The 230,686-nt window shown below is 40.0% G+C and carries 223 protein-coding genes (2 of these 223 only partly in view); 99 read left to right on the plus strand and 124 right to left on the minus strand.

Features of this window, described 5'->3' with window-relative positions; translation table 11 throughout:
* Positions 1 to 296: the 5' end (the start) of a PGF-pre-PGF domain-containing protein gene (locus METTI_RS00500; RefSeq protein WP_023843841.1), read on the minus strand. 2,707 nt of this gene lie to the left of the window's left edge; only the first 296 of its 3,003 coding nucleotides appear in the window; its start codon is at positions 294 to 296; its stop codon lies beyond the left edge, outside the window.
* A gap of 352 nt (positions 297 to 648) precedes the next feature.
* Here METTI_RS00500 and METTI_RS00505 point away from each other — a divergent pair, with 352 nt between their 5' ends.
* The 3 genes from METTI_RS00505 (at position 649) to METTI_RS00510 (ending at position 3,533) form a co-directional block, all read left to right on the plus strand.
* Positions 649 to 1,152 (plus strand): AraC family transcriptional regulator, encoded by a 504-nt coding sequence (locus tag METTI_RS00505; RefSeq protein ID WP_245596048.1) that lies wholly within the window; start codon positions 649 to 651, stop codon positions 1,150 to 1,152.
* A gap of 669 nt (positions 1,153 to 1,821) precedes the next feature.
* A complete protein-coding gene (locus METTI_RS16140; protein ID WP_023843842.1) occupies positions 1,822 to 1,947 on the plus strand; it encodes a symporter small accessory protein in 126 nt (41 codons plus the stop codon).
* Complete coding sequence (locus METTI_RS00510) at positions 1,947 to 3,533, plus strand: sodium:solute symporter family protein (protein WP_023843843.1); 1,587 nt, start codon at positions 1,947 to 1,949, stop codon at positions 3,531 to 3,533. Before METTI_RS16140 ends, METTI_RS00510 begins: the two co-directional genes overlap by 1 nt.
* An 83-nt stretch (positions 3,534 to 3,616) precedes the next feature.
* Here the strand turns inward: METTI_RS00510 and METTI_RS14865 are convergent, their stop codons facing one another.
* Together METTI_RS14865 and METTI_RS00520 are read right to left on the minus strand one after the other, a co-directional pair.
* Positions 3,617 to 4,894, minus strand: coding sequence for an ATP-binding protein (locus METTI_RS14865; protein ID WP_023843844.1), 1,278 nt, complete (start codon positions 4,892 to 4,894; stop codon positions 3,617 to 3,619).
* A gap of 414 nt (positions 4,895 to 5,308) precedes the next feature.
* On the minus strand, positions 5,309 to 6,004 hold the full coding sequence (locus METTI_RS00520; protein WP_023843845.1) for a metal-dependent hydrolase: 696 nt from the start codon (positions 6,002 to 6,004) through the stop codon (positions 5,309 to 5,311).
* 140 nt (positions 6,005 to 6,144) lie between these two features.
* Between METTI_RS00520 and METTI_RS00525 the strand changes: the two genes are divergently transcribed.
* Both METTI_RS00525 and METTI_RS00530 read left to right on the plus strand, forming a co-directional pair.
* A complete protein-coding gene (locus METTI_RS00525) occupies positions 6,145 to 7,329 on the plus strand; it encodes a DUF2117 family protein (protein ID WP_023843846.1) in 1,185 nt (394 codons plus the stop codon).
* A 99-nt stretch (positions 7,330 to 7,428) separates the two neighbouring features.
* Complete coding sequence (locus METTI_RS00530) at positions 7,429 to 7,809, plus strand: transcriptional regulator (RefSeq protein ID WP_023843847.1); 381 nt, start codon at positions 7,429 to 7,431, stop codon at positions 7,807 to 7,809.
* A gap of 24 nt (positions 7,810 to 7,833) precedes the next feature.
* Here METTI_RS00530 and METTI_RS00535 read toward each other — a convergent pair whose 3' ends face one another.
* Together METTI_RS00535 and METTI_RS16145 are read right to left on the minus strand one after the other, a co-directional pair.
* The gene (locus METTI_RS00535) at positions 7,834 to 8,046 is read right to left on the minus strand and encodes a hypothetical protein (protein ID WP_023843848.1); all 213 of its coding nucleotides are present in this window, start codon (positions 8,044 to 8,046) and stop codon (positions 7,834 to 7,836) included.
* On the minus strand, positions 8,043 to 8,168 hold the full coding sequence (locus METTI_RS16145) for a hypothetical protein (RefSeq protein WP_023843849.1): 126 nt from the start codon (positions 8,166 to 8,168) through the stop codon (positions 8,043 to 8,045). Before METTI_RS16145 ends, METTI_RS00535 begins: the two co-directional genes overlap by 4 nt.
* Before the next feature lie 183 nt (positions 8,169 to 8,351).
* Here METTI_RS16145 and METTI_RS00540 point away from each other — a divergent pair, with 183 nt between their 5' ends.
* Complete coding sequence (locus tag METTI_RS00540) at positions 8,352 to 9,050, plus strand: hypothetical protein (protein WP_023843850.1); 699 nt, start codon at positions 8,352 to 8,354, stop codon at positions 9,048 to 9,050.
* A 26-nt stretch (positions 9,051 to 9,076) separates the two neighbouring features.
* On the opposite strand, the gene METTI_RS00545 is transcribed toward METTI_RS00540, so the two are convergent.
* Positions 9,077 to 9,802 carry a MinD/ParA family ATP-binding protein gene (locus tag METTI_RS00545; protein WP_023843851.1) on the minus strand — a complete coding sequence of 242 codons (726 nt, stop codon included), beginning with the start codon at positions 9,800 to 9,802 and terminating at the stop codon, positions 9,077 to 9,079.
* Between the two features lie 5 nt (positions 9,803 to 9,807).
* Positions 9,808 to 10,215, minus strand: a complete 408-nt coding sequence (locus tag METTI_RS00550) for a helix-turn-helix domain-containing protein (protein WP_023843852.1) — start codon at positions 10,213 to 10,215, stop codon at positions 9,808 to 9,810.
* A gap of 171 nt (positions 10,216 to 10,386) precedes the next feature.
* On the opposite strand from METTI_RS00550, the gene METTI_RS00555 reads away from it, so the two are divergent.
* Positions 10,387 to 11,064, plus strand: coding sequence for an RAD55 family ATPase (locus METTI_RS00555; protein ID WP_023843853.1), 678 nt, complete (start codon positions 10,387 to 10,389; stop codon positions 11,062 to 11,064).
* Positions 11,065 to 11,618: 554 nt separating this feature from the next.
* Here METTI_RS00555 and METTI_RS00560 read toward each other — a convergent pair.
* The 15 genes from METTI_RS00560 to METTI_RS00630 form a co-directional block, all read right to left on the minus strand.
* Positions 11,619 to 12,200 (minus strand): hypothetical protein, encoded by a 582-nt coding sequence (locus METTI_RS00560; protein ID WP_023843854.1) that lies wholly within the window; start codon positions 12,198 to 12,200, stop codon positions 11,619 to 11,621.
* A gap of 21 nt (positions 12,201 to 12,221) precedes the next feature.
* Entirely contained in the window at positions 12,222 to 12,986 is a 765-nt protein-coding gene (locus METTI_RS00565) for a GNAT family N-acetyltransferase (RefSeq protein WP_023843855.1), read from the minus strand.
* 16 nt (positions 12,987 to 13,002) lie between these two features.
* The gene (locus METTI_RS00570) at positions 13,003 to 15,654 is read right to left on the minus strand and encodes a leucine-rich repeat domain-containing protein (RefSeq protein ID WP_023843856.1); all 2,652 of its coding nucleotides are present in this window, start codon (positions 15,652 to 15,654) and stop codon (positions 13,003 to 13,005) included.
* Positions 15,655 to 15,667: 13 nt separating this feature from the next.
* A complete protein-coding gene (locus METTI_RS00575) occupies positions 15,668 to 16,438 on the minus strand; it encodes a roadblock/LC7 domain-containing protein (RefSeq protein ID WP_023843857.1) in 771 nt (256 codons plus the stop codon).
* Between the two features lie 19 nt (positions 16,439 to 16,457).
* The gene (locus METTI_RS00580; RefSeq protein ID WP_023843858.1) at positions 16,458 to 17,528 is read right to left on the minus strand and encodes an RAD55 family ATPase; all 1,071 of its coding nucleotides are present in this window, start codon (positions 17,526 to 17,528) and stop codon (positions 16,458 to 16,460) included.
* On the minus strand, positions 17,525 to 17,935 hold the full coding sequence (locus METTI_RS00585; protein WP_211232181.1) for a hypothetical protein: 411 nt from the start codon (positions 17,933 to 17,935) through the stop codon (positions 17,525 to 17,527). Before METTI_RS00585 ends, METTI_RS00580 begins: the two co-directional genes overlap by 4 nt.
* Before the next feature lie 5 nt (positions 17,936 to 17,940).
* Positions 17,941 to 18,858, minus strand: coding sequence for a hypothetical protein (locus METTI_RS00590; protein ID WP_023843860.1), 918 nt, complete (start codon positions 18,856 to 18,858; stop codon positions 17,941 to 17,943).
* 34 nt (positions 18,859 to 18,892) lie between these two features.
* Positions 18,893 to 19,480, minus strand: a complete 588-nt coding sequence (locus METTI_RS00595; RefSeq protein ID WP_023843861.1) for a hypothetical protein — start codon at positions 19,478 to 19,480, stop codon at positions 18,893 to 18,895.
* Between the two features lie 193 nt (positions 19,481 to 19,673).
* The gene (locus METTI_RS00600) at positions 19,674 to 20,534 is read right to left on the minus strand and encodes a hypothetical protein (protein ID WP_023843862.1); all 861 of its coding nucleotides are present in this window, start codon (positions 20,532 to 20,534) and stop codon (positions 19,674 to 19,676) included.
* 15 nt (positions 20,535 to 20,549) lie between these two features.
* Positions 20,550 to 21,617, minus strand: coding sequence for a histone deacetylase family protein (locus METTI_RS00605; RefSeq protein ID WP_023843863.1), 1,068 nt, complete (start codon positions 21,615 to 21,617; stop codon positions 20,550 to 20,552).
* Positions 21,617 to 23,644: a histone deacetylase gene (locus METTI_RS14870; RefSeq protein WP_023843864.1), complete on the minus strand. Its 2,028-nt coding sequence runs from the start codon at positions 23,642 to 23,644 to the stop codon at positions 21,617 to 21,619. Before METTI_RS14870 ends, METTI_RS00605 begins: the two co-directional genes overlap by 1 nt.
* 33 nt (positions 23,645 to 23,677) lie before the next feature.
* Positions 23,678 to 24,613: a hypothetical protein gene (locus tag METTI_RS00615; RefSeq protein WP_023843865.1), complete on the minus strand. Its 936-nt coding sequence runs from the start codon at positions 24,611 to 24,613 to the stop codon at positions 23,678 to 23,680.
* A 119-nt stretch (positions 24,614 to 24,732) separates the two neighbouring features.
* The gene (locus METTI_RS00620) at positions 24,733 to 25,401 is read right to left on the minus strand and encodes a hypothetical protein (RefSeq protein ID WP_023843866.1); all 669 of its coding nucleotides are present in this window, start codon (positions 25,399 to 25,401) and stop codon (positions 24,733 to 24,735) included.
* Between the two features lie 39 nt (positions 25,402 to 25,440).
* Positions 25,441 to 26,217: an archaellin/type IV pilin N-terminal domain-containing protein gene (locus METTI_RS00625; protein WP_023843867.1), complete on the minus strand. Its 777-nt coding sequence runs from the start codon at positions 26,215 to 26,217 to the stop codon at positions 25,441 to 25,443.
* A 53-nt stretch (positions 26,218 to 26,270) separates the two neighbouring features.
* A complete protein-coding gene (locus tag METTI_RS00630) occupies positions 26,271 to 27,080 on the minus strand; it encodes an archaellin/type IV pilin N-terminal domain-containing protein (RefSeq protein ID WP_023843868.1) in 810 nt (269 codons plus the stop codon).
* A gap of 157 nt (positions 27,081 to 27,237) precedes the next feature.
* Between METTI_RS00630 and METTI_RS00635 the strand changes: the two genes are divergently transcribed.
* The gene (locus tag METTI_RS00635) at positions 27,238 to 28,029 is read left to right on the plus strand and encodes a hypothetical protein (RefSeq protein ID WP_023843869.1); all 792 of its coding nucleotides are present in this window, start codon (positions 27,238 to 27,240) and stop codon (positions 28,027 to 28,029) included.
* Complete coding sequence (locus METTI_RS00640) at positions 28,022 to 28,384, plus strand: hypothetical protein (protein ID WP_023843870.1); 363 nt, start codon at positions 28,022 to 28,024, stop codon at positions 28,382 to 28,384. Before METTI_RS00635 ends, METTI_RS00640 begins: the two co-directional genes overlap by 8 nt.
* Positions 28,385 to 28,821: 437 nt before the next feature.
* Here METTI_RS00640 and METTI_RS00645 read toward each other — a convergent pair whose 3' ends face one another.
* The gene (locus METTI_RS00645; protein WP_023843871.1) at positions 28,822 to 29,601 is read right to left on the minus strand and encodes an archaellin/type IV pilin N-terminal domain-containing protein; all 780 of its coding nucleotides are present in this window, start codon (positions 29,599 to 29,601) and stop codon (positions 28,822 to 28,824) included.
* A gap of 45 nt (positions 29,602 to 29,646) precedes the next feature.
* On the minus strand, positions 29,647 to 30,456 hold the full coding sequence (locus tag METTI_RS00650; RefSeq protein WP_023843872.1) for an archaellin/type IV pilin N-terminal domain-containing protein: 810 nt from the start codon (positions 30,454 to 30,456) through the stop codon (positions 29,647 to 29,649).
* A 160-nt stretch (positions 30,457 to 30,616) separates the two neighbouring features.
* On the opposite strand from METTI_RS00650, the gene METTI_RS00655 reads away from it, so the two are divergent.
* The 4 genes from METTI_RS00655 to trpA all read left to right on the plus strand — a co-directional run bounded on the left by METTI_RS00655 (position 30,617) and on the right by trpA (position 34,398).
* Positions 30,617 to 31,420: a hypothetical protein gene (locus tag METTI_RS00655; protein ID WP_023843873.1), complete on the plus strand. Its 804-nt coding sequence runs from the start codon at positions 30,617 to 30,619 to the stop codon at positions 31,418 to 31,420.
* 160 nt (positions 31,421 to 31,580) lie between these two features.
* A complete protein-coding gene (locus tag METTI_RS00660) occupies positions 31,581 to 32,396 on the plus strand; it encodes an indole-3-glycerol phosphate synthase TrpC (RefSeq protein WP_023843874.1) in 816 nt (271 codons plus the stop codon).
* Between the two features lie 20 nt (positions 32,397 to 32,416).
* Positions 32,417 to 33,628, plus strand: a complete 1,212-nt coding sequence (gene trpB, locus METTI_RS00665; RefSeq protein ID WP_023843875.1) for a tryptophan synthase subunit beta — start codon at positions 32,417 to 32,419, stop codon at positions 33,626 to 33,628.
* Positions 33,625 to 34,398 (plus strand): tryptophan synthase subunit alpha, encoded by a 774-nt coding sequence (trpA, locus tag METTI_RS00670; protein WP_023843876.1) that lies wholly within the window; start codon positions 33,625 to 33,627, stop codon positions 34,396 to 34,398. The genes trpB and trpA overlap by 4 nt, the downstream gene beginning before the upstream one ends.
* 85 nt (positions 34,399 to 34,483) lie before the next feature.
* Here the strand turns inward: trpA and ftsY are convergent, their stop codons facing one another.
* The 15 genes from ftsY to METTI_RS00745 all read right to left on the minus strand — a co-directional run bounded on the left by ftsY (position 34,484) and on the right by METTI_RS00745 (position 44,355).
* A complete protein-coding gene (gene ftsY / locus METTI_RS00675; RefSeq protein ID WP_023843877.1) occupies positions 34,484 to 35,617 on the minus strand; it encodes a signal recognition particle-docking protein FtsY in 1,134 nt (377 codons plus the stop codon).
* A 50-nt stretch (positions 35,618 to 35,667) separates the two neighbouring features.
* Complete coding sequence (pfdA, locus tag METTI_RS00680) at positions 35,668 to 36,105, minus strand: prefoldin subunit alpha (protein ID WP_023843878.1); 438 nt, start codon at positions 36,103 to 36,105, stop codon at positions 35,668 to 35,670.
* A 3-nt stretch (positions 36,106 to 36,108) separates the two neighbouring features.
* Positions 36,109 to 36,285: a 50S ribosomal protein L18Ae gene (gene rpl18a / locus METTI_RS00685; protein ID WP_023843879.1), complete on the minus strand. Its 177-nt coding sequence runs from the start codon at positions 36,283 to 36,285 to the stop codon at positions 36,109 to 36,111.
* A gap of 18 nt (positions 36,286 to 36,303) precedes the next feature.
* Entirely contained in the window at positions 36,304 to 36,960 is a 657-nt protein-coding gene (locus METTI_RS00690) for a translation initiation factor IF-6 (protein ID WP_023843880.1), read from the minus strand.
* Between the two features lie 34 nt (positions 36,961 to 36,994).
* Positions 36,995 to 37,261, minus strand: coding sequence for a 50S ribosomal protein L31e (locus METTI_RS00695; protein WP_023843881.1), 267 nt, complete (start codon positions 37,259 to 37,261; stop codon positions 36,995 to 36,997).
* A 13-nt stretch (positions 37,262 to 37,274) separates the two neighbouring features.
* Entirely contained in the window at positions 37,275 to 37,430 is a 156-nt protein-coding gene (locus METTI_RS00700; RefSeq protein WP_023843882.1) for a 50S ribosomal protein L39e, read from the minus strand.
* Between the two features lie 103 nt (positions 37,431 to 37,533).
* Positions 37,534 to 38,142: a DUF7411 family protein gene (locus METTI_RS00705; RefSeq protein ID WP_023843883.1), complete on the minus strand. Its 609-nt coding sequence runs from the start codon at positions 38,140 to 38,142 to the stop codon at positions 37,534 to 37,536.
* 9 nt (positions 38,143 to 38,151) lie between these two features.
* Positions 38,152 to 38,514, minus strand: a complete 363-nt coding sequence (locus METTI_RS00710) for a DNA-binding protein (RefSeq protein ID WP_023843884.1) — start codon at positions 38,512 to 38,514, stop codon at positions 38,152 to 38,154.
* Between the two features lie 67 nt (positions 38,515 to 38,581).
* Positions 38,582 to 39,031 carry a 30S ribosomal protein S19e gene (locus METTI_RS00715; protein WP_023843885.1) on the minus strand — a complete coding sequence of 150 codons (450 nt, stop codon included), beginning with the start codon at positions 39,029 to 39,031 and terminating at the stop codon, positions 38,582 to 38,584.
* 144 nt (positions 39,032 to 39,175) lie between these two features.
* Positions 39,176 to 40,447, minus strand: coding sequence for an adenylosuccinate synthase (locus METTI_RS00720; RefSeq protein WP_023843886.1), 1,272 nt, complete (start codon positions 40,445 to 40,447; stop codon positions 39,176 to 39,178).
* Between the two features lie 45 nt (positions 40,448 to 40,492).
* Positions 40,493 to 40,852, minus strand: a complete 360-nt coding sequence (locus METTI_RS00725; protein WP_023843887.1) for a hypothetical protein — start codon at positions 40,850 to 40,852, stop codon at positions 40,493 to 40,495.
* Positions 40,853 to 41,073: 221 nt separating this feature from the next.
* Positions 41,074 to 41,322, minus strand: coding sequence for a hypothetical protein (locus METTI_RS16250; protein WP_048134984.1), 249 nt, complete (start codon positions 41,320 to 41,322; stop codon positions 41,074 to 41,076).
* Positions 41,323 to 41,436: 114 nt separating this feature from the next.
* Positions 41,437 to 42,396, minus strand: a complete 960-nt coding sequence (locus METTI_RS00735; protein WP_156916224.1) for a hypothetical protein — start codon at positions 42,394 to 42,396, stop codon at positions 41,437 to 41,439.
* Positions 42,397 to 42,628: 232 nt separating this feature from the next.
* On the minus strand, positions 42,629 to 43,471 hold the full coding sequence (locus tag METTI_RS00740) for a CPBP family intramembrane glutamic endopeptidase (RefSeq protein ID WP_023843890.1): 843 nt from the start codon (positions 43,469 to 43,471) through the stop codon (positions 42,629 to 42,631).
* Positions 43,471 to 44,355: a DUF1616 domain-containing protein gene (locus tag METTI_RS00745; RefSeq protein WP_023843891.1), complete on the minus strand. Its 885-nt coding sequence runs from the start codon at positions 44,353 to 44,355 to the stop codon at positions 43,471 to 43,473. The genes METTI_RS00740 and METTI_RS00745 overlap by 1 nt, the downstream gene beginning before the upstream one ends.
* 282 nt (positions 44,356 to 44,637) lie before the next feature.
* On the opposite strand from METTI_RS00745, the gene METTI_RS00750 reads away from it, so the two are divergent.
* The 3 genes from METTI_RS00750 to METTI_RS00760 all read left to right on the plus strand — a co-directional run bounded on the left by METTI_RS00750 (position 44,638) and on the right by METTI_RS00760 (position 47,288).
* Entirely contained in the window at positions 44,638 to 45,786 is a 1,149-nt protein-coding gene (locus METTI_RS00750) for an FIST signal transduction protein (RefSeq protein ID WP_023843892.1), read from the plus strand.
* Positions 45,752 to 47,038, plus strand: coding sequence for a sensor histidine kinase (locus tag METTI_RS14875; protein ID WP_023843893.1), 1,287 nt, complete (start codon positions 45,752 to 45,754; stop codon positions 47,036 to 47,038). Before METTI_RS00750 ends, METTI_RS14875 begins: the two co-directional genes overlap by 35 nt.
* A gap of 76 nt (positions 47,039 to 47,114) precedes the next feature.
* Positions 47,115 to 47,288 (plus strand): indolepyruvate ferredoxin oxidoreductase subunit alpha, encoded by a 174-nt coding sequence (locus tag METTI_RS00760; protein ID WP_023843894.1) that lies wholly within the window; start codon positions 47,115 to 47,117, stop codon positions 47,286 to 47,288.
* Between the two features lie 59 nt (positions 47,289 to 47,347).
* On the opposite strand, the gene METTI_RS00765 is transcribed toward METTI_RS00760, so the two are convergent.
* Positions 47,348 to 48,568, minus strand: a complete 1,221-nt coding sequence (locus METTI_RS00765; RefSeq protein WP_023843895.1) for an aminotransferase-like domain-containing protein — start codon at positions 48,566 to 48,568, stop codon at positions 47,348 to 47,350.
* A gap of 306 nt (positions 48,569 to 48,874) precedes the next feature.
* Between METTI_RS00765 and METTI_RS00770 the strand changes: the two genes are divergently transcribed.
* Together METTI_RS00770 and METTI_RS16265 are read left to right on the plus strand one after the other, a co-directional pair.
* The gene (locus tag METTI_RS00770) at positions 48,875 to 49,054 is read left to right on the plus strand and encodes a hypothetical protein (protein ID WP_023843896.1); all 180 of its coding nucleotides are present in this window, start codon (positions 48,875 to 48,877) and stop codon (positions 49,052 to 49,054) included.
* Positions 49,051 to 49,341, plus strand: coding sequence for a type II toxin-antitoxin system RelE family toxin (locus METTI_RS16265; protein ID WP_023843897.1), 291 nt, complete (start codon positions 49,051 to 49,053; stop codon positions 49,339 to 49,341). The genes METTI_RS00770 and METTI_RS16265 overlap by 4 nt, the downstream gene beginning before the upstream one ends.
* Positions 49,342 to 49,881: 540 nt before the next feature.
* Here METTI_RS16265 and METTI_RS00780 read toward each other — a convergent pair.
* Positions 49,882 to 52,170, minus strand: coding sequence for a hypothetical protein (locus METTI_RS00780; RefSeq protein ID WP_023843898.1), 2,289 nt, complete (start codon positions 52,168 to 52,170; stop codon positions 49,882 to 49,884).
* 326 nt (positions 52,171 to 52,496) lie between these two features.
* Between METTI_RS00780 and METTI_RS00785 the strand changes: the two genes are divergently transcribed.
* On the plus strand, positions 52,497 to 53,078 hold the full coding sequence (locus tag METTI_RS00785) for a diacylglycerol/polyprenol kinase family protein (RefSeq protein WP_023843899.1): 582 nt from the start codon (positions 52,497 to 52,499) through the stop codon (positions 53,076 to 53,078).
* A 15-nt stretch (positions 53,079 to 53,093) separates the two neighbouring features.
* On the opposite strand, the gene METTI_RS00790 is transcribed toward METTI_RS00785, so the two are convergent.
* Positions 53,094 to 54,095 (minus strand): sensor histidine kinase, encoded by a 1,002-nt coding sequence (locus METTI_RS00790; protein WP_023843900.1) that lies wholly within the window; start codon positions 54,093 to 54,095, stop codon positions 53,094 to 53,096.
* A gap of 194 nt (positions 54,096 to 54,289) precedes the next feature.
* On the opposite strand from METTI_RS00790, the gene METTI_RS00795 reads away from it, so the two are divergent.
* The gene (locus METTI_RS00795) at positions 54,290 to 54,553 is read left to right on the plus strand and encodes a hypothetical protein (protein ID WP_023843901.1); all 264 of its coding nucleotides are present in this window, start codon (positions 54,290 to 54,292) and stop codon (positions 54,551 to 54,553) included.
* A 212-nt stretch (positions 54,554 to 54,765) separates the two neighbouring features.
* Entirely contained in the window at positions 54,766 to 54,945 is a 180-nt protein-coding gene (locus METTI_RS00800; RefSeq protein WP_023843902.1) for a hypothetical protein, read from the plus strand.
* Positions 54,946 to 55,082: 137 nt separating this feature from the next.
* Here METTI_RS00800 and METTI_RS14880 read toward each other — a convergent pair whose 3' ends face one another.
* Complete coding sequence (locus METTI_RS14880) at positions 55,083 to 57,134, minus strand: ATP-binding protein (protein ID WP_052324289.1); 2,052 nt, start codon at positions 57,132 to 57,134, stop codon at positions 55,083 to 55,085.
* A gap of 236 nt (positions 57,135 to 57,370) precedes the next feature.
* Between METTI_RS14880 and METTI_RS00810 the strand changes: the two genes are divergently transcribed.
* The 5 genes from METTI_RS00810 to METTI_RS00830 all read left to right on the plus strand — a co-directional run bounded on the left by METTI_RS00810 (position 57,371) and on the right by METTI_RS00830 (position 64,017).
* Complete coding sequence (locus tag METTI_RS00810; protein WP_023843904.1) at positions 57,371 to 57,793, plus strand: hypothetical protein; 423 nt, start codon at positions 57,371 to 57,373, stop codon at positions 57,791 to 57,793.
* Between the two features lie 68 nt (positions 57,794 to 57,861).
* Complete coding sequence (locus METTI_RS00815) at positions 57,862 to 58,170, plus strand: B12-binding domain-containing protein (RefSeq protein ID WP_023843905.1); 309 nt, start codon at positions 57,862 to 57,864, stop codon at positions 58,168 to 58,170.
* 272 nt (positions 58,171 to 58,442) lie between these two features.
* Entirely contained in the window at positions 58,443 to 59,666 is a 1,224-nt protein-coding gene (locus tag METTI_RS15985; RefSeq protein ID WP_023843906.1) for a choice-of-anchor L domain-containing protein, read from the plus strand.
* A 311-nt stretch (positions 59,667 to 59,977) separates the two neighbouring features.
* A complete protein-coding gene (gene acnA / locus METTI_RS00825; RefSeq protein WP_023843907.1) occupies positions 59,978 to 62,758 on the plus strand; it encodes an aconitate hydratase AcnA in 2,781 nt (926 codons plus the stop codon).
* A 161-nt stretch (positions 62,759 to 62,919) separates the two neighbouring features.
* Complete coding sequence (locus METTI_RS00830) at positions 62,920 to 64,017, plus strand: citrate/2-methylcitrate synthase (RefSeq protein ID WP_023843908.1); 1,098 nt, start codon at positions 62,920 to 62,922, stop codon at positions 64,015 to 64,017.
* On the opposite strand, the gene METTI_RS00835 is transcribed toward METTI_RS00830, so the two are convergent.
* The gene (locus METTI_RS00835; protein ID WP_023843909.1) at positions 63,992 to 64,462 is read right to left on the minus strand and encodes an SRPBCC domain-containing protein; all 471 of its coding nucleotides are present in this window, start codon (positions 64,460 to 64,462) and stop codon (positions 63,992 to 63,994) included. The two genes, METTI_RS00830 and METTI_RS00835, sit on opposite strands and share 26 nt — an antisense overlap.
* Positions 64,463 to 64,803: 341 nt before the next feature.
* On the opposite strand from METTI_RS00835, the gene METTI_RS00840 reads away from it, so the two are divergent.
* Positions 64,804 to 65,010 carry a hypothetical protein gene (locus tag METTI_RS00840; protein ID WP_023843910.1) on the plus strand — a complete coding sequence of 69 codons (207 nt, stop codon included), beginning with the start codon at positions 64,804 to 64,806 and terminating at the stop codon, positions 65,008 to 65,010.
* 41 nt (positions 65,011 to 65,051) lie between these two features.
* On the opposite strand, the gene METTI_RS00845 is transcribed toward METTI_RS00840, so the two are convergent.
* The 9 genes from METTI_RS00845 to METTI_RS00885 all read right to left on the minus strand — a co-directional run bounded on the left by METTI_RS00845 (position 65,052) and on the right by METTI_RS00885 (position 73,055).
* Entirely contained in the window at positions 65,052 to 65,456 is a 405-nt protein-coding gene (locus METTI_RS00845; protein ID WP_023843911.1) for a molybdopterin dinucleotide binding domain-containing protein, read from the minus strand.
* A complete protein-coding gene (locus tag METTI_RS00850) occupies positions 65,456 to 66,706 on the minus strand; it encodes a formylmethanofuran dehydrogenase subunit B (RefSeq protein WP_023843912.1) in 1,251 nt (416 codons plus the stop codon). The genes METTI_RS00845 and METTI_RS00850 overlap by 1 nt, the downstream gene beginning before the upstream one ends.
* Positions 66,707 to 66,742: 36 nt before the next feature.
* Positions 66,743 to 67,204, minus strand: a complete 462-nt coding sequence (locus METTI_RS00855; RefSeq protein WP_023843913.1) for a (Fe-S)-binding protein — start codon at positions 67,202 to 67,204, stop codon at positions 66,743 to 66,745.
* A gap of 89 nt (positions 67,205 to 67,293) precedes the next feature.
* The gene (locus METTI_RS00860) at positions 67,294 to 67,572 is read right to left on the minus strand and encodes a ferredoxin-thioredoxin reductase catalytic domain-containing protein (protein WP_023843914.1); all 279 of its coding nucleotides are present in this window, start codon (positions 67,570 to 67,572) and stop codon (positions 67,294 to 67,296) included.
* 312 nt (positions 67,573 to 67,884) lie between these two features.
* A complete protein-coding gene (locus tag METTI_RS00865; protein WP_023843915.1) occupies positions 67,885 to 68,223 on the minus strand; it encodes a cupin domain-containing protein in 339 nt (112 codons plus the stop codon).
* A 78-nt stretch (positions 68,224 to 68,301) separates the two neighbouring features.
* Positions 68,302 to 69,987 carry a hydroxylamine reductase gene (hcp, locus tag METTI_RS00870; protein WP_023843916.1) on the minus strand — a complete coding sequence of 562 codons (1,686 nt, stop codon included), beginning with the start codon at positions 69,985 to 69,987 and terminating at the stop codon, positions 68,302 to 68,304.
* Positions 69,988 to 70,316: 329 nt separating this feature from the next.
* Positions 70,317 to 71,726 (minus strand): Ig-like domain-containing protein, encoded by a 1,410-nt coding sequence (locus METTI_RS00875; RefSeq protein ID WP_023843917.1) that lies wholly within the window; start codon positions 71,724 to 71,726, stop codon positions 70,317 to 70,319.
* A 185-nt stretch (positions 71,727 to 71,911) separates the two neighbouring features.
* On the minus strand, positions 71,912 to 72,460 hold the full coding sequence (locus METTI_RS00880) for a winged helix-turn-helix transcriptional regulator (RefSeq protein WP_169729085.1): 549 nt from the start codon (positions 72,458 to 72,460) through the stop codon (positions 71,912 to 71,914).
* A 178-nt stretch (positions 72,461 to 72,638) separates the two neighbouring features.
* Positions 72,639 to 73,055 (minus strand): hypothetical protein, encoded by a 417-nt coding sequence (locus tag METTI_RS00885; RefSeq protein WP_023843919.1) that lies wholly within the window; start codon positions 73,053 to 73,055, stop codon positions 72,639 to 72,641.
* Between the two features lie 676 nt (positions 73,056 to 73,731).
* On the opposite strand from METTI_RS00885, the gene hdrA2 reads away from it, so the two are divergent.
* Together hdrA2 and METTI_RS00895 are read left to right on the plus strand one after the other, a co-directional pair.
* Positions 73,732 to 76,086 carry a CoB-CoM heterodisulfide reductase HdrA2 gene (hdrA2, locus tag METTI_RS00890; RefSeq protein WP_023843920.1) on the plus strand — a complete coding sequence of 785 codons (2,355 nt, stop codon included), beginning with the start codon at positions 73,732 to 73,734 and terminating at the stop codon, positions 76,084 to 76,086.
* Positions 76,083 to 77,387: a 4Fe-4S binding protein gene (locus METTI_RS00895; RefSeq protein WP_023843921.1), complete on the plus strand. Its 1,305-nt coding sequence runs from the start codon at positions 76,083 to 76,085 to the stop codon at positions 77,385 to 77,387. The genes hdrA2 and METTI_RS00895 overlap by 4 nt, the downstream gene beginning before the upstream one ends.
* A 367-nt stretch (positions 77,388 to 77,754) precedes the next feature.
* Here the strand turns inward: METTI_RS00895 and METTI_RS00900 are convergent, their stop codons facing one another.
* From METTI_RS00900 to METTI_RS00930, 7 genes are all read right to left on the minus strand, one after another.
* Positions 77,755 to 77,943: a hypothetical protein gene (locus METTI_RS00900; RefSeq protein ID WP_023843922.1), complete on the minus strand. Its 189-nt coding sequence runs from the start codon at positions 77,941 to 77,943 to the stop codon at positions 77,755 to 77,757.
* Positions 77,943 to 79,400, minus strand: a complete 1,458-nt coding sequence (locus METTI_RS00905) for an NADH:ubiquinone oxidoreductase chain G-like protein (RefSeq protein ID WP_023843923.1) — start codon at positions 79,398 to 79,400, stop codon at positions 77,943 to 77,945. The genes METTI_RS00900 and METTI_RS00905 overlap by 1 nt, the downstream gene beginning before the upstream one ends.
* Positions 79,397 to 80,548: a Coenzyme F420 hydrogenase/dehydrogenase, beta subunit C-terminal domain gene (locus tag METTI_RS00910; protein WP_023843924.1), complete on the minus strand. Its 1,152-nt coding sequence runs from the start codon at positions 80,546 to 80,548 to the stop codon at positions 79,397 to 79,399. Before METTI_RS00910 ends, METTI_RS00905 begins: the two co-directional genes overlap by 4 nt.
* Position 80,549: 1 nt before the next feature.
* Positions 80,550 to 80,987 carry a hydrogenase iron-sulfur subunit gene (locus METTI_RS00915; protein ID WP_394296222.1) on the minus strand — a complete coding sequence of 146 codons (438 nt, stop codon included), beginning with the start codon at positions 80,985 to 80,987 and terminating at the stop codon, positions 80,550 to 80,552.
* Positions 80,984 to 82,933: a CoB--CoM heterodisulfide reductase iron-sulfur subunit A family protein gene (locus METTI_RS00920; RefSeq protein WP_048135629.1), complete on the minus strand. Its 1,950-nt coding sequence runs from the start codon at positions 82,931 to 82,933 to the stop codon at positions 80,984 to 80,986. The genes METTI_RS00915 and METTI_RS00920 overlap by 4 nt, the downstream gene beginning before the upstream one ends.
* A gap of 205 nt (positions 82,934 to 83,138) precedes the next feature.
* A complete protein-coding gene (gene hdrB, locus METTI_RS00925; protein WP_023843927.1) occupies positions 83,139 to 84,041 on the minus strand; it encodes a CoB--CoM heterodisulfide reductase subunit B in 903 nt (300 codons plus the stop codon).
* Positions 84,038 to 84,580, minus strand: coding sequence for a 4Fe-4S dicluster domain-containing protein (locus METTI_RS00930; RefSeq protein WP_023843928.1), 543 nt, complete (start codon positions 84,578 to 84,580; stop codon positions 84,038 to 84,040). Before METTI_RS00930 ends, hdrB begins: the two co-directional genes overlap by 4 nt.
* Positions 84,581 to 84,895: 315 nt before the next feature.
* On the opposite strand from METTI_RS00930, the gene gatE reads away from it, so the two are divergent.
* From gatE to METTI_RS00970, 9 genes are all read left to right on the plus strand, one after another.
* A complete protein-coding gene (gene gatE / locus METTI_RS00935; protein WP_023843929.1) occupies positions 84,896 to 86,797 on the plus strand; it encodes a Glu-tRNA(Gln) amidotransferase subunit GatE in 1,902 nt (633 codons plus the stop codon).
* A 7-nt stretch (positions 86,798 to 86,804) separates the two neighbouring features.
* Positions 86,805 to 87,917, plus strand: a complete 1,113-nt coding sequence (locus METTI_RS00940; protein ID WP_169729086.1) for a TolB-like translocation protein — start codon at positions 86,805 to 86,807, stop codon at positions 87,915 to 87,917.
* A 93-nt stretch (positions 87,918 to 88,010) separates the two neighbouring features.
* Positions 88,011 to 89,108 carry a glutamine-hydrolyzing carbamoyl-phosphate synthase small subunit gene (gene carA / locus METTI_RS00945; RefSeq protein ID WP_023843931.1) on the plus strand — a complete coding sequence of 366 codons (1,098 nt, stop codon included), beginning with the start codon at positions 88,011 to 88,013 and terminating at the stop codon, positions 89,106 to 89,108.
* Positions 89,108 to 92,332, plus strand: a complete 3,225-nt coding sequence (gene carB / locus METTI_RS00950) for a carbamoyl-phosphate synthase large subunit (RefSeq protein WP_023843932.1) — start codon at positions 89,108 to 89,110, stop codon at positions 92,330 to 92,332. The genes carA and carB overlap by 1 nt, the downstream gene beginning before the upstream one ends.
* 55 nt (positions 92,333 to 92,387) lie before the next feature.
* Entirely contained in the window at positions 92,388 to 93,569 is a 1,182-nt protein-coding gene (locus METTI_RS00955; RefSeq protein WP_048135630.1) for an argininosuccinate synthase, read from the plus strand.
* Positions 93,570 to 93,846: 277 nt separating this feature from the next.
* Positions 93,847 to 94,002, plus strand: a complete 156-nt coding sequence (locus METTI_RS15915; RefSeq protein WP_023843934.1) for a hypothetical protein — start codon at positions 93,847 to 93,849, stop codon at positions 94,000 to 94,002.
* Positions 94,002 to 94,292 carry a hypothetical protein gene (locus METTI_RS00960; protein WP_023843935.1) on the plus strand — a complete coding sequence of 97 codons (291 nt, stop codon included), beginning with the start codon at positions 94,002 to 94,004 and terminating at the stop codon, positions 94,290 to 94,292. Before METTI_RS15915 ends, METTI_RS00960 begins: the two co-directional genes overlap by 1 nt.
* A gap of 44 nt (positions 94,293 to 94,336) precedes the next feature.
* Positions 94,337 to 94,564: a type II toxin-antitoxin system RelE/ParE family toxin gene (locus tag METTI_RS00965; RefSeq protein ID WP_048134990.1), complete on the plus strand. Its 228-nt coding sequence runs from the start codon at positions 94,337 to 94,339 to the stop codon at positions 94,562 to 94,564.
* A 128-nt stretch (positions 94,565 to 94,692) separates the two neighbouring features.
* Positions 94,693 to 94,983 (plus strand): nucleotidyltransferase family protein, encoded by a 291-nt coding sequence (locus METTI_RS00970; RefSeq protein WP_023843936.1) that lies wholly within the window; start codon positions 94,693 to 94,695, stop codon positions 94,981 to 94,983.
* Positions 94,984 to 95,199: 216 nt separating this feature from the next.
* On the opposite strand, the gene METTI_RS00975 is transcribed toward METTI_RS00970, so the two are convergent.
* Positions 95,200 to 95,442, minus strand: a complete 243-nt coding sequence (locus METTI_RS00975) for a type II toxin-antitoxin system HicA family toxin (RefSeq protein WP_023843937.1) — start codon at positions 95,440 to 95,442, stop codon at positions 95,200 to 95,202.
* Complete coding sequence (locus METTI_RS00980) at positions 95,439 to 95,657, minus strand: type II toxin-antitoxin system HicB family antitoxin (protein ID WP_023843938.1); 219 nt, start codon at positions 95,655 to 95,657, stop codon at positions 95,439 to 95,441. The genes METTI_RS00975 and METTI_RS00980 overlap by 4 nt, the downstream gene beginning before the upstream one ends.
* A 768-nt stretch (positions 95,658 to 96,425) precedes the next feature.
* Here METTI_RS00980 and METTI_RS00985 point away from each other — a divergent pair.
* The 4 genes from METTI_RS00985 (at position 96,426) to METTI_RS01000 (ending at position 101,211) form a co-directional block, all read left to right on the plus strand.
* Positions 96,426 to 97,502 (plus strand): DegT/DnrJ/EryC1/StrS family aminotransferase, encoded by a 1,077-nt coding sequence (locus METTI_RS00985; RefSeq protein ID WP_023843939.1) that lies wholly within the window; start codon positions 96,426 to 96,428, stop codon positions 97,500 to 97,502.
* Between the two features lie 3 nt (positions 97,503 to 97,505).
* Positions 97,506 to 98,435 carry a UDP-N-acetylglucosamine 3-dehydrogenase gene (locus METTI_RS00990; protein WP_023843940.1) on the plus strand — a complete coding sequence of 310 codons (930 nt, stop codon included), beginning with the start codon at positions 97,506 to 97,508 and terminating at the stop codon, positions 98,433 to 98,435.
* 27 nt (positions 98,436 to 98,462) lie between these two features.
* Positions 98,463 to 99,878 (plus strand): nucleotide sugar dehydrogenase, encoded by a 1,416-nt coding sequence (locus METTI_RS00995; RefSeq protein WP_023843941.1) that lies wholly within the window; start codon positions 98,463 to 98,465, stop codon positions 99,876 to 99,878.
* A gap of 88 nt (positions 99,879 to 99,966) precedes the next feature.
* The gene (locus METTI_RS01000; protein WP_048135632.1) at positions 99,967 to 101,211 is read left to right on the plus strand and encodes a flippase; all 1,245 of its coding nucleotides are present in this window, start codon (positions 99,967 to 99,969) and stop codon (positions 101,209 to 101,211) included.
* A gap of 101 nt (positions 101,212 to 101,312) precedes the next feature.
* Here the strand turns inward: METTI_RS01000 and METTI_RS01005 are convergent, their stop codons facing one another.
* The 8 genes from METTI_RS01005 to METTI_RS15635 form a co-directional block, all read right to left on the minus strand.
* Complete coding sequence (locus METTI_RS01005) at positions 101,313 to 102,812, minus strand: hypothetical protein (protein ID WP_156916225.1); 1,500 nt, start codon at positions 102,810 to 102,812, stop codon at positions 101,313 to 101,315.
* A 302-nt stretch (positions 102,813 to 103,114) separates the two neighbouring features.
* Entirely contained in the window at positions 103,115 to 104,272 is a 1,158-nt protein-coding gene (locus METTI_RS01010; RefSeq protein ID WP_023843944.1) for a glycosyltransferase, read from the minus strand.
* Positions 104,265 to 105,503, minus strand: a complete 1,239-nt coding sequence (locus tag METTI_RS01015; protein ID WP_023843945.1) for a glycosyltransferase family 4 protein — start codon at positions 105,501 to 105,503, stop codon at positions 104,265 to 104,267. Before METTI_RS01015 ends, METTI_RS01010 begins: the two co-directional genes overlap by 8 nt.
* 83 nt (positions 105,504 to 105,586) lie before the next feature.
* On the minus strand, positions 105,587 to 106,756 hold the full coding sequence (locus METTI_RS01020; RefSeq protein ID WP_023843946.1) for a carboxylate--amine ligase: 1,170 nt from the start codon (positions 106,754 to 106,756) through the stop codon (positions 105,587 to 105,589).
* A 1-nt stretch (position 106,757) separates the two neighbouring features.
* Positions 106,758 to 107,240, minus strand: coding sequence for an acyltransferase (locus METTI_RS16150; protein ID WP_023843947.1), 483 nt, complete (start codon positions 107,238 to 107,240; stop codon positions 106,758 to 106,760).
* A 20-nt stretch (positions 107,241 to 107,260) separates the two neighbouring features.
* Entirely contained in the window at positions 107,261 to 108,166 is a 906-nt protein-coding gene (locus METTI_RS01030) for a polysaccharide deacetylase family protein (protein ID WP_245596053.1), read from the minus strand.
* A gap of 27 nt (positions 108,167 to 108,193) precedes the next feature.
* The gene (locus METTI_RS01035) at positions 108,194 to 109,747 is read right to left on the minus strand and encodes a glycosyltransferase family 2 protein (protein WP_023843949.1); all 1,554 of its coding nucleotides are present in this window, start codon (positions 109,745 to 109,747) and stop codon (positions 108,194 to 108,196) included.
* Between the two features lie 317 nt (positions 109,748 to 110,064).
* Positions 110,065 to 110,247, minus strand: coding sequence for a hypothetical protein (locus METTI_RS15635; RefSeq protein WP_156916226.1), 183 nt, complete (start codon positions 110,245 to 110,247; stop codon positions 110,065 to 110,067).
* A gap of 331 nt (positions 110,248 to 110,578) precedes the next feature.
* On the opposite strand from METTI_RS15635, the gene METTI_RS01040 reads away from it, so the two are divergent.
* Both METTI_RS01040 and METTI_RS01045 read left to right on the plus strand, forming a co-directional pair.
* Complete coding sequence (locus METTI_RS01040) at positions 110,579 to 110,803, plus strand: type II toxin-antitoxin system HicB family antitoxin (RefSeq protein WP_023843950.1); 225 nt, start codon at positions 110,579 to 110,581, stop codon at positions 110,801 to 110,803.
* Complete coding sequence (locus METTI_RS01045) at positions 110,800 to 111,033, plus strand: type II toxin-antitoxin system HicA family toxin (protein WP_023843951.1); 234 nt, start codon at positions 110,800 to 110,802, stop codon at positions 111,031 to 111,033. Before METTI_RS01040 ends, METTI_RS01045 begins: the two co-directional genes overlap by 4 nt.
* A gap of 128 nt (positions 111,034 to 111,161) precedes the next feature.
* Here the strand turns inward: METTI_RS01045 and METTI_RS01050 are convergent, their stop codons facing one another.
* Both METTI_RS01050 and METTI_RS01055 read right to left on the minus strand, forming a co-directional pair.
* The gene (locus tag METTI_RS01050; RefSeq protein WP_023843952.1) at positions 111,162 to 111,515 is read right to left on the minus strand and encodes an acylphosphatase; all 354 of its coding nucleotides are present in this window, start codon (positions 111,513 to 111,515) and stop codon (positions 111,162 to 111,164) included.
* Between the two features lie 163 nt (positions 111,516 to 111,678).
* Positions 111,679 to 112,263, minus strand: a complete 585-nt coding sequence (locus tag METTI_RS01055) for a metal-dependent hydrolase (protein WP_023843953.1) — start codon at positions 112,261 to 112,263, stop codon at positions 111,679 to 111,681.
* A 120-nt stretch (positions 112,264 to 112,383) separates the two neighbouring features.
* On the opposite strand from METTI_RS01055, the gene METTI_RS01060 reads away from it, so the two are divergent.
* From METTI_RS01060 to METTI_RS01085, 6 genes are all read left to right on the plus strand, one after another.
* The gene (locus METTI_RS01060; protein WP_023843954.1) at positions 112,384 to 112,932 is read left to right on the plus strand and encodes a metal-dependent hydrolase; all 549 of its coding nucleotides are present in this window, start codon (positions 112,384 to 112,386) and stop codon (positions 112,930 to 112,932) included.
* A 264-nt stretch (positions 112,933 to 113,196) separates the two neighbouring features.
* Positions 113,197 to 117,396, plus strand: coding sequence for a PAS domain S-box protein (locus METTI_RS14895; RefSeq protein ID WP_023843955.1), 4,200 nt, complete (start codon positions 113,197 to 113,199; stop codon positions 117,394 to 117,396).
* 169 nt (positions 117,397 to 117,565) lie between these two features.
* Entirely contained in the window at positions 117,566 to 118,231 is a 666-nt protein-coding gene (locus METTI_RS01070; protein ID WP_023843956.1) for an acyltransferase, read from the plus strand.
* Between the two features lie 84 nt (positions 118,232 to 118,315).
* Positions 118,316 to 119,407 carry a DegT/DnrJ/EryC1/StrS family aminotransferase gene (locus tag METTI_RS01075; RefSeq protein ID WP_023843957.1) on the plus strand — a complete coding sequence of 364 codons (1,092 nt, stop codon included), beginning with the start codon at positions 118,316 to 118,318 and terminating at the stop codon, positions 119,405 to 119,407.
* The gene (locus METTI_RS01080) at positions 119,401 to 120,339 is read left to right on the plus strand and encodes a UDP-N-acetylglucosamine 3-dehydrogenase (protein WP_023843958.1); all 939 of its coding nucleotides are present in this window, start codon (positions 119,401 to 119,403) and stop codon (positions 120,337 to 120,339) included. The genes METTI_RS01075 and METTI_RS01080 overlap by 7 nt, the downstream gene beginning before the upstream one ends.
* Before the next feature lie 5 nt (positions 120,340 to 120,344).
* Positions 120,345 to 121,778, plus strand: a complete 1,434-nt coding sequence (locus tag METTI_RS01085) for a nucleotide sugar dehydrogenase (RefSeq protein WP_023843959.1) — start codon at positions 120,345 to 120,347, stop codon at positions 121,776 to 121,778.
* 16 nt (positions 121,779 to 121,794) lie between these two features.
* On the opposite strand, the gene METTI_RS14900 is transcribed toward METTI_RS01085, so the two are convergent.
* From METTI_RS14900 to METTI_RS15920, 3 genes are all read right to left on the minus strand, one after another.
* Positions 121,795 to 122,349 (minus strand): VanZ family protein, encoded by a 555-nt coding sequence (locus METTI_RS14900; RefSeq protein ID WP_169729087.1) that lies wholly within the window; start codon positions 122,347 to 122,349, stop codon positions 121,795 to 121,797.
* 104 nt (positions 122,350 to 122,453) lie between these two features.
* Entirely contained in the window at positions 122,454 to 123,356 is a 903-nt protein-coding gene (locus METTI_RS01095) for an NAD-dependent epimerase/dehydratase family protein (RefSeq protein ID WP_023843961.1), read from the minus strand.
* Between the two features lie 150 nt (positions 123,357 to 123,506).
* A complete protein-coding gene (locus tag METTI_RS15920) occupies positions 123,507 to 123,665 on the minus strand; it encodes a hypothetical protein (protein ID WP_023843962.1) in 159 nt (52 codons plus the stop codon).
* Positions 123,666 to 124,069: 404 nt separating this feature from the next.
* Here METTI_RS15920 and METTI_RS01100 point away from each other — a divergent pair, with 404 nt between their 5' ends.
* Positions 124,070 to 125,050 (plus strand): MraY family glycosyltransferase, encoded by a 981-nt coding sequence (locus tag METTI_RS01100; RefSeq protein ID WP_023843963.1) that lies wholly within the window; start codon positions 124,070 to 124,072, stop codon positions 125,048 to 125,050.
* A 206-nt stretch (positions 125,051 to 125,256) separates the two neighbouring features.
* Here the strand turns inward: METTI_RS01100 and METTI_RS01105 are convergent, their stop codons facing one another.
* Together METTI_RS01105 and METTI_RS01110 are read right to left on the minus strand one after the other, a co-directional pair.
* Positions 125,257 to 126,465: an ISL3 family transposase gene (locus METTI_RS01105; protein ID WP_023843742.1), complete on the minus strand. Its 1,209-nt coding sequence runs from the start codon at positions 126,463 to 126,465 to the stop codon at positions 125,257 to 125,259.
* Between the two features lie 65 nt (positions 126,466 to 126,530).
* The gene (locus tag METTI_RS01110; RefSeq protein WP_023843964.1) at positions 126,531 to 127,841 is read right to left on the minus strand and encodes an S-layer protein domain-containing protein; all 1,311 of its coding nucleotides are present in this window, start codon (positions 127,839 to 127,841) and stop codon (positions 126,531 to 126,533) included.
* A 341-nt stretch (positions 127,842 to 128,182) separates the two neighbouring features.
* On the opposite strand from METTI_RS01110, the gene METTI_RS01115 reads away from it, so the two are divergent.
* From METTI_RS01115 to METTI_RS01130, 4 genes are read left to right on the plus strand one after another with little or no spacing between them, the layout of a single operon-like run.
* The gene (locus METTI_RS01115) at positions 128,183 to 129,352 is read left to right on the plus strand and encodes an iron ABC transporter substrate-binding protein (RefSeq protein ID WP_023843965.1); all 1,170 of its coding nucleotides are present in this window, start codon (positions 128,183 to 128,185) and stop codon (positions 129,350 to 129,352) included.
* A gap of 22 nt (positions 129,353 to 129,374) precedes the next feature.
* On the plus strand, positions 129,375 to 130,445 hold the full coding sequence (locus METTI_RS01120; protein WP_023843966.1) for a FecCD family ABC transporter permease: 1,071 nt from the start codon (positions 129,375 to 129,377) through the stop codon (positions 130,443 to 130,445).
* Complete coding sequence (locus tag METTI_RS01125; RefSeq protein ID WP_023843967.1) at positions 130,442 to 131,194, plus strand: ABC transporter ATP-binding protein; 753 nt, start codon at positions 130,442 to 130,444, stop codon at positions 131,192 to 131,194. The genes METTI_RS01120 and METTI_RS01125 overlap by 4 nt, the downstream gene beginning before the upstream one ends.
* A 22-nt stretch (positions 131,195 to 131,216) precedes the next feature.
* A complete protein-coding gene (locus METTI_RS01130; protein ID WP_023843968.1) occupies positions 131,217 to 132,068 on the plus strand; it encodes a class I SAM-dependent methyltransferase in 852 nt (283 codons plus the stop codon).
* 120 nt (positions 132,069 to 132,188) lie between these two features.
* On the opposite strand, the gene tsaA is transcribed toward METTI_RS01130, so the two are convergent.
* The 4 genes from tsaA to METTI_RS01150 are packed head-to-tail and all read right to left on the minus strand — an operon-like array spanning position 132,189 to position 135,130.
* Positions 132,189 to 132,575 carry a tRNA (N6-threonylcarbamoyladenosine(37)-N6)-methyltransferase TrmO gene (tsaA, locus tag METTI_RS01135; RefSeq protein ID WP_023843970.1) on the minus strand — a complete coding sequence of 129 codons (387 nt, stop codon included), beginning with the start codon at positions 132,573 to 132,575 and terminating at the stop codon, positions 132,189 to 132,191.
* A 33-nt stretch (positions 132,576 to 132,608) separates the two neighbouring features.
* Positions 132,609 to 133,376, minus strand: a complete 768-nt coding sequence (locus METTI_RS01140) for an ABC transporter ATP-binding protein (RefSeq protein WP_023843971.1) — start codon at positions 133,374 to 133,376, stop codon at positions 132,609 to 132,611.
* Positions 133,373 to 134,434, minus strand: a complete 1,062-nt coding sequence (locus tag METTI_RS01145) for a FecCD family ABC transporter permease (RefSeq protein WP_023843972.1) — start codon at positions 134,432 to 134,434, stop codon at positions 133,373 to 133,375. The genes METTI_RS01140 and METTI_RS01145 overlap by 4 nt, the downstream gene beginning before the upstream one ends.
* A 9-nt stretch (positions 134,435 to 134,443) precedes the next feature.
* Positions 134,444 to 135,130, minus strand: coding sequence for an ABC transporter substrate-binding protein (locus METTI_RS01150; RefSeq protein ID WP_281170050.1), 687 nt, complete (start codon positions 135,128 to 135,130; stop codon positions 134,444 to 134,446).
* Here METTI_RS01150 and METTI_RS01155 point away from each other — a divergent pair.
* Positions 135,059 to 135,472 carry an ABC transporter permease gene (locus tag METTI_RS01155; protein ID WP_281170028.1) on the plus strand — a complete coding sequence of 138 codons (414 nt, stop codon included), beginning with the start codon at positions 135,059 to 135,061 and terminating at the stop codon, positions 135,470 to 135,472. The genes METTI_RS01150 and METTI_RS01155 overlap by 72 nt on opposite strands.
* Before the next feature lie 49 nt (positions 135,473 to 135,521).
* Here METTI_RS01155 and METTI_RS01160 read toward each other — a convergent pair whose 3' ends face one another.
* On the minus strand, positions 135,522 to 136,586 hold the full coding sequence (locus METTI_RS01160; protein WP_023843973.1) for a FecCD family ABC transporter permease: 1,065 nt from the start codon (positions 136,584 to 136,586) through the stop codon (positions 135,522 to 135,524).
* Positions 136,587 to 136,608: 22 nt separating this feature from the next.
* Positions 136,609 to 137,784 (minus strand): ABC transporter substrate-binding protein, encoded by a 1,176-nt coding sequence (locus tag METTI_RS01165; RefSeq protein WP_023843974.1) that lies wholly within the window; start codon positions 137,782 to 137,784, stop codon positions 136,609 to 136,611.
* A 252-nt stretch (positions 137,785 to 138,036) separates the two neighbouring features.
* Here METTI_RS01165 and METTI_RS01170 point away from each other — a divergent pair, with 252 nt between their 5' ends.
* Both METTI_RS01170 and METTI_RS01175 read left to right on the plus strand, forming a co-directional pair.
* Positions 138,037 to 138,690, plus strand: a complete 654-nt coding sequence (locus tag METTI_RS01170; RefSeq protein WP_048135649.1) for an HAD family hydrolase — start codon at positions 138,037 to 138,039, stop codon at positions 138,688 to 138,690.
* A 62-nt stretch (positions 138,691 to 138,752) separates the two neighbouring features.
* Positions 138,753 to 139,646: a HEAT repeat domain-containing protein gene (locus METTI_RS01175; RefSeq protein ID WP_023843976.1), complete on the plus strand. Its 894-nt coding sequence runs from the start codon at positions 138,753 to 138,755 to the stop codon at positions 139,644 to 139,646.
* 38 nt (positions 139,647 to 139,684) lie between these two features.
* Here the strand turns inward: METTI_RS01175 and METTI_RS01180 are convergent, their stop codons facing one another.
* The 7 genes from METTI_RS01180 to METTI_RS01210 all read right to left on the minus strand — a co-directional run bounded on the left by METTI_RS01180 (position 139,685) and on the right by METTI_RS01210 (position 146,959).
* The gene (locus tag METTI_RS01180; RefSeq protein WP_023843977.1) at positions 139,685 to 141,595 is read right to left on the minus strand and encodes a beta-CASP ribonuclease aCPSF1; all 1,911 of its coding nucleotides are present in this window, start codon (positions 141,593 to 141,595) and stop codon (positions 139,685 to 139,687) included.
* A gap of 100 nt (positions 141,596 to 141,695) precedes the next feature.
* Positions 141,696 to 142,325: an archaeal proteasome endopeptidase complex subunit beta gene (gene psmB, locus METTI_RS01185; protein ID WP_023843978.1), complete on the minus strand. Its 630-nt coding sequence runs from the start codon at positions 142,323 to 142,325 to the stop codon at positions 141,696 to 141,698.
* 94 nt (positions 142,326 to 142,419) lie between these two features.
* Complete coding sequence (locus tag METTI_RS01190) at positions 142,420 to 142,938, minus strand: TIGR00295 family protein (RefSeq protein WP_023843979.1); 519 nt, start codon at positions 142,936 to 142,938, stop codon at positions 142,420 to 142,422.
* A complete protein-coding gene (locus METTI_RS01195; protein WP_023843980.1) occupies positions 142,935 to 143,432 on the minus strand; it encodes a transcription initiation factor IIE, subunit alpha in 498 nt (165 codons plus the stop codon). The genes METTI_RS01190 and METTI_RS01195 overlap by 4 nt, the downstream gene beginning before the upstream one ends.
* Before the next feature lie 108 nt (positions 143,433 to 143,540).
* Positions 143,541 to 144,731: an ATP-grasp domain-containing protein gene (locus tag METTI_RS01200; protein WP_048134995.1), complete on the minus strand. Its 1,191-nt coding sequence runs from the start codon at positions 144,729 to 144,731 to the stop codon at positions 143,541 to 143,543.
* Between the two features lie 19 nt (positions 144,732 to 144,750).
* The gene (locus tag METTI_RS01205) at positions 144,751 to 145,797 is read right to left on the minus strand and encodes a 60S ribosomal export protein NMD3 (RefSeq protein WP_048134997.1); all 1,047 of its coding nucleotides are present in this window, start codon (positions 145,795 to 145,797) and stop codon (positions 144,751 to 144,753) included.
* 100 nt (positions 145,798 to 145,897) lie between these two features.
* On the minus strand, positions 145,898 to 146,959 hold the full coding sequence (locus METTI_RS01210) for a DUF362 domain-containing protein (RefSeq protein WP_023843983.1): 1,062 nt from the start codon (positions 146,957 to 146,959) through the stop codon (positions 145,898 to 145,900).
* Positions 146,960 to 147,295: 336 nt separating this feature from the next.
* Between METTI_RS01210 and METTI_RS01215 the strand changes: the two genes are divergently transcribed.
* The 3 genes from METTI_RS01215 to METTI_RS01220 are packed head-to-tail and all read left to right on the plus strand — an operon-like array spanning position 147,296 to position 147,841.
* Positions 147,296 to 147,457, plus strand: a complete 162-nt coding sequence (locus tag METTI_RS01215; RefSeq protein ID WP_023843984.1) for a hypothetical protein — start codon at positions 147,296 to 147,298, stop codon at positions 147,455 to 147,457.
* A gap of 46 nt (positions 147,458 to 147,503) precedes the next feature.
* Positions 147,504 to 147,671: a hypothetical protein gene (locus METTI_RS15640; RefSeq protein ID WP_023843985.1), complete on the plus strand. Its 168-nt coding sequence runs from the start codon at positions 147,504 to 147,506 to the stop codon at positions 147,669 to 147,671.
* The gene (locus METTI_RS01220) at positions 147,668 to 147,841 is read left to right on the plus strand and encodes a hypothetical protein (RefSeq protein WP_156916227.1); all 174 of its coding nucleotides are present in this window, start codon (positions 147,668 to 147,670) and stop codon (positions 147,839 to 147,841) included. The genes METTI_RS15640 and METTI_RS01220 overlap by 4 nt, the downstream gene beginning before the upstream one ends.
* A 28-nt stretch (positions 147,842 to 147,869) precedes the next feature.
* Here the strand turns inward: METTI_RS01220 and METTI_RS01225 are convergent, their stop codons facing one another.
* The 7 genes from METTI_RS01225 to cdhA all read right to left on the minus strand — a co-directional run bounded on the left by METTI_RS01225 (position 147,870) and on the right by cdhA (position 156,276).
* The gene (locus tag METTI_RS01225) at positions 147,870 to 148,217 is read right to left on the minus strand and encodes a hypothetical protein (RefSeq protein WP_023843987.1); all 348 of its coding nucleotides are present in this window, start codon (positions 148,215 to 148,217) and stop codon (positions 147,870 to 147,872) included.
* A 160-nt stretch (positions 148,218 to 148,377) separates the two neighbouring features.
* Positions 148,378 to 149,787, minus strand: coding sequence for an acetyl-CoA decarbonylase/synthase complex subunit gamma (acsC, locus tag METTI_RS01230; RefSeq protein ID WP_023843988.1), 1,410 nt, complete (start codon positions 149,785 to 149,787; stop codon positions 148,378 to 148,380).
* Between the two features lie 3 nt (positions 149,788 to 149,790).
* Positions 149,791 to 151,116, minus strand: a complete 1,326-nt coding sequence (cdhD, locus tag METTI_RS01235; RefSeq protein ID WP_023843989.1) for a CO dehydrogenase/acetyl-CoA synthase subunit delta — start codon at positions 151,114 to 151,116, stop codon at positions 149,791 to 149,793.
* 26 nt (positions 151,117 to 151,142) lie between these two features.
* Positions 151,143 to 151,895, minus strand: coding sequence for an ATP-binding protein (locus tag METTI_RS01240; RefSeq protein WP_023843990.1), 753 nt, complete (start codon positions 151,893 to 151,895; stop codon positions 151,143 to 151,145).
* 12 nt (positions 151,896 to 151,907) lie between these two features.
* Positions 151,908 to 153,317 (minus strand): CO dehydrogenase/CO-methylating acetyl-CoA synthase complex subunit beta, encoded by a 1,410-nt coding sequence (gene cdhC, locus METTI_RS01245; protein ID WP_023843991.1) that lies wholly within the window; start codon positions 153,315 to 153,317, stop codon positions 151,908 to 151,910.
* Positions 153,318 to 153,351: 34 nt separating this feature from the next.
* Complete coding sequence (cdhB, locus tag METTI_RS01250; protein ID WP_023843992.1) at positions 153,352 to 153,864, minus strand: CO dehydrogenase/acetyl-CoA synthase complex subunit epsilon; 513 nt, start codon at positions 153,862 to 153,864, stop codon at positions 153,352 to 153,354.
* Entirely contained in the window at positions 153,865 to 156,276 is a 2,412-nt protein-coding gene (gene cdhA, locus METTI_RS01255) for a CO dehydrogenase/acetyl-CoA synthase complex subunit alpha (RefSeq protein WP_023843993.1), read from the minus strand.
* 380 nt (positions 156,277 to 156,656) lie between these two features.
* On the opposite strand from cdhA, the gene METTI_RS01260 reads away from it, so the two are divergent.
* From METTI_RS01260 to METTI_RS01270, 3 genes are all read left to right on the plus strand, one after another.
* Positions 156,657 to 157,532 carry a rhomboid family intramembrane serine protease gene (locus METTI_RS01260; protein WP_023843994.1) on the plus strand — a complete coding sequence of 292 codons (876 nt, stop codon included), beginning with the start codon at positions 156,657 to 156,659 and terminating at the stop codon, positions 157,530 to 157,532.
* 5 nt (positions 157,533 to 157,537) lie between these two features.
* Positions 157,538 to 157,951 carry a hypothetical protein gene (locus METTI_RS01265; RefSeq protein WP_023843995.1) on the plus strand — a complete coding sequence of 138 codons (414 nt, stop codon included), beginning with the start codon at positions 157,538 to 157,540 and terminating at the stop codon, positions 157,949 to 157,951.
* A gap of 230 nt (positions 157,952 to 158,181) precedes the next feature.
* The gene (locus METTI_RS01270) at positions 158,182 to 158,784 is read left to right on the plus strand and encodes a TIGR00288 family NYN domain-containing protein (protein ID WP_023843996.1); all 603 of its coding nucleotides are present in this window, start codon (positions 158,182 to 158,184) and stop codon (positions 158,782 to 158,784) included.
* 6 nt (positions 158,785 to 158,790) lie between these two features.
* On the opposite strand, the gene METTI_RS01275 is transcribed toward METTI_RS01270, so the two are convergent.
* The 6 genes from METTI_RS01275 to METTI_RS01300 all read right to left on the minus strand — a co-directional run bounded on the left by METTI_RS01275 (position 158,791) and on the right by METTI_RS01300 (position 164,031).
* A complete protein-coding gene (locus METTI_RS01275; RefSeq protein WP_023843997.1) occupies positions 158,791 to 159,963 on the minus strand; it encodes a homocitrate synthase family protein in 1,173 nt (390 codons plus the stop codon).
* A 194-nt stretch (positions 159,964 to 160,157) separates the two neighbouring features.
* Positions 160,158 to 160,991, minus strand: coding sequence for an NAD(+)/NADH kinase (locus METTI_RS01280; protein ID WP_023843998.1), 834 nt, complete (start codon positions 160,989 to 160,991; stop codon positions 160,158 to 160,160).
* Positions 160,978 to 161,805: a bifunctional fructose-bisphosphatase/inositol-phosphate phosphatase gene (locus METTI_RS01285; protein WP_023843999.1), complete on the minus strand. Its 828-nt coding sequence runs from the start codon at positions 161,803 to 161,805 to the stop codon at positions 160,978 to 160,980. Before METTI_RS01285 ends, METTI_RS01280 begins: the two co-directional genes overlap by 14 nt.
* A gap of 25 nt (positions 161,806 to 161,830) precedes the next feature.
* Positions 161,831 to 162,838, minus strand: a complete 1,008-nt coding sequence (locus tag METTI_RS01290) for a type II glyceraldehyde-3-phosphate dehydrogenase (protein ID WP_023844000.1) — start codon at positions 162,836 to 162,838, stop codon at positions 161,831 to 161,833.
* A 110-nt stretch (positions 162,839 to 162,948) separates the two neighbouring features.
* Positions 162,949 to 163,134: a CooT family nickel-binding protein gene (locus METTI_RS01295; RefSeq protein ID WP_023844002.1), complete on the minus strand. Its 186-nt coding sequence runs from the start codon at positions 163,132 to 163,134 to the stop codon at positions 162,949 to 162,951.
* A gap of 21 nt (positions 163,135 to 163,155) precedes the next feature.
* Positions 163,156 to 164,031: a damage-control phosphatase ARMT1 family protein gene (locus METTI_RS01300; RefSeq protein WP_023844003.1), complete on the minus strand. Its 876-nt coding sequence runs from the start codon at positions 164,029 to 164,031 to the stop codon at positions 163,156 to 163,158.
* 139 nt (positions 164,032 to 164,170) lie between these two features.
* Between METTI_RS01300 and METTI_RS01305 the strand changes: the two genes are divergently transcribed.
* From METTI_RS01305 to METTI_RS01360, 12 genes are all read left to right on the plus strand, one after another.
* Positions 164,171 to 164,728, plus strand: coding sequence for a VIT1/CCC1 transporter family protein (locus METTI_RS01305; RefSeq protein ID WP_023844004.1), 558 nt, complete (start codon positions 164,171 to 164,173; stop codon positions 164,726 to 164,728).
* Positions 164,729 to 164,925: 197 nt separating this feature from the next.
* A complete protein-coding gene (locus METTI_RS01310) occupies positions 164,926 to 165,558 on the plus strand; it encodes a hypothetical protein (RefSeq protein WP_156916228.1) in 633 nt (210 codons plus the stop codon).
* Between the two features lie 91 nt (positions 165,559 to 165,649).
* Entirely contained in the window at positions 165,650 to 166,603 is a 954-nt protein-coding gene (locus METTI_RS01315) for a calcium/sodium antiporter (RefSeq protein ID WP_023844006.1), read from the plus strand.
* Between the two features lie 81 nt (positions 166,604 to 166,684).
* The gene (locus METTI_RS01320) at positions 166,685 to 167,146 is read left to right on the plus strand and encodes a hypothetical protein (RefSeq protein WP_023844007.1); all 462 of its coding nucleotides are present in this window, start codon (positions 166,685 to 166,687) and stop codon (positions 167,144 to 167,146) included.
* A 115-nt stretch (positions 167,147 to 167,261) separates the two neighbouring features.
* Positions 167,262 to 167,819 carry a CBS domain-containing protein gene (locus tag METTI_RS01325; RefSeq protein WP_023844008.1) on the plus strand — a complete coding sequence of 186 codons (558 nt, stop codon included), beginning with the start codon at positions 167,262 to 167,264 and terminating at the stop codon, positions 167,817 to 167,819.
* A 30-nt stretch (positions 167,820 to 167,849) separates the two neighbouring features.
* Complete coding sequence (locus tag METTI_RS01330) at positions 167,850 to 168,566, plus strand: M50 family metallopeptidase (RefSeq protein ID WP_023844009.1); 717 nt, start codon at positions 167,850 to 167,852, stop codon at positions 168,564 to 168,566.
* A 172-nt stretch (positions 168,567 to 168,738) separates the two neighbouring features.
* A complete protein-coding gene (locus tag METTI_RS01335) occupies positions 168,739 to 170,208 on the plus strand; it encodes a hypothetical protein (protein WP_023844010.1) in 1,470 nt (489 codons plus the stop codon).
* Between the two features lie 325 nt (positions 170,209 to 170,533).
* Entirely contained in the window at positions 170,534 to 171,682 is a 1,149-nt protein-coding gene (locus METTI_RS01340; protein ID WP_023844011.1) for a pyridoxal-phosphate-dependent aminotransferase family protein, read from the plus strand.
* A 44-nt stretch (positions 171,683 to 171,726) separates the two neighbouring features.
* A complete protein-coding gene (gene ribC, locus METTI_RS01345; RefSeq protein ID WP_023844012.1) occupies positions 171,727 to 172,191 on the plus strand; it encodes a riboflavin synthase in 465 nt (154 codons plus the stop codon).
* Between the two features lie 60 nt (positions 172,192 to 172,251).
* On the plus strand, positions 172,252 to 172,656 hold the full coding sequence (gene ribH, locus METTI_RS01350; protein WP_023844013.1) for a 6,7-dimethyl-8-ribityllumazine synthase: 405 nt from the start codon (positions 172,252 to 172,254) through the stop codon (positions 172,654 to 172,656).
* Between the two features lie 75 nt (positions 172,657 to 172,731).
* Positions 172,732 to 173,874, plus strand: a complete 1,143-nt coding sequence (locus tag METTI_RS01355; protein ID WP_023844014.1) for a pyridoxal phosphate-dependent aminotransferase — start codon at positions 172,732 to 172,734, stop codon at positions 173,872 to 173,874.
* Positions 173,875 to 173,956: 82 nt separating this feature from the next.
* The gene (locus METTI_RS01360) at positions 173,957 to 175,165 is read left to right on the plus strand and encodes an ISL3 family transposase (protein ID WP_023844015.1); all 1,209 of its coding nucleotides are present in this window, start codon (positions 173,957 to 173,959) and stop codon (positions 175,163 to 175,165) included.
* A gap of 54 nt (positions 175,166 to 175,219) precedes the next feature.
* On the opposite strand, the gene METTI_RS01365 is transcribed toward METTI_RS01360, so the two are convergent.
* On the minus strand, positions 175,220 to 175,678 hold the full coding sequence (locus tag METTI_RS01365) for an adenylyltransferase/cytidyltransferase family protein (protein WP_023844016.1): 459 nt from the start codon (positions 175,676 to 175,678) through the stop codon (positions 175,220 to 175,222).
* A 226-nt stretch (positions 175,679 to 175,904) separates the two neighbouring features.
* On the opposite strand from METTI_RS01365, the gene METTI_RS14905 reads away from it, so the two are divergent.
* Positions 175,905 to 178,844: a PAS domain S-box protein gene (locus tag METTI_RS14905; RefSeq protein WP_023844017.1), complete on the plus strand. Its 2,940-nt coding sequence runs from the start codon at positions 175,905 to 175,907 to the stop codon at positions 178,842 to 178,844.
* A 48-nt stretch (positions 178,845 to 178,892) separates the two neighbouring features.
* Here the strand turns inward: METTI_RS14905 and METTI_RS01375 are convergent, their stop codons facing one another.
* The 4 genes from METTI_RS01375 to METTI_RS01390 all read right to left on the minus strand — a co-directional run bounded on the left by METTI_RS01375 (position 178,893) and on the right by METTI_RS01390 (position 181,594).
* Positions 178,893 to 179,129, minus strand: coding sequence for a cytochrome b5 domain-containing protein (locus tag METTI_RS01375; RefSeq protein ID WP_023844018.1), 237 nt, complete (start codon positions 179,127 to 179,129; stop codon positions 178,893 to 178,895).
* 87 nt (positions 179,130 to 179,216) lie between these two features.
* Positions 179,217 to 179,726, minus strand: coding sequence for a peptide-methionine (S)-S-oxide reductase MsrA (msrA, locus tag METTI_RS01380; RefSeq protein ID WP_048135007.1), 510 nt, complete (start codon positions 179,724 to 179,726; stop codon positions 179,217 to 179,219).
* A 48-nt stretch (positions 179,727 to 179,774) separates the two neighbouring features.
* Positions 179,775 to 180,578, minus strand: a complete 804-nt coding sequence (locus METTI_RS01385) for a DUF1638 domain-containing protein (protein WP_023844020.1) — start codon at positions 180,576 to 180,578, stop codon at positions 179,775 to 179,777.
* Positions 180,579 to 180,664: 86 nt separating this feature from the next.
* Positions 180,665 to 181,594 carry a phosphate/phosphite/phosphonate ABC transporter substrate-binding protein gene (locus METTI_RS01390; protein WP_023844021.1) on the minus strand — a complete coding sequence of 310 codons (930 nt, stop codon included), beginning with the start codon at positions 181,592 to 181,594 and terminating at the stop codon, positions 180,665 to 180,667.
* A 420-nt stretch (positions 181,595 to 182,014) separates the two neighbouring features.
* Between METTI_RS01390 and METTI_RS01395 the strand changes: the two genes are divergently transcribed.
* Positions 182,015 to 182,518, plus strand: a complete 504-nt coding sequence (locus METTI_RS01395; protein WP_023844022.1) for a GNAT family N-acetyltransferase — start codon at positions 182,015 to 182,017, stop codon at positions 182,516 to 182,518.
* A gap of 133 nt (positions 182,519 to 182,651) precedes the next feature.
* On the opposite strand, the gene METTI_RS01400 is transcribed toward METTI_RS01395, so the two are convergent.
* Positions 182,652 to 182,969: a hypothetical protein gene (locus tag METTI_RS01400; RefSeq protein WP_023844023.1), complete on the minus strand. Its 318-nt coding sequence runs from the start codon at positions 182,967 to 182,969 to the stop codon at positions 182,652 to 182,654.
* Positions 182,970 to 183,141: 172 nt separating this feature from the next.
* Here METTI_RS01400 and METTI_RS01405 point away from each other — a divergent pair, with 172 nt between their 5' ends.
* The gene (locus tag METTI_RS01405; RefSeq protein ID WP_023844024.1) at positions 183,142 to 183,375 is read left to right on the plus strand and encodes a GNAT family N-acetyltransferase; all 234 of its coding nucleotides are present in this window, start codon (positions 183,142 to 183,144) and stop codon (positions 183,373 to 183,375) included.
* 73 nt (positions 183,376 to 183,448) lie between these two features.
* On the opposite strand, the gene METTI_RS01410 is transcribed toward METTI_RS01405, so the two are convergent.
* The gene (locus METTI_RS01410) at positions 183,449 to 183,991 is read right to left on the minus strand and encodes a pyruvoyl-dependent arginine decarboxylase (RefSeq protein ID WP_048135660.1); all 543 of its coding nucleotides are present in this window, start codon (positions 183,989 to 183,991) and stop codon (positions 183,449 to 183,451) included.
* A gap of 248 nt (positions 183,992 to 184,239) precedes the next feature.
* Here METTI_RS01410 and METTI_RS01415 point away from each other — a divergent pair, with 248 nt between their 5' ends.
* Complete coding sequence (locus METTI_RS01415; protein WP_023844026.1) at positions 184,240 to 187,044, plus strand: DEAD/DEAH box helicase; 2,805 nt, start codon at positions 184,240 to 184,242, stop codon at positions 187,042 to 187,044.
* A gap of 7 nt (positions 187,045 to 187,051) precedes the next feature.
* Here the strand turns inward: METTI_RS01415 and METTI_RS01420 are convergent, their stop codons facing one another.
* Together METTI_RS01420 and METTI_RS01425 are read right to left on the minus strand one after the other, a co-directional pair.
* A complete protein-coding gene (locus METTI_RS01420; RefSeq protein ID WP_023844027.1) occupies positions 187,052 to 187,489 on the minus strand; it encodes a hypothetical protein in 438 nt (145 codons plus the stop codon).
* A gap of 142 nt (positions 187,490 to 187,631) precedes the next feature.
* Positions 187,632 to 188,057, minus strand: coding sequence for an FKBP-type peptidyl-prolyl cis-trans isomerase (locus tag METTI_RS01425; protein WP_023844028.1), 426 nt, complete (start codon positions 188,055 to 188,057; stop codon positions 187,632 to 187,634).
* Between the two features lie 188 nt (positions 188,058 to 188,245).
* On the opposite strand from METTI_RS01425, the gene METTI_RS01430 reads away from it, so the two are divergent.
* Positions 188,246 to 188,932: a 4Fe-4S binding protein gene (locus METTI_RS01430; RefSeq protein WP_023844029.1), complete on the plus strand. Its 687-nt coding sequence runs from the start codon at positions 188,246 to 188,248 to the stop codon at positions 188,930 to 188,932.
* 84 nt (positions 188,933 to 189,016) lie between these two features.
* Here METTI_RS01430 and METTI_RS14910 read toward each other — a convergent pair whose 3' ends face one another.
* On the minus strand, positions 189,017 to 191,557 hold the full coding sequence (locus METTI_RS14910; protein ID WP_169729088.1) for a methyl-accepting chemotaxis protein: 2,541 nt from the start codon (positions 191,555 to 191,557) through the stop codon (positions 189,017 to 189,019).
* A gap of 262 nt (positions 191,558 to 191,819) precedes the next feature.
* On the opposite strand from METTI_RS14910, the gene METTI_RS01445 reads away from it, so the two are divergent.
* A complete protein-coding gene (locus METTI_RS01445) occupies positions 191,820 to 194,648 on the plus strand; it encodes a M1 family metallopeptidase (protein WP_023844031.1) in 2,829 nt (942 codons plus the stop codon).
* A 15-nt stretch (positions 194,649 to 194,663) separates the two neighbouring features.
* On the opposite strand, the gene METTI_RS01450 is transcribed toward METTI_RS01445, so the two are convergent.
* The 3 genes from METTI_RS01450 to METTI_RS01460 form a co-directional block, all read right to left on the minus strand.
* Complete coding sequence (locus tag METTI_RS01450; RefSeq protein ID WP_023844032.1) at positions 194,664 to 195,497, minus strand: class I SAM-dependent methyltransferase; 834 nt, start codon at positions 195,495 to 195,497, stop codon at positions 194,664 to 194,666.
* Positions 195,498 to 195,533: 36 nt separating this feature from the next.
* Positions 195,534 to 196,244, minus strand: a complete 711-nt coding sequence (locus METTI_RS01455) for a hypothetical protein (protein WP_023844033.1) — start codon at positions 196,242 to 196,244, stop codon at positions 195,534 to 195,536.
* Between the two features lie 96 nt (positions 196,245 to 196,340).
* The gene (locus METTI_RS01460) at positions 196,341 to 198,290 is read right to left on the minus strand and encodes a sirohydrochlorin chelatase (RefSeq protein ID WP_048135009.1); all 1,950 of its coding nucleotides are present in this window, start codon (positions 198,288 to 198,290) and stop codon (positions 196,341 to 196,343) included.
* Between the two features lie 698 nt (positions 198,291 to 198,988).
* On the opposite strand from METTI_RS01460, the gene METTI_RS01465 reads away from it, so the two are divergent.
* The 7 genes from METTI_RS01465 (at position 198,989) to METTI_RS01495 (ending at position 212,864) form a co-directional block, all read left to right on the plus strand.
* On the plus strand, positions 198,989 to 199,558 hold the full coding sequence (locus tag METTI_RS01465) for a hypothetical protein (protein WP_023844035.1): 570 nt from the start codon (positions 198,989 to 198,991) through the stop codon (positions 199,556 to 199,558).
* A 349-nt stretch (positions 199,559 to 199,907) separates the two neighbouring features.
* Positions 199,908 to 203,171, plus strand: a complete 3,264-nt coding sequence (locus METTI_RS01470) for a PKD domain-containing protein (protein ID WP_023844036.1) — start codon at positions 199,908 to 199,910, stop codon at positions 203,169 to 203,171.
* Positions 203,172 to 203,317: 146 nt separating this feature from the next.
* Entirely contained in the window at positions 203,318 to 204,535 is a 1,218-nt protein-coding gene (locus tag METTI_RS01475) for a PGF-pre-PGF domain-containing protein (protein WP_023844037.1), read from the plus strand.
* A gap of 357 nt (positions 204,536 to 204,892) precedes the next feature.
* On the plus strand, positions 204,893 to 210,268 hold the full coding sequence (locus METTI_RS01480) for a cobaltochelatase subunit CobN (protein WP_169729089.1): 5,376 nt from the start codon (positions 204,893 to 204,895) through the stop codon (positions 210,266 to 210,268).
* 936 nt (positions 210,269 to 211,204) lie between these two features.
* Positions 211,205 to 211,882: a DUF2162 domain-containing protein gene (locus tag METTI_RS01485; RefSeq protein WP_023844039.1), complete on the plus strand. Its 678-nt coding sequence runs from the start codon at positions 211,205 to 211,207 to the stop codon at positions 211,880 to 211,882.
* On the plus strand, positions 211,882 to 212,505 hold the full coding sequence (locus METTI_RS01490; RefSeq protein ID WP_023844040.1) for a MotA/TolQ/ExbB proton channel family protein: 624 nt from the start codon (positions 211,882 to 211,884) through the stop codon (positions 212,503 to 212,505). Before METTI_RS01485 ends, METTI_RS01490 begins: the two co-directional genes overlap by 1 nt.
* Positions 212,502 to 212,864: a DUF2149 domain-containing protein gene (locus METTI_RS01495; protein ID WP_023844041.1), complete on the plus strand. Its 363-nt coding sequence runs from the start codon at positions 212,502 to 212,504 to the stop codon at positions 212,862 to 212,864. The genes METTI_RS01490 and METTI_RS01495 overlap by 4 nt, the downstream gene beginning before the upstream one ends.
* Here the strand turns inward: METTI_RS01495 and METTI_RS01500 are convergent, their stop codons facing one another.
* Genes METTI_RS01500 through METTI_RS01510 form a run of 3 tightly spaced genes read right to left on the minus strand, consistent with a single transcriptional unit; the run spans position 212,865 to position 216,879 of the window.
* Complete coding sequence (locus METTI_RS01500; RefSeq protein WP_023844042.1) at positions 212,865 to 213,353, minus strand: metal-dependent transcriptional regulator; 489 nt, start codon at positions 213,351 to 213,353, stop codon at positions 212,865 to 212,867.
* Positions 213,304 to 215,115, minus strand: coding sequence for an ABC transporter ATP-binding protein (locus tag METTI_RS01505; RefSeq protein ID WP_023844043.1), 1,812 nt, complete (start codon positions 215,113 to 215,115; stop codon positions 213,304 to 213,306). Before METTI_RS01505 ends, METTI_RS01500 begins: the two co-directional genes overlap by 50 nt.
* Positions 215,116 to 216,879 carry an ABC transporter ATP-binding protein gene (locus METTI_RS01510; protein WP_023844044.1) on the minus strand — a complete coding sequence of 588 codons (1,764 nt, stop codon included), beginning with the start codon at positions 216,877 to 216,879 and terminating at the stop codon, positions 215,116 to 215,118.
* Between the two features lie 408 nt (positions 216,880 to 217,287).
* On the opposite strand from METTI_RS01510, the gene METTI_RS01515 reads away from it, so the two are divergent.
* The 10 genes from METTI_RS01515 to METTI_RS01560 all read left to right on the plus strand — a co-directional run bounded on the left by METTI_RS01515 (position 217,288) and on the right by METTI_RS01560 (position 226,868).
* Complete coding sequence (locus tag METTI_RS01515) at positions 217,288 to 217,728, plus strand: flavodoxin (protein ID WP_023844045.1); 441 nt, start codon at positions 217,288 to 217,290, stop codon at positions 217,726 to 217,728.
* 401 nt (positions 217,729 to 218,129) lie between these two features.
* Positions 218,130 to 218,972 carry a class I SAM-dependent methyltransferase gene (locus tag METTI_RS01520; protein WP_023844046.1) on the plus strand — a complete coding sequence of 281 codons (843 nt, stop codon included), beginning with the start codon at positions 218,130 to 218,132 and terminating at the stop codon, positions 218,970 to 218,972.
* 11 nt (positions 218,973 to 218,983) lie between these two features.
* Positions 218,984 to 219,748 carry an ATP-binding protein gene (locus METTI_RS01525; protein ID WP_023844047.1) on the plus strand — a complete coding sequence of 255 codons (765 nt, stop codon included), beginning with the start codon at positions 218,984 to 218,986 and terminating at the stop codon, positions 219,746 to 219,748.
* A 68-nt stretch (positions 219,749 to 219,816) separates the two neighbouring features.
* Positions 219,817 to 220,407, plus strand: a complete 591-nt coding sequence (locus METTI_RS01530; protein WP_023844048.1) for a hypothetical protein — start codon at positions 219,817 to 219,819, stop codon at positions 220,405 to 220,407.
* Positions 220,404 to 221,675, plus strand: coding sequence for an ABC transporter substrate-binding protein (locus METTI_RS01535; protein WP_023844049.1), 1,272 nt, complete (start codon positions 220,404 to 220,406; stop codon positions 221,673 to 221,675). Before METTI_RS01530 ends, METTI_RS01535 begins: the two co-directional genes overlap by 4 nt.
* An 86-nt stretch (positions 221,676 to 221,761) precedes the next feature.
* A complete protein-coding gene (locus METTI_RS01540) occupies positions 221,762 to 222,883 on the plus strand; it encodes a FecCD family ABC transporter permease (RefSeq protein ID WP_023844050.1) in 1,122 nt (373 codons plus the stop codon).
* A 1-nt stretch (position 222,884) separates the two neighbouring features.
* Entirely contained in the window at positions 222,885 to 223,706 is an 822-nt protein-coding gene (locus METTI_RS01545) for an ABC transporter ATP-binding protein (RefSeq protein ID WP_023844051.1), read from the plus strand.
* A gap of 10 nt (positions 223,707 to 223,716) precedes the next feature.
* On the plus strand, positions 223,717 to 224,799 hold the full coding sequence (locus METTI_RS01550; RefSeq protein WP_023844052.1) for a FecCD family ABC transporter permease: 1,083 nt from the start codon (positions 223,717 to 223,719) through the stop codon (positions 224,797 to 224,799).
* A gap of 4 nt (positions 224,800 to 224,803) precedes the next feature.
* On the plus strand, positions 224,804 to 225,583 hold the full coding sequence (locus METTI_RS01555) for an ABC transporter ATP-binding protein (RefSeq protein ID WP_023844053.1): 780 nt from the start codon (positions 224,804 to 224,806) through the stop codon (positions 225,581 to 225,583).
* Between the two features lie 37 nt (positions 225,584 to 225,620).
* Positions 225,621 to 226,868: an ABC transporter substrate-binding protein gene (locus METTI_RS01560; protein ID WP_023844054.1), complete on the plus strand. Its 1,248-nt coding sequence runs from the start codon at positions 225,621 to 225,623 to the stop codon at positions 226,866 to 226,868.
* A gap of 51 nt (positions 226,869 to 226,919) precedes the next feature.
* Here the strand turns inward: METTI_RS01560 and METTI_RS01565 are convergent, their stop codons facing one another.
* The 5 genes in view from METTI_RS01565 to METTI_RS01585 are tightly spaced (at most 29 nt apart) and all read right to left on the minus strand, a layout consistent with a single transcriptional unit that may run on beyond the window.
* Positions 226,920 to 227,720: an ABC transporter ATP-binding protein gene (locus METTI_RS01565; RefSeq protein WP_023844055.1), complete on the minus strand. Its 801-nt coding sequence runs from the start codon at positions 227,718 to 227,720 to the stop codon at positions 226,920 to 226,922.
* 5 nt (positions 227,721 to 227,725) lie between these two features.
* Positions 227,726 to 228,694, minus strand: a complete 969-nt coding sequence (locus METTI_RS01570) for an ABC transporter ATP-binding protein (RefSeq protein WP_023844056.1) — start codon at positions 228,692 to 228,694, stop codon at positions 227,726 to 227,728.
* The gene (locus METTI_RS01575) at positions 228,691 to 229,515 is read right to left on the minus strand and encodes an ABC transporter permease (protein WP_023844057.1); all 825 of its coding nucleotides are present in this window, start codon (positions 229,513 to 229,515) and stop codon (positions 228,691 to 228,693) included. The genes METTI_RS01570 and METTI_RS01575 overlap by 4 nt, the downstream gene beginning before the upstream one ends.
* A gap of 2 nt (positions 229,516 to 229,517) precedes the next feature.
* Positions 229,518 to 230,513, minus strand: a complete 996-nt coding sequence (locus METTI_RS01580) for an ABC transporter permease (RefSeq protein ID WP_023844058.1) — start codon at positions 230,511 to 230,513, stop codon at positions 229,518 to 229,520.
* Positions 230,514 to 230,542: 29 nt separating this feature from the next.
* Positions 230,543 to 230,686: the 3' portion of an ABC transporter substrate-binding protein gene (locus METTI_RS01585; protein ID WP_023844059.1), read on the minus strand. It continues 1,596 nt past the right edge of the window; only the last 144 of its 1,740 coding nucleotides appear in the window; its start codon lies off the right edge, out of view; the stop codon is at positions 230,543 to 230,545.

Below are 230,686 nucleotides of genomic sequence, written 5' to 3' on the forward strand. Positions count from 1 at the left end.
AGATTCTTTATTGCAAACCCACTTCCATTGAAGTCACCTGTAAACGGAGTAGCGTAGTCAATGCCAATAGGAGTATGATTACCTACTAGAGTGATATCATTTGTTAGTGTGAAGTTCATTCCCCAATCATCAGAACTTACTGACAGGTTGTCAATGTCACTGTCAGATGAAAGTTGATATGGGTTGTCTACTGTACCGCTACCGCCTGAGTAGGTGGCAGCCGAAGCTATTCCTGTGCATAAAAATATTATGCAGATAAATGATGTTATGATAATACTGTTCTTATCTAATGTCATTATGAGTCACACCCTACATGACCCTTCCAACCCTTCAATAAAAATAATAAATATAATTATTGATGAATTAATATAAGATGTTATAAATAGCTATTGGGACTGTTGTGCTAGTGTTTAGCATGGAAAGTAGGACTTTGTATTGCTTAAAATAATGTATGAAACAATTTATAAAAATAAAATGAAGAGGGCTTATTGCTCTCCTTGCTACTTTATTCTCTTCTAATCAGGAACGCAAGTGAAACAAATACGATTCCTGCAAGGGCATTGAATTAAGGATCACCATTACTTTCACCCTGCAAACCATGAACATTTATACTACGCTTTACAGAAAGAAATCTGACAATATGGATTGGTGATAAGTTTGGAAATCTTAAAGGAACCAGCTATAACAGATTTAGAAGAACGTACAGTTGCTTATGTATCGTTTATGGGGAACTACCTTGGAAATGCCGAAGTGTTTGCAGGCTTATTTGCTAAACTCTTCAAATGGGCTGCTCCTAAACAGGAACAACTTGTGGGACCAGATACCGTAATGCTTTCTGCTTACTATGATGACCCTGAAGTAACTCCACCTGATGAGCTTAAACTGGAAGTCTGCATAAGTATTCCTGAAGAGACAGAAGTTGAGAGAGAAATCAAGAAGAAAAAGCTTCCTGGTGGGAAATATGTTGTTTTAGGCGTGGAACTTACAGGATCAGAAGAATATGGACCAGCATGGGAAGAAGTTGTTAAATGGCTTATGCGCAATGAGCTTGAAATTGACATGTCAAGAGCAAGCTATGAAGTTTACCTGAACTCACCGGAAGAGCATCCGCAAGGTCATCATATTGTGGATATCTGCATGCCGGTCAAGTGAAAAAGCTAATCGAGTCAAGCAATGATCATTTTTACCTGAAGAAAACATAGAATAGTGAAGGTTTTACAGCCCTTCATATTTTTCATTTTCATAAATTAGAAGAAAGATCCGGCATAATTAATCAGGACTAGGCGACTCATTTCAGAAATTAAATGAACATCATATTCCAGAATTGAGTACATATAGTATATATTCATGTACATTATTTGGTATAAAATTGCAGACTTTTTTTATATTGGTTCATATATCGTATAAATTGCAATCAACTACACGGATGAAAGAAAGTAGTTGAATAAATCATCACTAAAAGACACTTTCTCGTTGAGAAATAATGATATGAAGTATACATTTCCCACAGAGAAACAGTGGCCTGATCATGTTAATATAGATGCTGGCACCAGATTCCCTCTCTAAAAACCATCATACAACCCTCTCAAACAAATTATGGTTTGCTTTCAACACGCCAGCATTTATATCTTTTATATGGACTTTGCAATAGAAGTAAGCATATAAATTTACAATGAGTTAAAATATCCTTCCATTCAAACTTTTTTATTCAGCCACAGGCATGCAATTTGATTTACTAACCTTTAAATATAGTGTCATGTTAACAAATGACATGTTAACAACTATCATTATTATTACTACAAAATATATGGAAGGAGAAAAATGCTTGGAATAGATGACCCACAGATATGGCTGGCTTACATACTCTGCTTTATAAGCGCCATCGGCTGCATTATCTATGGAGCCCTTAAATGGAACGATGATTCCGATGACGGAGAGGTGAACTAATGGTACTCAGTACACCGGTTCTCGGAGTAATTATACTAATATACCTCATGGTGATATTTTACCTGGGGTGGCTTGGATACAAGAAGACAAAACAGACTGAAGATTACATGGTAGCCGGAAGGCAGATTCATCCTTATATTCTTGCACTGTCATATGGTGCTACATTTATTAGTACTTCAGCCATCATCGGTTTTGGTGGAGCCGCCGGTGCCCTTGGAATGGGACTTTTATGGCTTGCATTTATGAACATTTTTGTAGGTATCTTTATAGCATTCGTATTATTTGGTTCCAGAACCCGCCGTATGGGACTTAACCTTGGTGCAGTAACATTCCCGGAACTTCTCGGAAGGCGTTTCCAGTCAAGGTTCATCCAGGGATTCTCAGGAGCACTAATAGGTATATTCATGCCGCTTTACGCAGGTATTGTGCTTATCGGAGGAGCAAGATTCCTCGAATCAACCCTCAATATAAATTATGACATTGCAGTCCTTATTCTCACAGTTATCGTAGCAGCTTACGTTATCACCGGCGGACTTATTGCTGTCATGTATACCGATGCCCTTCAGGGAACTCTCATGTTCATTGGAATGGCATTCCTGTTGGTATTCACTTATATTAAAATGGGAGGAGTCACTGCTGCCCACTCTGCACTTACAGCTATGAACGACCTTGTCCCTGAAAGTCTTGCAGCCGGAGGGCATCTCGGATGGACTTCCATGCCGGCATTTGGCTCGCCAATATGGTGGACACTTGTCTCAACACTGGTACTTGGTGTGGGAATTGGTGTGGTAGCACAGCCTCAGCTTGCAGTAAGATTCATGACTGTAAAGAACGACACAGCACTAAACAGGGCTGTACTTGTAGGAGGACCTTTCATCCTCATGATGACCGGAGTAGCTTTCACAGTCGGTGCACTCTCAAACGCATACTTCTATGAGACACTTGGACAGATATCAGTCGTAGTTGCAGGTGGAAATACAGACCTTATCATGCCGGAATTCATCAACAGTGCAATGCCAGGTACTTTTGTGGTTTTGTTCATGCTGACACTTCTGGCCGCAGCGATGTCAACTCTCAGTTCACAGTTCCACACAATGGGAACCTCAATAGGACATGACCTTTACCGTGAATTCATTAAAAAGGGAGAGCTTGGACAGACCATCAACATAACAAGAGCAGCAATTGCATTCACCATCCTTGCAAGTGTCGTACTGGCATACATACTTCCAATTAGTATCATCGCCCGTGCAACTGCAATCTTCTTCGGACTCTGTGCAGCAGCATTCCTGCCAATGTACACAGGCGCTTTGTTCTGGAAACGTATGACAAAAGAAGGGGCAATCGCAAGTCTTCTTGTAGGAACCTTCAGTAGTCTTTTCTGGCTGGCTTTTGTGCACAAATCAGAAGCTGCCCCACTTGGAATCAGTAAAGCCCTTTTTGGTGTTGACACCATACTCACAGGAACCTGGACAGTCGTAGACCCGATACTTGTAGCTACCCCAATTGCATTTATAGTAGCTATTGTTGTCAGTCTTATGACAAAACCAACACCACAGGAACACCTTGATGTCTGCTACAAGAAATAGAAATTAAAGAGTTAACTTAAAATTCGGGCATTAATTGCCCACACCTATTTTTTGTCTGTCATTTTTTAGTCAACTAAACTGATTCATTCAGCCTGATAAAAGACATTGTCTTCCGAAACAATCAAAGGCAGATCAATGTGGAAAGTTGAGCCTTCATTAATTCTGCTCTCAACACGGATATTGCCTTTATGACAATTGATTATCCTCTGGCAGATATTAAGTCCAAGTCCCATACCTGAATACTTTCTTGTCAGGGAACTGTCATTCTGGTAGAATTCCTCAAATATCCGGGGAATATTCTCTTCAGCAATACCGACTCCATTATCCCTGATGCTCAAATACAGGCGGTCTTCTTCCTGTTTTGCAGATATGGATATTGTACTGCCTTGTGGAGAGAATTTTATTGCATTATCCAGAAGATAACTCAATGCATGGAATAGTTTTTTGCTGTCACCATGAATTACAGGCATCTCATCAGGAAATTCCGTATGCAATTGCAGGTTCTTTTCTTTTAGTGCACGTGCAGAATGCACCAGAGTAGTTTCTACAAGATCAGAAAGGTTCAACGGAAGGAAATCATATATGTGCATATCTGAGTGGTCATTTCCCATATATTGCAGAGAATCGACTATCCTTTCAAGTTTGTTAATATTAAGAAGGGATTTATCAAGGGCTTCGGCCTGTTCATTGCAAACCGGTCCCAGGATACCATCATAGAGAAGTTCATTATAGCCTTTAATAATTGACAGGGGTGTTCTCATTTCATGACTGAAAATTGATATAAGTTCTTTTTTCATCTTATCTAAAGAACTTAGTTTATCGCTGTTTGAAGAAAGCTCTTTTTCATATTCGATAAAACGTGCCTCATAATTTTTGAGTTTCAAATTGAGCTTTCCGGCATTTACAAGTAAATCCAGGAATTTGTATGAACGTGATATAAACATCTCCAGGTCTAAATTGGAAAGAACCGGCACATCACAGACAACTCCCTTACAACCTATTTCATGCTCCTGAAGGAAAGGACCAATATAAATCGAGGCAATGTGCCTGTTCTCAAAAACAAATGGAAACATGGCATGCATCAGATCATGGTCACATCGGCATAAATTATAGGTTTTTCTGTTATTTTTAGCATCTGATAAAGCATCTGAGTTCTCTTTTGTATAATGCAGAGCGCCGGACATTGAACATTGAATTGTGTTTTCCCTGTTGCAAGGTACAAATTGACTTCCAGGCAAGAACAGAACAGTGTTGTTAAGTGTATCAAGTACGGTGTAGGATATACTATAATCCTTACAGAACCCATCCATAAGTTCACGTAGTTCTGCTACATTTACAAGGTCCGTAAATCCATAATCCATAGTTACCACTACTCGATAGCTCTCACTGTTACATAAAAAGCAACATTGTTGCATTTTGTTGTCTTAATTACTCGATTCCATATATAATAATAGGAAACATAGTTACATTTCTAAAAAATATATTAATAATGATTGATAAAGACTAATTGAGTCGAATAATAAACGCAAACCCTTAAATAATAGATAATAGTACAGTTTATTCCGAGTACCCATAAATCATGCGGCACATAAATTAAAGAACAAAATATCAACAGAACCTAATTATAGTGGCAAAAGCCGTATGACGAGAACTAGAGGGGATATATGTTATAAATAAATGTAACTCGACTTTTGCCTAATCATCCTTCGACATAATGAAATATAAAGCTATCCGTAGTATATAAATGAATAATTAATTATTTTATAGCGGATACATTATAAAATAATTGGAGAGTCAATTTCCATAATTAATACATCCGCATTGGACACTGTTTTTACAAGACTTGCAAAATACTGTGAATCCTGTAAAATAGCTTCATAGGTATTGTAATGCATTGGTACAACTATTTCCGGACGCAACATCTCCACTGCCAGTGCGGCATCTTCAGGCCCCATGGTATAACGCCCACCTATAGGAAGAAGTGCAATTTCCGGATTGTACAATCTGGATATAAGTGCCATATCGCCAAATAGTCCGGTGTCTCCTGCATGATAGATTGACCTTTCACCTGCTTTTATAACAAAACCTGCGGCTTTGCCACCATCTATCTCCCTTCCGGCTTCATCAATAGAAGAAGAATGCATGGCATTGGTCATTGTAAAACTTATATTCCCAATGACAATTGTCCCACCAATATTCATACCTTCGGTTTTTATATCCTTAGACTTCAGGTACTGGGACAACTCATGTATGCAAACAACTGTGCATCCTGTTCTTTTAGCAATTTGCACAGTATCTCCAAGATGATCCCAGTGTCCGTGAGTAACTGCAATAATATCCGGACAGAGGTCATTCACATTGACCTTTGCCGAAGGATTTCCTGTTATAAATGGATCGATAAGGATCATGATGTCATCCACATCTATCCTGAAACATGAATGTCCAATCCAGGTAAGTACAACATTGTTCATGTAGCAAAAACAGTACAGCGGAATAAGAGTTTATCGACAGGAACAACAATGAATTCAATATTAGATATAGTCTCAGATACTACAATGTGAGCAATAATAGACGTAATAATTAATTTAAGTTGGGAGACTGAATACCTATCATGGAAATAGGCATTGTCGTGCACGGACCCGATGTAGTAGATTCCGGAATGGCTGCAAAACTTATTAGCAGGATAAAGAAGCTTGGAGACATTTCTGTTGTTATGGCAGGAACCATCGGGAAAACTGCAGTTCTTGATGCACACCTTGAGAACATAATAGATATAAGTAAAAGTCTCAAACCCAGCAGGTGCATAGAAGAATTCTTCCTGACAAAGGATCTGGTCATACTACTAAACCATGGCAAGACAACTGAGAATGGTCTTCTTTTTGCAAATATTGTCATTTCAAGAATTAAAGACAGAAATGTAAAGCCACTCATCCAGATTGAACGTCCTGGTTTGGCAGATGGCAAAGTGGTTCCCTGGAACTTTAAATCCACGGATGAAGCTGAAAGGTTTTCTAAAATGTTTGGCATGGAACTTGAAGACGTCCCTAAACTTGTCACACCAATCAGTATAGAAGACCACGGACATCGAATCATAAGAAACGTGTACGGCGTCCACGTAGGTGAAAAGATCATGGTCAACGGAATAATCGTAGGATTTGCAGAGTCCGAATATATCCGTATCATCAGTGAGAATGGCTTTATCCGCGAAATTGAAGGTGCCAGAATAAAGGAACATGGCCTTGAAAAACTTCATGGTTACAATAACAGAATTCCAATAGACTTACGTACATGCTGGGTCAAGAGCGGACCTCTAAGAAGTGGTAAGTTCTCTGTTCGCAGGAGAGAAAAAACTCCGGAAAAATCACACGAAGCTTCCGAAAAAATTGTACATTTCCTACCCAGCACCAATAAAAGAAACCAGCGCTTAAGAAAGATAAAAGCCGTTATCATCGACCATGAGGCAGAAAGGACATTTGAACTAATAGGTGATGCAGATATTGCAGTAACTATAGGTGATGATACAACAGACATTGCTGCTGACATTCTCTACAGACTAAGGATTCCGATTATAGGAATTACAGATGGGGATATTGACGGATTCTCACACATGAAGCATATATATCCCGGTTCCGTAGTGATACGCCTTGAACCAGGAAACGATGACATTATAGGGAAAAAGATTCGAGAGACTATTTTCAATGGGAAGCCTGTTGCTGAATTCGACTCGATAATATTATTAAAGAACAATATATTCACATTGTCGAATAAATTAATCATATTTAGAAAAGATTATTAATTATTATCTGCTTTAATTTTGCGCATATATAACTTTAAATATAATAATGTCATATTAGGTGGTAGAGCTCATTAGAGCATAACGTAATAAGGGGTTATTATGAAAGATTTTGAAGTAAAGATACTTGATGACACAGACTACAAGTTCATTGAAGCACTGAAAAGCCTGGGAATGTCCAGGAATGTAGCAACCACACTTACCTACCTTTCAAATGTGGAAGAAGCATCTTCTCAGGAGATTGAGATGAGCACCGGTCTGAGACAGCCAGAAGTAAGCGTTGCCATGAGGCATATGCGTGAAAGAAATTGGATTGATATCCACAACAAGAAAGCAGTTGGAAAAGGCAGACCTACTAAGATCTACAGACTTTCCGCTCCAGTTGAAGATATCATCAAACACTATGAACAGAAGATCATAGAAGACACAAAGACAACGATGGACGCCATCACCAAGCTTAAAGATATTACAAAAAGAATGTAAGTTTTTGAGTGTGTCCGGTCAGGATCATCCCTGTGAAGCAATACACATAATGGTCAGATTACCGGGCACAGCAATTCCATCTATTGGAACAGCTTTTTTATCTTTTAAAAGAAGGACAGTTTCCTGGTTTATACCAAGAATGTCCAGAACGTTTTCATAAGTAGTATCAACCGGAACAGTCAGTTTTTTATTTGAAAGGTCCGAATTGATCAGTTCAATATCAAGTGTTATTGTCACTCTACGATCTCACCATCCGGGGATTTCAAATCTTCGAGGTTTTCCTGTATAAGCTTTGCATCTAGTTCTTCGTACTTCTTTTCACCTTTACGCTCATAGTCTCTTTTATGGAACTTTGACATACGAAAACACCTCGAATAAAATCTGCTGCAATAGGTATTAACCCTTTCGGAAAAAAGGAATACTTTATGCAAAAATATCAGATGAACTTTTGTTAAAAATCAAAAACCATCGAGAGTTCAGTATCAATTAGAAAGGTATAAATGCTCGCCGGTACAGTATAATTATACATCACATATAATAAAATGGCAGTGGTAGCGATAGAGATGGGTATTAGTACGCATGAGAGAACACTTGTAGATTTTCTTGCTGTGCTCAGGGGAAAAAGTTCAGTTTTTTGTTATAAGGATAATTTGCAGGCACCAGAACTTGTGACAATTATCACACAGGAAATAGAAAATGAGGAAAAAATTCCCGTAATCAGAATCTGCTGGAATGAAAATGAATTGGATAATAAGGATTTTTCAGACAATGCTACTTCATTCTATATTTTCAAAAATTTTACTACGGCACTTATCAAAATTGAAAAGATGCTTACCCAGGGAAAACACCTGATACTCGTATCAGACATAAGCAACCTTGAAAAAGAGCAGAATTCACGTCCATATATTCGTTTCCTGTCAATTCTTTTGCGTAAAAGTGAAGAATATGATAGCACCATGATAGCCATGGTTGGTGAAAAATGCAGCAATCCACTGGTTAAGGCTGAACTGATACCTCATTTTAAAAAAGTATTCCTGCTAACAGAAAGCAAGACAATTAAAAGCATAGATGGATCCCCTGAAATGAGATATTCCATAGAAAATGGCAAACTCTATCTTGAAACACAGCTTCAGGACGATATGAACAAAATAAAAGAGATTTTCAGTCTTACACCCGAAGAAAAGAAAGAACTTGACAGGATAGTCGGAGAAAGTCTTGAGGAATACAGGACATCCCTATAACATATCCTATCCAGATTTTTAATTATTTAGTCAACAAGCTTTTCTGCTATCTTTTTTAACTCAGTGCAATATTCACATTCAGGATCATCCTGCATTGCTATTTTTCTGGACCATGATTTAGCAACATAGTCATCATAAGCAATAAGTCCTAAAAGCTCTGTTCCAAGCTTATTACTGAAGTCAGAAACAATAGACATTATATCATCTCTTTTTTCAGCTGGTATTCTGTTAAACAGAAGAGCTGCATGTGTTTCCAGTTTTGCAGACATACTGGAAAGTACGTATGTTCCCCGGATATCCTGAATATCAATTGTTGACACAATTACAGCCTTGTCAACTATATTCATGGTTAAAAGACTTGACTTATTGATACCGGGACTACAATCGAAAAGAAAATGATCGATATCCAGTTTTTCTCCAAGTTTCTTTACCAGGGCAAGTAATTTATCCCTGGCTTCACCCGGCGTGTTAAACATTGCAGATATGTCTTCTTCACATGCTTTGGAAGGAACTACGTAAACATCAGTTTCCCCGTATTTATAAACGATATCATCTGCACTGCAAACACCCTGCAGATAATCTATGAGTGTCATATCATACCTTATATCAAACAAAGAATGCAGACCCGGACCATTTACGTCAGTATCGATTATGCAAACTTTGCTGCCCTTTTGAGAGAGCATGACCCCCAGATTTCCCACAAATGTCGTTTTACCCGTACCACCCTTATAAGAATGAAAACTCAAAAGCATTTTACTCACCCAAGTAACTGGTCAAGTTTGTTCTCAACCTCTTCAACCGCAGACCAATGTTCATTGTTCTTACTTTCAACTTTCTTACTCAAAGAATAATAGATCTTTTTACCTTTTCTTTCCCTTTCAAGCCATCCGGCCCTATAAAGCTCATTAAGGTATTTGTTTTCTATTGAGCGATGTCTTCCAGTAATTTCGCTCACTTCATCTGCTGTGCATGAAGTTAATTTTGAAACTGCAAACAATGATTTACGGATAGAATCAGGAACTGTTAGGAAAACAGCCATTTTATCATTGATTGCCGGGGAATTACGGGCTTCAAGATCTGCAATGCGTAATTCCAGTAATTTCAAACGCTCGTTTATATCATTAAGATATTCCAAAATCCCGTTGTTGTTTTGAAGGTCAGCCATGATAATCAACATGAAGAAGAATTATTTGATTGTAATATCCAATTTAATAGGGCTGATAATATATAAGCTTGCTTAAATACATTTGATATTAAATGAGAAACTGACGTTAATCTTTTTAATATTACGACAACCTTATAAAATAGCAGTACATATATAAAAAAAGTGGATGAAATGAGAAGCCCATCATATATCGCAAAGCTGGATGATCTTCTTTACGGGGGACTGATTAAGCCATCATCCATTTTAATTGCAGGTTCTTGCGGGACTGGGAAGACAAATCTGTGTATGCAATCACTTTTCAATGCTGCCAGAAAAGGTGAAAAGTGTGCATATGTCTCACTATTATCGGAGTCAAATGAAAAGATAGTCAGAGCCATGTCTTCGTTCTCATTCTATGATGAAAAACTTGTAGGCGACAAACTAAAAATCTTCTCAATTAGTTCAGATGTTGTAGCTAAAGGTGATTTTGCAATCTTTGAATATATCAATGAAAATATTCTGAAAGATAAGCCATCCAGAGTTGTAATTGATACAATGAATGTACTTGAAGATATTGAAAGCACCTTTGATGAACGTCCATTCCATAAATCTGAGCTCCGCGCCTTTATACAGAACCTTTTTCAGGAGTTTGACGACAATAATATTCTCCTGATAGCCACAGGTGAAATACCTGCTGCAAACATCAACTCAAGTCAATGGTCATATATTTTTGATACTGTAATCACACTTGGTACAACAGATGACGGTAAAAGCAATTATCGTTTCCTTGAAATAATCAAGGAAAGAGGAAGTGATTTTACCTCTGGAAAGCACAAGTTCAGTATCACAAAGGATGGAATCACTTTTTAAGAGAATATCCATATTACATGAAAGTGACATATTTCTAAGTTTCATGAGCTAACCAGAATATGTCCGGTATCATATCCCGGTCACCTCTTCTTTTGTAGAAGTTGCTTTGCAGGAAAAATGCTTGTTATATTACAATTACAGGAGGTAGTAGATTTTTCTAACACAAAGCAACCATTATTATAGCATTATTACTATCATTGTAGCATTATTATAATTATGCCTGAAAGAGAGGTGTAAACCACGATTTTGTTGGTTGGTATAATCCATGGCAAACCTCTTTCAGGCTAAATTGAAGCATATTAATCATATATGTACCACAGGTTCCATTATATGATTAATACTCACTAAACCCACTCCCCAGTGTGTTTATTCCCTAGCCCCAATTACTTAATATGTTTTGCAAGTTATATCAATTAACTGCATTTTTATTCATTATAGCTTTTGAATAAATAACAGCGTTATTTATTTTAACGCCGTTAAAATAGATAAAAAATAAGAAGAGAAACACCAGTAGGCATTTAATAAAAGTTTTGAAATAGTTACGGAAAATGAACTCAAAGATGAAGAGTCATGTCATCCAGTTCACGCTTACAATGATTCTTGATAATATTGTTAAGTCGCATGCGTACTGTTTTCAGACCTTCCTCATCGGTGAAATGAGAAAGCACATCTGCAAGCTGGTCTACCATTAATTGATAATCCCTCTCAGTGCCCATATCCCTTAGTTTTTGCATTGCAGACTCTGCAATTTCAGGAGTCCATTCCTCATTAGTATAATAGGTCTTGTCTTCAACCTCAAGCTTTTTCCTTGCTACGTCATTATTGACCCTGGCAAAAATAAGCTCCACGGTATGAGGATCACCAACAAATTCATTCATAAACTGCATGATGTCCATGACAACTTCAAAATAAGGTATTTCCGGATTCTCAGAATCCTTGAAAATCTGAGACAGCTCCAGTCTTATGTTTCTCTCGGCTGGTTTTAGAAGATAACTGGTTATATCATCAATAATATCTGCACAATTACCGCCATCCATATTTGAGGATAATTCATACGTATTAGCCGGTAATACGTTAAATTTCCCGTAATACTTTAATAAATTCTTACGCAAACGCTGGACATCTAAATTTGCCAAAATATCACCTGAAATTTTAAGTTATTTTAAATCAAATCCCCTGATAAAAGAATTCATTTCGCCTTTCAGTTTACTATCCAGAAGTTCTCTGGAACTTTCAAATAATGTCAAAAAATCACTTATATCATCAGAAGTAATGTTTTTTCCCATGTTTCGTCTGAACTTGAGAGCTTCATAGCTGCCAATCAGCTCAGGCATTACCATTCTTGGATAATCTCCTGCCATTGTTTTCAGCATGTTTCTTGCACGCGGATACGGAAGCATCAGGTATCCTTTATACCTTGATGAAAGGCCGCTGCTTTTAGGATTAAGTGTCGTAAATCCCAGTTTATTTTTGAAGAAGCGTGCAGCACCAGGATTATCTGGCATTGTTATTACATTTGTCTTTAAATGATTTACAGAAGTTGCAAAAAGAAGGCGCCCTATACCAACATGCCTGTGTGCAGGATGGATCTCAACACTTCTTAACAGATGAATGGAATGATGCACTACATTGGTCTTTCCACGATAGGTTTTTTCTGTTTCCTCAGATAATTGTTCAAACCTTGCAAAACCAAGCAGCTTATTGCTGCCTTCTACTGCTACAAATAATGAATGACCTGAACTCAGGGAGCTTTTTAGCAGAAAATCATATGGCATCCCAAACTTGTTATGGAAATAATTAAAACCTATATTGTCAGAATTTCCAATATCTATGTCAAGCTGATCCACCGACGAGCCTGCTTCAAGTATACCATAGCTGACATTTCCTGCTACGTGCAGTATGTTCATACCTTCAATTGACATTTTTAATCATCTGATCTCAAACATTTACAGTTCCCGCAACCGAATAGAAAGTGTATCTACCTTTTTTGACAGTATCCACCATCTGTTCCTGCTCCAGATAACCCATTACAAGAGAGAGTTTTTCAAAGTCTATAGGATAACCACTTGACTTTATCTGTTTCTCAAGCTGCTTGAGAGTTGCTGAACCTGCAATCGAAAGCTGACCGATTATAACTTCCTCTATAGGCATGTCTTTTAATCGTATGGGCTGTGGCTGCTCAGGAGCTTCCTCTGTAACGATGTCAGCTTCTGACAATGTCAGTCCCTTTGAATTTTCCAAAATCTCATCAGGACTAAGATCAAGAGACTCGAGATCAAGAGGAACTTCTTCAGGGAAAACTTCAGGAGATTCAAAATCAACTGGGACTTCAGCAGGACTCAGGTCCAATGAATCAAGATCAAGAGGAACTTCCTCAGGAACAACTTCAGAAGATTCAAAATCAACTGGGACTTCAGCAGGACTCAGGTCCAATGAATCAAGATCAAGAGGAACTTCCTCAGGAACAACTTCAGAAGATTCAAAATCAACTGGGACTTCGTCAGGACTCAGGTCCAATGACTCAAGGTCAAGAGGAACTTCTTCAGCAACAACTTCAGGAGAATCAAAATCAACTGGGACTTCGTCAGGACTCAGGTCCAATGACTCAAGGTCAAGAGGAACTTCTTCAGCAACATCCTCAGAAGACTCAAAATCAACTGGAGCTGCATCAGGACTCAGGTCCAATGACTCAAGGTCAAGAGGAACTTCTTCAGCAACATCCTCAGAAGACTCAAAATCAACTGAAATGTCATCGGGACTCAGGTCCAATGACTCGAGATCAAGAGGAACTTCATCGGGAACAACTTCTAAGGATCCAAAATCAACAGGCATGCTTTCTGCTTCAGGAACCAGATTATCCTGATCCGGAGCGAAGTCCTCAAGATTCAACGGTTCAGGAGTGAGTTCAGCTGTTTCAGCCTGAGCCGGTGACTGTTCTTCAAAGATCTGATCAGGTTCAGGAGTGACTTCTGATGGCTCCGGTAAGAACTCTTCCTGCTCTAATTGATCTGCCTGTGAATTAATATCAGTAGAATCTTCAGGGAAAACGTCTTCAATGGCATTATCCTGCATAGAAACTTCAGTCTGAGGTACAATTTGCTCATCAGGATAATCATGAATAAATGATTCCTCATAGCCAGGAATATGGATATGGAGCTGTTCCTGCAGGGAATTAAACATTCCACCTACAACTACCTTAAAAGACTCTATTTCGCCTGCAATTGCCATTATTTGTTCTTTGCTTGCATTTGGAGCATCACTTTCCTGCGTAGGAATTGGTGAGTCTGCAAGCTCTTCACTACTCTTTTCTGCAGCGGCAGCAACAGACTCAGTAAAGTCCAGTTCTTTTAGTGTACGATTCAGTTTGGTTATTGCTTTGGTATGCAGATTCACAGCCTTTGCAATGCTTTTTATCTGCTCCATGATCTCTTCAAGCTGTTGTGTATTGGAAGCAGCTTCTTCAAGCTGGTTATTCTGAAGCTCTGCCATAAAGCTAACATTTTCTGTAAGATTGTCCAGCTCACCTTTGTGTTCGGTTAAATCTGAAACTATCCTGTCAAGATGTTTTTCGTGAGCAACGACCTTTTCAATTGTATATTCCCGACTTCCGGTCTCAACAAAAGAACGGAAATCCTGGGAATTATAATTAGGAACATACTGGGACAGCATTTTAAACAGTTCAACATAAGTGCCATGTATCTGCTTTACAGAAACGATCTTGGAAGAAATGGCATCTGAAAGTCCCCTGACAATAAAAGCCTCATTCTCGAACCTGAAAAAGTCAACACCTGCACTGAACTCACGTACGCTGTCCCTTGCAGTCTCTACCATATCAAAAGATTCACGTTCACCATAAATGGCTATCATGGCATTTAAAATATCATTCAGGGTCTTAGCATAAGTGATTTCCAGAACATCAGAAGGCACTTTTGTAGGGTCCAGTGATTCGGCATTTACAGAATCCTCTGCCTGGACAACACGCCTGAGTCTCTTGGAAAAAAGATCGAAATCCTGCCTCAGTCGTTTATAATCAGATTCATGTGCTTTAGAATACAGATCACTTTCTAAAGTGGATAGCTTATCACCACTTGATTCAAGTTCATCAGTCATTTTTTTCTGCATATCGTTGAACTTTTCTTCAAACATGAATAAACGAGTTTCAAGCTCATTGTAACGACTTTCCGCATCTTCAAGCCTTGTAACAAGTTCAGAATTTGCAAGTTCCAGATCGGACTTAATATCTGAAGCTACATGAATACCTTTATCCCTCTTTTTTCGAAGGACTGAATTATCATCCACAATTATAAGGGACTTGGCACCTGCCGGAACAGGTCTTTCTGAATGCGCAGAGCTGTCATCCATTATGTTTTCACTGTTGCCTATTTCTGCATCTGCCTTACCGGTCTGCTTCAAATTATCATCTGTAATATCTTCAACGTAAGTTTTTGGGTCTTCCATTGACCCTGTAGAATCAGAAGCCTTTTCGTCTTCGCTAATCTCCATGTCATAATCCCGTGAGCTGCTTTGTGAAACTTCTGTATCCATAATTTCAGTATCACATTTTTCCATTGTGCATATTTCGTCATCCATAGCATCTCACCTGTCACACGAAGGACTCAAGTTTGTGTTTAATATCCGGTATCCATTCGGCTTCACACACATCCGCTACATAATCCCCATGTAGCGGACGAATCTGGTCCCTGATAATCATTTCAACAAGAAGCGGCCACAGGTCTTCAGTCATCCATTTAGGTGAAGAGGCAATTTCGTTAAAAGCCATTGCAAGTACCTGCTCAACTTCTCCCCTGCCCATGACACCTGTGATCTTCTCTTTGATGTCAGCAAGTATTTCCATATTCTTCTTGTATTCGGAAGACTGGGTATACATCTCATCAAACACGATTTTTGCCAAGATACGCAATTCACTTGCCACTTCTTCAGGATAAGTTGCAAGCTGCTCTTTTGTCATTGGACGCTGTTCGAAAACATGACGTATAACAGCTTTGGCAATTTCAATTTTATCCATATTTTCAGCAAGATCGGCTTTTCCCGTAAACAGGGATATTAAAAGAGCTCCGCGTCCCACTGATGAGAAAATAACTGTGCCAAACTCGTATTCAATTACTGACTGTTTCAGCCCCATTTCAAGCTGCTGGCTAACATGCAGCAGGTTGTTGCTGATAAGATTGGTCAGCTCAAATATTTTAGGGCCAATACTCTCCGGTATGTAGGATGCATAGATCTTTCCGTCAGCACCGGCAAAGAGCAGTACATCTACATCACTGGATTGGTGTGTCCTTTTAAGCTGTGCGACCAGAGCAAACTTCAAAAGGGAAACATCCTCAAGGTCATCTTTTGTTTTTCTAACCGACACGTCAACCCACCTCAATTACTCATTGGATCATTTCTTCCAGTTCGCTAAGATTGTCTATATCAATAAGCGGTTCATCTTCCTGTGAAGGCTCTTCTTCAGGTACTATATCTTCATCCTGCTGCATGGAACCCGTAAGTTCAGAAACTTCCAGTGCTGCAGCTTTTGTGGAGGATTCTTCCCTGCGCTTCTCAAGTTCTTCCCTGGTAATGGCATCATTAAGACCCTGAGACTCGAAGAATATCTGTAGTGTTTCCTTCGGGGAGAATGGATATGACCAGTTTTCCTTGACATATACAAGCCTTTCAAGCATTCTCTCACTGGCACCCAGATCAGCGGCAGTGCGTATGGCTTTGTCAAAGACATCGTCATACTTGCGTACATCTTCTGCAGATACCAGAGGCGTAGTTCTTACAACCACACCAACACCACGGACAAAAATGTAAGGATAAACTTCCTCACCATGCCTGGTTGCACGCATTTTCACAATTTCAAGAGCCCTGTTAAAAGCTCCGCCAATTGGCCTGTATGTCAGGTGAACTGCACCATCGGACATGTAGATAGGAATCAATACATCCTCACCGATAGTCTCACCGGGAGATGCGTGTTCTTCTGTTGTAATAAGAACCGGACCAAGCTGCTTTAGTGTGTAGAACAGTTTTGTGATAATCTCACGCTGTTCCTGTTTGTCCTGTATCGCCCATATAAGCGGGGTCAACGGATCAATAATCACACGCGTCTTTACTGCATAGTTCTTATTTGCCTCCACTAGGGCTGGAAGCTGCTCATCAACAAGTTTGACAAAATCCTTACCTTTTGAGTGGAAGAAGAATAATTCTTTTTCATAATACTGATCAAGGTTAAATCCAAGCATTTTTGCTTCTCTCATTATTTGCTCAGGTGGTTCTTCCATACTAATGTAGAGACCATTCTCTCCATGCTCAAGCCCGTAATTCAGGTATTGCATCGCAAAGGTTGATTTTCCGGTACCACTGGAACCTACAACCAGGAGGGTTGAATTATCACGTACACCTCCTTCAATTACTCTGTCAAGACCTGCAATTCCGGTTGGTATCCGTGTTTCGCTGCTCATTTAAATTCCTCCGGAAGTATTACCTCATCGAGGCTGCTTAATTCACTAATTTCTGTAATCTCAAGATTTTCTGCAAACTCATCCAGTCCTTCGATAACGGGTTGAGGATCTGGAAGCTCTGACCCATTTTCAATTGAAAGAATGAGAGATTCATTACTGTCAAAAGGAAAACTCTTCTCAATATAGACCGATTCTATTGAGTGACCCATGACCAGCATATAGTCACTAAGTTCTACCCATCCGGTTTCATTTTTTTTAACAACATTTTTAAGAATCACATTGTTATTTTTCCGGTCTATTTTTTCACATTCACCTCTGTAATGTGAACTGTTTGTAATCACCCTCACATTCTCACCTACAAATTCATCCAGATGAGAATATGGCGAAACTGATCTGTATCCTGCCATAAAAATCACTGCTGCTCCTTCTTCATTTTAGAAAGAAGCTCGGCAAAGCTGTCTGTCTTTTTAGCTTCTTCCTGTAATTTTGCGGTTTCTTCAGATACAGGTGGTTTGGGTGCAGCCGGTGAGGAATTATCAGGCACCTGTATCTTTTTGGCCATTTCACCAAAAGCGCCACCAAAGGTGCTGTGAGAATCAGCTATGGAAGAAAGTTCTTCCTGAAGTTTCCATGGAGGGTCAAATACCTTCTCCTGTACCGGCATGTTATTGGCAAACTGCATGTAAGCGTTACCAATTTCTGACAGACGACCGCTGTCCAGTAATTTATAAATTGTAAGTGTTCGTACCCTTTCCCTGAGTTCAGTGTCATCAACAGGCGGTCTGATACCGGATAAGATCTTCTTATCGTACTCATCAAGCATGACCTGATATGCAGATATAGGCTGGAGGTCAACTTTGAATTTGCAAACCGGATCACCGTTCTTTATGCACTCGGTTTCCTCAACGGAGCATTCAAGTTCAAGGTCTTCCCTGAAGAACCTGTGAAGGGCATCGGTTGTGGCTACACATACTTTCTGGTTTTGAAGTGCAGGATAGAAATTACATACGGGATTGTTCGGAACTGCAAATATGTAATGCATCGGTGCATACGAAATAAGCTGCATGTTTCCAAGTCCGATATCCTTGAAGAACTTCATGTGGAACTTATAAAGTGAAGTTCCCCTTATCAGCTCTATTGTGCTTGCTTTAAGGAACTTTCTTGTTTCATTCCACGGGACTTTGGCTTTTGGGAACTTGTCACTAATATTCTGCTGGAGTTTCAGCAATGCTCCGAAAGCCCCCATGGACTGCCCGAAACTTCCATCCATTGCCGGAGGCGGACCGCCGGCTGAATTTGTCATAAACGGAGGGAGACCAGGATCTGCCACTTATAATGCCCCCTCTGTGGTCATTAGATTCATTTCACATCATCTCCTTGATCTGCTTTATACCCTGTTCAGTAAGTTTTCCTGAAGTGTCACACATGCTCTGCTCTCTCAGATTCTTGAAACTGGCTGCAAGGGTGTCATTATCGACACCAATGAAAAATGTCAGTTTCTGCAAATCGTTCACACCTGTATAAAGCATGTAAAGGAGCTTTTTATCAATGTCAGAAAGTGATTGTTTCTTTGGAGGTGTGCCACACATTGGTTGCAGATAAGCTTTGAGCGTATTGATAACGGCTTCATTACCTGCAAGTAAAGCAGTCGCCGGAGCTGTGGCTCCTTCTACTACTGATGATGCCTGGAGATAATCTATCATAAGGATGTGTGAAGTCCCGATTGTACGCTGGGCTTTTACACGGATTGGATCTGAAACTTCCCTGCCTACCATACTTACACTTTTCAAAGGAATTGTTAACCATCCCCCGCCTTCTGAGAACCACAGGTTAAGGTTGGTAAGATAGAGAACACCTTTCTCCCAGTTGTCAGAGTAAAGGGAATTACCCATCATCACTGCTTTATAAATATAACTAAGATCAACTTTTGCGATACCCTGCTCTTGAGCCATAATGAAAAGACCCCATATAAGTAAATTATATATCTAGTATTATAATTATAGATACTATTGTATTAACGGTATTAATACCCTTCTGTTGAAATGTGAAAAATAGTAATTTTTGCACAAATAGAATGGATTCTATTATGCAAGCAACTCTAAAAAACCTCATAAAATAAAAAAATTAAAATTTAAATAGATTTAATTATTTCTTCTTCATCGGAAGGAAATACCTTTCAACATTGCAATTAGTACATATAAACGCAGTACCACTTCTTTTGCCTGTAACCATATACTTGTTCACAAGGAAATTTCCACATTTACATGGGGACATCATTTTTTGTTCTCCAAGGAACTTACCTTCAAAATCCACAGGACTTGAAATGTCTTCAGGAGGCTTATCACCAGGAACACTTGTAGTAACATGTCCGGAACCTTCGACAGGAGAATCAGAATCTGATGCTTCGGGTTCCTTTTTCATATTAATAAGTGAATCTGAAACTGCTTCCTTAGGGAAAAGTTTGTGCCTGCAGGCTTTTACATTATCCTCATAAGGAATAATTCCTTCACAGGCTACTACATGTTTTCTGCTTTCCTCAAGTATAAGGTAACCGGGATAATTACCCAGATCAACAGGACTATTGTGAGTTGGCTCTACAAAGTCCAGTGACTCAAAAAACAGTTTTGCAATCTTGTTTACCGGTTTTGTAATAATGTGTCCGACAAGTATTCCCGAAATAAAACAGAATATCTTTTTTCCCATACCCGTCCTGGCAAGCTTTGGTGAAACTTCAATTCCACGAAGTACATATGTAGGTCTGCTGTCCTTTGCAGGAGAGCTCCATTTTTCATTCATTGACCAGCCAAGCACAGTATTATCCTTTACAGCAACGACAAGAACCACAGTCGGTCTTTTAAGCCAGCTCTGGAAATTTGACAGGTAATCAGACATACCCAGGTATTTCCTGAAATAAGTGAATTCACCTATTGTAAACTTGTCAAGCTCAAAAGCATGTTCAAGTTTATAAAATGCAATTCCATCTTCACTCTTTCCAAGTTCGAACATTTAATCAACTATCCTTTAAATATGACCCCAATACGGCTCCAGCCTGGCTTTCAGGAGGGACAGATTATTATTAAACTCTTTTCTGGTTTTAGCATGTCTTGATGCAAGCAGATCAATCTGATCAACCTCATCCTTAATATTTTCAAGTCCGGCCAATGCACGCAGGACAACGGATGCAAGAAGACCAAGATCATCATGATAGCCACCCTCCAGCAGGGTTACAACGTTCCATTTACTTGCAAGTTTAAATATTATTCTATAGTAACCATCAACAGTGAGGTTCAGCTTGGCCAAAGGCTCTTTATGGTAAGCATCAAAGCCGCACTCCAGAATAACCAACTGCGGGTTGAACTTGTCAAGTATTTTTTCAGCAACCTCATCATAAAACAGGGAATATTCAGGATTACCTGATTCAGTAGGCATTTCCATATTTATGCAATATCCAATTGCAGGTCTCACACCAATATCTTTGATGAAACCCTTAAACGGATAAAGTGTTTTCTGATCCTGATGCATAGATATGCACAAAACTCTGGGATCGGCTTCAAAAGCAGCATAGGTACCATCCGAAGCATGTGCATCAATATTGATTATGGCTATCCTTTCAAGGCCTTTTTTCTCAAGCATATATCTGGCCAGAATACCTGAATTGTTGAATATGCAGAACCCATTACATGAATCAGGACCTGCATGGTGTCCCGGCGGACGTATCAGTGCATAAGCATGCCTGCACTCACCTGATATAACCAGGTCCCCGGCTTTCAGAACACATCCCAATGCATGAAGAGTCACATCAAACGAAGATGGACAAACATATACATCATTACCAGGACTTTGCCGCGGATCTCTTGTACATGCTTTAATGAGATCTACATACTCCCTTGTATGCACCCGTAATATATCCATTACAGATGCAGGGATAGAATCATAAAAACGGAATATTTCACCATCAATAAGACCGCTACTTTCAAGATATTCCAGTATATTCTGGATTCTTTGAGGATTTTCAGGACACGGATAGCCATTCAATAAAGAATCATGCAAATGATGGTTTTTATTGAAAGTGATACCTACCCGGGTCATCAGGCCTCCTGTGATAACAGAGCCGGATGATGACTTTTTGTTTCTGAAACCTTTTTCTGTAACTCTGCAAATATCTGTTTCTGTTGTGTCTGTTTATAGCTTGATATTTCCTGTTTGTCCTGAACCGGATTTGGACGTCCATGCAGAGAACTCAAAACACTATGGCACAACTGGCCATTAAAATCATGATAGCCACCTTCAAGAAGGAAAACAACAGGTCCTTTAAACACCGAATGCAGTTTAGCTGTCATCTGGTGATATGCATCTGAATCCAGTGCCAGGCCGATATTCATCTCATGATAATGTGCATCAAAACCACAGCTGAGTACTATAAAATCCGGATTGAAATGTTCGACCATGGGGATGACAGTCTCATCAAAAGCATACATATATTCCTCATTACTTGAACCTGCAGGCATTTCCACATTCATTGTATACCCTTTGCCGGCATTCTCACCTGTTTCGTTACTGAAACCTTTCCTGGGATAGAATCCATGTGGATCACGATGAAGAGAAATAAGCATCACAGTCGGGTCTTCATAGAATATTTCCATGGTACCGTCACCTGCATGAGCATCCCAGTCAAGTATCAGCACTTTACCAACTTTCCTGTTATGCTGAAGATGCCTTGCAAGCACTGCTGCATTGTTAAAAAGGCAGAAACCTCCGTATTTCTGGGAGCTTGCATGATGTCCGGGAGGACGTGTCAGGACAAAAGCATGGGTGAATTTTTTGTCCACAAGCAGATCCCCGGCCTGTATAGCTGCACCAGCAGCAGTTTTTGCGATATCATAAGATCCTGAAGTCATGTATGTACTGTCCCCAAGGAAACCTCCCCCGGATCCAGAATATGATTTTACGAAAGAAACATAATCCTTACCATGAACCCTGTGCAGATCTTCTTCATTAGCAGTCTGGAAATCGCTTATCAACGTGCATGTGCCATCAGTAAAAACCTTGTTCTTTTCAAGATACCACATGGCTTTGATTATACGTTCAGGTTTCTCGTGAGTAATAATAGAAAGTAAGGATGCATCATGTTTCATATGGTCCTCACTGTAAAGGAAAGCAATGTTCACCGGACCTGCAGGTTCATTAGAAACAGCCTTTTTTGCTGCAACAGTGGTTTTTGAAGCAGGACTTGCCGGAGGGACCACCTTAGAAGCTGGAGGTTTAGGAGCAACTTTAGCCGGCTGTGCTGATGCAGGTTTTACAGAAGAAACTGGAACCTGTTTTCCTGCATTAATATTAACCCCGGAAACAGAAGGATTAGCAACATTATTTGCAACATTTTCTGATTGTGGTTTTGCCGTTGTTTGCGGTTTTGTCTGTATAGAGGATGCTGCTTTAGGTACAGATTTATCTGCATGAGCCTGTATATCTGACTTCTGTACAGTCTTTGCAGGATGGGGAGGAAACTCTTTTTTTGGATCAGGTACCTGTTGAGCAGGTTTTACCTCTGCTGACTTTTTGTTAACTGTTTTTGGAACTTGTGGCTGCAAATCTGAAGTTTGAGAACTACCTGAATGCTGGTAAGAAGAAACTTTGGGAACCTTCGGAGTTTTTTGCAGAATCTCGGATACGGCTTTTGAGTAATCCTTTTCTTCATCCTTAACATTACTTTTCTCTTCATCCATTTCAATTTCAACCGACTGATAGGAAACATCATCAAAAGCACCGGACAGAACATCAGGTACTTTTGCTTCAAATGAAGGGAATGTAGAAGGCTCAATTTGCATATCCTGAGTATCAGAATAAGTTATAGTCTCATCACCAGCCTCAATAAAACCTTCACCTATGACAATCATTTTTTTGGCTTCAGTACCTTTTTCCTGATTGCCGGCTTTTTCATCCACAAAACCTGATTTAATAAGATCAAGGATAGAATCCTTTTCTGAAAGGTCAATACTACTTTTACCAGGCTTTTCACCATCAAAATAAGACAAAAATGCCTCGTTGAGCTTTTTCATGACATCAGAAGATAGCTGTTTATTTTTTTCCTCGTTTTTTTCTGCATCTGAAGACACCCATATCACCCACAATATAATTGTTTTACAAAATTACTGAACCTGCAACCATACAGGATCAAGCACACCGATGTACTTATTCCCTCCGAAATTGAATACCACAGTTGGTTCTTCAATGGAGGCCCAGCCTGAAAGTTTTGGTTTCACTACCCATGTACGTTTCACAGTTTCCCCAGGAGCTATCGTATCAAAGAAAAGGTTGATCTTTTCAGGCTCAACGGAATTTGAAAACTTAGCTTTGATAGCAAAATCATTGTATGGCTGCTGCGTGAAGTTCTTAACCCATACATCAACCGTTGCTGGTTTACCAATTGTAATTTGCTGTGAAGGAACAAATTTTACATATTGTGCAATGGTTTCTTTCTGTATTGGAGTTGCACCTGAAACATCAATTGTCCTGCTGTTTTGTTTTTTCTTGGTTTTGTCTCTCTTATCTATATATAGACCAAGACCAAGCATAATTACAGCGCCAATAAATATAAGCGGAGCATTGTTTGCAATGACATCTATTTTTGTTGTTTCAACTTCAACATCAACAACTTCTGCATTGTCCAGTGTCAAAGGAACAGTGAATGAAACCCTGGTAACTATCCATCCAAGCTGGCTGTTCTGAAGTGTGAAATATATAGGAACAACACTAGTTCCGCCGTCTGAATTTGACACGGTACACTCAGCTTCAACAGCTGCTATATTTTCACTGATTTCCTGGGAAACAATGTTAATATCTTGAATTGAACCCGGCTCTATTCCTTTATTGCTGAATATCATTTTAATACTTGCAACTGCAAGGAAATCCTTACCTGTGTACATATTAAAAGCCGTATTGAAATCTCCATCATTAATGGCAGTTAAAAATGTGGTCACTGTTTCAGGTACTTCTTCTTCTGGATTATTGCTGACACAACCACTACTATACACGCTAATCAGGATAACAAATACTAGGATAACTGAACAATACTTGTGTTTCATTTAAGCACCTGAGATTATCAAATATTATTATTATACAATTATAATATAGACATAGTACTTAATTTTATTTGTAGTAATTGTATATATTGCTTGTTAGAAAAAAGAAAGGAAGATAAAAATTAGAATAAAGAAGGAAAACGGGACAAATCTGCAATAAACTTTGATTTGCCGGTTTCAATCATAACGGCATATTCAAATGTCTGTCTTCCATCAACAATAAATGAGCGGATACCGCTACGCCCTTCAATTAACTGCCTTCCTGAATCACAGGAAGTCTGAAGTTCATCAATGCCGTCAATATCTGTCACCAGCATTTCAGAAGGAAGATAAATGCTCATTTTTTCAATTGCAGGATGCCCAATAACCCATATACTATGCGTACCAGATTTCAATGATTCTGGCGCGCCATAAATAATATTAGTTGTGACTTTTATCTGCGAAGTATTTACATTACCTTCAGCACCTGAAACCTGCATATCAAAGGAATCCAGAGAAAGAACTGTATTTCCATCATCTATCAAAACATAACCCAAATATTGCCCTGTGCTGTTTCTTTTGAATTCATCAACAAAACTCTCAACTTCCTTTTGACTTACGATGCTATTGTTATCAGAATCAAGACCCAGCCTGAAGGCTTCAGCATCGATGCCCGTATACATTTCATTAATTGTAAAATCAATTGACGTATCGTGGACCTGCAACTCATTTGTGAAAGTTGCGTCTGCCGATGAAAGTGAAATTGATGACAAAATCAGTATCAAAGATATTAATAGAATTTTTTGTGACATAGAATCCCTCAAAAAAGTTAAGGTGAATATTATTTCACCTTAAGGATATAATTGTATCGTTTCTCTGGTACCGTACGATGAAGGAGTTACAAACTCAGCCATGGTAGTAGCTCCGGCCTCAGGAGTCATCACTATTGCAACCGTAGTGCGTGGTTCTAGATCCAGATTAGAATCTTTCTGGTTACCACTGGTTGTTACACCATCTATTGTTGTATAAGAAGTGTCACCATCTGACACAACAGAAACATAAATAGTCACCAGGTCACCTGTATTCATTATAGGATTACCCTGAGAGAATGAAACGTCTTCATCTCTTATCTTCTGCACAGTAAAGAAGTATCTGCCATTTGCACCTGGAGGACTTTGAGTGTCCGTCAGTAAATGACCCAGATTTACACTTGCAGTGTTAGAAGATGAGAAGTTTTCCATGGCACTACCGTATGTTTTATCGTTATTGGCATATATCAGGTCATTTGTGTTAGTTCCATCAGTTATTGTAATAATTAACTGATTGAGATCCACAGGAGAACTTCCAACATTAAGACCCACTTTTACTTTAAGAAGGGACATATTAGAAGCCATCGTAGATCCGGTTTTTGCACGTACACCTTCAATGCTTTTGACGATCAGATTAGATGATACTTCCTGTGTAGCCTGCTTACCGGTTGACTGTGCCTGTTGCTGAAGTGTGCCGGATGTCTGGATAAGCACAGATGCAGCTACAGCAGCAATCAGCACCATAGCTATGAAAATAATCAAAGTACCTATACCCACCTGGGCAGCATTGTCTTTTGTAAAGCTGGCATTAGAGATCATGATAACCTCTTAATGAAAAAGATCTGCAGTGAAAGCACTGCAGTTCTCTTACATTATGGATAGAGCTGTACCGTTTCCTTAACACCGTATGATGAAGGTGCTACAAAATCAGCTGTCGTTGCTGCACCGGATTCTGGAGTCAGGACAATGTTTACAGTGGTTCTCGGAACCAGATTCAGTCCTGATGTTTTCAGAGCAGAAGTTACAGTAGTAGTCCCAAGATAGTCATAATCTGTTGATACTGCAGTACTGGATGTTGTTGCAATATAAACTGTAATCAAGTCACCAGTATTCATCACAGGATTGCTCTGTGAGAATGAAGAATCTTCATCACGAATCTTTTCTACAGTATAATAGTGATCAGAATTATTGAAAACACTGGGTGACGACGATGCATTTTTTAAAAGAGTGGCCAGATTTCCAGATGCAGTTGATCCAAAGTAGTCCATTGCTCCATCAGTACCGCCTGCAGAAGCATATGATTTTGTATTTCCTGCATAAACAAGATTGTTTGCAGTTGTACCATCAGTAATTGAAATTACTACCTGATTTACATCTACAGGGGAACTGCCAACATTAAGACCTACCTTGAGTTTCAGAAGGTCGATTGTTTCTGACATAACAGTTGCGCTGTCCTTTGCACGTACACCTTCAATGGTCTTGACCATCAGGTTAGATGATACTTCCTGGGTTGCCTGTTTACCGGTTGACTGAGCTTTCTGCTGAAGTGTACCGGAAGTCTGAATCAATACAGCAGCTGCAACTGCTGCGACCAGAACCATGGCGATGAATATGATAAGAGTACCAATACCCACCTGAGCTCTGGTATTTTTTTTCAAATATAATGCGTTGTTTGCTTTCATGCATATCCTCCTATAATCCAAATATATGGATGAATTTATATATCTATTAATAATATATATATTGATTGGTTGGAAATCTCAAACGTCAAACTATGCAAGTTCGACGTGAGGAAGCATTATATATTAACAATGTGTAAATAATAGTCAGAGGGATTAGATGAATGCAGGCTTATTAGTAAATGCCACAATATGTTTTGCAATAACAATATCTTCATTTGCTTTTGCATGGGTACTTGCCCGCAGTGAAGAAGAACATAATGATAAGAGTAAACCTGCCCTCTGGTCACTTGTAATATTATGGTCACTTGTAGGACTTACTTACCTGCCTACCACCATCAGAATGGTAGCTGCATATTTAGGAAGAGAAAATCTGGATCTTGTGATGTACAGCCTTGCAGCAGTTCCTTTTTCCTTTGTAGCAGTTCCACTGGTCTTTTTCATATTATATGTAATAGTAGGGAATAAAAAAATAAGTGCATACATTTCACTTCTCTTTGTACTCTTCGGTGCAGCATACCTAATGCTACTCTTTACAAATGGAGTAATTGGACCCATAGTTTCAAGTTATTCATCTCTGTTTACTATAAATAGTGACATTGCAATTAACATATACTTAATGGGACTTTTTGTCATACCTACTGCAATGATCATAGGATTTTTACTGCTCATATTCCTGCAGAAAATGCCAAAACATCTCAGATACAGGACAGCATTGCCACTTGTAGCAATATCTTTTGTATTTGACTTCATGCTTACCGACATGATCACAATGGTGGATGTAATGCAGCTTGTTGCAAGGATATTTGTACTCATAGGAACCGTACAGGCATTTTTAGCGTATTTCCCACCAATGACATTACAGGAAAAACTGGGTATTAAAAAATACCAGTACGAGCTTTATGATGAAGATTTCGACATTGATGGAGAGGAGGACAGCATAGATGTCTGATGATATTGATGTCGAACTTGAACAGGCAGTGGCAGAATTCTATCAATCATTGGGAATTCACCAAGGACCAGGAGATATTCAATACAGACTTATCTTGAAAGTCCTTGGAAGGAATGAAGGAAAAATTACAGAATTCTCAGAAATCAGGAAATACACCGATCAGTTTGCAGACAAAGGCAGCATTGGAAGCAAAATGAAAACCGTGTTCCAGCTCGAAGGACTGGTTGAAAAAGTGAAACGTGGCGGCTATGTTATTACTGATAAAGGAATAACTGCTTCTAATTTCCTCAAAGACAGCACTGCATTCTACAAGAAAAACAAGAGAATGGGCGAGATTATTGAGAGAATGCCCTAAGATTCTTTTTATTTATAGTTATAAACAGGTTCTGCAGAAGCAGAAATATTAACAGCCTATTTTCAACAAGTTACTTGCAATGGTTCTGATAATTGCGTATAGTGGTTCTTTCTAATCATTAATTAATCGGCTTCGTAAGACAGGATGATTATGCTAAAGCATTCTAATTATTAAATGCTCAGCAAGAACTTAAAATAAATAACCACGAACCATGCTGAATGAACAAAAGTCTTGTTAAAAATTGTTTATGATGCACTACATGACCACAAACCCTAACAAAGCTAACCCTGTGCTATCCTACTATTTTTAAAACAGTAGATTAACAGAATGCAGCTTCAGAAAAACTAAATTTAAGATAAAAAGAATTAATCAGAAACATTAGATAATAAGACTTTAAAAAGAAGAAATAAAGTGAGATATTAAATTAGTATCTCACATTATGGATACAGCTGTACATTTTCTTTGGTACCATATGAAGATGGCGTGATAAAGTCAGCTGTTGTAGCTGCACCAGATTCTGGCGTCAATACGATACTAACGGCAGTTCTTGGACCTACAACAAGACCAGTATCATCCTGTTTACCGCTTGTTGTGGTATCACCTATTGAAGTGAATCCTGTTGCACCTGATGCTACTGTAGAAATATAAACAGTTATAAGGTCCCCAGTATTCATTACTGGTTCTCCCTGAGTAAAAGATCCATCTTCATCACGAATCTTCTCTACAGTGAAGAAAAACTTACCGTTAGCACCAACGGTTCCAGAATCTGTCAAAAGTTTTCCAAGATTTGTACTTGCAGATGCAGATGATGAGAAATTTGCCATTGCGCTTCCATATGTACGATCATTATTTCCATATATCAGGTTATTAGTAGTAGTTCCATCAGTTATAGAAATAACAACCTGATTTACATCTACAGGAGAACTTCCAACATTAAGACCTACTTTTAGCTCCAGCAATGAAATATTGGCAGCCATATTAGTAGCCGAAGATTTTGCCCTAAGACCTTCAATGGTTTTAACCATCAGGTTAGATGAGACTTCCTGAGTTGCCTGTTTACCGGTTGACTGAGCTTTTTGTTGCAAAGTACCTGATGTTTGAATCAGAACTGCAGCTGCAACTGCTGCAACCAGAACCATTGCAATAAAGATAATCAGAGTACCTATACCCACCTGCGCGCTTGTATCTGATTTCATGAATTTACCATTTGCTTTCATATTTATCAACTCCTAAAAATGTGCGAAGGAATCGCACATTATTCATTATGGATACAGTTGTACAGTCTCCTTCACACCATAGGAAGATGGAGCTACAAAGTCTGCTGTTGTTGCTGCACCAGACTCAGGAGTAAGAACAATGTTTACAGTGGTCCTCGGAACCAGATTCAGTCCTGAAGTTTTCAGACCTGAAGTTACAGTAGTAGAACCTAGATAATCATAGGTACCTGAAACCGCAGTGTCAGAAGTTGTAGCAATATATACAGTAATAAGATCACCAGTATTCATTACAGGATTACTCTGAGAGAATGAAGAATCTTCATCTCGAATCTTTTCTACAGTATAGTAATGATCAGAATTATTGAATGTGCTGCTTGCTGTTGTATTTGCAGTTAACAGATATTGTAAATTAGTAGATGCAGTTGATCCAAAGTTATCCATATCACCATTGTCCTGACCAGTTGTTGCATATGATTTTGTATTTCCTGCATAAACAAGATTGTTTGCAGTTGTACCATCAGTAATTGAAATTACTACCTGATTTACGTCTACAGGGGAACTGCCTACATTAAGACCGACCTTGAGTTTCAAAAGGTCAATTGTGCTTGACATAACAGTTGAGCTGTCCTTTGCACGTACACCTTCAATGGTCTTGACCATCAGGTTAGATGATACTTCCTGGGTTGCCTGTTTACCGGTTGATTGCGCTTTCTGCTGAAGCGTACCGGAAGTCTGAATCAATACAGCAGCTGCAACTGCTGCAACTAGAACCATAGCGATGAATATGATAAGAGTACCAATACCCACCTGAGCTCTGGTATTTTTATTTAAATGTAATGTTTTGTTTGCTTTCATGTACGATCCTCCTCTTATATCCAGATATTTTTGGATATATTACTATTATAGTAATGAATAATATAAATACCATTTGGTTGGAAATCTCAAACATCAAACTCGCAACTTTTGAACAATGAAAATATATAAATAAAAAGCAACTAATTAGTAGTAGACAGGAATGAACCCGGGACTGCTGCTAAACGGAACAATATGTTTTGCAATTACATTATCATCCCTTGCATTTGCATGGGTACTTTCTAAAAACAAAGATAGTTACAAAGAAAATAGCAAGCCTGCTCTTTTTTCACTGATTGTATTCTGGACGATGGTTGGACTTACTTACCTGCCAACAACAATCAGAATGTTTGCAGCGTATATGGACAATCAGGAAATTGATGCCATAATGTATTTTGTTACAGCGATTCCTTTTGCATTTATATCAGTACCGCTTGTGTTTTTCATAATATATGTGATTACAGGCAGCAAAAAAATAGGAGAATACATCTCCCTCTTTTTCACACTTATAGGAGCAGCATATCTTACTTTTCTTTATGATAGTGGGATAGTTGGACCCATAGTTACTGAATGGGGTTCAATTTTCATGATCAACAGTGATGCTGCAATTAATTTGTATCTAATGGGGTTATTTGTTATTCCAACTTCCATGATACTGGGATTACTGCTGTTGATATTTCTGCAAAGGATGCCAAAAAGAATCAGGTACAGGACAGCGCTGCCACTGGTAGCTATTTCTTTTGTATTCGACTTTATGCTTACCGACACAATTGCAATTGTTGATGCAATGCAAATGTTTGCAAGACTATTTGTCTTTATAGGGACAATACTTGCCTATCTTGCTTATTTCCCCCCGGTGACAGTTCAGGAGAAACTGGGGATACATGAGCAGACAAACTCTGAGCAGGAAAACCATACTGATCATAATATTGAATTTTACCTGAAAGAAGAAATAAATAATACCTAAAACACATCCTGTTTTATGATTTTATTTTAGGACATTCCTGATATATTTTGCAACAAAAGAAGACTGCAAGGAGATTTATTTTTGTTGGAAGACCGGCAGTCTTATATATATTTACATCCATGTACGTTTTTGTACATTATAGAACATACGTGGTTATTTGATGCATGCAGTAATAAATGACATAATTAGCTCTACTGAAAAAAGAGTACAGAATCTTAAGATTAAAACAGAACCAGCTTCGCTTAAGTCTTCAGTTAAAGAAAGAGATAGCAATAAAAGAGACATAATTGGTGCTATTACTGAAAGAAAGCAGCGGGGAAAGGTTGCAGTTATAGCAGAAGTAAAGCCTGCATCCCCGGGAAAAAAACTCAGGGATATTAATCCAGAGGATGCAGCTATAATTGCAGCAGAAATGGAAAGGGCCGGAGCAGTAGCAATATCTGTTTTGACTGAGCCAGAGTTTTTCCACGGTTCAACAGATAATCTTAGATCTGTGAGAAATGCAATTTCACTTCCTGTTTTACGTAAAGATTTTATTGTTGATGAAATCCAATTCAGTGAAATTGAAAGCGATCTTATATTACTAATAGCAGGCATTCTTGGAGAAAAGCTTGAAGAAATGGTAGACATGGCAATGTCAAAAGGATTTGAACCACTTGTTGAAGTCCACAATGAAACTGAACTTAAAAATGCGCTTGAATCAAAAACAAGAATAATTGGAATAAATAACAGGAATCTAAGCAATCTTGAGATTGATCTAAATACTACATTACAACTTATACCGCTTGTTAAAGACTATGATACAAAAAACGGACAAAATCATATTATAATCAGTGAAAGTGGAATGCATACCATAGATGACGTAAGAATGGTTGTTAAAGCCGGGGCTGATGCGGTACTTGTAGGCACATCCATTATTAAAAGCGGAGAAATATATGCAAAAACAAAAGAGCTTGTTGATTCACTTTACTATTAACTAACACACGGAGAATGATAATGAAAAAATCAATGTATGGCAAATTCGGAGGACAGTTTGTTCCCGAAGTGCTCATGCCGGCACTTACTGAGCTTGAAGAAGCTTATGAACGTTACAAGGATGATCGTGAGTTTTTAAAAGAACTTGATTATTACATGAAAGAGTTTGCAGGCAGGGAGACTCCACTTTATTTTGCCAAGAACCTCAGCGAGAAATACGGAATTAAAATTTATCTGAAACGTGAGGATCTTGTTCATGGCGGTGCCCACAAATTAAACAATACTCTTGGACAGGCACTTCTGGCTAAATACATGGGAAAGAAACGTCTTATTGCCGAAACCGGAGCAGGACAGCACGGAACTGCAACAGCAATGGCTGCTGCCAATATGGGATTTGAATCTGAAGTATACATGGGAGCAAAGGATGTTATTCGCCAGCACATGAATGTTTACAGAATGGAGCTTATGGGCACTAAAGTAAATGCTGTTGAATCTGGTTCAAAGACCCTCAAAGATGCGATTAATGAAGCATTCAGAGACTGGGTCACAAACGTTGAGAACACACATTATCTTATAGGTTCAGTTGTTGGATCGCATCCATACCCAATGATAGTGCGTGATTTCCAGAGCGTTATTGGAAAGGAAGTCAAGGACCAAATAATGGAAAAAGAAGGAAGATACCCCGATTCCATTATCGCCTGTGCAGGTGGTGGAAGTAATGCAATGGGTATTTTTTATCCGTTCATTGAGGACAAGGAAGTCAAGCTTTTCCCTGTTGAAGCAGGGGGTAAAGAAATGAGAACCACTGAAAAAGAAGCACTTCACTCTGCATCGCTTTGTGTTGGTGAAGAAGGTATTCTTCAGGGTGCACATACACTCATACTTCAGGATAAATATGGCCAGATACTTGAATCCAGCTCCATATCCGCTGGGCTGGACTATTCAGGAGTTGGACCGGAGCTTGCATATCTGGCAGATATTGGCAGGATAACTCCATGTTATGCAAATGATGACGAAGCACTGGAAGCTTTCTATGAACTCAGTCGCCTTGAAGGAATTATCCCTGCACTTGAATCATCGCATGCAATTGCTTATCTTATGAAAATGGCAAAGATGGGAAAACTTGGAGAGCTCGGTGATCTTGTTGTTATCAACCTATCAGGAAGGGGAGATAAGGATCTTGAAACTGTATTTAAATTAAAGGAAGAAGAGTCAAAGGAGGATTGTCTGTGAAAATTGAAGACAAGTTTGCAGAACTTAAAGAGAGGAATGAAAAGGCACTTATTGCCTACGTCTGTGCAGGTGATCCTTCATCTGAAGCTACAAAAGAAATTGTTAATGCACTTGTAAAAGGCGGAGCAGATATTGTTGAGCTGGGTCTCCCATTTTCAGATCCTGTTGCAGACGGACCTACGATACAGGCAGCATCAACCAGAGCTTTGGAAGCAGGCATGAACCCGGATCTTTATTTTGAAATGGCAGCATCAATTAAGGAAAATGTTCCTCTGGTATGCATGACATACTATAATCTAATATACAAAAGAGGAAACGAGAAATTTGCCAGGGATTGTGCTGAGGCAGGAATTACAGGAATTATTGTACCAGATCTTCCTGCAGAAGAAGCAGACGAACTACATGCTGCATGCAAACAGAATGGCGTTGACCTGATATTCCTTATCACACCCGTCACAACAGGAAAAAGGATGGAAAAGAACCTGGAAAAAACATCCGGTTTTGTCTATATCGTTTCAAGACTTGGAGTCACCGGAGAAAGAGTTGATGTTGCAGAGTCTACAAAGAACATACTTTCCCGCATTGATACAACAGTTCCAAAGGCAGTTGGGTTTGGAATATCCAACGGACAGCAGGCTGCAGAAGTTATCAAAGCAGGTGCTGATGCCGTAATTGTAGGTTCTGCTTTTGTAAACATAATCGCTTCAGGTGAGAATGTAAATGAAAGAGTAGAGAAACTTGCATCAGAATTAAAGAAAAGCTGCAGATAATTTACTGCCAGCTTTTTTCCTATTTTAAATTAGAATCAATTTTTAATTTAAACTGTTTTTAAAAAAGCAAATTAGAGAATGCAAATCATTCTCCAAAAAGCTGATCCACAAACCACTGAGGATCGAATTTACGAATATCATCATATCCCTGCCCCATTCCAAGGAACAATATTGGTTTTCCTGTTATGTAGGCAATGGAGATTGCTGCACCACCTTTGGAATCGGCATCTGTTTTTGTCAGAATTGAACCGCTTATAGGAACTGCATCATTAAACTGTGCTGCCCTTTCTACAGCATCGTTGCCTGCAACTGCTTCATCCACAAAGATAATGAGGTCCGGAGGAGCTACACGGCAGACTTTTTTAAGCTGCTCCATGAGGTTAATATTGGTATGCATCCTGCCTGCGGTGTCAGATAATACTACATCCACATTATGTGCTTTTGCATGCTGCATTGCATCATAAATAACAGCAGCCGGGTCACCCTGCTCCTGATGTTTAATTATTTTTACACCAATATTATCAGCATGGATTGCAAGCTGATCAATAGCTCCTGCCCTGAATGTGTCACCTGCAGCAACTACAACGGACATACCCTGATCCTTGAAACGTTTGGAAAGCTTGGCAATTGAAGTGGTCTTTCCAGTTCCGTTTATACCGATAAAAACAATATGCACCGGCTTTTCAGCTTTTTCCACATATTCATCAAGGTCAAATACATTGGCACTCATCACATCATAGATTGCATTTTTCAGAGCATCTTCAACAATGTTCCCCGTATTGCTACCAATACGTCTTCTGGTCCCAACCAGCTGGCTCTTTACTGAGTTTACAATTGCTTCTGAGACTGAAAGTGCAATATCACTCTCAAGAAGTGCCATTTCCAGATCCCAGAGAGGTTCTTCGAGATCATCCTCTTCCAGAATGAATTCTCTTTCAAAAACAAGAGCTTTGGCTTTTTGTGCGAAACCAAATTTCTTAGTAGTTTTGCTCTCCTCTTTTGGATCGGTCCGGGTTTCTTCAGCTGGAATTTCAGGTTTTTCTTCTAATACTTCCTGTGAAGAAGGAGAAATTGAAACAGGAGATTCCAGCTCTTCATCAGATTCTACAATTTCCTCTACAATTTCTTCAACGGATTCGATAGCTACAGCTTTTTCATCTATTTTACTGCCAATCTTATCCTTGAATCCACTGAGTTTTGCCTTGAGTTTATTGAACACGTGATACAACTCGCAAGTTTGTTAAAAATAGAAAAAATAGAAAAAAAGGTTCACTGGGAACCTGCATTACCTTGTGGCTGCTGGAGCTTTGCAAGGAATGACTCAATAGCCTGCATCTGCTGGCTTAACTGGGCAAGGGTGTTATTCATATTATCAAGAGCTGTTGTAAGCTTTTCTCTGCGGCGCTGGAGAATTTCCTTTGCTTCAGGAAGAGGTCTTTCAACAGTTAACCCTGCACCGATATCAACCACTGCTTTGTCAGTGTGACTGATATTGGCATATATAAATGAACCGGAACCTATAGGAAACATTATTTCAGAACCAGCGGAAACAGTGTTAAGCTCATCTATTGTGTTAATTGCTCTATTACAATCTTCCAATGATATCTGGACCATGCTCATCTGCTGCTGAACCATCTCCGCACGCTTTTGAAACTCACGGTGCTGGTTTGCAAGAACCCTTGGATCCTGTCCATTCATATCCGCCATGGATCATGCCTCAGTTATACTTTCGATCTTTATCAAGTTTCTTTTAAGACCATGTTGACTGCCGACGAGTGAATACACTTTATCCTCTGCATTCTTCTCGTTCTGGCTCTCAATGACCTTTGTAAACTTTTCCCATGCTATTCCGGCCTTGAATGTGCCTTTGACCTGAAATGTCTTCATTTAAATCACCTAAAACCATTATTCTAATAAGTCCAGGGCATCCTCTATTCTTCCCAGTTCATGTCCCGTAGTCTTCGAACCTGCAACATAACCTTTGGAATTTGCAATCAATCCGGAACCAACCATTTGAGTTCCATAATTAGAGGTCCCAATATCTACGGGAAGATCGAACAACTTTTCGAGCATTTCAAGCTCGGTACTGGTTGCCCGCGGATTTACAAGCAAACCTTTATTGGTTGCAACTCCGGCCATCCCTACAGTTTTTGCACCGCCTATAGTGCCTCTTTTAACATCTACATTAAGAGCTTTCTCAATAGTTTCCACAGATTTATCATTGAGTTCCGGATGTACAAGTGCAGCAGAATCATTTGCAAGCACAACATTACCTATAGCATTAAGCTTACTTGGTAATTCAACAACAGGAACATCGATCTTTTCTATGCCTCTGACATTGGAATCCATTGGAACAAGCACTGCGTTGGAATTTCCCCGACAAAGTGAACCCACAATAGTACTTCCATTGATAAGGGTTTCCACTACATTTGCCTGCAAGAACTGGCCTATCTTTTCACGGACAGGCTCAGGTGTACCTAAGGGTACAAGCACTATATTTTCGGTGCATGTTGCAAAAGCCCCTAGAATGGGGCTTTCCTGTATAGTTATAGTTCGTAACATTATATTCTTAAACTGGAATGATACCCGGGATCATTTATGCGAGTTCCGCCTGAACTTCTCCATCCTCGAACTTTGCAGCCCTTATACGGATGGAGAGAGGTGGTTTCTCAGAACCATGTTCCCATACTTTCTCATTGATAGTCTTGTCTAACTTGATCATGTCAGGCTCAACTTTCATGTGTTTTGTAAGGTATGCTCTGATAACTTTTACAGCCTTCTTTGATCTCTTCCAGCGAGGGTATTCCTTCACTTCACGGAGAGGGATCGTATAGATCTGCTCTTTTACTATATCTTCTGCCATTATCATCACCTACTTATTTCACATCGAGACTGCTTCTTCTCCAGTGTCTTCTCTTTGGATGGCTTACGACCTTACGACCGGTCTTAATGATAACCCAGGTAGGAACCCTGTGGTTCTGCCTGTGTGCTTTTGCCAACCTTGTCTTCTGTCCTTTAGTATTGTGGCTCACTTGTCTCACCTATGCTATGATTTGTATTATAGTATCGATTGAATTTTGAACTTATAACATAATTATTGTATAAATCCTTAATCATGTTGTTCCGTTCGCTGTTTCATTCCTTCACGCTTATCTTGCGTTCGATAACATGTGATTGTACATGAGTGGGGAATATTTCTTTAATCTTTTCAGAACCATGACTTTGAACTATCATTTCCCTTAGTTCAGTTTCATAATCTGCTTTAAGTACATCCTCACTCAGACCTTCTTCGATGACCAGATGCTTATTCACAAGTTCATTTACTGCAGCACGCCCAAATCCTTTCAAAGGGCATATATAGTGAACACCAAACCGATCCTCAATGCTTCTTATCTGTGATAATTCAAGCATAGGAACACGATCATCACGGCGAATTCCGTCAGCAATGAATGTGACATTAGAGTCGACCGCTAGATGCTCTATAACGCTTCTGTGAATGAAATTGATTGCATTTTTGGGGAAGCCATCCTCCATAATCATATCGTATGCCTTTTCAAGAATTGAAACATCAGGTTTGATAATCCTGTGGGCAAAACCAAGCCTCTCTGCAGTTTCAGCAGCTACTTCCCCAACAGGAAGCAGTGAAAAACTACATGTTACTAGTTCAACTTCAAAGAAAGGCTCCAGCAGTATTGCGGACAAAGAACTGTCCTTTCCACCACTGAACATTACCGATACATGCATGAAGGGCGCTCACATACGCTTAATAGTAGTTTCCCTCTTTTTGGGCTGCATCTGAACCAGAAGCTGTTTGAGTTTTTCATCGTCGATCATGGATTGTAGCCTGCCACTCTGTGCAAGCATGATCAACTGGTTTTCAAGCTGCTCAACAAGTTCCTTACGGGACATGCGTAGATTTGTCAGCCTTTCACGCGCTTCCGGAGTCAGGATCTGACGCATCAGAGCCTGCTTCTTTGCTTCCATCTCAGCCTGCATTTGCTCCTGTTGCATTGCAGCCTGCATATCAGCTCCGCCTGCCTGTTGTTGAGCTGCCTGTTGCTGCTGCTGGATTTGTGCAAGTCTTTTTCTTCTTATCTCTTCAAGGTCATCAGTCATGAAAGTCACCTTTGCTTATAAGATTAAGCAGTGATTCCTTATAGAAGTTATCGAACTGGAATCGCACTCAGTATTTTGCAAGACCTGGAATGGTTTCCAGAAGATCTTGTTTTACCTCATATGCAACATTGTCAAGCATGGACTGTCCCTGTGGGGATACCACACGACCGCTCTTGAGAGTGCGTACAAAACCTGCTTCTTCAAGCTGCTGAAGTGCAGTTCTTGCTATTGCACCGCTGCCCTTTGCCTTTTTGCCAGGAGCAACGCCTCTGTCCTTCTTTCCACCATAGACAGATCTCATTCTCTCAACACCGATTGGGCCCTGGGTGTATACAGTTCTAAGTACTGCTGCACATCTTGTGTACCACCATTCAGTATCGATTGGTGGAAGTTCCTTGTGCACACCTGTCTTCACGTATGTTGCCCATTCAGGTGCATTTACTTTATCGTTATCTTTCAACTTTTCTGCTACCTTTGCTATAAACTCGGCTGCAGGAACGTCATATACAGTTGTCATTAATATTCTCCTGAATTATAATATCTGTTAAGATACCCACCATCTGCAGGACTCAATTGCATCAAGTGATTAGTTCAGCTGGATTTGTGATGTTTAAACTATTGAGTAGTATATACGTTTTTCGGCAGTTTTCGCCAAAAAGTATTATTTTCTGAAGGTCTGCTCCCTTGCAGGACCTACAGAAATAATATCTATCTTTACACCCATCTTATCTTCAAGATAAGTTACATAGTCCTGGGCTGTCTGTGGAAGATCGTTGAATTCCTTCACACCGGTAAGATCACTGTCCCATCCCTGAAGGTCTTCGTATACCGGTTTGCATCTTGCAAGTTCGGAAGTATCTTCAGGAGGATAATCTATTACTTTTCCATCCAGCTCATAAGCAACACAAACTTTTACCGTGTCAAGATTGGATAAAACATCTAATTTAGTAAGTGCAATGGATGTGTAACCATTCAGGTAAATTGCTTTCCTTAGCAGTGGAAGGTCAAACCATCCACACCTTCTGGATCTGCCGGTAGTAGTACCAAACTCCCCACCAACATCCTGTATTTGCTTACCGATGTCATCAAAGAGTTCTGTAGGTAATGGGCCTTCTCCAACCCTTGTGATATATGCTTTCACAATCGCCAGCACTTCATCAACCCTTGTTGGCCCTACACCAATATTGGCACATGCGGAACCTGCAATTGTACAGGAAGAAGTTACAAACTTCTGGGTTCCATGAATTACATCGAGATGAGTTCCCTGTGCACCTTCCGCAAGGACATTCTTACCTTCATCAAGTGCCTTGTTAACTTCATAAGAAACATCCGTTACATAAGAAGCAAAACGCTTACCAAGTTTCACATATTTGTCAATAAGCTCCTGATCCATAACTATAGAAGGATCACCACCAAGCTCTTTTATAGCTGCTTCTTTTGATGCTGCCAGATCTTCAAGTCTTTTAAGGAACTTTTCTTTATCAGCAAGATCACCCATGCGGACTTCGTCCCTGGCAACCTTATCAATATATGCAAAACCAATACCACGTTTTGTAGTGCCTATCTTTTCAGTCCTCTGCGATTCCCTCAGGCCATCCAGTTCAATGTGATATGGCATTATAATACTGGCTTTGGCATCGACACCTACCCTTGTTGCATCTAAATTAATGCCACCTTCTGCAAGCATATCAAGTTCTTCTGCCAGCACTTCGGGATTAACAACAGTACCCGGACCTATTAGTACTCTTGAATCTAAAAGAAAACCAGATGGAATGAGGTGAAGCTTGTATACATCCTCACCTACTTTAACAGTGTGTCCCGCATTGTTTCCACCCTGGAAACGGACAACCAGATCATAGTTACCGGATATTAGGTCAACTATCTTACCTTTACCTTCATCGCCGAATTGAGCACCAGTAATAATTGTAAACATGGGTGCAGAATTACCCTGTTGGCTTAATAAAGTTTTGATTGGGCTTCAGATATCCTCTTCAAACGCAAGCATACGGCAGCCTTCATCACAGAAGCCTGATGAATCTACCTTACGACAACGTAAAGCCTTTGTAACTCCCATATCCACAAGAGTATCGATCAGTTTCTCCGCCACGGTGATACTTACGTTGAACTCAGATTGAAGCATGTATATGGCATCCGGCCTTTTTATAGAATAGAAACAAGCACGCGATCTTTTGTCTGACTGACAGGTATCATATGCATCACATTTCATAACGCGGGAACTGTTCTTAAAATGAATGGCAAGCCCCTGCCAAGAGTGTACGTTATGCATACCCTTTATGCCATAGATATTTGCCTTCGTTTTTTCCTTGTGTCTTAACATATATACTTACTAGCAAAACAAAAATATAATTACTTTTTGTTCAAAATATGAACAATCGCTATTTTGCCAAAGGGAAGCTAAAAAAACTAATTAATTGGCATAGGCTTTTAAATCACCCTAAAAACGCATTGTGGATATATCATCCTAAAAATACAAAAAGTAAGCAACATAATTTCACAAGGTATTAATAGTATCATGGAGTTTTAATAGACGAGTGGAGATCAAATGCTGACAAGCACAATAATAACCACAACAACCAGTACGATATCTTCAGCAGCGAGTGCCGTGTCAATGACGACACCAGTAGGACTGCCGGAATACGGTGTACTGGCCGTCGTTGCGCTGATCTTGTTGCTTTCGGCAAAAGAAATTTTATCTGCTTCTGACAAGTGGAATAAATCTCTGGATTGTTCATTAAATATGACAATCCTGCCGTTGTTGGTATCGTTTGTAGCAATAGTGATCTTCAAGGTATCAGAAATACTCTGATGCCTTTTTCTTTTTTAAATTTCATTACCATATTTTTTAATAAACAATGTTGACCGGCAAAATATCCGGCCAATTAAAACGAAAAACAGTAGTGCTCACTTATATCGATTCTTACGGAATCCTATAAAAATAGCCCCCAGACAAAGCACACCGACTACAGCACCCATCACACCAAGTTCCGGGATTTTACTCTGTATACCTGATAACGATTTGTTTTCCAGAATGTAACCATCCACCTCACCGGTGTCACTGTCACCTTCTGAGCTTTCGTCTTGGGTGGATTCCATATCAGCATTGTGGAGAATCTTCTCAACTTCATCACCAACACCGGAAGATTCTTCATCATCATTGCCAAGTGTGTCTGCATCAACAATCTTAAGCTCTGTCCCCGTGTGACTGCTGCTTTTTTTAGTGGAAGAAGATGAAGATGTGGAAGATGAACTACTGGAACTGTCGTCATCATCACTGGAACCATCGATTGTTCCTAAGGGAATAGACAGAGTCTGCCCACCTACCGTAAGAGCAAAATTACCCTCAGGCATGTTTTCTGTTGTATACGGATATTCAAAATACCCATCGGAATCTGCAGTAATAGAACCTTTCCCTCCGAAACTCAGAGTAACTTCGCTACTTGAAGAAGTGCCACTTACTCCTATATCATAGGTTCCACTTGTTATTTTGCTAGTACCAAAAGTAGCAACCCCGTTGTTCACAGTAACAGGTAGAGATGGCAATCCTTGACCTAAAACATACAGAGTTATATCCAGACTGTCAACACCTTCTGCCCTTAAGCTAAAAGATTCAGAGCCATCCGGTATTGTAATTTTTCCTATATGATACTCATAGCTCCCATCTGAAACAGATTGAATTTTTTCAAAAGTAACTGATACAGATATTTCCTCATTCGGAGAAGCCGTCCCACTAACAGTTACCGTATCTCCAGGAGAAGGATTAGGTGGTGAATAACTAAGATTAGTAACTTCTGCCATTGCTGTTGATGTCATTAACAATACAGCGGTAACAAGAACCAGCAACAATAATGAACTTTTTTTCATGAGGCCTGTTGGACTATGAAACAGGCTTTTTTTGTGAATCATATAAGATGCATCTCCATAAACAATTCTAAGGGATGTTTAGCGCATATACTAATCATTTATTCTTATATTATACTGGTCATCTATTTATTTAATAATTCCTGTAAATTTTTTTAAAAATATAGATCTCATGTAATATCATGCAATTATACTTTAGAAATTACAATAAATAGACAAAACTGGCAGAAATAGTTCAGGCCATCAGAGGTATTATTCCAAAAAGGAATATGTTTACCAGACCGTGAGCAAGTGTGATTAAAGGTAAACTGTTTGTTTTCTGGAACATATATCCAAATATCAAACCTGCAAATCCCGTGAAAAATATCTCATAAATAGTTCCATAACCAGAGTGCATTACACCGAACAAAAGACTTGCAAGCAACAATCCCTTAAAATCTCCGAAAGATTCTGAAAACCTGGTTTGAATTAATGACCTGAAAACCAGTTCCTCCACAAAACCGACAAAGAAGATCATGATAATTGAGATCTTTAAAAGACTTGCAATTGAAAGATCAGGTATAAGATTGCCTGCATGAATAGTGAAATGTTCACCCTGTGCAATAATTATACCCACTATAAATGCAAGAGGAACATACTTAGCCATATTTTTGAAGTGGACACCTAAGGTCTCTTTTGAGATGTTTTGATGACGTATTACCAGATATGCCGGCACTATCAATGGAGCATATATGTATACATAAAGATTAATCGTCATCTCAGAAAACACCGGCATAGACATGTTCAAAAGACGAAGAATCGGGAGCAATGTCAAAACCTGAAGACTCCTTGCTACATGAGTCCCATCTATCCATATTGATGAAACAGACAATGCAATTAACGTAATGACATGTAATGTTACTCCTGCCCTGTAATTCCCGGAATATAAAAGCAATTCCGCAAGTATTATCATAAGCATAGCAATAGAAATAACATAAGTATCTGTCAAACCCGGGATAACAGACTCTATATTCTCAGTTCTCGCTTTTTTGAAACTGTCACGTAAATTCCAGGAACCTTTCAGTTTCTTGTGTTTCATCAGGCAGCCTCCGTTACATTTATCCATAGATGCAGATCCCTGTAAGGTTCTGTCATATTGTCATCACGGTAAAGCAGATATTGTAATTTCATATCCTCGCCGGTGATACCGGGAACAAATGAAACCGGTTTTTCCCACGTCACATTATGGGCAAGTGCAATATGATTAAGGCTTGGAGGAGTTTCAATAGTTTCATTATTCAGCCGTATCACAAGAGAATAATTCACCACAGAATATTCATGGTTAACTATCCCTACAACAACATCCACACTTTCACCAATCTCAAGCTGAGTCTTGTAGTTATCAGCCATTCTCTCCGGACCCAATATGTAGAATTCAGTAAACTTTTCACCCTGTTTAGGTGTAACAACAACATATACAAGAGTCATTACTGATGCAAGTATGGAAATTACCAGAATTATCGTAAGAATTCTATCGAGTCTTGATTCCGGCTTCTCATTAATTTCAGCCATGACAGACTCATACATTTCCCTGAAAGGAACCGAAAATGCATCTGCTCCAAGTGCCTCACGTCTATAGACTGCCACAATGGACATCAGTATAGTAAAATTTGTCAGGAATACCAGTATTGGAACAAGTCTTATGCCCCAGGGAGTGTAATTCAGACCCAGACCGATTAAAGGAACAACTGCTATACTAAGCCCAAAACTCAGGGCAATGCGTTCTATGCCATCAAGATCATCTTTTCCCGGAAAGAGAGCAGCTATCAAAGCATAACCTGGCAGGAACAGAACCATTGGCAGGCCAAGCACAGTACGTATAGGACTGTCACTCAGGAAAGGAATAAGCACAAAAATGTCTGTAAGCAGAACAAGTGCGATGACAAGTTTGATGTCCGTAGGAGTATGTTTTTTATCGGGCATTTCTTTTATTAGGTACAGTATATAGTATATTTAATCTTTCTGAAAGGTTTACCGTTCTGAATAAGACTATTTGCATCACATCTAATATAAATAACACAGACATATAATTTTAATATATATGTCTTTTGCAAGCCAATATATAAATATCATACTATACTAATTCCTAAATGTTAACCATTTCAAATATATCGCAGATTTTGCACAAATCACATAATTTGATGCATACATCGAGAAATAAATATAGCCACAATTGTGCTGAATTCATAAATAACAACGATAAATATGTACATTCCGTCATCTGAAATTGTTGGTATTGTTGATACCATTGAAAACCTGAATGTAAAAAACAATGAAACTATCCTTTTACTAATGGCAGAGAGAAATCTTCCAGATATCGATAATCTCGTATCTGAACTAAATAAACTAAAAATAGATTTTATTGGTGCCATATTTCCGGGAATAATACATAATACTGATACATATGATACTGGAACTATAGTTCATGTACTTCCGACAATTCAAAAACCAATACTAATCAAAGGAATAAACACCTCGCAAAAAAAGCTGGAACAAAGTATATCACCCTTCAGCCCATTGTGCAAAAAAGGGACAACTGCCTTTATAATAGTAGACGGAATGACAACAGATGTTTCTCCTTTTCTCACTTCGATGTATAATTTATTTGCAGACTCAATAGAATACCTGGGTTGTGGTGCTGGTTTTATAGATATGGAACAAAGACCATGCATCATTTCCCCTGATGGGTTTTTTGAAGATGCTGCTTTAATTTTATTCCTTGATGCTTCATGTAAAATCGGCGTTCAGCATGGGTGGGTGCAGGACATAGGACCGCTGGTTGTTACAAAAAGTGAAGATAACATCATAAAGGAATTGAACTGGAGGAATGCTTTAGAAGTTTATCGGGAAGCGCTCCTGACAAATTATCAAGTTGATATCAACATTGACAATGGTTATAATGTACTAAGTCACTACCCTTTTGGAATCTATGTTGAAGGGCATGAAGATCTCATAAGGGAAGTATTCAAAATCAATGAGAAAGGGGAACTTGTCTGTGCAGGCAATATTCCTGAAAATGTAGTCCTCTACATATTAAAAAGTGATAAGAAGAAAATGCTCCATGCTGCTGAAATGGCTGTTAAAGAATGTCTGGAAGAAAATGAAATTGACGCAGAACATTGTCTTGTAATGGATTGCATTGGAAGGTCATCTTACCTCCAGGATGATTTTATAGAGGAACTATCAACCATTAAAAATGGACTTGAAAATAAAAATATAGACCTGATACCGGAAGGTGTGCTCTCCGCAGGGGAAATTGCTTCCATGAAAGGAGATGTGCTGGAATATTTTAACAAAACCATTGTTATAGGAGTTCTTAATGGACCACGAGAAAAAGTATGCAGAGATATTTAACCAGATATCGTTGTTATACGAACTTTCACTTTCAGTTGGCAACTCACTGGATATAACCGAAAATTGTGATAGTTTCCTGAAAAAATTAATGTCCAGAAAGAAAGTTAATTTTGTTTCAGTCTGGATAAAAGATGAATTCCTTGATTTTAAAATATCTGAAAATGCAAGCCAGGTCTATGCAAACCCTGAATATTATGCCAATATGAAAAAAATACCAGTATATCATCCCATTTTCAGAGAAACCACACCCAACATACCATTCGTTGTCAGTGCAAATGAAGATAACTTCAAGCAAATAGTCATTGAAGACAGTTTTAATTCCGGAATGTGCATGCTTTTTCCGCTTAAAGATTTTGGAGTTCTTAAGCTTTACTGGATAAATGATTTGAAAGAACCGCTTTATGTAGCAAATCAGCTCAGTAAAGTTATATCAAAATTCGCATTTTCTCTTGAAGCCTGCCTGTTACATAACAGAGCTCTGTGGGAAATAAAAGAAAAGAACAAAGAGTTTGAGGCACGACTGAATGCAGAATCATCTAACCGTGCTAAAAGTGAATTTCTTGCAAATATGAGTCATGAGCTTCGCACACCGCTAAATTCCATAATAGGTTTCTCGGAAATGCTTACCGAAGGAAATTTTGGAGGTCTTAACGATAAACAGATCAGGTATGCAAACAACATTTCCAATAGCGGAAAACATTTACTGACAATCATCAATGATATCCTGGACCTTTCAAAGATAGAAGCTGGAGAGATGACACTTAACTATGGAGAGGTTTCTGATAAGAAACTTATCTTGGAAGTAATAGCCATCCTTAAACCTCTTGCAACAAAAAAACAACTATCATTGGAAACAAAGTATATTGAAGATATTACCGTACAGGCTGATCAAAGCAAACTGAAACAGATACTTATCAATCTTGTAGGAAATTCTCTAAAATTTACACCTGCTGGTGGATATGTGTATCTTTCTACGCACATGGAAAATAATAACTTACACATTCAAGTTGAAGACACAGGGATTGGCATTTCCCAGGAAAATAAGAAAATCCTTTTTGAACCATTCAAACAAATTGATTCCAGTCTTAACCGCCAGTATGATGGAACAGGCCTTGGCCTTTCACTTGTAAGAAAGCTCATAGAAATGCATAATGGTAAGATTACTGTGAAAAGCGAAGAGGGAAAAGGTAGCATTTTCACAATAATATTACCAATTGACAACAAACCAACTGACACCAATAATGCTCGATAGGTATTTATTTCATAATCCCTGATTGGAAAAGGAGTATCATAATATTATAGAAATGATACTTAGGGAGTGAAAGAAAATGCCAGCTGTTGTTGATAAGAATACATGTACAGGATGCGAGCAGTGTGTAAATTCCTGCCCGGTAGAAGCTATCTCAATGAACGATGACGTCGCAGTCGTTGATGCAAACGAATGTGTCGACTGTGGCGACTGCGTTGACGTTTGTCCGGTAGAAGCAATCACTTTAGAGTGATGCTTTTTTCTTTTTAATCCTGAAATGACTGCCTTTTTTGATCTAATTTTTACAATACTTTAACAGCTAAGTTTTTCCATGCAAGCTGCAAGTCTTTTGATTCCCTCTTCGATATCATCAGGATCAGAATTGGAATAATTCAGCCTAAGTGTGTTGGAACCTGCTCCCTCTTTAGTATAGAAAGGACTGCCAGGAACAAATGCAACATTCTCTTTTATCGCCAGATCAAATAAATCCATGGAAGAAACATCTTCAGGTAATGTTACCCAAACAAACATGCCGCCTTCTGGTTTGGTATAGCTGATACCTTCCGGGAAATATCTGGCCATCATATCAATCATGTGATCGCGACTTGAGCCATATGCATCCTTAATCTTTGAGATGTGCCTGTCAACGTCATTGTCCAATAGATACTGGCAGATAATTCTTTGAGAAAGATAATTGGAATGCAAATCAGCTGCCTGTTTTACAACAAGAAGTCTTTCCATGATATCTTTCTTTGCACATATCCAGCCAAGTCTGAGTCCCGGAGCAATTATCTTTGAGAAGGAACCCATGAGAATTGTATTTTCCAGATAATTCCTGATAGTAGGTACATCCTCACCTGCAAACCTAAGTTCACCGTAGGCATTATCCTCAACGCAAACAACTCCGTGTTTATCAAGAACCTTTGCAGTTGCTTCTCTCTTCTCTTTTGAATAAGTAACACCGGAAGGATTCTGGAATGTGGGAACAGTGTAGAATAGTTTTGCATCGCTTTCTTCCAGGGTTTTGTCAAGAGCATCAATATCGATTCCATCATCCAGAAGTGGAACTTCCCTGAACTCCGGTTCAAATATTGAGAAAGACTGTATGGCGCCAAGATAGCCAGGACTTTCAATAACAACCCTGTCTCCTTTATTCAGAAAAACCTTACCGATAAGATCCAGACTCTGCTGTGAACCGTTTGTTATAAGGATCTCTGAAGGATCTATCTCAAGTCCGCTCTTTTCAAGATACCTCTGTGCAATGAATTCACGTAAAGGCAGGTACCCCTCTGTAGTACTATATTGCAGGACATTCGCCGCATCCTCTGACATGACCTTGGCAGCCGCTGCTGCAAGCTGCTCTGCCGGGAAAAGTGCAGGGTTTGGCAGTCCTCCGGCAAATGAGATAATCTCCGGCTGCTGCGTGATTTTCAAGATCTCCCTGATGAAGGACTTTCTGCTGTTCTCCATCCTGTCAGCAAATCTATATAATTGTACTGGTTTCTCTAATGAACTTTTTTCATCTGTTTTCATTATACCATCTGATTAGTATTCGTTATTAATATGGTTGATACAAAAAATAAATATTAATTTTAGCATAGTGATATAATCATGCCAAAGTTACAGTGAAATGGCAGTTAATATATTTTAACCATACCCAAAGAGATTGTTGACCTTGAAGGATGGAAAAAAGGCCAGAATATTAAACTCCGTAGAATCAGTTCTAAAGATTAAGAATATATTGCACTAATACCAAAGGAGGACTATTCCTAAGTATATTGTAGAGTTTGGAGAAATAGGTAGTAACTTATTTATGCAAACGGAGGATATTCTCTATTAATGGCCATAAATACTCATTCACGTTCAATAACAAAAATACATCCTTCCAAATCTATTGCTGTTGATTCAGTGCCATTGAATCATAGAACCATTAAACGCATAGAGGAAGCAAAAAAAGATTTGAAAGAAGGTAATGTTTGTACCCTTGATGAGCTTAAGGCCGAACTTGGAATTGAATGACGTTTGAAGGTGTTTTTACTACGGCCTTTAAAAAAGACTTAAAGGACGTAAACAAAAAGCATCCTCGAGATGTGAAAGCTATTGTTAATTCTATCGAGAATGTTATTTTAGTCAATCCTTTTAATGCTGATACTAAGCAGTTGCAGTGTTTCGAACATTATAGACACCGTATTGGGAAATACAGAATCGTTTTTGACTTCACAGATGAAAACACAATTGTTTTTCTAGCTGTTGATTTGAGAGCTTCAATATATGCCAAATTAAGGCGAAGATTCAATAAGTGCTAAAAAGAGGAATATATCGCATTAATTATAAAGGCAAACCTGATTTTCTCGCCTGCTCATAGATTATTATCGGGCGATATTTGCTATTAAAAATGACGTCGTATACATACTCGAAATAATACCACATGAACATGGATACAAGCGATTGTGATAGACCTTGTGTTTCCATTCTATTTATTAATCGCCTCCCAATAACTGGTAGTTTGGGATGTTAAACTGTAAAAATGAAATATGAAATAAAATTAAGTATTCTTGGATTAATTTTTTATATGTGTTTGCTAAACGCTTAACATTTTCAAGCAACTCAGGTTTATCAGTATCATTAAAACCAATTACTAGTATGCTAAATTAAAATTTGAAATCGGTTTTCTACAGAACCAAAGTTCCAATACACTTAAAATCTTTTCATCAGTAAAATACCAGCTCATTTTTGATAATATTATAGCGGAAAGGATTGTAGCAAAAAAGGGAACAAGAATGCCATCTTGTAGAAAATAGCATTCCTAGTTTCTGCAATACAAATTATGCTTTTACTGCAATTCTTTACTTGTCGAGAATTACAACATGCAGGGAATTGCCGCGCCACATACTGAGAGTATCGAATTCCCAATTGCTTGCAAGTCCTCCTGTACCACTGAATGCTCTGCTGCGTCCTTCAAGGTAGAAGCGATATCCTCCTTCATCCACCGTGGCTGGAACATTAACTGTCCAGTCCAGTACCTTGTTGTTGTCATCAACGGCCTGATGCCAGTAACTGTCACTTCCAACTGAACCCGAACAACCAGTAAAACTGATGGCTATATCTCTCAGATGGCTTGCAGCCACATTATACTGAACCTTTAGTTCAATATCAGACCCTGCAGTCCTCCTGATGATTGGACAATGCAGAGGTGCTTCTTCCCATGCACCTCCACCCTCCCTGTATTCAAGTTTGAGGAAGTCCACTGGCGAAGGTTTACTGTTATCTATTACAACCTTTACAGGATCCAGAGCAGCAGCTATTGGATTGTGGGCTGCATCATAGAGTTCCATTCTGAGTTCGTATTTCCCATCCGGATAGCGATGTGTCCTCCAGTTTATCAGCGTATGATATGGGAAATAATCATTCGGCGGAGTAAGCACTTCATAGAAACCATTTGAATCAGGCTTTACATGATGCGAGGTTCCTGCGCTTATGTTGTAAACATGCCATGATTCAGTGAAGTGTGTTTCAGTTCCGCCCTCATACGTGTAGAAGACCTTATAATAGGTGGCAGTTCCATATTCCGGACAGCCTACAATACGAATTGTCTTGCATAGCGGTGTCTCAGCATCTGGCCTGGTAATATGTGGCATAGGGAACAGGATAAGCTGCTTTGGCCTGTTAACTCCTGTCACATAACCCTCTGAATCAAAGTACATTGGATCGATTGCAATGTCATTGAATCCCACAATACCTGCCTTTGTGCATGGCTGGTAAGACTGGCCACATGGAACACAAATAGCATTTGACCATGCTTCTATCTGCACATCGGTTGTGGATTCACTGAGGTTCCAGTTTACATCAAAATAACCTTCTTCATAGATAGTCTCCGGAACACCGTCACCGTCAATATCCTGTTCAACCTTGAATACAATATCAGGTACATCCAGGAAAAGGTTCCATTCAGGCACAATTTCCGGCCAGCAGCGCAGAAGTCTTACTATTGGTTTTGACACCCTTATCTGAGCCATGGTTGATGCGATATCTTTTTTGTTCTTACCGAGCATTTCTATCAGGAGATCATCGTCCGGAAGTGAGGGAGGAGTGATAGATTTTGGGAATGCCGGTTTGTCAAGTACAGAAGACTTGTCCTGGCTTACGGGTTCGAAAAGAGAATTCTTCCGGAACAGGTTTTCACGAACTGCTTCAAATCTGGATTTGGTAAAAAGATCACTTTTACTGCTGCTGAGATTGATGTTTGAACTAAGTTCTTTCTTTATCTCTGCTGAAATCGTCCCAATGGCGTTCTTATCCGCAGACTTCAAGTTCCTGTATTCTGTTTCTTTAATCACAGGCTCATTTGGAGGCCATGGTTCCGGTCTGGGTTTTACCCGCATTTCAGGAAGCTTTTCAAGCTCGGGATAATAACGTATGTCAGGCTTTACACCGAGATCAATTGCTTCAATTACCGAAGGTTTTCTCAGAATTTCCCACAGACAGCGGTAGCGCAATCTCCACCTGAGAACCGCGTCAATATCAAAATAAGGGATATTCACACAGAAATAACCGCATTCATCTGTTTTGGCTGTGGCTATTTCTTCCCTGCGGTGCGGGAAGAACGGATATACCCACCCCCATGGAAGACCCGGGTTTGGATACCACCAGAAGAAATTCAGGTCAACATCATACACATGAACCGTTGCTCCGGGAACAGGACACTGTTCACCCGTGCTGGGATCGGTCTTGAATACACGACCGCAGACTTTGTGCTTAAGCTGCAATAATCCCAGAACACGATCAACTGGCTTTAAAACAATATCATCCTCTTTTAAAATCCCATTGCGGGATAGAACGGTTTCTTTGTTTATGCTGGCAACCGATGCATTCTCAGATGAAGAAAGCCTTAATATTTGAGTTCCCTGTTTCATTTCATTGGGAACAATAGCTATTTTTGAGTTCTCAGGCATCTTTGAAGCATCCAGCTTTAATGCCACATCCACTTTATCTGTTGTAAGTTTCTTCTCTGCCAGTATTTTTACTTCATTCCCGTCATCCGTAAAAACTACAGCTTTAAGTGGAACAGGCGAATTTTTCACACCTTCGGCTTTTGCTGTAATCTTAACCCCTGTTGTTCTTTTGTATCTTGCCATACATGTCACCCTACCCATGTGCGAAAACAGGTTCAAGACATAAAATAAAATACAAACTGCTGAGCTGGATAATCGGTAAAGGATTCATGATGAGATGAACTGATTTTCGAACATACATAACATGGATACCCGTATCATTACCCGGCAAATCAATGTAAACACGTAGACCTGTTCCCCACAAAACGGTATCTCTACATATATAAATTCAGTTATAGTTATATTTAAAATATCCGTATTAAGATAATATGAACAGTCCGGCTTTTATATACGTAAAATATTTTAACTTAATGAACTCTTTTATATACCTGTAAACTAAAGTAGTGCCAATGACTGGTATTTCTTTTGCTAACGAAGTAATGAGAAAGGGAGTACACCTTACTTCAATACTCATAGTTCTTGTTTACGCATTTATGGGAAAACAGGCATGCCAGATACTTTTAATAACATATCTTGTGCTGATATTGAGCATCGAACACCTGAGACTTGACAGGGGATTCAAACTCCCTGTTTTGCACGTTGTTTTACGTCAAAAAGAAAAAGATGCTATCGGTTCATATGTTTATTTCACCATTGGTGCACTGATTGTAGTTTCAGTTTTCAGCAAAAATATAGCATTTGCAGCCATACTTATGACAACATTCGGCGATATGAGTGTGGCACTTATTGGAAAGAAATATGGCAGGATAAGAATTAGTAACGGTAAAAGTCTGGAAGGTTGTATAGCTGAATTTATAGTAGACCTTACAATAGCTATTCTTTTACTTGAGAATCCTATTATCTCGCTTCTTATGGCATTTACTGCAACCTATGTTGAGACAATCTTTGTAAAAATAGATGATAATCTGGCCATCCCAATATTCTCTGCTTCAGTTGCAGAACTTGCATTCATAATCCTGTCTTTGTCATAAGATAATAACATGGATCTATTTTCTGCGCCAGTATACTTCATTTACAGAAACAGGTAGCTCTACTAAAAATACGGATCCTTTTCCGGGTTCACTCTCAACCCATACTTTCCCTTTATGCAAAGAAACAAGATCCTGAACGATGCTTAAGCCAAGACCAGTTCCTTTATATCCCGAATCCTCCATATTGCCAAGCTGCTCAAATGGACGGAATATCTTTTTCATATCATCGGGACTCATGCCAGAGCCGTTATCTGATACTTTCAGCAACATTGTATTGTCACGTATTTTTTCTGCCATAATTGATACTGTTCCTTTTTCAGAAGTGAACTTGATAGCATTACTCACGAGATTGAATAATATCTGCTTTATTTTCAGCCTGTCAGCATTCAGTAAACCAAGATCAGGAGTTACCTCATAGGAAATAATTATACTTTTCTTTTTTGCAAGAGCAGCAATTATGGCACTGACCTCATCAAAAAGATCCTGCAACTCAAATTCCTCAATATTTAGCTCAAGCTTTCCCGATTCTATTTTAGCAAGGTCAAGCAGCTGGTTTATCAGATGTAACAGATGTGTACCGCTTTTTGATATTGTATAAACATAATCTTTCTGTTTTTCATTCAATTCACCGACCATACCATCAAAAAGAATGTCAGAAAAACCAATAATTGCATTCAAAGGAGTACGAAGTTCATGGCTCATATCAACAAGAAATTTACCCATACTGGTTTTAGCTTGGTCTGCTTCATTCTTTGATTTCAGGAGATCCTGCTCAAGTTTCTTTCTGTTCTGGATTTCCTTTAAGGCATCCTTCCACCTTCTGAATGAAAACAAAGAAAAAGCTAATGAAAAATATATGCTCAATACGAATAATTCGTCTATTTCCCACTTTTCATGAGCTATTGCAAAATCATGGATTACCTCAAATAGATCAAGGTGTGCTGTGATAATAGCAACTAGCACCGCACCAATGAAGATGATAAACATTTCTTTTTTGAGTGTGTATCTTTCATTCATTTGCAACTAACCTACTATAATTGAAACTTCAGGAATCGAGAAATAAGGCAATTATCTGTAAAAAACCCAAATATCCTTCCTTATTTGTGATAGTGTTGCTCATAAATAAAACTATGTATAACAGGTGCTAATTGGAATACTCTTTAATTTGACCATCAGAATCCTTTAATAACCATGAATCCAATCTAAAGAATATGAGCGAGAACAAGAAAGATGAAAATAAATTAGCAGAAGAGATGGAAGGAAAAAGTACTTCAAGGTTGTTACTTGAAAACACATTCTACAAACCTTTTGACGCTGAAACTCCTTCTGCACCAGGTTTTAAAATTGAATTCACACAGCACAAATCTGCTGGCCTGCAAAGTGCATCTGACATGTGGATAGATAAAGACAGGCTCTTTGAAGGTGTCAGAGACAAAAAAGATATTGAGAAAATAAAGAAGATGTCAGGTCTTTAACTTTTCATATTATTTTCATTTTCACTTATTTTTTGAAACAATCTACTTTAGTGATAGAAAATTAATTTTGCTATCTCTTTCTTCACTTGGATATCCCCCTGATATCAAGCCAACTTGATTTATAGGCAAGAACATTTTTTGACAAGGTATTTATACAACGCGATAATACGTAATTATATACTCAACTTAATTACACACCAGAGGTTAAAAATATGGCACCATGGGAATATGATATCAAAGCTGTTCGCTACGGTGAATGGGACAGCACAAAGGAAGACCTGAACAAGATTGGAATAGAAGGCTGGGAGCTTATTCGTTTCTCAGAGGATATCGATGACAACGGAATGATAAAAGCGTTCTTTAAAAGGCCTGTTGACTGTCTTGAAGTCTGAACCTTTTATTTCATTATTTCTTTTATTTTAAATCTTTTTCATAAACTTGACTTGTTTTATTGAATTTACTTTTTCAGATAACAGGAAGATATTTTATGCCTTCAATCCCGATTTAAACGTGTTCACCCAATCATTTCTTAATCAGGAACCGGAAGAATCACATGCACGGTTGTTCCGACATTCTCGGTGCTTTCAAGCCAGATGTCTCCACCATGGCTTGTAATTATCTTCTTGCTGATGAAAAGGCCTATTCCTGCTCCACCATATTTTCTGGTAGGAGAACCATCTACCTGGTAAAAATCATCAAATACAGATTCCAGTTTTTCATGTGGAATACCAATGCCCGTATCTTCCACTGATACGTGAATCCTGTCACTTAGAAGTGAAGCAGAAAGAATGATATTTCCACCGGAACCTGTAAACTTGATGGCATTATTAAGCAGGTTCCAGAATACTTTAACCAGATATTCCTCATCACCTTTTATTGCAGGAAGTGATGGGTCTGCATTAAGTGACAGATTTATTCCTTTAGATTCTGCATCGTGAGAGAAATTGCTGACAATTTCAGAAAGTAATTTACTAAGATCCAGATATACCAATTTGCATTTCAGACCTTCTTTGCGGGAACTGGCAACATAAAGTAAAGAATCAATTAGCTTTTCAAGATCCTGTGAACTTTGGATAATTGTACTAAGAGCATTTTTCTGCTCGGTGTTAAGTTCACCCATATTCCCATTATGCATCAATTCTGCAAATCCTTTTATGGAATTCATAGGAGTTCGCAATTCATGACTTACATTTGATATGAATTCATTTTTAAGCATGTCAAGCGATTTTAATTCATCATTTTTTATTGAAAGTTCTTCAGCAAAGTTTTTAAGAGTGGTTTCCGTCTCTTTTCTTTCAGTAATATCCTTACCAGCAGCAAGCATTCCTGTGATATCACCAAACTCATCTTTAATAGCAGATGCATGCCACATAACTAACCTCACTTTCCCATTTTTAGTAAGAGTTGCAGATTCGCAATACTGGCTATCATCATTTTTGTTACCTAGCATTGCATCGCAGACTTGCTTCATATGCTTGCGATCATTTTTTGGAATGAGTATTTCCAGCCAATTAGCACCTATTATCTCAGATCTGGTGTAACCTAAAAGTTCCTCCACCTTTTTGTTCACAAGAGAGATGTTCCCATCAATATCAAGTATTAAAAACATCACACCGGAATCATCCAGGTATTTCTGTGTTAGCTCTTTTTCCATCCTGAGCTCGCTTGTCTGTAAAGCTACGGATGTTTCAAGATCCCGTTGTCTGCTGAAAACAAAGTAGAGCATAATTGAGATTAAAATAACCGGAAGAATAGTTATAAGTTTAAAAAGAGCTACCTGTTTGGCAACAGATGCTTCCCAGCCACCTTCAGGTATTCTGGCAAGTTCCCATTCTTTGTTATACAGTGAAATAGTCTGGGTAACAGGGTCCTGTTCAAAAACATCAGGATTGCCAATTATGGTTTGATTGTCAGTTCTCATGGCAATATCGGAATTGTTGAAATTTATGCCTGTCTCTTCAAAAATGTAAGGCATATCTATGACCATTGTCACCAGGGCGAAGAAATCACCATCTGTGTATATGGCTTTCCTGGCCACCAGCCCAAATCCTCCCTGCCGCAATTCATATGGCCCACTTAGAATCAAATCTCCTGTTGATATAGTTAAATTGACATCTTTTCTCACATTTTCCCGGCTGTCGTTGATAAGGTCATGACCTAACATAGATCCGGCTTCAGATTCAGGATAGATATAAGTCTGAATTCCTCCGGGTGCAACCGCAAAATTACGAATTCCACCTGATACGAAATAAAAACCTTCAATATAAGTAGTGAAATGTTTTTCTAAACTGTCGCAACTGTTGTGCACTTGTGTAAAAGATGCAAGGCCTTCCAGCAGGGAAATTCTTTTATTAACACTTATTGAAAGAGAATCAGCCTGCAAGATTAATGTTTTAGTCTCTTCAGCTCTTATTTCTGAATAAAGATCCTGCTCATACCAGTGACAAAACTGAGCCCATACTATAAGCAGGATGATAAATATGCCAATAGTTACAGCAATGTTCATGGAATGAATTGAAGATGTTTTGTCTTTTCCAGTGTTTTTTCCATTCCCATGGCTAAGACTATCATTTTTCCCCATGTTACCCATTTAAAGTGAGTATGTAAACTTTATAAACTTATGGGTCTTTGAAGAACATTATTGTACAATACATCATAGATTATTTTATATTAAGTAACAATATTCTGAAATATAGCCAAGATCAAAATAAACATAATCTTTAAATATTATAAAGACGGTAAAAGGATTCTGTTTACTGAATAACTACAAATAAGAGTTTAGTAAACAAGCAAAACACAAACAGGCAGATAGATAATATGACAGAAACTGTTACGAATTTGAACACTCTCCAAATCCCAGAGGGCTACAGTCTGAAGAAGATACAGTTCTACTTCTGGCTAGGAATGTTTTCAGCTGTATTCCTTAGGTTGATAATAATTGCAGATTATTACAACGGGATTTTGTCAAAAGCTCTATTCTACCTGGGAGTACTTGGATATCTGATATTTTTCGCACACAGATATCATGTTGCAACACGCAGGGTTGGAGTTTTGAGAAAACTTGAGTTGCTCAGTAAGATAGAGAATAGGACTTCTTTGAGTGAAGAGGACTACCGCGGACTACAATATATTATGTGGAGTTTGTCAGTTTCAAAGGAACGTATGAATTACCTGGTAATATTTGCTTTCTCTGTAATAGCAATTGTATTATCACTGGCACTTGACCTGAGTATTGTTTGAAGAACAAAAATAAAGAATCAGAAAAATGACCTAATTAAATGAAAAACACCAAAAAATAGGTGAGATATATGAACCCAACTAAGGAAGAGATCTTTGACAAGGCAAAGCATGCTGTAATGGATCTCGATGAAACAGCCGTCGAAAAGATAGCCCACGAAGCCCTAGATGCAGGAGTTAGTCCGGTAGAACTGATAGAATTTGGATTTGTGGAAGGCATGAAAGCCGTGGGAGACCTTTTTGAGGAAGGTAAGTCACAGCTTGCAGAAATATTTGAAGCATCGCACATTGTAGAGTCAGGTATCGATGTACTCAGACCTGCGATAATGGGTTCCAAAAATGATGTATGTCTTTTCGGCAACCTCGTTGTCGGAATGTAATTAATACTTACACCAATTGTTTTGTTCCTTACAAAACAATTCCTCCTTCTTTTTCTCCTCCATTTTTTAAATGCCTTGAATCAAGTATTTTTCTATGATTGAAATTATTCTATAGAAAATCATAGTCTAAATAGAAATATCAGATCTACTAAGACTAACTTTATACATCAAGTAAATTCTTTTACAAATATTATTCCTATACCCAATACAATTATTATCCGGATATAATCCGTAAAATGCAAAGCTATTGGGCATTAGTAGGGTGGTACAACATGAAAATAAATGTAGTAATTATAATAGTATTGTTGATGGCATTAATTACCAGTGCCGCAGCAACAGCTGAAAATCTAAGAGAAAATCCTGAAACCAAAGTAATGGTGATGTCACCATCTACAAGTTCAACCTCAACTTTCACAACAACCGATCTTGATACAATCTCCAAAGAACAGATTGTTTCTACTATACTTGGATCAGGTGTCACCGTAAAAGACATCAGAGTCACAGGTGCAAACACAGCCATAGGTACATTCAGTGATACTGAATCCGTACTTGGAATTGAACAGGGGATTATCCTGAGCACAGGAGATATTGCATATACATCGGGCCCAAATAATGCCGATGACACAACTAAAGCTCATGGACTGGCTGGAGACACTGATCTAGACGGACTTGTCCCTGAATACGAAACACACGATGCCACTATCCTTGAAATTGATTTTATTCCTGAAGGATCACAGCTTGAATTCAATTATGTATTCGGATCTGAAGAATATAATGAATACGTAGATACTAACTTTAATGACGTTTTTGGATTTTTCCTCAATGGACAGAACATTGCATTAATTCCCGGAACAAACGAACCAGTTGCAATCAACAATGTAAATCTCAATAAGAGTTCTGCCTACTATAAAGACAATGATTTTGGAGACCTGAACCCGATTCCATACAACACAGAACTTGATGGTTTCACTAGCGTACTAACAGCTACAGGACAGGTCACTCCCTCTGAAGTAAACACTATAAAAATTGCAATAGCCGATTCCGGAGACTTTTGGTATGATTCCGCTGTATTAATAGAAGCAAATAGTTTCAGTTCAGCAGATTTCTTCCTTACACCTGAATCCGCAACAAACAATGTTGGTGAAACACATGAAGTCACAGCAAAACTTGTGGAAAGCACACAAAATGGAGTATTTCCAATAGTAGGCGAAAATGTGAACTTTGAAATCATAAGCGGTCCTAATGCAGGAAAAGCAGGTTCTGATGTAACAGACCTGAAAGGACTTGCAACCTGGAGTTATACCAGTTCAACCCCAGGTACTGATACCATAAAAGCATTTGTTGACTCTACTACATATCCTTACATGGTATCAAACGAAATTACTAAAAAATGGGTTGGAGAGCAAAATAACGCAGAAGTTCCCGAATTCCCAACAATTGCACTTCCGGTGTTGGCAATTATAGGAATAGCATTGTTCTTCCAGCGCAGAAACTAATACACGGAATTATTTTAACAGAAGAACAATGATGTTCTTCTACTTTTTTATTTCAATTAAAATCACAATCTTACTTCAGTAAGATATCTTCAATAGTAGCATGCAGAAGGCAAAGTTATTTATTCCAATGCGGGTTCTTATATCCAAGTCAGATAGTCCTGCAAAAAGCATCATGAATGTTTACAGATGCTTAAAAATTACACGTGAAAAGGACTGTTCAAAAGTATAATACTAATGATCCCGGTATCAACCCCGGTTTTAACTTTGCAGATAACCGCTTAACTGAAATTGCATTTGAATAGGTGACATTTATGAAATGTGATAATCTTAAAGATTCTTTTGGATCTAAACAAACTATTACTATCGCTGATAAAGAGGTAACATTCTATAGCTTAAAAAAGCTTGAAGAGGCAGGTATTGCCAATATTTCCAAATTACCTTACTCAATCAGAGTACTGCTTGAAGATATCCTGAGAAACGTTGATGGAAAAGTTATCACAGAAGATGACGTCAAAAATCTTGCAAGCTGGAGCCCAGATGGTGTGCTTGCTGTAGATATACCATTCATTCCTTCAAGAGTTTTAATGCAGGACTTTACAGGCGTTCCTGCAGTCGTAGATATTGCAGCCATAAGATCAGCAATGGAAAGACTTGGAGGTGACCCTTCAGCAATTAATCCGGTCATTCCTGCAAATCTTGTTATCGATCACTCTATTCAGGTAGATTATTACGGCACATCATATGCACGTAACTGCAATGAGAAATATGAGTTCCACCGCAACAAGGAAAGATACGAGCTGCTCCACTGGGCACAGAATGCTTTTGATAACCTGAAGGTTGTTCCACCTGCAAGCGGTATTATCCACCAGGTCAACCTCGAGTACCTTGCATCCGTTGTTCACCTGAATGAAAAATGTGGTGAGCTCATTGCATACCCTGATACCCTTGTTGGAACAGATTCCCACACCACTATGATCAACGGACTTGGTGTACTTGGATGGGGAGTCGGCGGTATTGAGGCTGAAGCTGTTATGCTCGGACAGCCATATTACATGCCAATTCCTGAAGTTGTCGGATTCAAGCTCACTGGAGAACTCAGGGAAGGCGTTTCAGCAACTGACCTTGTACTTACAGTTGTACAGATGCTCAGGGAGCATGGTGTTGTCGGAAAGTTCGTGGAATTCTACGGACCTGGTTACAAGGCTATTGAGCTTACAGAGAGAGCCGTCCTTGCGAACATGGCTCCTGAATACGGTGCAACAATGGGATTCTGCCCTGTTGATGAAGTTACACTTGCATACATGACCATGACCGGCAGAACTGAAGAACAGGTTGAACTTGTCAGGCAGTATTGTAAAGAGCAGGGACTCTTCCTTGAAAATGACGCACCTGAACCTGAATTCACATCTACACTTGAACTTGATATAAGCACCGTGGAACCATCACTTGCAGGACCAAAGAGGCCACAGGACCGCATACCAATTCCTGAAATGTCAAGGGCATTCCACCAGACTATGAAGGAAGTGTTCGCTGCAAAGAGCGGAAAGGAAGCATGTGAAACCGATCCTGATTACGGACGCTGGCTTAACGAAGGCGGTTACAGTGTTTCCGAAATAACACATCCACATCACACTGGCATTACAAAAATCAAGTGTGCAGACGACGTTGTTTCTGTAACACATGGTTCTGTTGTAATTGCTTCTATCACATCATGTACTAACACATCCAGCCCTGCACTTATGATCGGAGCAGGACTTCTCGCGAAAAAGGCTGTTGAAAAGGGACTTAAGGTCAAACCATTTGTCAAGACAAGTCTTGCACCTGGTTCCCGTGTAGTTACCGACTACCTTGAAGAAGCAGGTCTTATGCCATATCTTGATGCACTGGGATTCCACCTTGTTGGCTACGGATGTCTCACATGTATAGGTAACAGCGGACCACTTAGAGAGGCTGTTTCAAACGAAATAGAAGACAAAGACCTTACCGTTGCAGCAGTTCTCAGTGGTAACAGGAACTTTGAAGGCAGGATAAACTCCCAGATAAAGGCAAACTACCTTGCATCCCCAATGCTTGTTGTAGCATATGCACTCGCAGGAACAGTTGATATTGACCTCATAAATGAGCCAATTGCCTGTGATCCAAACGGACAGCCTGTTTACCTGAAAGACATCTGGCCAGGTAAGGAAGAACTTAATGAGTGCATGCAGGGTGCAGTCACACCTGAGATGTTCAAAGAACAATACTCCAACGTGTATGAGGGTACAGAACTCTGGAGAGAACTTGATGCACCAAAAGGTCTGCTCTACGATTGGGATGCAGATTCCACCTACATACAGGAACCACCATTCTTCAAGGATTTCCCATTGGAAGTAGAGGCACTTGCAGATATTAAGAGCTCAAAGGCTCTGGCATATGTTGGAGACAGTATAACTACAGATCATATTTCACCTGCCGGTTCTATCCCAACATCATATCCTGCAGGCCAGTACCTAATTGCAAAAGGCGTGGATGAAAAGAACTTCAACTCATACGGTTCCAGGCGTGGTAACCACGAAGTAATGATGAGAGGAACTTTTGGAAACGTACGTCTTAAGAACAAACTTGTTGGAAAAGAAGGTTCATGGACAATGTACCTGCCAGAAAACAAGGAAATGCCAATCTATGATGCTGCAATGAAATATATAGAACAGAAGATTCCACTGATTGTTGTTGCAGGAAAGGAATACGGTACCGGAAGCTCACGTGACTGGGCAGCAAAGGGAACCCAGCTTCTTGGAATTAAAGCTGTTATAGCTGAATCATTTGAAAGGATACACCGCAGCAACCTTGTAGGTATGGGTGTACTACCGCTTCAATTCAAGGAAGGAGAATCAGCTGAGGCGCTTGGACTTACCGGAACAGAGACATACGACATAACCGGAATTGAAGAACTCAAACCATTCGGAGAACTTACCGTTGTAGCAAAGTCCGATGATGGTGAAGAGAAGAGTTTCATGGTTGATGTCCGTCTTAACTCAGAAATTGAAATTGAATACTACATGAATGGAGGAATTCTGCACAAATTCCTCAGAGACAGAGTAAAGGGTGAATGAGAATTCACTCCCCACCCTCGTTTTGATTTTCTTGCTTGATTTAATAAATAATTATTATAAATCATATTGAATTCAAGCAAACTTTAATATATGGACAATTGAAAGGTATTATTGAACATATTCTATCAAAACGTACATTTGATCCATCGGGGGATTTTTAAATGGAAGAGATGAAAAAAGGCCTAGAAGGCGTAGTAGCTTTGGATACCAAAATTTCCTATATAGATGGTATCCAGGGAATCCTGAAGTATAGGGGTATCAAAATAGAGGATCTGGCTGATCTCTCTTATGATGCTGTTTCCTATCTTCTCATCAATGGAAAGATTCCCGGTGAAGCAGAGTTGTCCGAATATTCCCGGATGCTTAAAGAGAATCGACGTATTAATGGAAAGCAGATCGAAGTGCTGAAAGAGTTTGAGTTTGGTACTGAAGCCCTGGATGGTCTTCGAACAGCCATATCCTGTACTGCACACTTTGATGAGGAAAATAATCATCATACACCTGATGCAAACAAAAATAAGTCAATAAGACTTGTTGCAAAATTTCCTACTATAGTTGCAGCCCTGCACAGGGCAAGTTTCGGTGAAAAACCAATTGAACCTATGGATAATTTATCCCACGGAGCTAATTTCCTGTATATGTTAAGCGGTAAAATTCCTACTGAACTTGAAGCTGAAGCAATGGAAAAAGATCTCATACTCAGTGCTGAGCATGAGCTGAATCCGTCTACATTTGCACTGAGAATAGCTGCTTCAACACTCTCTGATCTTTACTCAGCGGTTATCTGTGGTCTTTGTACACTAAAAGGACCTCTCCATGGCGGTGCCAGAAAAGGAGTTATGGACATGCTGGATGAGATCGGAAGCATCGAAAATGTAAGAGATTATACCCTGGGAAAACTTGAAAATAAAGAAAAGATCATGGGTTTTGGTCACCGTGTGTATAAAACACTTGATCCCAGAGCAAGAATATACAAGGATGTTGCCAGGGCACTTGCAGAGGAAAATGGCGACACATATTGGTTTGACATGGCAGAAGAAATAGAGCATATTCTTTACCATGAGTTCATAGAAATCAGAGGAAAGCCAATCTATCCGAATGTTGATTTCTATTCTGCAGTGGTGTACAAATATCTTGATATTCCCGCCGAACTTGCAACTTCCATCTTTGCAATGGGAAGGGTTTCAGGCTGGATAGCGCACTGTATGGAACAATATTCAGACAACAGAGTTATCAGGCCGAGGGCACACACTGTGTGAAGCCCTTCTTGTTTCTCTTTTCACATTCATTTTTCAGACTTGAATTCATTTTCTCAAAACCTGCACGGGTTTTCTCACCCAGCACATACAGTATCAGCGGAGCAAGTATACCTTTGAACCTTTCACACTGGATTAACCTTGTACGACCGTTTTCAAGTTCTTCAAGCCTGAAGGCATGTTCTCCGTCAAATATTCCTTTGACCCAGAGATTTCCTATCCACCTGAATTCATTAAATGGTTCTACTTTTGTAATAACCGGGGACATATCAATTCCTTTTGTCCCTGGCGGATGAAGATGAACTTCCAGCTTAGAACCGAGTTCAAGTTTTCCTTTTATTTTTGTGATAAAAGGATTCCATGTTTCAAAATTATGAAAATCTGTAAGGAGGTCCCAGACCTCATTGATAGGTGCTTCAATTACTATATCAGTACATATTTTATGCATTGTGAGGATAACCTCCGGAAAAAAGGGCAAAATAAGAAGAAAATGTTAGATTGTTCACACTAATTACCTGCATTACTTTTCAACCGTTTTAGAGCTAATCAAATATATATTTTTAGATGATATACAAACATAGGTCATAATTTACAATATCACCTACTAAATGAAAAGAAGCAAATAAGAAATTGATTCATAAACATATATTTGTCGCCTACTTTCGCTAATAGCCTACATGGTTTAAAAGCCTTGCTATATACATCGTGTAATTAGGAATCATGCCCTGCAATCTCAACTTTTTTATACAAATAAGCTATGTTATAATTAAAAACTATAAGGTGATTAACATGGGTGGATCAAAAACACACGGCGTTCCGGCGCTATTATCATTTTTTATTCCCGGCCTTGGGCAATTAATTAAAGGAGAAATATTCAAAGCAATAGGTATATGGGTTGCACTGGGAATCTCTTTCGTACTGCAATTTGTCCTTATTGGCTATGTCACAGGGCTTATTGTCTGGGTCTGGCAGATCTACGATGCCTACAATAATTAATGTCTTTTGCAAAAATCACAGAAAAATCAGGATTTCAGGAATCAGAGAATCTCACTGATTCCGGTAGCTTTTTCTCCCCTGGCACCCTGAACTGTGACTTCAAAATTCTTGAATTTTGGAACTCCGGTGCCACCTGTTTCATCAGGTACAAGAGAATTAGACCATGGACTGTTTACCATATAAGCAACCCCTGAATGTGACTCTTCATAATCTGATTTGACAGCTGTGACAACAACTTTTCCAGAGCTATTTTTAACAATCACAGTCTCACCATCTTTGATAGAAAGTTTAGCAATGTCTTTTGGATCCAGTTTAATGACAGCTGAAGACTTCTCATATTCTTCCCCAAAACGGGAAGTTTCCTGAGCAGTGTTCTGGAACACATCTCTGTACGTTATGACTTTCAGTTTAATTTCAGGTGCTGCAAGAAATTGTCCAAATCCCATTAAATTGCCTCCGTGATTTTCCTGAGAATCTCAGCATCCGGGAGATTTTCAGTATCAAGTATCTTTTTAAGCTTGACTTCAACTCCATCCATTCGAACAGCAGTTCCACCATATTCCACACCTCCAAAGGCACATGGTATGGTTACTTCCGCTTTAGATGAGGTCAGATTTCTACATGGATCAATAGTAATCAATGGAATATCAGCAAGATATCGTGAAACTGACAATGGAAGACTGGATAGAGGATCGGAACCTATGATAAGTGCAGCATCAACACTTTTTTCCCTGAGAGATTCCACAACTGAAAACTCCGGTCCGTGTTTTGCTTCACCGGTTTCTGAATTAAATTTGACACGGTTGATAAAACCTGTTTCTTCGTAAAGATTCTGGTTAAAACCTCTCATATTGTACTGGCCAACCATTGGCATGAGACTGAACTCTGAAACTTCATTGAGTTTGTCAATTAACCGGAACAATGGCTCCAGATCTTCCAGAGAATAAATTAGTCCGAGTCCGACACAAATTACACCGAATTTTGCCTTTTTCAGTACATTTGCAAGTTCAAGTATTCTCTTTGCATCAAATCCGAATGATGTTTTTGGAACCTTACTGGAGAGTGCACTTACAAGTGCATCCATAAACTCTTCATCTCCACCCATTGGTATCTGGTAAAAACGATTTGCACCACAGATAACTGCAGTTTCGGATTTCCTGACATCAACACAAATAGCTGTCCTGTCTTCTTCCCAGCCTCTCTGGCGTTCCTTGCCTCTTGGGAAATAAGAATATCTTGAAAGATGACGTGGGTGTGAGTTTGAAGGGTCAGCACCCCAGAATATGATTACATCAGCCTTGTGCCTGATATCATCAAGAGTGCATGTTCTGAGTTTTTCCTGCAGTATCGCCTCTATTACCGGCCCCTGGCAGAAAGATGAAGTATCATCCAGATATGCACCTGTCTTTTTTGCAAGACCGATGGACAGTTTCTGAGCTTCTGAACTTGAGTTACCATGACCAAAAATCAATGGGTTCTCTGCTTCACGGAGAATCTCAGCGGCCTTTGTAATTGCAGAATCAACATCAGTTTTTTCACCATCCACAGTACATTCCAGAGGATCGCTGCAACCTTTCATGCGGGCAACACCTTTACGGCATGCTGCATGAACTGTTTTTATTTTGCTGTTTTCAATTTCAACTTCTATGTCATCACAAAGAAGTGCACAGCCCGTACAAACATAATATTCACTCAAATCATCACCACACTGAAAAATAAGAAAAATAAGAGTTCATACGAACTCAATGGCCTTGGTTGGACATGTATCTATGCAGGCAACACAAAGAATCCTGTTCTCACCAAAGCGGCGGCATTCCTGAACATTGCGGGCTTTAACAACACCATCTTCAACTTTAAAGATTACTTTATCAGATGTTGGTGCTTTCCCACTGCCAGCTCCAAGTGGGTCATTGGCTACATTTACAGGACATGCAACAACACAGTTTCCACATCCTATACATTTATCCTCATGAACAATAAGGCCCGTATCAGTTACACCGCTAACAGGAGCTATCATCTCTGAAAGTTTGTCATAACCTGCTTTGTACTTAGCATCATTTACAAGAGGGGGACAATCATCCACACTGACCTTACGTGCCAGCAAATCCACAGCAAATGCCATACATGTACTTTTTCCACATTCCTTACAATTTGTTTTTGGAAGCAACTGGTATATTTCCATCACATTTGCCATGATCATCAACCTTCGTTTATGTTAATTTAAATAATCGATTCTGAGTCCTATGTTGTTTTATTTTGTTTTGTTAATTGTTTACAGGACAATCAGACTTTGAAGAACAAGGAACAGTGACAGTTTCCATCATTCTCTATCTCATCCTCATGGTAAACACATGGACAGATGATCTTACGATCTTCTTCGGTATCACCTGTTCTCAGTCTGCATGGACAGTACTGCTTCCCATGTTCATGTTTATTTTTAGAAAGACCTTCAATAACCATCATAAGCATTTCTTCGTCAGGATTGAGAATAAATCCCTTTTTCTTTGCGTATTTTGATGCCCATTCGTGGGTCTTTTCCATTATTGGTGCAAGGTCTGTCATAGATAATCTCCGATAGAATGAATTATAGTATGAATGGTATATTCAGGATATCATTATTTAACGCCTTCGACTAAATGGAACCTGCAGTTGCTTGAATTAAATTATATGATTAAACTAATTTTTTATAAATAAACATATAAATATAATGCAGATTGATTTTATTTTGCACAGTGGGGGAATTGAAATAAATCTAACTGTGCCTCCTGTAGTCTGGCAGGTTCTCCGATCAACACCTTCCATGAATCCTGTCAGGCTATCCAGATAACCTGCTGAAAAAAAAGAATACTGGAAAATCAAAAGGTGATTTCCAGTTTACATCATTTTTGTCTGTTCGGTCTGACGTGGCACCTTTACCACAAGGAAACGGAACAGACTGTCGCTTTCATTCATGAGCCTGTGAGGAATTTTAGCGGGACTATCCACCAGCATATCCTTAGTTATAGTCTCCTGCTCATCACCAATCTCTACTATGCCTTCACCTTCAAGCACATAGAAGAAAACATCAACCGGAGTAGAGTGCTTCTTTAGAGCTTCACCGGGCTTGAGCTGCATGTGCATAACCTGGGCATGTTCGGTGTCATAGAGCTTGTGTACGGTTACTCCATGAGGGTTATCTTTCTTTTCTGCATCTTTATAATTTGTAATTTTCATAATACACTTCCTTAAATATTAAATAAAAAGGAAATTAGAGATTTTAATATAATCATTCCTGAAACGGCTGTTAAAGATTTAAATGAGGGTTTTAAGATCCTCATCTACTGTGGTGTTTGGCATGATATTGAAGTTCTCAACAAGCACATTCAGTACATTTGGTGAGACAAATGCCGGGAGTTTGGGACCAAGCATTATGTTCTTGACACCAAGACTTAGCAGTGCAAGCAGGACAAGACATGCTTTCTGCTCATACCATGCAATATTGTACGCAACCGGCAGGTCGTTGATATCCTCAACACCAAAGGCTTCTGCAAGAGCCTGTGCAATGACTACTAGTGAGTAACTATCGTTACACTGACCTGCATCAATAACTCTTGGTATTCCGCCAATGTCTCCAAGTGCAAGCTTGTTGTAGCGATACTTTGCACATCCTGCTGTAAGAATAACAGTGTCATCAGGCAATGCTTCTGCAAAGTCTGTGTAGTAGCTTCTCTCTTTGTGTCTTCCGTCACATCCGGCCATCACAACAAACTTCTTGATCTGGCCGTCTTTTACAGCCTCAATTATCTTGTCGGCAACGGAAAGTGCTGATACATGAGCAAAACCACCCATGATAGTACCTTCCTCAAGTTGTTCAGGTGAGCTGCATGCCTTTGCCTGCTCAATGATTGTGGAGAAATCCTTTCCTCCATCCTCAGCGGCACTTATGTGTGCTACACCATCAAAGCCGACAATTCCGGTTGTGTAGATCCTGTTGAGGTAACTTTCCTTAGGAGGAACAATACAGTTTGTGGTCATAAGTATAGGACCATTGAACTTTTCAAACTCTTCCTTTTGTCTCCACCATGAACCACCGTAGTTGCCTACGAAATTATCATACTTCTTGAAAGCCGGATAGGAATTTGCAGGAAGCATTTCACCGTGAGTGTAGACATCAACACCTGTGTCCTTTGTCTGTTCAAGGAGTTGTTCAAGGTCTCTCAGGTCATGACCGCTGATAAGAATACCAGGTTTTTCTCCCACGCCAATGTTGACTGCGGTTGGCTCCGGGTTACCGTAGGTTGTAGTGTTTGCCTTGTCAAGCAGTGCAAGAGTTGTTACACCAACTGAACCACATTCGAGTACCAGCGGAACCAGTTCATCGACACCCATGTCATCATCCATTGTGGCAAGGAGTGCTTTTTCCATAAATGCCATTACATCATCATCCTTGTAGCCAAGGACGTTTGCATGGTGAGCGTAAGCTGCCATTCCTTTGAGACCATATATCAAAAGTTCCCTGAGGGAGCGGATGTCCTCGTTCTCAGTGGCAAGAATTCCGGTATTGATATTGGCCAGTGTTGCAGGTGTGACTTTTGCCATTACAGGCAAACCCTCACCGGCATTTGGAGCAGCACCAAGAAGTTTTTCCTTAATCCATCTAGGGAATGATGAGCCGGATTTTTCATTGATTACCTTTTCATCCATAAGCTTCTGCTTGATGCCATCCTTTATTTCAAATCCTTCTTTGATAAGTCTTTCAATATCTGTTTTACAGAAATTAGTGTTTGTAACTGTTGCAAACAATCCGTCAAGGATGAACTCATCGGTCTTTGCATCATTCAGATTGTTTGCCCTTGCCTTTGAATTGTAGAAGGCAATACTCTTCAACAGATAGATTAAATCATCCTGAAGGTCAGCAACTTCTCCTTTTTTTCCACATACACCGTTTTTTGTACAGCCGGTACCATTCATAGTTTCTTCACATTGATAGCAGAACATTTTATTCACCATGCTTCCTTTAATTGGTATCTTTTAGATACCAGTATATTGTGGATACTTGCATATAAGGAGGACAGTTTCCAGTTGGATACTGCATACGAAATATTCTCATTAACTAAAATGAGGTAAAATCCTGAAATTTCAAAACACAGATTCTATGACCGGTAGATGTCACTCCCCCATTCCCATACATTTACCCATATGTAGTTGGATGCCGGACTTTATAAATATATCTAGTATAAAACTCGTATAAATACAACATTGAAAAAAGAAATCAAGCTAACCGGAAAAAATAGGTTAAAATATATCAAAAAAATCAGAGGAGATTATTACTCCTCTTTCCTGCTGTGGAAGACAAATGCAAGTCCTATTATTGCTGCTATTGGAAGAGCAATGGTTGGAAACTCCGGAATTTCATTGTTGTTATTGTTGTTTCCAGACTCCTCCCAGACACAGTTTACCTCGTTGGAAGTGATTACTACTTCCTGATTATCGATGAAACTTGCTTCAATTACATCTGTTCCTGCAGCTGTACCGGTGTATGTAAAACTAACCTGACCATTGGTATCTGTAATTCCAGCATAATCGTAACCTGCATGGGGTCCAGATTTCACGTTAATGTTAACTCTCTTTGATTCAACAGGATTTCCACTGTCATCCTGAACTGTTGCGGTTACTGTGTAGGAATCTCCTACCGTAGCAGTTGCTGATGAAGGACTGAGAAGAATTCCCTCTCCTACTATAGCTGTAGTTGATTTCAGGTTGAAGTATGCAAAGAAAATATTGTCGTCATCGGATGGATTTTCTGTGTATACTGTTATTGTATTATCACCATCGTTCACAAACGGAAGGATGTCGTACAACTCATCATCCTGGCGTGGATCGGAATATGCTGTTGCATCCGGATCTGCTGGATTTTTATTGCTGTCACCAAGACCTCCTACAGTTAGAAGTTCTCCGTCTGATGATTCACCATCATCCTCGCCACCAGCTGCTGATGTAAGCCTCTGCCCATTTACATCAACTATACTGTACTGATCTGAGTCGGATTGGTAACTGAATGAAATACCAAGTCCCATGTCAAAACTCATATCAGGAACGCTTTTGTCAATAGGATCTGCCAGTAGCAGGTTAAATGTATCTCCGTCTGTACTCTGGGCACCGAAAAGGAGAACGATTGTATTATCATCTACCTGATTAGGATCATCAAAAATCACAACAAGTACTGTTCCATCAATATTGAAGGATTTGTCCTCTGTAATTGTGAAATCAATTGTTCCTGCAGGAGCTGCATCAATCTTTTCTTTTACAAGAGAAGTGACATCAGCCCAGTGATTGTAAGTATATTTATGGACGAAGTAGTCCCAATTAACATTCTGACCATCTATTTTTACCTGACCATCTGCTATTGGAACCGCAGACCAGAGAGAAGCTCCAGCCATATATGCTGCTTTTACAGTTGCACCTTCTGGTTTGTCAACCTGGATAATTCCAGTACCTGTTGTTCCAAGTCCATCTACTGAAAGGCTGATCTTTCCAGTCTCTGTAACTACAGGTGAAAGACTTGTAGAAGAAGCAATTGTTGGAGTAGGGCCTGCGCTTGCAGTTCTAACCGCTGCTGACGGAGCAGCAGTTCCTGGCTCTGTTGCTGCACTGACTGGCATAGCGAAAACTGCTGAAATCACAGCAACACAGACCAGTGTAGCCACTATATTTTTAAAAAGGGTTGTTTTTATCATATTTACCACCCTCACTTTGTACTTTTCAGTAAGCAAGCAAGTGAGGCGTGCATATAAGAAAGAATCATATTTAAATGTAATTTATATAGTAATTAAAAAATAGTGGCTAATGACCCTATTTATTTTGAAATATACCGGGCAAATTTGAAAAATGTGATGTTTCTAAAAATGAGAATTGCCAGTTTTCACCGTATCCTTTCAAACAGCGGCAACTCATCAGGATGATAACCTTCCCTTAAGGAATAATTCTTATATTTACCACTGATTTCAACTTCAAGACAGTCGATTTCCTCAAGTGTCCTGATATGGGAACTTACAGCACCTTTGGAAAGACCAAGCTTCTCACAAAGCTCCATATTGGTTATTCCCGGATTTTCATATATCACGCTGCACACTTTCTTGCAGGTTGCCCCCGGCAGATGAGGTTCGATACGTTTGTGATTCTTATTCCATAGTGCGCTCTCATTTCTGAAAAGGCTCACATAGTTCCCGTTTCTGAACATGAGAATCTTGCCCGCATCCTTTAAATTACTAACATGATACCGCACAGTTCCACGTTTGATACCAAGATCAGTCCCTATCGCGTTGACTGTACTTCCTGGATTTTTTTCAATAAAACTAAGTATTCTCTGGCGATTTTCATTATTGGGATCTTTTTTAGCCCATGCTGTGAGAATGGCAACGAGTTTCCAGCCGAGGCCGAGGATGATAAAGAAAATAGCTACAAATTTCAATTTAAAAGGCAAATCTAAAAAGCTATATGTACCTTGAACCCCCGTTAAATCTGATTGAATATCATATGTTGAATTGTGATGTTCTGCAAAGGGGATTGCAGAAGAAGGGGCAACTAGAATAAAAAAAAGAAGAAAAGTTATGTATGATAATAATTTATACATAATTTCTCTATGATGTTTATATAGAATAATCTTCTGTTCCACTCACAGAATAACCATATACACAGATAGACCATGTCCCCTGTTCTATTCCAGAATAATCAACTATGTCTATATTGATACGACCATTTATTTTGCCATCTGCTGAATCATAATAATATCCTACTAAATTATTACTTGGGTCATATACATAGAGTTTTAAAGAATCAGTTTTATCGCCCCAATTGAGATCGATATTAAATCTGGTAACACTTGTTGTAATTGGTTTGTAGTGCCAGTTACTATCACCTTGCGTAATAGTGTATCCTAAAGACAATATTCCAATATCGCCGTTAGAACCTGATGATACCGCTTCGATTGCTGTTTCTGATGAGCTTGCACTTGCGACGGAAACGCAGAGCAAGAATACTAGAAATGCTATTGCTATTCTTTTCATGTTTGTACTCCTACTAGCTTTCACTAGTTATTCAAAAAGATGAAAAAAACTAGTATATAACTTTTCTAGCCATCGTTTAAACTAAAAAAAAGTAATCATAAGGAGTAATTTTATTGTGGAGTCTGATATGGCACATGTGGAATGAGGGAGTGAGAGGACATAAAAATGTCCTCCGCACTTCCCTCAATTTCCGTGCAGGTTTGTGCTGGTTGGGTACAAACAATTCCTAAAAGTCAAAATGATAATAAAACCATTATGGCCATCGTTTAAACTGAAACCCCCTGAATAATCATAATCCACCGATAAGTTTGAAATAATCTGGTTTTAGAATTTGCTGTTTTGAATATAAGTTTCACAAATTAAGCTAACTGCACATTAATAATTTAATAATCAAGTAAAAAGGGCAACTGGAAGGGAAGAGGATATCATTCATCCCCAGTTCCCAGTTGTTTCCCGCACATATGCGCAGGAAGGTAAAACGTTTTCTAATAGGCATATTTATAATATAACCATTATGGCCATTGGTCAAACTGACTTATATAGTCCTGCCAGTTTTCGATTACTAAGTTAATTATTGAATATCCTTACCCTTATTGCCTAATATTGTTATAGTGAAGAACATGCAAAACTATATCTTTATCTGAGTCATCATTTCCTGCAATAGGGAGCCAACAATATGCGAATCGGAGTTTATATCTGCCATTGCGGACTGAATATCGCACATACTATCAACGTCAAGTCACTAAGAGACAAAGTCAGCGAACTAAATGACGTTGCTCTGGTCAAGGACATACAATTCATGTGTTCCGATTCGGGACAGGACTCCATAGTCCAGGACATAACTGACCTTGATCTTAATCACATACTTGTTGCAGCCTGTTCTCCTCATCTGCATGAGCAGACCTTCAAAAGGGTACTTGAAAAAGCAGGTCTTAATCCTTTCATGCTGGAAATGGTCAACATCCGTGAGCAATGCTCATGGGTCCACATGGACAATCCACAGATGGCAACCCAGAAAGCCTTCGATCTCATCAGAATGGGAATTGCCAGGCTCAAACTGCTTGACCCTCTGCAGCTCAAAAAAGTTCCCGCAAAAAAAGACGTAATGGTAATCGGTGGCGGTGTTGCTGGAATTGAAGCCGCCCTCACACTGGCGAATTCGGGACATCATGTAATAATGGTCGAAAAAGAACCTACCATCGGTGGAAAGATGGCACTTCTCAATGAGGTTTTCCCGACCAACGACTGTTCTATCTGTGTTCTGGCTCCAAAGATGACGGATGTGAACCAGCATCCGAACATTGACCTCATAACACTTGCAGAAGTAACTGATGTAAGCGGACCTGTTGGAAATTTCAATGTAACAGTAACCAGACAGCCAAGATATGTTGACGAAGACAAATGCAAAGGCTGTGTGGATGAATGTGGACGAGTATGTCCTGTAGAAGTTCCTAACCGATTCGATTCAGGACTTGGAAAAACCAAAGCTATCAACATGCCAATTCCACAGGCGGTTCCTCAGGTAGTCTACATTGATAATGAATACTGTGTGGGATGTGGACTCTGCAAACTTGCCTGCCCGGCTGATGCGATTCATTATCACCAGAAAGAGGAAAAAATCGAATTTACAGTGGGAGCAATCATACTTTCAACCGGCTACAGTCACTTCGATGCAAGCAGAAAACCGGAATATGGTTACGGGATCTATCCAGATGTAATCACAAATATGGAACTGGAACGCCTGCTCAACGCTGCCGGCCCAACAAAAGGCAGAGTTCTTTCACCTTCAACACTCAAGGTTCCTGAAAAAGTGTCCTTCATCCAGTGTGTCGGTTCAAGGGATGAACAGGTAGGAAATCCATACTGTTCAAGGGTATGCTGCATGTCCAGCATGAAAAATGCCCAACTTCTCAAGGAAAGATACCCTGATGTTGATATTACAATTCATTATATCGATGTCCGTGCATCCGGTGAGATGTACGAGGAATACTATATACGCAGCCAGGAAATGGGAATCAATTTTGTCCGTGGAAAAGTAGGAGAAATTCTTCAGGATTTTGACGGAAAACTGAAACTACGTTATGAGGACACATTGAGCAGTGAACTATTCGAAGAAACAACAGACCTTGTTGTCCTTGCAACCGGAATGGAGAACGTAAAAGATGCTGATAAGATATCAAGAGTTCTGAATCTTACAAGACGTACAGACCGTTTCTTCTCTATTGCTCATCCGAAGATGAGACCGGTAGATTCCCACGTAAAAGGAATATACATAGCTGGATGCGCATCCGGTCCTAAAGAAATACAGGTATCTATAGCTCAGGGAAGCGGAGCAGCAGCCAAAGCAATGCAATTGCTTTCAAAGGGTGAGCTTGAAATGGACCCACTCAGTGCCCATGTGAATCCTGATAAATGCATTGGATGTGGAATCTGTGCTGACACCTGCAAGTTTAATAAAATAACTATGGTCGACCGCAAAGCAGTTGTTGACGAACTCTCATGTATGGGATGCGGAGCCTGTAGTGCAGCATGTCCTGCTGACGCAATATGGATGCGTAACAGCACTGATGCACAGATAGTAGCCCAGATACATGCTGCAACAGAAGTCAAATCCGAATCACCGCTTATCGTTGCTTTCCTCTGCAACTGGTGCAGTTACACCTGTGCAGACCTTGCAGGCACTTCAAGAATACAATACCCGACCAATATCCGTGTTATCCGTGTCATGTGTGCAGGACGTGTTGATCCATCCTTCGTTCTTGAAGCACTGGAAAGAGGTGCAGACGGAGTACTTGTAGCTGGCTGCCGTCTTGGGGAATGTCACTATATTTTTGCTAATTATAATGCAAAACAAAGGATGGAAGCTTTAAAAGAAGTCCTTGGAGATGTTGGAATTGACCCCGGACGTCTCAGTGTTGAATGGATATCAGCTTCTGAAGGTGAAAGATTTGCAAATTCCATAGAAGGCTTTGTTGATTACCTGAAGAAGATCGGTCCAATAGGTTCAGAACTTAAGGAGGCTGAACAATGACCGAAGAGTGCAGGGAGAATTCACTCTGTGTTGAGAAAGACATGGATATGGATGGCTCACATTTCATCTACCGCCAGATAAGCAGCAAATCCATAAAGTTCCTTGATTATGATTACAAACGATGCGTTGGATGTGGACTCTGTGTAGATATCTGCCCGACCACAGCTCTGGAACTCGGACCCATGCAGGAAATATCCACGGGTCTGGATGCACCACCTGTGATGATGGACCTTGATAAATGCACATTCTGTTCAATGTGTGCTAATTTCTGTCCGGTTAATGCTTTTAAGATGACAGAGGAAGGCGAACTTCCTGAGAAAGAAGAGTTTCCTACATTTGATTCATATGTCAGGATGAACGAGAAATGCCTGCCATGCGCACTCTGCAAGGCTGCATGTCCTGAAGAAGCCATCGAAGTTGAATTCACGTTCCCGAAGAAAGAGGAGATCGCACCATTTAAGGAAGATGCAGAAGGCGATATAGAGATAGATACCGAGAAATGCAATTTCTGCGGACTCTGCGCTGAATTCTGTGAAGCTTTCCTTCTTATCGAAAAAGAAAAAACTCCAACTGACCCTCAGCCATTTGATATGCTTCTGGTTGACGAAGATAAATGTGACTACTGTGTGCTCTGCCAGGACCTATGTCCAGAGGATGCCATCAAGGTCAAAGGTGAGAAACGAGGCGAAGCTCCTGATATTGAAGGGAATGTTACAGTAGATGATGAAAAATGTACACGCTGCACCTGGTGTCAGGTCGTCTGCCCTTATGATGCAGTGGATATCAAAAAGCAATTCGAAGGCGAGCTAAGTCTCATAGAGGTTAACGTTGACAAGTGCGACCCACAAGGCTGCCACGGATGTTTTAATGTCTGTCCTTCCCATCTCTGGTACGTACCCGAAGAGGGTGCAAAGATAGCAGCAAAGCATGACTACTGTACCTATTGCGGTGCATGTGTCAATGCATGTCCCAAGGATGTCATGACAGTTTCCAGAACAAAAGTAAATCATACACCTATTCCTGATTCCCCGTGGGCAGGACAGTGGAAGGATGCGATAGATTCCATGGTTACCGGAAAGAGAAAACATCCCGATGTTTCCAGAACCCTTGAAGTTGAACCTGAAGCTCACAAGGAACATGTTGAAGTTGAACTTCCACAGGTTGACGGCTCATTGCTCAAGCTTGCAAAAGAACGTCTCGAAAAAGCAAAACCATTGCTAGATAATGTAAAACTGCGAATGATGATCGAAAAGGAGAATCCTGAAAAGCTCAGTGATGAAATTAAAAAGAGGTTAAACTGAACTTTCCATGGATCATTTGGTCAAAAACGAACATGAAGTATCAGAAATCAGAATTATAGTGTCCATGAAAACGACCTGAAATCTAAAAATAAAGTAACCACCCGCCGAAGGCGGCGCATTTCGACCATCCCATATAGAAAATCATCCCAAACAATATTGTATTTGGGATGATATTGCTGCATAACTCCTTCAAATAAAAGATTCTAGGGCATCATGCCAATCATTCTGTTTAGTCTTGTGGGAAAACGCCGGCTTCGCCGTACCCTTCGGGATAACTCAAGTTATTCATGATCTGCGATGAATCAATTTGCTGCTTCCTTTAACCTTTAATGCCATGATTTCTACAGAGCCCTATTTTATTCATTATTCAATGTGACTGAGCATACCTTTCTGCTAGTGTTGCCCTTTTAAGTTTGAACTGAACTCTCTGCTGGTCCCACTGGTATTTCTCAGCAAGGAACCTTATGAGCCTTTTCTTGGAAGCTCCTTTGAGTTCGTTCTTTGTCATCATTTCCTCAATGAACTCTTTCTGCTGTTCGCTGTCAAGTTCCGGCATTAGCATCCCTCCATTGATATGTTAGTTGATGTTCCTGTAGCTACAGGAAGCTTCTTTGCTGTAAGCACAAGACCGTCTGGAAGTGCTTCCACTCTGAACTTCATCTTAAGCTCGCCTCTTTCACCTTTCAGGTTCACATAACCACCTTTTTTCAGGCCGAGTTTCCTGACAGTGTTCCTGTTAAGGAGAACAAAATCATTGTCATCCTTCTGGTCAAACCACATAAAAGGATTGTAGAGGTACTTTAACTCGTACATGCCTTCAGGAACTTCAGATGAAGAAACATCATCAGAAGCTGCACATTCAGCAGCAACTGCTGGATTCTCATTCTGAGCTTCAATTGCTTTCAGAACAAGATAGTTCATCTCATCATAAGTGAAAGCCTTTCCACCGATACCGGCATTGAGCAATGAAAGTGCATCCACACCGGCTTTGCCTGTACCGCTGTTTTCCTGAAGTTTTCCTTCTGCATTGAGGAAAGTACCGGCTTTGCTGTAAATTGGTTCTGTGGCAATCACAACGCTTGCAAGCTCAGTAACCGGACTGCTTCTTGAACTGAGAACGATAAGGTTATTGAGCTTCTTCAATGCTTCAACAGTAGCTTCATTATCTGGCATCAGCTCTGCAAGGTCGCTTTCAAGAGTTACAAGCGTCCTGATATTTCCAAGCTCAATATCCTCAAGCAGTTCTGCAAGACCGACCTTCTTACTTTCCTGGTCTCCTGAAAGTCCGGTTCCAAAACTGTTCATGAAAGGTCTTATGAACTGTATCTTTGCACCGGTCTTTTGAGCAAGGGCAAGAAGATGCTTTGCCATTTTGATATCTGAATTCGGATGAATATCTGCAATTATCAATGACTCATTATCGAGTTTCAGTTCATCATACTGCTCTGGTTTCAGATCAACTGTTTCATCAGCCAGATTCAACGGCATTGTTCCAACAGCTACTATGCTGGCACCATTTTTCTTAGCTGCAAGTAGTCTCCTGACAATTAGAGGATACTGGACATAAGGATCAACGAAAAGCACGATTCTTTTTGCATTTTCGATTTCAGCAAGTGATGCCTCGGGGACGTTCTGACATTCAGAGCTCACACCAGTCTGAACAATAGTCTCTAATGTAACAGCCAGCTTTGTAAATGCAATCTGTTCTTCATTTGTAGTATTTCCAACGGATAACAGAACAGTACTGCTGCTGTCAGCTTCCCTTAAAATCTCAACTGCTGCTTTGATAGCTATTTCAGCATCAACGGCAGAACCATTTACCTGACTTGCAGCAGTGTTTTCCTTAGCATAGTAATGTGGAAGTTTCATTCCGAATCTGCAAAGTTTTCCCAGATTCACAGGACTGCTCTTCATGTGGTCGATACTCAACTTTCCATCTTCATTTTTCCTGATGTAAAGTCCGCATCCGATACCACATCCCGGACAGATAGTCTGGTATATCATTTCCTTCATCTTGGCATCACCTCCAGGAATGGTGGTCTCTCAAGTGTCATTCCGGCCTTGTAGTTGTACTTCTTCTGTGACTTGTCTGCAAAGCGTCTGAATATTGTTGTTACCGGAATATCTGCAGGACAGACATCGGTACACTGGCCACAACCAATGCAACTGTCGGACAGGTGCATCAGGCGAACCATGTGGAACATGCTCATCCTGTAATTATCCTCAAGGTTGTGATACATTGTACACTTTGAATCCTCACCACAAGTACATGCAGGACATACTTCCTTACAGGCACCGCAGTTTATACAATCTGCAAACTGTTCCATGTAATATTGGGTACGCTCCTTGTCAGGAATTTCAGTGAACACCTTCTCTGACCACTTCTCACCCATGGAAAGCATGACATTGTTCACTTTTTCCCTGATGGCTATGGCCTTTTCACTTGCTGGTTCGATCTCTATATAACCTGCCTCGATGGCATTCTCAAGAAGACGAACACCTTTCTCGTTCATTACTTCACAGAAGGTTGCGTTTCCTGTGAGCTCACCGATGACACCCCAGTTTCCACATGCAAGATCAGCGTTGACAGGAATCTTAACGTCACAGAAGCGGCAACTTAGACGTCTTCCGTATCCTGCTTCCTCGAGCTCATCAATGGAAATTCCCTTCTCTTCACCGGATTTTGTCCTGAAGATGAGATTTCCTTTCTCGATGTTTTCACCTGTGACATCCTCAGGATCTATATCATACATGTTGACAAGCATCTCTTGAGTCTGAACCGGGTACATTGTTCCACCGCAGTTCAGACCGATGAGATATGTGTTGTCAATATTGACCTCGTTGCGCTTTGCCTGTTCGATAACACCCCTGATGTCACAGGGTTTTCCTGGCATTGCAACATTCTTGCCAACAGCATACTTTGCAAGGTTTACAGGAACAGTGTGCATACTGCCTGCGGATGCAAGTACGTCTTCAACATCGCTGGTGATTATTGGAATTGCCTCGTACTCATTAATGTGTTTGAGTACAACAACTTCTTCCACCAGTCCCTTTTCAAGAGCTGCTGCAAGAATTGCTGTAACAAGACCACCGGAAGCTCCCTTGTTGCGAACTCCGGGGTCGGTTGAATAACCTATTACTTTGTCTCCGACTTCGACCATTTTAGTTCACTCCTTCTGGTTTGAGAGTGCTTGGCCCGAGTTTTCTGACCTGTTCAGTTACTTCCCTGACAAAGTTGGCGAATTTCTCACCTTCACTGGCACTTATCCAGCTCAGATGAAGTCTTTCAGGTTCAAGACCAAGTTCCCTTACCATGTCTTCCATAAAGTCGTACCTAACCTGAGTCTTGTAATTTCCATTTACGTAATGACAATCTCCGAGATGGCATCCTGTTACAAGAACTGCATCAGCACCTTCGAGGAATGCATTGAACACGTGCAACGGGTCAATTCTTCCGGAACACATGACACGAATGATCCTCAGGGATGCAGGCTGCTGGAATCTTCCCATACCTGCTGTGTCAGCTCCACCGTAACTACACCAGTTACAGCAGAATGCGACTATCTTTGGTTCCCATTGTTGATTCTCTGCCATTTTCATTCCTCCTCGAAAGTGAATACATTCTTAACCTGTGCCAGCAACTGGTCATTCCTGAAATGGTTCTGCTGCAATGCACCAGTTGGACAGGCTACTGCACATGTTCCACAGCCTTTGCAGAGTGCCTTGATTATATTCAGTTTTCCATCATCGATAGAAAGTGCCTGGAAAGGACACATTGGTACACAAAGTCCACATGCAACACAGACATCATGGTTTACTTCAACGGTGATTCCTTCAGTGATCGCCTTACCCTGTGCCAAATAGCGTGATGCACGGGCTGCACATGCGCTTCCCTGTGAAACAGAGTACGGGATATCCTTTGGCCCCTGGCTGACACCGCCTATGAAAATACCATCAAGTGTAGTGTCAACAGGCTTGAGCTTTGGATGTGCTTCCATCAGGAAACCATCAGCAGCCCTGCTGACTTTAAGGATCTGTCTGATGCGTTCTGTGCTTTCACTTGAAACCGCACCGACACTGAGAACAAGCAGGTCAAGGTCAAGGTCAATGATATCATTTGTAAGCGTGTCCTCAACACGTACCTTCAGACCATTATCCTCATTCTCTGTGACCTTTCCGGGTTTACCCCTTATGAAGCGGATTCCCATATCCCTTGCCCTGTCGTAGAATTCCTCATAGTTCCTGAACGGAGTTCTCATGTCCATATACATGATGTAAACTTCAGAATCCGGGTATTTCTCCCTGATAAGCTGGGCGTCCTTGAGGGCATACATGCAGCAGAAACTGGAACAATATCTGTTGCGGTTCTTGTCCCTGCTTCCTACACACTGGATAAAACCAACCTTCTTCGGTGGTTTTACATCACTTGGCCTGACAACCTTACCCATTGTAGGTCCACTGGCGTTTATCAGACGTTCGAGTTCCATGCCTGTGATTACATTATCGTAAAGTCCGTAACCGAAATCGTGTGTTGGCTCTGGGTCATAAACATCAAAACCTGCTGTGACAACTATAACTCCGATGTCCAATTCGGAAAATGTGTCCTGCTGTTCCATTACGACAGAATTACTGCTGCAAGCCCTGGAACAAGCTCCACAGTCGATACACACTGACCTATCAACAACAGCCCTGAGTGGAACTGCCTGTGGGAACGGGACATAGATTGCCTTGCGGATTCCGATTCCTTCGTTGAATTCGGTGTTCGGAACTTCGACAGGACATTTCTGGACACAGAGTCCACATCCTGTACAGGTATCAGTATCAACATAACGTGCCTTGTGCCTGACCTTTACCTTAAAATTACCAACATAACCGTCTACTTCCTCAATTTCAGAGTAGGTCATAAGCTCGATATTCTTATTTCTTGCAACCTCTACCATCTTCGGACCGAGGATACAGATACTGCAATCGTTGGTCGGGAATGTCTTGTCAAGCTGTGCCATCTTTCCGCCGATAGATGGATTCTTTTCCACAAGGTAGACCTTGTAACCCATTTCCGCAATGTCAAGGGCAGACTGCATACCTGCAACACCGGCACCGATAACGAGTGCTGTGTCTGTTACCGGAACCTCATTGGATTGCAGGGGTTCGAGTTTTGATGCTCTGGAAACACCCATGCGTACAAGTTCGCATGCTTTCTCTGTTGCAGCATCCTTTTCCTGCATGTGTATCCAGCTGCAGTGTTCCCTGATGTTCACGAACTCAAAAAGGTAAGGGTTAAGTCCTGCTTCTTCCACACAGGCCCTGAATATCGGTTCGTGTGTCTTTGGTGTACATGCTGCAACAAGCACACGGTTGAGATTATTATCCTTAATTGCCTGCTTGATCTCTGACTGACCAGAGTCACTGCAGGTGTATTTGTTTACCGAGGAGCGTATTACATCCGGAAGTGTGCCTGCATAATCTGCAACTGCCTGGCAGTCAATGACACCTCCTATGTTAACTCCGCATTCACAGATGAAGACTCCAATTCTGGGTTCATCGATTTCATCCGTGTTTATATTATTGTTAATTTCACTCTGAGCCAAATTTCATCACCCATTTTTCGTGGCGTAGACTAGCGCCGATTAAAAATAAAAATAAAAAGTACGTTTTTCCGTTTTTCCGTATTTCGTTTTTAATGCCGTTTTTGAAGTCGTTTTTAGTTTCGTTTTTCCGTTTTTATCATCGTAAAGAAGATCAAGGATGAATTCAGGCAGTGACAAAGCCTTCCTTCATCCTTTGAACGAACACAGTAGTGTCTGTGCTGTTAAGGTTAATTCCGAGTTCCTCGGGTGAGAAACCCATTGCAAGTCCCAGAAGTTGGGTGTAATGCAGAACTGGAATCTCGTAATTTGTGCAGGAGTCTTTATTGATGTCCTGCTGTCCTGTATCGAACTGAAGGTGGCAGAAGGGACATGCATTGACAATACAATCCACCTTTGCTTCGGTCATACTCTGGAGCTTTTTCTCGGTTATCCTGAGGGTTGCATCCTGAACAGCAGCCCTTGCTCCTCCACCGGCTCCGCAGCACATCATCTTATCCTCATAATCAACACTCTTAGCACCTGTAGCTTCCACGAGTTCATCAAAGAATGTGATGTCATCTGTGACAAGCTCGGACTCTGCTTCCTTGAGAGGTTGTACAAGATGACATCCGTAGTGAACTGCGACCCTGAGGTCCAGCGGATTGGAAATCATTTCCCTGATACCATCAACACCAATGTTCTGATAGAGATACTCAATAACATGGCGTACATCGTGCTGGCCCCTGAACTCATGGCCGGTTTCAAAGAGCTTTTCATTGACTTCTTTTTTTAGTCCGGAATCTTTTTTCAGTTCTGTTTCAGCTTCTTTCAGTGTGCTGTAGCATCCGTTACATATTGTAAGCAGGTCGTCGTCCATTTCCTCGGAGAGAGCAATGTTCCTGGATGCAAGTGTCAGCCAGGTGGTTTTGTCAAAAGACCTGAATACTCCGGGAGCAGGACAACATGATGCGCCTTCAAGGTCGTCAAGCTCTATGCCAAGCTTTGAAAAGGTCTTCTTTGTGGCAGCTTCGATACCAGGATAGCGGTTCGGTGCCACACAACCGAGAAAAAGGGACAGATTGCTCATGCTTTCTCCTCAACTGCCTGCTGCTGTGTGAAGCATGTCTGGTGCATCATTGCTGCACTCTCAGGAAGTTGCTCAACTTCAGAATCTGCAACGAGCTTATCAAAGCCTGTGAGTCTCAGGAGAGTCTTGATCTCGCTAAGTCCTTCAATTGAAGCCTGAACTGTAGGTGGTCTTTCCTCAAGACCGAGAAGTGCTCTCTTTTCCATAGCATCTGTATTGGTTGGAACAGCATGGCCGTAGTTTATGAGCATCTGGCCTACTTTCTTATGAGCTTCAAGCATCTTTCCTTTATGAACAGCTTTTTCCCTGATGGCCAGAACTGCATCCACAAGGTTCACACCCTGTGGGCAGTTATCCTGGCACTTATAACAGGTGGTACAGTAAAATATGAATGGAACCATCATGCTCTCTTCAGTTTCAAGACCAAGCTTTTCCATCTGAAGGAACCTGCGAATCCTGTAAGTTTGTTCCTGTTCTCCCATCGGACAGACAGATGTACATTGACCACATTGGTAGCAGCGTTCTATATTGGATGACATATTAAGACCTTTGTAGTTTATCACGATTAATAATTTATTTTAACAACCCTTTCAATAGAATTGTAACATATAAACGCTTCGCATATCGTTTTCATTATTTTTCATAATCATTCATTAACAACAATATACTCAAATTTATTTCAATTGAAAAATAGATAATATCGCGATTCTCGGCGTGAACTTTGTAAAACTTGCGGCACGTGAGAAAAACGTATCTGCCGGATTTAAGAAGGATTTCCAACAATAACTTTATACATCCTGAGGCTGTTTGATGTGTAAACCGACGTATGCGAAACTAACTTGGTGAGATTACTTATGAGCGATAAATTCGATTACAGAGAACTTGGCCTGAAATGCGGGCTTGAAATTCACCAGCAACTTGACTCAAAATGTAAGTTGTTCTGCAATTGCCCGACACAGATTAGAAATATAGAAGAATCAAACCATGAGTTCTTCCGCTATCTCCGCCCAACAGCCAGTGAAATGGGAGAAACTGACAGGGCTGCCCTTGAACAGTCCAAGCTCAGACGTAAGTATATCTATAAGGCATACGACACGACCTGTCTTGTCGAGAATGATGATGAACCTCCAACAGAAGTAAATAAGGAAGCTCTGGGAATTGCTCTGAGTATCACTAAACTGCTGAACATGGTTCCTGTTGACCAGGTTCACATGATGCGTAAGATAGTAGTTGATGGATCCAACACATCCGGTTTCCAGAGGACAGCTTTCCTTGCAAAGGATGGTTACCTTGATACTTCAGTAGGCCCTGTTGGTGTCGGTGTGCTCTGTCTTGAAGAGGAGGCATGCCAGAAGATCGAAGACCAGGGAGATTCTATAATATACTCTCTTGACCGTCTTGGTATCCCACTTGTTGAGATCGGAACTGACCCTGATATCATCTCACCACAGCACGCAAAGGAAACTGCACAGCAGATAGGTATGCTGCTTCGTTCCACAGGAAAGGTAAAGCGTGGACTTGGAACCATACGTCAGGACGTTAACATTTCAATCGCAAAGGGTGCACGTGTAGAACTGAAAGGTGTTCAGGCACTCGATATGATAGAGACCATTGTAGAGCGTGAAGTAGAACGTCAGGTCAATCTTATTGAAATGAGGGATGAATTGCTTGAGCGCAATGCATCCGTATGTGACACTATTTTCGATGTAACAGATATTTTCAAGGAAACAAAATCCAAGGTCATCAAGAAGACAATCAAGAAAGGCAAAGTCTATGCTGTACTTCTCCGTGGTTTTGACGGATTTGTCGGCAGGGAAGTTCAGCCCGGAAGACGTCTTGGTACCGAATTCTCAGACCGTGCAAAGACATCAGGTGTAGGAGGAATTTTCCATACAGACGAACTTCCAGCTTACGGTGTTTCCGAAGAGGAAGTCCAGGCAATGCGTGCAGAACTTGGTGCTGAAGAGAACGATGCTGTTGTAATGGTCGCTGACCGTGAAGTACGTGCAAGAGGTGCCATGGAAAGTGTGATAATCCGCGCAAAGGAAGCTCTTGAAGGCGTTCCGGAGGAAACCCGCAGAGCACTTCCAGATGGAAATAACTCTTACCTCAGACCACTTCCGGGAGCAGCAAGGATGTATCCTGAAACCGATGTTCCACAGGTGAATATCACAAAGGAGTACTTTGAATCCATTGAAATGCCGGAACTTCTCACAGAGCGTGCAAAGCGTTTTGAATCAGAGTTTGGACTCCACAGGGAACTTGCAGAGATGATTGCATATTCTACATACCTGCCACTCTTTGAAGAGATAATGGAGATCCTTGGAGACAATGAGAATGTCAACGCAACACTTGTTGTGAGAACCCTTACCGGAACACTGCCGGAACTGAAACGTGACGGTGTTGAGATAGACAATCTTGAAGATAAGCACTTCATTGATGTCTGTACCCTGATAGCAGAAGGCGGTGCTGCAAAGGAAGCAATTGACACATTGCTCCGTGCACTTGCATGCGAACCGGAACTCTGCGCAAAAGATGCAGCAGAGAAGATGGGACTTGGAAGTATTGACCTGTCAGATGTTGAAAGCATGGTTGAGGCTATAATCAGGGAACGTCAGGATTTCGTGAAGGAAAAAGGCATGGCAGCAGTCGGACCTCTTATGGGAGTTGTCATGGCCGAGGTCAGAGGAAAGGTAGACGGCAAGACTATCAGCGAAATATTAAAACAAAAGATTAATGAATATCTTGGTGCATAATATATTTTTGATGTGGCCACTTTTTACTATTCAGTCAAGGGATTTAATAAGCAGGAAAATTACAGGCAAAAAATGCAGAAACATTTTCCTGCTCACTTTTTTAGTATCATTCATAATATTGTTCATTTCATATGCATCAGCAGCTCCTGTAATTGAGAGTGATGTAAAACTTACAAATACAACAAATGCCAACCACCCCTCATGGAGTCCGGATGGTAGCAAAATTGTCTATGCTGCTAATCAGGCAATATGGATCATGAACAGTGATGGTTCCGGACAGAAAAAACTCTATGACGGCATGGCATGGGAAGGAGAACCTGTCTTTAATGAAGACGGTTCAAAGATCTATTTTGCAGCAGAGAGTAAAAAGGCATTTTCCGCACGCTACATCAGTATTCACGCAATGAACATTGACGGCAGTGATGGTGTGAAACTTACCGAAACGGCTGATTCCAGAAATCCTGCTTTAAGCCCGGATGGGAATCTGGTGGTATATTCCTCAAGGGTTTCCGGAAACTATGACATATGGATAATGTCATCAGGCGGTACAGATAAGGAAAGACTTACTGATGCACAAGGAGATGAAAATTCTCCTGCCTGGAGCCCGGACGGGAATACTATTGTTTATTCTGCAATGGGAGATATTTTTACCATTGGCATTAATGCTCTCAGGCCTGTGCAACTTACCAGTGATACATATAATAATATAGAACCATCCTACAGCCCGGATGGAAACTCTATTGTCTATGCGTCTAATGTCGGTGGAGATTATGACATATGGATACTAAGTGCCGATGGCAGTTCACATATTAAACTCACCAGTGACCTTACAGATGAAAGAGCACCTGAATGGAGTCATGACGGAACTAAAATCGCCTACGCTTCTAACAAGGACGGCGAATTTAACATATGGGTAATGACTGTTGAGAACGGCAGTGTTGAGCTTGAAGAAATTGAAGATACTCCTGTTGCCAGTGAAAAAGTCATCAATAATGAATATGTCATCAAACTGCGTGACTATGCAGCAAACAAGCCCAGAGAGTTCATAGGTATAGTTCTTTTGGGTTCATTCCTGTTTGTTGTTCTTATAGTAGGCACATTCCTGCGTAAGATCTCATAATCTTTAACAACAAGTCTTCACTCCCTACAAAAAATAGAGAGGCCATCGCAACGCTTATAGCCTATTCTTTACATGTATTTGCAGGTTCTAAAGATGAATGCAGTACTAGGATTAGAAGATGGGACAATTATAAAAGGCACCGGCTTTGGTGCTGAAGGTATCGTTTCCGGCGAACTTGTTTTCACAACCCAATATACTGGCTATGAGGAGGCTCTCACAGACCCTTCATATAAAGGCCAGATTCTTATGTTTACTTATCCTCTCATCGGTAATTACGGTGTCAGCGGCAACTGTATGGAATCCGATGCTGTTAAGGCTGAAGGTCTTGTGGTCAGGGAGGCATGTCCCAAGCCATCTCACCACTTAGGAAAGAAGACCATTTATGAGCTTATGGAGGACGAAGGCAAGCCCGGTATCGCAGGCGTGGACACACGTATGCTTACTATTAAAACACGTGAACATGGAACTATGCGTGCAGCCCTCATCAACGGTAGTGATGACGGTGAGGAGGCAGTAAGACTTGCCCGTGCACAAAAGAGCATTTCTGATATTGATTTTATTTCACAGGTAACCTGTCCTGAACCTTTCAAACTTGAAAGCCCATTCAGAGACCCTAACAACCCACTCAATGTTGTGCTTGTGGACTGTGGTCGTAAGCTCAGTATTGAAAGGAGTCTGCTGGCAAGGGGTATGGATGTAACTGTAGTACCAGGAAACTCATCCATTTCAACCATAGAATCCTATGACCCTGACCTCCTGTTCATATCAAACGGTCCGGGAGACCCATTGCAGGCACAGGATGCAATTTCAGCAGTGAAACACTTCACAGGTGAATTGCCAATTGTTGGAATCTGCCTTGGTCACCAGATAATGTCCCTTGCACTTGGAGCAGAGACATACAAACTTAAGTTCGGACACAGGGGTGCAAACCAGCCAGTTAAGGACCTTGAGACCGGAATTGTACACATCACTTCCCAGAATCATGGTTTTGCAGTAGACGGTGACTCCTTTGAAGAGGCTGAAGTGGAAGTTACACAGTATAATACCAATGATAAAACAGTGGAAGGTATAGCACACAAATACCTTGACATGTTCAGTGTGCAGTATCACCCTGATGCACATCCGGGTCCAATGGATTCTGAAAAGATCTTCTTTGAAAAGGTTCTCAAACTTGCAGGAGGCAAGAAATAATGCCAAAACGTGACGACATTAAAAAAATACTCCTGATAGGTTCAGGACCTATTATGATCGGACAGGCAGCAGAGTTCGACTTCTCAGGAAGCCAGGCATGCAAGTCCCTTAAGGAAGAGGGACTGGAAGTTGTACTTGTGAACTCAAACCCTGCAACTATCATGACCGACCCTGAAATGGCAGATGCGGTTTACATCGAGCCTCTTGAAGTGAAAGCTGTGGAGAGGATAATTGCCAAGGAAAGACCGGACGGCCTCATTGCAGGTATAGGAGGTCAGACAGGTCTGAACATTACCAGTGAACTTGCTGAAGCAGGAATCCTTGAGAAATATAATGTTAAACTCCTTGGAACTAACCTTGAAGCTATCAAGAACACCGAAGACCGTGAGCTGTTCAAGCAGACCATGGAGAGCATTGGTGAAAAAGTTCCACGCAGCAAGGCAATTTCAACACTCAAGGAAGCAGAAGAGCTTATTGATGAGCTCGGTTTGCCACTTATCATCCGTCCGGCATACACTCTTGGTGGTGCTGGTGGCGGAATTGCACACACAAAGGAAGAACTCCTTGAGATTACCGAAAGGGGTCTTCGCCGAAGCCGTATCAGCCAGGTACTTATTGAAGAAAGTGTGTTGGGCTGGAAGGAATTCGAGTACGAGGTCATGCGTGATGCAAATGACACATGTATAGTAATATGTAACATGGAAAACCTGGACCCAATGGGTGTTCACACAGGTGAATCCATTGTAGTTACACCATCACAGACCCTCAATGATGAAGAGCACCAGATGCTCAGGACTGCAGCTATCAAAATAATCAGGACCTTCGGCATCGAAGGTGGATGTAATATCCAGTTTGCTGCAAAGGATGGCGACTATCGTATTGTTGAAGTAAACCCACGTGTTTCACGTTCATCAGCTCTTGCTTCCAAGGCAACCGGTTATCCGATTGCCAAGGTTACAGCAAAGATAGCTATCGGAATGGCACTGGATGAGATCCTCAACGATGTCACAAAGAAGACACCGGCATCATTTGAGCCGACCATTGACTATATTGTCACCAAGATCCCAAGGTGGCCATTTGACAAGTTCGTCAATGCTGACAAGACACTGACAACCGCCATGAAGAGTACCGGTGAAGTAATGGCAATTGGTCGTACAATTGAAGAATCACTTCTGAAAGCTGTACGTTCCCTTGATATCAACATGGACCTTGGTACAGAAGAGTGGTCTGAGAATGAAGTTAAGATGCTGCTTAAAACTCCTACAAGTGAGCGTCTCTTTGTAATGTATCATGCACTCTGCAATGGATTCTCCATAGAAGATGTTTCAGAGCTGACAGGCATTGATATTTTCTTCATTAAGAAGCTCAAGAATATCATTGACATGGAAGACATGATCCGGGAGGAAGGATTCTCCGGAGCAGTGTCCGATGAACTTTTACGTGAAGCAAAGCAGACCGGACTTACCGATGCACGCATTGCAGAACTCACCGGCAAGACCCGTGAGGAAGTCAATGACCAGAGGCGTGCTGCAGGAATTATTTCCACATATAAGATGGTAGATACCTGTGCAGCAGAGTTTGCTGCAGAGACACCTTATTATTACTCATGCTACGAGCAGATGTGTGAAGCTGATCCTTCTGACCGCAAGAAGATAGTAATCCTTGGTTCCGGTCCTATACGTATCGGACAGGGAATTGAGTTTGACTACTGTACTGTACATGCAGTGGCTGCGATCCGTGAAGCAGGAATCGAAGCTCATATTATTAACAACAACCCTGAGACTGTATCCACTGACTACGATACATCAGACAAACTCTTCTTCGAGCCACTTACACTTGAAGATGTGATGAATGTTATCGAGAAAGAGAATCCTGATGCAGTGCTTGTGCAGTTCGGAGGACAGACATCAGTTAACCTTGCACTACCACTTGAAAGGGAACTTAAGAGGCGCACTGACCTTAAGACTGTAATCCTTGGTACATCCCCCGAAGATATCGATGTTGCAGAGGACCGTGAGAAATTCAACCTCAGGATGAGCAAGCTGGGAATTAACCAGCCGGATGCAGGTTATGCAACCTCACAGGATCAGGCAATTGAGATTGCTACAAGGATAGGTTATCCTGTACTTGTGCGTCCTTCATACGTTCTTGGCGGACGCGCAATGGAAATAGTCTACGACCAGACTGACCTTGAGAGGTACATGCGTGAGGCTGTAAAGGTTTCACCGGAACACCCAATTCTAATTGACGACTTCCTTGAGGGAGCAGTTGAGATAGATGTTGACGCCGTTTGTGACGGAAAGGATGTGCTCATCGGAGCAATCATGGAACACATCGAGGAAGCAGGTGTTCACTCAGGTGACTCTGCATGTGTTATCCCACCACAGTCACTTTCTGAAGAAGTGCTTGAAACCGTACGTGATTATACCCGCAAGATTGCGCTTGCACTAAATGTAAAGGGTCTTGTTAATATCCAGATGGCAAAGAGAGGAGACAAGATATATGTCCTTGAAGCAAATCCACGATCAAGCAGGACAATTCCATTCGTATCCAAAGCTGTCGGACTGCCGCTGGCAAAGATTGCAGCCCGTGTGATAATGGGAGAAACTCTTGAAGAGCAGGGATATTCAACATGTGATGAACCAAAGGTCAAGCATGTATCAGTTAAGGAAGTTCTCCTGCCATTTGACAAACTCCCAGGAGCAGACCCACTTCTTGGTCCGGAGATGAAGAGTACCGGAGAAGTAATGGGTGTTGACTCCGATTACGGAAGAGCATTCTTCAAGGCACAGCTCAGCGCAGATAACCTTTTGCCACTTACAGGAAAGGTCTTTGTATCCGTAAAGGATGAGGACAGGGACGAACTTCTTGATGTAGCACAGAAACTTGTGAGTGCAGGAATTGAGCTTCTTGGTACAAAAGGTACGGCTGATTTCCTTTCAGAACATGGAATTGAAATGGGAATTGTCAAGAAAGTGCATGACGGCAGCCCTAATGTCATTGACATGATGCGCAGATACGAGGTTGACCTTGTCATTAACACACCGGAGGACAAGCTTTCACGCGAAGACGGTTCAAGGATTCGCCGTGCAGCAGTTGACTTCAAGGTACCTTACATCACCACAATCCAGGCAGCAATTGCAGCATCTAACGCAATTGTTTCCATGAAGCAGGGTGAAGGCGAAGTAAAATCAATAAATGAATATCACAGGGAGATGGCCTGAGTTTTTAGATTCCCAGGTCTCTTATATTTTTAAGGATTACACAGGTCAGATAATTATGACAAAGAAAGTAGTACTTGCTTATTCAGGCGGACTTGACACTTCAGTGTGCATCCCGCTTATCAAAGAGGAATACGGCTACGATGAGGTTATTACAGTTGCCGTAGATGTAGGACAGCCTCAGGAAGACGTTAAACAGGCTACAGAGAAGGCACAGAAGATCAGTGACAAGCACTTCACACTTGACGTTCGTGAGGAGTTTGTCAACGATTACATATTCCCTCTAATCAAAGCCAATGGTGACTATGAAGGATACGTTATGGGCACATCCATTGCACGTCCACTTATCGCCAAAAAGGTCGTTGAAATTGCAGAGCAGGAAGGTGCTGTTGCACTTGCACACGGCTGTACCGGAAAGGGCAACGATCAGCTTCGTTTTGAGGCGGTTTTCCGCCTTACTGATATGGACGTCATTGCACCAATGAGAGACATGAACCTTACCCGTGAATGGGAGATTGAGTATGCTAAGAAACACGGCATACCAGTAGGTGTTACAACTGCAAAACCATGGAGTGTTGATGAGAACATCTGGAGCCGCAGTATCGAAGGCGGTAAGCTTGAAGACCCAGGATTTATCCCACCTGAGGAAATCTACCAGTGGACCGTTTCCCCTGAAGCAGCCCCTGAAGGCCAGACACTTGTAATTGGTTTTGAGAACGGTGTTCCTGTTTCACTTGACGGTGAGAAGATGAATGGTGTTGACCTTATCATCAAGCTCAACGAGATAGCAGGTTCCCACGGTGTCGGCAGAACAGACATGATAGAAGACCGTGTTCTCGGACTTAAAGCACGTGAGAACTATGAGCACCCTGCAGCCACAGTATTGCTCACAGCCCACAAGGACCTTGAGAAGCTTGTACTCACAAGGGCAGAGCTGAAGTTCAAGAAAAATGTGGACGAGCAGTGGTCAGAACTTGCCTACTACGGCCTTGTTGACGAACCACTCTACGCAGACCTCAATGCTTTCATTGATAAGACACAGCAGCGTGTTACAGGTACTGTGACCGTGAAACTGCACAAGGGCAGTGTAATAATTCTTGCACGTACATCCCCATATGCACTTTACTCAGAAGACCTTGTGTCCTTTGACAGTGCAACCATCAACCAGAAGGATGCCGAAGGGTTTGCTAAGTACCACGGCTTCCAGGCAAGGATGTACAAGAAGGTTATTGAAAAGTAATTTTACTGATGTGTGCCGATGGAGGCATGCATACTCTTTTTTTATTGTTTTTTGATTGGATGAGTAATTATTCAGAGATAGCTCTTTGTGTCTGTTTTAATCAGAAGGTATGGGATGTACCGCCTGCGGAGGAAGATTCCAACTAATTTAATCCAACTATTGACCATTCATAGAAACTGAAGTGACTAAGTATGTATGGATAAGCTCAGTCCATTTGTTAACAAAGCATCATGTTGATATATGTGTAAATGCATAGTTCTATGCATGTGGTGTTGTCATGAAAAGATTTACTATATCCATTCCAGATGAACTTAAAAAGGAAATAGATAATTTTCCTGACATTAACTGGGTTCAGATAGCCAGAGAAAGTATTGAGAAGAAATTGCTTGTGATTGAAGAAATTGAAAGTTTTGAGAGAGGTCGTGAAAACTAATGACAACCATGACAGTTCCTCTGGATGATGAGCTATATGATAGAATCCATAAATTATCATGGGTTAGATGGTCTAAGATTGCACAGGATGGAATTAGGAAACGCAAGATATTTGAAACGTATATGAGGGATAAAGAGATTTCTGAAGATGATGCTGTTTTTTGTGAGATGAACGACTGGCATCCTGTTGATGAGCTACCCCTGAAAGAAGAATTCATTGATAAAATCAAAAAGATTGCTAAAGAACCAGGCATCCCGGTTAAAGATATATCCGATATATTCCGGTTATAGTTGTGGTATATTCTCTTCAAATCACATCAGTCTGCTAAAAAGATATCAAACGATTGACCAGAAAGAATTCACATTTACAAAACGTTCTTTCGAAGAAAATAACTGAGATCCTTGAGAATCCTACAAGATATAAACAATTACGCAATGAGCTTGCAGGATACTACAGAGTGCACATTATGACAAGTTTTGTCCTTATATTTGCTGTAGATATAGAAGAGAGAACTGTTACAATTGTCCATTTTTCACACCATGATGATGCATATCAGATATGAATAAATTTTGAAGCAACTACTATATTGTATACAGTTGTACACAGCCCACAAAAACAGAGCTGAAGTTTAACGTATCTTACACGAAGCTTAATAAGAATAATCACCAATATTGTATGAATTGTGATAATATGACTGTTAATCAGATCAATGAGTATAGAGACACTATTATCCCAATACTGTTAAAAAATGACGTTGACAGGGCTGGAATCTTTGGTTCGTTTGCTAGGAACGAGGCAGATGAGGATAGTGACATCGATATTCTTGTTCATTTCAAGGAGAGAAAAGGTCTCTTCGATCTTGCCAGATTAGAAATGGAACTTGAGAAAGTGACCCTAAGAAAGGTCGAGGTCATTACTTATGACTCCATAACCCCACTTATAAAAGAAAGAGTCCTTAAAGAAGAAGTGAAGATATTATGAAGGATCCTGAAGTCTTTATTGCACATATAATAGACTCTATAGAAAAGAGAGATGATTTTAGAAGAGACTTTTGATTTAAAAAGAGCCATACAGTTTTATTTATGAATTTATTTTTTATGTGAAGTAAGGTAATATGCCGCCTGCGGCGGATACTTTGTCCAAGTCAAACCTAACTATTGTTTACTTCATAGAAAAGAATTGATTATATTAAAGCACTCAGAATACAACAAGACTGTTTATCAGATCGATCCACTCATCCCTTGTTATTTTAGCATCATTTATGATCTTTCTTAAGATACCTTTTCCCAGGTCTTTTCCTGAATGGATAGGAACAATTGTTGTTCTCCCATCAGGATGCTGCATGAAAAGATGACTGCCTTTCTGACGTATCTGAGTAAAACCCAATGATTCCAATGCTTTTATGACTTTCTTTGCAGAAATCGGTAGTATTTTGCTCATGCATCAACCCGAATCTTCTGTATGCCTACAAGATCAAGATGATCGGCCTGTTCTTTATCAGATGTAACTTCAAGATAAAGCTCGATGGCCTCTTTGATACGCTGGTTAAGTTCATCCAATGTTTCTGCCTGAGTATGGCATCCATTAAGCTCTGGTACAGAAGCCACATATATCCCATCTTCGTCCTGTTCAATGACCACTGTGAATTCTCTCATGTCATCATTCCTTCTTTTCTAAATGATAGATATGTTTATGAATAGAAATAATTACCCATTATTTGTGTATGGGAAGTATTTGTTTTGGAGATGCAGAGTATTTTAAGAAGGCTTTCTACAGAGCAGATAATTTGATGTTTAATAAGAGTTTTTTGGAATACTACTTGTACCATACAACGTTTGACGTGTCAGGATAACACTAAGACCGGAGAGTTGGAAGCCGATTTCATCCAGGAGTGTGACAGGCTCATTCTTATTCTGGTTATACCGTAGGAGAATCACAAGAATAATAGATGTTGATCAGGAATAGAGCAGGAGAAATCTGCTATAATGAAAAAATAAGGTCATTTTGATTTAATAATAATGGACTACTTGCTCCTATTCTTTTTTTGAAGTTATGGAATACGCCGCCTGCATCGGAACTGTTCCTATAAAACCCAAAATAACGAATTATTCACCCATTTTTACCTTCGCCCAACAACCTGTCCTAAGGAGATTCTGTCATTCCCATATAAACTGATATTATACAAATCATTACTATATATAATTATAAATTTTCACATACTAAATTCACAAAACTTAAATATGTATAATGGACTATTACCGACGGTATACAAATATACAGGCATTTTTGCCTGAGAAAAACGTCCGGGTGTTTGGAAAAATGATGGCATATAATAGTATATTTAATCTTAATGTTCTGATTACCGGTGGTGCCGGTTTCATTACTTTTACAGAAAAAAGCCATAGAATAAAGAGGCTTTTACGATGATCCCAATTGCAAAACCTGATATTGGTGATGAGGAAAAAGAGGCAGTAATACAGGTGCTTTCCTCAGGAATGATAGCGGAAGGAAAACGAGTTGCGGAATTTGAAAGCATTTTTGCTGAATATTCAGGAGTCGAACACTGTGTTGCAGTTAACTCCGGTACAGCAGCCCTTCATGCAGCAATGTTGAGTCATGGCATCGGTAAAGGTGATGAGGTTATTACCACATCCTTCAGTTTTATCGCAACTGCTAACAGTATTATGTATACAGGTGCAAAGCCTGTATTTGTGGATATCGAAACTGAGACTTTCAATATAGATACCGATCTGATAGAGAATAGTATCACCAAAAATACAAAAGCCCTAATGCCGGTACATCTCTATGGTCATCCTGCAGAGATGAAGGCTATTAACGACATTGCAGAGGATCACAATCTTGTTGTTATTGAAGATGCATGCCAGGCTCATGGTGCAATCTACCACGGAAAGAAGGTGGGTTCTTTTGGAACCGGAGCTTTCAGTTTCTATCCTACCAAGAACATGACCACCGGAGAGGGGGGAATGATCACCACCAATGACGAGGAAGTTGCCAGAAAAGCAAGGATGATACGTGCTCATGGCTCACAGCAGCGATACCTGCATGAGATGATGGGATACAATCTGAGAATGACAGATATTGCAGCAGCCATCGGTCTGGTACAGCTCGATAAAGTGGATGGTTACAATGCTGCACGAAGGAAGAATGCAGCTATGCTCTCTGAAGGTTTAAAGGATATATCGGAAATCAAAGTTCCTGCGGTCAGGGATGGCTGTGAGCATATGTTCCACCAGTACACTATAAGGGTGGATAACCGTGATGAGATGGTGACAAAGTTGAACCAGCAGGGTATCGGTACCGGTGTATATTATCCAATACCAATACACAAACAGCCCCTCTATGTCGAATTGAGTTATAAGGACTATTTACCGGAGTGCGAGAAAGCAGCGAAGGAAGCAATTTCACTTCCTGTGCATCCGGGAGTTTCCGAAGAGGATATTAATAAGATCATTGAAGCAGTAATTTCAGGGGTTGAATAAAAGATGAGAGTAGGAGTAATAGGCACAGGTGCCATGGGAATTAACCACATCAGGAACTACTATGAGATGGATGGTGTGGAACTTGTAGGGATATCAGATATCGATGAGCAAAGGGTGAATTCCCTTGCCGGAACATACGAAACTAAAGCGTTTACAGATTATAATGAATTATTGAAAGAGGAACTGGATGCTGTAAGCATTGTTGTTCCTACGAAGCTGCACAAGCAGGTATGTCTTGATGCACTTGCTGCAGGTTCGAATGTGCTGGTAGAAAAACCCATTGCAGACACACCTGAAAATGCAGATGTTATGATAAAGGCAGCCAAAGATGCGGGAAAGGCATTGATGGTTGGACATATAGAGAGGTTCAACCCTGCTGTGATTAAGTTGAAGGAGATTATCGACGGTGGCCTTCTGGGTAAGATAGTATCCATATCAACAACCAGGGTCGGTCCTTACAATCCAAGGATAAGGGATGTTGGTGTGATACTGGATATCGGGGTTCATGACATTGACATAATATCTCATCTCTACGACAGCGAAGTAAAAAAGGTCCATGCCATTGCAGGTGCGGATATACATCCCTTTGAGGACCATGCATCCATCCACCTGAGATTTGATGGTGACCTTGCAGGTCTTGTTGATACCAACTGGCTGACACCTCACAAGGTACGAAGCCTGAAGGCAGTGGGTCTTGAAGGTGTTGCATACCTTGACTACATGAACCAGACCGTGGAACTGCACGACAATGGCTGGATAAGAAAGGCAAAGGTTGAACAGTCGGAACCTCTCAGGAACGAGCTTGAACATTTCATTGAATGTATCCGTAATGGCGAAATGCCATGTCCCAATGGTGACCATGGAAAGCATGCCCTTGAAGTATGCATGGCTGCAATTGAATCATACAAGGAAGAGAAAACTATCCATCTATAACTACTAACAATCACAAAGGTTGCTTACATGACTGAAAAACTACAGAAGATCCTGGACGAGAGAGGTCCGATAAAGAAGATAGGCGTGCTTGGAATGGGATACGTTGGCATCCCTGCAGCAGCCCTGTTCGCAGATGCAGATAAATTTGAGAAGGTTCTGGGCTTCCAGAGGAATTCAAAAAGTTCTGGTTATAAGATCGACATGCTAAACAGTGGCGAAAGCCCTCTGAAAGGAGAGGAACCCGGACTTGAAGACCTTTTAAAGAAGGTTACAGATGCAGGCAAGTTCGAATGCACAGCCGATTTTTCAAGAATATCAGAGCTGGATGCAGTAACACTTGCTATCCAGACACCATTTGCCAATCCAAAGGACCTTGAACCGGACTTTGGAGCACTAATTGAAGGCATATGCAACGTAGGCAGAAATCTCAAACCAGGAATGCTTGTAGTCCTCGAATCAACCATCACCCCCGGGACCACCGAGGGAATGGCAAAGGATATTCTTGAAGAGGAATCCGGCCTGAAGGCAGGAGAGGACTTCGCCCTGGCCCACGCCCCCGAGCGTGTAATGGTAGGCAGACTCCTGAAGAATATCCAGGAGCACGACCGCATAGTCGGCGGAATAGACAAGTCCAGCACCGACAGAGCTGTAGAACTCTACACCCCCGTCCTCACCAAAGGAAAGATCATCCCCATGAGCGCCACAGCTGCTGAGGTCACCAAAACAGCCGAGAACACCTTCCGTGACCTCCAAATAGCAGCCGTGAACCAGTTAGCCCTCTACTGCGAGTCCATGGGCATAAACGTCTACGATGTCCGTGCAGGAATAGACAGTCTCAAAGGCGAAGGCATAACCAGAGCCATCCTCTGGCCCGGAGCCGGAGTAGGCGGTCACTGTCTCACCAAAGACACCTACCATCTGGAACGCGGAGTCAAACTCGGAACCAGTGAACTTGATTATCCAGAAAACTCAGATTCAATTTACGTATTAGCTCGTAAAGTCAACGACTTCATGCCAAATCACATGTTCAAACTCACACAGGATGCTCTGGAGAGTGTAGGCAAAGAACTGAAAGGTTCTAAAATTGCTTTACTTGGCTGGGCGTTCATTAATGACTCAGATGATGCTAGAAACCCCCCATCCGAACCATACAGGGATCTGTTAATTGAAGCTGGATCCAAAGTAATGGTACACGATCCTCATGTTTTAAGCTATCCTAATGTTGAGATTGAGAAAAATCTGGATGCAGTTGTCAAGGATGCTGATGTCGTTGCCATTATGACAGGACATGCTGGGTATTTCAAACTGCAGCCTTCAACTTTGAAGGAGAGTATGGGTGTTGAGGAGCCAGTTGTTGTGGATGGCAGGAATGTTGTGGAGCCGGATGTTTTTGTGGATGGTGGGTTTGTTTATAGGGGAATTGGAAGAGGGGATAAGAACTGAGAAAGTTTATATCATCGATTAGTTGTAAGGACCTAGGTTGAGTTTAAGAAGAGGAAAATTTGTGTTCAATTTTAAAGTAAGTAAGACTATGAAAGACGTACAGTGGTCTTTTATTAGTCTTATTACTGCTTCTTTATCTCATTTGTTATTGAGAATTTTGCTGGGGAATGAATTAGGTCCATCTGGTCTTGGTCTTTATACGCTTGTTTTTACAATATATATGTTTGGGGTATTGTTTGCTTCTTTTGGGATAGGCGATGCTTTAACTAGGTATGTAGCTGAATTTAGTGATAATACTCAAAAAGCCAAAGAGTATATTACATCGGGAATAATTGGATCTGTTTTTTCTGGATTTTTGATGGGTGTTCTTCTTTTTCTATTGTCTGATGTAATTTCTATTAATATTTTTAACATGCCTGAAATGGCTAATATGCTAAAAATCACAGCTATATGTTTTCCTTTTATAGCAATAAACAAAACAGTTGTAGGTTCTCTTAATGGTTTTCGAAATATGAAAGCTTTTGCATTTCTGAATATTTCTCTTAACATGTCTATTTTCTTTATTTCCATATTAATGGTCTTGTATCTAAAAATGGGTGTTTTAGGAGCTGTATTGGGATTTGTTATTCCAACTATTATTATTTGCTTAATTTCTATAAATTTAATCCGTTCTTATCTTGTATTTCCTAGCATCTTCTTCACACAAAATGATGCGTATAGGGACATACTACATTTTGGTTTCTACGCGGTACTCGGAAATTCAATACTGTATGTATATACTCACATTGATAGCTTGATGATTGGATATTATCTAGATGAGGCGGAAGTTGGATTATATGCAATATCTGTTATTTTTGTCCAAGGATTAGTACTCATTCCCAGTGCCATTCAGAAAGTTACTAGCCCCATAATTGCCAAAGCTTATGCAGAAAAAGAATATAAGTTTATATCTGAGTTAATCAAAAGAATAACATTCAAAGTTTTTGTAATTTCATCATTACTATCTCTGCTTGTTGCAATTTTTGGAAAAGTACTCATCATGATTATTTTTGAAGATATCTTTTTACCTGCCTACTTACCTTTATTAATTATGCTTATAGGGTATGCTATTTATTCAACATTTATATCTATAGGTTCTTTTTATTCAAGTATCGGATATGTTCAATTATCTTATAAAATCGCGTTGTTTTCAGCTATACTAAGTATTATGTTAAATATAATATTCATACCACGATATGGAATCGTCGGTGCGGCTATAGCGACCACTACTTCATTGGTTACATTAACCTTGCTTCATTTTTTTATAATAAAACATCTTTTAAGTAAGATGTAAGAATTTGACCTATGTCTAAAGTAATAAACAAGTTATTTATATCTTGTTTACATCAAAAAATGAGTTTCAATTATTTTTTAAGAAATATTTAGAATTGTTGATTACAATTTGTTTACCACAAATATCTCTATGTTTAGTGAATCATATATTTTGTTTGTAGAGTGGTCATTTCGGATTTTTTCAAAATCCTTTTTCTTAAATCTTTCAATTCTATTATAACCTGGAATTTCTTGATACAATAATTCGCCTAGTGTTGTAATTACTAGATAACCATGGTTGTATTCATTGAGCTTAGAATCAAAATATACTTCACTAAAATTGGTAATAGTTGCATTGTAGCCAAAGTGATCAATTATTTTTTTGTGAATCATCTTTTCTTTTGACAAACCTAGAATATCGGGATACCTAAAAGATTGTTCTGAAACCATTCCTATGGGAATTGGGTATTCTTCTTGTGATTTAAGTAACCAGTCCATTCCTTCTATTTCATTATATGTGAGAGCAGAATTAGTCCTGTATACATTTGGTGAGTCAAATGCTGCAAATAGACTAAAAGTCCAGATTGCTAGAAGAATCAGACATACATTAATAATTTTATAAAATGATTTCTGCTTTTCTAAGAAAATAACATACAGTGATATAGCAAAAAGCGGTATTTGACCATATACTACAAAATTTAGATGCATTAGTCTATCTGGTTGATGGGTTATGACTGGATTGAACATTAAAATAACTTGTGTAAAAATACAAATTATATATAATATGATAATTGGGTAATACTTTTTTATATATGTATATTTATGCTCTTTCTTCTTGAAAAATATGTAGGCAAATCCTATTATTATTATTATAGTTGGGAATACATATCTACCATAAAATATTGATAATAATTGTAAATAATCATTGAATTCAAAATTGATGCTTGCAATTTTTTCTACGGTTCGATCACTAGTTGCACCGCGCCCAATATCATTAATGTAATTATATACATCTCTTACTAGCACACTCAATAATCTTCCCTGGTATAAAAACCAGCTTGTATATGATACAAATAGTATTGAAAGCACCGTCCAATTCATTTTAGCAATTCCAAACTTATTAAATCTAGACAAAAATGAAGTATTAAAAAAAATGTGTACAAAGCAGTAGACTGTCACAAAATAAACAATAAATGGATGTGTAAAAGGTATCAATAAAATTATTAATATGAATATTAGCGAAAATGGAAATTTGTTTTTGTCATCAATGTATGAATGAAATACATATAAAAATAATGGCATGTAGGCAAAAAAGAATGCATGTGGTACATTTAAAAAATTATAAACTCCCAAATACATGATGAATGAAGATGGAATAACTAAAGATGTTATGTATGAATTTTGAATAATTTTTTTTGAATATACATATGTTCCTGTTATGAAAATAAACGAAAATAAAACGGGTACTATAAATGAAGTGTTATTTGCAGTAATATCTAAAGCAAGTGTAATAATTGCTCCAAGTATAAGGCTAGCAGGGTATATATTTTCTTCTTCTATGTGTCCAGAACTTGCTATATTCATATACTCCCCTATGTAACTCATATCATCAGCACGACCCATTGAATAATAACCGAGCATGTGAGGAATTATTAATACTTGAAAATGGTTTAAACAAAGAATAAGAAGACCAATTTTAATTTTACCATTTAATACTAAAAAGGAACCAATTAAATAACAAAGAATTAAGCTTAAATAAAATCTTAGGGGAAACATTGAGTATATATTTGTAGTGTAACCGATTGGCTCTGAAAACTTAAGTTCAAAAAAATTTATTACTAACAGACAAAATGCTAAAGTAGACAAAAGTGAATACTTATAGTTTATATTACTTTTATTACTTGAATCATTATTATAAAAAGACATTACATATCCTCAAAAAATATTTGCTCGTAAATATCAATGACTTTTGATGTATCAAAATTCATACTTCTTTTAAGACCTAACTCTGAATATTTATTCATATTATTTTCATCATTCAAAATTTGAATAATATTTTCGGCAAGAATATTTTCTTCTATGGTTAGGGGATCAGCAACTTCACAAAATTTGGAATCCATTGGAGGAACCAGTATTCCATATTTATTGTCACCTATTATTTCAGAAGGGCCGTATTTGCAGTCAGTTGATATTACTGGACACCCACAAGCCATAGCTTCTATAATTGAATATGGAAGGGCTTCAGATATTGAAGTTAAAACAAATAAGGACGAATGATTAATATATTTATACGGGTTTGTTTTCCACCCTAGAAGCAGAATATCATCTTTAAGGTTTAAATCAGAAATTAGTTTCTCTAATCTGGGCCTCATAGGTCCTTCGCCCAATATGCATAATCTGCACTTCTGTTTTGATTTAACTTTTGAAAAAGCTCTAATTAGATGCCATTGACCTTTTACTTCATTAAGTCTACCCATGGTGATTATTGTTGGTACACTATCTGAAAAAAATAAATCATCAACTGTTTCTTCTTTTAAGAATTTAATTTGAGATATATTTAATGGATTATACACAACTTTTATTTTCTGACTGTCTAAATGGAACATTGAAATTAGTTCTTCTTTCACTCCCTCAGAAACAGCTATTATTAAATCTGCTCGATTATAAAGTTTTTTAACAAATATTATTGCAATTTTATCTATTATAGTATCCTTGAACTTGTTTGATAATGTTGCATGTACAGAAATTATAACTTTTGTCCGCTTCTTAAATAAGTTGGACAATATATTTATAAAATTATCCATAACTAAAAAGCTGATAGAAACTTTAGCATTATGAGTTTTGACAATTTTTCTATATTTTAGTATGCCTGTAGTTAGTGCATAAAGCACGCTAAAAAAACTTGATTTGGTATAATTTAAATTCATTGAAATTGGTTTTTGATCATAAGGATATGAGATTTGATTTTTTAATAGTATTATTCTCCGACTTATCCTTTTGTCTAAGCTTATGCTCAACTCCGAAGGAACTCTTTCAGCTCCTCCTCCGGTTAAAGTAGTAATTAACATAAGAATATCAGTCATAAGAATAAACCTCGTTCAAAAGTTTGTAATAGTTGCTTGCCACAACGCCCCATTCATATTTTTTTGCATCCTGTAACGCATTTGCTGAGAGTTTTTTTCTCAAGTCTGGATTTTGAATCAGCTTTAAAATTTTATCACTAATTTGATTTTCATTTTTCTGCTCAACCAAAATTCCGTTATATTCATCATGTATTATTTCCATTATTCCATTTGTTTTCGTTGCAATTATTGGTTTACCTGTAACAAGAGATTCCATTACAACTACAGGAAAACCTTCTTGAAATCCAGATGAATCCACGATGGACGGAACGACTACAATATCTGCCAGATTGTAATAGTCAGAGATTAAATCAGAAGACACAAAACCTGAAAAAAGTACTTTTTCATTCAAAGAATGGAATGCAACCAATTCTTTTAATTCTTCCTCCATGTAACCAGATCCAACCACTATAAGCTTTGCTTTGGAGTATTCTTCTACTACATCTTTGAATGCATTAATCAAATATTTGCAACCTTTAACTTCTACTAGCCTTCCCACAAATAAAACAACAAAACTGTCATTTAACTCATATTTTAACTTCAAATCATTTGTAGTTTCATTACTAATTAGTTTGGAAGGATCAATTCCCATTGGAATAATATGCAATTTTCTACTAGCAGATTCCGAAACATTCGGCGGTAAAATAGAGAGTAATTCATGTGCTCGATGAGAACTTACGGAAACAATACGTTCGGAATGGTTAAAGATTAACTGTGTAATTTTTGTACCGAAATTAAGTTTCTTCAATATTGTTACTTCTGAAGAATGAATAACTGCTATATGCTTGATTTTCAAAATTTTATTGCAAATTGCTGCAATTAATCCTTGAGGGATCAACCAAAAGGATATAACAACATCAATCTTTTCTTGCTTAATTATTTTGAGAGAATAAATTAATTCAGATAAAAGAAAAAAAGGTAATTGGAGCTTAGCAAAGAGGCTATTTTTAAAATTATAAGCAATACCTGCATTGTAAGCCAGTTTTTGAGCGGAAAACGGAACAAAATATGGAAAACGATAAACCTTTATTCCATCAATTTCTTCAATAAATTTTGAAGTAGAGTGGTGGGGAGCTAAAACAATTACTTCGCTTCCCTTTTGTAGTAAATTCTTGCAGAATTCATAAGAAAATGAAGAGGATAAAATGTTTGTATTTCTTGGAAAACTACTAGATAAAATTAGTAATCTCATACTTTCACCAGTGATTGATATATTTCAAAGCAACTTCTACAAGCAATGGGTGTGCATTAAAAGACGATATAAAATCCATGATATTACCATCCTCGTTTAAAAATCACTTTTCTTTTTTCCTTATTCAGAAGAAAATCCAAGCTTTGAGCCATTATTCCTATAAGAGGAAATGGATCTTTAATCGAAATATCTCCATAACACGTATTTTTATCCCAAAAGTTGACAAATTCTTTTATTCCTTTAATCTTGTCTGGAGTTTGTGTTAGCCACAGTATTTCATTTGGAAAAACCCAACGATATTTTAGTCCTTTTTTGTACGGTTCAGTATACTCAACTGAATCCCCACAAGCTAGTTTATATATTAGATAAGGATAATCAACTCCAGCAGCAATAGCTAAGTTCAGCGGCATCCAGAAACGCGGGTTCACTTCTAGCAGAAGTGGACTTCCTTCAGAATCAATAATATATTCAATTTCAGCAACCCCTTTCCAACCAATACTTTGCAATAATTTCAAGGAATAATCTTTCACAATCGTGTCATTAGTACTTACACCTACAACCGTGGGCCCTCCACTAATAGGATACTCTTTTATTCTTGCATAGGTAAAGGAAGCTATCTCCTTTTGTAGTCCATCCAAAAGTAAACATGCTGTACTGTAGCTCGTCTTGTTGATATATTCTTGAATAATCGGTTCACCAAATTCATTTTTGATTCTTTGATATGCATCATCAAATTCTGAGCAAGATTCTACTTTAATTATACCTCTTGACCCTGAGCTAATTCTCGCTCTTATTAGGACAGGATAAGTCACTTTCTTTTTTATTTCTTCTAGGCTCATATTTTCGGGAAAGAAAGTATTAGGAACTGGAATATTATTTTCTAGAGCTAATTTTATTGTTTGGCCTTTGTCTCTAAATTCTTGAAGCAGTTTATAATTTGCAAGATATAGCTGTGTGAACTTTGATATTTCTTCTTTATATTTAGATAGGAGAAGAGTGGTGTCATCCCTTACAGGAATAATCATATCATATTGTTCATTTTTAATTAGGTTTATAATGAAATGAATGAAATCAGACTCTTGAGTTTCTGGCGATGGATACAAAACCCTTTTTTTTGTATATCTAGAGAAAGAAGATAAATTATTTTTAAAATCATCCCCACAGTGGACTTCAAATCCTTTTTCACCGAAGGATCGAATGATTGCAAGTGCTGCAAGGGATCTTCCATCTGTGACAAGAATTTTTCCTTTCATTTTAGTCCTCGAGGTCAGGTATTTTTTTAATAGGTTTTGCAGGAACTCCGGCAACAACAGTATTTTCAGGAACATCTTTTGTTACAACAGCTCCGGCCCCAATTACCGAATTCTTACCTAGACTTACACCAGCTAACAAAATAGCACCACCTCCAATCCAAACATCATTTTCTACAGTAATTTTTTCAATTTTGCCGTATATTTTTGATAATTTTGAGTTTTCAGGGTGCATCGAACAAAAAAAAGACACATTTGGACTTATTGATACTCTATCACCGATTTCAAGAAAAATAGTACCTTTTTCTTGTTTAGAATAACTAGCTCCTCCTCCAAAAGGAGTTATTGTAATGTTTGGTCCAAGATAACAATCATCACCTAGCTTAACATAAGACATTTTATTAGCTGCAAATAGCCTTAAACCACTGGTAGGGGCACATCTTGAAAGGGAGTACCAAAAATACAATAATGCCTTTTTTAAAATCATCTGTATTCACCTTTCCTTCTTCATTCTAAATCCGACATTGTGCTAACATTGATATTTTCATTGTTAATTTTGTTTAGAATATATCTTAGTCGCTTCTCAACCACATTACCTTTAATGGCCCAATACATTGGTCTTCCCTTTCCAATCTGAGGGAACTTTTCATAGGAAAGATCAATTGGATGAAAATAAAAAACGGTGTTCCCTCTTTTTAAACTCTGTTTTAGGCCTTTAAGCATCATATGTGCTCCAAGGAAACGAAGCATTGGCCCTCCAGATGTTGGAACCTTAAAACTTGCAAATTCATAGTAAGCCCATGGGTATTCTACAATTCCTCTTTTTGAACCCATTTCCAGTGAACCTTTCACTGGATAATATGGATAAGTGGAAACGCCTTCTAAAGTAGAATCAGTTTTATTATAAAGAGAATTTACACAAACAGATGAATCATATTTGAACCCTATCTTTTCAAGAGAATCCACCATCCAACCACCGATCAAAGCATTTGGTGCTCTGTAGCCTGTAACTTTTTGACCAGATATCTTTTCAAGAATATTTCTGGCTTCTATTGTCCTTTTCTCAAATTCATCAGCGCTCATCAGAGGCTGTTTTGTTTTCGGATCGATCTTGCAAGCGTGGTGCAAACCATGACAGGCTATTTCATGCCCTCTTTCTGCAATGGATTCAATCAGGCCCGGATAATGTTCTGCTATATCTGCCACTACAAAAAAAGTTGCATTTACATTGAATTCATCAAGTATGTCTAACACTCTTTTTGTGGGCTCTGTAAGATAATCGTATCGATATTCCCAATTATCAAAAAAATCATCGACATCTTTGTAAACGGAGAAAGTAGAACCACAAACCGAAGGTATGTGATACCAATCCTCAACATCTACAGTTACAGATAAACTATTACCATTACCCAAGAGCATCAAGTCCGTTTTTTACTATTATTAATTTTGCTGACAAGCCACCCTGTTACATTCCTGCATATCAAACAACATCGCAAACAAAGTAAACTGAATTCCAGTGATCAAAAACAATGCATCAAGCAAAGGATAATTCTGTGATATAGGGAATCCAAACACCATTTTACCCAGTAAAATATAAGCTCCAAAAAGAACACCCAATGGAACCAGAATCATCCCAAATATATAGAACAGCACAAGTGGGTGGAAGCTCAATACCATGTACTTCATCTTGAGTCTCCATAGGAACTTCTTGAAGAGCATTATTGAAACTTTGCCCATGTAGTTGCTGTATTTGATGGTAGAACGTTCCTGACCGTAGCGTGCTGGCATGGTTATGTCCATGGTGCGGAAGCCGAAGGCATTCAGCTTTACCAGCATGTCGTTGCAGTAACCGTAGTAGGTGTAAAGGTTGTGCAAATCCATGTTTGAGAGGGCTTTTTTGGAGATGGCGGTGTAGCCGTTCTGGGGGTCCATAATGTGCCAGTATCCGCTGGCTATCTTTGTTATCATAGTGAGAAGGCCATTTCCAAAAGATCTCCATTTGCTCATGCCTACGCGGAACTCTTCACTGAGCAGGCGGTTGCCTTTGGTGTAGTCTGCCTTGCCTTCGATTATTGGCATCAGGAGATTTGGAAGCTGCTGGGGGTTCATCTGGTTGTCACCGCCCATGACACATACTATATCCATATTCTCCTTCAAGGATTGCTGGTATCCATGAAGGATGGCTGCTCCTACTCCCTGGTTCACTTTGTGGGTGATCACGTGCAGACGTGGATCGTCGATGGATTCCAGTACCTCAGCTGTTTTGTCAGTACTACAATCGTTGATTACGTATATTCTGTCCACGTATTCAGGGATACCATTAACAGTTATCTTAATTAATTTCTCTTCATTGTATGCAGGAACTACCACACCAATATGATATTTCTGTAAAACATCATAATCATGATTGTACAGAGTTGATGCTGGAAGCATCCTTACATCATATCCTGCCTTTTTTGCATCCTTGAGCAGGGAAAGCTCAACTGAAGTGCCGTTCTCACAAAATTGAAGAGAATCCACAATATTTGATGAAAATGCAGTGAATCCCATGCACTGTCCTACCAAACCGGCATCTAAGGAAGCTTCACAAACTAAAGAACCTTCGAAATCCTCGTCCATGCCTATTATTGAAAGGACATCCCTATCTTTGAAAAGCGTATTTCCACTTACTACATCAGCTTCAAGCCAGAGTATAGGCTCAACAAGCCGAGGGATATCTTCTGGGTTGTGATGGCCGTTTGCATAAAGAGTAACGATAATCCGAGGATCAAGCTCTTTTGCAGCTTTGAAGCCAGATTTCAAAGCTTCAATCCTACCCAAATTAGTTTCATGCCTCACAAGTTTTGCACCAAGGCTTTGAGCGATAAAACCAGTTGCATCTTTGCTACAATCATCAACAACGATAACCTCATCTACATAATGCCTGGCCTTTTTAATAACATCATGTATGTGTACTTCTTCATTGAATGCAGGTATAACTGCAACTATTGTCATTGCCTATCCAACCACCGTTTTATTACTGTGCACACCGGGCAAATGAAAAAACGCCATTATGAGCCGGAATTCTTATGCACATACGTTTTTTGTACTATTGACAGTGTAAATAAAGGTTATTAAATATAAAAGTTTCTCATTTTTAGTGTCAACTGCTTTATAAAATAAGTCAAATATAACTCGTTACAAATATTTATAGTTTGTTCGTAAAACTACGAAAACACTATCATGAATCATGGTAAAAATCTTATCAATTAAAAAATATGAAAAAACTGAAAAGAAAAACAATAATCTTTAGAAATATATGATCAAGAAGTTTAATTACTCAAGATATCTCGCAAATGCACAAAAGGATGGCAAACTACAGATACAGAAGAATTTGAAGATAAATCAGAAGCAAAGATTCTGTACCTGCCACAATAAACTCCACCGCCATCTTCACTACATGTCATGGCACTGGAACTGGCACACTCACACTTGTCATAGAATTTGCATTTCATGTTTATACCTCTGTATCAAAACCTGCAAATATAAATATAATTTATATTAATATATAGTTTTCTGAATAAAACTGTGCAATGTGTAGCAGGAAACCGAATTCATAGCATTGATGTAGCTATATGGACTATGATGAGTACTTACTAGTAATTAATCACAAAACTAAAGTGACCATACGCCGAAGGCGGCACATTTCGATACTACTTAAATAAGAAAGATTATCAGAATGGAATCAAAATATCAAACAATCGTTCTATATTTACTGAGCGACCACATTGTATTCCAGCATAGTTAATATATAGTAAAGAAGCAGATAGAGAACAGGTTAATTAGATGATGACTAAATATACTGCATATATAGAAAAGGATCCTGAAACCGGCTGCTATGTTGCTATCGTACCGGGAATTCCAGGAGCTCATACACAGGCTGACACACTTGATGAACTGAATGTCAGGTTAAAAGAAGTAATCGAACTCTGTCTTGAAGAAATGGATCCCGAAGAAAAAGTCTCTATCCCTGAGTTTGTGGGCGTTTCACAGATAGAGGTAACTGTATGACCAGGTTGCCACTGGTAGATGCCAAAAAGATGGAAAAGATATTACATAAGATTGGTTTTAAAAAGACCCGCCATAAAGGTAGTCATGCATTTTACAGACACGCAGATGGTAGAACAACTACGATTCCTTTTCACTCTAACAAAAAACTTGCACGTCCTCTCATAAGAGCAATACTTAATGAAATAAACATCACAATAGAAGAGTATAACGAATTAATACGGAACATTTGATCTTCCAATCGAAACAAAAAAGTTTCGTAGTAACATGTCTGCCTAAGCAATTCAGAAATAATAAAAAACAGACTCAACTAATCAATCTCCCTGATCTAAACCATTTACATTTAAGCGTAGGAATCCTTTTACGGACTTAAGCAAATACCTCGCAGATGCATCACCATTGTATCTATCTTCTCATACATCGCTTCCTTCAAATCCTCTTCTCTAATGATATCAAAAGTACTGTACTCACCAGTAGGCTCTTTGTAAACAACATCAATACTCATTACCTTAATAGGATATTGAGTAATGTTAACCTTTTCAAGCAAAATCGTGATGCTACTATCCTCACCTTCGCATATAACCTGCACAGTCCCATCATCAAGATTTCTTACACGTCCATTAAGATCAAGATCAAAAGCTATCTCATCGATAAAATCCCTGAAACCTGCCTTTTGAACTCTACCATGTATTATGATCTCTGCACGTTTCTTCATATCAGTACATTTTTCCCAAAGTGATATAAAAGTTATTATCGTACCTCTTTAACATATCAGACGTAATCACAAAACTAAAATGACCATATGACGAAGACTGCACATTCAAAAAAACATAAGACTACGATTATTAGTTTTTGATGCCCTAAAAAGATCTACAATTTTATTCCACAGGCTCATACCTGAACCCGAATCCCAGATCCTTCAACGCCAGCAGTGCCATGAACATCACACAGAATATGAAGAACACCGAAACAAAGCATGCGAAATTATAGTAGAAGAAGTCCACACCTGATAGTTTCACATTCATGACGGAAAAAATACTAAGTGGTTCATTATATACCGGATACAGGTAAGTAAGTCCACCATCTGCGATATCATCCAGCAGAAGATGTGACAGGAAAGCAGCTTCTGCAAAAATACCAATGGATGAAGCCTTGGACACATTTCTATAGAAAATATACCCCAGCAGAAACGCAAGTATAAATGCTACAATACCGAACAGCAATGAGTGAGTTGGAACAGAACCTATCCTTGTGTGCTGAAGAGTACCATTTAAAAAATAATTCCACACAGCAGGTACATCCGGGAACACCGAACCTACGCTGCCCACAAAAAACAGCAGACCCAGGTGTTTTGCATCCTTAAGAGTCATTTCTCTTCTGAAACCACTTCCTGCTATTGCAAATATCCCCACAAGGGATACACAGAAAATGAAAAATGACAGATGAAATGCTGGATATGGCATGGATTAGTATACTAATTATAATTATATAAATCTGGTGTCCATATATATGAAAACTTTACCTCACACAAAATATCACCCAACCATAAAAGACAATACTTAAACCAAACCATATCAGTTAATATGTTCATCTTTGGCCATATTGGAATTACCCTTGGATTATTCATCCTAATCAAAAAGTTCCCTGTTATTCCTGATTTTTCCCGGTTTAACCTGAACATTCCTTTAATTGTATTCGGTGCCATGCTCCCTGACATTCTGGATAAGCCTCTTGGAGAAGTCCTGCTTGCAGATTCACTTGCAAACGGCAGGATATATGGCCACACATTACTCTTCTTTTTCCTAGTCCTGGCAACAGCATACTACTTTTACAAAAAGAAAGATAATTCCAATCTGCTAATAATACCTTTTGCCTCCTTCATGCACCTGATGGAAGACAGGATGTGGACAACTCCCCAAACACTATTCTGGCCCCTGTTTGGCTGGCATTTTCCTGATGGATACCAATCAGCAGGCATACTTGACTACTTCCTCAGCATATTCAAAAATGCCTACACTCCTGCAATGAGTTTTGTGTTCCTGTCGGAATTGCTGGGTCTACTAATATTAGTAGCTGTCATTGCGAACCAAACAATTCGATCATATATAATATACAAAAAAGAAAAAGATTAATTGCAGAAGAGGAGAAACATTAAATGTACTGTATAAACAGTTCCTGAAATAAAAATCAGAAAATTAATACATATACAGTCACCCAATAAATACAGTAAGAAGAAACAAAAGCTGTATTCATTTTCGACACCATACCAAACCTTTTCAAGTAGAAAATATATAAATACCTGAAAAACTGAGATGCTGTAATACAAAAATGCGCTTTCTTAGGCCACATTCATTGATTTTATTGTATGTCCACAAGTTTGCATAACGGCAGGAATCATGACTAAAAATTATGAAGAGAATCTTAAGCTGAAAAAGCTGGTTGCTTATTCAGAAGAACTTTTCCAGAGCTCTGCAGATGAAACGGATTATGATCGTATAACCGAAATGATGAATAATATTTCTGGTGCCAGATACGCTGCTTTTATTCTTTTTGATGAGAACATCAATGCATATGTTACAAAAAGCGTCCATGCAAGCAATGACCACATCAAAAAAGCTAGTCATATACTGAATCTGGAACTTGTGGGAAAAGTCTGGGACAAGCAAACAGGTCTGGAAAATAAAATACAGAACAGTATTATCACTCGTTTCTCATCAATACATGAACTTACAAAAGGATTGTTCCCAGAAACTCCAATATTATTGCTTGAAAAAACGTTCAATGCAGGCCAGACAATTATTGCCAATATTGTCAGAAATGATTTTAACCTGGGATATTTTGTACTAATCTATCATGTTAAAGAAGAACTCCTCAATGAAGAACTAATTGAAGTTTTCTCCCGTCAGGTCGGCTTGATGCTGGAAAGGAAAAAAACAGAAGAAAAACTTCAGTTCCAGTTCAGATACCAGAAAATGATATCTGAGATAAGTTCCAGCTTCCTGAGCGTTTCTGATGATAAACTGGATAAAACCATAGATGAGGCATTGGAAACCTGCAGGGAGCTCTTTAAAGTGGAAAGAGCATTTGTATTTCTGTATTCTGATGACAAAAAATCTCTGAAAAAATGCTATGAATGCTGCGACGATGGAATCGATCCACATGCAGACAGCTTCATTGACATGAAACTTAGTGATTATCCATGGTTTGAAGATAAACTCGGAGAACATGATCACATATACGTGCCTGATACAGAGAAACTGCCACCGGAAGCTGAAGTTGAAAAGAATAAGTGGAAGGAATATTCCATAAGATCCACACTTCACATACCAATTACTGAAAGTTCAGGAATTATCGGTTTTTTAGGTTTTAATTCCATCCGTGAACAAAAATGGTCTGACGAGCAGATAACACTACTGAAAGTCCTTGCAGGAATAATAGTCAGTGCACTTGAAAAGAGGGCTGAGAGAGAAGAGCTGCAAATTCAGAAAAAAAGGCTTAGTGATGCACAGAGAATAGGAAAAACAGGAAGCTGGGAATTTGACATGAACACAGGAATAGTTCATGCTTCAAAAGAAGCTTTCAGATTATATGGCTTAAAGGACAACAGTATAACTATTCGTCAAGTCCAGTCCCTTGTTCTCCCTCAATTCAGACCAGAACTTGACAGAGCATTAAAAGACCTCATAGAGCACAACAAACCATATTATGTTGAATTCGACATGAAAAGGCCATATGATGGTGAAATACGTCATATGTCTTCAATTGCAGAATACCAGGCAGAAAAAAACATTGTAGCAGGGACACTTCAGGACATAACCGAGCAAAAGGAAGCAGAGAAAAAGATCGCTGAAAAAGAAGTATGGAAACATGAACTAATAAAAGACTCCATGGATGGCATAGTGGTCCTTGACATGCTCGGAGGAGTTTATGAAGCAAACCAGCGTTATGCAGACATGCTTGGGTATTCCCTTGATGAAATTAAGAATATGCATGCATGGGACTGGGACAAAAACATAGACATCGAACAACTGCCATGGACATTGAAATCTACACGAAAATATGACAGGTATATTGAAACCCAGCACCAGAAAAAAGATGGTACTATAATAGATGTAGAGATAAGCTCCAGCAGTGCAGTTTGTGGTGACCGGGAACTTTTGTTCTGTGTATGCAGAGACATAACAGACAGAAAACGTTCGCAAGATGAATTAAAAAATAGAACGCAATTACTTGATATTGCTCTTGATGCTACTTGTGCCGGAATATGGGATGTAGATCTGCTGACAGGAAACATAGAACTACAGGGACTTGAAAGCTGGAAAAAAATAACAGGATACGAAATCACTGATTTTTCCAATTATAACCTTACAATGTGGCAACAACTTATCCATCCGGATGATTCCGAAGATGTCATCAGTAAATTCACAAACACAGCTTCCGGGAAAAACGATCATTATATGGCAGAATACAGAATGCTGCATAAAAAAGGATACTGGGTATGGGTACGTGCTCATGGAAGAGTTGCAAGCTATGATAAAGATGGAAAAGCCCTGCATGTTTACGGAACACACATCAGCATAGATGAAAACAAAAAAGCAGAAGAAAAAGCAAAGGCTGCAAGCCAAGCTAAATCAGATTTCCTTGCCAATATCAGTCATGAAATCCGCACACCATTAAATGGAATTATAGGATTTTCCGATTTACTTATTGAGTCACAGCTAAGTCCTTCGCAACTCCATCATATGCAGACAATACAGGCATCTGCCAACTCACTTCTCGATCTGATAAATGATGTGCTTGATATCTCTAAGATAGAAGCCGGTAAACTTGAACTTGAAAATGAAAAGTTCGACCTTAGAGAGTTATGTGAACAGATAGCAGATATGCTGAAGTATACCGCACATGCAAAAGGAATTGAACTTTTACTTAACATCTCATCAGAGATTCCTGATTTTATCGTTGCCGACCGCATAAGACTAAGACAGGTGCTTGTGAATCTTCTGGGAAATGCCATCAAATTCACAATCACCGGTGAAGTCGAAATGGAGGTCCATATAGACAAGATCCATCCTGATTGTAAAGCTGACATCAGATTCACTGTTACTGACACCGGTATAGGAATTCCAGCAGACAGGCAAAAAGAAGTATTTGAAGCTTTTTCGCAAGCTGACAATTCTATTTCCAGAAAATACGGAGGAACTGGCCTTGGTCTTAGTATTTCAAACCGGCTCCTTGAGAAAATGGATTCCAGACTTGAACTTAGCAGTGAAGAAGGAAATGGAAGTATCTTCAGTTTTTCAGTATTGATGCCTTACGAATATACAGGGAAATCAGACAAAAACAAGTCTCCTGAATATAGAAAAGTACTCATTGTTGATGATAATGTTAAAAATTGCCACAATATCAGATCTATCCTGAAAGATGAAGGTGTTGTCACAGAAATAGCTTACTCCGCAAAAGAAGCATTGGATATTTTTAAGGATAAATCAGATGACATCAAATTAATAATTTTAGATAAGCACATGCCTGTTATGACAGGAAATGAATTGCTACAGGATATACGTGCTGATATCACATGTTTTTACCACAACATTCCAGCCATAATTATGCAGGATTCAACAGACATAAATGATGTTGAAGAAATGGAAAATGATAAATCATTAAATGGAAAAACAACTGAAAAGTTAACCCATACCATTACAAAACCTGTAAAAAAAGCAGAAATAATTGAAAGTATCGTACATTTGCTGTCAGGTGAAAAGGATACTGGAAATGAAATTTACCACAAATTGAAACAAGCTGAAAATAAACATGACGTGAAGTATAAGATACTCATTGCAGAAGACAATGAAACAAACATGCTTCTTACTTCCACCATTATTTCCAGAATTCTGCCAGATGCAGACATATTGAAAGCAACTAATGGAAGTAAAGCAGTGGAGTTATTCAGAGATGAGCAACCGGACCTGATCCTGATGGACATACAAATGCCTGAAATTAGCGGATATGATGCCACAACCATGATAAGAAATATTGAAACAACAAAAGGCATTCACACCCCAATAATAGCGCTAACAGCCGGAACATTTAGAGGAGAGGAAGAAAAATGCCTTGAAGCCGGACTTGATGACTATGCTCCAAAACCAATTGTTTCTGAAACAATACGCCAGGTTTGTGAAAAGTGGCTGTTTAAGGAAAGTGACACAGAACATACTGGAAGTAACTGGAACAAAGAAAGAGATAATAACAACCTCAATAATGCTCACTTCAATTCTGCTTGGCTGCAAAGCAACACAGACGGAAGCAAGGAATTATACAATAAACTGATAGCAATGGCAATGAAATCCTTTATTCAAAACTATGAACAAATGTGTGCTGCGCACTCTAATAATGATATAGAGGAAGTAAGTACTATTGCCCATAAAACAAAGGGAACAGCACTTAACACAGGTTTTAACATCCTTGCATCAATAGCTGAAGACATCGAAAAATCAGCAAACAGTAACTCAGAAATTAATATTGTTGAGCTACTCGACGGTATGAAGAAAGAGATCGATTATCTCTCAACTTTTTTTAATGAACAGTACAGTGAATAAACAAATCATCCATAATAGATGACATTAATATTTTTAAATTGCAGAATACCATCTATTGAATTAAATATTATGCTTTTCTTATAATACTACTAAATTATTGTATTTCTATTGATAATAAACAATACAGACTGGAATAAAATAGATTTGAAACAATATCATTGAGGGGAATATGCAAAACAACACATATGTTCACAAATCTGCTAAACTTTATGGTGCCAGCAGCGTAGGGAAAGAATCAGTCGTCCTTGAAAATGTAATACTGGGTTACCCGCAACACAGAACACTTATGGAAATCACAAAAGCTGGCATAGATATTGAAGACTATGAACAGCCAGGTGCTGTGATAGGTGACAATGCCTTCATCAGGGCAGGAACAACTGTATTCAGCAATGTAATAGCAGGGAATAATTTCAGGACCGGCCATAATGCCATGATAAGAGAGAACACAACAATAGGAAACAATGTTCTCATTGGAACAAATGTGATAATTGATGGAACTGTTACAATAGGAAACAATGTCAGCATTCAGGGAAATGTGTACATTCCCACACATGTTACCATTGAAGATAAAGTCTTTATCGGGCCCTGTGCTGTGCTTGCCAACGATAAGTACCCCATCAGAGGAGAATATCACCCGCAAGGACCTGTTATCAGGAAAGGTGCTTCTATTGGTGCTAATGCCACACTGGTTCCCGGTGTGGAAATCGGAGAAGGAGCCATGGTAGCTGCCGGAGCATTGGTTACAAAAGATGTACCTGCATGGAAACTTGCCATAGGATGTCCGGCAAAAATAGTGGATCTGCCACAAAAACTTGAATCTTTAAACAATATATAAATCTAAATAAATACAAACTATTTGATGCAACTAATTTATTATTGAATAATATATTATTAATTACAATTACTACCGAAATTTGTGATGAACATGATACCTATTGCAAAACCACAGCTGGAAGAGGCTGAAATTGAAGCTGTTAATAACGTGCTGCGTTCCGGAATTATTGCCGAGGGACCCCGGGTTGCAGAGTTTGAGCAGGAATTTGCCGACTACACCGGAACAGAATATGCAGTGGCAGTAAACTCAGGAACAGCCGCCTTGCATGCCGCTCTTCTTGCACATGGCATCGGCAAGGGCGACGAAGTCATTACAAGCTCTTTCAGTTTCATAGCTACAGCTAATTCTATACTTTTTACAGGTGCAAAACCTGTTTTTGCTGACATAAGAGCCGATACATTCAATCTTGCACCCCAGCTTATAGAAGAGAAAATAACAGCGTCAACAAAGGCCATTATGCCGGTGCACCTTTACGGACACCCTGCAGACATGGAAGCAATGAGAGATATTGCAGAGGATAATGACCTGATACTTATCGAAGACGCGTGCCAGGCACATGGAGCAATATATAACGGGAAAAAGGTTGGTTCCTTTGGTACAGGAGCATTCAGTTTCTATCCTACCAAGAACATGACCACAAGTGAAGGTGGAATAATCACCACAAACAGTAAGGAAATTGCTGACAGGGCTCGCATGATACGTGCACATGGCTCCAGACAGCGTTATCTTCACGAAATGCTGGGATACAACCTGAGAATGACTGACATATCAGCGGCTATCGGAATGGTCCAGCTGAAAAGACTTCCTTCATATATAAAAGCAAGACAGAGAAACGCAAAACTGCTTACAGATAAGCTACAGGGAATTGAGGGAATAGAATGTCCTGCAGTCAGGAACGGTTGTCAGCACGTATTCCACCAATATACAATACGAACAAGAAACAGAGACCAGCTATCTGATTATCTCAAAGAGAAAGGAATTGGATCGGGAATATACTATCCGATACCTATCCACAAACAGCCATATTACAAAGAACTTGGATACAAGGATAATCTGCTGGTTACGGAAAAAGCCTCAAGGGAAGTACTCTCACTGCCGGTCCATCCTGCTGTGACAGAGAATGATATAAACACAATAACTAATGCAATAAAGCTGTGGAGTGATGAAAAATGTTAAGAGTAGGTGTCATCGGTGCCGGTGCCATGGGTAAAAACCACATACGTATCTACAGTGAGATGCCTGGTGTGGAACTTGCAGGAATTTCTGATATCGATAAGGATCTTGTTGAAAGTCTTGCACAGCAATATAATACTAAGGCTTTCACGGATTACAAAGAAATGCTGGCTTCAGGAGTTGATGCGGTAAGCATAGTCGTACCTACCAAGATGCACCGCCAGGTTGCCATTGATGCAATTGAAGCAGGTGCACATGTGCTTGTAGAAAAACCTATTGCAGATTCCGTGGAGAATGCTGATGCCATAATTGAAGCCGCTGAGAAGAAAGGACTCCTTGTTATGGTAGGACATATTGAAAGGTTTAATCCTGCTGTCATTAAACTCAAAGAGATTATAGATTCCGGACTGCTTGGAAAGATTGTTTCAATATCCACCACAAGAGTCGGACCTTACAATCCCAGGATAAGGGATGTTGGTGTCATTCTTGACATAGGTGTGCATGATATAGATGTGATATCTTATCTTTATGGCACCAATGTCAATCAGGTCTACGCAGTGGCCGGAGCTGATATTCACTCCTTTGAGGACCATGCCACTATCCATATGAGACTGGACCATGAATTCTCAGGGCTTGTTGAGGTAAACTGGCTCACACCGCACAAGGTTAGAAAGCTTACAGCCGTGGGTGTTGGTGGTGTTGCATATCTTGATTATATGGATCAGACTGTGGAACTTCATGACAGTGGCTGGATCAGGAAAGCTAAGATAGAACAGAAAGAACCACTCAGGAATGAACTTGAATATTTCATTGATTGTATTAATACGGGCAAGCGGCCAAATCCTTCAGGAGCAGATGGAAAACATGCTCTAAAAGTCAGTCTTGCAGCCATCAGTTCATACAAAGAAGCAAAAATGATAGATATAAAGGAATGATTTTCATGAGCCAGAAACTCGAGAATATTTTGAAAGAGAAAGGACCTATAAAAAAGATAGGTGTAATAGGAATGGGTTATGTAGGTATCCCTGCAGCAGCTCTTTTCGCGGATTCAGATAAATTTGACCATGTACTTGGATTCCAGAGAGATTCACCTTCATCAGGTTACAAGATAGAGATGTTAAACAATGGCGAAAGTCCACTAAAAGGAGAGGAGCCAGGACTTGAAGATCTCCTGAAAAAGGTCACAGATGCTGGTAAATTTGAATGTACACCTGACTTTTCCAGAATATCAGAACTTGATGCTGTAACACTGGCAATTCAGACACCTTTTGCAGACCCTAAGGCACTGGAACCTGACTTTGGAGCTCTTAAGGAAGGTATCCGAAATGTGGGCAAATATCTTAAACCAGGAATACTCGTTGTCCTTGAATCAACAATCACTCCTGGAACCACCGACGGAATGGCCAGGGAAATTCTTGAAGAAGAATCGGGTCTTAAGGCGGGAGAGGACTTTGCACTTGCACATGCTCCTGAAAGAGTAATGGTTGGAAGATTACTTCGTAATATTCAGGAACATGACAGGATTGTTGGCGGTATTGACAAAGCAAGCACTGACAGGGCAGTTGAACTTTATTCGCCTGTGCTCACAAAGGGCAAGGTCATACCAATGAGTGCAACGGCAGCAGAGGTTACAAAGACTGCAGAGAACACATTCAGGGACCTGCAAATTGCAGCAGCAAACCAGCTTGCACTTTACTGCGAAGCCATGGGAATAAATGTCTATGACGTAAGAGCCGGCATTGACAGTTTGAAAGGAGAAGGCATTACAAGAGCAATACTCTGGCCAGGCGCCGGTGTTGGCGGACACTGTCTTACAAAAGATACATATCACCTTGAACGTGGGGTGAAACTTGGAACCGAAGCCCTTGATTACCCGCAGGATGCAGAATCAATTTATGTGCTTGCACGCAGGGTCAATGACTTCATGCCTGCACACATGTACAACCTGACTGTTGCCGCACTTAAGAGAATAAATATGGACATAAAGGGAGCAAAGATAGCCATGCTTGGATGGGCATTTATTAATGACTCAGACGATGCACGCAACCCGCCATCAGAACCTTACAGGGACATGGTTCTTGAAGCTGGTGCGGAACTTAAGGTGCATGACCCGCATGTTCTCAACTACCCTGATGTAGAGTTGCTAAAAGACTCAAATGAGACTATAAAGGGAGCAGATGCAGTTGTTGTCTTCACAGGTCACAAAGAGTATTTCAGCCTGAAACCTGAGGACATTAAGAAACTCACTGGTAAAGAAAACACTGTTATCATTGACGGCAGGAATGTTATTGATCCTGACACATTCATCAATGCAGGATTTGTGTACAAAGGCATAGGTCGTGGTGACAAAAACAGCCATCCTATTAACCAGTAATCCCCCTGAACAGTATTTATTTTTCACCGGGATCTGTTTCCCGGTTATCATCTTTTTTCCTGCGCAGGTTCATCAGTATAAGTACTACAAAAAGCACCTGTGCTATGGTCACACCTATACCATCGGCCAGAAGGTCATGCACGCTGGAGGAGCGACCCGGTACAAAGGACTGGTGAAATTCATCGGTTATACCATAGATTACACCAAGTATGACTGCAAAAAGAGCAGCATATTTCCTGAGGACAACATTATCAGAGTTTTTGAATGTCAGGTGCAGGAGAACACCCAGACCGAAATACAGGAACATATGGGCTACTTTATCAATGTGCCCATGGGCATAATCTGCAATATCTACCAGAAAACCAAAACCCATATTTTTTGCAATATCTGCAAGTTCATACATTATGGGTATTTTGAAAACCGAGGCAGGAATGCTCAGGTTAGCCTGTGCGGATAAATAAAATATAAATCCTGCGTAAAGGATAGTCAGAGATATCAGGATCTCCTTTTTGTGCTTCATGTAATCAAAGTGTTGCAGCCATGAAACCATTTTAAGGATTAACTGTATCAATTGAAGAAAATAGAGGGCAATAAATGCAATATATTTGTTTTTTAGAAGATTCTGCATGTTGTTCTATTCTATAATTGTCTTACTAAGTTGAAATAAGTATCCGGTCATTTTCCAACAATCTCTTCAAGTCCCCTGTAGAGATCAACCTTTGGTTCAAAACCGATAGCTTTAGCCTTTTCAATGCACGATGAACTGTGTTTTATGTCACCTGGCATAGGGTCTTTGAATTCCATGTCCATAGAACTGTCAAATATATCCAGGACTATCTGTGCAAGCTCGTCTATACGGGTGACTGCACCTGTCCCCACATTGTAGACCTCACCATCTTTACCGGCACCGCCTGCAAGCATTGTTATCATATCAACTACGTCATGTGCAGAGACAAAATCCCTGGTGTTTGAGCCGTCACCGAAAATAACAGGAGGAAGACCTTCCTTTAACCGGCCTATGAATTTAGAAATTACACCTGAATAAGGATTTGAAGGATCCTGTCTGGGACTGTATATATTGAAGGGTCTTATGCTGACTGTTGGAAGACCATATGCATGATGATACATGCTGCAATATTTTTCTCCGCAGAGCTTGCTTGCACCGTATGGAGACATAGGAGTTTGAGGATGTTTTTCATCAATTGGAACATATTCCGGATTTCCATAAACAGCAGCGGAACTTATGTAGACAAAACGCTCAATATTACCGGACCTGGCACCTTCAAGAAGATTTAGGGTACCAAATACGTTATTATCTGCATCAAATAAAGGCTCAGACATGGAACGGGCAACACTTATCTGGGCTGCCGTATGAATTATAATATCATTATGAGAAGCAAGTTCCCTGGCTTCAGGAGATCTTATATCTTCCTTTACGAAACTAACATTTGAAGGCAGAACTGGCTCCTTACCGGAAGACAGGTTATCCAGAACTGTAACTTCATAGTTGTCATGCATGTTATCAACAAGATAACTGCCTACCTGACCGATGCCGCCAGTAATAAGAACCTTCTTCATGTCCGTAAAACTGTGAACTTTCTATATAATATTACCCCAGCCACAATAACTCGAGAATACATATTAAAATAGCTAACAATTGTAGATAACAACAATAGCGAATAATTACAACAACAATAAAACCTTAATCAAAAAAAGATAAAATCGGACTTAGTACACTGTCTGTATTTGCTCTAAGCCCCTTGGGACAGTTCCAAATGTTGCACGTTCCATGCAGTGAAGAGTGCAAAACATCTCCTCACGAGCATAATCCTCGTAAACATAGATAGGACTGCCACACATTGCGCATTTCTTCTCTATTAATTTCATTGTACCACCTATATAGCAATCTCAAAGCATACTAACATGTAATGTATGCAAGAGAAGTAACTAACATTATGACAATAACCCAATTGTCAATTAAACAAAGATGATACTACTATATAAAATTATGTTCGATGCAATAAATCATACTCATCATCATTATGAAAAAACAATATGCCGGATAAAGGAAAACATTATTATATAAATCAAAACCTATGGCAGAAAAATACATTATATAACTGGAATACGTCCCGGACACAGGCTGCATAGAATACATATGCAGTAAATACATATATAATAAATGAATAACTAAAAAAGATAATAAAGAGCCAGATTTCAATTCTACGGATGATGTTGGCTGCGGGACATAAAAATAAATTAAATATTAAATAATTCAGAGGATTTGAACAATGCTGGATCTGGATTCACCTTCTACACTGTTAGCCCTGGTTCTTGGTAGTACTTTTATAGTGCCGTTCCTGGCTACGTATGTATCAATGCCTTATTTTATAAGAAAACTTACAGACAAAGGCATCATTGCCAGGGATTATTACAAAAGAGAAGTAACAATGATACCCGAGAGAGGAGGCATAGCCATCATCCTTGTGGCCATGGTATGTTTCTCTTTAAACACACTGTTCTTCAAGTTCTCGTCAACAAATTATGTAATTCTTATTGTTATTGCCATGTTTGGTCTTTTCGGAATACTTGATGACATGGTAGATATTGGCAGGGTAACAAAGCTGCTTCTTATGTATTATTGTTCATATCCGCTTATCCAGTATGCCACTCATACAGCCTTCACACTCCCAAGTGCCGGTAACATTGAACTGGGAATTCTTTACCTGCAGTTCATTGTACCCACATACGTCCTTGTAGCCTCAAACCTTGTGAACATGCACTCGGGATTCAACGGCCTTGCTTCCGGATTGTCCGTTATAGTGCTTATTTCCCTGATAATAAAGTCTGTATTTATAGGGGATGTGGACAGCATCTTTGCCGTTGTAAGTGTCACCGGAGCAACACTTGGTTATTATATGTACGACAGGTACCCTTCAAAGATATTCTGGGGAAATGTGGGTTCACTCACCATCGGCGCTGCTATTGGAACTATCATAGTGGTCCAGGGTTTTATCATCAGTGGATTTGTCATGCTTATCCCGCATACAATTAACTTCCTTATGTATGTCTACTGGAGAGCTATGAAGTTCCCGGTGGCTAAATTTGGAAAGGAAAGGGAAGATGGAACTCTTGAAGTGCCAAATGCACTCACACTAAAATGGGTTTTGCCTTATTACCGCAGAGTGACTGAAAGGCAAGCTACATGGGCAATGTATGCTTTGACAATGATATTCTGTGCTATTGGAATATTCCTGCCGGGAAGAATCTGAGTAGCTGCAATTGAAGCTCAACAGATTTTTACCTATTTTTTGTACATTCTATGTGCACATTCCATTCTTGCTTATTTTTTCGTTACTATTCGTCCATTCCTATTTTTGCCAGACTGAACTGAATGTAATGATTTTCTGTACAGCGATGGAGACGGAGGAATGAACTGGTGAAGCCGGCGTTTTGTCATAAAGCAAAACGGTTCTCTTTAACATCGTGTGGGTAAACGAAGTTTACCCGCCATCAAGAATATCATTGTATTCCTACACTTCTCAGTCTTCAATCCATATGATCTCTTAAAAGCAGTTTTAATTTTGTTGTTCAATCCTTCAACAACACCATTACTGATACCTTGTTTGATTGATTCCAATATCCCATGAGAATTTCTTTTAATCATCTTGGCCAATGTGATAATTTCCTTGATGTTGCTATGTGTTCCCCAATAATGCCATTTGTCAAGATATTCCCTCGCTACCTCTATATTTTTTATATCCCACAGACGTTGAAGTCCAAGCTTAAATCTGTAAGCTTTTGCTGTTTTAGTATCCAAATCTTTGATTGATCGAATCTTAGCTATTTCCCTATCCGATAGATTTTCAGGATTTTTCAACCACATGAATCTCGTTTTACCCAGATCTTTATTTGTTTGATACTCCTTTCTTCGAACCTTATCAATTGCATCATTCATCATTTTGACAATATGGAACTTATCGTAAACGATCTTAGCATTTGGGAAATATTCCCTTGCTCCACCCCTAAAAGCAGGATACATGTCCATTGAAATATACTTGATATTATCAGGGTCTATTTTTCTGGAAAGAACTTCCCTGAAGTTCTTGAAAACACTTCTTTTCTTTCCATTTTCAATATGAATTACTCTTGATTGATTTAGATCATAGAACAAGGTCACATAGCTGTGACCTTTTTTGACAGATATTTCATCTACTCCAATAGTATCTAACTCAGAGAGATCCATCTTTGCTCTGGCTTCTTCAACATAATGAGCTAGAATTATCCATACAGAATTTTCATGAATATTGATCAATTCAGCAATTGAAGAAACACTCATTTCTTTGGACATTGCAACGATTAGTGCTTCGAAAAATAATGTAAATCCAGTATTTTGTCTTGTCCATGGAACTTCAACAAGTTTTACATCATCTCCATCACACTTTGTTCGGGGAACTCGTGCATGAATGTATGTTTCATGATGGAAGAAATCAAGGTGTCTCCATACTTTTTCTTTGGTATCATGGAGATCACACAGTTTGTTGCAAACTGGGCAAGGGAACTTCGTTCCCTTGGTAAAATCTAGATAAATATCCATTCTTTTCTTAGAAACATTAAGATCAATGTCTTTCACATACCATGGAGGGGTTATTCCCAGAGCCATTTGAATCAAGAGTTTATCGTCCATCCAATATGGATTGGATGAACAGAATATTAAATTACCCACTCAATCTTGAGGAGATCCACATTTTTTTACTGACGTTTGAACAGAAGCAGAGCGCCAACCATTCCCAGAATTCCAAAGGTAATTCCAAATCCTGGTGTACTGACAGAACTTTCAACATCAGGTGTCTCTTCTTCCAGATCTACCTCAACAGTATCCTCATCTACAGTACTTGATGTTGTTTCCGAGCTTTCAGTTTCTTGTTCAACTTCTGTTTCAGTCATATCAACTACAACAACTTCTTCTTCAGAAGTTTCTGCTTCTGCCGTTGTAACTGTGCTTTTTATAGTACAGGTTTTTCTGAGAGTCATTTTAAGACAGGGTGAACTACCAACATCTTCTGTTTGGATGTAAAGTCCACCGTGCAAGTCTATTTGTTTATCAGCACTCAGAGTCACTGCCTTATTGCTGGAAAGAACAAGGGCATCATCACCTTCATGGAGAACTGTATTTCCACTGCTGCCTGCATAATCAATACCATCCATAAGATCTGGTACTTCAAATCCTTCAACATCAAAAATACCATATGTTGCATCACTTTCTATAGTTGTAATGTCTCCACGGAGGAAAGCATATTTGAAAACTGCAAAGTCTGTGTCAGTGCCTCTGAATATGGATTCAACGGTACAATAGAATACCGGATTATCATCACCGTCTTTGTAAAGATATGTCCTATCCATATTCGTCATATTTGCAGATGAACTGACGACTCCACTGTCGATTTCTTCACCATTTTTCATAAGGTGAACCCAGACTTTTTCTCCTTCAACATCAATCTGATCTACAACCAGTGACCATCCGCCTGCAAGTTCCCATTCTTCCCCGGAGAACATCTGTTTCTTGTCATCACTGTCAAACTGAAGCAGTATCTTTGCTATTTCGTCAGGCTTACATCCCTGTGAAGGAGCAGACGGATCTTGCGGCATTACCAGATATGCAGGGCCAAAGAAACCCATCTGGTAAATGAATTCCAGATCCACATCATCAACAATGAATGTACCACCGTCATCTGAACTTGCTATCTTTGACTTTTTCTTCTGAGGTTTGCACACATAATAGAGGTCTCCTTCTTCAATTGTGTCATCAAGCTGGATTCTTTCAGATGAATTCGCACTGTTGTGCAGATAAAGAAGTTCACTTGAAAGACCAGGTTTTATCGCATACCAGAAGCCTGAAAATGTGTTTGCATCCCAGTAGAAGTCACCTGCTGCTATTGAAGAATCTGAGCTGTCATATACGGTACTTCGAACAGTATAAGTCGGATATTCAGCACTTACCGGTACAACAAGCATTACCGCCAGAACCAATAATATACCCATTATTTTTACTATTTTTTTCATATCGATATCTCCGAAAAGAAAACCCTAGACAGATCCTACCCAATATGGCCCATCTGTAAATTATCCCCAATCAAACTGATAATTGGTTTATTATTTTGAGCAAGATTTTCTCTGATTTTCTGCATATAACAAAATGAGAGATTTAATGTTTTACATAAATTAGTTTAAACAAAAAATTCATGTTTATAATTTATATAATCCCTCTAGTTACAATAACATTGATATGTGTTAGCATTATAGAATAAATACATTTTGATTTTACTTCTTATTAGCTAATAAAGTAAAATATATATAGCTCACTTGCATACCAACGTTGACATTTACTATTTCGGAGAACAAAAATGAAAGGAAATAAAAATCATCTCATGGTTTTCTTATTCGCGTTAGCAGCGGTCTCAATTTTAGTATCGGGTTGTACTGAAACATCTACATCGCAAAGTATACAGACGCAGGATGTAACAACTGTTACAATTACAGATGCCCTTGGAAGAGAAGTGGAAATTCCTGAAAACACAGAATATGTAATTTGTTCAGGAGTTAATACTCTCAGGTTTCTTACATATCTTGAAGCTCAGGATATGATTGTAGGCATTGACAGGGCAGAAACAACAAGTACAGCCTCAAATGCAAAACCATATTCACTTGCAAATCCACAGTTTGCAACAGATTATGTAATATTTGGTGAAACTAGGGGACAGGACGATCCTGAAAAAATACTTTCACTTGATCCACTTCCAGATGTGATCATCAAGACTTCTTCTGCAATGGGATACGATCCAGTAGAACTTCAAGAGAAGACAGGTATCCCTGTTGTTGTTATTAATACAGGGGATCTGGCTGAGAACAGGGACGATCTTGACCAAAGCCTAAGAATAATTGCTCAGGTGGTAGACAAAGAAGAACGTGCAGAAGAAGTGATAGCTTTCTTTGACGAGGAGCTTGGTTATCTTAATGCACAGACTGAAGATATTGCTGAAGAAGAAAAGCCAACATGTTATGTAGGCGGAATTGGTCGTTCAGGAGGACCACAGGGCTTCCAGTCAACTGAACCAACATATCCACCGTTCCTATTCACAAATGCACTTAATGTTGCATATGGTGACACGGACATCAATGTTGCAGATGTTTCCAAAGAGAAGATAATTGAATGGGATCCTGATTATTTATTCCTTGATCTGAATACGATTGAATGTGGAGAGGAAAGAAGCGGACTTAGCTTGTTGACCAATGATGATTCTTACAGCCTGCTTTCAGCTGTTGAAACTGGTAATGTCTACGGAGTTCTTCCTTTCAATAAGTATGGAACGAATTTTGGTTCAGTTATTGCAGATTCGTACTTTGTGGGAAAGACACTCTACCCCGACAGATTTGAAGATGTTGATCTTGAAAGCAAGACAATAGATATCTACACATTCCTTGTCTGCGAAGGCGACGAAGAAAAAGGCAAAGAGATCTATGACTCAATGATCAACACCTATGAAATTCCTGCATTTACCAGGCTGGACATATAATCAGGAAAAATAGGTGAAAGGAATGGACAATATACAGGGTGACATTGCCCGACGTTACAAAGAGCACACCGGCAGGAAAATAACCTATATCCTGTCCGGAGTTGCTTTTTTATTTTTAATACTTATAATGTCGATCTCATTGGGTCCTGTAGACATTCCCCCCCTGGAAGTTCTACGAACACTAACCGGGGAAAGTGTTTCAGTGCGCTGGGACAGTATCATCTGGGATATACGTCTTCCCCAGGTGCTAACCGCTATCGTAGCCGGCGCCGGGCTTTCAGTAGCTGGCGTTGTAATGCAATCTATCCTTAGAAACCCACTGGGATCACCTTTCACACTCGGGATATCAAATGCTGCAGCCTTCGGAGCTGCTTTTTCAGTAATGGTGCTTGGAACAGGTGCAACACACACCAATGTTGGCAGTGCTGTAACCATCAGCAACCCTTACATTACTACAGTTGTAGCATTTGCATTTTCCCTTTTAGTGACTTTAATAATCATTGCATTTTCCAGATTCAGGGGTGTTACACCAGAAGTCATGATACTGGTTGGTGTTGCAATGGGTTCACTTTTTACGGCAGGAACAATGATGTTGCAGTATTTTGCTGATGACACGCAGCTTGCATCAATTGTTTTCTGGACGTTTGGTGATGTTTCAAGAGCAAGCTGGAGTGAGTTCGCTCTTATAACTGCAGTAGTTGTATTATCGATAATCTATTTCACAATCAATCGATGGAAATACAACGCTATTGATGCCGGGGATGAAACTGCAAAGGGACTTGGGGTTAATGTTGAACAGGTACGGATGAGAGGAATGATGTGTGCGTCTCTTGTAACCGCTATAATTGTTGCTTTCCTTGGTGTCATTGGTTTTGTAGGACTGATATGTCCCCATATGGCTCGAAGGATAGTAGGAGATGACCATCGTTTCCTGATAATAGGAAGTGTTGTGATAGGTTCATTACTCTTGCTCAGTGCTGACACTGCTGCAAGGATGATGATAGAACCTTACCAATTACCAGTTGCCGTGCTGACTTCTTTTTTGGGTGCACCTACATTTATATACCTGATTTTAGGAGCGAGAAAAATATGATACTTGAAGTGGACGGAGTGGAATTCCAATATAAAAGTAAGGAAGTATTGAAAGAGATAAAATTTGAGCTCAAAAAGAATGAAATCCTTTCAATACTCGGACCGAACGGTGTGGGAAAAACCACACTGCTCAAATGCATGAACGCAATCCTCAAACCAAAAAGAGGAACAGTACTCATTGAAGACGAAGATGTTCTTAAACTTGAACAGATAGAGATTGCCAGAAGACTTGGATATGTCCCGCAACGCTGCGAGCCTGCAAGGCTTACAGCCTTTGATGCGATATTGCTTGGAAGGATGCCACATATCAAATGGAACATCACAACCGAAGATGTAATGATAGTTGAAGATACCATCAAGAAACTAAATCTTGATGAGATGGCTCTGAGATATATAGATGAGCTCAGCGGTGGAGAACTCCAGAAAGTTGGAATTGCAAGGGCAATTGCACAGAACCCCAAGCTTTTGTTACTAGACGAACCTACAAGTAGCCTGGATCTCAAAAACCAGCTTGATATTCTTGATACTGTAAGGGATGTTGTCAGAAAAGAGAATGTTTCAGCAATCATGACAATGCATGATCTTAACCTTGCGTTCAGATATTCAGATAAGTTCCTCTTCCTGAAAAACGGAACAATATTTGCAGCAGGAAGAATGGAAGATATAACTTCCGACATAATCAAAGAAGTATACGGAGTACCTGTGACAATACAGAATTATCAGAATGTCTCAGTTGTAATTCCGGTATAACAGAACGGGAATGAGAAATACTATGGATTTGGACTACCGGAAAATAAACTGGGCTAATGTATGGACTGACCAGATGAAAAAGCATCTGGAAAGTGGTAACAGAAAAGAGTGTGCTTCCATTTGGGAAGAAAAGGAAAGTGCAAAACGTTTCTGGGAAATGTCCCTTAGAGACAACCAGAAAAGAGCACGTGATGTAATCAGTGACCTCGATATAACTCCTGATTCAAAAGTCCTTGATATTGGTGCTGGCCCGGGTTCGCTTGCAATTCCACTTTCTGAAAAGGTAAAACACGTTACTGCTGTAGAGCCTTCCAAAGGCATGATAGAAGTTTTTGAGGACAATATAGCTGAATATAAGCGTGACAATATCTCCCTAATCAAGAAAAAGTGGGAGGATATCGATGTTGAAAATGACCTCCATGGACCTTATGATACTATTATAGCATCCTTTTCTCTTGGAATGCCAGACATCCAAAAAGCAATAGAAGATATGCTTGCAGTAGCTTCAGGAAAAGTTTATCTCTACTGGTTTGCAGGAAGCAATTCCAGAGATGAACATTTCATTGAGCTCTGGCCAAAACTTCACGGGACTGAATATTATTCCAAACCACATTCAGACATACTCTATAATGTGCTTTACCAGATGGGAATTCATCCGAATATGGAAGTATTCACATTTGACAGGAAAGAAAGCTACGAAACTTTAGAGGAAGCAGTTGCTAATCTTTCAGATCATTTCGCTCTTGGAAATGATGAACACAGAATTATTCTGAAAGAATATCTGCAAGAGAAGCTCAAAAAAGAGAACGGGAATTATATCTATGATGGATCTACCAGACGTGTCAGAATCTGGTGGGATACAGAAAATAACTGATGATAAGGAGCAGGTGTTAATACCTGTTCCTTATTTATGGGAGAAAAGTCGATATCCCCCTCTTTTCTCCCTTCCATATTTTACCAGGTCACAGGTAATGAAGAAATGCATGATGAAGCTTCAGGAAGACTCATCAAAAACAGGCACATAGGGTTTAATATCAATTACAGGTGTGTTGTCAATAGCATCAAGACCCTTAACTTCCAGTTCCCGCCCTCTTTTTTCAATTAGTTCTACTACAGTAACTCCGATTGGGTTTGGCCTTCCGGGAGTTCTTGAGGCAAATACACCTTTCAAGCCTCCAACCCTTCTCTCTGCTATCAGTTCATAACCTTTTGATTTATCAAAGTAGAAAAGCACCTGAAGATGTGTACTCTCTTCTATTTTGTATAGTCCATCTTCAAACTCTTCATTAACAAGAATAACGCTGTTTTCTTTGCGCATCTCTTCTGGTACAGCAGGCTCACTGAATGAGCTTTTTATCGTTCCTATACTTTTAAATTCCATAATTATTCACCCATAGTTATTCACCTTTAATATTCATTTACAAGCAATTCTTTTCGGCATTATCCATATCTGGTCAGAATCACGTCTTACATCAACACTCACTCCATAAACAGGTTCTATGTTTTCCGGTGTAAGAATATCAGTTCCACCTCCATGGAATATTTCTCCATCTTTCATCATGAGTATTTTATCACTATATCTTGCTGCAAGGTTGAGATCATGTACGGACATAACAACAGTAACATCATTATTGGCCTGCTCCCTTGTGATTTCAAGAACTTCCAGTTGATGTTTAAGATCAAGACTACTTGTCGGTTCATCCAGCAAAAGTATTTTTGGCTGCTGAGCGAGTGCTCTTGCAATTATTACTTTCTGTCTTTGTCCCCCACTCAGTTCGTTGATATTCTTCATTGAAAAATCACTCAGGTCCATCATGTCTATGACATCTGATACTATCTCCAGATCTTTTGAGCTTGGAAGCCATTTCATGTGGGGTTTTCTTCCCATAAGCACTGTATCAAAAACAGATGTAGGAAATGCTCCTCTTTCAGCTTGGGGGATGTATCCAACTATTCTTGCAATATCCTCTCTGTGCAGTTTATTCAGGTCATACTTATCAATAAGAATTGATCCTTTCTTAGGACTCAATATTTTATTCATACATTTGAGAAATGTAGTCTTTCCTGAACCATTTGGCCCAATTATTGAAAGAAACTCTCCTTTGTCAACCTTTAAATTCATATTTTTCAATGTTGGTTTTCCATTATAACTGAATTCAAGTCCTTCTATGTTTATTTTCACCAGTATTCCCTCCCCTTGATAATCAGGTATATGAATAGAGGAGCACCCAGGAAAGATGTTATTATACCAACCGGCAGGACCTGTGGCGCAATGATGTTTCTTGCCACGGTATCGGATGCAAGCAAAAGTAAACTCCCAATTATGCATGAAACCGGAAGTAAAAGCATTTCGTTTCCACCAATTATCTTGCGGACTATGTGTGGCACAACAAGTCCCACAAATCCTATGATCCCTACTAAAGAAACTATCAGAGCAGAAACAAAAGATGCTCCTATCATGGCTCTCATCCTTAGTTTATCAACATCAACTCCCAGACTTTTAGCTGTGTCATCCCCAGAGTTCAAGGCATTATAATTCCAGCTGTTATATGCAAACCATATTGAAACCGGGATAACAAATAATGAGATAAGTCCCAGTTCAGTCCATGTAGTCTTACTCACATCCCCGAATTGCCAGAAAATTACAGAAGCAATCTGCGTATCTTCAGCAAAATACTGTATTGCACTGGTACCAGCAGTAAACAGCGACCCCAGTGCTATTCCTGCAAGTATCATTATCTCAGGAGTTGCTTTCTTGATTTTTGCAAGTGCCAGAATCACAGCTGTGGAAAATAGTGAACAGGTAAAGGCTGAAATACTGGTGATATAAGGGTTATCAAGGACAACAGCTCCGGTGCTGTATGCGGTTCCGGTCCCCAGCAGGACAATGGAGCAGGAAGCGCCAAATGCAGCTGCATGTGATATTCCAAGTGTGAAAGGTGATGCAAGCGGATTTTTAAGGACACTCTGCATAGCAGCACCTGATATAGCAAGACCTGATCCGGCAACGATAGCTGTTAGTATTTGTGGCAACCTTATATTCCATATTATATTGTAGGCAGTACCACTAACAATCTGACCTGTGAATACGGCGTACATCTCTGCGTAGGTCAGTTTAACAGGACCGTTCAATATGGCATATATTGTAAGCAAAGTCAGCAAAATCAGTACTGACATTGTGAATAACAATTTTTGCCCTATATCTTTCCTGTATTCATCCAGAACCTGATTTTGGAACATTTTCAACCCTCAGAACGAAAGTTGCCTGACACCGCCCCCTAATTCCTCTTTCACTTTATCGTATGCAGCTTCCCCGAGGAACATCTCATATATTTCATCAGCCTTTTCATCGATATCAACATCTTCAAAATTATCAGGATAAAGGACACTACCCATAAAGTATGAATTTATAAGCACATTTTCGTAATTACGTGAATATGAAGAAACAGGCAGGAATCCATAAACATTGTTCTCTTCAAAGGCCTTGATATCTTTGTATGATGGGTTTCTTTCTACATCAGAAACCACAGTATCCAGATTTGAAAGATCAACAAATATTGCATCAGGATTCCATGAAAACAGGTTTTCCTGGCTCACAATGAAGGCATATGATTCAATGCTCTCGTTATCTACTCCACCTTCTTCAAGAGCGTGCTTGGCATTTATGAAATCAAAAGATGCAAATGGGTATTGAGTAGAAAGAAATCCACGTCCACCTCTATACGAAAGGCCACATGGGAATGCAATTGGTTTTTCCTCATCAGAAATGTCTTCAGTTCTTGTATTAAGGTCTGCTATCACCTGTTCAGTATATTCCTGCAATTCATTTGCCCTGTCAGTTTTCCCCAGAACTTTTCCATAGATTTGCCAGGTTTCATACAGGATTTCCCTGTCCCCATCAGCCAGATCCCCTCCGTCCATGTATATTACAGGAATCCCGGTTTTTGTCTGATAATCTTGCTTGCAATGTGTTTTTCAAGTTTCTCTATGTGCCTTGCATCATTGCTGAAAACCAGGGAAAAGATGATGGGAATAGGCCAGATGATAACTATGCCATTGTTTTTTGGTAGCAATGCAATCTATCCCATAACCCTGATGCCACCATGGCTTCAGTCTGTGTCTAAACTTAATCCTTTAACCTATGTGGTTGATGCACTTAGAGCCCTTCTTCTGACCGGAGATTATTCAAATATTCCTGATGACATAGCATTTCTGTCTGTAATCACTTTCGTTCTTGTAATCCTTGCTTCAATTTCCATTAGCAGATTGCTTGAATAAGTTATAGGAAAGTTACTTTTGCAAATAAGCAAGTTTTTTGCTTAAATTTTCACCTAATTCGTTTTCCTTTCAGTATAAGATAAATAAATGCAGGTGCTCCCAAAAAAGATGTAAGAACAGCAACCGGAAGCTGATATGGCTGTATTATGACTCTGGCTATGGTGTCAGCGCTAAGCAGTAGTAGTGAGCCAGCTACGATACTGCCTGTTAAAAGAAATCTGTGGTCGTCACCAATAAGCCGCCGTGCCATGTGAGGACAAATTAGTCCCACAAAACCGATGACTCCAAGGAATGCCACGGTTGTGGCTGTTACAAGGGAAGCACACATCATCCCCCTGATTCTTACTTTATCCACGTCCACTCCAAGGCCTTTTGCAGTATCATCGCCTGCATCGATGGCATTGTATTTCCAGCGGTTCAATGCAAAATATATGCTTGCTACAATAACAACAGCAGAAATAAGTCCAAGTTCACTCCAGCTTGCTCTTGCTGTGTCCCCAAAGGCCCAGAACACTATAGATGATAGCTGAGTTTCATCCGCAAAGTACTGAAGGAACATTGTTCCTGCTGAAAAAAGAGAGCCCATTGCCACTCCTACGAGTATCATTGTTTCAGAGGTATTTCCTCTTAATTTTGCAAACATGAGGATGACAAAAGTAACAAGCATCGCAGATGAGAATGCAGCGATAGTTGTTATGTAGGGGTTATTTATGATTATATCACTACTGCTGGTGCTTCCTGTGCCCAGGAGCATAATAGAAAATGCTGCTCCAAAGGCGGAAGCGTTTGAAATACCTAATGTGAAAGGGGAACCAAGAGGATTACGTAGAATAGATTGCATAACCACTCCGGTAATAGCCAATCCGGCACCTGCTACAATAGCTGTGAGTATTTGAGGAAGGCGTATGTTCCAGACTATACTGTCAAAGGTGGTTGAAACCGTATAACCTGTAAGCGTCCTTACTACATCTGTAACTGGAATAGCTACAGTTCCCGTTGCTATTGAAATTACTGCAATTGCCATGACAAGCGCAATCCCTGCTATTATGCAGGTTGCTTTCCTGCCGGTGTGCTCTTTGTATTGACTGGCTATGTCCCCTTGCACATAGTTCATTTTCTCACCACTATCTATCTATCTATTCAAATTCCATGCTTGCGTATGCAGGTGTATCGGAAATGGTCAGCATAGTCTCAAAAACGGACTTTCCTTTTTCTTCATCGCCTTCGCATACAAGGAATCCATAGATCTCTGCAGCTTTATCCTCAACTGTAACATCTTCAAACTGTTCCGGGAAGAGAATAGTTCCTGCAAAGTATGCATCTACAAGTGCAGTATCAGGGTTGTGTGAGTAGAACTTGTAAGGCAGCACTCCGTAAACATTTCCATTCTGGAATGCTGAAAGCTGGTGGTAGGTTTCATCATGTTCAAGCTGGTAAGGGGCGTAATTCTCTCCATAGAACATGCTGGGTCGCAGTTCTAAAAATATGATTTCAGGGTCCCATACAAGTATGCTTTCTTTTGAGACTTTCTCCACGCTCATATTGTCAGGATTATATGCTACGTTCTTTGCGTTGATGAAATAGAGTGAAGGATGATGTGAGTCGGTATTCAGGAAATCGTATGAACCGGAACTACCTACACCACCGGCATAACATGATATCTTCTCTTCATCGGGCACATCTACTGTACGTTCATTGAGGTCTGCTATCTCTGCATCCATAAAAGATATTACTTCTTCAGCTCTTTCCCCTTTATCCATTACCTCACCCATTATGCGAAGTACCTGGTACATGTCTTCTCTTTCTTCTACCATGTCCCCCTCTGCGAGTGCAACCACAGGAATACCTGTTTTGTCCTGTAATTCATCAGGGTCGTATCCGTCTGCTGCATATATCTGGAAAATGACTTCCGGTTGTGGGTCAAGGGTCAGAATAGCTTCAAGGTTCTCGCCTCCGTATTTACCAAAGGTTGGATAGTCCTCAAAATAGTTGTTTGCAACAGCGTATGCTTTGCCCACAGATACTTTGTATTCCATGCTGTCAACTGCGACAATCTTGCCCTGTGCTTCAAGGTATGTAAGGTATCTAAGTGCACCACCGCCTGAACAAATTACAGCCCCAGGATTTTTTGGCACATCAACCGTTCTCCCTACTGAATCTGTTACAGTAATTGTTTTTGATTCCGTTATGGCTTCTTCCTGTGCCTGGATGCTTTGGGGCGCAACATCATCATCCACACATCCTGAAACAAAGGCTGAAACCATAATTAGTGCGATTAAAAAAGTTACTGGAATTTTTTTGCTTCCACTCATGATAGTACTCCTATTCAAAAGTAACAGATGCAGTATATTATTAGATTATATATGTTTTTCTAATAGATTACAATAATTAGGATGAGACTTATATGCAATCGTATTAAACTATTATAGGAGATTCTTTTTGAAAAGAAGCACAAATGATATTATGATCTCCTAAAAAATGAGAATAAAGAATCTTTCAAATTAACAACATAAACAATGGGTTTATCCACAATGTTTATCAGAAAACATCTTCAAGAAAGACCCATGATTAAAGGTATAATTTTCGACTCCGACGGAGTTCTGGTTAACTCGATGCCATTTCATGCAAAGGCATGGGTAGAAGTTTTTGCAGAATACGGTATCGAAGTTACCGAGGAAGACATCTATGAGATTGAAGGCTCAAATCATGTAGGAGTCATTAACATCTTTTTTGGCAAAGCCGGAAGGACACCGGAACCTGAGATTTATGCTGAAATACTCGAAAAGAAAAGAGCACATTTCCTTGAAAATAACCGTGCCGAAGTTTTTGAAGGTATGTATGACTGCCTCAGTTCCCTTAAAAACAAGTTCAAACTAGCAGTTGCATCAGGTGCCGACAGGACAATTGTTACATCACTTATGGATAAGTTCTATCCGGGAGTATTTGACGCTATTATTTCCGGAGAAGATGTTGAAAATGGAAAGCCTGACCCTGAGCCTTATGAGAAAGCAATTGTAAAACTAGGACTCAGTAAAGATGAATGTCTAGTTGTAGAGAATGCACCTCTTGGGGTAGAATCAGCAAAGAATGCAGGGGTCTTTTGTGTAGGAGTTCCGACTTATCTTGATGAATCTAAGCTTAAGGAAGCTGATTTTGTAGTTAGGAATCATTCTGAACTTATTGAGTACCTGACTGATTTGAAAGACAGTAGTTTATGAATTAAAAAAATAAAATGATTCTGCTCAAAAAGTTTATTTAGTTTAGGTATTTCCATACCTATATGAAATTTTATCCCACCATACTTATTTTGTGTACTCTGTTAATAATATTTTCCGGCTGCATTGAAGACAATTCTGTGGATTCTTTGATAAATGATCTGGACAATGAAAATGCGAGTATAAAGAATACTGCAATAGAAAAACTTTCACAAAAAGGTGATGAGAATACAATTTCATCCCTGATGCAGGTGACCAGCAATAATAACAATCCAGTCGAAAAAAGGAAAAATGCAATTAAAGTCCTTGGAACGATTGGAAATAACCAGGCTTCTGAACTCTTGCTTAACATTTCTCTGGACAAAGGAGAAGAGAAAACTGTGAGAATGGCATCAATACTTGCTCTTGGAGAGATTGGCAACGAAACTATGCTCATGCCTCTTGCAAATCTCAGTTATGGTGATGACGGACTTATCTTTTACCATGTTGCATATGTGTTTGATCAAGTAGAAAACGATAAAGAAAACGTTTATGCAAGTTATGGAAAGCTTCCATACCCTTTGAGTGAAGATCAAAGGCTCTACAGGAACAATGTAGGTGAAATAATGGATGAATTCAGTTTGAACAATGGTTCACCTATAATTGAAAATGCTACAACTATCATGAGAAGCTATAATATCAAAAGTGGTTATATAGAAATTGCAAGTGACGTTGAGCCTGAAATCTCCGAAATGAATGTGATTTATCAAATTTATGATACAGAAGCAAGAAAGAAAGGGATAAATCAGGTGCCTGTAAGATTTGTCTATTGTGGAGTCGCAGTAATGCCAGTATGCCGGTATAATGTAACAGACTTGGAAGATATGAATTTTACGTACCTATATACAGTTGATGATGATGGTGATGTCGAAAGTCGCATTTATACTACAGACTTCAATTTTACAAATATGTCCAATTAAATCTGAGATCCCATTTTTAAAAAAGAGAACAGATACGGTTATACCAACCGTACTGTTTCAAGATTTGTAAGTGCTTTTGTCTCAAGCTTGTTCTTTTTGTGAAGTGAACTTGCAAGGTCTATGCATGAACGCTCATCACCATGTTCGGTGTAGACTCTTTCTGGACGTGGCTTCATCTTCTGGATGTAAGACATAAGCTGTCTCCTGTCTGAGTGACCTGAGAAACCATCAACAACCTCAACATTCATGTTCATTTTTACAACATGGGTGCCTTCTCTTGTAGAAATTGGAATTTCCTTCCATCCTTTCTGGATTCTTCTACCAAGAGTTCCATCAGCCTGATAACCTACGAAAACAAGTGTGTTATTCTCATTCTCAGCAAATGCTTTGAAATACTCGATAACCGGACCTGCATTCATCATACCTGATGTGGAAAGAATTACACATGGATGTGGTTCCTCGATAATCTTCTGGCGCAGTTCATTGGAATCTACGGGCTTGAAACACTCTGAAAGGAATGGGTTCTGACCTTTCTGGAAAATAAGCTTACGCAGGTCATTATTAAGATACTCAGGATATGTTGCATGGATTGCAGTTGCTTCCCAGATCATACCGTCCAGATAAACAGGAACATTTGGTATGATTCCCTTACGTATTGCATCCTCAAGAACTATCATTACTTCCTGACTTCTTCCTACTGCAAAGGCAGGGATTAGAACGATTCCATCCTTCTTCAGTGTGGAATTGACAATGTTCTGCAGGTTTTGTTCAGCTTCCTGAAGTGAAGGCTGTGTTGCATTGGAGTTTCCATATGTGGATTCCATGATAACACTCTCAACACGTGGGAACCTGTTAACTGCTGCATCGAAAAGTCTTGTCTTCTCATACTTGAAGTCACCTGTGACAACAACATTGTGAAGACCGTCACCAATATGGAAGTGGGATACCGCAGAACCTAAAATGTGTCCTGCATTGTGGAATGTAAGTTTGATATCAGGAGCAATGTCTGTCACTTCCTCATAATCAAGAACAATTGTGTGTTTCAGTCCTTCCCTGACATCCGCTGAAGCGTAAGGAGGCCTCTTGCCTTCCTTTGCAGCTACATCAATGTAGTCAAGCTGCAACAATGCCATGAGATCCCTTGTTGGAGGGGTGCAGTAAATTGGTCCTTCAAATCCATACTTGTAAAGAAGTGGAACAAGACCCTGGTGGTCAAGGTGAGCATGTGTCAGTACCACAGCATCAATCTGGTTGATTGGATATGCTTCTGGCACATAGAGATAAGGAGTCATGTTGTCATCAGAACCGACATTGACACCACAATCTATCATTATGCGTGATTCAGGAGTTGATATAATAAAACAGCTTCTTCCTACTTCTTTTGCGCCACCAAGAGAGGTTACTCGTACCCACTCATCTTTGGAAGTGCATCCCCTGTGGATCTTTCTTCCAACTGATTTGAGAATATCTTTTCTCTCTTTGTGATTGGTACGCATGAACTCACGTATGTTTTGTACTGTACGTGATTTTATAGGAGGAGTTCTCACAACTTTAGGAGTCCATCCTATCTTTTTAGTTATCTCCCTGAGAGTCTCTCCATGTTTTCCAATTACAAGACCGGGCTTTTCAGCTTCTATTATCACTTCACCTACATCAGGATCGAAGTGATAATTGGAAACACCTGATTCTTCCGGAACAGTTTTTAATATTTTATCAATTGATTCCTCAGGTGGCATAAGCACCTTTGGATCAGGACGTACAACAATACGTGTCCTCAGTGCTTTTGCCAGGTTCCTGACAATATTACCGTTATCTGCAAACTTTTTAGGCTCTTCTGTGTAAACAACTAACTGGGGGCCTTCAAACTCAACACTAGAAATAGTAGTACCGCTAGGTAATTTTTCTTCTATTTTCTTCTTCAGATCAGATAGTACTTCTTCTACCGCCATTAAAACAGCCTTCCTTATAAAAAAGTGAAAAATGATATAGTTAAAAGAACTATATTTAAAATATTAGCTAAATGAAAAATTAAAGGAGTATTGAACCTATTTAGAATTCTTCCCTCATTTTCTTAACTTCATCCATATCAAGTCTTGTATATTTATCTTCGTTAATAACAACCACATCAATGTTCTCACCGGATGCAGAGTCTCTCTTCATTGCATTGTGAAGTGCTCTAACAGCCAGTTCAACACCTTCTTCTGTGGACATATTCTCTCTGTACCTGTCCTCAAGTACACCATATGCAAACGGGGAACCTGAGCCGGTGGATACAGCCTTTGTTTCTTCTATACTACCACCAAGGGCATCAAGTGAATATATTGAAGGTCCGTTCTTGTCATATCCACCAACAAGAAGCTGCACCATCAAAGGATAGTATCTCTGTCCACTGAGCATGTTGGATAAGAGTGTTGTGAGACCCTTAATGGTCATGGACTCTTTTCGCCTCATTTTGTACAACTTAGACTCTACACTCATGACCCTTACGATCTGCTGTGCATCTCCCACGGAGCCTGCAATGGTCATTGCAACCCTGTCATCAATCTGGTATACCTTCTTTGCAGTTTTACTTGCAATGAAATTCCCCATTGTTGCACGCTGTTCGGTTGCAAGAACAACACCGTCTTTGCAAACTATCCCTACAGTGGTTGTACCTTTGTAATGTTTATCATTAACCATTAATTATACCTCATACAAAAATGAGAAAATAAATTGAAAAATGTACAATGCATGACATGCATCAGTTATCCATTAGCAATTTTTATATATATATTTATCCCTTGCCAAGTATAATTCCAATTTCCTCAGCAAGTGCCTTCACACGATTGATGCTTTCCCTGTTCATCCCTTTCTTTTCCATTTTATGCATACGCTTTTCAATGGAGATCCTTTTAGTACCCACTAAAAGGTTATCAGCATGAGCCACAATCTTCTGTTCCAGAGTTACAGGAATGTAATCATCATCCGGAAGATGCAAATCCCTTGCTTCATCCCGCGTGATTCCTGCACCTACATGTCTTTTGATTATTTCCTGTATTTCAGTTTCAAGACCGTAAGACTTTGCAAGTTCAACACCAAGAACAGCATGATCAATTCCATGGCTCTGGGCTCTGCCAAGGTCGTGAAGAAGACCTCCTATTTCCACAAGATCAAGATCAAGATCCTTTCCCTGAGATTTCATCCCGGCTGCAAGTTCCAGAGCAACACCTGAAACTGCAATGCAATGAGCTATAACTTTATCATTGCATCCAGATTCTTTCAAAATATTAAGAGCAGCTTCCCTGGAGATCATTTTTCTTTGCCAAGGAATGCAAGACGCTTTTCAATCTTATTGATAAATTCAGCATTGTCCTCATACATCATATCCTCGCCGCAGTAAGGGCAAAGGAATTCACATTCAGTAGCTTCATTAAAATTCAGGCGGATGCAACCTTCAGGACAACCATAGAAAACATTTTCCTCTTCAAACTCAACTCTGGACTTGAGGTTCTTTACAAGTCTTTTCTTCTCTTTAAGAAGCTGAGGTCCAATATCGGTCATATCAAGTGTCCAGAGGTAAGTAAGCCACCCACTACTGGAATCACGCTCACGTCTGCATATTGCAAGCTTGTTTTCATTAAGGATAAAAAGGGTTCTTCGGACTATGTTCAAAAGAATACCAGTGGCTTCTGCAATCTGTTCATCGGTAACTTCGCCCTCGGGCATGTTCTCTACCATCTGCAGTCCATCTTCACCCACCAGCCGGACGAGATAACCTCTGACAACCGGATCATTCAAATCTATCAAAAAATTTCACCTCATGATGTGCATGTTTAATGCAATTTACTTAAATATTAACCTTTGCTTGGGAATTCTGTCCGATACAAAACATCAATACCTGTTTAAAGTCATTATTCAGGATTCAAGTAAATTCAATGATTCACGTATAAACATGACGCTATCTTTCATCTTACAGATAACTTCATCACGACTTTTTCCCGAACTCAACACAGATATAACAGGTTCATCAGTTCCAATAGCCTGACCTGCAACCGGAACATCACATACATTTATTTCAAGCAGCATATCCCGAACAGTTTCAGTCATTAACATTTTCCTGTCCGAATATAAAATGCCTCGCCCAGCATACTTATTTTTACTGCTATTTTCTTTTTCGTCTTTTATTTCAGAAGACATCTCAATAATTCCTTCAAATGCCTTCAAATGTGCATCCAGAAGATTGATGCCCGTTGCCATTTCAACCGAGTCAAGACTACCCTGGAAACGTGCATTCACTTCGATCACAACAGGCCCATCATCTGTAATTATAAAATCAACACCATTGGAACCCACAAGTCCTAATTCAAGTATCACATTTTCAGCAATATATTTCATTTCCGATGCATGCGGAGTTTCAAACGGAGTTATATTACCGCAATATGCAAACGGCATTTCAGTAAGCCAGGACGTACCAATAAGCTGTTCATTCACAGCGATTGCAACAGCCCTGTCCTTTGTAGATAAAACCGAAACACTTGCCGGAATGCCTTCAACAAATTCCTGTGCTATTATCTTGCTCTTACCAGGCGGCATCCCAGCTTCATTCAACTTTGTTCCCAGAAGTAAAAGATCTTCCGGACTCTTAACTTTCATGTTGAATATTCCACCACCTGAACATGCAGGTTTTACCATTACCGGAAACTCCAGCATTCCAATATCTTGGAGAAGCACGGTTTCGGGATGAGCTATCCTTCTATTTTTCAGAAAAATAGAAAATAGATGTTTGTCAGATACTTCTGCCATTATCCGTGGATCATTTCCAAGAATCCAGTATGGAAGTCTTTCAAAACCTATGGTTTCAAAACCTGAACCCGGAATTATAGCATCAAAATCAACGCCAAATCCTTCTATTAGCCCTGTAATTTCATCAAGCCTGATTTTACTTGCATCAAAACCTTCACCAATATCCAGTTTTACAAAACCTTTTGCACATTGCTGCAGGTCATGGTCACAAAAAGCATCAATAGCATACATGTTGTATCCGGCCCTGAAACCCGAACAAACAATACTACGGGTGCTAAAACCAATTACTAGTATGTTCATCATAATTCCACAGACCAGATAATTAAAGGTCAGCAATAGCAAGGAGACCTTTTTCAGTCTTAACAACAGGTATTTCAGTTCCCGGATCTGCAGAGAACATTACAGGTTTCCTGACTGTCACTGTTTCATAAGTATCCGGATCAAGCACCATCAGGTCTTCATTTTCTATTGCAACTAGCATTGTTTTTGGAAGATCCTTTCTCTTTGCAATAAGTGTTGCACCATTAATTTCTTCAGGAGTAGCTGTAAAACGAGCTCCGGTTTCAACATCTATTCCGGTTACATTTTTTGAGAACTTCCTAATCTCAATGATCCTTCCTTTGTGATCAATAATATCCTGAGGCATAAATTCCGGCAGGCGTAACGAAAAAGTTATGCGATAGATATCCTTTCCATCTTTCATTCCCTGCAAAGAAGCTGACTCGGAAAAACTTCCACCCAGATGAGAAGTTATTTCCTTGCAGATATGTCTTGCTGCATTAGAAGAGCCAACGTAAAGATCAGTACCTTCCTTAAGTTCCAGGGAACTGGATATGAATGCAAGCCTGTCACCCTTATTAATCAACCTTTCAAGGACAGAACCTGCTATATTAATACATTCCTGTTTCTCTTCGTCAGATGGAATACGGTTGGTGGCACGTATCTGTAGTATGGCCTCGAAATAGCCACCTGATATTCTGCTACACATATCGCATGACTCACGGATTACCCGGACTTCTGTTTTAAGTTCCTGATGGAACATCTCATCAAGCAATAAAGCATCAACTTCAATATGAACTTTGTAAAGGTAAGGAGTCTGTGCCCTTGGCTCAATATATACCTCTATATCCTCTGCCATTTCATGCACAAAAAGTGCATCCTCTACAGTACGTATTACTATCTCTTCGAGACTGCCATGGTCTACCCATTTATTCTTTACATTGCGGGCCCCACAAGTAGGACATAACTTCGCATGCATTACAGGTGCTATTTCAGCAAGAGTGAAATTTTCCAGAAAACACTCCTTACAGCGACCATGGAATAGCTTTGTAGTGGATTTTCCGCATTTTGGGCATACGATATTGTTCATCGGCTCTGATACCATGCTTAGTTAAATATTGTTTTCGCTCAGATATAATTATGTTCCAGGAACATTAGGTAAAATCATGATTCACAATCATGAATCTAAATTATTTACGTATCAATTCATAATTCATTCTTCCGATACCTATTTTCTCAGCAAATTCCAGATGTATCATAGGGTCTATTCCCCACACGTTGTTGACACAGCCTCCACCATCATGCTTCATTCTTTCGTTGACAAGATCAAGACTGGCTTTATCAAGAGCTACCGGATCCTTAGATGCTGTAATTCCAATATCCCCGGCAAATGCAGGAGATGAGAAATTAAAGCAGTCACATCCGGGAGTGAGATCAAATATCCAGTTAATATATCCTATCTTGCCTGAGAGTAGTTTGATGGGACCATAAGCTGCTTCACCAAGCTTTTCCTGCATCCGTACCGGAGAATCTGCAGGAGGGACAATGGCACCAAAATTGCAACTGGCAAAACATGCTAATTCTCCACGACACAAATCATGATCCACAATTGCTTTTCCGTCTACTACAGAAAGAGCATCCCATGGACAGATATTAACACATTTTCTGCATCCAACACATTTATCGACATCTATAGAAGGTCTTGCTACTTTATGGACCGCAGTCTTTCCTGCCTTGTCCAGGCAACCCATCCCCAAGTTCTTGACAGCCGCACCAAAACCTGATGCAGGATGTCCTTTGCAATGGGATATCACGATCATAGAATCTGCACTTGCTATTGCTGATGCAACTGTAATACTGTCAATAACTTCCCCGCCTATATCAACATAAACTGAATCATCACCATGAATACCATCAGCACAGATAAATGGAGCACCCATAGTCCCCAGGGAAAAACCATTAGTAGCAGCCGTATTAAGAACATCTACACCATTGAATCTCTTGCTGGGATAGAGTACAGTAGTGTCGGTGACAAACGGAATGCCGCCTGCTTTTTTTACAATATCCACAACTGTCTTTACTATCACGGGGCGAACATAAGTCGTGTTTCCAAGTTCTCCGGGATGTATTTTTATGGCAACAATATCACCTTCGGAAACTGGCGATATTTCCGGAAACAGGTTAGTTACCTGATCTATCTGGGTATTCATAGGACCGATGTCCTCTGCAGCTTTGAAAAAAACTTGGCTCATAAATTCTTCTCCAGTATATGGTTTACAATCTAACATATTTATACATACTTCAGTTATGTGGACAGACCATGTATTTTATATATTAGAATACATAATAATAAATATATTAAACATGTGTTGATGTAAAACAGACTAATTATTCAATAACAGAGACAGCACAAATAATAAAATATCCTTAAAAACGCAATTAATGAAGCTCCCAATTTGTTAGAAACAAAAAGTACCCAAAACACAAATATCTATATATATTTTACAGATATAAATAGATTATATGCATCTTGTATATATCTGTGCATGGAGTATTAGAGTTTGAGAAAAGAAAAAAGGAGAGAAAAAATGAAAAATATAAAAAAGTGTATGGAAATATATGCAAATTCCACAATAGGCGCATCAGAAGCCGGTCTCAAGCTGATAAAAAACGGTCAGTATAGAAACAATATGGATGAGGAAGACATAGAGTTTGCACGTTTCATGATAGGTGGAATGGGTGCAAAATAAAGCAGACATATAGACCATATTTGCCAATTTTAAGCGTGGGAGAAACATGAAAATAGAAGAAAGTCTGTGCTGTGAATTTTGCAATACCGAACTTAAGAGACAGCTGATAGGATCAAATGTATTCTACTACTGTAAGGATTGCGGAAGGATTACTTCCGCAAAAGATCTGGTAACAATCAGAATAAACGATGATGGAGTAAAAGCATGTGTATGATAGAGGAACTTGGGTATTCTGAAGAAAACAAAAAAATATACTGTACAAGCTGCATTATTTTCCAGAAAACAGGGAAATGCGAATTCCTGAACTACCTTGAATCAAAAATAACTGCAGATCTTAACAATGAGTATTTTCAGGAAATATTAATAGATGATTGCGGATTTTAATACTGAATAAAACCGCAGTCAATTTATATTATTCTATGAACCAATCCACGTAAGCAAGCAGCTCTTTTTTATCCCAATTATCAATCTTTTGTGGACTATCGTTACGACTTCCGCCAAATACATCCGATTTTTGGTTATCATCAAGAACATGAACTTTGTATTGTCCTTCATCACTATCACGGATAAAATATCCAGGACTCATTGATTCCGATTTTTTCCACATACTGATTTTAGAATAATCCCACAAACAGTTTGCCCATTCTGCCATTTTTTCAATATGCTCGTCTTTCACATCCACAATGTCACCCATAATGACACAATGCATTCCATTACGTGTAAGTTCCATGCTATTGTGAGTTCTTACTATCAAGTCCATTTTATCCCAGATTAACGATATTCAAATAATATAATAATTTTTTGTTCAGAAATATCTTTTCAGATAAAACAAAAATAGTAAAAAGCGACAAAAATAGCCAAAAAAGTAAATTAAAGATGCTATGCAAAAATCATAGCATCTCAAAGTTTAAGAGATCAGATTATTTCTTCTGTGGTGGCCAGTTCTTTTCCATCCAGCCAGGGATCCTACCGGAATCTGCAGGACCTACCATCACATTAGCACCTGTTGCATCTTCCACATCACCCTGCAGACGTGCTGCAAGTCCGGGGATGACAACAGTGTTGTGGCTTGTGTCCTTCTTCAGATCGAATCCGGAATCCTCGATTCCCTTCTTGATCTTCTCGGCGGTAAGCTGCCCACCGGCTACTGCAGCCTCTACACCGATACCGTCGGTATCAATTGCCCAGAGGAAACAGTCGATCTTGTTGGATGCGATATCACTCTCTACTGTGTAGTATGTGAGAGCAAAGTTGGTTGTAACGAGAACTGGTGAATCTGCGGTTGGTTCTCCTACCTTGTACATACCCGGATCTACTGTGACCGGCTTTCTTGGGTCAGTATAGATTGTGTCACGGATGTGCAGTTCAGGCAGCATTGCATAAGGCTCTGTGCTGTGGAGGATCATTATATCACCGTACTTGATGGTGAATACTGAAGCAACCACTGTTTCCCAGTAAGATGCACTTACAGGGTCATCGTGAGCCATCCATGCTGTGAACGGAACTGCCATAATTGGGTAAGCTATCTCACGGTCACCGTCAATTCCAGCCCTGCGTACCTTGAGGAAATTGGTAAGTGTCTGTTTGAGCTGCTTGCCGGTTGGGAATGTTCCCGGATCGAGTACAAGTTTCTCGGTACCCATTTCTGCAAAGGTCTTTGCCAGTGTCTTGAGCATGTCAAGATCATCTGGTGCAAAGAGTGTTACAGGTACATCGTACTCAAGTGCGAGTTCCCCGACTTCTTTCCAGTTGTCCTTGTTTGCTGCGTAGAGCAGTGGGTTCCTGTCCTTTGATACCTCAAGACCAGCCTTTAAGACTGCAGGATCGAATGAACAGAGAATGATTGGCAGGTCTGTTGTCTCAACTACCTTCTTAACTGCTGCTGCAAACTTAGCAGGGTCTTTGGATGTGCAACGTACTGCAACCATGTCTACGGTGAGGAAGTTTCCTACATAGAACTTCTTGAAGTCCTGGACGTACTTTACCCTCTCAACGAGATCCTTCTCATCCATGCTGTCGGTTACATCGTATGCATATGCGGTCTGGTTGAAGAATGTAAGCTTGTGCCTGTAGAGAACATCATCTCCACCGATCTTTACGATCTTGTCACCGACACCGATCTCAACTTCCCTGATCTCAGGAGCAAGAAGTGCGTCAAGCTCTTCGTACTTCTTCTTGAATTTTGCTTCAAGGATTGGCTTACAGTCAGTCAGTTTGTGTGACCTGTCGATGAGGTGTGCTGCAAAAGCCATACATGTAGCTTCACCACATTCACCACAGTTAGTAGCTGGCAGGAATTTGTAAGCTTCCAGTGGACTGTTAATTTTCATTTATCACACCTCCGCTCCAATCCAGTTGGTGATGTCTATCTCTTCGGACTCGATTGAACCGTAGAGTGTCTGTGTAATTTCCTTGAGCACCTGTACAGATGTTGGGTGCATCATCATGAACATATCGTTACCTGCAAGTGAGAGTGCAAGACCTGTGACGATCTCCCAGATAGGTCCACGGTACTCCCTTGGTCCCCAGTCAGAGTCCTGGTTAAGCGGGGATGAGACCATCCATGCCTCACGAGCACCCCATGCATTGGTGGTACCGGATGACATTGGGAATGTCAGTTCGTCGTCGCCCATAAGACCTGCAAGCCTTATACGCTCCATGTTGGTGTAAGCGTAGTCAAGACCATAACCAAGTGCAGCTGTTGTTGGATCCATTACAATTCTTTCCCTTGGGACATTACACTGCTTCATAAGTTTCCTGTTAAGCTCTTTCTGAGCGTTGATCTCAAGCTGTGTCCAGGAAAGTACGTTGTGTCCATAGTCCATTGCTGCCTTTGCAATCCTCTCGTAGTCAAGGTTCAGACTTGCGGACGCAAGGAGTACTCTCTCTCCTTCTGCAACTTCTGCTGCCCTTTCGAGTACTTCAGGGTCCTTCTCAGGATTACCTGAACCACCGATAACGATTGGTACGTCAACTGCCTGAAGTACATCTTCGACAACCTTTGCTGCTTCCTTTGCAGGGGTGTCGTTGATTAGCGGGTCAGTTGAGATAAGGTGAATTGTTACCATGTCTGCGTTAAAGTCACGCACGACTTTCTTTGCCCATTCGGCAGGGTCGTTGATAACATCCTCGTAGTTGCCTTTTACTGCCTTAGCCATACCTATTGGCATGTCGAAAACATCCATTGTGACGTAGTTTCTGTGTGGCATTTCTGCATCGAAGTAATATGGAAGTGCATTCTCTCCACCAATGGTCACAGTGCTCTTCCTTGAGCCACCATCACCTGATGTTGCACCAAGTGTTACTTCCTGAATTGGGTTCTTCCAGTTGTCTACCTTTGCAACCTCAAATTTGGAAGCAAGGAGTTCCTGTATCTTCGGAGAAGTTGGAAGTGCTTCTGGCTGTGGCATCTCGCCAAGTCCGAAAGCAGATGCGAACAACTGTTCAGCAGGGAATCCAAGCATCCTTCCGATGTTGGCCATGTGCAGGGATATCTGGGAGATCTCATTTCCCAGTGCATAAGCGAGTGCAGGATTAAGACCTCCACCGCCTGTGATATTAAGCTCGATGTCACCTTCGATGGTCACACCTTCAAGTGACTCCACATCGAGGTCCTGCAAAATATCACTGAGCTGTGATAATTTCATTTTCTTTGTCATGTGCATTCCACCTAATGATAAATTTGTTACAAACCAAGTTTCTGAGCGATCTTCTCAACTTCCTGTACTGCAACGGAATCGTCAGGAAGATCAAATAAAGGTTCCCCGGCGAGATCTCTTTCCACGATCATCTCATCCACAGGGATCATTCCTATTAATTCAAGACCGAGTTCTTCAGCAGTACTGGAGATCCTCTCACGGTTTGCATCTGTGACCTTATTTGCAATAACGTAAATGTTGGAAACATCGGTTTCCAGCTCGTTAACAAGTTCCCTGATACGCTCAGCAGTCCTAAGACCCCTGCGTGAACCATCTGTAACAACCACAAGATCATCTACGTTCCTGAAGATTTTCCTGCTGAAATGTTCCAGACCGGCTTCAGCATCGATGATGAGTACGTCATAGTTTGTTACAAGCTTGTTCATGATACCACGAAGCAGGTTGTTGACATAACAGTAACATCCTGAACCTTCAGGCCTTCCCATGACCAGCAGGTCATATCCTGGCATCTCTTCAAGGATCTCATAGAGTTTTCCTTCCAGTATGGATTCCTTGTTGATGTCAGGAGGAAGGTTATCACGTTCCTCATGCATGTACTCTTTTATGTCACCAATTGTTTTGGTGGTATCACACCCGAGAGTTTCCGGGAGATTGGTATCAGGGTCCGCATCAACGGCAAGGACTACCTTGTCACCCTTTGTAAGTTGACGAATGAGAAGACTGGTCGTTGCCGTCTTCCCTGTTCCGCCTTTACCTGTCACTGCAATTATCTTAGCCACAGAAGACCTCTCTTAGTCCTGTTTCTTAATGATAACTTTCTCAATGCTTACTTTTGCATTCTTAAGGACGATCTTAACACCGCCGGATCCACCGCCGCTCATCATTGGCATGGAAGGCATGAAGTTGGTTGGCATCTGCATCTGTGGTGCAAATCCAGCCTGTGGAGCTGATTCAGCTGCTTCTTCCTCTTCCGGTGCTTCCTCTTCTTCCTCTACCCATCTCTCAAGAATTGGGTGATTCTTTTCCTTGAGGAAGTTTCTGAGACTCTCTACATCTGCCGCATCCTCTTCGGTTGCAACCATGTCACGCATCTCTTCAGGAATATCGTTAAGTACCTTGTCCTTGAGCATCTTTGGCATCCATACAACTCTGTCCCAGCCACCATCAGCTTCGATGAACTTTGGTGAACGGAAGTAATTAACACCGATTCCAAGGAAACCTACTACCTGCTTACCTCCACCGGTCTGTCCTGCCATGGTTGAGAACTGGAGACCATTTGGTGCTGTACCTGCAAAGTCCCTGTCTACCCATCCGATACCGTCTACTTCTGGTATGTAGAAACCTACTACTTCGAAGCATCCACAGGATGTGTGTGGGTATTCAAAGAATGAGTGGAGCTTTATACGGTCGTATTCACCGCTTGAAAGTCTCTTTGCTGCTTCATTGACACCGGTGTATTCTCCGGATTCTGCGTCAATGACATCTCCCTTTGGAATTGCAAACTGAGGACCTTCAGGATCTACCTTTGCAGCTGCCCTTCCATCGAACCAGTTGATAGCACCACATAGTGAGATCCTGTCAGGGGTAACTACACAAACATTGGTAGGAGCGAATGATGCACAGAGAGTACATCCGTAGAATGTGTCGACATCCTCATCATGAAGGTCACGGGTCCTTTCATCCCTTGCCTTGTAGACTGCTCTTGCGTTATCGATCTCCTTGTCGATCTCAGCTTCATCTGTGATGTAGATAGCCTCTACAGCCTCTATGAATGGAAGCTCGTTCTTAAAGAGCATCATAATAGCCTTTGCAACGGACTCGAAGGATGTCATGCCCTTTGCAACAGCGTCCTTGCTTACCCTCATCCAGACATCGTCTCTCTGGTTAAGGTGCATGAAACCCTGTATATAGTTCTGGAATTCGTGGTTCCTTCTTTCAACAATTGACTCAAGATCTGCTTCTACAAGTTCTCCTGCGATCTTGTAGACCATTGCAAGAGGATATCTTGAACCTTCTTCCATGTCTGAAAGGTCCGGACCGATAAGTGTGAACTTGTTATCCTCAACTTCGCTCATCTCAGCTGCTCTTACAAGCTCAAATCCTTTGGATTTAGGTCCACCGAGTTCCACGTGCATACCGTCTTTTCTAATCCTCTCTCCTTCAAACATAGGAGATATTTCAAAAGGGAATTCATCTGCCATGATTAGTTCTCCGTATTGTCACCTTAAAGTTAAATTATAAATTATCAATAAATTCGTCAAGCGCCTCGAGGTATACTTCCGGTTTAAGATTTCCGAAAGACAGTGTTGCATTCTGCATGAAATTTCTCTCGATAGCTATGGTCTTCAGATCTGTGAAGTTCTTGATACCGGCAAGTACCTGATTAAGATAGTACTTCTTGTGACCGATAAAAAGAATTGTATCATAGGAACCCTGCCCGTCAAGACCGCCCCAGTTCTTGTCACCAAGGAAGTGACCAAGTGAGTGGACATTGATATATTTTGCACCGATATCCTTGTCAACAAGTGCAGTGATGGAATGTCCGGTAGCTGCTACCGGAACACCTTTTCTTGCAATTGCAATTGTTTTCTCAACAAGTTTCTCATCTTTCAGGATCTCAGATCCTACTACCATAAGAGGTCTCTTAGCCTTGGTAATAAGCTTTCCTGCAACATTTGGGTTGACAGGTTTTGCTACATTTCGACCCCATGTTGCATATATCTGGGTGTTTTTAGTTGTGTCCACCATTTAGCATTCCCCCTTGCAGAGTCTCTTTACATTTGTAGGCTGGGATGAAACATCGGATTTCATTGTTGGTCCTGAAAGGATCTTCTTACGCTTCCAGTCAATCTCCCATCCATGGTCTGCCTCAAGGATCTTAAGAAGCTCTTCACGCTTTGCAAGCGGAAGGTCTGTCTCTGTCCTTACGAACTTGTACCAGTCATCTGGTCTGTGACCAAGATACTTCTGGCTGAGTTCCATGTAGTGAGTGAGTTTGATCATCCTACCCATGTTGTTGTCGGATGGACGGATACAGTTCTTTGCAAGCATTGGAAGTAATTCTTCAATGGATTCTGCTGTTGTAAGCAAGAACTCTGGTGCTGCAGGAATTGGCATCTCTGAACCGTCTCTTGCATCGTATACCTTCCAGTCATCTTCCTGGTAAGGTTTACCAATAAGAGCTCTTCTGTACTTGGAACCGTGTGGTCCAACTACTACAGGAATACCGAGTCTGTTACATCCTGATGCAATGGATGCTGCCTTCTGGGAGTATGCTCCCCATGCAACACCAACAGCACCGATACGGTTTGTGATGTAATCAGCAATTTCTTCGTAGTTACCTGAAACGTTCCTCTGAGCAAAAATAGCAGCTACCTTAATTGCTGTTCCTGTGATGTGTGAGTTTGAAACACATGAACCTACGTTAATGAGGTTACCAGCAAGGAACTTTGCAGGATACTTCTCATAGAGAGTCTCACCGTCTTCGTTCTTGTACATACCAAGGTCCATTGCAGAACATCCTGACATTACAACGATGTAGTTTCTTTTGAGCATCTCATCTGCTACTGTGTAAAGGTCTCTTGTACCATCAGGGTAGTTGGAACACCCTACCATTGCAACAATACCAGGTGTTGTTCCCAGTACAAGGTTGACACCTTCCTCACGGATTTCAGGGTCACTAATCTGACCTCTTCCTGCACGCATGAGGCCCTTCTCCTCACGGATGAGTTTCTGGGATGCCTTCTCTATCATATTAAGTACAGGAATATCCTTTGGACATGCCTGGTCACAGCGTCCGCAGGCAATACACTTGTCATGCAGGTACTCAAACTTGCTGAAGTCCTTGTCAACACCTGCTCTCATTGCCTCCATGATCGGGAGGTTGTCAGGACAATCCATCTCACAAGCGCCACACTGGACACACTTTGCGGAAAGTTCCTGAAGTTCGTCATCGCCTGGAAGTGCCTTGATACCCATTTCCTCGCGTATCTTTGACATCTTGATAGCAAGTTCAGGTGCAACTTCTCCGAGTACATCGAAGTCAAGAATGAGTGCTCCTGGTTCCTTGAAGGTTGAGAGATCTTCAATGATGTTTGCAGCGCTGTCGTTTGACCTGTTGCGCAGACCGTACATGATCTTTTCGTTAGTAGTAATTACAGGGATAGAGAGCTTCTTTGCCTCATCAAGGACATCTGCCCTGACACACTGTTCGTCAACAACAATAACATCAGGCACACCGGACCTTATCATCTTGAGTTCCTTTGCAAGGGTACCGATGACCTTAGCCTGTGGTTTCTGGCCCTGGTCTGTCTGGTAACGTGTCATGTCAATTGCAGTACAGCAAAGTCCTGCAAGCTCCATCTTGTCTTCAAGACCGTGGTCGTGTATGTAATCCATAATGTTAGTAACACCTGCTACATTGTGACCGATAACAACAAGCACCGGTTTGCTTGAGTCAATGCAACCCATTCCAATCTCTACAAGGGGAGCCTCAGGATCTGACTTTGGCATTCCAAGACATGATATCTGTGCAAGGTCGGATACTTCCATACCTACGTGGTCAAGCATACCACCGTGGAGAATCTTTGACTCGAAATCGATTGCTGCTCCTTCCTGACCTGCGTGGATGGTTGCGAGCAACTGTGTGAGCTGTTCCTCAACATAGTCCATTACTTCTTCAAGGTCACCAAGCGTCTCTGGCTTAATACCTGTTACAGCCTGTGTATTTGGTGCAATCAGGTTTGATGGACCAACTTCTATTGGCTTGTCCTCACCATAAAGATGAATCAGGTGGTGAAGGATGTGACGTCCGTGTCCTGCGTGTGCTGCAGCACCGGTAATTACCCTGAGAAGTGTCTCACGTGCCTGGTGTGCTTCCATGTTGATACCACATGCACCTTCCTTGTTGTTTGAAAGGTCACATTTACCAAAGGTACAGTAACAACACTGGTCACAGACTGGTGTGTAAACTGGCTGGTAACGGGACAGAAGTGTGTAGTCCCAGTCTCTCAGACCTGAGATGCCCGGCTTTGGAGTTGGACCTACCTCAACCCCTTCTTCTTTTGCCTTTTTCTCAATGGCACCTACGATCTTACCGATTGTAATCTGAACATTTTCCAAATCATCAATAGAAAATTGTCCAGCTTCTAAGTCGCTCATGTTTGTTTTGTCCTCCTTTGTAGATGTCGAAGTGCTACTAAAAAACACTATTTTATGATTTATTATGAATTATCTCTAAATTCGTAATATTTTTGAAACTGTAGTGTAGGATGTTCTAATAACACCATCCCCTATAAAAAAGTTTCCGGAATCTATCATGATTATTTGTTACCATTCATTCAATGTTTCACATCATGAGTCCGGTCAAAAAGATATATACGTACATATGAGTAATAAGTGACAACAATATACGATTTTAACATATAAGTGTTCCGATAACTGTCACGATTATTCTTGACATACCGATGCCCTACTATCGCGTATTTTTAGGAAATGGTTTTATTTAATGCCGTTCTACCATAAAGGAGCATTTAATCACGGTGAATCATTTGGACAAAAAATGCTGGATATGTGGCAAGGAAGAGGCAATACCCTTTAAATGTCGTTTTTGCGGAAAAACATTTTGTTCAAGACACAGACTACCTGAGCAACATGCATGCGAAGGCCTTGAACAGTTAAAAAAAGAAGGATATAGCAACGGAAGTTCTGCTTATGGAACTGACAGTACTGATGACATATTTAAGGATGCTTTAAAAAGCACTGCTAAATATGCGGCCAGGAGCGCAGTCAGAGGAGTTGGAAGTAATATAAAGTATTCCATGAAAAACAGTCCTGCAATGGCCATTATATATCTATGTATATTCTCATTCATATTGCAAATAATCCCAGGATATAAAGAAGCAATGTGGTTAGTTCCAAACCTAATAATTCAAGGGAAACATTTGTGGACTTTAGTAACTCATATGTTTGTTCATTCAGGTTTTACACATCTTTTATTTAACATGCTTGTGTTATTTTTCTTCGGGCCTGAACTCGAAAGGAGAGCCGGCAAAAAGATATTCACTTATGTTTATTTTACAGCGGGCTTAGTAGCTGCTATAGCATATTCAATGACAACATTCTCAAGCAATACACAATATGTGCCTGTTGTTGGAGCTAGCGGTGCAATAATGGGAATATTCGCCGCTCTTGCAATAATAGCACCTGATATCAGAGTCTATGTATATTTCATACCAATGCAAATCACACATGCACTGGTGTTATTCATACTCCTTGACTTTTTCCTGCTTGGGTCAAATGACATGGTTGCTCACACGGCACATCTTAGTGGAGCCCTTGTGGGACTTCTCATGGGAAGCAGGATAAAGAGAGCGCAAAATCGATATAACTACAATGATACATATTACAGAAGGTGATACTGTTGGCTGCAGCCTCACACCTTGCCAAGGTTTTTCCAAGACCTGAAGAAGGTGAGACAATACCCATTCAATTTATTGACATGCAGGAAAAGCTTGCCGGTTGGTCACCTGAACTTAAAAGATCTGTATATGTAGATGATTTTAAAGATACCGATGGCCTGAAAAGAGTGAGGGAAGTCCACCTGCTCAGAGTCTACAACTGGCTTCTGGATGGTGAAAGTCTTATTGAACTTTCTGATATGGAAAAAGCCCAGTTTGAAGAAGTGATGGATACGTTTATAAAAGATGGCGGTGAAATTCTTTTTACAAGAAAAAGAATGAGTGGGAGGTTTGTAAACTGCTTCATCCTTGGTGATGAAAGAAGGTCGCGGTCAAGTATCAAAAAGCATTATCTGGCGGAGATTATAGATAATTAAGATCTGCCTCTTGCTGCAAAGCGGATAACACTTTAGTAAACTTATATTCAACAGTGCCATCATATGGCCACATCAGTAATTATTATATTCTATTAGATGTTATCCCCATTATTAACAGTTATAAATTACCAATATCGTCCTGATATATATTACCATAAATTATCGGAAAATGATCTTCCGATAACGAGCATTACTCATAATCATTCATATTACAATTATAGCGAGGCATCATGGCCAATGTTAAAACCGGACTTAATTCAATAGTCAAATATCTTAGTACAAAAAAGGAAACCGGAAGAAGAAGTATCGGGCTTCTTGTTGACGGTCCTAACGTGCTCCGAAAGGAGTTCAACGTAAATCTAGAAGAGATCAGGGATGTACTGAAAGAATACGGAAATGTTAAAATCGGGAGAGTATTCCTGAACCAGTACGCATCTGACAAACTTGTGGAAGCAATTGAGAACAACGGATTTGAACCAATCATATGTTCAAGCGATGTGGACGTAAGGCTTGCTGTAGAAGGAATGGAACTCGTCTACAATCCCACTATTGACACAATGGCACTTGTAACAAGGGACGCAGATTTCAAACCTCTTCTGAACAAAGCCAACGAACATGGAAAAGAAACAATCATTTTTGGCGTTGAACCGGGATTTTCCACTGCTCTTAGAAATTCAGCTGATTATGTCATCTTACTGGAAAACGACGAAATGAATTATTACGATGATTCACATTTTGAGGATGAAGATGATGACGACATTGAGTTTAACAACAACAACAATGATGTCGGCCAGAATTCCCGTAGAAAAAATGAAGCATTAATTGACTATTAATGCTTTTTACTGATTTTTAGTTTCATTGATCATAGTTTCCAGCCTGGAAGGGGAAATTCCATGCTTGGTTTCAGTACAGTTCTTAATCCTGTCAAGAAGTGCGGTAAGTTCCTCATTGGAAAGCGTATGCCCCATTTCTTCAACAATACCTTTCAGGGCTTTCATACCTGTGTGTTTGCCCACTATAAGATGGCGTTTTCCACCTACCATTTCAGGACTGAACAGTTCATAAGTACGTGGTTCTTCAAGAATAGCGCAAACATGAATGCCTGATTCATGTGAAAATGCATGTTCACCAACAATCGCCTTGGTAACCGAAGGTTTAAGCCCGGAATACTGGTTCACCATTTCTGACAGCTCTGTCAGTTTAGTAGTATCATACCTGTCAATTCCATACTGTACCCTGAGTGCAACCAGAACTTCTTCAAGCGAAGCATTACCTGCACGCTCACCAATCGAATTTACAGTTGTATGAAGCTGCTTTGCACCCGCCTCCGCTGCAGCAAGAGTATTTGCAGTTGCCATTCCAAGATCATTGTGACAGTGGATACAGATAGGAGTATTTACAGCTTTTTTGATTTCACTAACAAGATAATATGTACTGCTGGGATTGAGAATACCAATGGTATCTGCAATACTCACATAATCAACTTTGTATTCTTCGGCGGCCTTGAATGCCTTTTTAAGAACTTCAATATCAGTTCTTGTACCGTCTTCCGCTGCAAATCTCACACCAACACCATGGTCCTTTGCATACTGGACAGCTTCCATTGCAGCAGAGAACATTTCCTCGCAGCTTTTATGGTATTTATGTTTCAGGTGAAGATCTGACATTGCAATAAATATACTGATAAAATCAACATCACAGTCAACAGCAACTTCAACATCACTTACCCTTGATCTTGAAAGACAGCATGTCCTGGAATTAAGACCCATATTGGCTATTTCCTTGACTATTTCTTTCTCACCAGCTGAGACAACAGGGAAGCCTGCTTCTATAATATCAACGCCAACTGAGTCAAGCTTTGTAGCAAGGGCAATTTTTTCCTCCCTTGTAAAGACCACTCCCGGTGTCTGCTCACCGTCCCTGAGTGTCACATCACATATCTCAATATCAAGAGGTGGCAAGTTCAAATAATCCATAAGCTTGTTTCTTGAGTAATCTTTATTTTCTGACATGCATCTGACTCCTTTGATTGCTGGTCAATTTCCAGTTCCATTATATAACTGTTAGGTTTTTTAAGATAATTTCTTCTTTTTCCACAAATGTTCAAGAGCAATGTTTATTAAGAAATTAGAAGGCAATTTTATGCTGATTTTGTGTATTTTCATTTAAACCAGGAATCACATTAAAGGTTGCGCAATCTTAAACCTCATGATAGTTTACTCTGCACCTTTTCATAGAACCCGTTAATAGAGCTGCTCACAAACCTTGCAGGATTCTCAGCCCTTGTAACCGTAACAAGATCATTCTCCACCATGTTGTAGGAATGCTGGCCATCAATTACCAGTGCAGCTTCCTTTTCAGGAATTGTCATCTCAACTTTAATACTGCTGTTACCGGGTACTATCCAGGGTCTTGCTGAAAGCTTAAAAGGTGCAATTGGCACAATTATTGATGCATCCACACGTGGATCTACAATTGGCCCTCCTGCACTCATTGCATAAGCCGTTGAACCTGTTGGTGTTGCAACTACAATACCATCAGCCCTCATATCCTCAATTTCCGATTCATCAACTGCAATCCTGAAAGTAAGAATCTTTGCCGGTCTTGCTGTTATGAGAACGATCTCATTTGTTGCATCCTGTAACCTTTTACCGTTCAAATAAACACTCAGGCGTGAACGCTCCGTGTAACTAAAACCTTTAAGAACATCAGCAATGTCTTTAATAGCATCTTCAGGAGGAACATCCACCAGAAAACCCAGTGTACCCAGATTTATGCCCAGAACCGGGAGAGGATCTTCCATCTTTGAAATGTTGCGGAGCACTGTACCATCACCACCAACTGAGATGATAAGCTGTACACCTGCATTCCGCATCTGCTCAACCGGAAGACAATTATCAGTTATACCCAGATGCTGACCGGTTTTTGGTGAAAAGAAGATCTCCACTTTTGAGTTAAACTCATCATAGATCTTCCTGACCATATCAAGAGCATCCTGCTGGTCAAATCGCGATACAATACCTATTTTACTTACCTTCATTTGTTATCCCTGTTGAAAGCTTTAAGATACTATCATGTGCAAGTCCGTTGGATGCTATCACGCAAACCCTGCTTAATAATTGGTTTTCTAACTTTAAAGGGTAACCGTTCCCATCGGTGACAATTCCACCGGCTTCCTCTATCATGAGTTTACCGGCCGCAATATCAGTCATACGCATGGTACCCCTGACATCTGCAAAAGCATCAATTTTTCCTGCTGCAACATAACACAACTCAAGTGCCACACTACCCAGTGACCTGATTCGCCTCACGTTCCCGGAAAGGCATGATGCAGCAGAAATATTTTGCCTGTAACCATAAACACTGACACAGAATTTCCGAATATCAGAATTATCGGATGTTTTCAGTTTTGTCCCATTGAAATAAGCCCCTTTACCATGTTCTGCATAAAATGTATCCCCATTGGCAAGGTTTCGGACATACCCGAATATTATATCATTAAGGTCAGTTGAAGCTATGGCAAGTGAAATACTATAAAAAGGAATACCCTGCACGGCATTGTACGTACCGTCTATCGGATCGATTATAAGTGTCAAATCAGGAAGCTCTGGAGAATGACCTACAATCTTTTCCCCGGCCTCTTCACTGATAATTCTGAAAGGACTGTCTTCCTTTCCCAGAACTTCAAAAATAGCTTTTTCCGAAACGTCATCAATGAGTTTCGTAGGTGTACCATCGGCACCCATGTAAAGGATCTTGCCGGCCTCATCTGTGCCGACAATACCCCTGACAGACACATGCACTGCTTTTGCTATCCTTTCACTCAGTTCCAGGAATTCATTGCCGGAGTGCATGTAATCTGCTAAAGTAGTGACGAAATTAAAGTCCCATTGCCTTGTTGGTCTTTGCTATGGACTTGGTACCGTCTGTCTCGATCTCTGTCAATGCACGAATAGCATCGACATTCTCTGGAATTACGTCAGACTCCTGGTGGATTGCCTGGAAGAAGTACAGTTCACCTTCATACATCGTAACAGATTCTTCCCAGATACAGTTCTCCCACATGTCGCCTCTTGGACGTCCCATATCCTTTCCAAGCTCCATGATTTCAGCAGTAGAACCAATGCCCTGTCCAATCATCCTTACACGTGGCTGTTTTGCAAGAAGTGCCTTCACATCTTCAGTACTGCAGTCCTTTTCCATCTCGATGTTCAGAGTATGCAGGTGCATAAGCGTTGTTGGAAGCTTTACAGCTGTTGATGTGATATTGATGTGTGGAATTACGGACTTTACATCCGGACCGTGGTGTGAAGGGAGCTTGATTGGGTTTGGAACAATAGCATTAATAGGACCGTTCTTTACATCATTTGGATCTGCAGACCTTCTCATGAGTGTTACTCTTACCTTCTTTACACCATATTCCTGATCAAGAGGATAGATTACCCTGCACAGACCTGTTGTGTTACAGGAAACAACTCTTACAAAATCCCTGCCGAGTGCTTCTTCATAATTAGCTTCAGCATTAAATGAGCAACCTGCAAGTTCATGTTTCTCGCCGCCCTGCCACATTGCCTTAACGCCTGCTTTCTCATAAAGAGCCTTGTTCTTTTCACCGATTCCACCTGGAGTACAGTCAACAACGACATCTGCTTCTGCGATCATGTCATCGATTGAACCTGCAGCAGGAATTCCTGCCTTCTTCATATCATCTACCCTGTCAGCTAAGGTATAGACATTGTAACCCTTGTCATGTGCAACGAAAGCCTCATAATTTGGTCTTGTCTTTGCAATGCCTATTATTTCCATGTCATCCTGCATGGTAACAGCATCAGCAACACGTTTACCAATTGTACCATATCCATTTATTGCAACTTTTACTTTTGACATATTAGTTCCTTCCTATCTTTTCGTCCTTAATTTTAATATTAGTACCTCAATAATTGTGAATGAAATCTTAAATTCACTTAAATATACAATGTCTTTTATGTATATTAAAATCATTTGTGAAGTGTAGCTTCACCAGTTCCAAAATTGATCTCTTTTACAGACCCTTTTACAGTCTCGCTCTCTCCAAATATACCGTAGACTGTAACGGAATCACCTTCAACAACAAGTCTTGTTACCGATTCCATAACTACATCACGGTTCTCACCGTCAACGAGGATGACCTTTAGCTCACACATACTTATTCCCTCTTTAAATGCTTACTCAAATAAACGGGCTACAGAACAGCCCTTTGGAGCCCCGATATCTTCTCCCACCGGGTCACACTTCACCTTTAGTAAATATGCGATTGGTCTATAACTCTCTTCTGACATGGTCTCGTAATTTGCCATGCCTTTACTGATGATAAGTGAAGCATTGTCCAGTGCATCCTTAAGTTCCTCAGGAGCTTCCTGAAGGCGAACACCTATTGCATTGGACCCGGTTGTCAGAACACGGTCGACTTTGTCTGCAATTCCAAACTCCTCAATCTCTTCCATGGTCACATCGTTGAGTATTGGTGCACCCCTTACAACAAGAGTGATTTTTCCGCCCATTTTTTTAATAATCTCAAAAACAAGAGTGTCAATAAGAATCTCACCACAGTTATCTGCAAGATAGACAACATTGCTGAGTTTATCCAGCATCCTGTCTGTATCATCTATGTCCAGGCCACGCTCGAAGTGGTCCTTAAATGTTTCATCGAAAACATCAATAGGAACTTCAAGACCCATTACACCGTAGTCAAAATAGTTACCAATGACTGCCGCAAGCACTGCGCGTTTAAATGTAGCAATATCATCCCCTTCACCGTTGAAAACATGAGAGCGTATTACAGGCATGAACCTTTCAGCGGTCTTGCTACTGAGTTCTTTCATGCTTTTGTACGGATCATTATCATCCAGAATTTCGTAGGCTTTCCTGTGCATGGGAGTGGATAGTTCTGCCGCAGGCATTCCCGGCTCATAGAGTGAATTGAGCGTTTTTATTCCTCCGAGAATTGCTTTCTGGATCAGCTCTTCGTTATCAGTTGACAGTTCTGCTTCCTGGTGAACCCGGGATAACAGGCAATATGAACATCTTGGGTGAACTTTCATCGGACCATTCCTGTGTGAGTTGTCTGTCGTGTATTTTTATCATCTGCTATAAGCTTAACCTTGCCAGTATCCTGAAATAGTCCGAAAAAGAAAAAAAGCTTTGTGTGTATCTATAGTCTGATAAGGATTTAAGATAATTATGAACTACAAAAGTATTTCAAAGTTTAAACGTTTTAAATTGAAAACCGAGCATGGGCGCTACATTATATTAGGAAGTATCGATGGCATACTGGCTATTCTTGGTGTTGTCATAGGTACATCACATGTGGCAGATGACCCGGCAATTGTAATTAATGCCGCACTTGGAGGAGCTGTTGCCCTGGCACTCACAAACGGAGTCGGATCATATCTTGCTGAAAGTGCAGTGGAGTTTGGCAAACTGGCAGAACTGGAAAAACCACTTCTTCGAAGTCTTAACAGGACAAAAATAGAAGAAGAAACTAAAAAGAAAATATGGAGCGATTCCATATTCCACGGCGGAGCAAGTTTCTGCGGCTCATTGGTACCAATACTTCCTTTCCTTCTTCTGGACGAATACTCACTTGAAGTGGCAGTGGTATTGAGTATATCAGTGCTCTCAGTACTTGGAGTGTACTCTGGAAAACTTGCAAAGCAGAGCATGATCAAACACTCAGTGCGCATGGTCGGACTGGGAATAATGATCGTAACTGCGGTTACTGTACTTGGGCTGGAGTAATGAATATTGGATTTGAAAATATTATCAAATTAACCATAGATTTGTTTTGAATTATAATAAAATAATTTAGCAAAGCTTAAGAACAATATAGTTCAGTAACCACTTTTGCCAGTCAAAATTAATTTCTGGTACACAGTAAAACTAGAAGGTGGTTACTTATTAAACACGGAAAAAATTTGTTATTGGTAATTGGTACTATGATTATTTCCTGCATGCTGGTAAGCACGGTATCAGGGCAAACCTACAGTGGGGTTGAGTTTAGCTCAGGAGACCCTTCTTTTGCAGATGAAATTGTGGAATATCAATTAAATGGTGGTGCAGAAGATGGGAACATCAGCCGGATACTTGGAATTCCTGACAGGAAATCCGTGAGTCTCGGAGCCTATGGTTCTGTGGTTCTTAAATTTACAGATAATGCTCTTACATGTTCAGGAGATGAACAGGACGATCTGGTAGTTTATGAAGCCGGAACTTCTGCCCAGGAAATAGTAGAGGTATTTATCAGTGTGGATGGAAATGAATGGATTAGGGTAGGAACCGGAAACAGAAAAAGCTTCTTTGATATTGACTCTGTTGCGGGAGTTAAATACGGAGAAAAATACAGTTACGTCAAAATTGTGGACTACACAGGACTTAATATTGGTAGCTCATACGAAGGTGCTGACATGGATGCAGTGGGAGCTATAACTTCAACAGGCCCTGCAACAAATGAAGAAAGCAACAATGAACTTCCTGTATCACAGACCGAAATACCGGAATTCCCTACAATAGCTACCCCAATGCTTGCCATTATGGGACTTGCTCTGATTAGTAGTAGGAAAAAACAGTAAAAACAATAGTATAAGCTATTGTTTATTTTCTTTTTTTATTTACAGGTTAATCACTATTTTCACTCATGTTTAAATCACATGGAAATATATAATGACCCTCATGCTTGTAACGGTTGTATTATTGCTGGTAAGCCTTGTGATGATCACAAAAGGAGCAGATTGGTTTGTGGAATCTGCCGTAACTATTTCTGAAAAAAGCGGTATCCCTAAAATAATAATTGGCGCTACCATTGTCAGCTTTGCAACCACTGCACCGGAATTTACAGTTTCTGCCATGGCAGCCTATCTTGATCACGTTGAAATGACTGTAGGAAATGCAGTCGGTTCTGCAATCTGTAACATAGGACTTGTACTTGGCACGGTAATTGCCATTAAGGCAATACCTATAGAACTTCATGGCTTTACACGCAAAGGTGGATTCATGATTAGTTCTGCCTTGCTGTTGTTAGCAGTTTCATATGATGGTGTGGTAAGCTCTTTTGACGGGATACTCCTGTTGCTTGTGTTCGTTGGATTCATGTATTATAATTTCCGTCTTCAACGTGCAGTTTTTGACGGTAATGAAGAGCTCAGGGAAAAAGTGCCTCTAAGTGACTTAAAAAAAGATATTGTTCTTTTCATAACTGGTGCGTTACTGGTAGTAATCGGCAGTAGAATACTTGTTGATGCAGGAATTACCATTGCAGAATGGCTCGGTATTCCTGAAATGATTATAGCTCTTACACTGGTGGCACTTGGAACATCCCTTCCTGAATTAATTACCGCAGTTTCAGCTACCTTAAAAGGACATCAGGACATATCAATAGGAAACATACTCGGTGCCAATACAATGGACATTGCACTCATCCTTGGAGCATCTTCGCAGATAAGACCTCTCACAATACTTTCACAGTCATTGAATTATGATTTTCCGATAATGATCGCATTGATGCTGATTCTGATAATTTTTGGTATCACAGGGAAAAAACTGGAAAGATGGGAAGGTGGAGTTATCCTTGGAGTTTATGTGGGCTACATAGCTGGCCTGTTCACTCTTTTCAACTAAAAAGTGTAATAACGAATGTAATGACAAAACGATAAATTTAAGTTACGACACTTGCTAGTTCTAATAGAAAGGTGGTATATTATGAAAAATAAATTTATGATATTCATTTTGTTGCTGGTACTGTCCCTTGCAGTATCCGGATGTAGCGATAAAGAAGAGACAATTACTGTTCAGGATGAAGAAGGTAATGATGTGGATATTACCTACACAGAAGGTTCAGAAGATGAAGTCTGCCCTGTAGGTTCAACCATCACAATGAGCAATCCAAACACCGGTGAAGGCATGGTTATGGAAATTGTAGGTACTGAAGTCATAGAAGGAGTAGAAATGTGCCACATGGTTGCTGATATAAACGCCGAAGATGGAGAAGTAGCTAAAATGGAGATGTACACTCCGATTAATGATGATGATGAAAGCTTCATCATGACTTATTATGATGAGGATGGCAATGTCCTGTCAGAAATGAAATTCATGGACGGAAAAATGACTATGACGGACGAGAACGGTGAAACTTTTGAAATGACCGGAGGAATGGGAGAATAATCCTGTTTCCTCATTTTACTCATCCTTATTCTACTTTTTAATTTAAACTCACTGTTTTCTTCAGTATTGTTTTCTGAATTGATTTTAAATAGGATAATTACCATGAGTAATAACTATGCAATTGCCGTCCCCAGATGAACTGAAACAGAAAAGGATTGATCTCGGCCTGACGCAGAGTGACCTTGCAAAACGTGCAGGAGTAAGTCAACCACTTATTGCAAGAATAGAAGCAGGAGATGTGGATCCCAGGTTATCAACTCTCAGGAAAATAATCGATGTTTTTAATGATATCGAAAAAGAGGACATATACCTCAGGGACATCATGAACAGAGAGCTTATTTCTGTTGATCCTAACGAGAGTATTGATAAAGCTGTCAGCATCATGGAAAAATACAATATTTCCCAGATACCTGTAATTAAGGACGGAATTTCAGTTGGCAGTATATCTGAAGAGATGATCGTCAGGTCCATGGCTAACAAAAAAGCATCTGAGGTATCACATATGAAAATAGGTGATATTATGGGAGATTCCTTCCCGACACTTTCCCCGGGAACTGATGTTAAGACCGCATCTTATATGCTTGAGAAACATCCTGCAGTACTCGTACTGGAAAAAGGGCAGGTTGCAGGTGTTGTTACCAAATACGATATTCTTAAATTGCTGAGTGAATGAGTTTAATGATATACAAATTCAGGGGAAACAATGAGTAAGGCTTACAAAATTGGGAAAATTATTGGAATACCTATAAAAATAGACATTTCATTTCTAATTGTACTGCCTTTATTTGCATGGTTCTTTTCTTCATATGTACAGCCATTTGGATTCGCAGGTGTCCAGCCTGAGATAATGAAATATGCTTTTTCATTGCTGACTGCAATTCTGCTTTTTGTATCCGTACTGGTACATGAACTTGCACACTCATATTTCAGCCTGATATTCGGAGGAAGTATTAAAGAGATAAGACTCCATCTGCTTGGAGGAGTCGCTTCCATGAATAGAGAGGTTAAGGAGCCATTGAAGGTAATGGTAATTGTAGCCGCAGGACCACTTTCAAGCATAATACTTGGAGTATTGCTTCTCGTTTTGAATTATATTTTAAACCCTGCATCCTTTACAGAAGGAAATACAACATTATTGATGCTTTTTATTCTGGGATACGTCAATATTTTCATGGGGCTTTTCAACCTGATTCCTGCATTCCCAATGGATGGAGGAAGAATACTAAGGGCTTTTCTTTCATTGTTTATGGATTATGTTAAAGCAACAGAAAAAGCCGTTTTAATTGGAAAGATAATTGCTGTTTTATTGGGAATATTTGGTTTATTCACTGATTTGTGGTTACTGCTTATTGCATTATACATCTACGGCAATGCAAGCAGAGAAGAGCAGCTGGTAAAAATGAGATATAGCAGATTTTAGAATTTGCTCAAGTAAATTTTCTCCTGTCTAACATAGATGCTAACATTCATGATTATTAATTATAAGGTTCAGTCCAATTCTAATAAATTTAAATATTAAGAAATCCAATGAGATTGATGCAATTATATAATAATATCATAATATATTGTAGATTTTAGGCTGGATGGAAAAAATGAAAACAAAATTAATAGCATTAGTAGCAATGCTCACAATATGCATTGTGGCACTTTCAGGATGTACTGATATCAGTGACTCCTACAAACCCGGAAGTTTCGGAGCAACCGAGGAAGAACAACAGATAGTGGATGCAGTTACTGAAAAATATGGTGACATGACAGCCAGCGGAGAACCAAGACTCCTTGAAGTGATGATGACTTCATCAACTGTAAACTTCATACCTGTTGATAAAGTACTCAAATACTCAAAAGACTCAGAAGAATTGTATGCATGGTTCATCTATGACAACTTCAATTACGATACAATAAGTGTGGAATGGATTTACCTTGAATCTGATTATTCAATTTACACATTCGAGTCTGAAACCGGAGAAGACTTTGGACGTGGAACTTTCATTCTTGAACAACCGGATGACGGTTGGCCGCTCGGAGATTACAGAGTAGTAATTAGTGGTGCAGGTATTGAAGAATCAGTAGACTTTGAAATTATAGACGGAGCAACCGTCTCAGAACCATTTGACTTGCTGGATGGTGCAACTGTTGACAGCCACAAAGCAGATTTCGGAAGCTCAGGTACAAGTGACGAAACACCAGCTCCGCAAAGTGGATTCACAGCCGAAAGCACATCGCACAGCTTTGTGGGTGAATGGTCTTCCAACTGGGGTGACATGGAATTCTGGGAATCAGACGGCAAGATATATGGTGAGTACACACACGATGCAGGTAGACTTGAAGGTGTTGTGAACGGCGATGTCTTCATAGGAACATGGTCTGAAAGCCCTTCATACGCAGAACCAAACGATGCAGGTGATGTGGAAATTAAACTCAGCAGTGATGGGAATTCATTTGAAGGAAACTGGAGATACGGCTCAGACAGTTCAACATGGAGCGGGGGATGGACAGGAACCAGAGTAGGAGAATCAACGACTGCGACAAGTTCAGCTTCATCAGGCGTTACACCTGGATGGTACCTTGTTACAGTTGAAGATTACGGAGATAAAGTAATCAGCACAAATGACTACTACTCATACGATGTCGACTATGAGAGAGGTAATGTCTGGACAAGTAACACCGGAGATCACGGTGAAACAGTACAGGTCAGAACCATCAGTGATGAACCAGAAGACTTCTATGCTGCTGAAGAAGAAATCGTTATCAATGTCAGAAAAGAGGGTGAACTTATAGCACCAGACGATCTCGGGCTTTATGATACAAGTTCTATTGGTATAGACTTTGCTGATGTAGCTGTTGACAGAGGAACCTCAAGCTCGTATTCCCTTGAAGATGAAACGTACGGAGCATATTTCAAGATGGGATGGGGCGATCAAACAGGTGATATTAAAGAAGGTACATTCAAGGCAAATGCCCCGGGAGCAGATGCATTTGGAGGTTCATTCAGAATACTTTATTACTATTCTAATGGAGGAACCTACAGAACAAACTACATCTACGAATGGAAAGAGTAATTCTCTTCCATTTCTCTTTTTTAATTATTCCACAATATTTGTTTGAACTATTCCTTATTCGCCCCTACTTTATCGTATCCTGCTGAATTACCTGCAAAGCGAATGTTTCTTATAAATTCAAAGATTCTATGATGTTATTTGCTGAATGGAATTGGCTGAAATATGTATATCCTTTATGGAATCAGAAATTGAACTGAGAGTCCATAATAGGTTTATATAATAGGGTTGCATATCAGGCAAAAGTTGCCGCATGGACAAGATGCCCACAGGCAAATAAAATTTCATATTTCAATTACATTAACACTAATATAATCAGGAGATTAATATGGATCTTGAAGATACACTTCTTATGATGCCAGGACCGGTTCCGGTCGCACCTCGCGTTCTCAGGGCAATGTCAAAGCCTATGATTAATCACAGGGGAGCAGAGTTCTCAGCAATGTTTGATGATTGCCGTGAAATTCTTGCCGATGTTTTCCAGACAAAAAATGATATTTTCATTTTAAGCGGCTCAGGTACCGCTGCAATGGAAGCTGCTGTGGGATGCACAGTAGGAAAGGATGATGTTGTAGTTGCCCTTGAAAATGGTAAATTCGGAGAGAGATTCAAGGACATTGCTGCAAGGTACGGAAAAGTAAACGCACTTGAAAACGAGTGGGGACATTCCTTTAACCTTGAAGAAGTTGAAAAGAAACTTGAGGAAGGCGCAAAGGCAATCACTCTTGTCCACAACGAAACATCCGTAGGTATACAGAACCCTGCAGAAGAAATAGGAAAACTCGCAAAGAAGTACGATGCTCTCTTTATTATGGATGGTGTTACAACCCTTGGAGGAGACACTGTGAAAGTAGATGACTGGGGCGTTGACATTGCTGTTGTAGGTTCACAGAAATGTCTTGCTGCACCGCCAGGACTTTCCATGATCTCTGTCAGTGAAAAAGCACTTGAAGCAATGAACGAGAAGGATGCACTTCCATATTATCTTGATCTTAAAGCACACAAAAAGAGTGCTGATAAGTCGCAGACACCATACACACCAGGAGTTCCTTTATTCTTTGGTCTTCAGGAAGCACTCCACATTGTAAAGGAGGAAGGTATGGAGGCAAGGATCAAACGCCACGCAACAGGTGCAAAAGCAATCAGGACTGCTGCAGATGCAATGGGACTTGAAATGTTCCCACAGCTTAATGATGAACACAGTCATTATTCAAACACAGTATCCGCAATGAAAGCTCCGGAAGGAGTAAGTGGAAATGATATTAAGAAAGACCTGATGGCAAAAGGAATCACCATCGCTGGTGGCCAGGCACATCTTAGCGGCAAGATCTTCAGGATAGGAAGCATGGGTAATGTCCAGCCAAAGGACATTATGCTCACAATACAGGAACTTGAAATGACCCTGGTGAAAAGAGGAGTTGTTTCTGAATTCGGAGCTGGCGTTGAAGCAGCAGCAGAAGTGCTGAACACACTTTAATTTCAAAAAATATCCGGATATAATCAGGCAAGTACAGGTAAAGCATGGCAACAATAGGAGTCGTTGACACAACATTTGCACGCTTCAATATGGGAAAAGCAGCCATAAATGAGATACAGCAGAACGCCACTGCAAAGATTATACGCAGGACTGTTCCCGGTATCAAGGATCTTCCGGTTGCTGCTAAGAAGCTCATAGAGGAACAAGGTTGCGATATAGTCATGGTTCTTGGCATGCCAGGCAGTAAAGAACAGGACAAAATCTGTGCCCACGAAGCATCCACCGGAATAATCCAGGCACAGCTTATGACAAACACCCATATCATAGAGGTCTTTGTCCATGAGGATGAAGCAAAGGATGAGAACGAGCTTGTTTTCCTCATGGAACAGAGATCAAGGGAACATGCACTTAATGTCGTTAAAATGCTGTGCAGACCTGAAAAAATGATTAAGGAAGCAGGCACCGGTCAGAGACAGGGGTTTGAAGATGTTGGTCCTGCAAGGATGTAAAAGGACAGAAACCAACAGAAAGTTAATATTAAATTTAAATCTAAACTTTAAGTGATTATTATGACAATAAAATTGGGATTTGTAATAGCTGAATTTAACAGGGATCTTACATTCCAGATGGAAATGCTTGGTGAAGAGCATGCTAAGTTCCTCGGAGCAGAGGTTGTAGAAAAGATCCTGGTTCCAGGAGTATATGATATGCCACTGGCTATCAAGAAACTCTGTGAGCGCGATGACATCGATGCTGTTGCCACCATGGGAATTGTCATCGAAGGTGCAACCCAGCACGATGAAATTGTTGTTCAGCATGCAGCAAGAAAGATAACTGATCTTTCACTGGAATACAACAAGCCTGTTACACTGGGAATTGCAGGACCCGGTATGACCAGAATGGAAGCACACCAGCGTGTGGATTACGGAAAGCGTGCTGTTGAGGCAGCTGTCAAGCTTGTACAGCGCCTGTAAGTATCAAAAGTTAAACTACAAAACATTATATTTAGAATTTCAAAGTGCAAAACTAAAAATGGTTGTGTTAATTGCATGGCATCATCAAGGTTAAAGAGGGTGGAAGAATCAGCAACGATGAAAGCTGCAAATACTGCCAACAAAATGAAAGAGGATGGTATTGATGTTATCAGTTTCACTTTAGGTGAACCTGATTTTGATACTCCTAAGCATATTTGTGACGCGGCAGCAGATGCAATGTACAGGGGGGAGACACACTATGCACCCGGAGCAGGAATCTCCGAACTGAAAAAAACTATTGCAAATAAGCTTTGCACAGAGAATAAACTGGATGCTAAGACTTCAGAAATTATCGTAACACCTGGTGCTAAACAGGCTATTTTTGAAGTCATGATGTCAGTTCTTGACGACAATGATGAAGCAATACTCTTTGATCCTGCATGGGTTTCATACGATCCTGCCATTAAATTTGCAGGTGCGAACACCAGATGGGTTCCAACTGACACTGAAAATGGTTTTAAGCCCATTGATCTTGAAGAGTACATCAATGAGAAAACAAAGCTCATTGTAGTCAACAGTCCCGGCAACCCAACAGGTGCTGTTTATGATAAGCAGACACTCAAAAATATAGCTGACATTGCCATTGACAATGACATCCTTGTACTTTCCGATGAAATATATGAGAAGATAATCTACGATCAGGAACATATCAGTATAGGTTCATTTGAAGGAATGCAGGACAGAACCATTACTGTTAACGGTTTCTCAAAAGCCTATGCAATGACAGGCTGGAGACTTGGTTATGTTCATGCGAGATCCGATGTTATCAAACCCATGCTAAAAATCCAGTCACATTCAGTAAGCAGTGCAACCAGTTTTGTACAGTACGGTGGCATTGCAGCGCTTGAAGGACCACAGGAACCTGTAGCTGAAATGGTTGAAAGGTTCAGGATGAGAAGAGATGTTCTTGTGGATGGCCTGAATGAAATTGGAATCAAGTGCCAGAAACCTGGCGGTGCTTTCTATGCATTTGCAGATGTCAGCGAGTACGGGGATGGAAATTCCATTGCTGAAAAACTCCTGCTGGACGCACATGTAGCAGTCACTCCGGGATCAGCTTTCGGAGAAAGTGGTAAGAACTTCATCAGAATTTCCTACGCCACATCAATAGAGAGAATACAGGAAGGTCTGGAAAGGATTAAGACAGCACTTGTCTGATCCTGTCCTTTTTTCAATTAATTTAGGATCTCCTCAAGATTGAGTGGGTAATTTAATATTCTGTTCATCCAATCCATATTGGATGGACGATAAACTCTTGATTCAAATGGCTCTGGGAATAACCCCTCCATGGTATGTGAAAGACATTGATCTTAATGTTTCTAAGAAAAGAATGGATATTTATCTAGATTTTACCAAGGGAACGAAGTTCCCTTGCCCAGTTTGCAACAAACTGTGTGATCTCCATGATACCAAAGAAAAAGTATGGAGACACCTTGATTTCTTCCATCATGAAACATACATTCATGCACGAGTTCCCCGAACAAAGTGTGATGGAGATGATGTAAAACTTGTTGAAGTTCCATGGACAAGACAAAATACTGGATTTACATTATTTTTCGAAGCACTAATCGTTGCAATGTCCAAAGAAATGAGTGTTTCTTCAATTGCTGAATTGATCAATATTCATGAAAATTCTGTATGGATAATTCTAGCTCATTATGTTGAAGAAGCCAGAGCAAAGATGGATCTCTCTGAGTTAGATACTATTGGAGTAGATGAAATATCTGTCAAAAAAGGTCACAGCTATGTGACCTTGTTCTATGATCTACATCAATCAAGAGTAATTCATATTGAAAATGGAAAGAAAAGAAGTGTTTTCAAGAACTTCAGGGAAGTTCTTTCCAGAAAAATAGACCCTGATAATATCAAGTATATTTCAATGGACATGTATCCTGCTTTTAGGGGTGGAGCAAGGGAATATTTCCCAAATGCTAAGATCGTTTACGATAAGTTCCATATTGTCAAAATGATGAATGATGCAATTGATAAGGTTCGAAGAAAGGAGTATCAAACAAATAAAGATCTGGGTAAAACGAGATTCATGTGGTTGAAAAATCCTGAAAATCTATCGGATAGGGAAATAGCTAAGATTCGATCAATCAAAGATTTGGATACTAAAACAGCAAAAGCTTACAGATTTAAGCTTGGACTTCAACGTCTGTGGGATATAAAAAATATAGAGGTAGCGAGGGAATATCTTGACAAATGGCATTATTGGGGAACACATAGCAACATCAAGGAAATTATCACATTGGCCAAGATGATTAAAAGAAATTCTCATGGGATATTGGAATCAATCAAACAAGGTATCAGCAACGGTGTTGTTGAAGGATTGAACAACAAAATTAAAACTGCTTTTAAGAGATCATATGGATTGAAGACTGAGAAGTGTAGGAATACAATGATATTCTTGATGGCGGGTAAACTTCGTTTACCCACACGATGTTAAAGAGAACCTTAATTTATTATTTGCATAATTACTGAAAGATGATTTGAGGAACGATTATTCCTGATATCTTTCGAGCACTTTTTTAACTATTTTCCCACTGCCGCATAAAAGACAGTTAAGCGATGTCTCAATTCTGACAACCTTGCAATCAAAACCTCTGGAACGAAGTTCCTTTTCAAGATGGCGGGCATCGAAACCCTGATCGTATCCAAGTGCAATAATATCCGGTTTGATTTGCATAATTGGATCAAAAATATCAGATTCACTACCTAGAAGAGCTTTATCCACTATTTTCAGAGAACTGACCATTTCCAGTCTTTGCTCATCCGGTATTATTGGTTTTGGTTTATGTCTTATCATGGACTCTCTGGCAACGATAACGTAAAGCTTGTCACCAAGTTTTTTTGCTTCGCTAAGATAATGGATATGGCCCGGATGAAGCAGATCGAATGTTCCTGTTGCAAGTACTTTTACCAAAACATCACCTGTATGCTGCCTCCTATAAACAATCATCTATTATAAAGATAGCTCAAGCTTTAGTTTTTAAAAAGATATTCAGCTAAAAATATAGCGATAATCTAAATTAATATTATATACAAACTTATATAGTATATACACATAATTTAATTGTCAAAATGTTACACAAGCAACGTCCTGTGCACCGGATAATTTATAAATTAAATACGAAAACATTTTAAATCAGTATGATTCCTCTGTTATGGAATAATATGGTGACTGCATGAGAATTTATAATAAAACAATAACGATTCTGGGAATTATTTTTATTTTCCTCTTTTTCCTCACTGCATCAGTCACCCATTATGTATTTTTAACGCATACTGAAGAAGTCGAAAGTAATGTTTTACAGGACAATGCTCTAAGAGTCCAGCGAGCTTTTGAAAATGAAGTAAAGCACATTGATAAGAATACTTACGATTGGGCTACATGGGATGATACGTATGAGTTTATACAGAATAGAAATAATGAATATATCAAATCCAACATTGATGATATCGAAACACTATTAACACTCGATATAAATTTCATGCTTTTCTACAACAAAGATGGAGAACTTGTTTATGGACTTGCCTGTGATCTTGAAAATGAAGAGGAAATTAACCTTTCACCAGAACTTCTTAGAGATATCGAAAATAATAGTGTACTCTTAAACCACACCTATATTGAATCATCTTATTCAGGAATCATTGAACTCTCAAATTCAACTCTCATAATTGCATCCAGGCCTATTACAAAAAGTGATTATGGAGGACCTATTCAAGGGACACTGATCACTGGACGTTTCCTTGACGAATCATTTATTGAACCAATGGAAGAGCAGACACTCCTTCCAATAGATTTCCAGAAACTTGACAGCAAAAACCTGCCGGCAGATTATGCAGCAGTAAAAGAACAGGTACTGGATGATGGGTACGTGACAATGATTGAAGAAAAAAATGGCTTTATTAATGCCTATTTCCTTGTAAATGACATAAATGGTGAACCTGCCCTCATATTCAAAACAAAAATGGAAAGAGTAATTTATAAAGAAGGTCTGGCAACAATATATACTACTTTTTACCTTTCACTTATTATATCAATAACATTTGCGTTTTTACTTCTTTCACTCCTAAATAAAAACTTGATTTCACGAATAACATCCCTTAAAAATGGAATTAAAGAAATAGACTTCAATGCTGACATAAAATCCCGTCTAAAAAAAGAAGGAAATGATGAGCTCTCCGAACTTGCAGACAATATTAATTCAATGCTGGATTCCCTGCAGGAAAAAAGTATAATATTCCAGTCAACAATTGAATCTGTATCCTATGGTCTCATTGCGTTTGATAGAAATGCAAAAGTCCTTTTCATGAATCCGGAATACAGGCACATATTTAATCTTCCGTCTTATATTGGACATGAAACTGACGGGGATACCATACTTAAAGAAATCCTGAATTTAGCTGAGAATCCTGAAGCTGTAGAAAACGAAGTCAATAGAAGGAAATATTCAACTGATTCTAACAGGACATTATTGAAACTCAGGGATGGAAGAACAATTCAGACATATTCAATTCCACTGGTAATTAATAATGAAATCTATGGCAGGATATATACCCATAATGATATTACGGAAATACTTCTTCATGAGAAGGAACTTAGGAATGAAATAAACAGAAGAGAAGATGCTGAAGAAAAGTTGAGGCTAAGCGAAGAGAAGTTCTCAAAAATAGCAACATCAGCCAATGATGCAATAATAATGCTCAACAACGAGGGTAAGACTATATTCTGGAATGAAGCAGCTACCCGGATGTTCGGATATTCAGAAAGTGAGATCATTGGTCAGGAAGTCCATAGCTTCATTGCCCCTGATAAATACATTGATGACTACAAAGAAAGCTTTAAGATCTTCACTAAAACCGGACATGGAGAAGTTGTTGGAAATACTATTGAGCTTGAGGGAAAACATAAGGATGGAACAGAGTTCCCGATTGAACTTTCCCTGTCTTCCATGCAGCTTTCAGACGGATCATGGAATGCAGTAGCAATTATTCGTGATGTTACTGAAAGAAAAAAAATCGATGAAATGGAACATGAAATTCTTGAAAGATTAACAACCATCATTAACAATATCAATAGCGGCATACTCCTTATAGATAAAGAGAACAAAACAATAGCAGATGTGAATCCTGTTGCTGCAAAAATGATAGGACTTCCCAAAGAGGAAATAATAGGCAATGTTTGCCATAAATTCGTTTGTAACGCACTCGAAAACCAGTGTCCTATAATTGATCTGCGTCAAAAAGTAGACAAATCGGAGAGAATACTTCTGGACAAAGACGGAAATGAAATACCTGTAATCAAATCCGTGGTTTCTGTAAAACTTAAAGGAAAAGAATACCTTGTTGAAAGTTTCTACGACATTTCAGGAAGGAAAAAAGTTGAAGAAGCACTTATTAATGCTAAAATTGCAGCAGAGGAATCTGACAGGTCTAAAAGCGAGTTTTTGACAAATATGAGCCATGAGCTTCGCACACCTCTAAATTCAATTATCGGATTTTCCGACATGCTACTGCATATTGGAGACCATGATTTTAACAGGAAACAGACAAGGTATCTTAACAACATATCCAACAGTGGAAAGCATTTACTTGAAGTTATCAATGATATTCTGGATATTTCCAAGATAGAAGCCGGCAGAATGGATCTTTCAATTGAAGAAACAAATGTTGTTGAGATCATGGATGAAATCATGAAAAATGTCTCTTCATTAGTAGAACAGAAAAACCTGACACTTGAATTTGAGATTGAAGATGATGTTACTATTATAGAAACGGACAAACTCAAATTCAAACAGATATTGTACAACCTGATAGGCAATGCAATTAAGTTCACAATGGAAGGTGGAAATATCAGGGTAACAGCAAAAAGAACTCTTAACATGATAGAAGTGGCGGTAACGGATACCGGCATTGGTATACCCGAAGCTGACCAGAAAGATTTGTTTGAACCTTTCAGACAGGTTGATTCTGCGCTAAGCAGAAACTACCAGGGTTCTGGCCTGGGACTTGCAATTGTCAAAAAATACCTTGAAATGCAGAAAGGTTCTATACGGGTTGAAAGTGAACCTGATTTAGGTTCATCATTCATATTTGAATTGCCTATCTATAACAATTCCTGAAATACAAAATAAAAAAGATAGTAAAAAAAGATATGAGATAACTTGTAATCACTCTTTTATCTTTCCAACAACCGGGAAATTATCCAGTGCATCTGTTTCATGAGGAGCTTCCAGATCAAGAGATTCAGTTAAATCTGTTCCTGCTTCATGCAAGCCCATGTGTTCTCCTGATTCCCAGAACTCACTTGCAGTCACATCATAAACCTGACCTGCATAAACAACATAAACTTTCTCATTATCAGTGCCATTGTATTTGGCTACTTCTTCAAGTGTAAATTCCTGCATATCCTCACCACTCTACAATCATCTTTCAAATTAATAGACTTTTGGGTATTTATTCCACTATCAAAGTAAAAATAAGATTGAAAGTACTTATTTGAAAAAACAGCCACCCTGCGTACCTGTCTTTTCAAAATACTGTTGATGATATTCCTCTGCCCTGTAAAACGGACCAGCAGGCAGTATCTGTGTTACTACAGGATTTTTGAAGCGATTTGATAGTTCCAGTTCATTTTTAGAGAAAATAGCTTTATTCTTCTGGTCTTCGTTATGATAGAATATAGCAGAACGGTACTGAGTCCCAACATCCGGGCCTTGCTTATTTAGACTTGTTGGATCATGCAGTTCCCAGAAAAGTTCCAGCAGCTTCTCATATGGAACTATAGTTGAATTGAAAAGAAGTTCCACAGCTTCAGCATGTCCCGTATTACCCATACAGACTTCTTTGTAAGTAGGATTTTCTTTGTTCCCGCCAGTGTAACCGACCTGTGTGAATTCAACACCCTGCACTTTTCTGAATACTGCTTCCACACCCCAGAAACAACCTGCTGCAAATGTTGCTTTTTCATAGCCCTTGCCAAGTAATTCCTCTTGAGATAGCATCCCATCACCTATGAAAAGGTGAGCATGCATAAGCCATAAATGTTTCTGTTAATGGGATTTTACAAGAACTTCGTCTTTAATATCCGAATAACATTTTTCAAAAAGGCTTTGTCCACCTTCAACTTCAAGTACTTCAAAGTCAAAGATTTCTGCAAACTCGTCGACTTTTTCATCAAAATTCTCGGTGTAAGTGAGTCCGGTCCTGACCTTTGCAACCCTTTTATACCCCGTGACCTCATTGACCTTTCTAAGCATCTTTATGGTTTTTTCAGGTTTCTCAGGATCAACTCTCATAATCTCACGCCATGCATGAGCAAACATTGGAGTAAAAAGAAACGTCCCATGCTCGCTGAACTTTTTAAGCGTCGCCAGATATTCCTGACAGCCTCCAAGGGTTGCACCAACACAATCGTCCACGGTGCGTGTTTCATCCCTGAGTATTCTCACAGGACATGTTCCTTCAAGGTGTGCATAATCTGATTCTATTTTATCAAACACATTACCGCATAAACCGTAGAACATCAGGATAGCATTTGAACATGTACTCAATTCATCTAATAATTTATAGATTTCAGCTTTGAGTATTTTGGGGAACTCATGGAGTGCAAGTTCAACCATATAGATCATTACTGTATACTGTTCAGGATTATTCCTGTAACTCTCCGTGTCAGAACGAATTTTTGCAGGTGAAATTATACGAAAATCAATACCTGATTTCCTAAGCTTAAAGACAAAATCGTCTTCCTGACCGTTACCAACTACAAGAATCTCATCCACGGAACTATCATTTTCAAGTATGTGCACGATCTCATCCTGAAGTATCTTGCACGACAGTATTGTCAGTAATGGCATATCACTATGTTTTCACTACTGGTTATTGACCCTTTTGCCTGTTTTCCATAAATGCAGATAAAAAGCCTATGAAAAATGGGGAGTGATTAAATATATCCCAGTGACAGAGCCATTTCCCTGATAAAAGCATAATCGCTGTTATTAGCTTCTACATATAAGGCATGCCCTTCGCGCACATCCATGAAATTCTGAAATGTCTCAGGAGATTTTTCATGCATTTCAAGGAAAGCATTCTTGATTTTCTCTTTGAGTGCAGGGTCCATATCTCCTCTCACTGAAATCGGATCTGTGGGAATAGAATCGGATTCCCAGATAATTATAATATTATTTTCTGAAGAGTTATCATCTTCGAAATAACGCTCATAGGTTGACGATGACACTGCACCGGAATTAATAATATTGCCTGACAGTACAGCATCTATAGTGTTATCGTGTCCCCCGGAAAACAATGTGTTCTTGAAATCTTCATCAGGGTTAACACCCTGTGATAACAGATATCCGCGAGGAATAAGATTACCTGAAGTAGAAGCAGGATTTACAAAAGCAAATGATATATTCTGAGAATTGTTTACCAGATAGTCAATACTAGTAATATCTGACTTTCTGTTAGTGATAATGTAGCTGTTGTAAGTTTCAAGATTACCATCGGCATTCCCACCAGCTACAATGATTTCAGAACCCGAACTCTCAGCTGAAATGACTGCAGAAAATGGACCAAAAAAGGCGATGTCCAGTTTTCCTGCTTCCATTGCATCTATAATAGCATAATAATCTGTACTTTTTATAGTTACTACATCCATTCCAAGTTCCGAACCAAGATATTCTTCTACAGCAGTAAACTGTTTGGTAACTTCCACAGGAGTGTCCCACAATATAAGTCCGATTCTTAGTTCATTCTGTGAACTCGGATCTTCAACAGGTTCCTGTTCTTCTACACATCCGGATAGGACTGTACTCAGAATTAATGCAATTATTAAAATATAGAATCTCTTTATATGGTTCTGAAAAACATTCATAGTTAAATTCATTCCTTTATTGGACGTAGGTACCTTGGCATTTCTTATTATAGCATCTGATTTTAACCTGGACAATGATGATGCATGATATTTAATAAATACATAAACTTATAAGATTTTATGCAAATTGACCATACCTATATATATTATCTTTCAAAAGATATAAATGATAATATAAAAGCAATAAATCCACACGGAATACCTATAAACAGTGAAAAATAAATAGTATCTTCCAGTGCCTGAGTAACAATTATAGTAACCAATAAGGAAATAACCAGACTTATAATCAGAGATTTTAGAACTTTCATTGTTATTAACTTGCTCTTTTATTGTTTTAAAAGATTCGATAGAAATAATACTAATTCAATATTATGACAGGTTGATATTATGAATTAATCATAACTCCATGAAGGTATAAAAATGAAAGATGAAAATGATTTAAGATGTGAAATCACTGTTAGGCACACAGATGAGAATGATATTCCTCTTATAATGAATCTTGTACGGTCCCTGGCTGATTTTGAAGACCTGAGTGATCACGTCCTTTCAACAGAAGAAACTCTTCATGAAGCCCTTTTCGGCGAAAGAGTATATGCAGAAGCCATAATAGCCGAAATTGACAGGAAACCTGCAGGTTTCATTATATTTTTCCATAACTTTTCCTCATTTACCGGTAAACCCGGACTCTATATTGAAGACATTTTCGTCTATCCTGAATATCGCAGCAAAGGTGTAGGTAAAGCACTTATGGTCCATTGCGGAAAAATTGCCAGGGAACGAAACTGTGGCAGACTGGAGTGGAGTGTACTTGACTGGAATCCCGCAAGAAAATTTTATGAACATATGGGCGGTGAACACCAGAAAGAGTGGCTTCTGTACAGGCTTGATGAAAGAGGTATAGACGAGCTTGCCGAAAGAAGATAGTATTCAGTGATAAAAAAAGTCAAACATAATAAAATCAGCAAAAATTAGAACAAAATAATAGTATAAAAAGATCATGTTCCTGGCATTTCAATATTATATTGTACAATGCCAGGTAGATCTAAAATAAACAGGATTAAGCATCTGTTGTTTCGTTGGTAGCTTCTTCGGTTGCAGCTTCTTCAGCAGCTTCCTCTGTTGCTTCTTCTTCGGTTGCTTCTTCCTCAGTTACATCTGCTTCCATGTCTTCTTCGGTTGCATTCTCAGCAACATCTGCTGCCATGTCATCTTCTGCAACTTCTTCAGTTACATTCTCGTTTACAGCATCTTCTGCTACTTCTTCTGCATTTTCTGCGTGTTCATCTGCTGCTTCTTCTGTTGTGTCTGCACAACCTGATACGGCTACAAGTCCGATCATCAGGAAAACCATAAGTATGCTTAAAAATTTCTTCATGTTACGTCTCCGATCACTACGAATCTATATATTCTATAGACGTCTACGGATAAACCATAAATTACTTAAGTTTTTCGATATGCAATGTTTCTTGATATCATATTTTTAAAGAAATAATATCCAGAGAAATTGCGATTCCTGAGAAAGTTAATCTGCATCAAATGATGATAAAATGAATATAAAAAGCATGTGGATAGACGGTTTAAAAGGTTTTGAAGATGCATACAGTGTGCATAAGGACGTTTTTGTAATTGAACAGGATGATGAAAAACTTGAGATGGATATGAATGACGATAAATCAATCCATCTAACACTTTATGATGAAGCAACTCCTGTGGCAACTGGAAGATTATTTGCCGATGGAGAAGGATTTCATATTGGGAGAATATCTGTCCTGAAAGAATAACGAAAGATGAAACTTGTCATCTGAAAATAAAAATGTAACAACAAAAAGAATCACAAGTAAAAGGTAACTCCTTTCACTCGATAAACACCATGGCGGCTATAACAGTTGTCCATTTGCCATCCTTATCACCGTATGCGGTCTGGCAATAATGTGTAGTGTCTATAATATGACCGCTTGCCTTGTAGACCTGTTCCCTTTCCTGCCATGCACAATCTGAATCGAATTCAATTCCAAGAGTGGTTGCAAGCATTGTTGCTGCAATATCTTCAGCATATTCACCGGCTATCTCTTCATTTTCCCCGAAAGAGTGATGTTCTGAAATATATCCGTAATTATTTTCATTTACAGGAACTGCAGTGCCAACAGCTGCTGCAATAAGTCTGTGAGGCTCTTTTGTTTCATTGCGTGCAAGAACGCAATGTACAATTTCCCCTGCAGGCAGGTCTTTAACTCCTTCTTCACGTGATACTAATTTACAGTTTGGAGGAAGTATGCTGGAAACGGTAACAAGATTATATTTCTGAATAAGTGCCTCACGCAGTGCCAATTCAAAAGATGCTAATTTATCTTTATGAACACCAACACCTTTAGTCAAAAAGCATTTTTTTGGAACCATTTCAATCATCGCATTATATATTATTCATCTGTGTTTACATTTACAGAAATTTATCGTTTTCGACATTTCTAAGTATAAACTGGAACTGATAACATCAATCCAAAAGCATACTTGAAATTGTATCTTTATATATGAAGATTATGAGTGCTTGAAAAACAATAATAGGAGATTTTTTCCTTCTAAAGTTGATTTGCAGGTGTAAGATATTAAAGGATGAACTCCTTAACAAAGCGCGGAGCAGACTAAAAATGGATATTTCCCGGCTGGTAGAAAAAATAAAATCATCAAGAAGATATGATGGGCAAATTACACACATAGAGGATGTACCAGCCAGAGAGCCATCTTACAAAGAACTGGAGATGAATCCACTTATAAGATATGCTTTGAACCAGAAAGGAATCCAGCAACTGTACGCACATCAGGCTGAAGCTGTTGAGAGGACAAGAAATAGGGAAAATATAGTTCTTTCCACAAGCACTGCCAGCGGAAAATCATTATGCTACATGCTCCCTGTTTTTGAAAGTCTGCTTAAAGAACCGCATGCAACTGCACTATACATATCACCCCTGAACGCTCTTGTAAACGATCAGCTTGATACTTTCAGGGAACTGAGTCAGACAATGACTTTGAACGTCAAAATTGACCGTTTTGTAGGCTCAATGACAAAAGCTGAAAAGGATGCCGTAAAGCATGGAAATACAAAAATCATATTTACAAATCCTGAAATGCTTCATTTGAGTTTCCTTCAATGGAAGCAACAGTGGAGACAGTTCCTTTCCAATCTTAATTATATCATCATTGATGAGAGTCATTCATACAGCGGTGTCATGGGAAGCCATATGGCAAACCTTCTCAGAAGACTGAATCGTATTTGTGATAACTATGGTGCCAAACCCCTTTACATCTGCTGCACGGCCACAATCGGAAATCCGGTTGAACACAGTTCCGCCCTTACAGGCAGGAAAATGACACTTATCGACAACGATAGTTCCGGCCAGGGTGCACAGAAATTTATGTTCTGGAACCCGCCCCTGTACTCACGTGCAAGAAATTTCACCCAGAGAAAAGCCAGCTTTGGGGAAACTGTAGACCTTTTTACAACTTTTGTGCAGAGTGATCTCCAGACAATTGTCTTTGCAAGGTCCAGGCAGAAAGTTGAAAGGATGTACGTGCAGGCAAGAAATACACTTGCAGAAAGAGGTGTGGATAAAACTATCAGCCCCTATCGTGGAGGTTACCACGGAAACGAACGCGAAGATATCGAAAAAGGACTTGCTTCCGGTGAAATAGAAGGAGTGATATCCACCAACGCCCTTGAACTTGGAATAGACATCGGTGGGCTGGATGCCTGTATAATGGATGGTTTTCCCGGGACTATTATGAGTGCCAGGCAGCAGGCAGGAAGAGCTGGACGTGGAAGCAGGGAAAGTATAGTTACCCTTGTAGCAGATTCCAATGCTCTTGACCAGTACTACATGAGAAATCCCGGGGATTTTTTCAGGCGTGATTGTGAGGAAGCTGTCATAAATGTTTCAAACCGCTACATCCAGGCAGGTCATCTGCTCTGTGCAGCAAGGGAACTGCCGCTAAAACCTGAAGACAAAGAATATTTCGGACCTGAATTTGATACTATTGTGCAGGTTCTTGAAGAAGAAGGCCTTCTGGAAGGAGAATTTGAGAAGCGTTCACGTGACCCGGCTCCACACATGAAAATATCCATAAGAAATATTGAAAATGACAGTTACACCATAATTGATAAGGCTACCAGAAAACCGCTTGAGAAAGATATCGAAAGGTTAAGAGCATACAGGGAAGCTTTTGAAGGTGCGGTCTATATCAATAAAGGTAAGCCCTATTGTGTCACAAAACTGGACCACGATAAAAAAGAGATTCATGTTGAACCGGCAAGTGATGGATATTACACAAGAGCCATGGTCGATTCAGATATTGTTGTCAGGGAAGTAGTTGAAACAAAAGACCTGCCCTCATGTCCTGAAGTGAAAGTTGGTTTTGGAGATGTTGATGTCACACAACAGGTAACAGGTTACAGGAAAATACAGCAGAGGTCAGATACTGAGCTTGGTCAGCATTCACTGGAAATGCCACAGTTCAGTCTTGAGACTGAAGCCATATGGCTTGAGCTGCCATATTCTTTTACAGCCCTTGTTAATGAACATGAACGTGACCTTGCAGGAGGGATCCATGCAATTGAGCATGCAATCATCGCAATGTACCCGTTACATCTTTTAGCTGACAGAAATGATGTTGGTGGAGTTTCAACACCATCACATCCTGATATCTCAGGCAACAGCGGTATTTTTGTGTATGACGGCCATCCCGGTGGCGTTGGTTATGCTGAAAGTGGTTATGGAAGGATCACTGAAATGCTTGAGGTCACACTGAAATCAATAGAAAGCTGTCCATGTTATGATGGATGTCCATCATGTATCCAGTCTCCTAAATGTGGAAACAACAATAATCCACTGGACAAGGATGCTGCAATAATGATCCTGAGGAAGATGCTCGGCAAACCAGCATATATCCCGCAGAAAAAGAAAGTAACAAGAAAGGTTGAAAGACCTGTGAAAGATGAAAGTTACGTACCTGTGCAGAGAGATCCGAAGGACAGGCCATTTGACCATACTGCAGCACTGAACAGGGCAAGGAGAAAACTCAGGCAGCGTGACCGTAAGAGTGCTGATGAGTGGATTAGGGAAGGCATCAAAGCCGGAAAAGAAAAAGATCATGAACTGGCTTTTGAATGCTTCTCAGCTGCCCTGCAACTTCAGCCTTCAAATGCAACAGCACTAATGAATAAAGGTATGACATGCCTGAGACTCGGACAGAACCAGATGGCATTAACTATTTTCAACAAACTCATAAGCCGGGGATATGGGAAAAGTGTTGTATGGAAGCACAAGGGAATAGCTCTTCACCGCCTTGGTGATTTTGTCGGTGCTGTAGAAATGTTCGATGAAGCTCTTAAAGAAAAACCTGATGATATAAAACTTCAGGAACTCAGACAAAAGTCCTATGAGAAGACCCTGAAATAGAAGTTCATCAACCCTTTGCTTTTTCGATGTACTTTATCAGGTCATGTAAAGGTTTTGTGCCACCGGATATCAAAAAGCCTGTAACTGTGATGTCGATTATCGGAGAAACTGCCACACCCAGCATCAGTAGAAAGCGTATCTGCAAAATGAAGGCCAGAATAATTCCAAGAAAAGATGTCATAAGGAATATCTCAAGGACCATACGATTGTCCCTTTGATTGCGATATTTTAACTGGCTTTGAAGTTCATCATATAACCTGTCTTCTCTGTCCTTATCGCAGTCAACACCAAGCCTGGATTTTATTTTTTCTATCTTAAAAGAAGTTACCTCTATGTCAGCTTTAGTATCATCATACGACCGCATTAGTTTTATGATCGAATCTGTAATTCGTTCAATCACCTGAGCAGCCACATAAAATATTGCAAATACATTAATTACGGACATTGCCTCACCTGAGATATTCAAAATAACCGAATAAATATAATATATCTGATGAATGCAATGGTATATATCAATTCCTAATAATTTTCAAAGAAAAGAAACTGAACTCTTATAGAGTTCAATTTTTAAAAAGATTCAATTGATTTTATGCTTCAACAACAGTGATGCTGAAAGTAAGTGCTTTTCCAGCAAGAGGATGATTCATGTCAAGTGTAAGTGTTTCATCTGTCACTTCAGTTATCTTTGCAGGCATCTGCTGACCATCTGCAGTACCTACCACAATTGTCATACCTGCTGTTATCTCGGTGTCACACTGAAGCATGGATTTTGGAACTGTCTGTGTCATGGCTGGATTTGGTTCGCCGTATGCATCAGCAGCTTCAATTCTGAATGTCTTTTCTTCCCCAACTTCCATTCCCTTTACAGCCTCATCAAAACCTGAAATGACCTGACCTGCACCAACTGTAAATTCAAGAGGTGCATCGTGGTTTTCAGAACTATCAAAAACAGTACCGTCATCAAGTGTGCCGGTATATGAAATTTTTATTGTATCTCCGTCTTTTATTGCCAAAAATATCAACTCAGTTTATAAAAATAAGTTAGCACTCATTTAGCTCAAGGACGTGAGGACTTTACTTAGGTGTTTTGGTGAAAAATGCATGCAGTTGTCATTCCAAGTTTTAAAGTAGGATTGCTGACAATATGAATATTAGATTAGGACTTAGAAGTCCCACAAATCCCGAAAACTGGAGAAAAAACATGACTGATAAAGATCTGACAAAATCATTACAAGAAACTGCTTTTGAAATGAATGCTGACATTATTGGATTTGCAGATCCGGCATGTTTTCTGAACCCTGAATACACAGGAAATAAACCACAGGATGTAATGTCCGATGTCAAATCAGTTCTTGTCCTTGGAGTCAGTGTCCCACGAGGTGCATTTGAAACATTACCAGCAGGAAGAGCAGAATACACAAATACTCTTATGGCAGGTACTGCAACCCTAAGAGTAATAGCATTCCAGCTTGCAAAACTCATTGAGAAAAAAGGCTACAAAGCTACAATATTACCATCCGAGGGAAGTGAATTCGGCTACTGGTATGCCAATAAAGAGACACTGAAAGCCAATATGTCAATCAAATATGCTGCATACCATGCAGGTATCAGCAACTTCGGCATGAACCATTTACTTATAAGTAAGGAGTACGGTCCAAAGGTCCGCATGACTGCAATATTAACTGATGCTGAGCTTGATAATGAGACTGATATTACCTTGCCTTTTGTCCATGAACATTGCAGCAGTTGCCTGAAATGCATAAAAATATGTCCTGTTGGAGCACTTTCAGAAGACGGAACAATTGATAGGCACAAATGTGCAGATTATATGTTCAACACTCTTGGTGGACTCAGGTGCGGAATGTGCATAAAGGTCTGTCCACTATAAAGACAGAACCAAAAAGAAAATTGGCATCAATGATGCCTTGTTGATTTAAAAGGAGTAAAAACATCTTTGATGTTTGAAGTAGACTCAGGCAAGAGTATATTCATTACTTATTTTATCGATGCTTGCTTCCGGCTGATAAGTCTGTCCACCTCTGGAACTACTGGAATCCAATATGAATTTATCAACTACAGACTTCATCTCTCTTGCAAGAGATGAGAGATCTTCTGCAGAATGTGAAAGATCCTGCATGGTGGCATTCTGTTCATGCACAGCAGCTGATGCTTCTTCAGTTCCATTAGCCGATTCCTCAGATATGGCACTTACTTCTTCAATCGATGACGTTACTTCCTCTATTGAAGCTGCCTGCTCCTCTGCGGCTGCAGCAATATCCTGAACCATATTAGCAATCATGTTTCCGGCTTCAACCACTTTTTCAACCACTTCAACTACTTCAGTCAGAGCGGCAGAACCGGTTTCGACCTCATTAACACCCTGATTCATGGAAGTTACTGCATTGTGAGTGCCGGTCTGGATTTCGGAAATCAGTGATTCGATTTGTTTTGCAGCATTTCCTGAATCTTCTGCCAGCTTCCTTACCTCATCTGCAACAACCGCAAACCCACGGCCATGTTCACCTGCACGGGCTGCTTCAATAGCTGCATTGAGAGCCAGAAGATTGGTCTGGTCAGCAATATTGGTAATAAGACTGACTATCTCACCAATTTGCCTGGACTTGGAATCAAGTTCCATTATAACACTGGAAGAATCCCCTGTAGCACTTTTTATTGAGTTCATTTTTGCAAACAAATCTCTTGCTATAGCTCCTAAATTATTTATGAGATCATTGGAGTCCTTTGCACTATCAGCTGCCTTTTGGGAATTTTTGGCTACTTCCTGTACCGTCATTGTCATGTCAACCATTGCACGTGTAACCTCTTCAGTCTTAGAAGCCTGGTTCTGGGAACCCTGTGCAATATCAGAAACTGTTTCAGCTATCTGGTGTGATGAAGATGTCATTTCCTCAATTGATGCAGACATTTCCTCAGATGTTGCTGCAACATCCCTTGAGCTTTCATGGACCAGCGAAACCACATCGTTCAATGAATTTCTTGTCTTTTCAATTCCATCAGTCAGGACTTTGAACTCGCCTATTCCATGGACTTTAACCGGTCTGCTCAGGTTATTATTGGAAATGGCTTCAAGCACTTCGGATGAATCTGCAATAATTGATTGCAACTCCTGCCCGAAACTGTCAAGTGTTGAAGAAAATTCATGGAAATCACCCTTTGTTTCAAAGCTGAACCTGGCATCAAGATGACCTTCCGAATAATTGTGAACAATATCCATTGATTCTTTCAGAGGAGTTACCAATGCATCTATTGCAAGATTTACCGTATCAATTGCCTCCTTGAACCCTCCTTCAAATTCAGAACTTGATGCACGATATTTGAGATGACCGGCTTCCGCTGCATTTCCAAGTTTAATGAACTCGTCAACAATACCCTGAATATTACTTAGCATTGATATGTAACAGGGAACCAGTTCATCATTTTCCGAACGCTTCCCCATTTTCTGAAGGCCTTCAAGATCACTCATATCGCCAATAGCGATCTTCTTGTTCATGCTCATAATAGTCAGCAGCCTTTCATGAATACTATTGGTTGCAGATGCAACCTCCTCAAATATTCCCTGATACTGCCCTTCTACTTTTCTTGTATGATCATTATAGACCATTAACTGCAGGACTTCATTGCTTTCAACAAGTCCTCCAAGGCCGTCAATACAACTATTAAGGTTGTTCTTGATTTCGTTGAAGTCACCATAATATTCATCTGTGATTTTTTCAGGAATGTCACCTTTTGAGATACGTTCTACATATTCTGCCGTCACATTCAGCGGGCTTATAACAGCATCAAAAGCACCATTTACAGTTGATACTGCTTCATTGAACATACCCTGGAATCTAGTATTATCTGCACGATAATCGAGTTTACCATTTTCAGCTGACTGGCCAAGCAGTATGAACTCATCAGTCATTCCTTTTATTGTTTCCATCATACTAACCATGGAAGGAAGAAGTCTGTCATTTTCAGAGCGCTTTCCAATCTGCTTATACATTTCAAGGTCATTGAAATTTCCTTTTGACATATCTTCCAATGTATGCTGCACGTTCATTAATCTCGCACGAACTTCATTTACAGCCTGCATATTTTCTGCAAATATTCCCTGATATTCAGTTTCCACATTGTCCTGAAAATCATTAACCCCATATTTTTTCAGAATGGAAATGCTTTCATTCAGAGGTTTAACAATATTGTCAAGCATGCTATTGATTATTTCTGCAAGTTCAGCCGAATTGGAATTAAAATCATCTGTTTCCAGACGGAAGTTTAAATTTCCTATCGCAGTTGCATTCAGAGCAGCCTTCATTTCTTGTGATAGTTTTGTTTGCTCATCAGCTTCAGTTTTCCATTCCAAAGCCCTGTCCAGAAAACTGTTAAAAGCCTCAGCAAAGTCTCTGTCTTTACCATTCCGATGTAAGCTTAACCTTGCATCTTCTTTACCGGACTCGATAGAATCCAGAACGTTGATGATTTCTCTTTTTTGTTTATCATTCCCTAACATATTTTCACCACATAAAACAGGTATTGAACCTGTTTCAGATCTGCACATACAAACCACAACATATCAAACATTATAGATTAGTACCTGCAAACAGTATTAATATATTAATAATATAAAAGTGTATCATTAAACATAAAAGTGTGATACACTGTGACATTCTTAACTGATTATTCATATTTGGCTAATACAAATGTATGTATAACAGCATAAACCAATAGATAGCAATTAATCTACAGAATTGATCATAAAAAGAGGGAATTTGATGAACAGAATATACAAATATTATCCTGAAGATTTTGGCGAACTGAGTGTAAAAGTCATTCATATGAACCTTATATTCGATGTTTTTGATGATCATACAAAAGTGACATCCGACCTGAAATTGCAAACCCTCGACAAACCCATTGATAAACTTGAACTTAACTGTAAGAAACTGGAAATACTGTCAGTAAGCTGCAGTGAATATGAAATTGACCACGAATACAAAATTAAAGACGATATCCTGCTAATCAAATTCAAGCAAAATGTACCCGAAAACACTGAAATTGTAATTCATACAGAAACTATCTGCAGGCCAACAGATAATATTCTAGAAGGGCTCTATTATGATGAAACACCTGCAGGTGCTCCCCCACAACAGATTACCCAGTGCCAGCAGTGGGGATTCCAGCGCATTGTTCCATGCATTGACGACATGACCGCAAAGTGCACCTATACTACAACCATCATTGCCGATGAGAGATACACAAATCTCATCACCAACGGAGATATCATAGAGGAAAGACACTCTGTGGGAAATGGCAGGGACATGATAGTCTACGATAACTCTGTAACTCCAATGGCGACCTATCTTTTCTTCCTGGGTGTTGGCACATATGATACATTCAAAAAGGAATTTGAATACCCTGAAGGCGATACCTTTGATCTGGAATTACTTGTACCTCCTGGCTCTGACCCTGTGATTGCCGGAAGGTCACTTGATGTCCTTTACGACTCAATTATGTGGATGTATCTCTTTACAGGCCCTGAACAATATAAACAGCCTGAAAAGCGCAAAGAGATCATGGATATGATCAAGGAGAGAGATCTTCTTAAAAATGAAGGTGAAGCTGCAAGTGAAAAACTGGAAAAAATAAGGAAAGAACTGAAAAAAGCTGTTTCATTAATTAAACCGGGATACAAGTACACAGGCACTGTTTACAGGGAAATCGGAATGCAGAACTCCAATTTCGGCGGAATGGAAAACGTAGGAAACACCACTATCAGTACCAATCGTATAATGCCATTCCCTCAAATGACAGATACTGCTTTTGAATATCTCATGAGGGTTAAGGTGCATGAATTTTACCATAACCTGAACGGTTCAGAAGTCACAGGCTGGAGTCCTTTTGAAATATGGCTTAACGAAGCTGTTACTGTTCACATTGAAAGGATGTACCATGCTTATCACTTTGGTGAGGAATACAGCCGTCTTGGTGAAGTGCTTACTCTTCTGGCACCGGGTTCCGGAACATTCGCTCTGGATAAAGGAGCAGCTTCAATGCCAATAATCCCTGACGGCTTCAATGACCCGGACGACCTCATCAGTTCAGTTACATACGTTAAAGCTCCTGAATTTGTGAATATGATCGAGACCATGATGGGAAAGGAGACTTTTGTAAAAGCTCTGGATTCTTACCACTGCAAATTCAAACACTCAAATGCCTCAAGCTGGCAGTGGCTTGATGAGATGGAAAAAGCTTCCGGCATGGATATCAAGGACATGGCAAATATATGGCTTAAACAAACACAGTTCCCGGTGCTTCATGTTGATTCTTCATACAGTGAAGATGAAAGAAAATGTACTTTATCCTTTAAACAGGAAGTTCCTGAAGGAAAATCCTTCTGGGAATTGCCAATATGTGCAGCCCTTGTGGATGGAAATGGAAACGACCTTGCGCAAGTCATGGAGCGCATGACAGCCGGGGAACAGGAAATTGTGATTGAAAATGTTGACAGGCCCGCATTCCTTTCCCTTAACCGCAACTATTCATTCTTTGGAAAGGTCGTTCATGATGCAAGTATTGATGAGTTGATTCTGCAGGCTAAAACGGACTCTGACCTGATAAACCGGTTCCTTGCATTCTACAGGATAGTGGATTCTGAAAAGATGAAACTTATAAGAGATAGTGATGCTCTGCCATCTGAAGAATTCATAGATCTTTTCCATGAACTTATAATGAATCTCGACCTGATGGAAAGAGCAGGTTCACAATTCCTGGCCATCTTTGAATCTGTGGAAGATGATAAGTTTTCACACAGCTACCAGTTGTTGTACGAAGTTAAACAAAGAATTTTAAAAGCCATCGCAAGCAGACATGAAGAAAGTCTCATGTCACTGTATGAAGCTTGCAATGCAAAAATCAGTGATAGTTTAGATTACCTTGAAGGGCAGGTTCATGCTATCAAGTGCAGACAGGTTAAGAATAAATGTCTGTCTATTCTTTCAACTCTTGATACTCCGGCTATTCATGACATGATCAGGAGGCAGTTTGAAACTGCACAAAATGCCACAGATAAACTAACTGCTTTTGGACTTTATCTTGACAGTTCTGCATCTGACAAAATAGAGCTTATGCAGAATTACCAGAAGGAAGCTGAAAAGAACCCGGTCAGCTGGGAAGCTTACCTGAGAGTTATCGGGGGAAGCAGCGGGGATGATGTAACTGACCTGGTAAAACAGGTTGAAAAATCCAAAACTTTCAGGATAGAGCAGGCAAATGACCAGAGAGCACTCTTTGCAAGTTTTGCTTTCAACAGGAAAAAATCCCTGCAAACTGAAAAGGGAAGAGAGCTTCTAAGTGAAATCGTTCCAAAACTGGCTACGGTGAATGAATATAATACTGTGGCAATTCTCAATGTGCTGGCCAACATTGACAGGATGAAAGATGAATATCATATACCCCTTGTGGAAATGATGTTCGGTTTCCTGAACAAGCTTGACCCTGAAAACAACCCGAGTGTATATAACAGGATAAGAAAGATATTGCTCAATACTCCAAGTGCTGTGGCAAAGTATGAGGAGATCAACGGGAAGGTTGACCTGAGTTGAAACCTGATTTCTTCATTATGAAACAACATCATAATGAAGAATACAGGACGATTTCCTGAATGTGGGTATAAGGCTCATAAAATGACCTTTCATGCCCCATCTTTTTTTCTCCACATCCATGTAGTAAAGAGTATCACGATGTTTAATATTTGAATTCCAGCATTCGATTTCAGAAACATCGTTCAGACCCCAGACAAAATCTGCTTTAACATGCTTAATAGTATCATGCCATTTTGAATGCTTACAAGCCCACTGGCTTACTGCATCAAAATGGATTTCAGAACCCGGAAAATGACTGGCAAGATTACAGATCACAGATTTTACCTGAGACTTTGAGAAATACATCAACACTCCTTCAATTACAAAAATAAAATTACCCTGAGGATGATTGTCTGCCAGTATCTCCATCCATTCGCTTTCAAGCATTGAAGCACTTATGTACTTCTGATTTGACTTTGCCGGCAAAAGGATCTGTCTTAATTTTATGACCTCAGGAAGATCAAGCTCATAGAAAACAGCCTTTTTGCTGTTAGAAAGTCTCTGGTAACGTGTATCAAGCCCGCAGCCTATCAGGACAACCACAGGATGCTGGTGTTTTTCAATAAAGCCAGACACTTTAGTATCAAAGTGACGAACTCTTATTGAAGTCCCGATACCACTCATTTTTCCTTTGCTGAATTTTGAAAAGTCATAATCGATTTTGCTGACAAGATCTTCAGCTGTCGGGTCACTGATAATTCCACCCGGATTTTTAGTCTCTTCGCTTCGCATGTATAAAGTGATAAATAAAGTCTCAGCTATTTCATTTGAAATCTGAGGCCTTATTTTAGGAATTAAAGATTCTTTCATTATTTCACTCCCTGAAAATGATTTTACTGAATTACATTATTTACGACCTTTTATTTTCATAACCCCTAACAAGACCACAAGAGTTACCATAAATGCAACTGCAATTCCTGAAACCGAAGATATTGTAGAGGTCTCTTTTGGAGTAGCAGGTATGGATTCTCCGGAGGAAACAGGTACATTATCTGCAGTACTTTCAAGTATTCCATTGTCGTTTTCATCAACAACATTGACATCTGCATCTTCAGTTTCTCCTGATTCAACCGATGAAGCAGAGGTTCCCATGTTACCTGAAGTACCGGAAGATGAACTGCTCTTACTGCTACCAGTTTCTGAATCTGATGAAGCAGAGACTGAAAGATCAAGACTTACAGTGTCACCGGGGTTTGAGGTACTAAAATCCGCACCCGAAATCCCGGATTCAACTCCATCCACATAAAACTTTATATTTTCATAATCCGCAGGCTCACATGTTACAACAAGCTTTGTACCTGGCTGATCCCCATAAACTCCGTCCGAACTGACAGTTGTACTTCCAATGACCTGTCCGTCAAGTTCTGCTGTTATTTCAGTTCCTGCTGTGGCTGCTTCATCTCCCGTGCTGACACTGCCTTCAATTATCAAGGGAAGGGAAGGAACAGTACTTGAATCTGCAGATGCAGGAATGGCAGACATTCCCACAACTACCATCATAAGTATAACCAGACATCTCGTATTGTAAAAACTGTGAATTCCAAATTTTAAAAACATTTTTTCACCTTAAACACTAATAGGAAAAAGAGGAAGAAGAAGATGGGAAAATACCCATCTTCAACTCATTCCAATCCATTCTCCGTCATCCATTCATCAGAAACCGTACAATATTGTCTCCTGTGTTACCAGAATCCAGTATCCATTATAGGGGGCCATCTCAAAAGAGTCAGTGCCTACATGACTGCCGGAAATTACTCCTGTTTCACCATTATGTCCCACATAACCGTAAGACATGGTTTCGGAATAATAAGGACCTTTGATCAATGAATATGAATCATCCATTGACTGAAGTGTCATTTTCGCAGACAGGGAATCTGCAGCATCACTATATCCTATGGCATTCCAGCCTTTGTGCAGGCTTATTGTTGCAGGAACTGCTGGTACCGCGGGCTTGAGTTTGTCACTTGAAACAAACTGTGAATATCCAAGAGAATTCTTGATCCAGTAAGCCTTAAGGGGCTCCAGTTCTGTGAAATCAACTCCACCCTGTTCCCACATTCCTGATGATGTGTTATAGTATAATACCACATCATATTCAATATCCTCAAATACAGAATCAACTGATGCATCATTTAGTTCAGAAGGAACTGAGATGAAATTCCAGCCTGAGGATATTGGAAGCCCATCGGAAAGAGATGTTGAAACATCAAATAATTCCTCAGAAGGACCATAGGTCATCTTTTCCTGCATCATAGATTTCAGCAGTTTAAAAGCACTTTTTTCTTCTGCGGTTGCCGTTCCAAGTTTTGCCTTCGTTCTCAGTTCATACATATTGTCATAAAAGACATCATCACTGATGGAAACCTCTATGGAGTCCCCGCTTGATTTCTGAATGAAAGTGTAATCATAGTTTTCAGGTATGATATACGTTTCATCCGTACCTTCAGGAGCATCAATTGTGTAATCTTCTGTCAGGTTACCAAGAATGTACAGGAATACTTCCTCATGCCCGTCAGAAGGATGTGCACTGATTATGCTCACGTCGCCTCTATGTGGTATACCTTCCCATACATCCTCAAATGAGAATGCTTCAAGGGAAGAACGATATGCACATACTCCACAAAGACATGCTTCAAGGTCATCAAAGGATATTGTTACAAGCTCTTCATCATCATATATTGAAATTTCAGGATATGAAAGCTCTCTTGCAACCATGACTTCTATCCAGTCACCAACATTGCTGTGAGGAATAAGAGCCCTGCTGCCTTCTTCCGGATAGCTGTAATCCATGTCTTCCAGAAGACGTGGGATTTTTGTGTTTGTGTAATACCCTTCACATGCAAATACCGGAATAATAATAGCATGGGATGACTCGGAAACGTTACTGACAACATTACTTATTTCAAATGATGTAAGTTCCTCATTTGACTCGTCTACATTGATAAATCCATATCTTACATCTTCGATATTGATGCCCATACTATGCCTTAAAATGAGTTTTGCTTTGTCTGAAAGGGATGCTGAGCTTTCATTCCAGCCTTCAAGATCTTCACCTGTGGTACCGTGCAAAGCAAGTATAACGGTTTCGTTCTCTGCATCCTGCACCAGTTCAGCGGCACGGTCTGCGATTATTTTTGCAATGAATGAGTGATCGTCCATTGCACCTGTCATGATAATCTCAGACTCTGTATCCACCTGAACCAGTCCTTCCTCAGGTGCTTCACTTGTAAGACCAAGAATGTACTGAATCTCACCGATGTGGCCGCTGTTTGATGAAATAAATAGTGGAACTGCGACTATCTTTGTTACACCCTGTTCTTCCAGTTTATCCACTGCATCCGGAAGAGTTTCATTTTCCACCATTTCAAGGAACCCGATCTCTATTGGATAATCAAGGTTCGTATCTTCAACTGCGGTTCTGACTGCATTGCACCAGGTCTCGCTTGTACTTCCATGAGCCACCACAAGAACTCCAATGGTTTCACTGCCTGACTCTTCTGAAGAATCACTGGCACCAGCGGGCAAACTAATTGTCAATACCACCATAAAGACCACCAGGACAGTTGCAATGGTCTTTGAAATTATTTTATGCCTATTTTTCATTAATCGTCACATCCTATTGGATGCTACTCAATAATGGTGTTAGGAATATACATAGGATATCCTAATAAAATTAGATTTTTGTTGATAACCTAACTTTTGGAAAAAACAAAAGAGAGGCATAACCCGGCTATACAAGAACTAATTATTGGATTTTGATTTTTAGTCTAAAAAATGTAGTCAGTACGAAAAAGGTAAATAGAATAAAAATATAATAGGTTTTGCTACCATGCAGCAACTATATTCAAAAGCACATTCGGCTTCCTGATAGAGCTACATAGGTCACTTTCTACAGCAGTGCAACATTATTTTTCAAACTGTTGCATGGTAGCTTCCGCACATTTTCTTTTTGTAAATATCGGACCCTGATTAAATATCTGAAGATTTAGACATTACTTTGGCTCTGTAAAAATCCTGCTCAGAAAACATAATTGGATTCTGTAAACTGTGTCATTGCAAGGCATGAAACATTGAATGAAATATAGACTTCAGATTTTAGATGTTCTGAATAGTATCTCTGAACTACTGTAAAATTATAAGATTAAATTATAGGATTTTAGTCAAATGCTTACTTTTTTAATGGCAACGCCCATTACCTAAAATTATTTGGGAGCTCTACAAATACACCTAAAATATATAGATAAGACGTCGAAAAATTGTTTACCAAAATAATTTTTTGAATACAAAACTAGGTGACGAATATGAAAATAAATAACAAGAAAACAATATTGACAGGTGCATTTCTGTTACTGGCATTGATTGTAGCCATGCCCACAGTAGCTGCAACAGCCTATAATTATTCAGATACTCCTGGAACCACCGATACCCTGATAGCAAGAATGTACAGCAATACTACAATGTCATGGTCTGCGACATCTGTTCAGGACCTGATAGATTCATACCCTGATGGAGACTTTTCATTTGAAAGTGTTCCGGATGGAAATTATAAACTCTATCTTGCATACTGGATTGATGCCATGAATGCCTGGGGAGTAGGCACTAGTGACGTAGTTACTGTACAAAACGGACAGGTCCTTGAAAGTGTAAGTGTGAAGGTGTATTTAGTTAATTCCTCAGACAGCGATTACCCAAGCACTCCAGCAGAACAAGCATGGGCCATGGGTTTCTTAAACACTGTACAGAACTCTACAGTATACCCATCATCCGGCAATGGTGCAATATCAGGAACTGCTACTACATTTGACACAGCCAATACAATCCCCATGAATGCGTGTAGAGGTGCAACAATAGGATTATGGCAACTTGGATAATTGCATCCTGCCGCATTGTAAAATGCTGCAACAATATTTTATTTTGAACATACAGGCACCTCTGAATAAAATAATGGTGTCGTTTTCTTTTTTGACTTTAAACATGATTAATGCAGTCCTGGAAGCATCGAATACCAACCCTTCAGAGAGATTTAAAATAATGACCTTTGGTACCACTCACATCAATTTGAAAATCATAGGTTACAGGTCAATTAACTAATTGTTTTAGCATTTAACCGATTTCCTAATTTTGTTTGGATGTATAATTAATACACCTAATGTATATAGGGTACCCTCACAAAGATTGTTTTTACTAAATGGTTTTTGAAATCAATATTTGGTGGTAAATATGAAGTACAGACAGAAAACAATATTGACTGGTGCTTTAATAGTGCTGGTATTAATTATGGGTGTCCCGTTTACGGCAGCAACATATAACTTTTCAAACGGACCGGGCGAAAATGACATCCTTGTAGCAACGGCATTCACGAATGAAACGAAAACATATGGAACACTTGAACAAATATCAAATGCTCCTGATGGGGACTTCACATTTTCAGAGTTGCCAGACGGAGAGTATAAGCTTTATTTTTCATACTGGATTCCTGAAATGACTGGCTGGGGTGTGGGAGATACCACGGTCACTATTGAAAACGGAGAAACATTAGAAAATCTGTTGTTTAATGGAACTCTTCTATATGGAGACAACGACTCTTACTTATGGCCTCAGGCTGAAGCATTGTATGACAGCATAGTCAATGGAACCGTAATTCCTGTATCAGGATCAGGTTCTATATCAGGGACAGCAGGCTTCTTTGATTCCAGCGATACCGCCACAGATTACATGAAATTTGCAAGGGGAGCTGCAATCGGACTATGGAAAGTACAAGAAGAAGAAGAAGAAGAAAATGTGCTTCCTGTAGCAAATTTCAGCTCAAATGTAACCGCAGGCAACCCACCTCTGACCGTGCAGTTCACTGACAATTCAACTGGGGCCAATAGTTGGTCATGGGATCTAAATGGTGACGGAATAGAGGATTCAAATGAAACAAATCCGAAGTTCACATATACAGAGACAGGTACTTACAACGTAAGCCTTACTGTGAGCAATACAGGAGGTAGTGATACCGAAACAAAATCAGATTACATCTACTTATGTAATCCGCTATTCCAACCTGGTGAAAACGATATCCTGGTAGCAAAAGGAGTTACTAATGCTACGAAAACATATGGTTCTTTTGAGAACATATTGAGTTCCTCTGACGGAGACTTCGCTTTCTCAGACTTGCCTGACGGAGAGTATGAGATTTATTTCTCATACTGGATTCCTATAATGGCTTCCTGGGGCGTGGGCAAATTACCGGTTACCATCGAGGATGGGCAAGCCGTGGAAGGCCTATTGTTTAACGGGAGCACGCTGTCTAATGACGACTGCTCATTTATGTGGCCCCAGGCTGAAACACTGAAGGATAAAATAGATAATGGAACTGTAACCCCTGTTTCAGGATCAGGCTCCATATCAGGAACAGCAGGATATTTTAATAGCACTGGCGCACCCTCCGCCTACATGTACTTCGCAAGGAATGCCTCCATAGGACTATGGAAAGTGGCAGAGGAAAAGGAAGAGGAAACTGAAGTAAATGTATCTCTGGCAAGCTCCACATTCCTTGGAGGAAACGGTGATGAATCCATAACTAATGGAAATAAAGTGAGCGTAGCCAATGACGGAACTGTGTATGTAATAGGCAGCACCGACTCGACAGACATTCCTGTAACAACAGGTGTCTATCAGACATCTCTGGCCGGAAGTACCGACCTGTTCATTGCCAGGTATAACAGCGATATGTCTGAACTGCTTGCATGTACATACTTTGGCGGAACTGGATCAGAAACGAGAGGCTGCATCAAAATAGGATTCGATGGAAGTGTATATGTGCACGGTAGTACTACATCCAGTGACCTGCCTGCTACAGGATCATATTCAACAATGCAGAGTGGCACGAATACTTTTGTAGCTAAGTTCGACTCTTCCCTGAGCTCACTGCAAGCCTGTACAAACATGGGAGGGTTGGGTCATGATTACGCATATGCCATCAATGTCCTGGATGATGAAATATACATAACGGGGTCGACAAAATCTGTGGTAATGGCTACTGCCGGAGCATATCAGACATCTTATGATTTCGATAGCGAGGATATCTTTGTAGCCAAATTAAACAACTCACTTGGAGTGATAGCATATACATACCTTGGAAGTGACGATGATGAGGTAGGTGTTGATATCGAATTCGGAAGTGATGGAACCGTGTACCTGTTAGCTGATGTTAAAGATAATGGTATGGCTACCACCGGAGCATACGATGATACAAGTAATGGAAACTACGATACTTTTGTAGCTAATTTCGATTCATCCCTGAGTACACTACTCGCAGGCACTTATTTCGGAGGGGGCGAGGATGAAAGATCAAATGATCTGGAAGTCGGAAGCGATGGATGCATATACATATCCGGTAGGACTAAGTCAGGTGTTCTGGCGACTTCCGGGGCATTTGAAACAGAAATATCAAATACAAGCACCTGGGAGGGATATGTAGCCAAATTCGATAGCTCTCTGGAAACACTGTATGCATGTACGTATTTTGGTGGCAATGACAATGATTACCTGTCTTCTGTTGTTGTAGCTGATGATAATGTATTCATCACAGGATATACAGAATCTATAGATATACCAACTACGACATCCGGAACGAACAGCGGTGATAATGATGCATTTGTGAGCTGGCTCAATGATGACCTCAGTACATTGCTGTACAGCACATATTATGGAGGTAGTGATAGTGAGACTGCACATGGATCAGTAATTACCGAAACCGGTAATCTCCTTCTCTGTGGGCAGACTGGTTCAGTCGATCTACCCGTTGAAAACGCAGTAGATGACAGTTTCAATGGAAGCAGTGACCTGTTTGTGTCCCGGTGGAGAGTTCTGGATGAAAGTGAACCAAAACTCTTCTTCAGCCCGGAGGATACAACACTTATAGACGGCCAAACAACCGAGATAGCCATCAAAGTAAGCTCCCTGCCAGATGGCCTCTCTGGCTATGAACTCACTGTGAATATCGCTGACTCTGCAATTGCCCAGATTGTGGACATCACATATCCTGAATGGTCAACGATCACTGATAATTCATCCCTTCCAGGCAGTTCTGTTTACCTGAAAACAGTTGACCTGGAAAGAGATGTTCAGGTAGATGCCACAGGCGTTATACTTGCCACTCTGACTGTGGAAGGTAAAAAAGCAGGAAACACCAACATTAGCCTGGATGTTAGCAAACTGGAGAGTGACGATGGTAATGAAATCAATGCGATAGTAGAAACTGGAACTCTGGAAGTCACAATGATGCCGATTCCGGGAGAGACAGCATCCCCAAGGGATCTTGATGGTGACGGTCTCTATGAAGACCTCACAGGTGATGGTGCCTGCGGCTTTGTGGATGTCGAAGCGTTCTTCTACCAGATGGACTGGATTGAAGAAAACATGCCATCAAAGGTAGATTATAACGGCAATGGCAGGGTTGACTTCGACGATGTGGTTTCCCTCTTTGATATGGTGTGAGGTGAAAAAGAAAAACTCCGGACAGAGGGAGGAGTACAAAAGTCATGGAAAAGGAAGAATTTGATTCCCTTTCCTGACTTTTTCCTTTTTTATCACTGGCAGATTAAGTGCCTGAGAATTAAAACGTTTATCACGAGGTGATTAGTTTGAAAAAAACACATCAAAAAAACATTACAAAACTATTAGTTTTTACATTCATAATTTCATCTTTCTATGTGGGAGCTGCAGGAGCTACCCCTTCTCTTATCTTTGATCCTTCAGTGCCTGTATCCATTGAAGCAGGGGAAACGGTTGAGGTCTCATTGAGTGTTGATGAACTTCCGGACGGACTTTCAGGGTATGAATTACGTGTAGATATCGATAAGTCGGATGTTGCCGAAATCGTGGATGTCACATATCCTTCCTGGTCTTCTATTGAAGAAAGTTCATCATTGCCCGGAACTTCCATCTATATTAAGGCTGTTGATGCCAGCAGCCAGATAGATCCAGGTGCATTGGACACAGAGATTGCAATCCTTACTTTAAATGGACTTGATGGAGGAACTACAGGTATTACCGTAACGGTATCCAGATTTGATGACGACGACGGCGATATCAGTGACCTGGAAAATGCAGAGTATGCAGAAGATGACAGTTCACAATCATCATCTTCTTCCGGTAGCGGAGGAACTAGTATCAGTAGTACTACAACCACCGGGGAAAAGTATGAGAACATCCTTTTGAAGGAGATTCAGTCCTTTTTTGTCAGTGCCGGATCATACATCAACTACGAGTTCAATAATGAAGATAATGCTATCTCTTACGTCCGCTTCGATTCCCTGAAAGACTCAGGAACGACACAGGCTACCATCGAAATACTGAAAAGCCGATCCTCGTTCGCAGATAGTGATGCTCCGGACAAGATCTACCAGCAGATGAATATATGGATAGGTAAGACTGGATTTGCAACTAAAGAGAATATTGATAATCCCATAGTCGGTTTCAGTGTGAACAAAACATGGCTTGCTGAAAACAATCTTGATAAAAATGACATAAATCTTTACAGGTATGTTGATGGTGCCTGGATAAAACTCCTGACCACTGTCACAGACGAAGATGATACATATGTCTATTTCGAAAGCCAGACTTCCGGATTCTCTCCTTTTGCCATTATCGGAGAAAACGTGGACACCGAGGAGGATAGCCTGAAATCTGTAGATGATACAGATGAATACCAGGCATCTGGCGAAGAAGTTGCCGGAACAGGTACGACTGCTGAACAGGAACCAGGTAGCATTCCGGGCTTTGAAACTGTAACAACCATTATGGCAATCGCTGCCGTTTCAGGAATATGTTCATCCGGATTAAAGAATAAACGGAAATGATAGCATAAAACAGAACAATTAAAAAAAGGTTGCTTTTTCAGTATCAGACTTTTCTATATGATGTAGCAATCTTTTTTTGGTTAATAAATGAGAAGTTCCCCTTCTGAATAGAAGGATAACTTCTCCAGGATTTATTTTTTAACTTAAAAGCAGATGCTATGGATTTTTCCGGAATATAAGTAAGTGTTTGGGAGTTCTGGCTATTCCTAACTCTGTTAGGAGGAGATATTCATACACCTAATAAACATTAGAGTCACCAAAGAATTTTCGCCCTACGAATAATTTCGGAAATATTTGAAAATGGTGGATATTATGTATAGTAAACACAAGTTATGGATACTTTTTAGTTTTTTTATATTGGTACTGACCGTATGTCCTGCACTGTCAGCGGCAACATTCGATTTTTCAGATGTGCCTGGTGCAAACAACACAAATTACACCCTGATAGCAAAGACATACACAGATGATACGGAAACAATAGTATATGATACTCTTGAGGATTTAATAAATGCTCCTGACGGGGACTTTACCTTTTCAGACGTACCAGATGGTGAATATGAAATTTTTTTCTCATACTGGATTCCTGCTATGAATGGCTGGGGAGTAGGCAATACAACTGTTACCATTGAAAATGGGGAGGCTGTGGAAAATCTGTTGTTTAATGGAACTCTTCTATATGGAGACAACGATTCTTACCTATGGCCTCAGGCAGAGGCATTGCATGATACCATAGTCAGCGGAACTGTGACTTCTGTTTCCGGAAATGGTTCCATATCAGGGACAGCAGGATTCTTTGATTCCAGCGATGCACCCTCCCACTACATGAAAATTGCCAGAGGTGCAGCAATCGGATTATACTCAAAAGAGTATGTGGAAGCAGATGAAGAATACCTTAACATAACACAGCCAGTAAACATATCCTGCATAGTGATGGACGATGACAGTGCGTATATGCTCCGGGAGGCGGTTTCACAGCTAGACCTGGAGGATCAGGGGGTAAATATTTCGGTTTATGCCTTTAGCCGGTCATCTACTTCCAACATATCTTATACAGCACCTGAAAACGTTGATCTGGGAGATAGTGATGTGATTGTTCTGTTTTCCATGACAGCTATGTCTTTTATGGCTGCTTCTGTCGAAGATGATGTAATAGCCATCGTGAACGGGACTAAAAGTGAGAACGCCACTATTATTGATCTCGGAGGCTTCGGTCTGGGAACTGTAGAACTGGATAAATATCCTAAACTGGAAGAATACTGGAATAACTTCTATTCAATCAATACGGAAAGGCTGCTGGCCTATATACTGATCAATTTCTGTGAGGGGATCGATGGGAATGTATGGGATCCTATAACGGTTCCTACAAATGGTGTCTACCATCCGGATATGGGCAGGCCTTCTTTTGAAACACTTGAGGAATATATGGAGTGGTATTCTACGGATGACGGCACCCATCATGTGTACAATCCCGACAATATCACTATAGGCATACCTTTCCTGATCAACACAAATGGGGACATAGGAGACAGGGCTATCGATGATCTCATCAGCAGACTTGAAGCAAAGGGCATCAATGTAATTCCCGTACACATGCACTGGTTACTCTACAGCAGTACTCCGGAGTATTTCAAATATGAAGAAGAATGGCTTGTAGATGCTTTTATAGACATGGGAATGGGTGCCATGGTCACCGGCGTAATATATGACACGGATTACCTGCAGGATGTCAATGTTCCTGTTATCAATGCCATCGAGTATGAAGGAACCATAGAGGAATGGGAAAACAGTACCACAGGAAGGAGTTATTATTACCAGTACCAGATACCCATCATGGAAATTGGAGGGGAAATCGAATCCATAGTAGTCAGCGGCAAGAAATATGACGAAGACCACGACGCATACGTGGATGAGCCCATCCCTGCACAGATGGAATGGATGATTAACCGCACCCTGAACTGGATAAATCTCAAAACTACTGAGAACGAAGATCGCAAAGTTGCCCTGATCTATTACCATAACTCTCCGGGAAGGGATACAGCAATGACAGCCACCAACCTTGACGTGGCTCCCAGTATAGTCTCATTGCTGGAAGGAATGGAAGACCGGGGCTACACCCTTGGTAACAGTACACCCAACGCAACGGAGCTTCGCCAGCTGGTGGAGGATCAGGGACGCAATATTGGTGCCTGGGCTCCCGATGAACTGGAAACGATAGTAAGCACCAATGAAACGGAACTCATGCCAGTGGAAGAATATATGGAAATGTTTTCCCAGCTACCGGAGAGTTGCCAAAATGAAGTAACAGAAATATGGGGAGAAGCTCCCGGTGATCTTATGGTATATGAGAATGAAAGTGGAAAATATTTCGTATTCCCAAAGATCACTCTGGGTAATGTAATACTGGCTCCCCAGCCAACACGCGGAGGTACTAATAACACTTCCATCCTCTACCATGACCAGACCACACCTCCTGACCACCATTACATTGCTTTCTACCTGTGGTTACAGAAACAATACGAAGCTGATGTAGTTATCCATTTCGGACAGCACGGAACCCAGGAGTGGCTTAAGGGCAAAGGAGTGGGGCTTTCGGCTACTGAGGACTGGCCTGCCATAGTAATCGGAGATATGCCGGTGGTCTATATCTATAACGTCGGAGGAATTTCAGAAGGGTCTGTAGCGAAAAGAAGAGGCAACTGCGTAATAGTGGATCACGCTACACCGGCAATAGTTGACGCCGGACTATATGGAGAACTTCTGGAACTGCACGACAAGATACACCTCTACACGGAGGCTGATCAAAACAATGATTCAATCAAATATGATTACAGAAATTCGACAATAGAACTGTATGAATCCCTGGGATTTGAAAACGTTCTGAGTGTGTCTGCAGAAGAATTGGTCGATATGACGGAAGAGGAGTATGAGGAGTTTGTGATTTATGGAGAAGTTCACAGCTACCTGCATGAACTGGCCTCGGAAAATATGCCTTATGGACTGCACATCCTTGGTGAGACTCTGGAAGGGGAAGAGCTGGTAGCCATGGTCAAATCCCTGCTGGGAAGCAGTTTTAAGGAGAATGTTGCTGCGGTGTACGAAGGTGATGAAGAGGAACTGGAATCCGCCAACGAGAATAATACACTGTATAAAATGCTTGAAGACTTGCTGATTAACGGTACCGAACCGGAAGATATACTGGAAATATACCTGAATGAAACACCATCGATGTATAAAGAAATAGCAGGGGTTACTCACACATACAATAACGGGACCTTCGGATTTACTAATCTGGATGGAGAGGACTGGGCTAATGACTGGGTCAATTATTCAGTCTATGCATTGGAATCTTCCGGTGAGGAATACCTGACCGGAAATGAAATGTTGACTATAAGGGGACCCCAGAACGCAACCTGTGAAGTGGAACTGGAAAGTTCTACCCTACAGGAGTTCAATAAAATAGAAGCTCTTCTTCCGGGAGATGCCAGCCTTTCCGGCCAGGTATGGTATTATTCCAAAATGAACTCTACGAACAAAACCGGAGTGGAAATGACAGTCCTGCTCCTCCAGGATGATGCTGTGGTGGCAGTTGACAGAACCGATGGTGACGGAAACTTTTCATTCATTAACCTGCCTGATGGAACCTATACTCTTAGGGCATATTACTATCAGTATGTTGCGGAGATGGGCGGTGCACAGTTCTATTACATAGATCAGGAAACAACGGAACACGTTCTTGAAGAAGGGGAAAGTGAAGAAGACTACAAACTCTGGGTATATACAAGCGGAACCGAAGATGAATACAATGAATTACAGGCTCTCACAGGCAATTCATCAATCTCCGGCCAGACATACTATACTTCGGAAGGAGAACGAATAAATTCCACATCGCTTGTCATTCTGGAGAAGCAAAGTTTCCGCCTCTCAACCGATGCTCAGAAGGTATATGATGATCTTGAAGATGCTATCACCTATGCAGAAACCCTGGAGGCATGCGGAGGCGAGATTGAAAGTGTTCTGAATGCCCTTGAAGGACAATACATAGCCCCGGCTCTTGGGGACGACCCGATACGCAGTCCTTCAGTCCTCCCAACGGGCAAGAATTTCTATTCTTTCAATCCATATGTAATACCAAGCGAGGAGACCTGGAATCAGGGTGTGGAACTTACGGATGCATTCCTTGAAGAGTGGAAGGAGGCGAACGACGGAGAATATCCCACAAAGATAGGTTTTGTCCTCTGGTCAGCAGAAACCCTGCGGCATAAAGGCGTTATGGAATCCGAGATACTGTACCTGATGGGTGTCAGGCCGGTATGGGAGAATGGCATCCTTTCAGATGTGGAGATAATCCCGGACGAAGAACTGACCCATCCGCGTATTGATGTGGTGGTCACCATCACAGGTGTATACAGGGATACGTGGGAACTGCAGATAGAAATGATGGACAGGGCCGTGGCAAAGGTTTCGGAGCTGGACGATTCTGATAGTACCTGGGACAACTATGTGAAGGAAAATTCCGATGGTTTGTATGAGTACCTGAATGGAACCGGCAACTATACACAAGAGGAAGCAAAAGACCTTTCAATGGATAGGGTTTTTGGCCCTGATCTGGGAATGTATGAAGTCGGTTCAATGGGCTCTGCAATGTCCCAGAGTGATACATGGAATGGTAACGATAGCGAACTTGCGGCACTGTACCTGAGCAGTATGGCTTATGTATACGGTGAGGATGTATGGGGTCAGCACGAACCCGAGTTATTCAAAAAGGTACTAAGTGGCACGGAGGCTATTGTGTTCAGCAGGAGTGGCAATGACGGCCGCGGAAGCAGTGGAGTAGTCTTTGACCACGTCAGCACGTTCTACGGAGGACTGGCCCTGGCAATAAAGGAAATCGACGGGGAATATCCGGAAATGTATATTGCAGACCTGAGAGACTCGGAAAATATGGAAACAACAACCCTTGTAGAATACCTTTACACAGAGTTGTACTCCACCTACTGGAATCCAACGTATATATCAGGCCTGATGGAAAGTGGCTACGCCGGGGCGGCAGAATTGTTAGCTATTTTGCAAGATCTCGCTGCGCTTGATTATACCACGGGAGCTGTTACCGATGATATGTGGCAGCAGATATACGACACCTATGTACTGGATTCAAATGACCTTGGACTGGAAGAATGGTTTAATGATAATAATCCATATGCTCTCCAGTCCGCGTACGCCCAGTTAATTGAAGCAATAAGGTTGGGGGAATGGGAGGCTTCAGACGATGTACTTGAGAATCTGGCAAATAAGTACCAGGAATCCGTAGAAGAGTATGGCCCCTGCTGCTGTGTCCTTTGCTGTGGAAACGCTCTTTTAGATGACTATGCCAATGGACATGCAACATCGCATCAGATACTGGATAACCCCAGCACTGATCTCAGTAGTACTTCATCAGGCGGAAGTAGCGGTACCGGCAGTGCAAAGATTGTCCCTGCGAACAACAACGAGAACCAGGAAAGCATGAGTAACCAGAGTTCCAACGCAAACGATGGGGGCTACGGAACAGATACTTCGCGTGCTTCAACTCCTGACAACTATGTGGAAGGGAATGTAATGCAAGCCGAGACTAATGCAAACCAAAACAGCCAGAGTTCCACATCCGGAATGTCAGCCTCAGGGGTCGCAATACTCGGAACAGTGTTTGTGTTGCTGACTCTCACAGTATTCTATGTGGGATTTAAGAGAAATTGATGAGTGTTGAAATGCACCCTGAAACAAATTCGGGGTGCAATTTTTTTTATTGATATGCTTTTGTTTTCTTTCTACAGATGATTTTTTTAGGATATGATCCTGAAGACTGGTTTGTTCATATTGAAAAAGTAAAGAAGTTCCGGACAAGACATATGGCGAATGTGTATAGATTTAACTAACAATTATAGTTATACCAAAACTTCTAAATAAGTATAACACGTATAATGGACCGCTGTTATGCAGCATCGCACATCACAATCAACTGTTATCTGTCATGCAGTTGTTTTTCCATCCATGGAAATGATGTTTTGTTGCATACCGGCCTTCGTATGTTTGTGAGAGACTATGGAGAATGCACTCATACCTAAAGGCAGTGCACAAAATGCGAGGGCAAATCAGGCACCGTTTGTCCTCTTAAAATTATTTTTGTTAGTATAATGACTATTATTTTTTTGTAGGTGTACTTTTATTTGAAAATTCATATTTTTCTGGAACAGAAAAACCATTTTCTATTTTAGTGGTATGAATAATCATTTTATTGAACAGACAGAAAGTTTGTTTTTCATATTATACCTAACTTTATTAGAGTAGGATAGATGTATCCCTAACACTAATTTATTACTCTAACAGATATGTAGCTATCTAATAATTGTGCATAGTACGCAAATTAGTAGCCATATCTATGATTGTATAGAAGGTACAAATAGAATTCAAAAATGCCGGGCATGAAAATCAAATATGTATTTATGCCTCTTGTTTCCTGGTAACAAAAGTAACATTTACCAACCTGTCAAATCCTAATTCAAAAGCAAATCAAGAAATCTGTGGCAAGGATTTACAGGCATCTTCCGGTATTTTTGAATTTTATTAAGTATCTGGATTCTGGAATATCAAAAAATTACCCATCAAGTAGTATGATATAATTTAGGAGGAAAAATGGATATTGCTTATTCTATTGTAGTTGGTATATTGTTATCAATCCTGGTCTTCGGCATGAAAACCGGCGCAGGATGTGGCTTTTCAAGTATAGGGTTTAAAAAGATATTATTGCTTGGAGGGACCTATTTCATAATATCCCTGATCATGGGTTCCCTTACCGGATATATAAATATCCAGGGATTGCAGGATATTGCAGGAAAAGGTATGGTCGTACACTCAATCCTTGCAATCCTGCTTATAGGTGTAGGGATCTATACGAATAAAAAATGGAATTGCGGATGTGACGTTTCAAAGCATACCTTTGTATTACTTTCACTTCCCTGTCCCGTATGTCTTGCAGCCTTGTTCCTTTCATGTATGATTCTGGTTACGACTTTTGAAGTAAATGGAATGCTTGTAGGACTTCTTGTAGGACTTGTATTCTTCATATCAGTGGTGAGTTCCGCATACCTTTTCAGGAAAATGGGTAAAAAACCCGACACACTTGGAAATATAATGGTATTTCTGGGACTTTTTTATATGCTAAGCATCCTGCTAATCCCGTCATTTATCAAAATGCAGTCAATGAACATAACACCCGTATCATCTGAAAGTGTAGGAATAATACCTTTCCTTGTATTCGGTATATTCATCCTGGCAGGGTATTTGAAAGAGAAGATAAGGAGGCATTCATAATGGCTTTTGAGTCTTTTGTATTCCAGACGCTGTACATATTTTCAGCTTCCTTACTGTATCCTGTGATTATCACATTGATCCTGTTGGTTATCTTTTCACTATCCCTGATAGGAGAATTCCTCTCAGAATACTCAAAAAGGAATCGTGACCCTGCCAATCTGGAACAGTGCTGTACTGTTGTAAGAAAGAATATTGGCTCACAGGATTTCAAAAAGGCTGCAGTATCCCTGCAAAATATCAAACAGAACCAGATGGTAATAGATTTTGCAAATGCAGCCTCAAAACATCTTGAGAATAATATGCTGCCTTCCATCGAATGGCTGGCACAGGAATTTGAGATCAGGATGTCAAAGAGACTGGAACAGACCAGGATAGTTGCCACTATTTCGCCTATGCTGGGACTTATGGGTACCCTTATACCTCTTGGACCTGCACTCATCGGACTATCTAACGGCGACATAGAACAACTTGCAAACAATCTCATGATAGCCTTTGCTACAACGGTTGTAGGCCTTTTCGCAGGAAGCATTGGATATGTTCTCACCCAGATCAGAAAAAGATGGTACTGGCAGGACATGGCAGACATAGATTACATTTTAGAGACTCTGGAGGTTAAAGCTTGAAGCGAAAAAGCCGAAGAAGACTCATAGATAACGAAGATGAGCAAAATCCCCTTACAGGGGTTGCTAATCTTTTTGATATTGCCATGGTCTTTTCCGTTGCCCTTCTTGTTGCTCTTGTTATGTCATACCAGTTACCGGAGTTACTGGACCCCAGTGAGGATTTAACAATTATCAAAAATCCTGGACAGCAGGATATGAAAATAATAATCAAAGAGGAAGGCAAGCCAATAGAAGTCCTGAACATGACAGATGAGGTAGGAGGCGGAACAGGGGAAGCCCTTGGGACTGCATACAGGCTGGCTGATGGCAGAGTGATCTATGTGCCTGAAGACAGCGAAGAATCAGCGGAAAACAATTGATCAGTGGCCCGGTCTTCTCGACCGGACATACTTTTTCATTTTTTCAATAGTCACGTCATGAAGTTGCTGTTCAAGGACAAGAGCATCTTTTTCTGCAATACTCTCAGGGACATGTATGATGTCCATGAGAAGGGATTTCAGATGATCATGCCTGTTCTCCGCAATCCTTGCTACATTGTTTCCTTTTGAAGTAAGGTTCACACTTCCGTATTTTACATAGCTTACATAACCTTCTTTATCCAGGCGTTTTACCATTTCAGTTGCACTTGGAGCCCTGACATTCATTGCTCCTGCAATATCCTTAATGCGTGCATAGCCTTTTTCAGATTCGATAGTCATTATAGCTTTCAAATAGTTCTCTGCTTTTCTCGATAGCATCATCCATCCAGCCTTAACCTTTTTGACAATACTGAAATATTTCATTCCATCAAATATAATCTCAAATCTGCTGATCCACAGAAACGGAAGATGTTCCCATAATGTTGTCATATTTTACCGCAGGATCAGAACTTCGCATCTTCCATCCTCCTGCCTGTTGTTGCATCATCCATAACCTCTGGTACAACCCTCCTCCTGATACAAGTAAGTCATGTGTCCCGGATTCGGATATTTTACCGTCATCCAGAACAAGTATCTGGTCCGCATTTTCTATGGACTTAAACCGGTGTGCAATAACAATAAGAGTACGTCCTCTTACCAGATTCTCCAGAGCCTCCTGGATGACTGCTTCATTTTCAGGATCCAGTGATGCCGTTGCCTCATCCAGCAGGACTATAGGTGCATCTTTCAGGATTGCCCTTGCAATTGATATTCTCTGGCGCTCACCACCTGAAAGTGAGCTGCCACCTTCACTTACAATCGTATCATAACCCTGCGGAAGTTTTTCAATAAACTCATCACAGCGTGCAAGTCTTGCAGCTTTCTTTATTTCCTCAAGTGTAGCATACTGCTTACCCACCCGTATATTATTAGCTATAGTGTCATTGAAAAGATACACATCCTGAAATACCATTGATATACGGGAAAGGAGAAGATCAGGATTAAGCTCTTTAACCGGAACTCCACCAATACTAATGGAACCTGACTGGACATCCCAGAAACGCGCTATCAGGTTTATCATTGTTGATTTTCCGGAACCTGAAAGTCCTACAAGAGCTGTCATGGAGTTCACCGGAAAACGACAGTTTATGTTTTTCAGGACATCTTTGTCTTTGTAACGGAAACTGACATTATTGAACTCAATTGTGTTATCATCAGGAAGTTCCTGTTCGGCATCAAACGGCAATTCTTCTGCAGTCAGGACTTCACCAATGCGGTCAATTGAAAGACGTGTGTAGCGCATCAGGACCAGGATAGGTCCAAGCTTTTTGATGGGAGCAAAGAAATAATACCCAAGTACTGCAAAAGTAAAAAGTTCCGGTATTGATATATCACCTGTAAGAGTCATTGTGGCTCCAGCTGACAGCATGATCAGGTATCCTGCATCCAGCAGTAACAGGAAGATCTGGACAGGAATTCCGGCATATACTTCACTTTTGAAACTGAGTTTTTTCAGTTTTCTCATGGTGTTGTCAAGTATGCTGAATTTGTCACCTGTCATATCATATGATTTGAGTAGTTTTACAGAGCGTGCATATTCAAGTATCCTTGAGGAAGTCTGATTAATAGCTGTTACATGCTCCATTCCAAGTGCGGCTATTATCCGCCGGGCCAGAATTACAAAAAATGCAGCAATAAGCACAGACAGCAGCATTATACCGGCCATTTCCGCATTCACATATATCAGGAACAGGCCAATAAGCACAGGCACTACCACTGAAGTAACTATATCCGGCAGGTTATGTGATAATGTTGTTTCTGCCTGGCTGACATCATGCAAAAGACGGCCTGTGACATCTCCCGGATCCTTCTGTTTGAAAAAACCAAGCTGAAGACGCCTGAGCTTATTTCCCAGAACAATACGCAGGTCAGTTGAGATAGAGTAAGCACGTACATAGTTATTGGTCTGGCTTATCACAGTTAACATCAGGTAAAGTACGAATGCTGAGATATAGAAAGCAAATAATTCCCAGAGATAGGAAAAATCATGTGCCGTATTGTTTAACACCGGTAGTACCAATCCCAGGATGAACAGGTAAAGCAGACCATTGAATAATCCCCTGGGAATATCGGACAGGAAATTAAGGCCAACTATGCTTAAGATGTCTTTCCTGTTATCAGCATATAAATCCCATGATTTATTTTCTTTCATTTAATCACTCTCCTTGTCTGAAAGTTTCCAGTGTCTTGCTTTTGTATGGGCTTTCCACATCTGGTAATAAAGACCTTTATTTTCCAGGAGTTGATCGTGGGTACCCTGCTCTTCAACCTCACCGTGATTGACAACAAGAATAGAATCCGCATTAACAATAGTAGAAAGACGATGGGCAATCACAACAACTGTTTTACCGGCCATGAGCTTTGAAAAAGCTTCCTGCATCCGTGTTTCATTTTCTGCATCTGCATAGGAACTGGCTTCATCCAGAAGGATTACCGGAGGGTCTTTGAGTATCACCCGTGCCAGAGCTATGCGTTGTTTTTCTCCCCCGCTCAGGTGAACCTCGCCACCCTCGCCTATGACGGTATCATAACCATTGGGAAGAGAAAGTATGAAATCATGACATGCGGCTGCCCTGGCAGCTTTCTCAATGGACTCCTGAGTCACATCAGTCTTTCCCATACGGATGTTTTCCCTTACAGTATCAGTGAGCATCTGCACTTCCTGGAAAACAGTTCCAACTGTCCGGTTCACACCAGCAGTGCCCATATCCCGGAGATCAATACCTCCGATACGGATTGTTCCGCATGAAACATCCCACATTCTTGCCATGAGGTTTACAAGGGTCGTCTTACCAGCTCCACTTGGGCCTACTATTGCTGTAAAGGACCCTTCAGGAATAACGGTATTGATATTTGAAAGAACCTCAGAGTTGTGATATCTGAAACAAACATCATTGAGTTCGATACCATATCTGTCGGGAATAATTGGACTGGAAGGTTCAGGAAGTGGTTTTTCGTTAAGTATTGATTCAATCCTTTTTGCACCCTCAAATATGTACTCAGAGTGGGAAACGGTCATTATGAAAGGAATGAACTCACACATACAACCGGTACCAAGCAAAAGGAAAAGAATCATGGTGGATACATTAATTTCCCCCATTTGCAGAAGGTAAAGTCCTGTGGGAATTACAAATATCCCACCACCAACAACTATGGCAGAAAATGTAGCCCAATACGGGGTACTTTTCTTTGAGATTTTCAGGACGAATTTCCTGTAATCAAGAACCGAGAATTTCAGCCTTCTGAACGAATCCAGTGTAAGATTAAAAACCTTCACCGCAGGCATTCCCTGTACATACTCCACACTTGTGGAATTCATTTTCTCAAGAGAGTCATGGTATTCCCTGAAAGATTCACGACGTTGTTGACCTGTACCGGCGCCACTCCACATCATTTTGACCAGTATCAGGCCAAGAGGCAATGGAATTGCGGCGGCAATGGCCAGACGCCAGTCAACCGTAAAAAGAAAAGCAAGTGTTACCAGTGGAAGCACCAGGCCGGAGACCATGTCAGGAATGTGATGAGCAACAAAATTTTCGATGGTTTCAACGTCTTCCTGTATGATCTTACGGACCCTTCCTGTATTATTGGATGACCAGAATCCCATTGGCAAAGTTCCAATGTGTTCCGTAAGACGTTTACGTATAATGTAGAGAAGGTCAAAGGCTGCAATGTGACTGGAAACAAAACTGGAAATTACCAGTATATATCGCAGCACTATTGCCAGAAATCCATAAAACAGCATCTCTATTACAGGTTCAAAGGATGCATTTACCCCTGCATTCAGGTAGTACCTGATAATGTAAAAGATGATTACGTAAGGGACAATGTATAATACAGAACCTAACGCAGCCAGGATTACCGACAATATAAATTCGATCTTCTTTTGTTTGAACGTTTCCAGTAATAATTCCATTTTAAACTACCTCTGACAGGGATGCAAAATAACCAACCACAGAATTCTATCCATAGAATTAACAAGATAAATTAGTTATGACTAATATTACAAGATATATCTACATACATTAGATATAAAGGTTTTTGCAGATTAATCAAAAGAAACAAGGCAGATACATTTAATCAGAATGTAACATGCTTCTAATAATGTTTTTCAAAATAAAATATGTATGATATTCGTTATTATAAATTCAGAAAAACACAAACCCGGATTATTCCAGCAGAGAAAATAACAAAGCTTTATATATAATCCATTATTTACTAGTTTTTACTAGACATTGTAGTCTTCCCTAAAATACCAACTGGAATTCCAGATGCTAATGCAAAAACCGGGAGACTCAGTAAAAAGAAATGATTGGTGTTAAACATGACAAAAACAATAATTGCATATGGTAGTACCACGGGGAGCACACAGACGCTTGCAGAAGAGATCGAAAGTACATTCAATAAAAATGGTTTTGATGCCAGACTTGTGAATATCACTGACATTGAACCTCCTGAAATCACAGGCTACGATCTGATAGTGTTAGGATGTTCCACCTGGGGAGAAGGTGAACTGCAGGATGATTTCATTCCCTTTGAACGCGAAATGGATGGGCTGAAACTTGAAGGAAAAAAAGCTGCCTGTTTTGGGCCGGGAGACAGTGATTACGTTTTCTTCTGTGAGGCAGTAAATATTCTTGAAGCAAGGCTTGAATCATGCGGAGCAGAACTTGTCACGGAAGGATTGAAAATTGACGGGGATGTTGATGACCAGCTTGACCTGGCATCTGAGTGGGCAGAAAAACTCCTTGCTAATATAAGCTGATAAAACATAAAATGCAATATTTATGGAAATTTATAGTACAACTGTTTATAATCATGTGCTCATTAACTAAAAATGAACAATTCTTTGACATTAAACAGATAGAATAATTCCTTTTTTTATTTTTTGCGTAATGCCTCATTTTGTGCATTCTAAAAAGATCGTGCATTAAGTCAGAACAGAATCTGCTATATCTTGATTTTTTTCGTGATATATTTTTATTTTATTTGCTATATGGAATTTTTCTTAGGTGTTTTCACTGTTAATACATAGTTTTATATTATATGCTGATTAGTGCTACGATTAAATTAAAAAATAACATTTAAATCGATTATTTATTACTTTTGTAATAATAACGATAGCAATTCTAGCTCAATGTAGAACACCCCAAGGAAGGAATCTAAATGGAACACGGAAAAATAGACTGGAATGAAATATGGAAAGAACGAATGGCTGCCCAACACTCAGCAAACAAAGAAGTTGAGAACAACCTGTGGAACAAAAAGGACAACGCCGAAAGATTCTGGAAAAGAACTCAGAAATTCTCTGACAGAACACAACTTACTCTGGAAGAACTTCCGCTAACACCGCAGTCCAGGGTACTTGATATTGGTGCAGGGCCCGGAAGACTCTCAATACCTATTGCAGAAAGGGTTGCACACGTAACGGCTGTTGAACCGGCAGAAGGTATGAGAAATCTGCTTCTTAATAATGTTACTGAAAAAGGAATAACTAACCTTGACTGCGTCAGCAAACGCTGGGAAGACCTTGACGTTGAGAAAGACCTTGACGGTCCTTATGATATTGTCATTGCATCATTCTCTCTTGGTATGCCGGATATAAGGGATGCCATTCAAAAAATGGAACAGGCTTCTTCAAAACATGTTTACCTATACTGGTTTGCAGGAACCAGTCCCTGGGAAGAACATTCTGTAAACCTGTGGCCATATCTGTACGGAACTAATTATACATGCGGTCCTAAATGCGATGTATTATACAACGTTCTCTACGATATGGGAATCTATCCGGATATGGCAGTGTTCCCTATGGAATACACAAATGATTTTACATCCATGGACGAAGCCATGGATTTCTTCAAATCAAGATATACAATTGAGACACCTGAGCAGGAAGCTATTCTTTATAATTATCTCAGGGATGAGCTCTCATGGGAAAATGGCAGCATCTCTGAAAAAGCCGATTCCACACGCGTGCGGATCTGCTGGGAAAAGAAACAGAACAATTAGGAGCTGAGAGTTTGAAAATACTGATATGCGGAAAAGGCGGATGTGGTAAAAGCACGTTAACAGCATTGCTGGCTCAGGCAATGTCCAGAGATGGATACAATGTACTTGTGGTTGACAATGACGAATCCAATTTCGGACTTCACAGGCAGTTGGGAGTGGAACTTCCAGAGGATTTCCTGAATTTTTTTGGCGGGAAAAAAGATCTTGTTGAAAGAATGAAAGCTTCATTTTCAACCGGAGAAGAAGTAAAGTTCTTTGATAACAGATGGGAAATTGCAGACATACCCGGTGAATACATCTCAAAAACAGACAACATTTCACTGATGGCTGTTGGAAAGATACACGACTTCGGAGAAGGGTGTGCCTGTCCAATGGGAGTTCTTTCAAAGCACCTGATAAAGAATATTGATGCAGGAACCAATGATATTGTTTTAGTTGACACCGAGGCCGGAATAGAACATTTTGGCAGGGGAGTGGAGGAAGGATGCGATGCACTTCTAATGGTAATTGATCCGTCCTATGAGTCCATCTGTCTTTCTGAAAAGATAAGCAGCCTTGCAGAAGCTGCCGGGAAAGACCTCTATTATGTACTTAATAGAGTTGAAGGAAAAACTAAAACCGTGCTTTGTGAAAAAGTTCCAGAAGACCGAATTATTGCAACTCTTCCTGTGATGGTTTCTGTTTTTAAAGCCGGACTTCTTGGTGAAAAATTCCAGGTGGATGTGCCTGAGGTTGAAGAAATCTGTGGTTTTTTGAAGAATATAAGTAGCACTTAGAATTTCACTTAAATTTCACTTCACTTGTTAAATAATTGAACTGTAATTTTTGAAATTAAGAGGATAATATGTACATAAAGCAATTTGTTGTTGGTATAAGCCTGCTGGTTTTTTTAGTTGCCAGTATCGGTTTTGCTTCCTGCTCGGAACTTATTGACGTTGAAAGGCATGTGCCTTCTGATTTTTCAGAAAGCGAAATGGCAGAGATTACGCTGGAAATAACAGGAGAGAGCCCGTTTATTCTGGGTATAGTGGAAACTATTCCACAGGGGTTCACTTTCCCTGAATCAGATGCAGATATATCAAGTGCCACGTCTTTTAAAGTTGACAGGGATGCAGGAAAAATCTCTTTCTCAGTGACTGACGTTACTGAAGTAAAATATAATGTAATCCCTTCTGATGATGCTGAAAACTCGTTTGAAGGATATTGGGTTGACATGCTTTACCAGACACAGGAATTAAATGAAGGAAAAGAACGATGGGTTCCAGTAACTGATCCTAATTCTGCTTCAAGCGGACAGAGTTCCACTGCAGATTCTTCCAGAGATTCTGAATCCGGCGTGGAATCCAGTGTACCGGGTTTTAGTTTCTTTTTGGCTTCGGTCTCTATTTTTGTATGTGTTCTTTTAGTAAGGAAAAACGGAGGGAAGGAAGAATGAACAAAAGCAGAATTTTTTTGATTGGAATGATAGTACTTGCCTGTTCATTTGCTTCCGCAATGAATGCTGCCGCAATAGGTTCCAGTCTTCCATGTGATGATGGTGACGGAGTATTGACTGAAAGCGAGGTTTCAGATGTAGTATGTGACTATATGCTTGAGGAAGGAGACCATACTCTGGATGATGTCGGAGATGCTGCATATATACTTACATTCTGGGACGGAAGACCAAAAACCATTATAGACGGCAATGACAGAGAAGTAATTTTTTACAGGCCAGTTGAAAGAATAATCACAACTAATCCTGATAATTCAAGAATTGTTATTTCACTGGGAGATATTGATAAAATAGTAGCAACAGACGAGTGTACACGTGGTGGTTGTGTGCTTCCAAGAGACTCTAATGATGAAAAGCTCGTTGTGGATGCATGGGAAGCTCTCCAGACATATGATGATGGACAGCTGGATGATCTTCCTGAAACAAACACACGTAAAGAGATTGACTATGAGACAATGGCAATTCTTCAGCCTGATGTTGTTTTAGATACACTCTGGTATAATCGTGGAGATCTTATCGAAGAAAAAGTAGGATGTCCTTGTGTAGATATCGGATCTGGATTCACATTTGGAGAAAACTACAACCAGATAGAATTGTTAGGAGATGTCCTTGACGAAGAAGAAAGAGCAAGTGAACTTGTGTCATTCATCGAGTCAAAAGTTGAAATGATAGAATCAGTGACATCCCAGATAGATGAAAGTGAAAAGCCGACAGTTTATTTTGCACCAAGAGGAGCTACAAAAGGTTTTTATGATTCTGTTGAAGGCAGAGACTTTACACGCACTGAAGCTGTATATGAGCCTTTAAGCATTGCCGGTGGAATCAATCTTGCAAAAGACTGTACAGGTGAAGAGATAAATGTTGCACCTGAGCAAATAGTTGTCTGGGAACCTGATGTTATTTTCGTTGCCAAAAGTACATGGGATGGAGAGAGCGGAGTTGGTTTTGTAACAGAAACTCCGGAATTGTCTGAGATCCCTGCTGTAATGAATGATCAGGTCTATGATTGTTTCTATCCTTACTGCAGAGGCAGACCGATTGACAGAACCTTGCTGAATATGATCTACATGGCCAAGCGCTTGCATCCTGAAGAATTCAGTGATATTGATCTGGAAGCTGAAGGAAATGAAATTTACAAGGAACTTCTTGGAGTTGATGGAGTATTCACTGAGCTTGCCGAATACCAGACATTTGCAAAAGAAGTGTATTGAACAAAACTGCAAAATGTAATTTTTACAGGGAAAGAAAACGCTGCATTTGATCTGCATATTCTTTCCCTGCAATTTTTGGTGAAAATATGCTAAATCTATTTGAAAAAAAGAACAATCTGAACACAACAAATTCAGGTGGTTCTGATAAAAAGCAACATTCTGCTGTAAGAGAAGATTACCAGCGTTTTGTTGGAAGAAAGATAATACTTCTAATCAGCATGTTTGCTCTTATTATTTTACTGGGAGCTTTTTTTGTAACAATCGGCCCTCTTGAAGTTTCAGTAATTGAAGTCTACAAGATTCTTTTTTCCAGATATTTCCCTGACCTTTTTGCAACCTCCGGTCTTCCATCACAGGTTGTCTGGAACATTCGTTTACCACGTATCGTTGCAGGCATAATGGCAGGTTTTGGCCTGGGAATATGCGGATGCGTAATGCAATCCGTCTTGAAAAATCCCCTGGCAAGTCCGTTTACACTTGGTATTTCCTCAGGAGCAAGTTTTGGAGTTGCGGTTGCTGCCGTATTGGGAGTAGGAGTAATAAGCGGCCCATATCTGCTTGTGGGTAATGCCTTCATGTTTGCAATGCTGTGCTCCCTGTTCATTATTGCTCTTGCAAGTCTCAAAGGAGCAACATCAGAGACACTTATACTTGCGGGAATTGCTATTAATTATCTTTTCAGTTCTCTCACAGACCTTTTTCAGTATTTCGCTACGGATGAACAGCTCCGTCTGATGGTGAGCTGGGGAATGGGAGACCTGTCTGCTTTTTCATGGAGCAATTTCCTGCTTCTGCTATGTGTCTTTGTGATTTGCACACCGCTTTTGTACATGAAGGCAAACGACCTGAATATCATGGTAATCGGAGACGAGAATGCAAAAAGTCTCGGAATTGATGCAAATAAGGTCAGGATGTTCTGCATGCTGCTTGCAAGTCTTCTAATTGCAACCATTGTATGTTTTACAGGAACTATCGCTTTCATAGGTTTGGTTGCACCGCATATGGCACGTATGGTAATCGGTTCGGATCACAAATACCTCTTCCCTGCATCGGGTCTTTTGGGTGCGCTTGTACTGATATGTGCCGATGTTACAGGTATGAACCTGATAAGACCGACAATCATTCCGACAGGCATCATGACCTCCCTGCTTGGAGTACCGTTCTTCATGTACCTCATTCTCAAAAGAAAACGCAAGGAGTTCTGGTAAAATGGTTACGGTGAATGTAAACAATGTCACTTTTGGCTATAACAGCACAAAAATACTTCAAAATGTATCAGTCGATATTGACAGATCAAGCTTTGTCAGCATTGTTGGACCAAACGGAGCAGGCAAATCAACGCTGCTTAAATGTGTCAACAAAATACTCAAACCTGAATCAGGAGAGATTCTTGTTGACAGAAACAGCATTCATGAAATGAAACGGATGGAAGTGGCAAGAAATGTTGCCTATGTCCCTCAGAGTTCGAACAGGGTCTTCCCTACAACTGTATTTGAAACAGTTATGATGGGAAGACGACCTCATCTTGGATGGTTCAGTAACGAAGATGATAAGGAAAAAGTCTGGCAGGTTCTTGAAGAAATGGGACTCGATGACCTTGCTTTACGTAATTTTGACGAACTCAGCGGAGGTCAGCAGCAAAAGATCCTGATAGCAAGAGCATTGGCACAGGAAACAGGGGTTATTCTCCTTGACGAACCCACAAGTAATCTTGATATCTGGCATCAGCTTGATGTTATGGAAAATGTGAGAGCTCTTGTCAATAATAAAAATGTGACAGCGTTAATGGTTGTCCATGACCTCAATATGGCTTCCAAGTATTCAGACTGGATCCTGATGATGAAAAACGGGGAAATCGTCTCTGCCGGGAATCCGGCTTCGGTGCTTACCTGTGATAATATTGAACAGGTCTACGGTGTTGAAGCACATGTGCATACACATGCAGGAATTCCGTATGTGATGCCACTCAAGCAGGTGGGACTGGCAGCTGATTCCTGCATGATGAAGGCTGAAGACGGATTAAAAGCTTAGGAGAATGAAAATGTTTGAAGTTTTCAGGAAAAGTTCGCAATTAACGGACAGAAACGAAATCAATATTGAAACATTCTCCGATATACGAAAATATGGAATTCTATTCATATTTTTCGTGACTTTGTTTTTTGCAGCAGCTATTGCTATGGTTATGGGAGCTTATGATATTTCTTTTACAGATGTCTATGCCACCATATTCGCAAATATAGGACTCTTTGGTGATATTTCCAATGTCAGTAAATTGCATAACACAATCATATGGAACATTCGTCTTCCGCGGATTCTGCTTGCAATAACTGTCGGAGCTGCACTCGCAAGTTCAGGTGCTGTTTTTCAGGGTTGTTTTAGAAATCCGCTTGTTGAGCCTTATATTCTTGGTGTATCATCCGGTGCTGCATTTGGTGCAGCACTTGGAATTGTTTATCCTTCTGTTTTCAGTTCAGTTCAGATATCCGCATTCGTATTCGGTTCTCTTGCAGTGCTGGCTGCATACACCCTTGCAAGGACACGTGGCCAAACACCAATCGTGACCCTGATACTTGGAGGAGTAATAATCGGATCGATTTTTTCAGCACTTGTATCCCTGCTAAAATACATGGCAAATGACTCTGCTCTGCGTGAAATCGTGTTCTGGCTTATGGGAGGATTCTACTATGCAACCTGGCAGGATGTGTTTCTCACTGTTCCAATAGTTTTCATTTCATTCCTGATAATGTGGATGTATTCATGGAAACTCAACATCCTTTCAATGGGAGATGAAGAAGCAAAAGCACTGGGTGTCAATCCTGAAAAGTCAAAACTTATCATAATCACCATTGCAACACTTGTGACTGCCGTAGCTGTTTCCACTGTAGGCATAATCGCATGGGTCGGACTTATGATGCCACATGCTGCCAGGATGATACTCGGACCGGATAACAGGTTTGTTATCCCATCTGCTGCTATGCTTGGAAGCATCTACCTTATTGTCTGTGATACGATGGCAAGAACATTGACAACTTCCGAGATTCCGGTAGGAATTATAACTTCGATAGTCGGTGCACCATATCTGTGTTATCTCCTGCGAAATAAAGGAAGATCATTACTGGGGTGATAAGATGCTGAAAGTAAAAAATATCCATTTTAACTATGGAAGCAGCAAAATTCTGAATGACCTGTCTTTCAACGTTGAAGAAGGACAGTTATGCGGGCTTTTCGGACCTAATGGCTGCGGGAAAACAACGCTTTTCAAATGCTGTATGAATTTCCTGAAATACCACACTGGTTCAGTTGTCATGGATGGTGTGGATATTAAAGAATGTAGCATCGAGGATATGGCAAAAATCGTTGCCTATGTTCCCCAGGAGCATAAACCGCCCTTTCCGTATCTTGTAAAGGAAGTTGTTCTTATGGGAAGAACTCCGCACCTTGGAGGATTTTTTGGCATTAGTCGTGATGACAAGGAAAAAGCATGGAATGCTTTAGAATTACTTGACATTTCACACCTGGCAGAGCAACCTTACAATCAATTGTCAGGAGGACAACGTCAGATGGTATTGATAGCTCGGGCAATTGCTCAGGAAACAAGAATTATTTTCCTGGATGAACCTACATCTGCCCTGGATTTTAGCAACCAGATGAGAATCTGGAACCTGATGAGAAAAGTCAAAGATCAGGGCATAACGATTCTTGCGTGCAGCCACGATCCTAACCACGTATCCTGGTTCTGTGACAAAGTAGTAGTTATGAACAGGAGTGGTATTCTCTGTCAGGGTCCGCCACATGATGTGATAACAGAATCCGTACTCAATGATGTTTATCAGGATATGTGTTCAGTCAGGTCTTTTGAAGGCATAAGAATGGTATTGCCAAGAAGCGTGTCTGCCAGAGTTGGATAGCACCAATCACTTTTTTCTTTTTTATTGAGGATTTAAAATGAAATCAAAGGTACAGTATATTGCAGTGTTGGGTATATTGCTGTGCATTCTGCTAAGTGCCGGATGTACTGAGAATATGACCGATAATAGTATTGTTTCAGACGACACAAATACCGATGAACAATACAGAACAGTTGTTGACAGCCGTGGAGTCGAAGTCCAGATTCCAGCAAATATTAAACGCGTTGCTACTGTCAGCGATGGTCTGGTAGAAGGTGTAATGACATCCATCGGTGTCCAGGATACACTGGTAGGGGTCGGCTCGAGCTGTCTTCAACGTAATTTCAATTACACATATGAAACCGTTAGTGGAGAAACTTATGAATACAAGAACGGAATGAACCCCGTAACATATCTCAATCCATGGATCATGGATCTTCCACTCTTTGTTTCATCTGGTTCTGCAGTGAACTATGAAACCCTTGCAAGCCTTGAGCCTGATGTGGTGATAGTTCGTGTTGGAAGTTGTTCTTTACGATATCTTGACGATGAAAATACACAGAAAAGCATTGAAACTATGGAATCACTTGGTTTTCCGATAGTTGTTCTTTATGATCCGAATTGTTATGATTCTCCAGACATGGCCACCATCTCCGATGAAATAAACATAATCGGCCAGATTTTTGGAAAAGAAGATGAAACTCAGATCATTGCAGATTACCTTGAAGAACAAGTCAGTTTTGTAAGTGAGCGAACACAGGACATTCAGGCAGATGAAAAAACTGATGTGCTGGTATTTGGAGCATCACCTAAAGCACGAGGAGAAGGCGGAGCCGGACAGGTATTCGGACTTGACACTTTTGAATCCTTCTTTATTGAAGATATAGTGAATGCTAACAATGCTTTCCAGGAAGAAGGATATTTTAAAACGGTAAGTGCAGAGCATCTGCTGGCATTGAACCCTGATGTTATTGTTCTATGTACAGCCTCAGGATACCATCCACCACTTGAACTTTACCAGGCACCTTATTACCAGAATCTGCAGGAAATGGATGCAATCCAAAATAGGAGAGTAGTAGCCCTTCCATGGTCACCATGTAATTGTGCGAAGAGGCTGGAATACCCTATAGATGTAATGGTTATTGCAACCGGCACTTATCCTGAGCTGTTTGAGGATGTGGAGCTTGATGAATGGCTTATTACATTCTACCAGAATGTCTATGGTGTTGATGTTGAAACAGCAAAGCAGTTGCGTTCAGCACAATGGATGGACTGGACTATAGATGAATGTCAAAGTTGTTCCTGAGCAGCTATAATAATCCATGCTGGAAACAGTATGGATTTTTTATTTAATTAATCATTCAAAACAAGAATTTTCATCAGTTATTTTTCCACTGGTTGCAGATAAAAGAAGCGATCTTGTGTACTCATGACAGCAATCAGAAATTATCTGCTTTCTGGAGCCGTATTCGACAATTTTTCCTTCTTTCATGACAGCAATATTGTCTGATATATACGCAGCTGCAGCAATATCGTGTGTGATAAACATGAAAGTAATGCCCATTTTTTCTTTCATGTCAAGCATCAGGTTGAGGATATCAACCCCAATGGATGCATCAAGCATTGATATTGGTTCATCGGCAATTATCATGTCAGGTTCTGTGATTATCGCCCTTGCTATTGCTACTCTCTGGCGCTGTCCTCCACTAAGGGTATGGGGGTATTTATGGAGAAAACTCTCAACTGGTGTGAGTCCAACAGATTCAAGAGCACGAACAATCTTGCTCCTGTCAACATTCTTCCCGTTTTGAATAATACAAGGTTCTGCCACGAGCTGTTCAACTGTCATCATATGACTTAGAGAATCATAAGGGTCCTGGAATATCACCTGAACAACAGGTTTACCGTTTTCTGTGGAATTATTGTTGATATCTGCAAAAGAGATATTTCCGGAAGTCGGCTTCAATAGACCCAGTATCAGTTTTCCAAGAGTTGTTTTTCCACTTCCGCTTTCACCGATGATTCCAAGCACTTCACCTTTTTTCACAGCAAGGGAAACATTATCAAGAGCTTTTACCTCAGGGTCATTCCTCAAAATACCTTTACCTCTGAACACCTTGCTGAGATTGTCTATTTTTATGAGACAGGAATCTTCCATTATTATCACTCCAAATGGCACTCAGAATTAGATTCCAGATGACATGCTACTTTCACACTACCTGTACATTCAGGAGGTCTTACAGTCCTGCATATTTCTGAAACCCTGTCACAGCGTTCCATAAACTCGCAGACCTCGTATTTCTTCAAAGTTGAAGGCGGAGTGCCTGATATTCCTTTCACCCTCACAGGCTCACACATCAGAGGTAATCTTGAAGCCAGAAGTTTCCGGGTATACGGATGAACAGGATTGTTAAGAATTTCATCCCTGGTACCTGTTTCCACAATTTTTCCCGCATACATGATGTAAATCCTGTCACATATTCTGGAAATTGTATGCAGGTCATGGGAAATCACAAGCATAGATGTATGTTTCTGCTTTACTACATCCTTTAGTAGTTCGATAATTTTCAGTTGAACCGTTGCATCCAGTGCGGTGGTCGGCTCATCAGCAATGATTAATTCAGGTGAAAGGAGCATTGAAAGTGCGATCATTATTCTTTGTCGCTGTCCACCACTGAATTCATAGGGACAGGAATTCATTCTTGAAGGATTGATACCTACCATTTCAAGTGACTTTTCAGTCAATGAAAGCATGTCCTCACGAGACATATTTGTATGAGCTTTAATTGTCTCAAAGAATTGTGACTTTATTTTCACAAGTGGGTTAAGTGCATTCATTGAAGACTGGGGAACAAATCCGATGCTTTTTCCCCTGACTTGGCGCATCTTTTCCTTTTTGATGCTGTCAATCCTCTCTCCCATAAAGCTGATATTTCCTGACATATGCCTGTTGTGGGAATTTATATCCAGAACTGTCATGGCAAGTGTGGATTTTCCAGAACCGGATTCGCCTATGAGACCTACAATTTCTCCTTTGCCTATGTTGAAATCCACATTCTTGAGTACGTAATGCATGCCTTCCTTCGTTGAAAAATCAACATTCAGTCCTTTAACATCAAGCAATGACATCATTTTTCACCTTCCAGTGCCTGTCCAACAAGCACAAAAGAGAGTACTAATAAAGTGATACATAGTCCGGCAGGCATCAGCCACCACATCCATGCATCCGTGAAAAATACCAGCGGATATGATACTGCATATTTTATCATGGTTCCCCAGCTTGGAAATGAAGGATCTCCAAGACCCAGGAATGCAAGACCTGATTCTGAAAGTATGGCACGGATGGATTGCATGACAACTGTGGTTATCATTATCGGATACAGGTCAGGAACTATGTGTTTTTTGATTACATACCAGTTACCAGCTCCTGAGACTCTGGCAAAGTCCACATGACCTGAGACTCTCAATGTTTTTGTCTGGGCTCTGGTGATTCTTGCACCGACAGGCCATCCCATTACAATAAGAATGAAAATAATATTCCAGAGACTTGGACTCAGATACGCTGCAAGTATCAGGATAAGAGGCAGGTCCGGTATCATGAGGAAAATATCAACTCCTCTCATCATGACCCTGTCAAAGTTCCCACCGGTGTACCCTGAAAATACACCTGCAAGAGTACCAATAACCAAAACACCGAAAGAGACCATCAGGGCTACCATCAGCGAAGTTCTTGATCCGTAGACGAGATTGGAAAATATGTCTTTTCCAACATCATCGGTTCCAAGGAGATGTTCACTACTGGGCTTAAGTAAAGGATTGCTGGATACATCAGCAGGTGAATAGGGCGTGATTAACGGCGCTGCAATTGCAACGAAAATGAAAGAACAAAGAATGACAAGTCCGGTAATACCTTTTGGACTTTGCAATCTCTGTAACAACGTTTTTTCGTGCATTTTCAATCCTGCCCCGTTCTTCCGTCTATATAGGAACATGCAATGTCAGCCGCATAGTTACATGCCAGCACCACCAGTGACATGAATATGAAAGCTCCCTGAAGCACCGGATAATCGCGTTCTATAAATGAATTGTATACCAGCAGCCCCATTCCCGGATATGAGAAAACGGTTTCTATAAACACCGTACCTGCCACCATAAAACCAAGCATTGCAGCTATCTGGTTAATCACAGGCACAATTGAATTGATAAGCACATGTTTTTTTATTGTCCGATCTTTTAGTCCCCTGGCTTCTGCCATGAGCACATACGGTTTTCCAAGTTGCTGAACACAGACGTTCCTTACAAGCAAATATGTACCAGGCATTTCAAAAGCAGCAAGACAGAGCATCGGCAATGCAAGATGTGAAAGGATGTCCAGTGCATAATCACTGAACCCTGAATAGTTCATGTACGGGGTTATTGCACCTGAAGTTGGGAACCATCCGGTCTTGTATCCGAAGACAAATATCATGATAGCTCCAAGGAAGAATGCAGGTATCGACCTGAAAAACGGCATTATTACAAGAAGTGCATGGTCCAGTTTCTCCCCTCGTTTCCAGGCAGATTCAAGGCCGATTATAATACCGAAGATCGTTGAAAATACAAGAGCAGTGCCCATGAGAAGTATTGTCCACGGAAGTCTGCCTATGAGAATGTCAACTACAGGTACATTATAGAAAATAGAATAACCGAAATCAAGATGCAATGCATCTAAGATGTAATGTATGAACTGGATATGGAGAGGGTCATTAAGATGATAGTATTCCATCAACTTGTATTTCATTTCCTCATCGATGACCACAGGAAGATCAGCACTCTGGCTGCCTGTGATACTGAGTAGTGGTCCACCTGGCATTACCCGGGGAAGAAAAAAATTGATTGCAAGGATCAGGAAAAAAGTGATGGCATACTCCAGTCCCCTGGATATTATATGCCCTGACCTTTTCCTGTCCATTGCTCTTTATCTCTCCTGCTTTTCCCTGTTTAGCTATTCCCGCGGCGTATCAGGATGAAGGTACATGCAAGGATTGCAACTGAACCAAGGATTCCTATGCTTGAAGCTGCATTCTCTGTTGTTCCTTCAGCAGTGTCATCGTTGTCACCGTTCCAGGTTCCATAGATGAAAAC

Origin of the sequence: Methanolobus tindarius DSM 2278, from assembly GCF_000504205.1 — an archaeon.
In the GTDB taxonomy this organism is placed as follows: Archaea; Halobacteriota; Methanosarcinia; order Methanosarcinales; family Methanosarcinaceae; genus Methanolobus; species Methanolobus tindarius.

Bases quoted from the DNA above. Each gene is read 5' to 3' on its own strand.
- METTI_RS16140 (WP_023843842.1), top strand. From the start codon at position 1,822: ATGCTTGGAATAGATGACCCACAGATATGGCTGGCTTACATACTCTGC.
- METTI_RS00510 (WP_023843843.1), top strand. From the start codon at position 1,947: ATGGTACTCAGTACACCGGTTCTCGGAGTAATTATACTAATATACCTC.
- METTI_RS14865 (WP_023843844.1), bottom strand. From the start codon at position 4,894: ATGGATTATGGATTTACGGACCTTGTAAATGTAGCAGAACTACGTGAA.
- METTI_RS00520 (WP_023843845.1), bottom strand. From the start codon at position 6,004: ATGAACAATGTTGTACTTACCTGGATTGGACATTCATGTTTCAGGATA.
- METTI_RS00525 (WP_023843846.1), top strand. From the start codon at position 6,145: ATGGAAATAGGCATTGTCGTGCACGGACCCGATGTAGTAGATTCCGGA.
- METTI_RS00530 (WP_023843847.1), top strand. From the start codon at position 7,429: ATGAAAGATTTTGAAGTAAAGATACTTGATGACACAGACTACAAGTTC.
- METTI_RS16145 (WP_023843849.1), bottom strand. From the start codon at position 8,168: ATGTCAAAGTTCCATAAAAGAGACTATGAGCGTAAAGGTGAAAAGAAG.
- METTI_RS00540 (WP_023843850.1), top strand. From the start codon at position 8,352: ATGGCAGTGGTAGCGATAGAGATGGGTATTAGTACGCATGAGAGAACA.
- METTI_RS00545 (WP_023843851.1), bottom strand. From the start codon at position 9,802: ATGCTTTTGAGTTTTCATTCTTATAAGGGTGGTACGGGTAAAACGACA.
- METTI_RS00550 (WP_023843852.1), bottom strand. From the start codon at position 10,215: ATGGCTGACCTTCAAAACAACAACGGGATTTTGGAATATCTTAATGAT.
- METTI_RS00555 (WP_023843853.1), top strand. From the start codon at position 10,387: ATGAGAAGCCCATCATATATCGCAAAGCTGGATGATCTTCTTTACGGG.
- METTI_RS00565 (WP_023843855.1), bottom strand. From the start codon at position 12,986: ATGTCAATTGAAGGTATGAACATACTGCACGTAGCAGGAAATGTCAGC.
- METTI_RS00570 (WP_023843856.1), bottom strand. From the start codon at position 15,654: ATGGATGACGAAATATGCACAATGGAAAAATGTGATACTGAAATTATG.
- METTI_RS00580 (WP_023843858.1), bottom strand. From the start codon at position 17,528: ATGAGCAGCGAAACACGGATACCAACCGGAATTGCAGGTCTTGACAGA.
- METTI_RS00585 (WP_211232181.1), bottom strand. From the start codon at position 17,935: ATGGCAGGATACAGATCAGTTTCGCCATATTCTCATCTGGATGAATTT.
- METTI_RS00595 (WP_023843861.1), bottom strand. From the start codon at position 19,480: ATGGCTCAAGAGCAGGGTATCGCAAAAGTTGATCTTAGTTATATTTAT.
- METTI_RS00600 (WP_023843862.1), bottom strand. From the start codon at position 20,534: ATGTTCGAACTTGGAAAGAGTGAAGATGGAATTGCATTTTATAAACTT.
- METTI_RS00605 (WP_023843863.1), bottom strand. From the start codon at position 21,617: ATGACCCGGGTAGGTATCACTTTCAATAAAAACCATCATTTGCATGAT.
- METTI_RS00615 (WP_023843865.1), bottom strand. From the start codon at position 24,613: ATGAAACACAAGTATTGTTCAGTTATCCTAGTATTTGTTATCCTGATT.
- METTI_RS00620 (WP_023843866.1), bottom strand. From the start codon at position 25,401: ATGTCACAAAAAATTCTATTAATATCTTTGATACTGATTTTGTCATCA.
- METTI_RS00625 (WP_023843867.1), bottom strand. From the start codon at position 26,217: ATGATCTCTAATGCCAGCTTTACAAAAGACAATGCTGCCCAGGTGGGT.
- METTI_RS00630 (WP_023843868.1), bottom strand. From the start codon at position 27,080: ATGAAAGCAAACAACGCATTATATTTGAAAAAAAATACCAGAGCTCAG.
- METTI_RS00635 (WP_023843869.1), top strand. From the start codon at position 27,238: ATGAATGCAGGCTTATTAGTAAATGCCACAATATGTTTTGCAATAACA.
- METTI_RS00640 (WP_023843870.1), top strand. From the start codon at position 28,022: ATGTCTGATGATATTGATGTCGAACTTGAACAGGCAGTGGCAGAATTC.
- METTI_RS00645 (WP_023843871.1), bottom strand. From the start codon at position 29,601: ATGAAAGCAAATGGTAAATTCATGAAATCAGATACAAGCGCGCAGGTG.
- METTI_RS00650 (WP_023843872.1), bottom strand. From the start codon at position 30,456: ATGAAAGCAAACAAAACATTACATTTAAATAAAAATACCAGAGCTCAG.
- METTI_RS00655 (WP_023843873.1), top strand. From the start codon at position 30,617: ATGAACCCGGGACTGCTGCTAAACGGAACAATATGTTTTGCAATTACA.
- METTI_RS00660 (WP_023843874.1), top strand. From the start codon at position 31,581: ATGCATGCAGTAATAAATGACATAATTAGCTCTACTGAAAAAAGAGTA.
- trpB (WP_023843875.1), top strand. From the start codon at position 32,417: ATGAAAAAATCAATGTATGGCAAATTCGGAGGACAGTTTGTTCCCGAA.
- pfdA (WP_023843878.1), bottom strand. From the start codon at position 36,105: ATGGCGGATATGAATGGACAGGATCCAAGGGTTCTTGCAAACCAGCAC.
- rpl18a (WP_023843879.1), bottom strand. From the start codon at position 36,285: ATGAAGACATTTCAGGTCAAAGGCACATTCAAGGCCGGAATAGCATGG.
- METTI_RS00690 (WP_023843880.1), bottom strand. From the start codon at position 36,960: ATGTTACGAACTATAACTATACAGGAAAGCCCCATTCTAGGGGCTTTT.
- METTI_RS00695 (WP_023843881.1), bottom strand. From the start codon at position 37,261: ATGGCAGAAGATATAGTAAAAGAGCAGATCTATACGATCCCTCTCCGT.
- METTI_RS00705 (WP_023843883.1), bottom strand. From the start codon at position 38,142: ATGCATGTATCGGTAATGTTCAGTGGTGGAAAGGACAGTTCTTTGTCC.
- METTI_RS00710 (WP_023843884.1), bottom strand. From the start codon at position 38,514: ATGACTGATGACCTTGAAGAGATAAGAAGAAAAAGACTTGCACAAATC.
- METTI_RS00715 (WP_023843885.1), bottom strand. From the start codon at position 39,031: ATGACAACTGTATATGACGTTCCTGCAGCCGAGTTTATAGCAAAGGTA.
- METTI_RS00720 (WP_023843886.1), bottom strand. From the start codon at position 40,447: ATGTTTACAATTATTACTGGTGCTCAATTCGGCGATGAAGGTAAAGGT.
- METTI_RS00725 (WP_023843887.1), bottom strand. From the start codon at position 40,852: ATGTTAAGACACAAGGAAAAAACGAAGGCAAATATCTATGGCATAAAG.
- METTI_RS00735 (WP_156916224.1), bottom strand. From the start codon at position 42,396: ATGAAAAAAAGTTCATTATTGTTGCTGGTTCTTGTTACCGCTGTATTG.
- METTI_RS00740 (WP_023843890.1), bottom strand. From the start codon at position 43,471: ATGAAACACAAGAAACTGAAAGGTTCCTGGAATTTACGTGACAGTTTC.
- METTI_RS00745 (WP_023843891.1), bottom strand. From the start codon at position 44,355: ATGCCCGATAAAAAACATACTCCTACGGACATCAAACTTGTCATCGCA.
- METTI_RS00750 (WP_023843892.1), top strand. From the start codon at position 44,638: ATGTACATTCCGTCATCTGAAATTGTTGGTATTGTTGATACCATTGAA.
- METTI_RS14875 (WP_023843893.1), top strand. From the start codon at position 45,752: ATGGACCACGAGAAAAAGTATGCAGAGATATTTAACCAGATATCGTTG.
- METTI_RS00760 (WP_023843894.1), top strand. From the start codon at position 47,115: ATGCCAGCTGTTGTTGATAAGAATACATGTACAGGATGCGAGCAGTGT.
- METTI_RS00765 (WP_023843895.1), bottom strand. From the start codon at position 48,568: ATGAAAACAGATGAAAAAAGTTCATTAGAGAAACCAGTACAATTATAT.
- METTI_RS00770 (WP_023843896.1), top strand. From the start codon at position 48,875: ATGGCCATAAATACTCATTCACGTTCAATAACAAAAATACATCCTTCC.
- METTI_RS16265 (WP_023843897.1), top strand. From the start codon at position 49,051: ATGACGTTTGAAGGTGTTTTTACTACGGCCTTTAAAAAAGACTTAAAG.
- METTI_RS00780 (WP_023843898.1), bottom strand. From the start codon at position 52,170: ATGGCAAGATACAAAAGAACAACAGGGGTTAAGATTACAGCAAAAGCC.
- METTI_RS00785 (WP_023843899.1), top strand. From the start codon at position 52,497: ATGACTGGTATTTCTTTTGCTAACGAAGTAATGAGAAAGGGAGTACAC.
- METTI_RS00790 (WP_023843900.1), bottom strand. From the start codon at position 54,095: ATGAATGAAAGATACACACTCAAAAAAGAAATGTTTATCATCTTCATT.
- METTI_RS00795 (WP_023843901.1), top strand. From the start codon at position 54,290: ATGAGCGAGAACAAGAAAGATGAAAATAAATTAGCAGAAGAGATGGAA.
- METTI_RS00800 (WP_023843902.1), top strand. From the start codon at position 54,766: ATGGCACCATGGGAATATGATATCAAAGCTGTTCGCTACGGTGAATGG.
- METTI_RS14880 (WP_052324289.1), bottom strand. From the start codon at position 57,134: ATGGGGAAAAATGATAGTCTTAGCCATGGGAATGGAAAAAACACTGGA.
- METTI_RS00810 (WP_023843904.1), top strand. From the start codon at position 57,371: ATGACAGAAACTGTTACGAATTTGAACACTCTCCAAATCCCAGAGGGC.
- METTI_RS00815 (WP_023843905.1), top strand. From the start codon at position 57,862: ATGAACCCAACTAAGGAAGAGATCTTTGACAAGGCAAAGCATGCTGTA.
- METTI_RS15985 (WP_023843906.1), top strand. From the start codon at position 58,443: ATGAAAATAAATGTAGTAATTATAATAGTATTGTTGATGGCATTAATT.
- acnA (WP_023843907.1), top strand. From the start codon at position 59,978: ATGAAATGTGATAATCTTAAAGATTCTTTTGGATCTAAACAAACTATT.
- METTI_RS00830 (WP_023843908.1), top strand. From the start codon at position 62,920: ATGGAAGAGATGAAAAAAGGCCTAGAAGGCGTAGTAGCTTTGGATACC.
- METTI_RS00835 (WP_023843909.1), bottom strand. From the start codon at position 64,462: ATGCATAAAATATGTACTGATATAGTAATTGAAGCACCTATCAATGAG.
- METTI_RS00840 (WP_023843910.1), top strand. From the start codon at position 64,804: ATGGGTGGATCAAAAACACACGGCGTTCCGGCGCTATTATCATTTTTT.
- METTI_RS00845 (WP_023843911.1), bottom strand. From the start codon at position 65,456: ATGGGATTTGGACAATTTCTTGCAGCACCTGAAATTAAACTGAAAGTC.
- METTI_RS00855 (WP_023843913.1), bottom strand. From the start codon at position 67,204: ATGGCAAATGTGATGGAAATATACCAGTTGCTTCCAAAAACAAATTGT.
- METTI_RS00860 (WP_023843914.1), bottom strand. From the start codon at position 67,572: ATGACAGACCTTGCACCAATAATGGAAAAGACCCACGAATGGGCATCA.
- METTI_RS00865 (WP_023843915.1), bottom strand. From the start codon at position 68,223: ATGAAAATTACAAATTATAAAGATGCAGAAAAGAAAGATAACCCTCAT.
- hcp (WP_023843916.1), bottom strand. From the start codon at position 69,987: ATGTTCTGCTATCAATGTGAAGAAACTATGAATGGTACCGGCTGTACA.
- METTI_RS00875 (WP_023843917.1), bottom strand. From the start codon at position 71,726: ATGATAAAAACAACCCTTTTTAAAAATATAGTGGCTACACTGGTCTGT.
- METTI_RS00885 (WP_023843919.1), bottom strand. From the start codon at position 73,055: ATGAAAAGAATAGCAATAGCATTTCTAGTATTCTTGCTCTGCGTTTCC.
- hdrA2 (WP_023843920.1), top strand. From the start codon at position 73,732: ATGCGAATCGGAGTTTATATCTGCCATTGCGGACTGAATATCGCACAT.
- METTI_RS00895 (WP_023843921.1), top strand. From the start codon at position 76,083: ATGACCGAAGAGTGCAGGGAGAATTCACTCTGTGTTGAGAAAGACATG.
- METTI_RS00900 (WP_023843922.1), bottom strand. From the start codon at position 77,943: ATGCCGGAACTTGACAGCGAACAGCAGAAAGAGTTCATTGAGGAAATG.
- METTI_RS00905 (WP_023843923.1), bottom strand. From the start codon at position 79,400: ATGAAGGAAATGATATACCAGACTATCTGTCCGGGATGTGGTATCGGA.
- METTI_RS00910 (WP_023843924.1), bottom strand. From the start codon at position 80,548: ATGGTCGAAGTCGGAGACAAAGTAATAGGTTATTCAACCGACCCCGGA.
- METTI_RS00915 (WP_394296222.1), bottom strand. From the start codon at position 80,987: ATGAAAATGGCAGAGAATCAACAATGGGAACCAAAGATAGTCGCATTC.
- hdrB (WP_023843927.1), bottom strand. From the start codon at position 84,041: ATGAGCAATCTGTCCCTTTTTCTCGGTTGTGTGGCACCGAACCGCTAT.
- METTI_RS00930 (WP_023843928.1), bottom strand. From the start codon at position 84,580: ATGTCATCCAATATAGAACGCTGCTACCAATGTGGTCAATGTACATCT.
- gatE (WP_023843929.1), top strand. From the start codon at position 84,896: ATGAGCGATAAATTCGATTACAGAGAACTTGGCCTGAAATGCGGGCTT.
- carA (WP_023843931.1), top strand. From the start codon at position 88,011: ATGAATGCAGTACTAGGATTAGAAGATGGGACAATTATAAAAGGCACC.
- carB (WP_023843932.1), top strand. From the start codon at position 89,108: ATGCCAAAACGTGACGACATTAAAAAAATACTCCTGATAGGTTCAGGA.
- METTI_RS00955 (WP_048135630.1), top strand. From the start codon at position 92,388: ATGACAAAGAAAGTAGTACTTGCTTATTCAGGCGGACTTGACACTTCA.
- METTI_RS15915 (WP_023843934.1), top strand. From the start codon at position 93,847: ATGAAAAGATTTACTATATCCATTCCAGATGAACTTAAAAAGGAAATA.
- METTI_RS00960 (WP_023843935.1), top strand. From the start codon at position 94,002: ATGACAACCATGACAGTTCCTCTGGATGATGAGCTATATGATAGAATC.
- METTI_RS00970 (WP_023843936.1), top strand. From the start codon at position 94,693: ATGACTGTTAATCAGATCAATGAGTATAGAGACACTATTATCCCAATA.
- METTI_RS00975 (WP_023843937.1), bottom strand. From the start codon at position 95,442: ATGAGCAAAATACTACCGATTTCTGCAAAGAAAGTCATAAAAGCATTG.
- METTI_RS00980 (WP_023843938.1), bottom strand. From the start codon at position 95,657: ATGAGAGAATTCACAGTGGTCATTGAACAGGACGAAGATGGGATATAT.
- METTI_RS00985 (WP_023843939.1), top strand. From the start codon at position 96,426: ATGATCCCAATTGCAAAACCTGATATTGGTGATGAGGAAAAAGAGGCA.
- METTI_RS00990 (WP_023843940.1), top strand. From the start codon at position 97,506: ATGAGAGTAGGAGTAATAGGCACAGGTGCCATGGGAATTAACCACATC.
- METTI_RS00995 (WP_023843941.1), top strand. From the start codon at position 98,463: ATGACTGAAAAACTACAGAAGATCCTGGACGAGAGAGGTCCGATAAAG.
- METTI_RS01000 (WP_048135632.1), top strand. From the start codon at position 99,967: ATGAAAGACGTACAGTGGTCTTTTATTAGTCTTATTACTGCTTCTTTA.
- METTI_RS01005 (WP_156916225.1), bottom strand. From the start codon at position 102,812: ATGGGTCGTGCTGATGATATGAGTTACATAGGGGAGTATATGAATATA.
- METTI_RS01010 (WP_023843944.1), bottom strand. From the start codon at position 104,272: ATGACTGATATTCTTATGTTAATTACTACTTTAACCGGAGGAGGAGCT.
- METTI_RS01015 (WP_023843945.1), bottom strand. From the start codon at position 105,503: ATGAGATTACTAATTTTATCTAGTAGTTTTCCAAGAAATACAAACATT.
- METTI_RS01020 (WP_023843946.1), bottom strand. From the start codon at position 106,756: ATGAAAGGAAAAATTCTTGTCACAGATGGAAGATCCCTTGCAGCACTT.
- METTI_RS16150 (WP_023843947.1), bottom strand. From the start codon at position 107,240: ATGATTTTAAAAAAGGCATTATTGTATTTTTGGTACTCCCTTTCAAGA.
- METTI_RS01035 (WP_023843949.1), bottom strand. From the start codon at position 109,747: ATGACAATAGTTGCAGTTATACCTGCATTCAATGAAGAAGTACACATA.
- METTI_RS15635 (WP_156916226.1), bottom strand. From the start codon at position 110,247: ATGAAATGCAAATTCTATGACAAGTGTGAGTGTGCCAGTTCCAGTGCC.
- METTI_RS01040 (WP_023843950.1), top strand. From the start codon at position 110,579: ATGATGACTAAATATACTGCATATATAGAAAAGGATCCTGAAACCGGC.
- METTI_RS01045 (WP_023843951.1), top strand. From the start codon at position 110,800: ATGACCAGGTTGCCACTGGTAGATGCCAAAAAGATGGAAAAGATATTA.
- METTI_RS01050 (WP_023843952.1), bottom strand. From the start codon at position 111,515: ATGAAGAAACGTGCAGAGATCATAATACATGGTAGAGTTCAAAAGGCA.
- METTI_RS01055 (WP_023843953.1), bottom strand. From the start codon at position 112,263: ATGCCATATCCAGCATTTCATCTGTCATTTTTCATTTTCTGTGTATCC.
- METTI_RS01060 (WP_023843954.1), top strand. From the start codon at position 112,384: ATGTTCATCTTTGGCCATATTGGAATTACCCTTGGATTATTCATCCTA.
- METTI_RS14895 (WP_023843955.1), top strand. From the start codon at position 113,197: ATGACTAAAAATTATGAAGAGAATCTTAAGCTGAAAAAGCTGGTTGCT.
- METTI_RS01070 (WP_023843956.1), top strand. From the start codon at position 117,566: ATGCAAAACAACACATATGTTCACAAATCTGCTAAACTTTATGGTGCC.
- METTI_RS01075 (WP_023843957.1), top strand. From the start codon at position 118,316: ATGAACATGATACCTATTGCAAAACCACAGCTGGAAGAGGCTGAAATT.
- METTI_RS01080 (WP_023843958.1), top strand. From the start codon at position 119,401: ATGTTAAGAGTAGGTGTCATCGGTGCCGGTGCCATGGGTAAAAACCAC.
- METTI_RS01085 (WP_023843959.1), top strand. From the start codon at position 120,345: ATGAGCCAGAAACTCGAGAATATTTTGAAAGAGAAAGGACCTATAAAA.
- METTI_RS01095 (WP_023843961.1), bottom strand. From the start codon at position 123,356: ATGAAGAAGGTTCTTATTACTGGCGGCATCGGTCAGGTAGGCAGTTAT.
- METTI_RS15920 (WP_023843962.1), bottom strand. From the start codon at position 123,665: ATGAAATTAATAGAGAAGAAATGCGCAATGTGTGGCAGTCCTATCTAT.
- METTI_RS01100 (WP_023843963.1), top strand. From the start codon at position 124,070: ATGCTGGATCTGGATTCACCTTCTACACTGTTAGCCCTGGTTCTTGGT.
- METTI_RS01105 (WP_023843742.1), bottom strand. From the start codon at position 126,465: ATGGACGATAAACTCTTGATTCAAATGGCTCTGGGAATAACCCCTCCA.
- METTI_RS01110 (WP_023843964.1), bottom strand. From the start codon at position 127,841: ATGAAAAAAATAGTAAAAATAATGGGTATATTATTGGTTCTGGCGGTA.
- METTI_RS01115 (WP_023843965.1), top strand. From the start codon at position 128,183: ATGAAAGGAAATAAAAATCATCTCATGGTTTTCTTATTCGCGTTAGCA.
- METTI_RS01120 (WP_023843966.1), top strand. From the start codon at position 129,375: ATGGACAATATACAGGGTGACATTGCCCGACGTTACAAAGAGCACACC.
- METTI_RS01125 (WP_023843967.1), top strand. From the start codon at position 130,442: ATGATACTTGAAGTGGACGGAGTGGAATTCCAATATAAAAGTAAGGAA.
- METTI_RS01130 (WP_023843968.1), top strand. From the start codon at position 131,217: ATGGATTTGGACTACCGGAAAATAAACTGGGCTAATGTATGGACTGAC.
- tsaA (WP_023843970.1), bottom strand. From the start codon at position 132,575: ATGGAATTTAAAAGTATAGGAACGATAAAAAGCTCATTCAGTGAGCCT.
- METTI_RS01145 (WP_023843972.1), bottom strand. From the start codon at position 134,434: ATGTTCCAAAATCAGGTTCTGGATGAATACAGGAAAGATATAGGGCAA.
- METTI_RS01160 (WP_023843973.1), bottom strand. From the start codon at position 136,586: ATGAACTATGTGCAAGGGGACATAGCCAGTCAATACAAAGAGCACACC.
- METTI_RS01165 (WP_023843974.1), bottom strand. From the start codon at position 137,784: ATGAGTGGAAGCAAAAAAATTCCAGTAACTTTTTTAATCGCACTAATT.
- METTI_RS01170 (WP_048135649.1), top strand. From the start codon at position 138,037: ATGATTAAAGGTATAATTTTCGACTCCGACGGAGTTCTGGTTAACTCG.
- METTI_RS01175 (WP_023843976.1), top strand. From the start codon at position 138,753: ATGAAATTTTATCCCACCATACTTATTTTGTGTACTCTGTTAATAATA.
- METTI_RS01180 (WP_023843977.1), bottom strand. From the start codon at position 141,595: ATGGCGGTAGAAGAAGTACTATCTGATCTGAAGAAGAAAATAGAAGAA.
- psmB (WP_023843978.1), bottom strand. From the start codon at position 142,325: ATGGTTAATGATAAACATTACAAAGGTACAACCACTGTAGGGATAGTT.
- METTI_RS01190 (WP_023843979.1), bottom strand. From the start codon at position 142,938: ATGATCTCCAGGGAAGCTGCTCTTAATATTTTGAAAGAATCTGGATGC.
- METTI_RS01200 (WP_048134995.1), bottom strand. From the start codon at position 144,731: ATGATGAACATACTAGTAATTGGTTTTAGCACCCGTAGTATTGTTTGT.
- METTI_RS01205 (WP_048134997.1), bottom strand. From the start codon at position 145,797: ATGAACAATATCGTATGCCCAAAATGCGGAAAATCCACTACAAAGCTA.
- METTI_RS01210 (WP_023843983.1), bottom strand. From the start codon at position 146,959: ATGAGCCAAGTTTTTTTCAAAGCTGCAGAGGACATCGGTCCTATGAAT.
- METTI_RS01215 (WP_023843984.1), top strand. From the start codon at position 147,296: ATGAAAAATATAAAAAAGTGTATGGAAATATATGCAAATTCCACAATA.
- METTI_RS15640 (WP_023843985.1), top strand. From the start codon at position 147,504: ATGAAAATAGAAGAAAGTCTGTGCTGTGAATTTTGCAATACCGAACTT.
- METTI_RS01220 (WP_156916227.1), top strand. From the start codon at position 147,668: ATGATAGAGGAACTTGGGTATTCTGAAGAAAACAAAAAAATATACTGT.
- METTI_RS01225 (WP_023843987.1), bottom strand. From the start codon at position 148,217: ATGGACTTGATAGTAAGAACTCACAATAGCATGGAACTTACACGTAAT.
- acsC (WP_023843988.1), bottom strand. From the start codon at position 149,787: ATGAAAATTAACAGTCCACTGGAAGCTTACAAATTCCTGCCAGCTACT.
- cdhD (WP_023843989.1), bottom strand. From the start codon at position 151,116: ATGACAAAGAAAATGAAATTATCACAGCTCAGTGATATTTTGCAGGAC.
- cdhC (WP_023843991.1), bottom strand. From the start codon at position 153,317: ATGGCAGATGAATTCCCTTTTGAAATATCTCCTATGTTTGAAGGAGAG.
- cdhB (WP_023843992.1), bottom strand. From the start codon at position 153,864: ATGGTGGACACAACTAAAAACACCCAGATATATGCAACATGGGGTCGA.
- cdhA (WP_023843993.1), bottom strand. From the start codon at position 156,276: ATGAGCGACTTAGAAGCTGGACAATTTTCTATTGATGATTTGGAAAAT.
- METTI_RS01270 (WP_023843996.1), top strand. From the start codon at position 158,182: ATGGCCAATGTTAAAACCGGACTTAATTCAATAGTCAAATATCTTAGT.
- METTI_RS01275 (WP_023843997.1), bottom strand. From the start codon at position 159,963: ATGTCAGAAAATAAAGATTACTCAAGAAACAAGCTTATGGATTATTTG.
- METTI_RS01280 (WP_023843998.1), bottom strand. From the start codon at position 160,991: ATGAAGGTAAGTAAAATAGGTATTGTATCGCGATTTGACCAGCAGGAT.
- METTI_RS01285 (WP_023843999.1), bottom strand. From the start codon at position 161,805: ATGCACTCCGGCAATGAATTCCTGGAACTGAGTGAAAGGATAGCAAAA.
- METTI_RS01290 (WP_023844000.1), bottom strand. From the start codon at position 162,838: ATGTCAAAAGTAAAAGTTGCAATAAATGGATATGGTACAATTGGTAAA.
- METTI_RS01295 (WP_023844002.1), bottom strand. From the start codon at position 163,134: ATGTGTGAGCTAAAGGTCATCCTCGTTGACGGTGAGAACCGTGATGTA.
- METTI_RS01300 (WP_023844003.1), bottom strand. From the start codon at position 164,031: ATGAAAGTTCACCCAAGATGTTCATATTGCCTGTTATCCCGGGTTCAC.
- METTI_RS01305 (WP_023844004.1), top strand. From the start codon at position 164,171: ATGAACTACAAAAGTATTTCAAAGTTTAAACGTTTTAAATTGAAAACC.
- METTI_RS01310 (WP_156916228.1), top strand. From the start codon at position 164,926: ATGATTATTTCCTGCATGCTGGTAAGCACGGTATCAGGGCAAACCTAC.
- METTI_RS01315 (WP_023844006.1), top strand. From the start codon at position 165,650: ATGACCCTCATGCTTGTAACGGTTGTATTATTGCTGGTAAGCCTTGTG.
- METTI_RS01320 (WP_023844007.1), top strand. From the start codon at position 166,685: ATGAAAAATAAATTTATGATATTCATTTTGTTGCTGGTACTGTCCCTT.
- METTI_RS01325 (WP_023844008.1), top strand. From the start codon at position 167,262: ATGCAATTGCCGTCCCCAGATGAACTGAAACAGAAAAGGATTGATCTC.
- METTI_RS01330 (WP_023844009.1), top strand. From the start codon at position 167,850: ATGAGTAAGGCTTACAAAATTGGGAAAATTATTGGAATACCTATAAAA.
- METTI_RS01335 (WP_023844010.1), top strand. From the start codon at position 168,739: ATGAAAACAAAATTAATAGCATTAGTAGCAATGCTCACAATATGCATT.
- METTI_RS01340 (WP_023844011.1), top strand. From the start codon at position 170,534: ATGGATCTTGAAGATACACTTCTTATGATGCCAGGACCGGTTCCGGTC.
- ribC (WP_023844012.1), top strand. From the start codon at position 171,727: ATGGCAACAATAGGAGTCGTTGACACAACATTTGCACGCTTCAATATG.
- ribH (WP_023844013.1), top strand. From the start codon at position 172,252: ATGACAATAAAATTGGGATTTGTAATAGCTGAATTTAACAGGGATCTT.
- METTI_RS01355 (WP_023844014.1), top strand. From the start codon at position 172,732: ATGGCATCATCAAGGTTAAAGAGGGTGGAAGAATCAGCAACGATGAAA.
- METTI_RS01360 (WP_023844015.1), top strand. From the start codon at position 173,957: ATGGACGATAAACTCTTGATTCAAATGGCTCTGGGAATAACCCCTCCA.
- METTI_RS01365 (WP_023844016.1), bottom strand. From the start codon at position 175,678: ATGATTGTTTATAGGAGGCAGCATACAGGTGATGTTTTGGTAAAAGTA.
- METTI_RS14905 (WP_023844017.1), top strand. From the start codon at position 175,905: ATGAGAATTTATAATAAAACAATAACGATTCTGGGAATTATTTTTATT.
- METTI_RS01375 (WP_023844018.1), bottom strand. From the start codon at position 179,129: ATGCAGGAATTTACACTTGAAGAAGTAGCCAAATACAATGGCACTGAT.
- msrA (WP_048135007.1), bottom strand. From the start codon at position 179,726: ATGCTATCTCAAGAGGAATTACTTGGCAAGGGCTATGAAAAAGCAACA.
- METTI_RS01385 (WP_023844020.1), bottom strand. From the start codon at position 180,578: ATGCCATTACTGACAATACTGTCGTGCAAGATACTTCAGGATGAGATC.
- METTI_RS01390 (WP_023844021.1), bottom strand. From the start codon at position 181,594: ATGAATGTTTTTCAGAACCATATAAAGAGATTCTATATTTTAATAATT.
- METTI_RS01395 (WP_023844022.1), top strand. From the start codon at position 182,015: ATGAAAGATGAAAATGATTTAAGATGTGAAATCACTGTTAGGCACACA.
- METTI_RS01400 (WP_023844023.1), bottom strand. From the start codon at position 182,969: ATGAAGAAATTTTTAAGCATACTTATGGTTTTCCTGATGATCGGACTT.
- METTI_RS01405 (WP_023844024.1), top strand. From the start codon at position 183,142: ATGAATATAAAAAGCATGTGGATAGACGGTTTAAAAGGTTTTGAAGAT.
- METTI_RS01410 (WP_048135660.1), bottom strand. From the start codon at position 183,991: ATGGTTCCAAAAAAATGCTTTTTGACTAAAGGTGTTGGTGTTCATAAA.
- METTI_RS01415 (WP_023844026.1), top strand. From the start codon at position 184,240: ATGGATATTTCCCGGCTGGTAGAAAAAATAAAATCATCAAGAAGATAT.
- METTI_RS01420 (WP_023844027.1), bottom strand. From the start codon at position 187,489: ATGTCCGTAATTAATGTATTTGCAATATTTTATGTGGCTGCTCAGGTG.
- METTI_RS01430 (WP_023844029.1), top strand. From the start codon at position 188,246: ATGACTGATAAAGATCTGACAAAATCATTACAAGAAACTGCTTTTGAA.
- METTI_RS14910 (WP_169729088.1), bottom strand. From the start codon at position 191,557: ATGTTAGGGAATGATAAACAAAAAAGAGAAATCATCAACGTTCTGGAT.
- METTI_RS01445 (WP_023844031.1), top strand. From the start codon at position 191,820: ATGAACAGAATATACAAATATTATCCTGAAGATTTTGGCGAACTGAGT.
- METTI_RS01450 (WP_023844032.1), bottom strand. From the start codon at position 195,497: ATGAAAGAATCTTTAATTCCTAAAATAAGGCCTCAGATTTCAAATGAA.
- METTI_RS01455 (WP_023844033.1), bottom strand. From the start codon at position 196,244: ATGTTTTTAAAATTTGGAATTCACAGTTTTTACAATACGAGATGTCTG.
- METTI_RS01460 (WP_048135009.1), bottom strand. From the start codon at position 198,290: ATGAAAAATAGGCATAAAATAATTTCAAAGACCATTGCAACTGTCCTG.
- METTI_RS01465 (WP_023844035.1), top strand. From the start codon at position 198,989: ATGAAAATAAATAACAAGAAAACAATATTGACAGGTGCATTTCTGTTA.
- METTI_RS01470 (WP_023844036.1), top strand. From the start codon at position 199,908: ATGAAGTACAGACAGAAAACAATATTGACTGGTGCTTTAATAGTGCTG.
- METTI_RS01485 (WP_023844039.1), top strand. From the start codon at position 211,205: ATGGATATTGCTTATTCTATTGTAGTTGGTATATTGTTATCAATCCTG.
- METTI_RS01490 (WP_023844040.1), top strand. From the start codon at position 211,882: ATGGCTTTTGAGTCTTTTGTATTCCAGACGCTGTACATATTTTCAGCT.
- METTI_RS01500 (WP_023844042.1), bottom strand. From the start codon at position 213,353: ATGACAACATTATGGGAACATCTTCCGTTTCTGTGGATCAGCAGATTT.
- METTI_RS01505 (WP_023844043.1), bottom strand. From the start codon at position 215,115: ATGAAAGAAAATAAATCATGGGATTTATATGCTGATAACAGGAAAGAC.
- METTI_RS01510 (WP_023844044.1), bottom strand. From the start codon at position 216,879: ATGGAATTATTACTGGAAACGTTCAAACAAAAGAAGATCGAATTTATA.
- METTI_RS01515 (WP_023844045.1), top strand. From the start codon at position 217,288: ATGACAAAAACAATAATTGCATATGGTAGTACCACGGGGAGCACACAG.
- METTI_RS01520 (WP_023844046.1), top strand. From the start codon at position 218,130: ATGGAACACGGAAAAATAGACTGGAATGAAATATGGAAAGAACGAATG.
- METTI_RS01530 (WP_023844048.1), top strand. From the start codon at position 219,817: ATGTACATAAAGCAATTTGTTGTTGGTATAAGCCTGCTGGTTTTTTTA.
- METTI_RS01535 (WP_023844049.1), top strand. From the start codon at position 220,404: ATGAACAAAAGCAGAATTTTTTTGATTGGAATGATAGTACTTGCCTGT.
- METTI_RS01540 (WP_023844050.1), top strand. From the start codon at position 221,762: ATGCTAAATCTATTTGAAAAAAAGAACAATCTGAACACAACAAATTCA.
- METTI_RS01545 (WP_023844051.1), top strand. From the start codon at position 222,885: ATGGTTACGGTGAATGTAAACAATGTCACTTTTGGCTATAACAGCACA.
- METTI_RS01550 (WP_023844052.1), top strand. From the start codon at position 223,717: ATGTTTGAAGTTTTCAGGAAAAGTTCGCAATTAACGGACAGAAACGAA.
- METTI_RS01555 (WP_023844053.1), top strand. From the start codon at position 224,804: ATGCTGAAAGTAAAAAATATCCATTTTAACTATGGAAGCAGCAAAATT.
- METTI_RS01560 (WP_023844054.1), top strand. From the start codon at position 225,621: ATGAAATCAAAGGTACAGTATATTGCAGTGTTGGGTATATTGCTGTGC.
- METTI_RS01565 (WP_023844055.1), bottom strand. From the start codon at position 227,720: ATGGAAGATTCCTGTCTCATAAAAATAGACAATCTCAGCAAGGTGTTC.
- METTI_RS01570 (WP_023844056.1), bottom strand. From the start codon at position 228,694: ATGATGTCATTGCTTGATGTTAAAGGACTGAATGTTGATTTTTCAACG.
- METTI_RS01575 (WP_023844057.1), bottom strand. From the start codon at position 229,515: ATGCACGAAAAAACGTTGTTACAGAGATTGCAAAGTCCAAAAGGTATT.
- METTI_RS01580 (WP_023844058.1), bottom strand. From the start codon at position 230,513: ATGGACAGGAAAAGGTCAGGGCATATAATATCCAGGGGACTGGAGTAT.